192 protein-coding genes, 1 tRNA gene, 8 pseudogenes and 1 riboswitch (2 of these 202 running past the window's edge) are annotated in these 224,521 nt (G+C 73.4%); of the genes and pseudogenes, 94 read left to right on the top strand and 107 right to left on the bottom strand.

The annotated features are described in order from the left end of the window. On the top strand, positions 1–1,186 hold the 3' portion of the coding sequence (locus ACE1OC_RS02070) for a cytochrome P450 (protein WP_407835503.1). Its footprint begins 170 nt before the window's first position; the window shows 1,186 of its 1,356 coding nt (coding positions 171–1,356); its start codon lies off the left edge, out of view; its stop codon occupies positions 1,184–1,186. Between the two features lie 396 nt (positions 1,187–1,582). Here ACE1OC_RS02070 and ACE1OC_RS02075 read toward each other — a convergent pair whose 3' ends face one another. Then, positions 1,583–4,051 carry a YfhO family protein gene (locus tag ACE1OC_RS02075; RefSeq protein WP_407835504.1) on the bottom strand — a complete coding sequence of 823 codons (2,469 nt, stop codon included), beginning with the start codon at positions 4,049–4,051 and terminating at the stop codon, positions 1,583–1,585. 396 nt (positions 4,052–4,447) lie between these two features. Between ACE1OC_RS02075 and ACE1OC_RS02080 the strand changes: the two genes are divergently transcribed. Next, positions 4,448–5,068: an L-threonylcarbamoyladenylate synthase gene (locus tag ACE1OC_RS02080; protein WP_407835505.1), complete on the top strand. Its 621-nt coding sequence runs from the start codon at positions 4,448–4,450 to the stop codon at positions 5,066–5,068. A gap of 81 nt (positions 5,069–5,149) precedes the next feature. On the opposite strand, the gene ACE1OC_RS02085 is transcribed toward ACE1OC_RS02080, so the two are convergent. From ACE1OC_RS02085 to ACE1OC_RS02110, 6 genes are all read right to left on the bottom strand, one after another. Beyond that, positions 5,150–5,401 (bottom strand): hypothetical protein, encoded by a 252-nt coding sequence (locus ACE1OC_RS02085; RefSeq protein ID WP_383940951.1) that lies wholly within the window; start codon positions 5,399–5,401, stop codon positions 5,150–5,152. Beyond that, positions 5,398–5,991 (bottom strand): TetR/AcrR family transcriptional regulator, encoded by a 594-nt coding sequence (locus ACE1OC_RS02090; protein ID WP_407835506.1) that lies wholly within the window; start codon positions 5,989–5,991, stop codon positions 5,398–5,400. The genes ACE1OC_RS02085 and ACE1OC_RS02090 overlap by 4 nt, the downstream gene beginning before the upstream one ends. Next, on the bottom strand, positions 5,988–7,442 hold the full coding sequence (locus ACE1OC_RS02095) for an MFS transporter (RefSeq protein ID WP_407835507.1): 1,455 nt from the start codon (positions 7,440–7,442) through the stop codon (positions 5,988–5,990). Before ACE1OC_RS02095 ends, ACE1OC_RS02090 begins: the two co-directional genes overlap by 4 nt. Positions 7,443–7,578: 136 nt before the next feature. After that, positions 7,579–8,499, bottom strand: a complete 921-nt coding sequence (locus ACE1OC_RS02100; RefSeq protein ID WP_407835508.1) for a hypothetical protein — start codon at positions 8,497–8,499, stop codon at positions 7,579–7,581. Between the two features lie 100 nt (positions 8,500–8,599). After that, a complete protein-coding gene (locus tag ACE1OC_RS02105) occupies positions 8,600–9,973 on the bottom strand; it encodes a uracil-xanthine permease family protein (RefSeq protein WP_407835509.1) in 1,374 nt (457 codons plus the stop codon). Next, positions 9,970–11,100 (bottom strand): aryl-sulfate sulfotransferase, encoded by a 1,131-nt coding sequence (locus tag ACE1OC_RS02110; protein ID WP_407835510.1) that lies wholly within the window; start codon positions 11,098–11,100, stop codon positions 9,970–9,972. The genes ACE1OC_RS02105 and ACE1OC_RS02110 overlap by 4 nt, the downstream gene beginning before the upstream one ends. 161 nt (positions 11,101–11,261) lie before the next feature. Here ACE1OC_RS02110 and ACE1OC_RS02115 point away from each other — a divergent pair, with 161 nt between their 5' ends. Beyond that, on the top strand, positions 11,262–11,864 hold the full coding sequence (locus ACE1OC_RS02115; RefSeq protein ID WP_407835511.1) for a helix-turn-helix domain-containing protein: 603 nt from the start codon (positions 11,262–11,264) through the stop codon (positions 11,862–11,864). 53 nt (positions 11,865–11,917) lie between these two features. Here the strand turns inward: ACE1OC_RS02115 and ACE1OC_RS02120 are convergent, their stop codons facing one another. Beyond that, a complete protein-coding gene (locus ACE1OC_RS02120) occupies positions 11,918–13,084 on the bottom strand; it encodes an AI-2E family transporter (RefSeq protein ID WP_407835512.1) in 1,167 nt (388 codons plus the stop codon). 291 nt (positions 13,085–13,375) lie between these two features. Between ACE1OC_RS02120 and ACE1OC_RS02125 the strand changes: the two genes are divergently transcribed. From ACE1OC_RS02125 to ACE1OC_RS02155, 7 genes are all read left to right on the top strand, one after another. Continuing rightward, positions 13,376–13,747 carry a hypothetical protein gene (locus tag ACE1OC_RS02125; RefSeq protein ID WP_266901870.1) on the top strand — a complete coding sequence of 124 codons (372 nt, stop codon included), beginning with the start codon at positions 13,376–13,378 and terminating at the stop codon, positions 13,745–13,747. A gap of 206 nt (positions 13,748–13,953) precedes the next feature. Continuing rightward, a complete protein-coding gene (locus ACE1OC_RS02130) occupies positions 13,954–17,946 on the top strand; it encodes a helix-turn-helix domain-containing protein (RefSeq protein ID WP_407835513.1) in 3,993 nt (1,330 codons plus the stop codon). Positions 17,947–18,373: 427 nt separating this feature from the next. Continuing rightward, entirely contained in the window at positions 18,374–19,222 is an 849-nt protein-coding gene (locus ACE1OC_RS02135; RefSeq protein ID WP_407835514.1) for a C40 family peptidase, read from the top strand. A gap of 150 nt (positions 19,223–19,372) precedes the next feature. Further along, positions 19,373–20,587 (top strand): serine hydrolase domain-containing protein, encoded by a 1,215-nt coding sequence (locus tag ACE1OC_RS02140; protein ID WP_407841459.1) that lies wholly within the window; start codon positions 19,373–19,375, stop codon positions 20,585–20,587. Positions 20,588–20,763: 176 nt separating this feature from the next. Next, positions 20,764–21,504, top strand: coding sequence for an NPP1 family protein (locus ACE1OC_RS02145; protein WP_407841460.1), 741 nt, complete (start codon positions 20,764–20,766; stop codon positions 21,502–21,504). A 61-nt stretch (positions 21,505–21,565) separates the two neighbouring features. Beyond that, entirely contained in the window at positions 21,566–21,904 is a 339-nt protein-coding gene (locus ACE1OC_RS02150) for an HPP family protein (protein WP_407835515.1), read from the top strand. 99 nt (positions 21,905–22,003) lie between these two features. Beyond that, a complete protein-coding gene (locus ACE1OC_RS02155; RefSeq protein ID WP_284717145.1) occupies positions 22,004–22,189 on the top strand; it encodes a DUF6381 family protein in 186 nt (61 codons plus the stop codon). A gap of 42 nt (positions 22,190–22,231) precedes the next feature. On the opposite strand, the gene ACE1OC_RS02160 is transcribed toward ACE1OC_RS02155, so the two are convergent. Next, positions 22,232–22,582: a hypothetical protein gene (locus tag ACE1OC_RS02160; RefSeq protein WP_243332017.1), complete on the bottom strand. Its 351-nt coding sequence runs from the start codon at positions 22,580–22,582 to the stop codon at positions 22,232–22,234. Between the two features lie 119 nt (positions 22,583–22,701). On the opposite strand from ACE1OC_RS02160, the gene ACE1OC_RS02165 reads away from it, so the two are divergent. After that, positions 22,702–23,304, top strand: coding sequence for a YdeI/OmpD-associated family protein (locus ACE1OC_RS02165; protein ID WP_407835516.1), 603 nt, complete (start codon positions 22,702–22,704; stop codon positions 23,302–23,304). Positions 23,305–23,349: 45 nt separating this feature from the next. Further along, a complete protein-coding gene (locus tag ACE1OC_RS02170) occupies positions 23,350–24,108 on the top strand; it encodes a 2-phosphosulfolactate phosphatase (protein WP_407835517.1) in 759 nt (252 codons plus the stop codon). A 26-nt stretch (positions 24,109–24,134) separates the two neighbouring features. Here ACE1OC_RS02170 and ACE1OC_RS02175 read toward each other — a convergent pair whose 3' ends face one another. Further along, entirely contained in the window at positions 24,135–25,328 is a 1,194-nt protein-coding gene (locus ACE1OC_RS02175; RefSeq protein ID WP_407835518.1) for a cytochrome P450 family protein, read from the bottom strand. A gap of 115 nt (positions 25,329–25,443) precedes the next feature. Here ACE1OC_RS02175 and ACE1OC_RS02180 point away from each other — a divergent pair, with 115 nt between their 5' ends. Continuing rightward, entirely contained in the window at positions 25,444–26,208 is a 765-nt protein-coding gene (locus tag ACE1OC_RS02180) for a dienelactone hydrolase family protein (RefSeq protein WP_407835519.1), read from the top strand. Between the two features lie 90 nt (positions 26,209–26,298). Here the strand turns inward: ACE1OC_RS02180 and ACE1OC_RS02185 are convergent, their stop codons facing one another. After that, the gene (locus tag ACE1OC_RS02185; RefSeq protein WP_407835520.1) at positions 26,299–26,907 is read right to left on the bottom strand and encodes a hypothetical protein; all 609 of its coding nucleotides are present in this window, start codon (positions 26,905–26,907) and stop codon (positions 26,299–26,301) included. Between the two features lie 12 nt (positions 26,908–26,919). Between ACE1OC_RS02185 and ACE1OC_RS02190 the strand changes: the two genes are divergently transcribed. Further along, entirely contained in the window at positions 26,920–27,219 is a 300-nt protein-coding gene (locus ACE1OC_RS02190; protein ID WP_407835521.1) for a hypothetical protein, read from the top strand. A 344-nt stretch (positions 27,220–27,563) separates the two neighbouring features. After that, positions 27,564–28,688: an allantoicase gene (alc, locus tag ACE1OC_RS02195; RefSeq protein ID WP_407835522.1), complete on the top strand. Its 1,125-nt coding sequence runs from the start codon at positions 27,564–27,566 to the stop codon at positions 28,686–28,688. Between the two features lie 59 nt (positions 28,689–28,747). On the opposite strand, the gene ACE1OC_RS02200 is transcribed toward alc, so the two are convergent. Next, positions 28,748–29,158: an organic hydroperoxide resistance protein gene (locus tag ACE1OC_RS02200; RefSeq protein ID WP_250741571.1), complete on the bottom strand. Its 411-nt coding sequence runs from the start codon at positions 29,156–29,158 to the stop codon at positions 28,748–28,750. Between the two features lie 128 nt (positions 29,159–29,286). Between ACE1OC_RS02200 and ACE1OC_RS02205 the strand changes: the two genes are divergently transcribed. Next, a complete protein-coding gene (locus ACE1OC_RS02205) occupies positions 29,287–29,760 on the top strand; it encodes a MarR family winged helix-turn-helix transcriptional regulator (RefSeq protein WP_407835523.1) in 474 nt (157 codons plus the stop codon). On the opposite strand, the gene ACE1OC_RS02210 is transcribed toward ACE1OC_RS02205, so the two are convergent. The 5 genes from ACE1OC_RS02210 to ACE1OC_RS02230 all read right to left on the bottom strand — a co-directional run bounded on the left by ACE1OC_RS02210 (position 29,723) and on the right by ACE1OC_RS02230 (position 33,507). Continuing rightward, positions 29,723–30,436: a cytochrome b/b6 domain-containing protein gene (locus tag ACE1OC_RS02210; protein ID WP_407835524.1), complete on the bottom strand. Its 714-nt coding sequence runs from the start codon at positions 30,434–30,436 to the stop codon at positions 29,723–29,725. The two genes, ACE1OC_RS02205 and ACE1OC_RS02210, sit on opposite strands and share 38 nt — an antisense overlap. Continuing rightward, positions 30,420–31,097 (bottom strand): molybdopterin-dependent oxidoreductase, encoded by a 678-nt coding sequence (locus ACE1OC_RS02215; RefSeq protein ID WP_407841461.1) that lies wholly within the window; start codon positions 31,095–31,097, stop codon positions 30,420–30,422. The genes ACE1OC_RS02210 and ACE1OC_RS02215 overlap by 17 nt, the downstream gene beginning before the upstream one ends. A 256-nt stretch (positions 31,098–31,353) precedes the next feature. Continuing rightward, a complete protein-coding gene (locus tag ACE1OC_RS02220; protein WP_407835525.1) occupies positions 31,354–32,715 on the bottom strand; it encodes an FAD-dependent oxidoreductase in 1,362 nt (453 codons plus the stop codon). Positions 32,716–32,819: 104 nt separating this feature from the next. Beyond that, positions 32,820–33,149, bottom strand: a complete 330-nt coding sequence (locus tag ACE1OC_RS02225; protein WP_407835526.1) for a hypothetical protein — start codon at positions 33,147–33,149, stop codon at positions 32,820–32,822. 79 nt (positions 33,150–33,228) lie between these two features. Next, complete coding sequence (locus tag ACE1OC_RS02230) at positions 33,229–33,507, bottom strand: hypothetical protein (protein WP_407835527.1); 279 nt, start codon at positions 33,505–33,507, stop codon at positions 33,229–33,231. 167 nt (positions 33,508–33,674) lie between these two features. Here ACE1OC_RS02230 and ACE1OC_RS02235 point away from each other — a divergent pair, with 167 nt between their 5' ends. Next, the gene (locus tag ACE1OC_RS02235) at positions 33,675–34,208 is read left to right on the top strand and encodes an HAD domain-containing protein (RefSeq protein ID WP_407835528.1); all 534 of its coding nucleotides are present in this window, start codon (positions 33,675–33,677) and stop codon (positions 34,206–34,208) included. Between the two features lie 178 nt (positions 34,209–34,386). Next, positions 34,387–35,121, top strand: coding sequence for an HNH endonuclease family protein (locus ACE1OC_RS02240; RefSeq protein ID WP_407835529.1), 735 nt, complete (start codon positions 34,387–34,389; stop codon positions 35,119–35,121). A 66-nt stretch (positions 35,122–35,187) separates the two neighbouring features. Here the strand turns inward: ACE1OC_RS02240 and ACE1OC_RS02245 are convergent, their stop codons facing one another. From ACE1OC_RS02245 to ACE1OC_RS02260, 4 genes are all read right to left on the bottom strand, one after another. Continuing rightward, positions 35,188–36,345: a YncE family protein gene (locus ACE1OC_RS02245; RefSeq protein ID WP_407835530.1), complete on the bottom strand. Its 1,158-nt coding sequence runs from the start codon at positions 36,343–36,345 to the stop codon at positions 35,188–35,190. A 142-nt stretch (positions 36,346–36,487) separates the two neighbouring features. Then, entirely contained in the window at positions 36,488–37,021 is a 534-nt protein-coding gene (locus tag ACE1OC_RS02250) for a GNAT family N-acetyltransferase (RefSeq protein WP_250741579.1), read from the bottom strand. A gap of 147 nt (positions 37,022–37,168) precedes the next feature. Further along, positions 37,169–38,185 (bottom strand): isopenicillin N synthase family dioxygenase, encoded by a 1,017-nt coding sequence (locus ACE1OC_RS02255; RefSeq protein WP_407835531.1) that lies wholly within the window; start codon positions 38,183–38,185, stop codon positions 37,169–37,171. Between the two features lie 60 nt (positions 38,186–38,245). Next, entirely contained in the window at positions 38,246–39,304 is a 1,059-nt protein-coding gene (locus tag ACE1OC_RS02260) for a GNAT family N-acetyltransferase (RefSeq protein WP_407835532.1), read from the bottom strand. Between the two features lie 214 nt (positions 39,305–39,518). Here ACE1OC_RS02260 and ACE1OC_RS02265 point away from each other — a divergent pair, with 214 nt between their 5' ends. Further along, positions 39,519–40,274 (top strand): VOC family protein, encoded by a 756-nt coding sequence (locus tag ACE1OC_RS02265; RefSeq protein WP_407841462.1) that lies wholly within the window; start codon positions 39,519–39,521, stop codon positions 40,272–40,274. A 60-nt stretch (positions 40,275–40,334) separates the two neighbouring features. On the opposite strand, the gene ACE1OC_RS02270 is transcribed toward ACE1OC_RS02265, so the two are convergent. Together ACE1OC_RS02270 and ACE1OC_RS02275 are read right to left on the bottom strand one after the other, a co-directional pair. Beyond that, a complete protein-coding gene (locus ACE1OC_RS02270) occupies positions 40,335–41,369 on the bottom strand; it encodes a PHP domain-containing protein (RefSeq protein WP_407835533.1) in 1,035 nt (344 codons plus the stop codon). A gap of 79 nt (positions 41,370–41,448) precedes the next feature. Next, entirely contained in the window at positions 41,449–42,501 is a 1,053-nt protein-coding gene (locus tag ACE1OC_RS02275) for a hypothetical protein (RefSeq protein WP_407835534.1), read from the bottom strand. Between the two features lie 184 nt (positions 42,502–42,685). Here ACE1OC_RS02275 and ACE1OC_RS02280 point away from each other — a divergent pair, with 184 nt between their 5' ends. From ACE1OC_RS02280 to ACE1OC_RS02290, 3 genes are read left to right on the top strand one after another with little or no spacing between them, the layout of a single operon-like run. Then, entirely contained in the window at positions 42,686–43,198 is a 513-nt protein-coding gene (locus ACE1OC_RS02280) for a mycothiol transferase (protein ID WP_407835535.1), read from the top strand. After that, positions 43,198–45,039, top strand: a complete 1,842-nt coding sequence (locus tag ACE1OC_RS02285) for a carboxylesterase/lipase family protein (protein WP_407835536.1) — start codon at positions 43,198–43,200, stop codon at positions 45,037–45,039. The genes ACE1OC_RS02280 and ACE1OC_RS02285 overlap by 1 nt, the downstream gene beginning before the upstream one ends. After that, positions 45,036–46,181, top strand: a complete 1,146-nt coding sequence (locus tag ACE1OC_RS02290; protein WP_407835537.1) for a serine hydrolase domain-containing protein — start codon at positions 45,036–45,038, stop codon at positions 46,179–46,181. Before ACE1OC_RS02285 ends, ACE1OC_RS02290 begins: the two co-directional genes overlap by 4 nt. A 52-nt stretch (positions 46,182–46,233) precedes the next feature. On the opposite strand, the gene ACE1OC_RS02295 is transcribed toward ACE1OC_RS02290, so the two are convergent. After that, entirely contained in the window at positions 46,234–47,757 is a 1,524-nt protein-coding gene (locus ACE1OC_RS02295; RefSeq protein ID WP_407835538.1) for an MFS transporter, read from the bottom strand. Positions 47,758–47,814: 57 nt separating this feature from the next. Further along, a complete protein-coding gene (locus ACE1OC_RS02300) occupies positions 47,815–48,375 on the bottom strand; it encodes a TetR/AcrR family transcriptional regulator (protein WP_407835539.1) in 561 nt (186 codons plus the stop codon). A gap of 101 nt (positions 48,376–48,476) precedes the next feature. Between ACE1OC_RS02300 and ACE1OC_RS02305 the strand changes: the two genes are divergently transcribed. Then, positions 48,477–48,656: a DUF6126 family protein gene (locus tag ACE1OC_RS02305; RefSeq protein WP_407841463.1), complete on the top strand. Its 180-nt coding sequence runs from the start codon at positions 48,477–48,479 to the stop codon at positions 48,654–48,656. Between the two features lie 64 nt (positions 48,657–48,720). Here the strand turns inward: ACE1OC_RS02305 and ACE1OC_RS02310 are convergent, their stop codons facing one another. Further along, the gene (locus tag ACE1OC_RS02310; RefSeq protein WP_407835540.1) at positions 48,721–48,981 is read right to left on the bottom strand and encodes a DUF6158 family protein; all 261 of its coding nucleotides are present in this window, start codon (positions 48,979–48,981) and stop codon (positions 48,721–48,723) included. A gap of 113 nt (positions 48,982–49,094) precedes the next feature. Between ACE1OC_RS02310 and ACE1OC_RS02315 the strand changes: the two genes are divergently transcribed. Both ACE1OC_RS02315 and ACE1OC_RS02320 read left to right on the top strand, forming a co-directional pair. Then, positions 49,095–49,730, top strand: a complete 636-nt coding sequence (locus ACE1OC_RS02315; protein ID WP_407835541.1) for a TetR/AcrR family transcriptional regulator — start codon at positions 49,095–49,097, stop codon at positions 49,728–49,730. A 71-nt stretch (positions 49,731–49,801) separates the two neighbouring features. After that, a pseudogene (locus ACE1OC_RS02320) lies at positions 49,802–50,845 on the top strand (MFS transporter); the annotation flags it as partial. 195 nt (positions 50,846–51,040) lie between these two features. Here the strand turns inward: ACE1OC_RS02320 and ACE1OC_RS02325 are convergent. The 4 genes from ACE1OC_RS02325 to ACE1OC_RS02340 all read right to left on the bottom strand — a co-directional run bounded on the left by ACE1OC_RS02325 (position 51,041) and on the right by ACE1OC_RS02340 (position 54,820). Next, positions 51,041–51,955 carry a LysR family transcriptional regulator gene (locus tag ACE1OC_RS02325; RefSeq protein WP_407835542.1) on the bottom strand — a complete coding sequence of 305 codons (915 nt, stop codon included), beginning with the start codon at positions 51,953–51,955 and terminating at the stop codon, positions 51,041–51,043. A 143-nt stretch (positions 51,956–52,098) separates the two neighbouring features. Then, positions 52,099–52,497 (bottom strand): YunG family protein, encoded by a 399-nt coding sequence (locus tag ACE1OC_RS02330; RefSeq protein ID WP_407835543.1) that lies wholly within the window; start codon positions 52,495–52,497, stop codon positions 52,099–52,101. A 167-nt stretch (positions 52,498–52,664) separates the two neighbouring features. Beyond that, the gene (locus ACE1OC_RS02335) at positions 52,665–53,771 is read right to left on the bottom strand and encodes an LLM class flavin-dependent oxidoreductase (protein ID WP_407835544.1); all 1,107 of its coding nucleotides are present in this window, start codon (positions 53,769–53,771) and stop codon (positions 52,665–52,667) included. Beyond that, on the bottom strand, positions 53,768–54,820 hold the full coding sequence (locus ACE1OC_RS02340; RefSeq protein ID WP_407835545.1) for an amino acid--tRNA ligase-related protein: 1,053 nt from the start codon (positions 54,818–54,820) through the stop codon (positions 53,768–53,770). Before ACE1OC_RS02340 ends, ACE1OC_RS02335 begins: the two co-directional genes overlap by 4 nt. Positions 54,821–55,107: 287 nt before the next feature. Between ACE1OC_RS02340 and ACE1OC_RS02345 the strand changes: the two genes are divergently transcribed. After that, positions 55,108–55,881 carry an SDR family NAD(P)-dependent oxidoreductase gene (locus ACE1OC_RS02345; RefSeq protein WP_407835546.1) on the top strand — a complete coding sequence of 258 codons (774 nt, stop codon included), beginning with the start codon at positions 55,108–55,110 and terminating at the stop codon, positions 55,879–55,881. Here the strand turns inward: ACE1OC_RS02345 and ACE1OC_RS02350 are convergent. Both ACE1OC_RS02350 and ACE1OC_RS02355 read right to left on the bottom strand, forming a co-directional pair. After that, entirely contained in the window at positions 55,856–56,785 is a 930-nt protein-coding gene (locus ACE1OC_RS02350) for an aminoglycoside phosphotransferase family protein (protein ID WP_407835547.1), read from the bottom strand. The genes ACE1OC_RS02345 and ACE1OC_RS02350 overlap by 26 nt on opposite strands. A gap of 169 nt (positions 56,786–56,954) precedes the next feature. Then, entirely contained in the window at positions 56,955–60,155 is a 3,201-nt protein-coding gene (locus ACE1OC_RS02355; protein ID WP_407835548.1) for a TIM-barrel domain-containing protein, read from the bottom strand. Positions 60,156–60,390: 235 nt separating this feature from the next. Between ACE1OC_RS02355 and ACE1OC_RS02360 the strand changes: the two genes are divergently transcribed. Together ACE1OC_RS02360 and ACE1OC_RS02365 are read left to right on the top strand one after the other, a co-directional pair. Next, a complete protein-coding gene (locus tag ACE1OC_RS02360; RefSeq protein WP_407835549.1) occupies positions 60,391–61,725 on the top strand; it encodes a chloride channel protein in 1,335 nt (444 codons plus the stop codon). A 164-nt stretch (positions 61,726–61,889) separates the two neighbouring features. Next, on the top strand, positions 61,890–63,020 hold the full coding sequence (locus ACE1OC_RS02365) for an alpha/beta hydrolase (protein WP_407835550.1): 1,131 nt from the start codon (positions 61,890–61,892) through the stop codon (positions 63,018–63,020). On the opposite strand, the gene ACE1OC_RS02370 is transcribed toward ACE1OC_RS02365, so the two are convergent. The 3 genes from ACE1OC_RS02370 to ACE1OC_RS02380 all read right to left on the bottom strand — a co-directional run bounded on the left by ACE1OC_RS02370 (position 62,992) and on the right by ACE1OC_RS02380 (position 65,402). After that, positions 62,992–63,294, bottom strand: a complete 303-nt coding sequence (locus ACE1OC_RS02370; RefSeq protein ID WP_407835551.1) for a hypothetical protein — start codon at positions 63,292–63,294, stop codon at positions 62,992–62,994. The two genes, ACE1OC_RS02365 and ACE1OC_RS02370, sit on opposite strands and share 29 nt — an antisense overlap. A 153-nt stretch (positions 63,295–63,447) precedes the next feature. Continuing rightward, positions 63,448–64,116, bottom strand: coding sequence for a response regulator (locus tag ACE1OC_RS02375; RefSeq protein ID WP_407835552.1), 669 nt, complete (start codon positions 64,114–64,116; stop codon positions 63,448–63,450). Further along, complete coding sequence (locus ACE1OC_RS02380) at positions 64,113–65,402, bottom strand: sensor histidine kinase (RefSeq protein ID WP_407835553.1); 1,290 nt, start codon at positions 65,400–65,402, stop codon at positions 64,113–64,115. Before ACE1OC_RS02380 ends, ACE1OC_RS02375 begins: the two co-directional genes overlap by 4 nt. A gap of 211 nt (positions 65,403–65,613) precedes the next feature. Here ACE1OC_RS02380 and ACE1OC_RS02385 point away from each other — a divergent pair, with 211 nt between their 5' ends. Then, positions 65,614–67,827, top strand: coding sequence for an MMPL family transporter (locus ACE1OC_RS02385; RefSeq protein WP_407835554.1), 2,214 nt, complete (start codon positions 65,614–65,616; stop codon positions 67,825–67,827). 111 nt (positions 67,828–67,938) lie between these two features. Here the strand turns inward: ACE1OC_RS02385 and ACE1OC_RS02390 are convergent, their stop codons facing one another. The 5 genes from ACE1OC_RS02390 to malX form a co-directional block, all read right to left on the bottom strand. Further along, positions 67,939–69,744, bottom strand: a complete 1,806-nt coding sequence (locus tag ACE1OC_RS02390; RefSeq protein ID WP_407835555.1) for an ABC transporter permease/substrate binding protein — start codon at positions 69,742–69,744, stop codon at positions 67,939–67,941. Further along, positions 69,744–70,817: a quaternary amine ABC transporter ATP-binding protein gene (locus ACE1OC_RS02395; protein ID WP_407835556.1), complete on the bottom strand. Its 1,074-nt coding sequence runs from the start codon at positions 70,815–70,817 to the stop codon at positions 69,744–69,746. Before ACE1OC_RS02395 ends, ACE1OC_RS02390 begins: the two co-directional genes overlap by 1 nt. Before the next feature lie 183 nt (positions 70,818–71,000). Then, the gene (locus tag ACE1OC_RS02400) at positions 71,001–71,918 is read right to left on the bottom strand and encodes a SigB/SigF/SigG family RNA polymerase sigma factor (protein WP_407835557.1); all 918 of its coding nucleotides are present in this window, start codon (positions 71,916–71,918) and stop codon (positions 71,001–71,003) included. A 380-nt stretch (positions 71,919–72,298) separates the two neighbouring features. Then, a complete protein-coding gene (locus tag ACE1OC_RS02405; RefSeq protein ID WP_407841464.1) occupies positions 72,299–73,537 on the bottom strand; it encodes a MalY/PatB family protein in 1,239 nt (412 codons plus the stop codon). A 12-nt stretch (positions 73,538–73,549) separates the two neighbouring features. Then, positions 73,550–75,163, bottom strand: coding sequence for a maltose/glucose-specific PTS transporter subunit IIBC (gene malX / locus ACE1OC_RS02410; protein WP_407835558.1), 1,614 nt, complete (start codon positions 75,161–75,163; stop codon positions 73,550–73,552). Positions 75,164–75,377: 214 nt separating this feature from the next. On the opposite strand from malX, the gene ACE1OC_RS02415 reads away from it, so the two are divergent. Continuing rightward, a complete protein-coding gene (locus ACE1OC_RS02415) occupies positions 75,378–76,940 on the top strand; it encodes a S8 family peptidase (RefSeq protein ID WP_407835559.1) in 1,563 nt (520 codons plus the stop codon). A gap of 78 nt (positions 76,941–77,018) precedes the next feature. Here ACE1OC_RS02415 and ACE1OC_RS02420 read toward each other — a convergent pair whose 3' ends face one another. Both ACE1OC_RS02420 and ACE1OC_RS02425 read right to left on the bottom strand, forming a co-directional pair. Further along, positions 77,019–78,527, bottom strand: coding sequence for a cellulose binding domain-containing protein (locus ACE1OC_RS02420; protein WP_407835560.1), 1,509 nt, complete (start codon positions 78,525–78,527; stop codon positions 77,019–77,021). Then, positions 78,524–80,152, bottom strand: coding sequence for a beta-N-acetylhexosaminidase (locus ACE1OC_RS02425; protein WP_407835561.1), 1,629 nt, complete (start codon positions 80,150–80,152; stop codon positions 78,524–78,526). Before ACE1OC_RS02425 ends, ACE1OC_RS02420 begins: the two co-directional genes overlap by 4 nt. 238 nt (positions 80,153–80,390) lie before the next feature. Between ACE1OC_RS02425 and ACE1OC_RS02430 the strand changes: the two genes are divergently transcribed. Beyond that, positions 80,391–81,236, top strand: a complete 846-nt coding sequence (locus tag ACE1OC_RS02430) for a GntR family transcriptional regulator (protein WP_407835562.1) — start codon at positions 80,391–80,393, stop codon at positions 81,234–81,236. A 40-nt stretch (positions 81,237–81,276) separates the two neighbouring features. Here ACE1OC_RS02430 and ACE1OC_RS02435 read toward each other — a convergent pair whose 3' ends face one another. The 3 genes from ACE1OC_RS02435 to ACE1OC_RS02445 all read right to left on the bottom strand — a co-directional run bounded on the left by ACE1OC_RS02435 (position 81,277) and on the right by ACE1OC_RS02445 (position 85,832). Further along, entirely contained in the window at positions 81,277–82,854 is a 1,578-nt protein-coding gene (locus ACE1OC_RS02435) for a reprolysin-like metallopeptidase (RefSeq protein WP_407835563.1), read from the bottom strand. Between the two features lie 336 nt (positions 82,855–83,190). Next, complete coding sequence (locus tag ACE1OC_RS02440) at positions 83,191–84,027, bottom strand: GntR family transcriptional regulator (RefSeq protein WP_407835564.1); 837 nt, start codon at positions 84,025–84,027, stop codon at positions 83,191–83,193. 125 nt (positions 84,028–84,152) lie between these two features. After that, positions 84,153–85,832, bottom strand: coding sequence for an IucA/IucC family protein (locus ACE1OC_RS02445; protein ID WP_407835565.1), 1,680 nt, complete (start codon positions 85,830–85,832; stop codon positions 84,153–84,155). Positions 85,833–85,941: 109 nt separating this feature from the next. On the opposite strand from ACE1OC_RS02445, the gene ACE1OC_RS02450 reads away from it, so the two are divergent. The 4 genes from ACE1OC_RS02450 to ACE1OC_RS02465 all read left to right on the top strand — a co-directional run bounded on the left by ACE1OC_RS02450 (position 85,942) and on the right by ACE1OC_RS02465 (position 91,070). Next, entirely contained in the window at positions 85,942–87,543 is a 1,602-nt protein-coding gene (locus ACE1OC_RS02450; protein ID WP_407835566.1) for an IucA/IucC family protein, read from the top strand. A gap of 33 nt (positions 87,544–87,576) precedes the next feature. Next, positions 87,577–88,233 carry a class I SAM-dependent DNA methyltransferase gene (locus ACE1OC_RS02455; RefSeq protein ID WP_407835567.1) on the top strand — a complete coding sequence of 219 codons (657 nt, stop codon included), beginning with the start codon at positions 87,577–87,579 and terminating at the stop codon, positions 88,231–88,233. Between the two features lie 307 nt (positions 88,234–88,540). Then, on the top strand, positions 88,541–90,073 hold the full coding sequence (locus ACE1OC_RS02460; protein ID WP_407835568.1) for an FAD-binding oxidoreductase: 1,533 nt from the start codon (positions 88,541–88,543) through the stop codon (positions 90,071–90,073). 70 nt (positions 90,074–90,143) lie between these two features. After that, positions 90,144–91,070: a S1 family peptidase gene (locus tag ACE1OC_RS02465; RefSeq protein ID WP_407835569.1), complete on the top strand. Its 927-nt coding sequence runs from the start codon at positions 90,144–90,146 to the stop codon at positions 91,068–91,070. Here the strand turns inward: ACE1OC_RS02465 and ACE1OC_RS02470 are convergent. Both ACE1OC_RS02470 and ACE1OC_RS02475 read right to left on the bottom strand, forming a co-directional pair. Continuing rightward, positions 91,024–91,416: a hypothetical protein gene (locus ACE1OC_RS02470; RefSeq protein ID WP_250741622.1), complete on the bottom strand. Its 393-nt coding sequence runs from the start codon at positions 91,414–91,416 to the stop codon at positions 91,024–91,026. The genes ACE1OC_RS02465 and ACE1OC_RS02470 overlap by 47 nt on opposite strands. A gap of 100 nt (positions 91,417–91,516) precedes the next feature. Then, complete coding sequence (locus ACE1OC_RS02475; RefSeq protein WP_407835570.1) at positions 91,517–92,488, bottom strand: AEC family transporter; 972 nt, start codon at positions 92,486–92,488, stop codon at positions 91,517–91,519. 162 nt (positions 92,489–92,650) lie between these two features. On the opposite strand from ACE1OC_RS02475, the gene ACE1OC_RS02480 reads away from it, so the two are divergent. The 6 genes from ACE1OC_RS02480 (at position 92,651) to ACE1OC_RS02505 (ending at position 99,027) form a co-directional block, all read left to right on the top strand. Further along, the gene (locus ACE1OC_RS02480; RefSeq protein ID WP_407835571.1) at positions 92,651–93,685 is read left to right on the top strand and encodes an MDR family NADP-dependent oxidoreductase; all 1,035 of its coding nucleotides are present in this window, start codon (positions 92,651–92,653) and stop codon (positions 93,683–93,685) included. Positions 93,686–93,731: 46 nt separating this feature from the next. Then, positions 93,732–94,439, top strand: coding sequence for a MerR family transcriptional regulator (locus ACE1OC_RS02485; RefSeq protein WP_407835572.1), 708 nt, complete (start codon positions 93,732–93,734; stop codon positions 94,437–94,439). Beyond that, a complete protein-coding gene (locus ACE1OC_RS02490) occupies positions 94,436–95,869 on the top strand; it encodes a sensor histidine kinase (RefSeq protein ID WP_407835573.1) in 1,434 nt (477 codons plus the stop codon). Before ACE1OC_RS02485 ends, ACE1OC_RS02490 begins: the two co-directional genes overlap by 4 nt. Then, on the top strand, positions 95,866–96,546 hold the full coding sequence (locus ACE1OC_RS02495; protein WP_250741626.1) for a response regulator: 681 nt from the start codon (positions 95,866–95,868) through the stop codon (positions 96,544–96,546). Before ACE1OC_RS02490 ends, ACE1OC_RS02495 begins: the two co-directional genes overlap by 4 nt. A 139-nt stretch (positions 96,547–96,685) precedes the next feature. Then, the gene (locus ACE1OC_RS02500) at positions 96,686–97,729 is read left to right on the top strand and encodes an alpha/beta hydrolase (RefSeq protein WP_407835574.1); all 1,044 of its coding nucleotides are present in this window, start codon (positions 96,686–96,688) and stop codon (positions 97,727–97,729) included. Next, the gene (locus ACE1OC_RS02505; RefSeq protein ID WP_407835575.1) at positions 97,726–99,027 is read left to right on the top strand and encodes an acyltransferase family protein; all 1,302 of its coding nucleotides are present in this window, start codon (positions 97,726–97,728) and stop codon (positions 99,025–99,027) included. Before ACE1OC_RS02500 ends, ACE1OC_RS02505 begins: the two co-directional genes overlap by 4 nt. A 95-nt stretch (positions 99,028–99,122) precedes the next feature. On the opposite strand, the gene ACE1OC_RS02510 is transcribed toward ACE1OC_RS02505, so the two are convergent. Next, positions 99,123–99,545: a DUF350 domain-containing protein gene (locus ACE1OC_RS02510; protein ID WP_250741629.1), complete on the bottom strand. Its 423-nt coding sequence runs from the start codon at positions 99,543–99,545 to the stop codon at positions 99,123–99,125. Positions 99,546–99,662: 117 nt separating this feature from the next. Between ACE1OC_RS02510 and ACE1OC_RS02515 the strand changes: the two genes are divergently transcribed. Both ACE1OC_RS02515 and ACE1OC_RS02520 read left to right on the top strand, forming a co-directional pair. Beyond that, the gene (locus ACE1OC_RS02515) at positions 99,663–100,031 is read left to right on the top strand and encodes a hypothetical protein (RefSeq protein WP_407835576.1); all 369 of its coding nucleotides are present in this window, start codon (positions 99,663–99,665) and stop codon (positions 100,029–100,031) included. Beyond that, entirely contained in the window at positions 99,965–101,647 is a 1,683-nt protein-coding gene (locus ACE1OC_RS02520; RefSeq protein ID WP_407835577.1) for a hypothetical protein, read from the top strand. The genes ACE1OC_RS02515 and ACE1OC_RS02520 overlap by 67 nt, the downstream gene beginning before the upstream one ends. 923 nt (positions 101,648–102,570) lie before the next feature. Here ACE1OC_RS02520 and ACE1OC_RS02525 read toward each other — a convergent pair. Beyond that, positions 102,571–103,800: pseudogene (locus ACE1OC_RS02525) on the bottom strand (AMP-binding protein); the annotation flags it as partial. On the opposite strand from ACE1OC_RS02525, the gene ACE1OC_RS02530 reads away from it, so the two are divergent. The 4 genes from ACE1OC_RS02530 to ACE1OC_RS02545 all read left to right on the top strand — a co-directional run bounded on the left by ACE1OC_RS02530 (position 103,799) and on the right by ACE1OC_RS02545 (position 107,819). Beyond that, positions 103,799–104,182 carry a VOC family protein gene (locus ACE1OC_RS02530; RefSeq protein WP_407835578.1) on the top strand — a complete coding sequence of 128 codons (384 nt, stop codon included), beginning with the start codon at positions 103,799–103,801 and terminating at the stop codon, positions 104,180–104,182. The pseudogene ACE1OC_RS02525 and the gene ACE1OC_RS02530 overlap by 2 nt on opposite strands. A 105-nt stretch (positions 104,183–104,287) precedes the next feature. Then, positions 104,288–106,216, top strand: a complete 1,929-nt coding sequence (locus tag ACE1OC_RS02535) for an ABC transporter ATP-binding protein (RefSeq protein ID WP_407835579.1) — start codon at positions 104,288–104,290, stop codon at positions 106,214–106,216. A gap of 65 nt (positions 106,217–106,281) precedes the next feature. Further along, positions 106,282–106,674, top strand: a complete 393-nt coding sequence (locus ACE1OC_RS02540; RefSeq protein ID WP_407835580.1) for a VOC family protein — start codon at positions 106,282–106,284, stop codon at positions 106,672–106,674. 119 nt (positions 106,675–106,793) lie between these two features. Beyond that, entirely contained in the window at positions 106,794–107,819 is a 1,026-nt protein-coding gene (locus tag ACE1OC_RS02545; protein WP_407835581.1) for a phytase, read from the top strand. Positions 107,820–107,842: 23 nt separating this feature from the next. On the opposite strand, the gene ACE1OC_RS02550 is transcribed toward ACE1OC_RS02545, so the two are convergent. The 3 genes from ACE1OC_RS02550 to ACE1OC_RS02560 form a co-directional block, all read right to left on the bottom strand. Then, positions 107,843–110,053 carry an ATP-binding protein gene (locus ACE1OC_RS02550; protein WP_407835582.1) on the bottom strand — a complete coding sequence of 737 codons (2,211 nt, stop codon included), beginning with the start codon at positions 110,051–110,053 and terminating at the stop codon, positions 107,843–107,845. A 76-nt stretch (positions 110,054–110,129) separates the two neighbouring features. Continuing rightward, complete coding sequence (locus ACE1OC_RS02555; protein WP_407835583.1) at positions 110,130–110,813, bottom strand: hypothetical protein; 684 nt, start codon at positions 110,811–110,813, stop codon at positions 110,130–110,132. Between the two features lie 929 nt (positions 110,814–111,742). Next, on the bottom strand, positions 111,743–112,519 hold the full coding sequence (locus ACE1OC_RS02560) for an NAD(P)H-dependent oxidoreductase (RefSeq protein WP_407835584.1): 777 nt from the start codon (positions 112,517–112,519) through the stop codon (positions 111,743–111,745). Between the two features lie 137 nt (positions 112,520–112,656). Here ACE1OC_RS02560 and ACE1OC_RS02565 point away from each other — a divergent pair, with 137 nt between their 5' ends. After that, positions 112,657–113,520, top strand: a complete 864-nt coding sequence (locus ACE1OC_RS02565; protein ID WP_407835585.1) for a helix-turn-helix transcriptional regulator — start codon at positions 112,657–112,659, stop codon at positions 113,518–113,520. Positions 113,521–113,579: 59 nt separating this feature from the next. Here the strand turns inward: ACE1OC_RS02565 and ACE1OC_RS02570 are convergent, their stop codons facing one another. Then, positions 113,580–114,308 (bottom strand): FadR/GntR family transcriptional regulator, encoded by a 729-nt coding sequence (locus ACE1OC_RS02570; protein WP_407835586.1) that lies wholly within the window; start codon positions 114,306–114,308, stop codon positions 113,580–113,582. 151 nt (positions 114,309–114,459) lie between these two features. Here ACE1OC_RS02570 and ACE1OC_RS02575 point away from each other — a divergent pair, with 151 nt between their 5' ends. Further along, positions 114,460–114,975 (top strand): gluconokinase, encoded by a 516-nt coding sequence (locus tag ACE1OC_RS02575; RefSeq protein WP_407835587.1) that lies wholly within the window; start codon positions 114,460–114,462, stop codon positions 114,973–114,975. A gap of 84 nt (positions 114,976–115,059) precedes the next feature. After that, entirely contained in the window at positions 115,060–116,457 is a 1,398-nt protein-coding gene (locus ACE1OC_RS02580) for a gluconate:H+ symporter (protein ID WP_407835588.1), read from the top strand. Positions 116,458–116,504: 47 nt separating this feature from the next. Here the strand turns inward: ACE1OC_RS02580 and ACE1OC_RS02585 are convergent, their stop codons facing one another. The 6 genes from ACE1OC_RS02585 to ACE1OC_RS02610 all read right to left on the bottom strand — a co-directional run bounded on the left by ACE1OC_RS02585 (position 116,505) and on the right by ACE1OC_RS02610 (position 123,134). Further along, complete coding sequence (locus ACE1OC_RS02585; RefSeq protein ID WP_407835589.1) at positions 116,505–116,789, bottom strand: hypothetical protein; 285 nt, start codon at positions 116,787–116,789, stop codon at positions 116,505–116,507. Then, positions 116,786–117,943, bottom strand: a complete 1,158-nt coding sequence (locus ACE1OC_RS02590; protein WP_407835590.1) for a hypothetical protein — start codon at positions 117,941–117,943, stop codon at positions 116,786–116,788. Before ACE1OC_RS02590 ends, ACE1OC_RS02585 begins: the two co-directional genes overlap by 4 nt. A gap of 138 nt (positions 117,944–118,081) precedes the next feature. Then, entirely contained in the window at positions 118,082–119,341 is a 1,260-nt protein-coding gene (locus tag ACE1OC_RS02595; protein WP_407835591.1) for a cytochrome P450, read from the bottom strand. A gap of 627 nt (positions 119,342–119,968) precedes the next feature. Continuing rightward, on the bottom strand, positions 119,969–120,781 hold the full coding sequence (locus ACE1OC_RS02600; RefSeq protein WP_407835592.1) for a hypothetical protein: 813 nt from the start codon (positions 120,779–120,781) through the stop codon (positions 119,969–119,971). 287 nt (positions 120,782–121,068) lie between these two features. After that, on the bottom strand, positions 121,069–121,974 hold the full coding sequence (locus tag ACE1OC_RS02605; protein ID WP_407835593.1) for a DUF4436 family protein: 906 nt from the start codon (positions 121,972–121,974) through the stop codon (positions 121,069–121,071). Further along, a complete protein-coding gene (locus ACE1OC_RS02610; RefSeq protein ID WP_407835594.1) occupies positions 121,971–123,134 on the bottom strand; it encodes an agmatine deiminase family protein in 1,164 nt (387 codons plus the stop codon). The genes ACE1OC_RS02605 and ACE1OC_RS02610 overlap by 4 nt, the downstream gene beginning before the upstream one ends. Positions 123,135–123,398: 264 nt before the next feature. On the opposite strand from ACE1OC_RS02610, the gene ACE1OC_RS02615 reads away from it, so the two are divergent. Beyond that, positions 123,399–125,027, top strand: a complete 1,629-nt coding sequence (locus tag ACE1OC_RS02615) for a serine/threonine-protein kinase (RefSeq protein WP_407835595.1) — start codon at positions 123,399–123,401, stop codon at positions 125,025–125,027. 111 nt (positions 125,028–125,138) lie between these two features. On the opposite strand, the gene ACE1OC_RS02620 is transcribed toward ACE1OC_RS02615, so the two are convergent. From ACE1OC_RS02620 to ACE1OC_RS02630, 3 genes and pseudogenes are all read right to left on the bottom strand, one after another. Next, on the bottom strand, positions 125,139–125,735 hold the full coding sequence (locus ACE1OC_RS02620) for a malectin domain-containing carbohydrate-binding protein (protein ID WP_407841465.1): 597 nt from the start codon (positions 125,733–125,735) through the stop codon (positions 125,139–125,141). A 15-nt stretch (positions 125,736–125,750) separates the two neighbouring features. Further along, positions 125,751–125,813: pseudogene (locus ACE1OC_RS02625) on the bottom strand (hypothetical protein); the annotation flags it as partial. A 132-nt stretch (positions 125,814–125,945) separates the two neighbouring features. Continuing rightward, positions 125,946–128,723: pseudogene (locus ACE1OC_RS02630) on the bottom strand (S8 family serine peptidase); the annotation flags it as partial. A 162-nt stretch (positions 128,724–128,885) separates the two neighbouring features. Between ACE1OC_RS02630 and ACE1OC_RS02635 the strand changes: the two are divergent. Further along, a complete protein-coding gene (locus ACE1OC_RS02635) occupies positions 128,886–130,376 on the top strand; it encodes an MFS transporter (protein ID WP_407835596.1) in 1,491 nt (496 codons plus the stop codon). 21 nt (positions 130,377–130,397) lie between these two features. Here the strand turns inward: ACE1OC_RS02635 and ACE1OC_RS02640 are convergent, their stop codons facing one another. Beyond that, positions 130,398–132,479 (bottom strand): glycosyl hydrolase family 28-related protein, encoded by a 2,082-nt coding sequence (locus ACE1OC_RS02640; RefSeq protein WP_407835597.1) that lies wholly within the window; start codon positions 132,477–132,479, stop codon positions 130,398–130,400. A 137-nt stretch (positions 132,480–132,616) separates the two neighbouring features. Here ACE1OC_RS02640 and ACE1OC_RS02645 point away from each other — a divergent pair, with 137 nt between their 5' ends. Beyond that, positions 132,617–133,273, top strand: a complete 657-nt coding sequence (locus ACE1OC_RS02645) for a DUF6629 family protein (protein WP_407835598.1) — start codon at positions 132,617–132,619, stop codon at positions 133,271–133,273. A gap of 449 nt (positions 133,274–133,722) precedes the next feature. After that, positions 133,723–135,378 (top strand): GMC oxidoreductase, encoded by a 1,656-nt coding sequence (locus ACE1OC_RS02650; protein ID WP_407835599.1) that lies wholly within the window; start codon positions 133,723–133,725, stop codon positions 135,376–135,378. Between the two features lie 96 nt (positions 135,379–135,474). Here ACE1OC_RS02650 and ACE1OC_RS02655 read toward each other — a convergent pair whose 3' ends face one another. The 5 genes from ACE1OC_RS02655 to ACE1OC_RS02675 form a co-directional block, all read right to left on the bottom strand. After that, positions 135,475–135,954, bottom strand: a complete 480-nt coding sequence (locus ACE1OC_RS02655) for a carboxymuconolactone decarboxylase family protein (RefSeq protein ID WP_407835600.1) — start codon at positions 135,952–135,954, stop codon at positions 135,475–135,477. Further along, entirely contained in the window at positions 135,951–137,033 is a 1,083-nt protein-coding gene (locus ACE1OC_RS02660; RefSeq protein WP_407835601.1) for a dihydrodipicolinate reductase, read from the bottom strand. The genes ACE1OC_RS02655 and ACE1OC_RS02660 overlap by 4 nt, the downstream gene beginning before the upstream one ends. A gap of 64 nt (positions 137,034–137,097) precedes the next feature. Then, positions 137,098–137,274: a DUF6126 family protein gene (locus tag ACE1OC_RS02665; RefSeq protein WP_407835602.1), complete on the bottom strand. Its 177-nt coding sequence runs from the start codon at positions 137,272–137,274 to the stop codon at positions 137,098–137,100. 17 nt (positions 137,275–137,291) lie between these two features. After that, positions 137,292–137,957, bottom strand: a complete 666-nt coding sequence (locus tag ACE1OC_RS02670) for a helix-turn-helix domain-containing protein (RefSeq protein WP_407835603.1) — start codon at positions 137,955–137,957, stop codon at positions 137,292–137,294. Between the two features lie 71 nt (positions 137,958–138,028). Continuing rightward, positions 138,029–139,558 (bottom strand): ATP-dependent DNA ligase, encoded by a 1,530-nt coding sequence (locus tag ACE1OC_RS02675; RefSeq protein WP_407835604.1) that lies wholly within the window; start codon positions 139,556–139,558, stop codon positions 138,029–138,031. A gap of 516 nt (positions 139,559–140,074) precedes the next feature. Here ACE1OC_RS02675 and ACE1OC_RS02680 point away from each other — a divergent pair. The 3 genes from ACE1OC_RS02680 (at position 140,075) to ACE1OC_RS02690 (ending at position 144,741) form a co-directional block, all read left to right on the top strand. Beyond that, positions 140,075–142,801 (top strand): alpha/beta fold hydrolase, encoded by a 2,727-nt coding sequence (locus ACE1OC_RS02680; protein WP_407835605.1) that lies wholly within the window; start codon positions 140,075–140,077, stop codon positions 142,799–142,801. Next, positions 142,798–143,730 (top strand): ABC transporter permease, encoded by a 933-nt coding sequence (locus ACE1OC_RS02685; protein WP_407835606.1) that lies wholly within the window; start codon positions 142,798–142,800, stop codon positions 143,728–143,730. Before ACE1OC_RS02680 ends, ACE1OC_RS02685 begins: the two co-directional genes overlap by 4 nt. A gap of 147 nt (positions 143,731–143,877) precedes the next feature. After that, on the top strand, positions 143,878–144,741 hold the full coding sequence (locus ACE1OC_RS02690) for a carbonic anhydrase (protein ID WP_407835607.1): 864 nt from the start codon (positions 143,878–143,880) through the stop codon (positions 144,739–144,741). A 12-nt stretch (positions 144,742–144,753) separates the two neighbouring features. On the opposite strand, the gene ACE1OC_RS02695 is transcribed toward ACE1OC_RS02690, so the two are convergent. Continuing rightward, a complete protein-coding gene (locus ACE1OC_RS02695) occupies positions 144,754–145,704 on the bottom strand; it encodes an aldo/keto reductase (RefSeq protein ID WP_407835608.1) in 951 nt (316 codons plus the stop codon). Between the two features lie 262 nt (positions 145,705–145,966). Between ACE1OC_RS02695 and ACE1OC_RS02700 the strand changes: the two genes are divergently transcribed. Next, complete coding sequence (locus tag ACE1OC_RS02700; RefSeq protein ID WP_407841466.1) at positions 145,967–146,959, top strand: hydroxyacid dehydrogenase; 993 nt, start codon at positions 145,967–145,969, stop codon at positions 146,957–146,959. On the opposite strand, the gene ACE1OC_RS02705 is transcribed toward ACE1OC_RS02700, so the two are convergent. Together ACE1OC_RS02705 and ACE1OC_RS02710 are read right to left on the bottom strand one after the other, a co-directional pair. Further along, on the bottom strand, positions 146,956–147,771 hold the full coding sequence (locus ACE1OC_RS02705; RefSeq protein ID WP_407835609.1) for a sugar phosphate isomerase/epimerase family protein: 816 nt from the start codon (positions 147,769–147,771) through the stop codon (positions 146,956–146,958). The genes ACE1OC_RS02700 and ACE1OC_RS02705 overlap by 4 nt on opposite strands. Beyond that, on the bottom strand, positions 147,768–148,880 hold the full coding sequence (locus ACE1OC_RS02710; RefSeq protein WP_407835610.1) for a LacI family DNA-binding transcriptional regulator: 1,113 nt from the start codon (positions 148,878–148,880) through the stop codon (positions 147,768–147,770). The genes ACE1OC_RS02705 and ACE1OC_RS02710 overlap by 4 nt, the downstream gene beginning before the upstream one ends. 241 nt (positions 148,881–149,121) lie before the next feature. On the opposite strand from ACE1OC_RS02710, the gene ACE1OC_RS02715 reads away from it, so the two are divergent. From ACE1OC_RS02715 to ACE1OC_RS02740, 6 genes are all read left to right on the top strand, one after another. Beyond that, a complete protein-coding gene (locus ACE1OC_RS02715; protein ID WP_407841467.1) occupies positions 149,122–150,246 on the top strand; it encodes a Gfo/Idh/MocA family protein in 1,125 nt (374 codons plus the stop codon). Continuing rightward, the gene (locus ACE1OC_RS02720) at positions 150,243–151,400 is read left to right on the top strand and encodes a dihydrodipicolinate synthase family protein (protein ID WP_407835611.1); all 1,158 of its coding nucleotides are present in this window, start codon (positions 150,243–150,245) and stop codon (positions 151,398–151,400) included. Before ACE1OC_RS02715 ends, ACE1OC_RS02720 begins: the two co-directional genes overlap by 4 nt. Then, positions 151,397–152,236 (top strand): sugar phosphate isomerase/epimerase family protein, encoded by an 840-nt coding sequence (locus ACE1OC_RS02725; RefSeq protein ID WP_407835612.1) that lies wholly within the window; start codon positions 151,397–151,399, stop codon positions 152,234–152,236. Before ACE1OC_RS02720 ends, ACE1OC_RS02725 begins: the two co-directional genes overlap by 4 nt. 99 nt (positions 152,237–152,335) lie before the next feature. Further along, positions 152,336–154,729 carry a polysaccharide lyase 8 family protein gene (locus tag ACE1OC_RS02730; RefSeq protein WP_407835613.1) on the top strand — a complete coding sequence of 798 codons (2,394 nt, stop codon included), beginning with the start codon at positions 152,336–152,338 and terminating at the stop codon, positions 154,727–154,729. A 91-nt stretch (positions 154,730–154,820) separates the two neighbouring features. After that, positions 154,821–156,446: a N,N-dimethylformamidase beta subunit family domain-containing protein gene (locus ACE1OC_RS02735; protein WP_407835614.1), complete on the top strand. Its 1,626-nt coding sequence runs from the start codon at positions 154,821–154,823 to the stop codon at positions 156,444–156,446. A 159-nt stretch (positions 156,447–156,605) separates the two neighbouring features. Beyond that, the gene (locus tag ACE1OC_RS02740) at positions 156,606–156,995 is read left to right on the top strand and encodes a VOC family protein (RefSeq protein ID WP_407835615.1); all 390 of its coding nucleotides are present in this window, start codon (positions 156,606–156,608) and stop codon (positions 156,993–156,995) included. A 48-nt stretch (positions 156,996–157,043) separates the two neighbouring features. Here ACE1OC_RS02740 and ACE1OC_RS02745 read toward each other — a convergent pair whose 3' ends face one another. The 4 genes from ACE1OC_RS02745 to ACE1OC_RS02760 all read right to left on the bottom strand — a co-directional run bounded on the left by ACE1OC_RS02745 (position 157,044) and on the right by ACE1OC_RS02760 (position 161,047). Next, the gene (locus tag ACE1OC_RS02745; protein WP_407835616.1) at positions 157,044–157,856 is read right to left on the bottom strand and encodes an ABC transporter ATP-binding protein; all 813 of its coding nucleotides are present in this window, start codon (positions 157,854–157,856) and stop codon (positions 157,044–157,046) included. Beyond that, positions 157,853–158,908: a FecCD family ABC transporter permease gene (locus ACE1OC_RS02750; protein ID WP_407835617.1), complete on the bottom strand. Its 1,056-nt coding sequence runs from the start codon at positions 158,906–158,908 to the stop codon at positions 157,853–157,855. Before ACE1OC_RS02750 ends, ACE1OC_RS02745 begins: the two co-directional genes overlap by 4 nt. Further along, the gene (locus tag ACE1OC_RS02755; RefSeq protein WP_407835618.1) at positions 158,905–159,897 is read right to left on the bottom strand and encodes an ABC transporter substrate-binding protein; all 993 of its coding nucleotides are present in this window, start codon (positions 159,895–159,897) and stop codon (positions 158,905–158,907) included. The genes ACE1OC_RS02750 and ACE1OC_RS02755 overlap by 4 nt, the downstream gene beginning before the upstream one ends. Positions 159,898–159,934: 37 nt before the next feature. Next, a riboswitch (cobalamin riboswitch) is annotated at positions 159,935–160,072 on the bottom strand. 9 nt (positions 160,073–160,081) lie between these two features. Beyond that, entirely contained in the window at positions 160,082–161,047 is a 966-nt protein-coding gene (locus ACE1OC_RS02760; protein WP_407835619.1) for a helix-turn-helix domain-containing protein, read from the bottom strand. Positions 161,048–161,371: 324 nt separating this feature from the next. On the opposite strand from ACE1OC_RS02760, the gene ACE1OC_RS02765 reads away from it, so the two are divergent. Both ACE1OC_RS02765 and ACE1OC_RS02770 read left to right on the top strand, forming a co-directional pair. Next, a complete protein-coding gene (locus ACE1OC_RS02765; protein WP_407835620.1) occupies positions 161,372–161,818 on the top strand; it encodes a hypothetical protein in 447 nt (148 codons plus the stop codon). A gap of 259 nt (positions 161,819–162,077) precedes the next feature. Beyond that, a complete protein-coding gene (locus tag ACE1OC_RS02770; RefSeq protein ID WP_407835621.1) occupies positions 162,078–164,090 on the top strand; it encodes a PA14 domain-containing protein in 2,013 nt (670 codons plus the stop codon). Between the two features lie 422 nt (positions 164,091–164,512). Here the strand turns inward: ACE1OC_RS02770 and ACE1OC_RS02775 are convergent, their stop codons facing one another. Beyond that, positions 164,513–164,677, bottom strand: coding sequence for a hypothetical protein (locus ACE1OC_RS02775; protein WP_407841468.1), 165 nt, complete (start codon positions 164,675–164,677; stop codon positions 164,513–164,515). Between the two features lie 51 nt (positions 164,678–164,728). On the opposite strand from ACE1OC_RS02775, the pseudogene ACE1OC_RS02780 reads away from it, so the two are divergent. Continuing rightward, positions 164,729–165,139, top strand: a pseudogene (locus ACE1OC_RS02780) (HAD family hydrolase); the annotation flags it as partial. A 387-nt stretch (positions 165,140–165,526) separates the two neighbouring features. On the opposite strand, the gene ACE1OC_RS02785 reads toward ACE1OC_RS02780, so the two are convergent. Together ACE1OC_RS02785 and ACE1OC_RS02790 are read right to left on the bottom strand one after the other, a co-directional pair. Beyond that, positions 165,527–165,599 (bottom strand) — tRNA-Trp (locus ACE1OC_RS02785). Positions 165,600–165,653: 54 nt separating this feature from the next. Continuing rightward, entirely contained in the window at positions 165,654–166,388 is a 735-nt protein-coding gene (locus ACE1OC_RS02790; RefSeq protein ID WP_407835622.1) for an ankyrin repeat domain-containing protein, read from the bottom strand. Positions 166,389–166,510: 122 nt separating this feature from the next. Here ACE1OC_RS02790 and ACE1OC_RS02795 point away from each other — a divergent pair, with 122 nt between their 5' ends. The 5 genes from ACE1OC_RS02795 to ACE1OC_RS02815 all read left to right on the top strand — a co-directional run bounded on the left by ACE1OC_RS02795 (position 166,511) and on the right by ACE1OC_RS02815 (position 172,059). Next, positions 166,511–167,107, top strand: a complete 597-nt coding sequence (locus ACE1OC_RS02795) for a hypothetical protein (protein ID WP_407835623.1) — start codon at positions 166,511–166,513, stop codon at positions 167,105–167,107. 151 nt (positions 167,108–167,258) lie between these two features. Beyond that, positions 167,259–168,593, top strand: coding sequence for a glycoside hydrolase family 18 protein (locus ACE1OC_RS02800; protein WP_407835624.1), 1,335 nt, complete (start codon positions 167,259–167,261; stop codon positions 168,591–168,593). A 79-nt stretch (positions 168,594–168,672) separates the two neighbouring features. Continuing rightward, positions 168,673–169,917 carry a serpin family protein gene (locus tag ACE1OC_RS02805; RefSeq protein WP_407835625.1) on the top strand — a complete coding sequence of 415 codons (1,245 nt, stop codon included), beginning with the start codon at positions 168,673–168,675 and terminating at the stop codon, positions 169,915–169,917. Between the two features lie 43 nt (positions 169,918–169,960). Continuing rightward, a complete protein-coding gene (locus ACE1OC_RS02810) occupies positions 169,961–171,178 on the top strand; it encodes a serpin family protein (protein ID WP_407835626.1) in 1,218 nt (405 codons plus the stop codon). Further along, positions 171,175–172,059 (top strand): aldo/keto reductase, encoded by an 885-nt coding sequence (locus ACE1OC_RS02815; RefSeq protein WP_407835627.1) that lies wholly within the window; start codon positions 171,175–171,177, stop codon positions 172,057–172,059. Before ACE1OC_RS02810 ends, ACE1OC_RS02815 begins: the two co-directional genes overlap by 4 nt. A gap of 145 nt (positions 172,060–172,204) precedes the next feature. On the opposite strand, the gene ACE1OC_RS02820 is transcribed toward ACE1OC_RS02815, so the two are convergent. Both ACE1OC_RS02820 and ACE1OC_RS02825 read right to left on the bottom strand, forming a co-directional pair. After that, positions 172,205–173,230, bottom strand: a complete 1,026-nt coding sequence (locus ACE1OC_RS02820) for a PfkB family carbohydrate kinase (protein ID WP_407835628.1) — start codon at positions 173,228–173,230, stop codon at positions 172,205–172,207. Then, positions 173,227–173,871 carry a bifunctional 4-hydroxy-2-oxoglutarate aldolase/2-dehydro-3-deoxy-phosphogluconate aldolase gene (locus ACE1OC_RS02825; RefSeq protein WP_407835629.1) on the bottom strand — a complete coding sequence of 215 codons (645 nt, stop codon included), beginning with the start codon at positions 173,869–173,871 and terminating at the stop codon, positions 173,227–173,229. Before ACE1OC_RS02825 ends, ACE1OC_RS02820 begins: the two co-directional genes overlap by 4 nt. A gap of 86 nt (positions 173,872–173,957) precedes the next feature. Here ACE1OC_RS02825 and ACE1OC_RS02830 point away from each other — a divergent pair, with 86 nt between their 5' ends. Then, entirely contained in the window at positions 173,958–174,758 is an 801-nt protein-coding gene (locus ACE1OC_RS02830) for an IclR family transcriptional regulator (RefSeq protein ID WP_407835630.1), read from the top strand. An 82-nt stretch (positions 174,759–174,840) separates the two neighbouring features. On the opposite strand, the gene ACE1OC_RS02835 is transcribed toward ACE1OC_RS02830, so the two are convergent. Beyond that, positions 174,841–176,883, bottom strand: a complete 2,043-nt coding sequence (locus ACE1OC_RS02835) for a tetratricopeptide repeat protein (RefSeq protein ID WP_407835631.1) — start codon at positions 176,881–176,883, stop codon at positions 174,841–174,843. 236 nt (positions 176,884–177,119) lie between these two features. Next, positions 177,120–178,163, bottom strand: coding sequence for a S66 family peptidase (locus ACE1OC_RS02840; RefSeq protein ID WP_407835632.1), 1,044 nt, complete (start codon positions 178,161–178,163; stop codon positions 177,120–177,122). 96 nt (positions 178,164–178,259) lie between these two features. On the opposite strand from ACE1OC_RS02840, the gene ACE1OC_RS02845 reads away from it, so the two are divergent. The 5 genes from ACE1OC_RS02845 to ACE1OC_RS02865 all read left to right on the top strand — a co-directional run bounded on the left by ACE1OC_RS02845 (position 178,260) and on the right by ACE1OC_RS02865 (position 184,476). Then, a complete protein-coding gene (locus ACE1OC_RS02845; protein WP_407835633.1) occupies positions 178,260–179,060 on the top strand; it encodes an alpha/beta fold hydrolase in 801 nt (266 codons plus the stop codon). Positions 179,061–179,117: 57 nt separating this feature from the next. Next, positions 179,118–179,639: a helix-turn-helix domain-containing protein gene (locus ACE1OC_RS02850; RefSeq protein ID WP_407835634.1), complete on the top strand. Its 522-nt coding sequence runs from the start codon at positions 179,118–179,120 to the stop codon at positions 179,637–179,639. Beyond that, positions 179,632–180,054, top strand: a complete 423-nt coding sequence (locus tag ACE1OC_RS02855) for a DUF4180 domain-containing protein (protein WP_250738079.1) — start codon at positions 179,632–179,634, stop codon at positions 180,052–180,054. Before ACE1OC_RS02850 ends, ACE1OC_RS02855 begins: the two co-directional genes overlap by 8 nt. A gap of 76 nt (positions 180,055–180,130) precedes the next feature. Next, positions 180,131–181,795 carry a sigma-70 family RNA polymerase sigma factor gene (locus tag ACE1OC_RS02860; protein WP_407835635.1) on the top strand — a complete coding sequence of 555 codons (1,665 nt, stop codon included), beginning with the start codon at positions 180,131–180,133 and terminating at the stop codon, positions 181,793–181,795. 149 nt (positions 181,796–181,944) lie between these two features. Further along, a complete protein-coding gene (locus ACE1OC_RS02865; RefSeq protein ID WP_407835636.1) occupies positions 181,945–184,476 on the top strand; it encodes a DEAD/DEAH box helicase in 2,532 nt (843 codons plus the stop codon). 78 nt (positions 184,477–184,554) lie between these two features. On the opposite strand, the gene ACE1OC_RS02870 is transcribed toward ACE1OC_RS02865, so the two are convergent. Continuing rightward, positions 184,555–185,946 carry a glutamate decarboxylase gene (locus ACE1OC_RS02870; RefSeq protein ID WP_407835637.1) on the bottom strand — a complete coding sequence of 464 codons (1,392 nt, stop codon included), beginning with the start codon at positions 185,944–185,946 and terminating at the stop codon, positions 184,555–184,557. Between the two features lie 309 nt (positions 185,947–186,255). Here ACE1OC_RS02870 and melC1 point away from each other — a divergent pair, with 309 nt between their 5' ends. Both melC1 and melC2 read left to right on the top strand, forming a co-directional pair. After that, complete coding sequence (gene melC1 / locus ACE1OC_RS02875; protein WP_407835638.1) at positions 186,256–186,669, top strand: apotyrosinase chaperone MelC1; 414 nt, start codon at positions 186,256–186,258, stop codon at positions 186,667–186,669. Beyond that, positions 186,669–187,532, top strand: coding sequence for a tyrosinase MelC2 (gene melC2, locus ACE1OC_RS02880; protein ID WP_407835639.1), 864 nt, complete (start codon positions 186,669–186,671; stop codon positions 187,530–187,532). Before melC1 ends, melC2 begins: the two co-directional genes overlap by 1 nt. Here the strand turns inward: melC2 and ACE1OC_RS02885 are convergent. Continuing rightward, entirely contained in the window at positions 187,472–188,200 is a 729-nt protein-coding gene (locus ACE1OC_RS02885) for a response regulator (RefSeq protein WP_407835640.1), read from the bottom strand. The two genes, melC2 and ACE1OC_RS02885, sit on opposite strands and share 61 nt — an antisense overlap. Next, on the bottom strand, positions 188,197–189,888 hold the full coding sequence (locus tag ACE1OC_RS02890; RefSeq protein WP_407835641.1) for an ATP-binding protein: 1,692 nt from the start codon (positions 189,886–189,888) through the stop codon (positions 188,197–188,199). Before ACE1OC_RS02890 ends, ACE1OC_RS02885 begins: the two co-directional genes overlap by 4 nt. A 127-nt stretch (positions 189,889–190,015) precedes the next feature. Between ACE1OC_RS02890 and ACE1OC_RS02895 the strand changes: the two genes are divergently transcribed. Further along, positions 190,016–191,368 (top strand): cation:dicarboxylate symporter family transporter, encoded by a 1,353-nt coding sequence (locus ACE1OC_RS02895; RefSeq protein WP_407835642.1) that lies wholly within the window; start codon positions 190,016–190,018, stop codon positions 191,366–191,368. A gap of 228 nt (positions 191,369–191,596) precedes the next feature. Continuing rightward, positions 191,597–193,408, top strand: a complete 1,812-nt coding sequence (locus tag ACE1OC_RS02900) for a S8 family serine peptidase (RefSeq protein WP_407835643.1) — start codon at positions 191,597–191,599, stop codon at positions 193,406–193,408. A 109-nt stretch (positions 193,409–193,517) separates the two neighbouring features. Here the strand turns inward: ACE1OC_RS02900 and ACE1OC_RS02905 are convergent, their stop codons facing one another. The 3 genes from ACE1OC_RS02905 to ACE1OC_RS02915 form a co-directional block, all read right to left on the bottom strand. Then, positions 193,518–194,216, bottom strand: coding sequence for a (2Fe-2S)-binding protein (locus ACE1OC_RS02905; RefSeq protein ID WP_407835644.1), 699 nt, complete (start codon positions 194,214–194,216; stop codon positions 193,518–193,520). Positions 194,217–194,283: 67 nt separating this feature from the next. Continuing rightward, positions 194,284–195,336 (bottom strand): SIS domain-containing protein, encoded by a 1,053-nt coding sequence (locus ACE1OC_RS02910; RefSeq protein ID WP_407835645.1) that lies wholly within the window; start codon positions 195,334–195,336, stop codon positions 194,284–194,286. A 117-nt stretch (positions 195,337–195,453) separates the two neighbouring features. After that, positions 195,454–196,704: a PTS transporter subunit EIIC gene (locus ACE1OC_RS02915; RefSeq protein ID WP_407835646.1), complete on the bottom strand. Its 1,251-nt coding sequence runs from the start codon at positions 196,702–196,704 to the stop codon at positions 195,454–195,456. 175 nt (positions 196,705–196,879) lie between these two features. Between ACE1OC_RS02915 and ACE1OC_RS02920 the strand changes: the two genes are divergently transcribed. After that, positions 196,880–197,647 carry a GntR family transcriptional regulator gene (locus tag ACE1OC_RS02920; RefSeq protein ID WP_407835647.1) on the top strand — a complete coding sequence of 256 codons (768 nt, stop codon included), beginning with the start codon at positions 196,880–196,882 and terminating at the stop codon, positions 197,645–197,647. A 125-nt stretch (positions 197,648–197,772) separates the two neighbouring features. Here the strand turns inward: ACE1OC_RS02920 and ACE1OC_RS02925 are convergent, their stop codons facing one another. Beyond that, the gene (locus ACE1OC_RS02925; RefSeq protein WP_407835648.1) at positions 197,773–198,579 is read right to left on the bottom strand and encodes an alpha/beta fold hydrolase; all 807 of its coding nucleotides are present in this window, start codon (positions 198,577–198,579) and stop codon (positions 197,773–197,775) included. 140 nt (positions 198,580–198,719) lie between these two features. Here ACE1OC_RS02925 and ACE1OC_RS02930 point away from each other — a divergent pair, with 140 nt between their 5' ends. Continuing rightward, a complete protein-coding gene (locus tag ACE1OC_RS02930; RefSeq protein ID WP_243332231.1) occupies positions 198,720–199,406 on the top strand; it encodes a GNAT family N-acetyltransferase in 687 nt (228 codons plus the stop codon). Between the two features lie 64 nt (positions 199,407–199,470). Here ACE1OC_RS02930 and ACE1OC_RS02935 read toward each other — a convergent pair whose 3' ends face one another. After that, positions 199,471–200,499: a TolB family protein gene (locus ACE1OC_RS02935; RefSeq protein WP_407835649.1), complete on the bottom strand. Its 1,029-nt coding sequence runs from the start codon at positions 200,497–200,499 to the stop codon at positions 199,471–199,473. A gap of 77 nt (positions 200,500–200,576) precedes the next feature. Next, a pseudogene (locus tag ACE1OC_RS02940) lies at positions 200,577–200,837 on the bottom strand (acid phosphatase); the annotation flags it as partial. Between the two features lie 262 nt (positions 200,838–201,099). Between ACE1OC_RS02940 and ACE1OC_RS02945 the strand changes: the two are divergent. Continuing rightward, on the top strand, positions 201,100–202,278 hold the full coding sequence (locus tag ACE1OC_RS02945) for an alpha/beta hydrolase (RefSeq protein ID WP_407835650.1): 1,179 nt from the start codon (positions 201,100–201,102) through the stop codon (positions 202,276–202,278). Here ACE1OC_RS02945 and ACE1OC_RS02950 read toward each other — a convergent pair. Further along, a complete protein-coding gene (locus tag ACE1OC_RS02950) occupies positions 202,256–203,803 on the bottom strand; it encodes a carboxylesterase/lipase family protein (RefSeq protein WP_407841469.1) in 1,548 nt (515 codons plus the stop codon). The two genes, ACE1OC_RS02945 and ACE1OC_RS02950, sit on opposite strands and share 23 nt — an antisense overlap. A 177-nt stretch (positions 203,804–203,980) precedes the next feature. Between ACE1OC_RS02950 and ACE1OC_RS02955 the strand changes: the two genes are divergently transcribed. After that, positions 203,981–204,379, top strand: coding sequence for a hypothetical protein (locus tag ACE1OC_RS02955; RefSeq protein WP_407835651.1), 399 nt, complete (start codon positions 203,981–203,983; stop codon positions 204,377–204,379). 122 nt (positions 204,380–204,501) lie between these two features. Beyond that, complete coding sequence (locus tag ACE1OC_RS02960) at positions 204,502–204,786, top strand: chaplin (RefSeq protein WP_250738105.1); 285 nt, start codon at positions 204,502–204,504, stop codon at positions 204,784–204,786. A 136-nt stretch (positions 204,787–204,922) separates the two neighbouring features. Here the strand turns inward: ACE1OC_RS02960 and ACE1OC_RS02965 are convergent, their stop codons facing one another. The 5 genes from ACE1OC_RS02965 to ACE1OC_RS02985 form a co-directional block, all read right to left on the bottom strand. After that, the gene (locus ACE1OC_RS02965; RefSeq protein ID WP_407835652.1) at positions 204,923–205,786 is read right to left on the bottom strand and encodes a tyrosinase family protein; all 864 of its coding nucleotides are present in this window, start codon (positions 205,784–205,786) and stop codon (positions 204,923–204,925) included. Positions 205,787–205,792: 6 nt separating this feature from the next. Continuing rightward, positions 205,793–206,176 carry a tyrosinase family oxidase copper chaperone gene (locus tag ACE1OC_RS02970; RefSeq protein ID WP_407835653.1) on the bottom strand — a complete coding sequence of 128 codons (384 nt, stop codon included), beginning with the start codon at positions 206,174–206,176 and terminating at the stop codon, positions 205,793–205,795. Positions 206,177–206,248: 72 nt separating this feature from the next. Next, positions 206,249–206,791 carry a GNAT family N-acetyltransferase gene (locus ACE1OC_RS02975; RefSeq protein ID WP_407835654.1) on the bottom strand — a complete coding sequence of 181 codons (543 nt, stop codon included), beginning with the start codon at positions 206,789–206,791 and terminating at the stop codon, positions 206,249–206,251. Between the two features lie 17 nt (positions 206,792–206,808). After that, positions 206,809–207,420, bottom strand: coding sequence for a trimeric intracellular cation channel family protein (locus tag ACE1OC_RS02980; RefSeq protein ID WP_389688074.1), 612 nt, complete (start codon positions 207,418–207,420; stop codon positions 206,809–206,811). Between the two features lie 163 nt (positions 207,421–207,583). Then, a complete protein-coding gene (locus ACE1OC_RS02985) occupies positions 207,584–208,186 on the bottom strand; it encodes a sigma-70 family RNA polymerase sigma factor (RefSeq protein ID WP_407835655.1) in 603 nt (200 codons plus the stop codon). Between the two features lie 87 nt (positions 208,187–208,273). On the opposite strand from ACE1OC_RS02985, the gene ACE1OC_RS02990 reads away from it, so the two are divergent. Then, complete coding sequence (locus ACE1OC_RS02990) at positions 208,274–209,101, top strand: alpha/beta fold hydrolase (RefSeq protein WP_407835656.1); 828 nt, start codon at positions 208,274–208,276, stop codon at positions 209,099–209,101. 30 nt (positions 209,102–209,131) lie between these two features. Here the strand turns inward: ACE1OC_RS02990 and ACE1OC_RS02995 are convergent, their stop codons facing one another. The 3 genes from ACE1OC_RS02995 to ACE1OC_RS03005 are packed head-to-tail and all read right to left on the bottom strand — an operon-like array spanning position 209,132 to position 212,474. Further along, a complete protein-coding gene (locus tag ACE1OC_RS02995) occupies positions 209,132–210,256 on the bottom strand; it encodes an acyl-CoA dehydrogenase family protein (protein WP_407835657.1) in 1,125 nt (374 codons plus the stop codon). Next, entirely contained in the window at positions 210,253–211,479 is a 1,227-nt protein-coding gene (locus ACE1OC_RS03000; protein ID WP_407835658.1) for an acyl-CoA dehydrogenase family protein, read from the bottom strand. The genes ACE1OC_RS02995 and ACE1OC_RS03000 overlap by 4 nt, the downstream gene beginning before the upstream one ends. After that, a complete protein-coding gene (locus ACE1OC_RS03005; RefSeq protein WP_407835659.1) occupies positions 211,476–212,474 on the bottom strand; it encodes an NADPH:quinone oxidoreductase family protein in 999 nt (332 codons plus the stop codon). The genes ACE1OC_RS03000 and ACE1OC_RS03005 overlap by 4 nt, the downstream gene beginning before the upstream one ends. A 288-nt stretch (positions 212,475–212,762) precedes the next feature. Between ACE1OC_RS03005 and ACE1OC_RS03010 the strand changes: the two genes are divergently transcribed. The 3 genes from ACE1OC_RS03010 to ACE1OC_RS03020 all read left to right on the top strand — a co-directional run bounded on the left by ACE1OC_RS03010 (position 212,763) and on the right by ACE1OC_RS03020 (position 215,348). Next, the gene (locus ACE1OC_RS03010; protein WP_407835660.1) at positions 212,763–213,683 is read left to right on the top strand and encodes an SDR family oxidoreductase; all 921 of its coding nucleotides are present in this window, start codon (positions 212,763–212,765) and stop codon (positions 213,681–213,683) included. Positions 213,684–213,812: 129 nt separating this feature from the next. Then, the gene (locus ACE1OC_RS03015) at positions 213,813–214,415 is read left to right on the top strand and encodes a TetR family transcriptional regulator (RefSeq protein WP_382966565.1); all 603 of its coding nucleotides are present in this window, start codon (positions 213,813–213,815) and stop codon (positions 214,413–214,415) included. Positions 214,416–214,544: 129 nt separating this feature from the next. Then, the gene (locus ACE1OC_RS03020; RefSeq protein WP_407835661.1) at positions 214,545–215,348 is read left to right on the top strand and encodes a hypothetical protein; all 804 of its coding nucleotides are present in this window, start codon (positions 214,545–214,547) and stop codon (positions 215,346–215,348) included. Here the strand turns inward: ACE1OC_RS03020 and ACE1OC_RS03025 are convergent. Together ACE1OC_RS03025 and ACE1OC_RS03030 are read right to left on the bottom strand one after the other, a co-directional pair. After that, positions 215,335–216,168: an enoyl-CoA hydratase/isomerase family protein gene (locus ACE1OC_RS03025; RefSeq protein WP_407835662.1), complete on the bottom strand. Its 834-nt coding sequence runs from the start codon at positions 216,166–216,168 to the stop codon at positions 215,335–215,337. The genes ACE1OC_RS03020 and ACE1OC_RS03025 overlap by 14 nt on opposite strands. 23 nt (positions 216,169–216,191) lie before the next feature. Continuing rightward, positions 216,192–216,956 carry a PIG-L deacetylase family protein gene (locus ACE1OC_RS03030; protein ID WP_407835663.1) on the bottom strand — a complete coding sequence of 255 codons (765 nt, stop codon included), beginning with the start codon at positions 216,954–216,956 and terminating at the stop codon, positions 216,192–216,194. Positions 216,957–216,974: 18 nt separating this feature from the next. On the opposite strand from ACE1OC_RS03030, the gene ACE1OC_RS03035 reads away from it, so the two are divergent. Next, entirely contained in the window at positions 216,975–217,823 is an 849-nt protein-coding gene (locus ACE1OC_RS03035; protein WP_407835664.1) for an MBL fold metallo-hydrolase, read from the top strand. Positions 217,824–217,849: 26 nt separating this feature from the next. Continuing rightward, positions 217,850–218,395, top strand: coding sequence for a DUF3887 domain-containing protein (locus ACE1OC_RS03040; RefSeq protein WP_407835665.1), 546 nt, complete (start codon positions 217,850–217,852; stop codon positions 218,393–218,395). A 31-nt stretch (positions 218,396–218,426) separates the two neighbouring features. Here the strand turns inward: ACE1OC_RS03040 and ACE1OC_RS03045 are convergent, their stop codons facing one another. Together ACE1OC_RS03045 and ACE1OC_RS03050 are read right to left on the bottom strand one after the other, a co-directional pair. Next, the gene (locus ACE1OC_RS03045) at positions 218,427–219,767 is read right to left on the bottom strand and encodes an alpha/beta fold hydrolase (protein ID WP_407835666.1); all 1,341 of its coding nucleotides are present in this window, start codon (positions 219,765–219,767) and stop codon (positions 218,427–218,429) included. A gap of 190 nt (positions 219,768–219,957) precedes the next feature. Further along, positions 219,958–220,260: pseudogene (locus ACE1OC_RS03050) on the bottom strand (TetR family transcriptional regulator); the annotation flags it as partial. On the opposite strand from ACE1OC_RS03050, the pseudogene ACE1OC_RS03055 reads away from it, so the two are divergent. Then, positions 220,260–221,479, top strand: a pseudogene (locus ACE1OC_RS03055) (MFS transporter). The pseudogenes ACE1OC_RS03050 and ACE1OC_RS03055 sit on opposite strands and share 1 nt — an antisense overlap. Here ACE1OC_RS03055 and ACE1OC_RS03060 read toward each other — a convergent pair. The 3 genes from ACE1OC_RS03060 to ACE1OC_RS03070 form a co-directional block, all read right to left on the bottom strand. Continuing rightward, complete coding sequence (locus tag ACE1OC_RS03060) at positions 221,442–222,368, bottom strand: phosphotransferase (protein WP_407835667.1); 927 nt, start codon at positions 222,366–222,368, stop codon at positions 221,442–221,444. The pseudogene ACE1OC_RS03055 and the gene ACE1OC_RS03060 sit on opposite strands and share 38 nt — an antisense overlap. A gap of 20 nt (positions 222,369–222,388) precedes the next feature. Further along, the gene (locus tag ACE1OC_RS03065) at positions 222,389–223,474 is read right to left on the bottom strand and encodes an S-(hydroxymethyl)mycothiol dehydrogenase (RefSeq protein ID WP_250738140.1); all 1,086 of its coding nucleotides are present in this window, start codon (positions 223,472–223,474) and stop codon (positions 222,389–222,391) included. Between the two features lie 155 nt (positions 223,475–223,629). Continuing rightward, positions 223,630–224,521, bottom strand: the 3' portion of a protein-coding gene (locus ACE1OC_RS03070) for a LysR family transcriptional regulator (protein ID WP_407835668.1). 56 nt of this gene lie beyond the right edge of the window; the window shows 892 of its 948 coding nt (coding positions 57–948); the start codon falls outside the window, past its right edge; the stop codon is at positions 223,630–223,632.

A 224,521-nucleotide genomic window follows, 5' to 3' on the forward strand; every position in this document is an offset into this window, starting at 1 on the left:
CGCCGGCCGGCCGACCGTGCTGGTCACCGGTCCCGAGGCGATCCAGCACGTGCTGGCCCTCAATCCGCAGCGCTACGTCAAACGCTCGCACCGTGCCCGGCTGCTGGTCGGCGAGGGCGTGCTCTCCGCGACCGGTGAGGCGTGGAAGCGTCAACGGAAGCTGCTGCAGTCCCAGTTCACGGGGACCGGGATGCGCCGCTACGAGCAGCGGATCGCCGGGGCCGCCCGGATCGCCGCCGGGCGCTGGGCCGCGTACGCCCGTACCGGGGAGGTCTTCGATGTCGGCGAGGAGATGCGGCGCTTCGCCCTCGACACCATCTGGCGCTCCCTGACCGGGCACCCGCTGGACGCGGACACCGATCGCGAACTGGGCTCCGTGGCGGCCGTGGTGGCGGCGCTGCCGACGCTGCCCGCCGATTCCGCCGACGCCGGGGCGGCGGTGGCCGAGGATCTGGCCAGGATCGACGCCGTGGCCCACCACGCCATCGCCGCCGCCCGCCGGGGGTCCGCGGGCCCCGACGGGCCGGGGCTGCTGCACCTGCTGGTGGAGGCGTCCGCCGAACGGCCCGAGTACACCGACCGGTTGATCCGCGACGAGCTGGTCACGCTGCTGGTCGCCGGGCACGAGACCACGGCCACCACGCTGACCTGGCTGTACCTGCTCCTCGACCGCCATCCCGAGGCCCGCGCGTGGGCCCTCGCGGCGGGCGCCGAGGGCTCGGCCGAGCGCCGGGAGGCGATCCAGGCCCTGGTCAGCGAGACCCTGCGGCTGTACCCGTCCGCCTGGATCCTGCCCCGGCACGCCATCGAGGACGACGTCCTGGCGGGCTACGCCGTCGAGGCGGGCACGGACGTGGTCGTCTGCCCGTACCTCGCACACCGCGACGCGGTGCTGTGGCCCGATCCCGAGCACTTCGACCCGCTGCGCTTCACCGCACCGGGCGGCCGGCCGGCCGTCCCGGGCGCGTACGTCCCCTTCGGCATCGGCCCCCGCGCCTGTCTCGGGCTGCAGTTCGCGCTGCGCGAGTCGACGGTGCTGCTGGAGCACCTGCTCCCGGCCCACGTGCCGGCCTTCCGGTCCGTGCCCGAGGGGGCCTCCTACAGCATCACGGTCCGGCCGGACGGTCCGACGCCGGCCACGCTCGCGGCTCACCCGCTCACGGCTCACCCCGACCGAGGGCGGTGAGGACTCCCACCTCGGTCACCGGACCCCCGTGGCGGCTTCCGCCCCGGCGGGACGGGCCGGTCGTGACCGGGATCACCGTCGGCGGGCCCGTCCGCGCATTGATCGATCGCGGGTGGGGACGGCGACGGAAGGTGGGGGCGGCAGGGCTTTTCGATCATCGATTGGCAGGGCGGGTGGGGCCTCCGGCCGTGGACCGGCGCCCGGGCCGGGCCCGGCCGCCGACTGCCTCGGGACCAAAGTCCCTGGCCGCCCGCCCGGCCCGAGCCGACCCTTTTCGAGGCGTCCCACGCCGGCGGACGGGCCGGCCGTGGGGCGGGGCCGGGCACGAGCGGTGTGCCGGTCCCGGAGCCGGGTGCCGGACCGTCCCCCGCGGTCCGGCACCCGGCCGCCAGTGCCTCAGGTTCTACGAGCCCGCCACAGCCCGCCGGCCAGGACACCCGCGATGAGCAGCAGGCCCGCGCCGGTGCCGCCCAGGCCCGCGCGGAGCCCCTCGGGGACGTACGAGCACGCCAGCCGGTCGGCGCCGCCGGATCCCAAGGGGACGCCGAGCAGGCCCTGGTACGAGACCGGGGCGCGGGCCGGGCCGCCGTCGACCGAGCAGCTCCAGCCGGGCGACGCCGTGGTGGCGAGCACCGCCGTGCCGGTCGAGCCCTCGGGGAGCCGGGCCTCGACGGTGTGTCCGCCGACCGTGACTCCGGTGGCCGCGCCCGCCTTCAGCCCGGCCACGGCCGCGTCGAAGGCGGCCTGGTCCAGGCAGCCGAGCACGTCGGGCGGCAGGACCTGGCCGTCGTGCGAGGTGCGTACGGAGAAGGTGAACCGGCCGTCGGCCGCCGCCGCGCCCAGTTCCCTGACCGGAGCGCTGACCGCGGGCGGCCTGCCGGAGAAGCTCTCGAACCGGCCGGTGTCCTCGGCCCGGACGGTCGCGTTCAGGTCGGGCGCGTGGAGGAAGGCGCGGGCCCCCGGGGCGCACCGCCCCGTGAACGCGGTCCAGGTCTCCGGTGCCCAGCCTTCGGCCCTGGTCAGGGCGAAGCCCGGCCCGGCAGCCGGGGCCGGTGCCGGTGCGCCAGGCCTGTCGGCGCGGGCGAGGGCGGGGACGGTGTAGACCCTGGCGCCGAGGGCGGCCTGGCGCCGGGCCCAGACGGAGCCCACGGGAGCCCCGTAGGCCTGGTCGCTGCCCGGTGCCCGGAGGGTGACCAGGGGCGGGGCGGGCAGGGTGCGGACGGTGACGCCGTCCTCGCCGGCCGGTTCGAGGACGGTGCCGATGCCGAGCAGGGCCCGCAGCACCGGGTCTCCGGCGGGCCACAGGTGACGGCCGCCCATGGCCTGGCCCAGGCCGAGGCCTCGTAGGCCGCGCGCGGTCTCCACGCTCACGTAGCTGCTGTAGTAGGCGCCGCCCTGGCCGCCGACCAGCAGCGCGTCGTTGTTGGTGACGAAGACGCCGGGTCCGGCGTCGGCCCGGGTGGCGGGCCAGTTCCCGTGCGCTTCCAGGGCCTGGCGCGCGCTCTTGCCGAGCTCGGTCATGGTCTGGGCGCGTACGGGGCCCCGCCGTCGGGGGTCGTCGGCGACGGAGTTGCCGTACACGGAGTACACGGTGCCGGCGAAGACCGAGACGGCCAGCAGCAGCATGACGCCGATGCGGGCGGGGCGGCGCAGTCCGCGCGCGTAGAACAGCAGCAGGGCCGTGGTGACGGCGCCGCCGACGAGGACGCCGGTGAGGGCTTGTCCGTTGACCGGCGGGAGGTCGTAGGTGGCCGCGACGAGCAGGGCCAGCAGGCTCGCACCGCCGAGCAGGGCCCGGGGCCGGGGCATGTGGGCGAGGCAGATCCAGGCGGCCATCGCCAGCATGCCGCTGAGGACGAAGGACTCGCGGAAGGGGGCGCCGTGCGGGAGGGCCCCGCCCTGCCAGAGCTTGGCGGTGGGGGTGAGGACGAAGGAGACCCCGGTCAGCACCAGGAGCGAGAACCAGGCGAGGCGTTCGCGACCGCGCACCTTCGACTGGAAGGGCAGGGTCAGGACGAGGAGGAGGACGAGCACCCCCGCGTACACGTTCGGCGCGGGGCGGACGGGGTGGGTGCCCGGTATGAGCATCGAGAGGAAGGTCAGCGGATCGGTGTTCACGCTGACCACGTACAGCTCGGTGGGCTGGGCCCGCCGGTTGGCGAAGGCGCACACCAGGACGGCGGGGGCTGCGAGGAGCAGTCCGGTGACCGTCATGGTGGCGGCCCGCCACAGGGCCCGGCCGCGGGTGCGCCAGTCGGTGTCGGCGAGCAGGAGCCGTACGAGGAAGACGAGCGCGGTGGCCGTGGTGGCCATGGCGGCGGTGTAGAAGTTGGCGAACCAGCACAGGGCGACGAAGAGGCTGCCGAGGACCCAGCGGCGGCCGGTGAGACACCAGTCGGCGGCTATCCCGAGCAGGGGTATCGCGACCAGGCCCCAGGTCCACATCGGAACGACGGTGCCCTCGGCGACTCCCCAGCCACAGACGGCGTAGCCGACGGAGAGCAGCGCGCGCAGCCAGGGCGAGCCGGGACGCAGGCGGCCCAGGTACACGGTCATCAGGGCGGCGGCGAGGCCCATGCTGCAGAGGCTGACGAGGTAGACGGAGAGTTCCGCGTGCTGGCGGGGCAGGAGGCCGGCCAGCAGGGAGAACGGATTGGAGAGGTAGGTGAAGAAGTCACCGAGGAATCCGACGCCGTACCCGCTCTGCCAGTTGAAGAGCAGGTCTCCCTGGGCGCTGCCGTGCTGGAGGTCCCAGAGGTGGGTGTGGAACGGCACGTATTGGTGGCGCAGGTCGTTGTCGGCGCGCGGGACGGGCCCGAAAGGGTAGACCCCGCGCGTGGCGAGACCGGCGCTGTAAGCCGCCATGGATATGAGCGCGGCCACGAGAGCGGAAAGGAATGCAATATTCCGGTTGACCCCGCCCACCTGGGACGCGACCTCTCTGCGGCCTCCCCTGGAGAGGCTTTTTCCGGCAGGCGGGAGCGAAGTGGCGGTCATGTGTGGCAAACCCTCGTGCGTGACTAATCGGCCACGGAGGGGCCGCCTATTCCCGCACCCTATGTACACCGCCGAAGAATTCATGCACCCGACGCACGAATATGATCGCAATCACGGGAAGGTCCGGTCCAAGCAGCATAAAAAATGGACAATCGGCCACTTTTTGCTCAACCCGTCCTCGGCCCGCCCTCTGCCCGCCGCGGCCCGTCTTCGGGGAGCGGCGGGCCGGGGTGCCGGAACCACCGGATCCCGTAGGCTCGTCGGATGGCAAAGTACTTCGACGTACACCCCGACAACCCCCAGCCCCGCGCGATCGGCAGCATCGCCGACGGCATCCGCGCCGGAGGACTCGTCGCCTACCCGACGGACTCCTGCTACGCGCTGGGCGCCCAGCTGGGCAACCGTGAGGGTGTGGACCGGATCCGGTCCATCCGGCAGCTCGACGACCGCCACCACTTCACCCTGGTGTGCGAGAACTTCGCGCAGCTCGGCCAGTTCGTCATCATCGACAACGACGTCTTCCGCGCGATCAAGGCGTCCACCCCCGGCAGCTACACCTTCATCCTTCCGGCGACGAAGGAAGTGCCGCGCCAGCTGCAGCACCCGAAGAAGAAGACGGTGGGCGTGCGCATCCCCGACCACGCCGTGGTCCAGGCGCTGCTGGCCGAGCTCGGCGAACCGCTGCTGTCGAGCACGCTGCTCCTGCCCGACGAGGCGGAGCCGATGACGCAGGGCTGGGAGATCAAGGACCGGCTCGACCACGTCGTGGACATGGTGGTCGACTCCGGCGACTGCGGGACGCAGCCGACGACGGTCATCGACTTCTCCAGCGGCGAGGCCGAGATCGTCCGGCGGGGCGCCGGGGACACCGCCCGCTTCGAGTAGCGGAGACCCCATCGAGCGGGGAGCGGGGGGAGCCGCGAACGGGGCGGGAAGGCCGGTCCTTCCCGCCGCCCGGACGGCGCGTCAGGTGCGCGGGTGCAGGACGGGCTTGAGGCCGTAGTCGAGCTCGGAGCCGTCCACGAGGAGGGCTTCCACCGTCCGGGTGACCGGGTCGATGTCCGCCACCATCCCGTCACCCGAGTAGCGGGGGTAGCCGGAGGCGCCGTTCTGGCCGGTCGGTGCGACCACGGCCGAGCGGACGGCGTCGTCGGCCGACCCCTCCACCACGTGCTCGGGCACCAGCAGGATCTCGAAGGTCTGCGGTTCGGTACTCATCCCCCGACGCTAACCGGCTCCCGCGGATCATGCCGCCCGGCGCCGCCGTCGATGAGCCCCTGGAGTCCGGGCGCGTACAGGTCCGCCAGTCGCCCGGGCCGGGTACGGGTCCCCGCGCCATCGGGCCGGTGCAGACTCAGCGTCGCCCCCAGACCGAGCAACTGGCCCGCGATCAGCTCGGCGCGCAGCTCCGGGTCCGCCCCGGCGAGGAGGGCGGCGAGACGCGCGGTGACCTGTTCGCGGAAACGCTCCCGCAGCAGGGTGCGTTCGTCGTCGATGCCCAGGGAGAAGACCACCCGCAGCAGCGGGTCCCCGCGGAGCTCGTCGCGCAACCGGACCATGGTCAGGACGAGGTGGCGGCCCAGTGCGGCCGGCTCCGCCGCGAACAGGGCGTCGGCGGCCGGCTGGAAGTCGGCGACCGTGTTGAACAGCCCCTCCTTGCTGCCGAACCTCTTCACGATCAGCGACGGGCTGACGCCTGCGTCGGCCGCGATGCCGCGCAGGGTGACTTCGGCGTACGGACGCAGGGTGAAGGCCCTGCGGGCGGCGCGCACGATGGCGTCGCGGCCCGACTCCTCGGCGGTGCTCATAGGCCCTCCCGGACCGCGGGCGCGGACTTCGTCACCCCGACCGTACCGGCCTGCGCGGGCGCCGCCGGCCTGCCCGGCGGCAGGCAGAGGGCCGCCGCCAGCGCGGCGAGCGCGGCGCCGGCCGCGATCAGGAAGACGAGCAGGTACGCGTGCAGGGTGGGGACGCTGCGCCCGTCCGCCAGGAACGTGACCCGGGCGAGCACGGCCGCGACGACGGCGCTGCAGCAGGCCTGGCCGACGGAGCGCATCAGGGTGTTGAGGCCGTTCGCGGCGCCCGTCTCGGTCACGGGGACGGCCCGCATGACGAGCGCGGGCAGCGCCGAGTAGGCGAGGGCGGTACCGCAGGCGACCACCGTGGCGCCGGCCACGATCAGCCAGAGGGCGCGGCTGGTGAAGAACCGGACGAGATAGCCGAGGGTCATGACCGCCGCGCCGAGGGCCAGCGCGGTCCGGGGGCCCTGGGCGGCGGAGAGCCGCGCCGATACCGGGGACAGCGCGACCATGGCCAGGCCGCCGGGCAGCAGGCACAGGCCGCTCACCACGAGGGAGGCGCCGAGCCCGTACCCGGTGCTCACCGGTTCCTGCACCAGCTGCGCGGTGACCAGGGAGTTCGCGTAGAAGGCGAAGCCGACGAGCAGGGCCGCGAGGTTGGTGAGCAGGACGGCGGGGCGCGCCGAAACGCGGAGGTCGACCATCGGGGAGACGGTGCGCAGCTCGTGGCGCCCCCAAAGGGCACCGACGGCCAGGGAGGTGGCGAACAGCGCGAGCGTGGGCGGGGCGGTCCAGCCCCAGTCCGCGCCCTGGGTGATCGCGAGGAGCAGGGCCACGAGCGTGGTGGCGAGCCCGAGGGTTCCCGGTACGTCGAACCGGCCCGAGGTGCGCGTCGGGGACTCGGGGACCGTCCACAGGACGAGGAGGACGTCCAGCAGGCCGAGGGCGGCCGAGGCCCAGAACATGGTGTGCCAGTCGAAGTTCTCGACGACGAGGGCCGCGGCCGGGAGGCCGATCGCGGCGCCGATCCCGAGGGTGGAGCTCATGAGGGCGATGGACGGCAGGACGCGTTCCGGGGGGAGTTCGTCGCGGATGATGCTGATGCCGAGCGGGATGACGGCGAGCGCGGTGCCCTGGAGGGCGCGGCCCGTGATCAGGACGGCGATGTCGGAGGTGACCGCGCACAGCACGGACCCGGCGGTGAGGACGCCGAGCGAGCCGAGGAGCACGCGGCGCTTGCCGTACATGTCGCCGACCCGGCCGAGTACGGGGGTGCAGACGGCGCCGGTGAGCAGGGTGACGGTGACGAGCCAGCCCGCGGCGGCGCGGCTGCTGCCCGTGAGGTCCGGGACGTGCGGCAGCAGGGGGACGACCAGGGTCTGCATGACGGCCACGATCGCCCCGCAGAACGCGAGGACGGCGACCATCGGGCGGGGGCGGGGGTGCGTCTTGGTGGGCATACGGCTCCCGAACACTGGCCCGATGGAAGGGGTGCACATGCGTTCACCCCCAGGGTAAACGCGTGTGCACCCCCGTGTCCGCCCTCCGGGGCCACCGGGTTCCGGCCGCTCGACCCGGCCCGGCCGAGGGGCTCGGCTACGAGCGGCGGGCGCCGTCCCCCGGACCGGACGCCTCGCCCCCGGGCGCCGAAGGGTGGCGCAGCAGACCGCGCGCCCACCGTTCGTTGAGGCCCGCGAGGAAGCCGATCGCCCCCCAGAAGAACCAGGTCTCGACCAGGGCCCCGTGCCCGTCGGCGGAGAGCGGGCCGGGCCCGCACAGCTCGGCCGGGGAGCCCGGCGGGGTGAGCAGGGTGAGGATCCCACCGGCGACGAGGAGGTAGAGGGCGGTGGCCAGGAACCATCCCACCACCACCCGGTACCAGCCCTCCTGGCGCAGCGCGCGGGACAGCTGGACCGGATCCACGGCCGGGCCGGCCCCGCCCGGACCGTCGACGCCGCCGACGCCGACGCCGACCCGACTGTCGCGGATCAGCTGCCGGGGATCGCGCAGCCGGACGATCACGCTGAAGACCGCGCCCATCGCCCCGCCGGCGAAGCAGACGAGCGCCCCCGCCAGGGCCAACCGCTCCTGGCAGCCGAGGCCCGCGCCGAAGAGCCCCGGCACCCACTCCCCCAGCGCGAAGACCACGAGCAGGATCACCGGACTGATCACGATCCCGCAGGTCAAGCCGGTGTTCAGGCCGCGCGCACCGGCCGTGGCCGTATCGGCCTCCAGCCGCGTTCCGGCCAGCGCGACGGCCGTCTCCAGCCGGGCCACGTCCGCCCCCTGGGCCACGGCGCGCAGGGCGCGGAGCAGCTCCTCGGTGACCGCGACGCGCGTCCGCCGTTCGAAGGCCCGCTGCGCGGCCGTGTGCAGGCCGTCGAGGCGGAGCATCAGCTCCGGTTCGGCGCACCACAGTTCCCGCAGCCGCTCCGGATCGATGCCGGGCACCTCTTCGAGTGCCCGTATTTCCCCGTCGGCCGCGCCGTCGAACCACTCGCGCACATCGCGCAGCATCGGCTTCCCCTCTTCGCACAGCAGTTGTATCCGCCTTCGCCGCGCGAGGATAGCCGTCGGCCCGGCGGGGCGCCGCCGTCGGCCCGGCGGAGCGCCGCCGTCAGTCCGCGGGTCGGTCCTCGGGCCCGGTCCGAACCGGCGGCTCGCCGCTGCCGAACGCGCGGAAGAGGGCGTGGAGCAGGACCGCGGCGAGCGTGCCCGCCACCACCCCGCTGCCGAGGACGGTCCGGGCCCAGGTGGGGAACCCCTGGTAGAGGTCGGGGGCCACCACCGGCAGCAGTCCGGCGGTGAGGGCCAGCGCGATCACGGTGGAGCCCCCGCCGGCGCCGGGCGCGGTCCGCCCGAGCATGTCGACGCCCATCACCGCGATGATCCCGTAGATCACCAGGGCGGATCCGCCCACGACGGGTGCGGGGACCGCGGCGATCAGCCGGGAGACGGGTGCCAGCAGGCCGACGGCGACGAGCAGCACTCCCGCGCCGGCGGTCACGAAGCGGCTGCGGACCCCGGTGAGCCGTCCGATGCCGATGTTCTCGGCGCTCGTGACCATCAGCGAGGTGCCGAACAGTCCGCCGAACACCGAGATCAGCGCGTCGGCCCGGGCCACCCGGGGGACGTCGCGTCCGGGGTCGCTCGCGCGCCCCACGGTCTCGCTGTTCAGGACCGTCTGCCCGGTGATCTCCGCGAGGGTGGTCAGGCTGAAGACGAGGAGGGGCAGCGCGGCGAGCACGTCGAAGTGCGGTGCGCCGTACGGGAGGAGGTGCGGGAGGGTCAGGCCCCCGCCGGCTCCGCCCACGGGCGCGAGGTGGCCGAGGCCGGTCGTGAGAGCGATGAGGGTGCCCGCGCCCATGCCGAGGAGCACGGCGGTCTGCCGCCAGATCCCGCGCAGCACCATGAGGAACAGCACGGTGCAGCCGATGGTGGCGCCGGCCAGTACGACGGCCGAGGGTGCGGCGTACCCGGGACTCCCGGGGCGGCCGGTGACCAGCTGGGCGGCGACCCGGATCATGGCGATCCCGATGAGCAGCACGGTGGTGCCCATGACCAGGGGCGGGAAGAGCCGGACGACCTTCGCGTAGAAGGGCAGTACGGCGAAGAGCAGCGCCGCGGCCAGGAGCACCGAGCCGGTCGCGGTCGCGGGGCCGTGGTCTTTCGCTATCTGGAGGAAGAGCGCGGTGGCCGCCCCGCCGGGGAGCATGACGAACGGCAGCCGGGCCCCGAACCGCCACACCCCGAGGGACTGGAGCAGGGTGCCGGCGCCGCAGAGCACGAGGGTGGCGCTGAGCAGGGAGGCGGTGTGCGCGGCACTGAGGCCGAGGGCCTGGCCGGTCAGGAACGTGGTGGAGACGGGCGCGGCCACCATGGCCAGGACGTGCTGTGCGGACAGCGGGGCCAGCCGGCGCAGCGGCAGCCGCTCGTCCACCGGGCTGACCGGGGCCGCGGCCTTCGCGGCCTTCGTGGAGGCGGCGCTCATCGGGCTGCCTCTCTGTTCAGCCAGGGCAGCTCTTCGGCGGTGTACCGGTAGGCGCGGAAGACCGCGTTGGGTTCGGACGGGAACAGGCCGCGGACCTCGGACTCCTGGTAGGCGCCGAAGTGGGGGACGACGTACTCCCAGCAGAGGTAGCCCTCGGGGGTCACCTCGAAGAGGCGGCCGGACGGGGAGTCGGTGACGAGGGTGTTGCCGCCGGCGAGGCGCTGGGCGCTGCCCATGAACGGGGCGAAGAAGGCCTCGCGGGCGGGGTCGTGGTACTCCCAGACGACCTTGCCCGAGGAGCGCTCGACCTCGATGACCCGGGAGTAGGGGACGTCCGATCCGGGCCGGAAGACGCCGTTGTCGAACACCAGCACCCTGCCGTCGGCGAGTTCGGTGGGGGCGTGCTGCTGCGAGACGACTCCGGGCTCGGTGCGCCAGAGGATCTCGCCGGTCTCCCGGCTGATGACGACCACGGCGGAGACGCTGCGCAGGCTGGCGAGGACGTTCCCGTCGGCCAGCGGTACGACGCTGTTGATGAGCGGCCAGTGTTCGCGGGCGTAGTCCGGGTGCAGGGCGTACTCGGCCCGGTCGAGGTGTTCGGCCGCGCTCCACGACCACCGTACGGAGCCGTCGGCGTCGACCTCGGTGATGGTGTCGGCCCACACCGTGCCGTCGGCCGCCTCCGAACCGGGCACTCCCCCGAGCACGCCCGCCCCGTCGGCCCCCCGCAGCGGTTCGAGCGCGGTGTAGAGCACGCGGCCGCCGCCGAGGTGGTGGGCGTCGTGGTGCTGGAGCGGGTCGCGGTGTTCGCGCAGGACGGTGCCGTCCGGGGTGGCTTCGAGCATCACGCCGCCGCGGTACTTGTGCCACATCGGGAAGAGCGCCTCCTCGCCGGGGAGCACGCCGCTGTAGGCGAGGTTGCCGTTGTCGAGGATCCGGGCGTGGCGGCCGGGGCGGTAGGGCAGCCGCCACTCGTGGACCACCTCGCCGTGGATGTCGATCAGGTACACCTCGCCGGAGCCGGTGAGCGGGGCGAAGAGGGTGTACCCGCCTTCCGAGGCCTCGGGGTCGAGGGCGATGAGACCGGTGCCGCGGCGGCGGCGGAAGTTCTGGTCGACCGGGGGCATGCTGTCCTCCTGCGGAGCGTGAAACTTTGTTTGATGCGAGCAATCTCCTTTGAAGTTAGCGGTGCATTGTTGCGGCACTGTGAAGGGCGTGCGAAGCCCGCGGCCGGGTGCGGGAAGATGATCGTCAGAGGCGCGGTACGACGAGCGGGGTGTGCGGTCAGGTGGAAGACGAGACGTCCGAGCGGAGGATCGGTGCGGGCATCCGCAGGCGGCGCAGGGCGCTGGACCTCACCCTCGCCGAGGTGGCCGCGCGCAGCGGTCTGTCCTCGCCCTTCCTCAGCCAGATCGAGAACGACCGGGCCCGCCCCAGCATGCGTTCGCTCCAGCGGGTGGCCGACGCCCTGGACACCACGGCCGTGCAGCTGCTGGCCGCCGCTGAGACCCCGCGCCGCGTGGACATCGTGCGGGCCGACGCCGATCCCGGGCTCGATGCCGGGCTCGGATCCGGGGTGGATGCCGGGCCGGATCCGACGGCCCGGGTCCGTCCGCTCGTACGCGGCCAGCACCAGATGCACGCGCTGGAGTTCACCGGGGACCACGACGCCGAGCGCCCGTTCCGGCACCGCAACGACGAGTTGATGTACGTCGCCGACGGCGCCGCCGAGGTGGAGGTGGACGGGCGGACCCACCGCCTGGGCCGCGGCGACACGTTGTACCTCACCGGCGGGGTGGAGCACCGCTGGCGGGCGCTGGAGGCGGGCACGCGGGTGCTGCTCGTCGCCGTCGCCGATCACGTCGAGGCCGTCGTGGACCCCCTCGGCTGAAGCGGGACCGGCAGCGACCCCGAGGCCGTGTAGCCGGTGGCGCGCGTCCCACCTCAGCCCGTGCGGGCCTCGCGCAGGGCCTGGTGGACGGACCAGGCCACCGAGACCAGGGGCACCGCCACCACGGCCCCCACGATCCCGGCGGCGATGGCTCCCGCGACCACGGACAGGGCCACCACCATCGGGTGCAGGCGCACCGCCCAGCTCATCACGAGGGGGTGCAGCAGGTGCCCTTCGATCTGGCCGATGACCACGATGAGCGCGACCACCAGGGCCGCCACGAGCGGCCCCTGGGTGGCGAGGGCGACGACGGCGGCCACCCCGAGGGCCACCGGGGATCCGATGAGCGGGACGAAGGCGGCGACGAACTCCAGCAGGGCGAGCGGGACGGCCAGCGGGACGCCGAGGAGGTAGAGCGCGATGCCCACGAGGACGGCGTTGGTCGCGGCCACGAGCACGATCCCGTGGGTGTAGCCCGTGAAGGTCCGCCACGCGGCCCGTCCGGCCGGGGCCACCCGCTCCCGTGCGCCTTCGGGCAGTTGTGCGCAGAACCAGTTCCACTGCCGGTCGCCCGAGTAGGTGAAGAAGACCGAGCAGAACAGCCCGAGAGCTGCCACGGTGAACACCGCCACGACCCGTCCCGCACCGCTGAGCGCCGTGCTCAGCAGGGTGGAGCGGTGGCTCGAGAGGTAGTCGCCGATCTTCGACTGGGCATCGCTCAGGGCGTGCGCGTCGAGCCGGAACGGCGGCCCCTGGAGCCAGCTCTGGATCCGGCCCAGCCCGTCGCGGAACTCGCGCACCAGCGCCGGCCATTCCCCCGCGACGGCCTCGCCGACCAGCGTGAGGGCGCCGAGCACCAGGATCAGGCTGCCGATCAGCGCGCAGGCCACGGCGAGCCCGCGGGGCATCACCCGGGCCAGCAGCCCGGCGGGCGGGCGCAGCATGGCCGCCGCGACCAGGCCGAGGAAGAGGGCCAGGGCGATCTCGTGGAACCGTCCCAGGACGGCGAACACCGCGTACGCCGCCGCGCCCACGACCAGCAGGCGCCAGGCGTACCCGGCCGCCGTCCGCAGGCCCGGGGCCACCGGGGTCGCCGCCCGTGCGGCGGACGGGGACGCCGCGGCGGCCGGGGTACGGTCCCGGCCGGTCCGGTCCGCGCCGCGGGGGCGGCCGCCGGGCGGGAGCCGCCGGGCGGGCCGCGTCACGAGTCGCCTGGTCATGTGCGGCCGCACCTCCGGGGTGTGTTGGTCCCCTCGGGCTATCACTCCGGCGGCGCCCGCCCCGTGCGCCGCGCAGCGCGTTCGCCCGAAGGCCTCATCACCGTTGGGCCGAAGGAGCCGATGAGCCGAAGGAGCGGGCCCGGGCGTTGCCCCTGCTCGGGCGAGTTCGCTGGTCACAGGGGGTTTCCCGGACCGGGCGGCCGACGGGCGACGGGAAACCCGTCGACCCCGGTGCCCGCCGGGGACAGGCTCTTGGTGTCAGCACGGAGCAAGACCGAGGGGACACCCACCATGCGCAAGATGATCCGCGGCGCCGCCGCGTTCGCCACCGCCGCGGCCGCCGTCGTCGCACTGAGCGGAGCCGCCGGAGCGTCCGGCGCGCAGCCGGCCGACACGTGGGCCGGCTGCCCGGACGGGGCGGTCTGCATCTACCCGCAGAACCAGAACCCCGCTGTCAGCCCGAGCCACGTCTTCTACAGCTACGGGGCCCACAACCTCACCAACCAGTACGGCAACCACTGGGTCCTCAACAACCAGTACGGCGGGGCCACCGCACGCCTGTGCGCCGGCTCCAACGGGGTCAACTGCGGCAACCCCATCGCCCAGGGCACCGGGGTCTACGCCGACCTCGGGCCGATCAACTCGATCACCCTCAACCGCTAGCGGCAAACGGGGCCGTCAGGCCAACAGCCCGTCAATCCATCAATCCGCCGATCCGTTCGGCATGCGCACGGACGTTCCGGAGCCCGGCACCCGGCCGGGCTCCGGAACGCCGCCGTTCACCGCCACTCCGCACGAACGGCCGGTCGGCCGTCCGACCCCCGCGATAGCCTGGGCACCTGCCTCTCACAGCCTGGGCGCACATTGCCATGGGGGACGTCTTGGGGGATCCGGACCGCGCGAGCGGAACCGCGGCGGCCTTTCCCGCCCAGTTGAGAAGGTTGCGCGTGCAGCGCGGCCTGTCGCTCGGCGACCTCGCCCGGCGGACGCACTACAGCAAGGGCTACCTCAGCAAGATCGAGACCGGTGCGAAGCCCGTCACCCTCGATGTCGCCCGCAGCTGCGACCGGGTCCTCGACGCCGGGGGCGAACTCCTGCGGCTGGTACCGGAGCGCCCGGAGAACGAGGAGTCCGGGCGCCCGGCAGCCGGATCCCGCGCCGAGCAGGCCCACCGGCCCGGCCCCTCGGACCCTCCCGGCACCCCCGGCCCGCCCCACCAGCGCGGTCCGCAGTCGGACGGCGCGTGCCCCTACCGCGGCCTGTCCGCGTTCACCCCGCAGGATTCCCGGTGGTTCTTCGGCCGGGAGCGGGCCACGGCCGCCCTCCTCGAGCGGGTCCACGACCGGCTCGGGCACGGCCCGTTGCTCCTCGTCGCCCGCTCGGGCGCGGGCAAGTCCTCCCTGCTCAGCGCGGGTCTGGTACCGGCCCTGCGGCGCGGCGGCCTCCCGGTGGCGGGGGCCGACGGCTGGCCGGTCGTCCGTTTCACCCCCACCGCACACCCGCTGCGGGAGCTGCTCGAAGCCACCGTCAAGGCGGTGGGGGGCGACCTCGGCGTCACCCCGGATCAGGTGAGCTCCCACCCGGAACGGCTGCTCGAATCCGTCCACCGGCTGGCGGGCGGGACCGGCCCCCTCCCCGGGGCGGACGGGCTCCGGCCGGCGACCGTGCGGCCGGTGTTGCTGGTCGACCAGTTCGAAGAGCTGTTCACCCTCTGCTCCGACGAGGAGGAGCGCCGCGCCTTCGTACGGGTGCTCCTCGCCCTGGCCGCCGCTCCCCCGGCGGCGGCGCCCGGCGGCGCGTACGACCCCGCCGTCGTCGTGCTCGGTGTACGGGCCGACTTCTCCGGGGAGTGCCTGGACCTGCCGGAGCTGGCAGCCGTGTTCAGCGACGGGCTGTTCGCCCTGCCCCCGATGTCCGTGGCGGAGCTGCGGGAGTCGATCACGCGCCCGGCGGAGCTCGCCGGACTCGTACTGGAGCCGGGACTCGTCCCGCTGCTGTTGCGGGACGCGGGCGTACGGGACCCCGGTGCGGGGGATCCCGGCGCCGAGGGCCCCGGGGCGCGCCCCGGCGGCGGCCCGGACGTCTGGCCGGGGGAGGCTCCTTCCAGCGCCCTGCCCCTGATGTCCCACGCGCTGATGGCCACCTGGCAGCGGCGCGAGGGATCCACGCTCACCGTCGCGGGGTACGCGTACGCCGGCGGCATCCAGGGCGCCGTGGCGCGCAGCGCCGAGCACGTGTTCGCCCGCCTGTACCCGGCCGAGCAGCGGATGGTCAGGCGGCTCCTCGTCCGGCTGGTGCACATCGCCGACGGCACGGGGCCGACCCGGCGCCGCATGAGCCGCACCGCCCTGCTGGAGGGTCAGGCCGACTCCGCGCGGGCCGCGGCCGCCCTGGACGCCTTCGTCCGAGCCCGGCTGATCAGCGCGGACAGCGACACCGTCGAGATCACCCACGAAGCCCTGCTGCACGCCTGGCCCCGGCTGCGCGGCTGGATCCACGCCGACCGGGCCGGGCTGCTCGTCCACCAGCAACTGGCCCAAGCCGCCGACGAATGGGTGCGCGAGGGCCGCGACCCGTCCGTGCTCTATCGCGGCAGCCGCCTCGCCACCGCCCGCACCTGGGCCGAAGAACTGGACGGCCGCGGCCGGCTGGGTCCCCGCGAGGCCGCCTTCCTCGATGCGAGCCGGGCCGCGGAGGAGGCCCGCCACCGTCAGGACCGGCTCCGGGTCCGCCTGCACCAGCGGATGCTGGCCACCCTCGTCGTCCTGCTCCTGCTGGCGCTGACCGCCGGCGGGGTGGCGTACCAGCAGCGCGCGGGGGCGCTCGGGCAGGAGCGGACCGCCCGTTCCCAGGCCCTGGCCGCCCGTTCGCTGTCCCTGTCCGCCGGGCAGCCCGAGGCCTCCATGCTGCTCGCCGAGGCGGCCTACCGGGCCGAGGCGACGCCCGAGGCGCGCGGCGCCCTGCTCAGCACCCAGTCCCAGCCCTTCCTGGCCCGGCTCGGCGGGCACGGCGGGCCGGTCAACGCGGTGGCCTTCGCACCCGACGGCCGGACCCTGGCGACCGCCGGCTCCGACGGGAAGGTGCTGCTGCGGCGGGTGGCCGACCGGAGCACGGTCGCCGCCTTCACCGCGCCCGGCCGGGTGCGCACCGTCGCCTTCAGCCCCGACGGGCGGACCCTGGCGGCCGGTTCCACCGACGGGCCGGTCCGGCTCTGGCCCCTCGGTTCGGGCGGCGGATCCAGCGGCGGTTCCGGTGGCTCCGTGTCGGTGCTGCCCCCGAGTACGGCGGGGGCCCGGGCGGTGGCCTTCGCCCCCGACGGGCACACCCTGGCCGTGGCGGCGGCCGACGGGACCATCCAGGTGCGGGACACCGCCGGGGACCACCGCGAGCGGGCCGTCCTGACCGGGCACACCGCGCGGGTCAACACCCTGGCCTACGCCCCGGACGGCCGGAGCCTCGTATCGGCCGGCGCCGACGGGACCGTACGGCTGTGGGACACGCGGCGGGCGGAGCCGGCCGCCGTTCTGGAGGGGCACACCGGGGAGGTGCTCGGCGCGGCCTTCGCACCGGACGGGCGTACGGTCGCCACCGGCGGGGTCGACCGTACGGTGCGGCTGTGGGACGTCGACGGGCGGCGCGCGGCCGCGACGCTGGCCGGGCACAGCGACGACGTCAACTCCGTGGCCTACACCCCGGACGGCACCACCGTCATCAGCGGGGGCGGCGACGGCACCACCCGGCTGTGGGACGTCCGGGGCGCCCGGCTCACGGCGACGCTGGCCGGGCACACCGACTACGTGCTGGCCGTCTCCGTGGATCCGACGGGATCGGTGCTCGCCACCGCCGCGTTCGACCAGTCCGTCGTGCTCTGGGACCTGCGGGGGCCGGTGCTGACGGCGCGCCCGTTCACCGAGGTGTGGCACGCCGCGTACAGCCCCGACGGGAAGCTCCTCGCCACGGCCGACGCGGCTCACACGGTGCGGGTGTGGGACGTGCCGGAACGGCGGATTCTGGCCACTTTCTCGGGGCACGCCGAGACGGTGTTCTCGGTGGCGTTCGCCCCCGACGGACGCACCCTCGCCTCGGCCGGCGCCGACGGCACCGTACGCCTCTGGGACACCGGCACGCGCGCTCCGCTCGCCACCCTCACCGGGCACACCGGGACCGTGTTCTCGGTGGCCTTCGCCCCCGACGGACGCACCCTCGCCTCGGCCGGCGCCGACGGCACCGTACGCCTCTGGGACACCGGCACGCGCAGTCCGCTCGCCATCCTCACGGGGCACACCGACTTCGCCAACGACGTCGTCTTCAGCCCCGACGGGCGGACCCTGGCCAGCGCCGGGGATGATCTGACCGTCCGGCTGTGGGACGTGGCCGGGCGCCGCCCGCTCGCCGCGCTCAGCGGGCACGCGGGAGCGGTGCGGGCCGTCGCGTTCGGCCCGGACGGGCGGACGCTGGCGAGCAGCGGCAACGACGGCACCGTACGGCTGTGGGACGCCGACCAGCGGCGCGTCACCGCGGTGCTGACGGGGCACACCGGCTCGGCGCGGGGCATCGCCTTCTCCCCCGACGGGCGGACCCTGGCCAGCAGCGGCAACGACCGTACGGTGCGCCTGTGGGACGTGCCCGGACACCGGCTCCGGGCCGCACTGTCGGGCCACACCAACGCGGTGTGGGGGGTCGTCTTCTCCCCCGACGGGCGGACCCTGGCGAGCAGCAGCAACGACGGCACCGTACGCCTGTGGAACCCGGATCCCGGCGCCCGGCTGGCGGACATCTGCCGGACGGTGGGCCGCCTCGGACCGCGGGAGCGGCAGGCGCTGGTGCCCGGCCTGCCCGTGCGGGAGGCGCGCTCCTGCTAGGGCCTGTCGTCAAACTCCCGTCTGCCGCGCGACGCCTGGCACGCGCTCTCGCCGCACCGGGCGAAATCCCGAGTACGTCCAGTACGCAGGCTTCCGCCCGGCACACCGAGAGCACGCACCAGACGCCGCGCGGCCGCCCTTCGGGCGGCCGGCGGGATTTTGACGACAGGCCCTAGGCCGTCCCTTTCGGATCTTGCCGGGCCCGCGACGCCTGGCGAGATCCGAAAGAGACGCCCTAACCCGTCCGGGGTTTCCTCCGGAGTTTCCCGTTGCCCGTTCGGGTGGTGCCGCGTCCGGACCTCGACGGGGCGCGGACGGGGCCGACAGGCTGAGTCACGGATCCGGAGCCGGAGCCGGCGGCCAAGTGCCGTTCGGACGGCCCTGCTTCATCAGCCCCATCCCGCCGCGTGAAACGAGGTCTCCCACCGTGCTGCGCCGAACAGGTCTCATCGGAACGCTCCTCGCGCTCCTGGCCGTGCTCCTCTGTACCCCGGCCGGCCCGGCGGCCGCCGACGACGGCTGCCGGGTGCTGGCCCCCGGGGCCTCGGCGGCGGCCGAGCGCGCCGTCGCCGCCGCCTGCGAACAGGTGGGAAAGGGGGTCTGGTACACCTGGGGCGGTGGTCACGGCCCGGGGCCCGGTGCCACGTACGGGCAGGTGGACCCCACCGATCCGGCGAGCGAGCACGATCCCGAACGGCTCGGCTTCGACTGCTCGGGGTTCGTCCGCTACGCCTACGCGCAGGCAGCCGGCTCGGACCTGCTCGACGGGGTGGCCAGTGCGCAGTACTACACGCACCGCGCGGCCACGCGCTTCACCGCCGCCCAGGGGCTCGCGCCGCTGCTCCCCGGCGACCTGCTGGTGTGGGGAACCTCCCGCGACCTGCACCACATCGCCCTCTACCTCGGGGCGGGCAAGATGGCGGAGGCCCGGCAATCGGGCACCAAGCTGATGGTCAGTGAGGTCACCGACGCGCGGCTGTCGAACGGCTATTACGGAGCGGTGCGGGTGGACACCGGCCCGGTCACCGGGCACGTGTTCCAGACCTGGGGCTCCGGCGTCTGGACCAAGGAGCAGCCCGCCACGGCGTCCGCGCGCGTCTATGCCTTCCCCGGGCCGACGACCGTCCGCGTCGCGTGCCAGAAGCACGCGGAGTCGGTGACCTCGGACGGATACACCAATGACGCCTGGTCGTACCTTCCGGACTATCAGGCATGGATGACGAACATTTACGTCCGCGGGGCGGCTTGGCTGGAAAACGTGCCTACCTGTCGTTGATCATCCGTAAGGTCGGAAACGAACCGCAAACCCCCCACGCCGGCCGGCCCGGCCCATCCGAGGAGCAACGTGCGCACGTCCACGTCCCCGTCGTCCCCGTCAACCCTGTCGCCCTTCTCCCGCTCGCGGCGCCTGGCCGTCGGCGCCGCCCTGCTCGCCGTCGTGGCCGGCGGTACGCTGCCCGCCACCGCCGCCCACGCGGCGACCGTGCCCGGCTCCGCCGCGCAGGCTCCCGTCCAGCCGACCGCCGCGCCCGATCTGGAGGCGCTGACGCAGGCGTTGCGCAACACGACGGCGGCCGGAGCCCCCGGGGCGATGGCCCGCTTCACCGGTCCGGACGGGGTCCGGACCCGGGTGGAGGGCGTACGGGACCGGGAGACGGGCGCGGCGATGGACACGCGGGCCCGGTTCCGGATCGGCAGCGTCACCAAGACGTTCTCCTCGGTCGTCCTCCTCCAGCTGGTGGACGAGGGGAAGATCGAGCTCGACCGGCCGGTCAACGCGTACCTCCCGGGCCTGCTGCCCGACGACCGGATCACGGTGCGCCACCTGCTCACCCACCGGAGCGGTCTGGCGGACTACACGAACGCGATGTTCGAGCACACCGTGCCCGGCTTCGAGGCGGTCCGGAACAAGGTGTTCACGTACAAGGAGCTCGTCGGCCTCTCGCTCGCCGAGCCGAGGACCACCGAGCCCGGGGTGGCGTACAAGTACTCGAACACCAACTTCGTCGTGGTGGGGATGCTGATCGAGAAGGCCACCGGGAAGCCGGTGGCCAAGGAGTACGAGCGGCGCATCATCAAGCCCCTCAAGCTGAAGCACACCTCCTACGTGCACCCCGGCACGACCATCAAGGGTCTGCACGCCAACGGCTACCTGCACCCGGACGAGGCCGGCGCCCCGCTGGTCGACTCCACCGAACAGACCGTCTCCTGGGCGCAGTCCGCGGGCGCGATGATCTCCAGCGCGGCCGACCTCAGCACCTTCATGTCCTCCCTGCTCGGCGGGAAGCTGCTGCGCCCGGGCACGCTGGACGCCATGCTCACCGTGACCCCGACCGACACCACGAACACCCGGTTCTACGGGCTGGGCCTGCGCCGGTACGACCTCTCGTGCGGTGCGCAGGTCTACGGGCACACGGGCACCGTGCAGGGCTTCTACACCTACGCGTTCACCACCCGGGACGGCAAGCGCTCCCTCTCCGCCATGGCGAACACCTCCAACCGGGGCCAGGCCAACACCGCCCTCGGCGGCACGCTGGAGGCCGCCTTCTGCGGTAAGGCACCGGTCGCCGCGAAGGCCACCGCGCGCGGTTTCGCGTTCGCCCCGGCCGCGGCGGAGGCGGACCTCCCCGAGAACCGCTGACGTCGATTCCCGGACACGGGCCCGCTCCCACCCCTTGGCGTGGGAGCGGGAGCCGGGAAAGCTGAACTCCGCATTCCCGCACGGGCGTTGTCCGTGTGACCGATGAGGAGGACACGATGGCCGACGCACCGCCCGTGAAGCGTTCCCGCAGGGGGCCGGGCCGGCGGGCCCGCAGGATGCTCGCCGCCACGGCGGGGGCCGCGGCGCTGGTCCTCGCGGTCCCCGGGGTCGCGCACGCGGCTCCGCCCCCGGCCCTGCCCGCCAACGCGGACGGGCTGGAACAGACCTTCCAGCCGGCCTACGACTACGACCGCGACGGCTGCTACTCCAGCCCCGCCATCGGTCCGGACGGCACCATCAACGGGGGCCTGAAGATGGGCGGCGACGTCAACGGCCAGTGCCGTGACCTCTCCGACCTGAACAACACCAACGGCTACTCCCGTGCGAAGTGCAACAACGGCTGGTGCGCCGTCATGTACGCCCTCTACTTCGAGAAGGACCAGGTCTCGCTCGGCCCCGGCAGCGCCGGGCACCGGCACGACTGGGAGCACGTCGTGGTGTGGATCCAAGACAACCAGGTCGCCTACGTCTCCACTTCGGAGCACGGGAACTTCAAGGTCCACGCCGCCTCGCAGATCCGCTTCGACGGCACCCATCCGAAGATCGTCTACCACAAGGACGGCATCAGCACGCACTGCTTCCGTGCCGCGAACTCCAACGACGAGCCGCCGGAGAACCACAAGGGGACCTGGCAGTACCCCACGCTGGTCGGCTGGAACGGCTACCCCGCCGGGCTGCGCGACAAGCTGAGCCAGGCCGACTTCGGCAGCGCCCTGCTCGGCATCAAGGACGGCCAGTTCAACGGCCACCTGGCCAAGGCCAAGCCGGCCGGGATCCCCTTCGACCCCAACGCGTGACCCCCTAGGGGGGCGCCCGGAGGGGCCCGGATAGGGTCGTCGCGGGAATGGTTCCGCCCTCGTGCACAGCGCGCTCACGCTGCCGCTCGCACAGCCCCGCGGGGTGATCATCGGCCACATGGTCGGGGCGGCCGTCGGCTACGGCGTGCTGGCCGCGGCCGGAAGCGGCGCCTGGGGGGGGGCCGCCGTGGCCGCCGGTGTCACGCTGGCGCTGGTCATGGCCGCGCGCACCCCGCATTCACCCGCCTGCGCCACCGCCGTGGTGGTCGTACTCCAGGCCCCGGTGGCGGCCCGGTTCGTCCCGTTGCTGTTCGGATCGACCGTCCTGATCGTCCTGACCGGGTACGCGGCCTCCAGCTTGCGCCGCAAGGCTCCGAGGTACCCCGCGTACTGGTGGTGACCGTACGTCACCGCCGGCGGTGGTTCGAGATGCGCTCCCGGTGTACTGCTGGTTCGCTGAAAGCCGCCCGGCGTCCCCCCACAGCGCCCAGGAGTGATCATGAGTGCAGGCGAATCCCACGGCCGGTCCCGGCAGCTGCGCGACAAGGCGCAGGAACTCGACGAGGCCGCCACCCGCTCGACCGACCCGGACGAGAGCCGGCGACTGCGGGACAAGGCGCGCCGCCTGCGCGAGCAGAGCGAGCAGGAGCGCGTCATCGACGACCCGGGGATGGACCTGCGGTAGACCCGGCGGGCCGGGCCCCGGCTACGGGCCTACCGGACGGGCCTACGGGGCGACGGCCGCCGCGGGGGCCTCGTCGAGCTCCCACGCGTGGCGCTTGAACTCGCGGACGAAGTCCGCGTGGTCCTCCCACTGGCGGGCGATGCCGCGCAGCACGTCCCAGTGGTGCTCCACCGCCTGGTCGATGACCCGGCGGACCGCCGGCTCGGCCGTCTCCCGCTGCTCGATGAGGCCCTTGGCCACCGAGGCCTCCAGCGCCGCGTTGCGCAGGGCGCGCAGGGCGCGGGAGGTGTCGTCCATCCCGAAGCCGTTCTCGCTGCCCGTCTCCTCGGCGAAGAGCGGGGTGAGCCGCGCCTCGATGAAGGCGGTGATCCGCTCGAAGTGGCGTACGTCCATCGGGGGCTCCATCTCGGGTCGCTGCGCTGTCCGGCACGAACCGGGCCCGCACCGGCGATCATTATCCCGCAGCCGGGCACCCGCTCCGCTCCGGGGTGCGGGCACCTAATCTGGCCCGCATGGACGAGCGGGGCGAGCTGAACGAACCGGATGAACTCGACGGCGTGGAGGTCATCGCGTTCGCCGATGCCGCAGCCTTCGAGGAGTGGCTGGCCGGGCACCACACCCGGTACGAGGGCGTGTGGGTCAGGCTGGCGAAGAAGGCGTCCGGGATCCCGTCGGTCTCCTCGGACGAGCTGGTCGACATCGGCCTGTGCTACGGCTGGATCTCCGGTCAGCGCCGGTCCCTGGACGAGCGGTACTACCTCCAGAAGTACGTTCCCCGCAGGCCCCGGAGCCTGTGGTCGCAGGTCAACGTCGACAAGGTGACGGAGCTGACGGCCCTGGGCCGGATGCGCGAACCGGGCCTCGCCGAGGTGCGCAAGGCGCAGGAGGACGGCCGCTGGGCGGGGGCCTACGCCTCCCAGCGGACGGCGGAGGTGCCGCCGGACGTCACGGCCGCCCTCGCGGAGAACCCGACGGCCCGGGCGGCCTTCGAGGCCCTGGACCGCACCGGGCGCTACCTCGTCGTCCTGCCCCTCCTCCAGGCCCTCACGCCGGAGTCCAGGCGGGCCCGCCTGGACCAGGCCGTACGCCTCCTGGCCCGGGGCGCCGCCGGCTGACCCCGGTGGTGCCGGGGCGCGGCCGGGCGTGGCATGGTCCCGACCATGGACGATTGGCTTCTGCAGGCCGGCAGTGGGGCGCGGTTCGACTGGGGGCCCGTGGGCGCGCAGCGGATCGCGGGGGAGGCCGCTTGTCTGGTGGTCGTCGACGTGTTGTCGTTCACGACCTCGGTGACGGTGGCGGTGGAGCGCGGGACGCGGGTGTTTCCGCACGCCTGGCGCGACGAGTCCGCGGCGGAGTTCGCCGAGGAGAAGGACGCGCGACTGGCCGTAGGACGGCGGGCGGCCACGCCGGCCTCGCCGTGGTCGCTGTCACCGGCGGCGCTGCGGGACGCCCCCTTCGTCCCGCGCCTGGTCCTGCCCTCCCCCAACGGGTCCGCCATCGCCGCCGCGGCCGCTGCCGCCGGGGCGACGGTGGTCGCGGGCTGTCTGCGCAACGCGACGGCCGTGGGCCGCGAGCTGGCGCGTCGGGGGTACGGGACCACCGATCGGCCGGTCGCCGTCATCGCCTCCGGCGAGCGGTGGCCGGACGGCAGCCTGCGGCCCGGGCTGGAGGACCTGCTCGGGGCCGGAGCCGTCCTCTCGGCGCTGCGGGCGTGCCGCCGCGGGCCGTTGTCGCCCGAAGCGGCCGCCGCGGCCGACTGTTTCGAGGCGACCCCGGACGTCATCGCCGCGGTGGCCTGCAGTGCGTCCGGCCGGGAGCTCGTGAGCGGCGGGTTCGCCCGGGACGTGGACATCGCGACCGAGATGGACGTGTGCGAGACCGTTCCGGTGCTTGAGGGCGGCGCGTTCGCGGCCCGCTGACCCCGGCCGGGACCGGCCCGCCGGGGCTACCAGCGGAGCGGGAGGCGGCTGACGCCGTGCATCAGGCTGCCCGGCAGCCAGGCCGGCGGGCCGGCTTCCGGGTCCTCGGCCAGGTCGGGGAAGCGTTCGAGCAGGGAGCGGATGGCGATGCGGCCCTCCATGCGCGCCAGCGGGGCGCCGAGGCAGAAGTGGAGTCCGTGGCCGAAGGCCAGGTGGCCCTGCGGGGCGCGGCCGATGTCGAACACCCCGGGGTCCGCGAAACGGGTGGGGTCGCGGTCGGCGCCGGCCAGGGAGACGAACACGGTGGCCCCGGCCGGGATGACGGTGCCGCCCACGTCCAGGGGTTCGCGGGCGTAGCGGTACGTGGTGTGCTGCACGGGGCCGTCGTAGCGGAGCATCTCCTCGACCGCTCCGTCGATCAGCCCGTCCAAGTCGCCGCGCAGAGCTGCCAGCTGTTCGGGGTGCGCGAGCAGGGCCCGTACGCCGTTGGAGATGAGGTTGACGGTGGTCTCGTGGCCCGCGACGAGCAGCAGGAAGGCCATCCCGATGACCTCGTCGGAGGACAGGGAATCGCCGTCCTCGTCGCTGGTGCGGATGAGCGCGCTCAGCAGGTCCTCGCCGGGCTCCTTGGACTTGTCCCTGATGAGCTGCACGAGGTAGGTCCCCATCTCCCGGTTCGCGAGGCTGTTCGACTCGGCCGAGGTGGGGGAAACGATCTCGTTGGACCAGTACCGGAACCTGGCCCGGTCCAGGTCGGGGACGCCGAGCAGCTCGCAGATGACGGTCATCGGGAGCGGAAACGCCAGCGCGTCGATCAGGTCGCCGCCGCGCTCCGGCCGGGCGGCCATCGCGTCGAGCAGCCCGTCGGCGATCTCCTGGACGCGCGCCCGCATGCCCTCCATCCGGCGCGCGGTGAACTCCCGCGAGACCAGGCGCCGCAGCCGGGTGTGATGCGGCGGGTCGGATTCGAGCATGTTGGAGTTCACGGCGCTGAGCTGGGCCTCCGGGAAGTTGCCCGCGGTACGCCAGTCCTTGGACAGGGCCGGGTGGTTGAGCGCGCGGCGCGCTTCCTCGTGCCCGACGATCATCCAGCTCGGTTCGACCTCGTCGGCGGTGAGGATGATCCGGTGGACGGGCCCCGCCGCACGCATCCTCTCGTAGAACGCATACGGGTCGGCATCGAACTCTTCCGCGCTGGCACTGATGTCCACTACTGGCATCGGACCACGGTACGCCCCCTGTTGGAGCCGGGTGAGGGCGGTTTCCGGACACTCCGGGGCAAGACCCCGATCACGGTAGTCTGCGGCCTTCGCCATACGAAAGAGGGGGACGGCCATGACCACCGCAAGCGAGGTAGTCCGGACGACGGTTGAGGTCGTCACTCGGGACGGCACCGCCGATGCCTACCTGGCCCGACCCGACGGCGAAGGGCCGTACCCCGGGGTGCTGCTGTACGTGAACGCCCTCGGGATCCGTCCGCACATCAAGTCGGTGGCGGACCGGATCGCGGCGGCCGGCTACGTCGTTCTGATGCCCAACCTCTTCTACCGCCACGGGCGCGCCCCGGTGTTCGAACTTCCGGAGTTCGTGGACTTCGAGCGGCAGCCGGAGCTCTTCGACCGGGTCGGGCCGGTCCTCGAGTCGCTGACCGCCGAGCTGGCGATGCGCGACGCCGAGGCCTATCTGGAGCGGCTCGCGGGCCTCCCGGAGGTCGCCGCCGGGCCGGTGGCGATCACGGGGTACTGCCTGGGTGCCCGGCTGGCCCTGCTCACGGCGGGGACGTACCCGGAACGGGTGGCGGCCGCTGCCGGTTTCCACGGCGGGTTCCTGGCCACGGACGCGGCGGACAGCCCGCACCTGGTGGCGCACCGGGTCACCGCCGAGCTGTACTTCGGCCACGCGGACCAGGACCCGACGCTGCCGGCCGAGGAGATCGACCGGCTGGACAAGGCCCTCTCGGCGGCGGGCGTCCGCCACCGGGCCGAGGTGTACGAGGGCGCGGCACACGGCTACACCCTGGCCGACACGAGTTCCTACCACGCGGCCTCGGACGAACGGCACTGGTCCGCGCTGTTCGCGCTGCTCGACCGGGCGTTCTGAGCACCGCGGGCCCGGCGTGCTGCCGGGCCCGCGGTGCTACGTTGCTACGGGGCTACGGGGCCGCATTGCTACGGAGCCACGGGGCTCCGGTCACCCGCACTGGCCGGACCGGGGTCCGGCGACGGTGGTTCCGGTGACGCGCGGTGCCGGTTCGTTGGCCTCGCAGCGCAGCGGTCCGGTGATCCGGCCGTCCGTGAACTCGACGCCTCCGGTGTTGGCTTCCAGGGTGACCGGACCGTTGATCACGTTGCCGGCGCAGACGGGGTCCGCCCCCGCATCGGCGGCGGAGCCGATCACCACGGAACCGCTGGTGGTCCGCACGCCGACCGGGCCGGTCAGCGTGGATCCGCAGAGGGACACGGCGAGCGCCCCGTCGGCGGAGAACGGACCGGTGACGCTGCCGTCCGCTACGGACAGCGCGCCGCCGGGCCGGACGGTGAGCGACCCGTTCCGGCTTCCGCCGGAGGCGATGCAGAGCGATTCCCCGGCCGCCACGGTCAGCGGTCCGCGGTGGTCGGTCGTGATGCAGGGCCGGCTGAATCCGACGGTGACGTCGGTCGGTTCACCGGTGGAGCTGCCCGTGTGGTCGGCGTCCGGGGCGTACGAGGCGCTGATCCGGTGGGTGCCGGGGCGCAGGGGGCTCGTGGTGAAGCGGGCCTGTCCACCTGGGTGTGGTTGATCAGGTTGCTGGTGAAGCACACGGCGTAAGGGGTGCTGGAGAACGAGGCGTTGACCGCGCCCCCGCTGCCGCCGATGCCGAGCCAGTGCGTCACGTCGGTACCGACGACACCCGTGGACCCGATGTACTCGGTGGTGCCGTCGGGGCTGGGCGAGGTGCCGTTCACCTTGTTGCCGTTGGACGACGTCCCGTTGCCGATGGCCTGGTTGATCCCGCCACCGGATATGAGCCCCGAGGAGCAGTCCGCGTGGGTGGAGATCTCGGCGAAGGTCGCCGCGGGTCCGGAGGTGACCCCCGGAGTCTTCACCGTCACGCCGACAGTGTTGGCGTAGGCCGATCCCGGCACCAGAAGGGCCAGGAGGGTGCCGATGACCAGTGACTTTCCCGCGACGGCGCGGGCCGCAGAACTGTCTTTGGCATGCGATTCTCTCCCTCATCCAGAGTCGCGCATGCGGACTGCAATAGCCCTTTTGATGCGCATCTACAGCGAGAACGAGCTGTCTCACCTAGCAGATTGGGGACTTGGCCAGACCGACCCACCCGCCTGCACCTTTCAGCCCTCCTGAAAGGAACGATCGAAAACAATCGATGGACCTGAGCAATCCCGGTGGGTGAGAGTCGAGGCATCCCCAAGCCCCAACTCCCTTTCTCCCCAACGGAAAGCAGGCTTCCGCGCATGCAGCTCTCGACCACCGACTTCGCCGCCGCGCCCTACGTGTCGGGCGACCCGTACGCCGACTACCGGGGCGGCACCTTCGACTTCTCCCACCTGACCGACCTCGCCGACCGGCGGCTCGGCGCGGGGGTCGTCGCCGCCAACGACGAGTTCTTCGCCGAGCGGGAGAACCTCCTGCTGCGCGCTCCGGCCGTCTTCGACGTGCACGACTACGGCAACAAGGGGAAGGTGATGGATGGTTGGGAGACCCGGCGGCGGCGCGGGGCGGGCGCGGACGAGCCGTTCCCGACGGACTCCGATCACGACTGGGCGCTGATCCGCCTCGGCTCCCCCGGCATCATCCGCGGGATCGTCGTCGACACCGCGCACTTCCGGGGCAACCACCCGCAGCAGATCAGCGTGTGGGCCGCCGCCTTCGAGGGGACGCCCTCGGCCACCGAACTCCTCGAACGGGCGGACGCCTGGGAGGAGATCGTCCCTCGCACTCCGGTGCGCGGCCACGCCGCGAACGGGTTCGCGGTCGGGTCCGGGCGCCGCTGGACGCACCTGCGGATCAACCAGCACCCCGACGGGGGCATCGCGCGCCTGCGGGTCCACGGCGAGGTGCTGCCCGACCCCGAATGGCTGGCCCTGCTCGGCACGGTGGACGTGGCCTGCGTGGTCAACGGCGGGGTCGTGGAGGAGGCCTCGGACGGCTTCTACTCCTCCCCCGGGAACACGATCATGCCGGGGCTGTCGCAGAAGCAGGACGACGGCTGGGAGACGCGCCGGCGCCGCGACAAGGGGAACGACTGGATCGCGTACCGGCTGGCCGGACAGTGCGAGATCCGTGCGGTGGAGGTGGACACAGCGAACTTGAAGGGGAACGCGGCCGGCTGGGTGTCGCTGTCCGTCAAGGACGGCGTGGACGGCGCGTGGACGCAGGTCCTCCCGCGCACCCGGCTGGAACCCGACAGCCCGCACCGGCTGCCGCTCGCCGCACCGGTCCTGGCCACGCACGCCCGGATCGACGTCTACCCGGACGGCGGTTTCGCCCGCCTGCGGCTGCACGGCCGCCTCACGGACGCCGGAGCCGCCGCCCTCACCGCCCGCGCGGCGCGGGCGGCGGGGACGGCGACACCCTGACCGCAGGAAAGGGCGGCGGCCCCGGCATACCGCCGGGGCCGCCGCCCTGAAGAACGGGACTACTCGACCACGAGCTCCACGGGGATGTTGCCGCGGGTGGCCCGGGAGTAGGGGCAGACCTCGTGCGCCTGCTTGACCAGCAGGGTGCCGGTCTCGCCCATCAGCGCCTCGGGGAGTTCCACGCGCAGGACGACGGCCAGCCCGAAGCCCGCGCCGTCCTTGCCGATGGAGACCTCTGAGGTCACCGAGATCTCGCTGGTGTCGACCTTGGCCTGGCGGCCGACCAGCCCGAGGGCGCTGGCGAAGCAGGCGGCGTACCCGGCAGCGAAGAGCTGCTCGGGGTTGGTGCCCAGGCCGCTGCCACCGAGGGCCGGCGGCATGGCCAGCGCCAGGTCGATCTGGCCGTCGGAGCTGACGGCGCGGCCTTCGCGGCCGTTGGCGGTGGCGACAGCGGTGTAGATCGCGTCCATCTCGGGGGTTCCTCTCAAGGGGGCGGAGGCGGGGCCGCCGACCGGTGACCTCGCTCCATCAATATGGCACACAATTCAGTTGTGCACAATTTAGTTGCCGACAGGGCGCCCCGGGTACACTGGCCCGCATGACCGAGCAATCGACCGACGCCCTCCCCGACCAGGACTTCCTGCGCCTCGACGGCCAGATCTGCTTCGCGCTCGGCGCGGCGAACCGGGCCTTCGGCGGGCTCTACCGGGTCGTCCTGAAGGATCTCGGGCTCACCTACCCCCAGTACCTGGTGATGCTGGTGCTGTGGGAGCACGGGGAACTGCCGGTCAAACAGCTCGGACAGCACCTGCGGCTCGATTCGGGCACGCTCTCCCCCCTCCTCAAGCGGCTGGAAGCGGCCGGGCTGATCGTGCGCGAGCGCAGCGCCGCCGACGAACGGTCCGTGCACGTACGCCCCACCGAGGCCGGTACGGCCCTGCGCGCGCGAGCCGTCGAGGTGCCCCGGCGCATCGCGGCCGCGACCGGCTTCGAACTCTCCGAGATCAAGGACCTTCAGGACCGCCTGCGGCGGCTCACCGCCGCCCTCGACGCGGCGGTTCCGCCGGAGTAGCCGGAGTACGGCGTACGGCCCGTGCGGCGGAGGATCCCCGCGGGCGCCACAGCGGGTGCTCGCGCCGGGCCCAGTCGGCGGCCACCGAGCCCGTGCGCATGCCGCGCCGGGCCTCCGGATCGCCGACGGCCATCATGACGTGGCCCACGACGGCCACGGTCATCGCGAGGGCCAGCCAGTCGTGGACGAAGGTGGCCCCGGTCCGCCAGGGCAGCGGGGCCAGGTCGGTGAACCACATCAGCAGACCGGTGCCGAGCATCACGAGGGCGGCCCCGGCGCTCCAGCTCGCGTAGAGCTTCTGCCCGGCGTTGAACTTGCCCGCCGGGCGCGCGCCCGGCCGGTGGTCGCGGCGCAGGGCGGAGCGCAGCCAGGTGCGGTCGTGCGGGCCGAAGCGGTTCAGCCGGCCCAGGTCCCCGCGGAAGGCCCGGGAGCCGAGCCCCAGCAGGACGGGGGCCGGGATCAGCAGTCCGGACCACTCGTGGACGGTGACCACGAGGTGGCGGCGGCCGACGAGTTCGGCGAGGGGCGGCAGGTAGAGGCAGGCCGCGCTGGCCAGGCACACGCCCGTCAGGGCGGCGGTGGCCAGGTGGACCAGCCGTACGGCGGGGCCGAACCGGCCCACGCGGGCGGGGTGCTCGGCCGGGGGTTCAGACGGGGGTTCAGACGGTCGGGGCATCGTCGCGTCCGTTCGACTTGCCGACCCAGGCGTCGACGTCGTAGCCGAGTTCCTCCCAGTAGCCGGGCCGGACCTCCGGGGTGAGCGTGATCCCCGACAGCCATTTCGCCGACTTGTAGAAGTACATGGGGGCCGCGTAGAGGCGGGCCGGGCCGCCGTGCGCGTGGCTGAGCGGCTTGTCCTGCATGTTCAGGGCGACCATGACGTCCTCGCGGCGGGCCTGCGGGAGCGTGAGGCTCTCGGTATAGGTGCCGTCGAAGCAGGTGAACCGGATCGCGCGGGCCTCGGGGCGCACCCCGGCCGCGTCCAGCAACCGGAAGAGCGGGACGCCCTCGAAGGGGGTCGCGGGGACCCGCCAGCCCGTCACGCACTGGACGTCGCGGACGATCCGGGTCTGCGGCAGGGCACGCAGTGCGTCGAGGGTGTACGTGGCCGGGCGCTCGACCAGGCCGTCGATGGTCAGCCGGTAGTCGGCCGGGCCGCGTTCGGGGACCGAGGAGGCGACCGAGTAGTACCGGAACCCGCCGCCGCCCGGCAGCAGTCCGGTCAGCCCGGTGGGGTCCTTGCTCGCGGCCGCGCCCAGCACGGCGTCGAACCCCGACTGGAGCTTCGGCGCGAGGGCCAGACCGAGGGCGCCGAGCCCCACCATGCCGAGGACCATCCGGCGCCCCACGGGGACACCGCGGCCGTCGGGGTCGGGGTCGGGGTCGGGAACGAGGTCGGGGTCCGGGCCTGGTTGCTGGTCTGTGCTCACGTGGCGATTCGACCACCCGCGGCACCCCGGCGGCCAGGGTCCGCGCCCGCCCGTCAGACTTCCGTAAGACGCACGCACGCACGCACCGACTTGCGCGCACGCGCCCGTACGGCCGTCCGGCCGGTCCCGCACGCGGCGGGACCGGCCGGACCACGGGGACTGACTACGCCCCGCTCGCCTTGAGCATGTCCTCGCGCTCGACGAGCTTCACGCGCTCGCGGCCCTGGGGCTCGCCCAGCGCCTTCTCCGCGGCGTCGAGCTTGTGCCAGCCCTCCCACGTCGTGAAGCGGACCTCCTTCTGCGCGAGGAAGGTCTCGACCGCCTCCGGCTCGGGAGCGGCCGGCGTCAGCAGGTTGCCGGCCGCGTGGTCGGCGAGCAGGCTGGCGACCGTCTCGTTCGCGTCGCCCTTGGTGTGACCGATCAGGCCGATGGGCCCGCGGCGGATCCAGCCGGTGACGTACGTGGACGCCAGGTGTGCGCCGGCCTCGATGACGCGGCCCGCCTCGTCCGGAACCGTGCCGGAGTCGACGTCCCAGGGCAGCTTGGGCAGCTCGTCGGAGAGGTAGCCGACGGCGCGGTAGACGGACTGGACGTCCCAGTCGGTGAACGTGCCGGTGCCCTTGACGTTGCCGGTGCCGTCGAGCTCGGTGCGCTCGGTGCGCAGGCCCACGACCTTGCCGTCCTCGCCGAGGACCTCGGTGGGCGACTCGAAGAAGTGCAGGAAGAGCTTGTGCGGGCGCTCGCCTATGTCGCGGATCGCCCAGTTCTCCAGGGTCTTGGCGACCATGTCGGTCTGCTTGTTCTTGCGGCGCTCGGCGATCGAGCCCTCGTCGTACTCGATGTCCTCGGGGTTGACGATGACCTCGATGTTCGGCGAGTGGTCGAGCTCGCGCAGCTCCATCGGGCTGAACTTGGCCTGCGCGGGGCCGCGACGGCCGAAGACGTGGACCTCGAGGGCCTTGTTGGCCTTGAGGCCGTCGTAGACGTTCGCCGGGATCTCGGTCGACAGCAGCTCGTCGGCGGTCTTGGCGAGGATCCGGGCCACGTCGAGGGCGACGTTGCCGACGCCGAGGACGGCGACCTTCTCGGCCTCCAGCGGCCAGGTGCGCGGCACGTCGGGGTGGCCGTCGTACCAGGAGACGAAGTCGGCGGCGCCGTAGGAGCCGTCGAGGTCGACACCGGGGATGGTGAGCGCGCGGTCCGCGGTGGCGCCGGTGGAGAAGATCACGGCGTCGTAGAAGGAGCGCAGCTCGTCGAGGCTGATGTCGTTCGGGTAGTCGACGTTGCCGAAGAGGCGGACCTGCGGCTTGTCGAGCACCTGGTGCAGGGCGGTGATGATGCCCTTGATGCGGGGGTGGTCGGGAGCGACGCCGTAGCGGATCAGACCGAAGGGGGCCGGCATCCGTTCGAAGATGTCGATGGACACACCCGGCTCGGTGGCCGCCTCGGACTTCAGCAGGGCGTCGGCGGCGTAGATGCCGGCGGGGCCGGCACCGACGATTGCTACCCGCAGGGGGCGAGGCATGGCTGGGTTCCCTTCGAACGACGGATACTCGATCAAGAAGAACCCTAAGCTAAGGGCAGCCTAACCCGGCACCCACCCCCTGGTTATGCCCCTATAACTCAACCTTATGACTTCCCCAAGTCCTGGTTGGGGTCGGCGTGGGCCTCGCGGGCCGTGAGCTGCCCCTGGAGGAAAGCGTCTATATCGGGAGAGTACGGACCACCGTGGTCGAAGAGCAGCTCCGTGATGCGCCGCCATTCCGCGACGGCGGCGCGGGTGGCGGCGTCGGCGCTCTCCAGGTCACCCGCGGTCTCCACGGCGGCGGCCTCGGCGGCTTCGAGCGCCTCCTCGGTCTCGTGGCGGGTCAGGCCGGTGGCCTGCTCCCGCACCCGGGCGCGGGCCGCGCGCTCCGCGTCGGAGGGGACGTGCGGTTCGTTGGCGGCGTCGTCGGTCACGGCGGTTCTGCCTCTGCTTCCTGTTCCGGGGATCGCGGGGATCGTTGCGGGCGGGCGTGCGGAGGGGATCCGGTCCCGGTCACCAGGTCTCGGTGACGGTCACGGGGAACTCCTCCCGCGTACGAACCGTGACCGTGCCCGCATCCGTACCCCCGTACACCTCGTGCCGCCAGGCCGCGAAGACCCGTACCACCCTGCGGGCGTCGTCGCCGCGGCCCTTGCACACCGCTCGGGTGCTGAAGGTCACCTCCGCGAGGCCCTTCCCGCGCACCTTGCGGACGCGGACCTCGCCGATGCCGTCCGCGGAGACGAACGTGTCCTCGTCGGTGCGGTGCCGCAGGCCGCGAGTCCGGCGCACAGGAGTACGGCCAGCGCGGCGAAGGCCGTCCGTCCGGTCCGGGATACCGCAGTCGTCGTCGTCATGTCATCTCCCCCTTCTGCCCGTATAGAGGGCTCCGCGCGGGGTGCGGTTGCCTCCCGGGCAGCCGTTCCCGCAGGTCCGGGGGCGTGGTATTGCTGTGCCGCATGGCGAACCCCCCGACTCCCCCGATCCCCCTCGCGGCGCGGCCCGTCCTCTTCCTCGACGTGGACGGACCCCTCATCCCGTTCGGATCCGCGCAGGGCTACCCGGTCTACGAGTCCCCCGGTGCGCCGACCGAAGCCGACGGGCACCCCCTCCTCTCCCGGCTCGATCCCGCGCTCGGGCCGCGCCTCGCCGGTCTGCCGTGCGAGCTCGTCTGGGCCACGACCTGGATGGACGATGCCAACGCCTGCCTCGCCCCTCGGCTCGGGCTGCCGGACCTGCCGGTGGCGGACTGGCCCGAGCCCTCCGCCGAGGACCTCCGGAGCGGCACCCACTGGAAGACCGCCGGTCTCGTCGCATGGGCCGCGGGCCGGGCGTTCGTGTGGGTCGACGACGAGATCGGGGACGCGGACCGGCGTTGGGTGTCCGCCCACCACCCCGGCCCGGCCCTCCTGCACCGCGTCGACCCCCGGATCGGCCTCGGCGACGGCGACTTCGCCGCCCTGGAGTCGTGGCTGCGCGCCCGCGCCGGCTGAGCACGGGCGGCTGCGGTCCCCGCGCCGGAGCCGGGGCGGTGGCCGCCCCCGTCCGCCACCCGGCGTACGCCCGGGGAGCGTTCGCCGCCCGGCGGGCCGACGGGGCCCGGCTTCGGGCCCCGTCCGGCATGGGTAGGCTTCCCGCGACACAGTGGGCGGCGGGGTTCGGGGTGGGGTCATGGGGCGTCAGATGCGTGTGCCCGGTGCGGTACTGGCGGCCGTGCTGCTGCTGGCCACCGCCGGCTGTTCCGGAGCGGGGAGCGGATCCGGGGCGGATCCCGGCGCCGATCCGAAGCCGGGCGGCGCCACACCCACCGCGTCGTCCGCTCCCGCCGACGGGAAGCCCCCCTCCGGCGACGTGCTCCCCGGCATGGTCGGCGTCTCCGTGGCCCGTACCCAGCTGGCCGCGCTGAAGGTGGCGCCGCCGGGAACCATGTCCGGCTACAGCCGGGACAAGTTCACGCACTGGGCGGAGCAGGGCGACAAGTGCGACACCCGCGAGGTCATCCTCCAGCGGGACGGTGCGAACGTCACCCGGGACTCCCAGTGCAAGGCCGTGTCCGGCACCTGGAAGAGCCTGTACGACGAGGTGGTGGTCACCGAGGCTTCGAAGATGGACATCGACCACATGGTGCCCCTCGCCGAAGGCTGGCGCTCCGGCGCGGCCGGCTGGGACGCCGCGAAGCGCAAGGCCTTCGCGAACGATCTGACGCGCCCTCAACTCCTCGCGGTGACCGCCTCCTCGAACCGTTCGAAGGGCGATCAGAGTCCCGACCAGTGGCAGCCGCCGTCGAAGGCGGCCTGGTGCCAGTACGGGCGGGCCTGGACCACGGTCAAGTCCACATACGGGCTGACCGTCACCGAGCCCGAGAAGAAGATGCTCTCCACCATGCTGGACACCTGCGCGGCCTGACGCCGCTCACCCAGGGACCCTTCATTCCGGGACCCTTCATTCCGGGGCACTTCGCCCCGGGACCTTTCATCCGAGGACGGCGATACCCAGCGGACGCGACCCCGCCGCGAGCCGGCGGCTGCTCCCGGTGTCGAGGTCCACGAACGTGATGCCGTTCCAGTAGCCGTCCCGGGTGTAGCCCCCGGTGACGTAGGCCGTCCGCCCGTCCCGGGACACGGTCACGTCCTCGTGCGGCCCGTCCAGCGGGTACACCCGCTCCGAGCCGTCCGCGGAACGGACCGTGAGGGAGGGCCCCTTGCCCTTGCCCGGTTCCACCGCCCCCGTGCCGACCACCAGTAGCCGGCCGTCGGCCGTGACCGCGGCCCCGTGCTGATGGGTGTCGGCGGTCATCTCCTCCACCGTGGTGCGGCCCGTCCGCGGATCCACCACCGCGAGCCGCTCGCCCTCGAAGGGCAGCAGGAGCATCCCGTCCGCCGGCCGTACGACGGCGTAGTGCGGTTTCAGCCAGGAGCCGAGGCCGCCCTCCGTCCCGTACGGGGCGACCTCGATGCGGCGCGGCCCCGCCGGTCCGGCGGCGCCGCCGGATCCGACGGGCACGACGGTGACGTCGAAGGAGTCGTGGCCGGTGACGTACACCTCCGAGCCGTCGCGCGAGACGTCCACGTCGAAGGGGCGGCGGCCCACCGGGACCACCGCCGTGACCTCGGTCTTCGCCGTGTCGATGACCTCCAGGACGCCGGCGGTCCCGGGCACGTTGACCCCGACGTACGCGTGCGCGCCGTCGGGCGAGAGCGCGATGCCCATGCCACCGCCGCGGTACTCACCGCCGGTCGCGGGCCCGGTGCCGGTGGTGCGGTACGGGATCAGGGCCAGCCGGGTGCGCGTCCGCGTGTCCACGACGGCGACCCCCTCGGCCGTGGCCACCCAGGCCCGGCCGTCCGCGCCGACCGCCAGGCCGTACGGGGCCCTGCCGACCGGCACCGAGCCGACCGCGCCGCGCTCCGGGTCCACGAAGGTGACGGTGTCGGCCCCGAAGTCGGCGACCAGCAGGGTGCCGCCCGGGGTGGTCTCGGCCGTCGCCAGCGGAGAGGCCGCGGGGGTGGCGGCCGGGGGCGCGGCGGGGGTGGAGCAGGCCCCCAGCAGCAGTGCTCCGGCGAGGACCGCGAGGGCGGTACGGGTTCCCCGTACGCGGCGGTGCGGGTGCGGGCGGTCGTGCTGCGGCATGGGCGTGGCCCCTCTCGGTTCCGGGGGCGGGGCCGGTGGTGCGCCCGCTCCCCCGTACCCATCCTCACCTCGCGCGGCCGCCCGACCGCTCGGCCCGGCGGCCGACAGCGGGGTCAGCCGATCGGTCGATGCGGGGGGCGGCTCAGCCCTCGTACTCCGTCAGGTCGATGCCGTGGAGGTTGAGGAGCGCGCCGGTCTGCGGGTGGTTGATGTCCTTCTCGGCGGTCATGCCCAGCTTGCGGATCACGTTCTCGGACTCGTCGTTGCCCGCCCGGTTCACGGCGACGACCCGGTCGAGGCCCCGGTCCTGGAGGGCGAACTCCAGGGTGGCGTGCGCGGCCTCGGAGCCGTATCCCTGGCCCCAGTAGGAACGCCCGAGCCGCCAGGTGATCTCGGCCGCCGGCAGGACCTCGGGCAGCCACCACGGCATGGAGAGGCCCACGGCTCCGATCAGCTCGCCGGAGGCCAGCAGCTCCACGGCGAAGATCCCGAAGCCCTCCTCGTCCCACTCGTCCTCCCACCGCTCGATGGTCTCGGCGGTCTCCTCCAGGTCGAGGGTCTCGCCGTCGCCGATCCAGCGCATCACCTCGGGGTCGGCGTTGATCTCCGACAGGGGGACGAGGTCGTCCTCGGACCAGCGGCGGAGGAGGAGGCGGGGGGTACGGATCTCGGTCATGGCTCCCATCCTGCCGAACGCGCCGGACATCGGGTAATCGGGTCCCCCGCAGGGCCGTCGCAGCGCCGTCGCACGGCCCCCGCAGGGCCGCCGCAGGGTCGTCGTAGGCACTGCCACCAGGCCTTCGTAGGACTGCAGCAAGCCCGGCTAGACCCCGGGAGCCGGCTGCCCGGCCGCCGGATCCCCCTCCCGATCCCCCGCCGGGACGGTGATCGCGTCGAGCTGCGCCCGCAGGTGGACGTGCGAGTCGACCGGCTCGTGCGCGATCCGCCCCAGGGGCGCCGGGAGGGACTCAACGCGGGTGTGCGCGTCGCACTCGTAGAAGTAGACCAGCGAGATCAGCTCCTCGGCGGGCGCGTCGGCGGGCGGCGGCAGGACCCGGTGGCGGCCGGCCCGCCACCGGTCGCCCGTCCAGCGCGCCATCAGGTCGCCGATGTTCACGGTGAGCGCGGCCGGATCGTACGGGGCGTCCTGCCAGCCCTCGGCGTCGGTGTGGATCTGGAGTCCGCCGGTGCCCAACTGACGGTCCAGGACGGTGACGGTGCCGAAGTCGGTGTGCGCACCGATGCGGAACTGGCCGGGCAGCGGCGGCCCGACGATCTCGGTGCCGGGGTACCAGTTGACGTTGAACCCCCAGGTGGGGTGGCCGGTGTGGCGGGTGAAATGGTCCGCGCCCAGGCCCAGGGCGGTGGCCAGCAGCTCCAGCAGCTCGTCGGAGAGCGCCCGCATCGCGGCCAGGTACTCCGTCACCAGCGCGCGGAGCGCCGGCACTTCGGCCGGCCAGGCGTTCGGCCGGAACCACTCGGCGTCCACCGAGGCGATCCCCGTCGGCTCCTCCGCCGCCCAGGACCAGGATTCCTTGAGGTCCGGCGGGGAGGCCGCGCCCTCCGCGTGACTGTTGGCCTCGGCGCCCGGGCCGAGCCAGCCGCGGCCGCCGACCGCCACCGCGTACGGGGCCTTGACGGCGGCCGGGAGCCTGAAGAAGGTCCGCGCCGCCTCCCGGATCCGCCGGGGCAGCTCCGGGTCCACCCCGTGCCCGGCCACCAGCAGGAAGCCGGCCGTCCGCAGCGCCTCGTCGACACGGGCGGCCACGAGGCTGCGTGCCTCGGGCCCGCCGGTGCGCCACGGGCCGAGATCGATCAACGGGACCTGGGAACTCACCATGCGCGACCTGCTTTCCGAGCCGGGGGCGCGGCGGGAACCCAGGGCCTGCCCGGGCCCCGCTCAGCCCCGTAGGACGTACCGGACCAGGCCCTCCCCGGTACCGGCCTCGGTGAAACCGGCCCGCCGCAGCACCGCCCGGGAGGATGCGTTGTCCTCGTCCGTCGTGGCCTCCAGCCTGGTGACGCCCGGATGCCCGAAGGCCCAGGCCGACAGCGCCTTCAGCGTCTCGGTGGCGTAGCCGTTGCCGCGTGCCGAGGGGACCAGGTCGTAGCCGAGCTCGGTGCAGCCGTCCGCGTCCGGGGCGGCGTGGAAGCCCATGCCGCCGATGGCCTTGCGGTCGCTCGCGCGGACGATGACGTACGGACCCCAGCCCGCCCGGTACGTGCCTCCCTCGCGCGCCCTCGTCACGATCCCGCCGGCGTCCCGGGTGTCGTCGGAAGGTCCGTCCTCGACCCAGACGAACCCGCCGTTGCCGCCCGCTTGCAGGTCGGCCGCGATCGCCGGGGACATGGGGAAGAGCAGGACGCGCTCGGCCTCGACGGGTTCGGCGTACCAGCGCCAAGCCGTCAGGCGGGCCAGACCGGGGAGTTCGCCCCGGCCCGTGGCCCAGAGCAGGGTCGGCCAGGCCTCGTGGCCGCGCGGGACGTGCGGGAAGAGCCGGTCCAGGACCCGCTCGGCCAGTGCGGGGTCCGGCTCCCAGTCGTGGACGCCGAGTCCGCCGAGGATGTCGTGGGTGTGCAGCAGGGTCTCGACGACTCCCATCGCCGCGAAGCCGCCCGCGCCCGCGTCCCCGTACGGGTGCCAGGCGCGGGCATCCGGTGCGGCGACGGCCACGGCGGCCGACAGGAATCCGCCGGAGGCCTCGATCATGTCGACCAGGCCGGCCGGACCGGTCCCCTCGTCGGGCAGGATCCGCAGGGGGACGTACCCATCGGTGGCGCGGACCGTGAGCTGGGCGGCGTAGGCGGTGAAGTCCTCGGCAACGTGGACGGCGGTGTCGTGGCAGCTCCACTCCAGGCCGGCGGCCGGCACGTCCCAGTCCAGGTGCGCCACCTCCCGCAGTGCCCGGGTGGTGAGCGACACCGCTGTATCGATGTCCTTGGAATTCATGATCGTCATGGGCGGCACCCTAGGTGCCCGTCCGGGTGCCGCCAAGGGGATATCCGTGCCCCACGGCCGGTGGTCCCGGTGGCGCGCCTGCGGGCCAGGGCCGGGGCGGGGGCGCTACTGCTTGTGCTCGGACGGCGCGCTGACCGCGCCCCGGTGAAGGGCGGAGCAAACGGTGGAGATTTCGACGAGGGACGTCTTCGGGGCCCCGTGCTGGGTGAGCCTGATGGCTCGGGACCTCGGCGCGGCGCAGCGGTTCTACGGTGAGGTCGCGGGCTGGCGTTTCCGGCCCGCGCGGCTCGGCGAGGCCTTCTCCGTCGCCGAGCTGGACGGGATGCCGGTGGCCGGGATCGGGGCGCTGGCCGGGGATCTCGCGGTGGCCGTGGCCTGGACGCCGTACTTCGCCGTCGACGACGCCGACGTGGCGGTGGACCGGATCCGGGAACGCAGCGGCACGATCGCGGTCGGCCCGGTCTCCTTCGAGTCGGGGGGCCGCGGGGCGCTGGTGGCGGACCGGGACGGGGCGGTGTTCGGGATCTGGGAGGGCCAGGTCTCCTCGGGCTGGCGGGTCGGTTCGGGACAGGCACCGGCCTGGCTGGAGCTGCGCACCCGGGACGCCTTCGAGTCGGCGATCTTCTACGGGGAGGTGCTGGAGTGGGCCACCGGCCGCGCCGGGTGCTGCGAGGTCGCCTACGAGGAGGAGCGCGTGGTGCTGCGCCAGGAGGGGGAGCCGGTGGCCCGCCTCGACAGCGGTCCCGTGGAGCCGGGCTCGTACAGCCCGTACACCCGGCCGCGCTGGCACGTGCACTTCCGGGTGCCCGCGCTGGAGCCGGCGGTGGAGGCGGCCGTCGCGCTGGGCGGCCGCACGGTGTCCGAGACGGGGACGAGCGCGACCGAGCGGTGGGTGTCGCTGCGCGATCCGGACGGGGCGCTCTTCACCCTCACCTCGTTCCGGACGGACGGCGGCGGGGCCGACGGGTAGGCGGGGCCGCGGGAACCGCCGGGTCTACGGAAATCGGCAGGTCTATGGCAGCCGGCGGGTCTACGGCAGCCGGCGGGTCCGGGTCCAGTCGATGAGCTCGGCCGCGGACCGGGTGTTGACCACCCGGTCGGCCGTCACCCCGCATTCCAGGGCGCGTTCGCAGCCGAGGGTCTGCCAGTCGAGCTGTCCCGGGGCGTGGGCGTCGGTGTCGATCGCGAAGAGGGTGCCCGCGGCCACGGCGAGCCGCAGCAGCCGGCGCGGCGGGTCCAGCCGTTCGGGTCGGCTGTTGATCTCCACGGCGGCGCCCGACTCGGCGCAGGCCGCGAAGACGGCCTCGGCGTCGAACTCCGACTCCGGGCGGGTCTTGCCGGTCACCAGCCGCCCGGTGCAGTGGCCGAGGACGTCGAGGTGCGGGTTGCGTACGGCGGCGACCATCCGCCGGGTCATGGCGCGGGCTTCCATGCGGAGCTTGGAGTGGACGGAGCCGACGACGAGGTCCACCTCGGCCAGGAGTTCCGGCTCCTGGTCCAGCGAGCCGTCGTCGAGGATGTCGCACTCGATGCCGGTGAGCAGCCGGAACGGGGCCCAGGTCGCGTTGAGTTCGGCGACGGTGCGCAGCTGTTCCCGCAGTCGTTGCGGGGAGAGGCCCCGGGCGACGGTGAGGCGCGGCGAGTGGTCGGTGAGCACCGCCCAGTCGTGCCCGAGGGCGGCCGCGGCCCGGGCCATCGCCTCGATGGGGCTGCCGCCGTCCGACCAGTCGGAGTGCAGATGGCAGTCGCCGCGCAGGGCGGCGCGCAGGGCGAGGGCCTCGCGGCTGGGCGGCGGGCCTGCGGGGTGGGCCGCGACTTCGTCCTCCAGTCCCTGCAAGTACGCGGGGATCGCTCCGCCGAGGGCTTCGCGGACGACCTGGGCGGTTTTCGGGCCGATGCCCTTGACCGCTTCGAGGGTGCCCGAGCGGACCCGTTCGGCCAGCTCGTCCTCGCTCATCCGGCCGACGGCGGCGGCTGCCGTGCGGAAGGCCTGGACCCGGTAGGTCGGCTCCTGGGCGCGTTCCAGCAGGAAGGCGATCCGGTCCAGCGCGGCCACCGGGTCCATCGCGCGTCTCCCTCCGCGAAGCGGCGAAACGGCGGAGAGGGGGCCCAGGTCGTGGACCCGTGCCCCCTCTCCGCCCGGGTCAGGCGCCGTCGGCCGGGTCGGCCGCCGGACGGAACTGCAGGGCCAGGCCGGCGAGTACGGCGCCGGCCGCGGCGCTCAGGACCGCGGTGATGCCGGCCCACTCCAGGGAGCCGCCGACCGCGCCGCCGAGCGGGTCGAACCCGGCGACGCCGCCGACCACGTGGAGCGCGGCCACGCCGAGCGCGACCACCGCGCCGGCCCGCCACGCCCCGGCCGTGTCCCGTACGGCGAGCAGGGCGCCGGCCGTCAGGCAGAGCAGGGTGACGGCCAGGGCGAGCAGCCCGCCGGGGTCGCCGGAGGCCAGGCCCGCCAGATCGCCGGGCACGTGCAGCGCACCGCAGAGGAGCAGTGCGAGGGCCACCGACCAGCGCAGTATGTGGTGCAGGGCGCCCGTCCCCGGCCGTGCCGGGCGCCGGGCCTCGGTGGTGGACGGGCCCCGGGCCGGGGCCCGAGCCGGGGCCTGGGCCTGCGGTGCGGGCCGGTGGACGGGGGTCCGTACCCGGTCCGCCTGCTCGGGGCGGTGCTGCGGGGGCTGTTCGCCGGTGCCGAGGATGCTGACGAGCAGGGCCACGTCCTCGATGGGCCGGCCGAGGGCGGCGGCCCGCAGCGTGATGTCGGTTTCGACCAGCTCGTGCGGGGGCTCCCCCAGCAGGGACACCATCTCGCGGACCTCGTGGACGGGCCGGGAAACGGCGGCCGCGCGCAGCGCAGCGTGTCCGGGGTTGGGGACCTGGCCGGAGTCCTTGAGGAGGTTCACCAGATCGGTGACCTCCCGTACGGGGCGGCCGGTGGCGGCGGTCTCCAGGACGGTGTGCGCGGAGGCCGCCCCGGGCCGGGCTCCGGGGTCGGGGCCTGGTGCGGCCCCTGCCTCGGGACCGGCCGGGACCTCGGGAGCGGCCCCGGAGTCGGTCCCGGACTCGGTCCGGGAGCCGGGCTCGGGGCCGAAGTCGAGGTCGTCCGTGTCGGGGGCCGGAGGCCAGACGTCCGTGGTGTCGGGGAGCCGGCGCGGTTCTTCGTGCTCCGTCGCGGCGAGCGTGATCGGGTCATTCATGGAAAGCTCCGTTCGCCGACGCGCGGGTCTACACATCGCACGCCGGTCATCGTGCGTCATGGGAAGCGCACGCTTTGTTACATTCAGCGGCACCCGGCCGCGCTGCGCCATTCGGGGCGGGCAAACGGGGGTCCCCCGCGGCGCCGCGGGCCCGGTCGGCGCCCGTCGTGGGCATGGTGGGGGCATGAAGGGTACGGAGGTACTGGCCGACGCGTTCGGCCGGATCCACGGCGTGGTGCACGAGGCGGTCGAGGGGCTGGAGCCCGGGCAGCTGGACGCGCGGATCGATCCCGGTGCGAACTCGATCACCTGGCTCGTCTGGCACCTGACCCGGATCCAGGACGACCACGTGGCGGATGCGGCCGGCTGGGAACAGGTCTGGCACGCGGAGGGCTGGGACGAGCGGTTCGGGCTCCCGCTGCCGCCCGGGTCGACCGGCTACGGGCACACCGCCGAAGAGGCCGGCGCCGTCCGGGTCGACTCGGGGGAGCTCCTGCTGGGGTACTTCGACGCGGTCCACGCGCAGACGGGGCGGTTCCTGCAGGGGCTGTCCGCCGCCGATCTGGACCGGGTGGTCGACGAGCGGTGGGACCCGCCGGTGACGCTCGGGGTGCGGCTGGTCAGCGTGATCGGCGACGACCTCCAGCACGCGGGGCAGGCGGCCTTCGTCCGGGGCGTGCTGTCGAGGGGCCGCTGATGGCGTCCCGCGGCGCCCTCCTGCTGACCCTGCTCCTCCTGACCACCGCCCCTGGCGCCGGGGCCGCCGCCGTCCCGACTGCCGGGGCGGGTGGCGTCACCGGATCCGGGGCCGGGGCCTTCGCCGGGTTCGGGGCCGTTGCCCTGCCCCGTGCCGGGGCCCGGGTCGGGGCGTCCGGTCACGGCGACGGCGGGCGGCCCGTGGTGGAGACCGATCGGGGGGCCGTGCGCGGGCGGGAGGCCGACGGGTACCGCACCTTCGAGGGGATCCCGTACGCCGCCCCGCCGACCGGGCCGCTGCGCTGGCGGCTCCCGCAGCCCGCCGCGCGCTGGGCGGGCGTGCGGGACGCCGGTGCGCCCGGGGCCCGGTGCGTGCAGCTGCCCGCGGTGGGGCCGGGCGCCCCGAGCGGCTCGGAGGACTGTCTGTTCCTCAACGTCACGGTCCCGGCGGAGCCGACCGGCAAGACGCCCCCTGGGAGCGGGCCCGAGGCGTACCCCGCGCCCGGCCTCCCGCCGGGGGCGGCCGGAGCGGCCGCGGCTCCGCGCGCGACCGGAACCAAGGGCGGCCCGCCCCGGCCCGTGATGGTCTGGTTCCACGGCGGCGGGTTCATGAACGGTGCCGGGGATCCGTACCGGCCGGGCCGGCTGGCGTCGGCGGGTCGGGCCGGGGCAGGAGCCGTGGTCGTCACGGTCAACTACCGGCTCGGGATCTTCGGGCTCCTCGGGCATCCCGCGCTCCACGGAGCTCCCGACTTCGCGCTCGCCGACCAGCAGGCGGCCCTGCGCTGGGTGCGGGCCAACGCGGCCCGCTTCGGCGGCGATCCGGGCAACGTCACCGTGTTCGGCGAGTCCGCGGGCGGCCTGAGCGTCTGCCTGCACCTCACCTCACCCGCCTCGGCCGGCCTGTTCCACCGGGCCATCGTGCAGAGCGGCTCCTGCTCGGTCACCATTCCCCCGCACTCGTTGCTGCCCACGCTGGCCGCCTACGAGCCGTTCGTGCCGGAGTCCCGGACCGTGGCCCGGGGAACCGCGGCGGCGGTCCTGCTCGGCTGCGGCCGGCCGACGGACGAAGCGGCACTGGAGTGCCTGCGCGGCCTCGCCCCGGAGGCCCTGGCGACACCCGAGCTCATGATGCTCTTCTCCGCGGTGTCCTACGGCACGCCGCTGCTGCCCACCGAGCCCCGGCGCGCCCTGGAACGCGGGGAGTTCCACCGGGTCCCGGTGGTGCAGGGCTCGACCCGCGACGAGATGCGGCTCTTCCTCGGGCAGACCCTCGCCGGCTACCCGGTCGCCGACCCGCAGGCCTACCGGTCCCGGCTGCGCGCCGCGTTCGGGGCCGGGGCCGGACTCGTCGAGGCCGCCTATCCGGTGACCGCCCATCCGACGCCCGCGCTGGCCTTCGCCGCCGTGCTGACGGACGCGTCCTTCGTCTGCCCGCAGCTGCGGGACAGCCGTGCGCTGGCTCGGCACGTGCCGACGTACGACTACGCGTTCGACGACCGGCTCGCACCGGACTTCACCGGGATCCCGCCGGTGCCGGGCTTCCCCTACGGGGCCTCGCACGGGTCCGAACTGCCGTACCTCTTCGACACCGGGCTCCCGATGAGCCCCGCGCAGCGGGTGCTCGCGGAGCGCATGACCGGCTACTGGACCCGGTTCGCGGCGACCGGCGATCCGAACGCCCCCGGGACGGGGCCCTGGTGGCCGCGCTCCCCCGCCGTACTGTCCCTGGCGCCGGAGCCCGCGGGCGGCATCCGCCCGGTGGACGCGTCGGCCCGTCACCACTGCGGGCTGTGGGACTCCCTCCCCCCAGGACAGGCTCTCGAAAGGGCGGACTCGTGACCGGTTTGACCGACATCCTCCAGCCATACGTGGACGACGGGACCCTGCCGGGGGCGGTGGCCCTGGTGGACCGGGGCGACGGCCAGGAGCCCGAAGTGGCCGCCGTGGGCAGCGCGGACGCCGGGGGCGAGGCCCCGATGGTCCGCGACTCGATCTTCCGGATGGCCTCCCTCACCAAACCGGTCACGGCGGCGGCGGTCATGATGCTGGTGGAGGACGGCCGGTTCGCACTCACCGACGCCGTCACGCCCTGGCTGCCGGAGATCGCCGCTCCGCGGGTCGTACGCACTCCTGGAAGCCCGGTCGACGACGTGGTCCCGGCGAAGCGGCCGGTGACGGTGGCCGACCTGATGACCTTCCGCGCGGGGTGGGGCTTCCCCTCCGACTTCTCGCTCCCGGCGGTCGCCCCGCTCTTCGGCGAGCTGCGCCAGGGACCGGCGCGGCCGCAGGAGGTCGCGGGGCCGGACGAGTGGATGGCCGCGCTGGGCCGGATCCCGATGCTGTACCAGCCGGGCGAGGCCTGGCTGTACAACACCTGCTCGGACGTGCTCGGGGTGCTGATCGCCCGGGTGGCGGGGTGCTCGCTGCCGGAGTTCCTGGCGGAGCGGATCTTCGAGCCGCTGGACATGCCCGACACCGGTTTCGCCGTGCCGGCGGGGCAGTCGGGCCGGTTCACGCACTCCTACCGGGCCGGCGCGGACGGGGGCCTCGACCTCGTGGACGCCCCCGACGGGCAGTGGAGCGCCGTGCCCGCCTTCCCGTCCGGTGCGGGCGGGCTGGTCTCCACGGCGGACGACTACCACCGCTTCGCCCGGATGCTGCTCGAGGAGGGCGGTCCGCTGCTGTCGTCCGATGCGGTGCGGCGGATGACCACCGACTGGCTGACTCCGGCCCAGCGGGCCGGCGCGGCACTGTTCCTGGAGGGCCAGGGCTGGGGGTTCGGCGGGTCGGTCGACGTCACGCCGGCCGAGCCGTGGAACGTGCCGGGCCGCTACGGCTGGCTCGGCGGCACCGGCACCGCCGCCCACATCGTCCCCTCGACGGGGTCCGTCACCATCCTGCTGACCCAGCGGGAGCTGACCGGCCCGTCGCCGGCCCCGGAGACGATGCGCGCGGTGTGGGCGTACGCGGCCGCCTCGTAGGCCGGGCCGCGTACGCCCACACGTCTTCGAACTCCTACTCCCCTGCGCCCCGTCAGTGGTTCTCGGTCGGCCGCAGGTCGCGCGGGATCAGCGTCCAGGTGGTCGCCGCGGCGGCGACCGCCAGGACGCCGGCCATCAGGAACGCCGGGGTGATCGCGAGGGTGTAGGCCTGCGAGGCGGCGTCGAGCAGGGTCCGGCCGAGGCCGCCGCCGAGCAGTTCGGCGGTGTGGGCGGCCTCGCCCACGGAGTCCCGTACGGCGGCGAGCGTCGGGGCGTCCAGGTCCAGCGCCGGGAGGTTGCCCCGGTAGAGCGCTGCGGCGGTGGAGCCGAGGATGGCGACACCCATGGCCGAGCCGAGTTCGTAGCAGGTCTCCTCGATGGCGGCGGCGCTGGAGACCTCGTCGGCCGGGGCCGCGGAGATCAGGGTCACCGAGGCGACGGTGGTGGCGATGCCCGCACCCAGGCCCATGATGGTCAGCGCCACGGCGAAGGCGGGGTAGCCCAGGCCGGTGAACTGCTGGAGGGTCCAGGGCAGGGCCATGCCCGCGGCGAGGACGACCAGACCGCTGCCGAGCACGTGCCGGATCGCGAAGCGCTGCATGAGGCTCGGGGCGACCATCGAGGCGCAGATCAGCGCGAGCGGGGCGGGCAGCAGGCGCAGGCCCGCCTCCAGCGGGGTGTAGCCCTGGCCGTACTGGAACCACTGGGTGACCAGGAACAGGATCGCGCCCATGCCCACCATGGGCAGGAAGATCGCGGTGGCGGCCACGCTGAAGGCGGGCTTGGTGAAGAGCCGGACCTGGAGCAGCGGGTTGTCGACGCGCAGCTGGCGGCGGACGAACAGGGTCAGCGCCACGGCGGAGAGGGCCAGCAGGGCCCACGGCAGCGGGTCGGCGACACCGCTCTTGCCGAGCTGCTTGATGCCGCCGGCGAGGGCGAGCATGCCGACGATCGACTGGCCGACGCCGGTCCAGTCCCACTTTCCGGCGGAGCGCGGGGAGCGGGATTCGGGGAGGTATCGCAGACCGGCCGCGACGATCACCGCGGCGACGGGCAGGTTGAGGAGGAAGGCGGAGTGCCAGCCGTAGTCCTGGACGAGCAGGCCGCCGACGACGGGGCCGAACGCCATGCCGCCGCCGAAGACGGCGGCCCAGACGGCGAGGGCGAAGGCGCGTTCCTTGGCGTCGGTGAAGACGCTGCGCAGGATCGACAGGGTGGAGGGCATGATCGCGGCGCCGCCGACGCCGAGGAGGGCGCGGGCCGCGATGACGTGCCAGGCCTCGGTGGAGAAGACGGCGATGAGCGAGGCGAGGGCGAAGATGCCGAAGCCCGCCATGAGGAGCCGCTTGCGGCCCCAGCGGTCACCGAGGGCGCCGGCGGTGACGAGCAGCCCGGAGAGGGCGAGTGCGTAGATGTCGATGATCCACAGCTGCTGTACGGCGCCCGGCTGGAGGTCGCCGACGAGCGAGGGGAAGGCCACGTTGAGGATCGTGGTGTCCATCGAGATGAGCAGGAGACTGCCGGAGAGGATCGCGAGCACGATCCAGCGGCGCGGGTCCTGCGTGGGGGTGTGCATGGGGGTTCCGTTCACGGTTGTTTCACGGTCGTACGCGGGAGGGGTTCGGCGGTGCGGTCAGGGCGCCGGGGACGGCCGGGTTCCGCTGAGGAAGGAGGCGAGGACGAGCCGGCCGATGTCGCGTCGGGCGAGGTGCCCGTCGCGGACGCCCTCGGCGGCGGCGTCGAGCAGTCCCCAGAGCGAGTACCAGATCCAGTACGCGGGCAGGTCGACGCGGAGCCGGCCGAGGCGCTGGCCGAGGGCGAGGAAGGCGAGGGCCCGCTGGTCCTGGCGCTGGATCCCGGCCCGGAACTCGGGGTCGGCGAGCACGGTGGCATCGCGCGAGGTGAACCCGTACAGGTGCGCGGCGGGCAGCAGCCCGGTGACGAGCCGCTCCAGCGCGGCGTCGAACTCCGCCCCGTCGGCGGTGCCGGGCAGGTCGGCGGGGGCGAGGCACCCGTCGACCACGTCGATGGCCCGCACGGCGACGGCTTTGAGGAGTGCCTCGCGGGTGGCGTAGCGGCGGCTGAGCGTGGCTCGGCTGGTGCCGATGCCTGCGGCGATGTGCGCCATGGAGGCACTGTGATCACCGGCGAGCACGCGCGCGGCGCCGTCCAGCAGCTCTTCTTCGTTCATCATGCGATCCTCCTTCGTATCAAACGATACAAATTTGTCTCACGTGATGCAAATCTGTTCCGCGACGCGGACATGGGCGGGCCCGCCCGTACGCTGTTCGGGTGATGACGGACGAGAACGAGGGGGCCGAGCAGGCCCGCGCTGCGGCGGTCGCGGCGGCGAAGTACGAGAAGTGGAAGGAGAACGGCGTTCTGCTGCGCGCGTTCTTCTACATCGCCGGCACGCACCTGTTCGCCGGCTTCGTCTGGCTGCTGTTCGTGCTGGGCGAGCACGCCGAGAAGTAGGCGCCCCGCCGCCGTTCGGGCCGGGGCGCTCGAGCCGGTCGGCGGTCGGCGGCCGTGTGCGCCGCTAGTCCTGTTCTTCCGTGCCCGTGCGGGCCCGGGCGCCCGAGCGGGTGCGGCCCGTCGTCTGGGCGCGTTCCGGGTGGCGGCGTACGTACTCGCGTTCCAGTTCGTCCATCCGCCGGGTGTGCGTGACCAGCGCGTCGTCCGAACCGTGCAGCAGGGTCTCGTGGCGCGTGCGGTGGATGGCTTCGAGCTCCTTCATCAGGCGGCCCTCTTCGAGTCCGCCCGCCGACGGCCCGGCCTCGCGCGCCTCGTGCTCCGCCATGGCAGGTCACCTCTCCCTCGGCCGGGCCGGGCGCCTCGCCCGGCCGCGCTCACTCCATCATCCCGGAAGGGCGGGGATAGACACTGTCTACGGGGTGGTGGTAGACAGTGTCTATGGATCAACGGGAGCAGCAGGAGTCACAGGACGGCGGGCTGCGCGAACGGCTGATCGACGTCGGTGTGGAGCTCGTGACGGGCGAGGGGACCGCCGCGCTCGGGCTGCGCGAGATCGCCCGCCGTGCCGGGGTGTCCCACGGGGCGCCGCGGCGCTACTTCCCCACGCATCACGCGCTGCTGTCCGCGATCGCCCGGCGCGGGTTCGGGGAACTCGGCTCCCGCATCCCCGCCGCACTGGCGGGCCCGGGTGCGGACGACCCGCGCGGGCAGGTGCGGGCGCTGGGGCGGGCGTACGTCGGCTACGCGCTGGAGCACCCCGGCATGTTCGAGCTGATGTTCCGCCACGACCTGCTGGACAGCTCCGGGGAGGGCCGGACGGACGGGCAGGTCGGGCCGCCGGAGGACCGGCTCCGCGATTCCACGCTGCCGATGTTCGAGCTGCTCGTCTCCCTGGTCGCCCGGTGCCGGACGGGCGACGAGCCCCGGATCACCGCCGCGGCACTGTGGGCCAATCTGCACGGCGTGGCCCAGCTGTGGTCCCGGGGCAGTCTGCCGCTCGCCCTCGACGGCGCCCCGGAGAGCTCCCTCGACCGGGTCGTCGACGCCGCCGTCGACGCACACCTGCGCCCGTGAGGCCCCGGCTCGCGCTCGGCGTCAGCGCGGCCGGCGCGATGCTCGTCGCCCTCGACGGGACCGTGCTGCTGATGGCGCAGCCCAGCCTGCGGCGGGACCTCGGCGCAAGTCTGGCCGAGGTGCAGTGGACCAGCGGCGCGTACCTGCTGAGCGTGGCCGCCTTCCTGGTCCTCGCCGGCCGGCTGGGCGACCGGTACGGGCACACCCGGCTGCTGTTCACCGGCGTACTCGGCTTCGCGGCCGCCTCGGCGGGCATCGCCGTCGCTCCCGGGGCCGGCTGGGTGATCGCCCTGCGTGCGGCCCAGGGGCTGTTCGGGGCGCTGCTCCAGCCGGCGACGCTCGCCCTGCTGCGGCTCGCGTACCCGCCCGGGCGGATCGGCGGGCCGATCGCGGTGCGGACCGCGGCGATCGGGCTGGCCGCGGCGGCCGGGCCGCTCCTCGGGGGCGTACTGGTCGAACGCTTCGGCTGGCGCGCGGTGTTCGTGGCGAACGTCCCCGCCGCCCTGGCGATCGCGGCGGCGGCCCTTTTCGTACGGGTCCCCGCGCCCCCGCCCACGGAGTCCGGCGGCCGGATCCGGCCCGGCGGCGCCGCCCTCCTCGCGACGGCCCTCGCGGCGCTGGTCCACGCGCTGGCCGGCGTACCCGAACACGGCTGGTCGGGGCCCCGGACCCTGGCCGGGTTCGCCGCGTCGGCCGCGCTCGCGGCCCTGCTCGTACGGTCGGAGCGCCGCTCCGCCCAGCCCCTGGTGCCGCGTCCGGTGGCCCGCTCCGTCCCGGTGACGGCGTCCGTCGCATTGCTGGCCGTGGTCTCCGCCGCCCTGTTCGGGGCGCTGTTCGGGGCCAGCTTCGCGCTCCAGGACGCGGCGGGGCTGGATCCGCTCGCCACCGGGCTGCGCGTGCTGCCGATGACGGCCGCCATGGTCGTCGGCGCACCGGTGGCGGGGTCCCTGCTGCGCCGGTTCGGCGCCCGCGGGACGGCGATGGCCGGGACCGGGCTGGTGGCGCTCGGGATCACGGGACTGGGTCCGGGCTGGGGCTTCGGAGTGCTCGGCGCGGGCTTCGCCGCGGTGATGGTGACGGCCACCGGCACGGTGGTCGGGGACGCCCCGGCCGGGCACGCGGGGGTGGTGGGCGGGCTCAAGCAGACCGCGATGAACGTGGGGCCCGCCCTCGGCATCGCCGTGGCCGCGGGGACCGGGGCGTCGACCGCGCTGCTGGCCGCGCTGGCCGCCGTAGGACTACTGCCCGCCTCACGACTGCCCGCGTCACGGCCGGCCTCGTCGGGACCCGCCACGCCACCGCAGCCCGCGTCACGGCCCGCCCGGGCCGGCCGCGCGGGTCACGCAGCTGCGGGCCACCTCGTCGGCGAAGGCGCGGGCGAGCGGGGCGAGGGCGGACCAGCGCCGGACGGCCCAGCCGACGGCGAGCGGCGGCAGGGCGGGGACCGGAACCAGGCGCAGCGGCCCGTCTGATCCGGGGACCTGCCAGCCGGGCAGCGCGGGCACGACGGCGTGGCCGAGGCCCAGTTCGGCGAGGAGGAGGGCGGTGTCCCAGTCGGCGGCGCTGGTGTCGGAGCTGATCCGGATGCCCGCTTCGGCGAGGGCGGCGTCGAGGTGGGCGCGGGAGGTGGAGTTCTCCGGCAGCCGGATGTGGCGGACGGAGCCGAGGTCGGCCGGTTCCAGGCGGGGGCGGGAGGCGAGCGGGTCGTCGGCGCCGACCGCGAGGACCCAGGGCAGCCGCATGACGGGGCGCTGCTCGATGCCCCGCACGGGGGCGCCGATGGTGATCCACGCGAGGTCGAGGTCTTCGGCGGCGAGGGCTTCGAAGCAGCTGCGGCTGGAGTTCTCGGTCTGGAACTCCAGGCTGACCCGGGGGTGGCTGCGCCGGAAGGCGACGATCGCTTCGGCCATGAAGTGGCGCACGGTGGTGGCCCCGGTGGTGACGCGGACCGAGCCGCCGTCGTCCCGTACGAGGGCGTCGAGCCGGCGCAGGGCTCCGTCGAGCCCGGCGATCCCGTCGGCGGCGGCCGCCTGGAGGATCAGCCCCGCCCCGGTCGGTGAGACTCCGCGCGGGTGCCGCTCCAGGAGCGCGGCGCCGGTCTCCTTCTCCAGGCGGCGGATGTGCTGGCTGACGGCCGACTGGGTGCGGCCGAGGTCGCGGGCGACGGCACTGAGGCTGCCGGCCCGGCAGACGGCGACGAAGACGCGCAGATCATCGAGGGTCACAACCCCCAAGGTATCCCTTGGGGGTTGCCAGAAATCCGGAGGATTGACTTGGATGTCCGGCTGTCCGACGATCAGTTCACGGCCCAGGGCGGCAACCCGGTCCCGCCATCGCGAGGGCGGGACCGGGTGTCGACCCGCCGGCCTCAGGCCTCGGCCGTACGGGCGAGCTTGGCCATGACCTCGTCGCGCAGGAGCTCGTACTCCGTGCGCAGGCGGCGCCATTCGCTCTCGGGAGGACGGGGCATGACGACGCCCTCGGTGATCTTCTCCTCCGGGCCGAACTGCTCGCGGGTGAGGTCGATTTCTATGCCCATCCCCAGACGGTTCCACCAGTGGTAGTCCACGCGCTCGCCGTCGACGAGGACCTCGCCGCGGACCAGCTCGCCGCCCAGCAGATCGTTGAGGACCATGGCGGTCACCCCGCACTGGTCGCGGGCCGGGTTCTCCCGGGTCCAGCGATCGCGGTACTCGGGCGTGCACGTCTGCTCGCTCCAACTGCTGCGGACGGCACGGTCGATGTCGGTCAGAAGGAATGGTGTCATGCCGACATCCTCGCAACCGGCACCGACAGAGATCCATACCCCACCCGATCGTCCGGTCGGTTCCGTCGCGTTCCTGCCAGTCCCGCCGCCGATCGGTCGCGTTTCGGTCAGTCGTGCACGGGTCGATCGTGCACGGGTCGGTCATGCACGGGTCGGTCATGCACGGCTCACTCGTGCGCCGGGTGGGTCCAAAGTCCCTCCCCTGCGAGCAGCGGGAGGACGCCCTCCCCGAACCAGTACGCCTCTTCGAGGTGCGGGACCCCCGAGAGCACGAACTCGTCGATGCCGAGCCGGTGGTACTCGATGATCCGGTCGGCCACGTCCCGGTGGCTCCCCACCAGGGCCGTACCCGCTCCGCCGCGGACCAGGCCGATGCCGGCCCACAGGTTGGGCGTGATCTCCAGGTCGTCGGAGCGCCCTCCGTGCAGCGCCCGCATCCGGTGCTGGCCTTCCGATTCGCTGGCGCGCAGGCCCGCCTGGACCGATCGGATCGCCTCGGGGCCGAACCCTTCGAGCAGCCGCCGGGCCTCGGCCCACGCCTGCCCGGCGGTGTCCCGGGTGATCACATGGAGCCGGATGCCGAACCGCAGTCGCCGCCCGGCCCGTGCGGCGCGCGCCCGTACGCGAGCCAGCTTCTCCGCCACCTGCGCCGGTGGTTCCCCGAACGTCAGGTAGACATCGCTGTGGAGTGCGGCGACCTCGATCCCCTCCGGCGACGATCCGCCGAAGTAGACGGAGGGCACCGGGTCGGGCAGCCGGCCGAGCCGGGCGCCTTCCACGCGCAGATGAGCTCCGCCGAAGTCGACCGACTCGCCGCCCCACAGCCGCCGCACGATCTCCAGGAATTCTCCGGTTCTGCCGTACCGGGCGCCCTTCTCCAGGAAGTCGCCGTAGGCGCGCTGTTCCCCGCTCTCCCCACCGGTGACGACGTGGAGGAGGAGCCGGCCCTCCGAGTGCCGCTGGAAGGTGGCGGCCATCTGGGCGGTGAGGGTCGGGGAGACGAAGCCGGGCCGCAGGGCGACCATGAACCTGAGGCGTTCCGTTTCGCGCGCGAGCATGGCGGTGGTCACCCAGGCGTCCTCGCACCAGGCACCGGTCGGGGTGAGCGCACCGTCGAAGCCCAGCTGTTCGGCCGCCCCCGCGATCTGCGCGAGGTAGCGGACGGTGGCGGGCCGCTGTTCCTCCTTGCCGCCGGCGGCGACGTCGTGGCCGCCGCCCACCACGTTCCGGCCGTCGCCGTACGTGGGCAGGAACCAATGGAAGGACAGCGTCACCGTTCGCCTGACCCGATCCGCCGGTTCGGGCCGGAGTCGTGGGCCGCCAGGAGGTCCAGGACGCTGTCGGCACCGGCGATGTGCCGGACCAGCCGTTCCAGGCCGAGCCCGAAGCCCGCCGTCTGTATCCCGGACCGCTTCTTCCATTCCGCGTACACGCGGTTCGGCTCACCGCCGAGCAACCGGGACTGCTCGGAGATCTCGTCCGCGTCCTTCGGCCGGAGCCCTCCCGTGGCGAGTTCACCGTGGCCTGCGGGCAGCATCAGATCGTAGGTCTCCTGGAGCCCGTCCTCGCCCTGCTGGTAGAGCGAATCGCGCACGCCGAGCGGATAGCGGTGGATCCAGAACGGTGAAGTGAATTTCTCGGTGAGGATCCGCTCCTCTTCATGGGTCAGGTCGGTGTTCTGCGGCTCCCGCGGCCCTCTCCCGGCAAGGGTGAGCGCCTCGGCGAAGGTAATGCGCGGGTAAGGTCCGCTCCGCAGGCCGGCCAGGCGTTCCGCGGCCCCGCGGTCCTCGTCCGGGAGGATCGGCTCCAGATGGCGGGCGAGCCCGCCGAGGATATCCTCGGTGACCGTGAACACCTCGTTCGCGTCCGCGGCCCGCCACTCGACCACCACCTGAAAGAACGTGTACAGGTGCCTGCCCGACGTGTCCTCGCCTTCCATGAGAAGACGCAGACAAGGGGTGACGCAGTAGATCCGGTCCGCGTGCTCGAGAGCCATCTGCTTTTCCACCGAATGGCTCACGGGAAGCTGATAGACCCATGCGCCCTCCACCGAAACGCGGTCGCCCTCGTCCTTCACGTACGGGCGCGCCCGGTCCCCCAGGACCGCGACGGAGTGCCGTGCGCCCGGCTCGTCCTGCGAGGACAGCAGCGCGGGAAGAATTTCCAGGAATTCTTGATCGAGAAGACTTCTACGCAATGCCTGAAGGATCCGGCCGGTCCATTGGTACGACTGCGCGGGCGAGAAATCCACTATCACTCCGGTGACGTTGTATCGATGACCGACCTTGCGAGCGTTCTGGGGATTCCTCTCGGTTCTGCGCATCGCCGGCAAGTGACAAACGCCAACCCGCCACTATGGCCTGATCCTTCTGCACCCCCTTCGGCCTGCACTCCCTTGGGCGCCGGGAAGTGAACCACGGCCCGATCAGTGCAATCCGTCATGACGAGGCTCCCACCGTCCGGCGCGGGGCATTAAATGGAGAATTCAATTCCGTAGCCCGATCCGGACAGTTTTCATCGGCACATCTTTTACCCGTTGCCCGCCGAAAGCCTCCGCGATAGCGTGAAGCATTTCCATGACGATGCTCGCGTCGAAGCAAGGATGTGCTCATGGCCGAAGTGCGTACGGGTGGCCTCGGATTCTTCGATCTGGCCGGCAAGGTGGCTGTCGTCACCGGTGGCAGCAGCGGCATAGGGGCCGCGTGCGCCCGGCGTCTCGCCGAGGCCGGAGCCCGCGTGGTCGTCGGCTACGACTCCGGCGAAGGCCGCGCGAAGGATCTCGTCGCCGCCCTTCCCGGTGACGGACACATCACGACCCGCATACCGCTCGACGACTCCGCCGCCGTGCGCCGGGCCGCCGAACTCGTCGCCGACCGCCACGGCGTGGTGGACGTACTGGTCAACTCCGCCGGCACCACCCGGCAGGTCGCCCATGCCGACCTCGAAGGGCTGACGGACGCGGAGTTCGACCGGATCCTGACCGTGAACGTACGGGGCACCTTCTCCGTGATCCGCGCGTTCGCCCCGCTCCTGCGGTCCTCCGGAGACGCGGTCATCGCCAACATCTCCTCGATATCCGCCTCCACGGGGCTGGGCAGCAGCATCGCCTACTGCGCCGCCAAGGCGGGCCTGGACGTCATGACCACGTCCCTGGCGCGGGTGCTCGGCCCACAGGTGCGCGTCTTCAACCTCTCGCCGGCAGCGGTCGACACCGGCTTCGTCCCCGGCCGCGATCCGGCCGCGGTCCGTACCCAGGCGGCGTCGGCGCCGCTTCGGATCGCCGCGGCCCCGGACGACGTGGCCTGCTCGTTGATCGGCGCCGTCACGTCCCTGCGTCTAGCCACCGGCACCGTCGTGGTCATCGACGGAGGTGTCCGCCTGTAGGCGCCGGGCCGCCCGCGAGGAGTTCACCGAGGACGTGACGGGCGATGGCCGCCATGACGGGGTTCGTCTCCTTGTAGTAGTTCAGTTCCATGAGGGCGATCGACAGGGCCCAGCCGCGGGCGCGCGTCCACATCGCGTCGTCCGCGTCCAGCGCGGCCCGGAAGGCGGGCCGGGCGGCGGCCGGAAGGACGTACCAGGCCGCGATCAGGTCGACGGCGGGTTCTCCGAGACCGGCGCAGCCGAAGTCGATGACGGCGGCGAGCCTTCCGTCCGCGAGGAGCAGGTTCCCCGGCTGCAGGTCGGCGTGGATCCACACCGGCGGCCCGGACCAGGGCTCGGTCCGCAGGGCCTCCTCCCACAGGACGGTCGCCGCCGCGGTGTCCACGTCCGCGTCGGCGCTCGCTCCCAGTTCCGCGATCGCGGTGCGGGTGTCGGCGTCCCGGGCCGCCAGGGTCTCGCTGCGGTAGGAGGCCGGGGCGCCCGCCGGATCGGCCCGGTGCAGCGCGGAGACGAACTCCGCCAGGTCCTTGGCCAGGAGGTCCGGCTCCGCGATCCGGCCGGGCACGGGGTTCTCGCCGGGGACCCAGCCGAAGACGGACCAGGACCAGGGGTAGCCCTCGGCGGGCCGCCCCATGCCGATGGGGACGGGGATGGGGGCCGGCAGGCCCGGGGCGAGCCGCGGCAGCCAGACGTGCTCCATGCCCACGTCGCCGGCCGCGCCCGGCGTACGGGGAAGGCGTACGACCAGGTCCGCGCCCAGCCGGTACATGGCGTTGGACGTGCCGGCGGAGTCGACGCCCTCGACGGACAGCCCAGCCCACTGCGGGAACTGACCTGCGATCAGCCTGCGCACGAGGTCGGTGTCGATGTCGGGTTCGTCGGCGTGCATCTTTCCCGCGGGCATGAGCACCTTCCTGAAGGTTGGAGGATCGCGGCCCCACGGTAGCCGCCGGGCCGTCAGACCCGGGAGCCCGGCCCGGCTGGATGCCGGGCCGGGCTCGGGGTGGGGGGTGTCGGAGGGTCCTCGCCGGGCGGGGATCACGGGGAAGCCGGGAACCCCGCGGGTCTCCGGGTCAGGGTGTGAACGTCCAGCGCTGGGCCGCGGTCGTGGCGCACGCGACCCGGGTGAGCCGGGTGCCGTTGGCCGTGGCGGAGCCGGCCGGGGTCAGGCATTGGCCGGAGTTGCGCAGGCTGCCGTCCGGGCCGGTCTGCCAGGTCTGGCCGGAGCTGCCGTTGCAGGTCTGGATCGCAACGGCGGTGGCGGTGGCGGCGTCCAGGCAGACTCCGCCGAGGCCGGTCAGCCGGCCGTCGCCCTGCAGGGTCCAGCGCTGGTTGGGGCCGCCGTGGCAGCTGTAGAGGGTGGGCTGGGTGCCGGGGGTGGTGGCGCTGCCCGGGAGGTCCAGGCAACTGGACGAGGCCCCGTTGACCAGGGTGGCGGCCGCGGGCAGCGGGGTCGGGCGGCCGGTGAGGGTGATCTCGGCCGCGCTGGTCCAGGGGCCCCGGCCGCCCGCCTCGGTCAGTGCCTTCAGCCGGAGGTAGCGGCCCGCCTTCGCGGACAGGGGGACCGACTTGAGGGCCGCCGTGTCGGCGAAGGTGCCGGTGGCCACCGGTGATCCCCAGTCGGTGGTGGTGTCCGAGACGTAGACCTCGTAGCCGCCGATCCGGCCGTTGACCCCGCCGTCCTGGCGGGGCAGGTAGCCGAGGCCGTCGGCCGTGTAGCGGGCGCCGAGGTCGATCTGGATCTCGTGCGGGAGCGGGGCGGGGGTGCCGCCGGACCAGGCGGTGTGCCAGATGGTCCCGGTGTTCCCGTCGAAGGCGTTGCGGGCGGCGCCGTTCTCGCTCGCGGTCTCCTGGCTGTCGGCGGAGACCAGGGTCCAGGCGGCCTGGGGGACGGGGCTGGAGGTGACCGGGATGGGGTCGGCAGCCGGGACGGAGGTGCCGGTGGCCGAGACGCTGAAGGCGGCCGACTTCGCGCCCGTCTTGGTCCACAGGATTCCGCCGCGGTCGGCGGCGTCGAAGAACCAGCCCGTCGCCGCCGCGTCGTAGGCGGCCTTGCTGGTCAGCCGGGTGAGGGCGGCGCCGTCCACGGTGAGCGCGGTGGGGGCGGTGGCCACGTGGAGGCTGAACTCGTAGCCGCGCGAGGCCGGTTTGCCGGTGTAGCTGCCGCTCGGGGCGGCGACGGACACGGTGACCGTGCCGGAGCCCGAGACGGGGGCGGTGACGTCGACCTGCTGGCGGGCGAAGGCTCCCGTCTGGTGGGCGCGGGTGATCCCGTCGTCCTCGTACAGGCTGAAGGACGTGTTGCCGCGCGGGTGGATGTCGTAGGTGAGGGTGGAGACGGGCTTCTCCCCCGTGTAGTTCATCTGCGGCCACATCGGGACGATGGCGCCGCCCTTGACGAACAGGGGCAGGGTGTCGAGCGGGGCCTGGTAGCCGTTGAGCCAGCCCGGTCCGGCGTAGGTCTTGCCCGTCCAGTAGTCCGTCCACGTGCCGGCCGGGAGGTAGATGCCGTCGCGTACGGAGGTGTCGGAGACGACGGGCGCGACGAGGAAGGAGTCTCCGGCCATGAACTGGCCGCTGGTCAGGTTCCCGCGCGCCACCGGGTCCTCGGGGTACTCCAGGACCATCGCGCGGGTGCTCGGGACGCCGGTCTCGTGCGCGGTCCGGCTCATCGTGTACAGGTACGGCATCAGCCGCATCTTCAGCTGGAGGTACTTGCGGTTGATCGAGAGGTAGGGCTCCGCGAACCGCCAGGGCTGCTTGTCCTGGTAGCCGGCGGACGGGCCGGTCGCGCCCCAGCCGGACATGGTCATGAAGGCCGGGGTGAAGGCCTTCCACTGGAGGTCGCGGGCGTACGTCTTGGGGCTGCCGGCGAAGATCCCGTCCACGTCGCCGGTGGCGTAGTTGAAACCGGAGAGGCCGGCGCCGGTGATGGCGGGGACGTGCCAGCGCATGTCGTCCCAGGTGCCGTTGGTGTCACCGGTCCAGACGACGGCGTTGCGCTGGGTGCCGGCCCAGCCGTCGACGGTCCAGACGTACCGGCGGGCGTCGGAGTTCTTCTCGATGCCGTCGACGGCCTGCTGCACGCCGGAGAACGCCGACTTGTAACCGCCGCCGATCCAGGCGACGTCGGTCTTCACGCCCCGCGAACCGGCGACCCCCACCTCGTCGTTGATGTTGCCGAGGCCCGTCGAGGTCCACAGTCCGGTCTGGAAGCCCTTGGCCTTCAGCGCGTCGACCGTGGACTTCAGGGGCGCGGTGTAGCCGCAGCCGTAGCCGTCGTTGGGCAGGAACCAGCCCGAGGGCATGTCCGCGGCGCGGGCGTCGGTGGCGTAGCCGACGACGTCCGGGGTGGTCTGGTGACGGAGCCGGTCGTGGTCGCCCTGGTAGGCCGGGTTGGAGGCGTTGAAGCAGTCGGCGTTGCCGAGTTCGAAGCCCCACGCCGGAGCCATGAAGGGCTTTCCACTGACGTCGGTGTAGGCGTCCAGGACGGTCTTGAGGGAGTCGCCGGTGAAGTACCAGGCGTCGAAGCGCTTCTCGTCGTGGGTGAGGGTGGTGGGCGCGTTGAAACCGTACGAGCCCGGGGCCCAGGTGTTGCGCATCACGCCGTAGTTGTTGGTGGACACGTAGAAGGGCGCGGGGCTGGCGTTGTTGTTCTCGCGCCACTTGTTGTCGACCGCGATCGGGACGGTCTTGCCGCGCAGTGCCCATTCGCCCAGGCGCAGGCCCGTTCCGTAGAACTGCTCGTCCGTTCCGCGCGCGAGGTACTGGGTGGTCTGGCTGCTGGTCCAGGAGGTGGGCTGCGTCTCCTGCCAGACGAGGGTGGAGTTGTCGGCCCGGTAGACGGAGAACTGGAGCGGGGTCTTGTTGACCCGGATGGTGAGGGAACCGGTGGTGATCTTGTAGTACGTGCCCGCGTCGGTCCAGGCGGCGCTCACGGGGCCGAAGTCGGTGGTGGGGGCGAGATCGGTGCCGGCCGGGTCGTTGGTGAAGGCGCCGTCGGGGGAGAGCCAGAGCCGGAAGATGTCGGCGCGGGCGACGACCACCCGGACCTTGGCCCCACCGGCGGTTGCGATCGTGAAGGTGTTCCCGGACTGGGTGAGGCCGGTGGCGTTGCCGGCCGTGGCGGGGGCGGGCGCCGAGGCGGCCGCCGAAGCCGCGGAGGAGAGGGGGCCGGCGGAGGCCAGACCGGTCACGGCGAGGGCCGCGGCGAGCAGTGCGGCCGCCGGGGCGCGCCGCCGCCGTGGGCTTCTGCGGATGCGGATGAGTCTCATGGGGCGGCTCCTCGTGCGGTCCGGCTGCGGACACACCTTTTGGCATGCACCGGGCAACATAGCGGTCCGGAGGCCCTATTTGAAGGAAGATGATTGGAATGGCTGGTCAACGAGCATCTTTGAGCACATAGAGGGATGTCGCTCCCTCACTCGTATGGCCCACCCGCCCTGCGCGCACCGCCTCCCGCCCCGACCCTGGAGCGAACTGCGCACTTTTCTGGAGGGCCCGGCACCCATGGAACAGGCTCAACAGCCCGCACCGCTCCGTCAGCTCCTCCTCGCACCCGCGACCCTGAGACTGCTCGCGCTCTCGGCACTCGTCGGCATCCCCGTCTCCCTGTTCGCCTTCGGCTTCGTCAGCCTGGAACACGAGCTCCAGCACTGGGTGTGGCACACCGCACCCGACCTGCTCGGCTACGACCGCGCCCCGTGGTGGTGGGGCCTGCCCACGCTCGCCCTCGCCGGACTGCTGGCCGCGCCGATCATCACGCGGATGGCCGGCGGCGGCGGACACGTCCCCGCCCACGGCTTCGGCGGCCCGGCGACCATGCCCCGCGAGACGCCGAGCGTGATCCTGGCCGCGCTGGCCTGCCTGCCCCTCGGCGTGATGCTCGGACCCGAGGCACCCCTGATGGCGATGGGCAGCGGCCTCGCCCTGCTCACCCTCCGCGCCGCCAAGCGCACCGCCCAGCCCGAGCTGGCCACCGTGCTCGGCATGGCCGGATCCACCGCCGCCATCAGCACGATCTTCGGCAGCCCGCTGATCCCGGTCGTGATGATCCTGGAGGGAGCCGCCCTCGTCGCCGGGGGCGCCCGGCTGTTCGTCCTGATCCTGCCCGCCCTGGTCTCGAGCGGGGTCGGAGCCCTGGTCTTCACCGGCTTCGGGCACTGGACCGGCCTCGGCATCGGCGCGCTCACCCTCCCCAAGGAACCCGCCGCCGGCCTGCCCGACGCGGGCGACTTCCTGTGGGGCATCCCCATGGCCGCCCTGATCGGCGTCCTCATCGCCCTGGGCAAGTCCGCGGGCCTGCGCGTCCACGCCTGGACGGGCACCTCCGCGCAGCGGATCGTCCTGTGCGCGGTGGCCGTCGGCGTCTGCGTCACCGGCTACGCACTGATCACCGGACGCTCCCCCGAGGAAGTGGCCCTGTCCGGCCAGAACACCGTCGGCCAGCTGGCCGCCGACCCCTCCTCCTGGGCGGTGGGCGCGCTGGTGGCCCTCTCCGTCTTCAAACTGATCGGCTGGAGCATCGCCCTGGGCAGCCTCCGCGGTGGCCCCATCTTCCCGTCGATCATGATCGGGGCGTCGATCGGCATCGCCTTCGGCAGTCTTCCCGGCTTCGGCATGGCCCCCGCCCTGGCGGCCGGCATCTGTGCGGCCGGGGTGGCCGGCACCCGGCTCCCGGTGACCGGCGTGGTCCTGGCCGCCGCCCTGCTGGGCAAGGAGGCGTCCACCCTGATGCCCCTGCTGGTGATCTCCGCCGTGACGGCCCTCCTGGCCTCGACCCTGATCGACCGCCAGCGCCCCGCCGACCCGGCCCACCTCCAGCCCGCCCCCGCCGACGCCTAGGCCGTCTCTTTCGGATCTTGCCGGGCCCGCGGCCTCTGGCATGGATGACCGACCCTTTGCCCTTTTCATAACCTTTGGTGGCGAACCGTTCCTTTCGTCGATCGCTCTCACTCCCCGGCAGCCATACCGGCGGCCTCCGTAACAGGGCTCAGGAGTCACGCACGATGAAGCACGGCAAACGCCGGGAGGCGCAGCACGGACACGCCCGGGTCCAGGGGCACGCCCCCGACCGGCCTCCTCGGTGGCGGCGATGGGTCGGAGTGGCCGTCCCGCTGACAGTCGTGGTCGGGATGACCATCGGGTTCGTGACCCACCTCTACCGGTCCGACGACAGCGGCGACGTCGGCGACACCGTGCACCTCGACGAGCCCCGCACCACGGCCCAAGGGAACGCCGGTGAGGCATCGAGCGACCCGCTGACCCTGATGCCCACCGGGCCGGCGCCCGAGCTGAAGGTGTCCGGCACCATCCCGGAGGACGGCAGCAAGGTGATGGTGACCACCCTCGCCGGGAAGAAGTCGCACTTCACCGGCAAGGTCTGGCTCTGGGTGCCGCCGCAGTACCACGACCCGAAGTACGCGCACAGCGGCTTCCCCGTGATGATCGCGCTGCCCGGCGGGCCCGGCTTCAACGAGAACTACTGGAGCGGGAGCAACCTCAAGCTGGAGGCCGACATCTCCAAGTGGTCCAAGGAGGGCGCCAGCCTCCCCTTCATCCTCGCGATGCCGGTGCTGAACCCGGCCTCCGACAAGGACGGGCTGTACTGGGACGGCAGCGACATCCCCGGCCAGCCGAAGATGGGCACCTGGCTCACCGAGGACGTCCCCGACCTGGTCCGCGCGACGTTCCGTACGATCAAGTCCCGCGACGGCTGGGCCTTCATGGGCAGCTCCTCCGGCGGGTTCGCCGGGCTCAAGGCGGTGCTGAAGGATCCCGACCGGTTCCGCGCCGTGATCGCCGGCGGGCCCGACATCGTGCCCGACTCCCGGCTGTGGAACGGCCACCCCGAGGAGAAGGCGGAGAACAGCCCGCCCGAGCTCGCACAGAAGCTGATCGACCGGGGCGGACCCGAGGTGGACCTCGCCTTCCAGGTCGGCACCAAGGGCAGCGACGTCCAGAACCGGCCCCCCATCGAGAAGTTCATCAAGGACTACGGCAAGGGGCCCGTGAAGACGATGTTCCACGTCGACGAGGGCGGCGGCCACGACGCCTACACCTACGCTCCCGGCATGTACGACGGCGGGCTCATCCAGTGGATCAGCAAGCTCATGCGAGGGCCCGTCCCCAGCCCGTGACGGGCGGCGGGCTCACGGCCAGGACAGGCGCCGCCGGTGAGCCGTACCGGTGCCCGCAGGGCTCGAAGACCAGAACCACCGGCTGCCCCGGACGCTGTCGCCAGGAGATGCGTTCCGGGGCGTCCTCGCACACCGGGCAGCACGGCAGCGGACCCGGCTGATCCGACCGGCCCGTCGGGCCCGTCGAGCCGATCGGGCTCGACGGGCCGGGCCGCTTAGGCTCCGCCCGGTACTCGGGGGCGGCCGCGAGCTGCGTGGAGTGCGGATCGCTCATGGAGACTCCCTGGTCGTGCGGCTGGACTGCTCGCACTGTGCCATGGACGTGCCCCCTGGCGCACGGGTGAATCCTCCAGTGTTCCGGCGATGTTCCGGCAGGTCAGGCGTGTGCGCCCCGGGCTCCTCCCGTCGCTCCCCCGGGACTTGGCGCTCAGCGCGGCCCGCCGGCCACCTCCACCACACCCGATTCGTACGCGGCGATGACCGCCTGGGCCCGGTCGCGGACGCCCAGCTTGCCGAAGATGCCGGTGATGTGGTTCTTGACCGTGGAGACGCTGATGTCCAGGTCTGCGGCGATCTCCGCGTTGTCGAGTCCGGTGGCGAGCAGCTGCCAGATCTCCCGCTCCCGGGGGGTGAGTTCGGCCGGGACCTCGGCCGTCCGCGTGGCGGGCCGCGCGGGGACCCGTACGTACGTGGAGATCAGCCGGGTCAGCAGGCGCGGCGCCACCGCCGCCTCGCCGGTGTGGACGGTGCGGATCGCGGCGGTCAGCTCCTCCGGGGAGACGTCCTTGGGCAGGAACCCGTAGGCTCCGGCCCGCAGGGCGGCGACCACGTACTCGTCCATGTCGAAGGTGCTCAGCGCCAGGACCCGGCACTCCGGCAGCAGCCGGGCCAGTTCCCCGGTGGCTCCGACCCCGTCCAGGACCGGCATCCGGATGTCCATGACGACCACGTCGGGCCGCAGCCGCTCCGCGAGGGCGACCGCCTCGGCGCCGTCCCCGGCCTCGCCGACGACCTCGAACTCCGGCTCGGGGGTCAGGATCAGGGCCAGGCCCCTCCGGACGAGCGGCTGGTCGTCCGCAATGAGCACACGGATCATCCGCGTTCTTCCTCTCCTTCTCCCCCGGGCGCGTCCGGACCGGGTGGGGCCGGGAGGCGCGCCGCCACCCGGAATCCACCGCAGTCCAGGGCGGCCGCCTCCAGGGTGCCGCCCTGCAGGGCGACCCGTTCGCGCATTCCGATCAGACCGTAGCCGGAACCCGATGCCGCCCGCGAAGGCGGCTGCCGGTCCCCCGCGCCGTCGTCGCGGACCTCCACCGTCACCTCGTCCGGGAGATACGTCAGCCCTACGTGCGCCCGGGCCCCCTGCCCGGCGTGCTTGCGGGTATTGGTCAGCGACTCCTGCACGATGCGGAACACCGTCAGGCCGAGGGCCGGCGGCAGCGGGCGGACCGGCCCGTCCACGGTGAACCCGGTCTCCAGGCCGCCGAGCCCGGCCTCGGCGACGATCCGGTCCAGGTCGCCGGTGCCGGGCTGCGGGGGCGGCGGGGTGTGTTCCGGCTCCTCCCCCGCCCGCAGCACGTCGAGCAGCTGCCTCATCTCGCGCAGCGCCATCCGCCCGGACCCCTCCAGGGTGACCAGGGCCTCGCGGGCCACCTCCGGGTCGCGCGCGAGGTTGGCCCGCGCTCCGCCGGCCATCAGCTGCATGGTGGTGATGTGGTGGGCCACGATGTCGTGGAGTTCGCGGGCGATGCGGCGGCGCTCCTCGGCCACGGCCCGTTCGGCGAGCAGGGTGCGCTTGGCCTCGGTCTCCTGCTGCCAGCGGCGCACCAGCTGCGCGGCGGCGACGACGAGGAGGACGGCGACCGTGTTGCCGAGCAGGCCCGTGAACCTGCTGATCCCCCCGTAGCCGCTACTGCCGAGCACCGTCAGCGGCACGGCCGCCAGGGCGGCCGCCGCCGTGACCGCCGGGCCGCGCACGCGGGCCACGGAGTACAGCGCGACGATGGTTCCCGCGGAGAAGTGCGGGCCCTGTGCCGTGATCAGGTTCAGCGCCACGCCGAGGGCGAGCACGGCGCCGAGTACCGCCACCGGCCTGACCCGCCGGGCCAGCAGGCAGGGTGCGGCCAGGACCACCAGGGCGACGGCGGTCACGGTGAGGGGCCGGCCGGCCTCGGCGGCGGCGAGCGCAAAGCCGGTCAGGTCCACGACGGCGGCTCCGATGGCCACGAGCGCGTCGTTGCGGGTCCAGTTCAGGGCCTGGATCCGGTTCGGGATCCAGGCACCGTTCAGGGCCCGGGCCCCGTGCAGGATCCGGGCCCCGTTCAGGGCCCGGGCATCCTTCGGACTCCTCGGACTCCTCGGACTCAGGTCCGTTCTGATCATCGGCATATTCCATCTTCCCATCGGGCGGCCCCCGGACTGCGGGCCCCGAGGAGGAGTGCGGACCAGGACCGGAGTCCTGGTCGGGGGCCCGCACCGGCCCCTGCTCCCGGGTGCGAGCTCCTCCCGGGACCTGACGCTTCGGGGTGCGCCCGCTGATGAGCTGGTGAGCAGGCCGGGGACCCCCGGCCGCCGCCCCGTTACGGAGGACTCCTTGATCCGCGCCCTGACCGCCTTCGCCACCCGAAGTCCATGGAAGGTCATAGCCCTGTGGGCGGTGCTGGGCATCGCCCTGACGATCCTCGGCCAGGCGCTGGTGTTCCGCGCCACGCAGACGAGCACCGGCGAGTTCCTTCCGGCCTCCTACGATTCGGCGGCCGCGCTGAAGGTCGCCGAGGAGCACTTCGGGGTCAAGCCCGATGCCAACCCGCTGACCGTGCTGGTGGCCCGCGCCGACGGTGCGCCGCTGACCGCCGCCGACGAGCGGCGGATCGACTCCGAGGCCGCGAAGCTGACCCGGCAGCGGATCGCCATGCCGAAGCCCGAGGACACCCCGCCCTTCCTGGTGCAGGACCGTTCCCAGGCGCCCCGGATCAGCCCGGCGATGACGGCGCCCGACCGGAGCTTCCGGCTGCTGTCGGTCGAGCTGACCGGCAATCCCATGGATCCCGGGATGCAGGACCTGTACCGGGCCTTCCGGGACCACACCCGGGCCGCCTTCGCGGAGGCGGACCTGCGGACCGGGTTCACCGCCGGGCTCGCGGAGACCGTGGACACCGCCGACGCGGAGGAGACCCGGTCGAAGATCGTGGGCGCCGCGATGCTCGCGGTGATCGTACTGCTGCACGTGCTGGTGTTCCGCAGCGTTCTGGCGGCGTTGCTGCCGCTGATCGCCGTCAGCATCATCGGCGGGGCGGCGGCCGGGGTCGTGGTCGGCACCGCGCTGCTGACCGGGATCGAACTCGACGCGTCCACGCCCCAGTTGATCAGCGTGGTGCTGGTGGGCATCGGCATCGACTACTTCCTCTTCCTGCTCTTCCGCTTCCGCGAGCACCTGCGCAAGCACCCGGAGCAGTCGGGCCGGGCCGCGGCGGCCGAGGTCGCCGGCCGGGTCGGTACGGCGATCACCTGTGCGGCACTGACCATCGTCGCCGCGTTCGCCACGCTCGCGGTGGCCACCTTCGGCCAGTTCCGGGTGCTGGGCCCGGCCATCGCCGTGTCCGTGCTGGTGATGCTGCTCGGCAGCCTGACCCTGATGCCGGCCATCCTCGCGGTCACCGGCCGCAGGATGTTCTGGCCCTCACGGGCGCTGAAGCGCGAGCCGCGCGAGGGCGTGGCCGCCCGGATGGGCGGCCTGGTGGCACGGCGGCCGCTGACCCTGGTGCTGGCCTCGGTGGCCCTGCTGGGGGCACTGGCCGCGGGGATGATCGGGATGCGGATGGACTACGGGCAGAGCAGTGCGGGCGGGGAGCACACGGCTTCGGCGGCGACGGCGGCCGAGATCGCCCGCGCGCTCCCCGCAGGGGTGTCGGATCCGGCCGGCGTGTTCGTGACCGCCACCGACGGGGGCACGCTGACGGCCGAGCGCCTCGGCGGTCTCTCCCGCGCGCTGGCTTCGGTCGCCGGAGTGGGCCAGGTGGCGCCGACGGTGCTGAGCGAGGACCGCCGGGCGGCCCGCATCGACGTGTTCCCGACCGCGGATCCGCACGGACAGGAGGCCCGCGACCTGGTCTCCGGCCCGGTCCGGGACGCGGTGGCCGCCCACCGGCCGAAGGGTACCGAGGCACATGTCGGCGGTACCGCGGCGATCTTCTCCGACATCGCGTCCGCCGTGGACAAGGACCTGAAGGTGGTCTTCCCGGTGGCCGCGGCCCTGATCGCGCTGATCCTGTTCCTGCTGCTGCGCAGCCTGCTCGCTCCGGTGGTCCTGATGCTTTCCGTGGGTCTGGGCTTCGCGGCCACGCTGGGTGCCTCGACGCTGGTGTTCCAGCACGCGGCGGGCCGGCCGGGCGTGGACTTCTCGCTGCCGCTTGTGCTGTTCCTGTTCGTGGTCGCGCTGGGCACCGACTACAACATCCTGATCACCGACCGGATCAAGGAGGAGATGGACCGGCCCGGTCCGGCCCGTGCGGCCGTGGCCCGGGCCGTGCGCCACACGGCGCCCGCCATCGCGACCGCGGGCCTGGTGCTGGCGTTGTCCTTCGGGAGCCTGGCCGCGAGTCAGGGCTCCGCGACGCAGCAGATCGGCTTCGCCACGGGGCTCGGGATCCTGCTCTCCGCGTTCGTGCTGTCGCTCGTGCTGGTGCCGGCCCTGGCCTCGCTCCTGGGCTGGTCCCTGTGGTGGCCGATCAGACAGCGCCCGACGTCCGAGGCCTCGGTGCCGGGCGGCGGCGGGCACCGGGCGCCCGAGCGGATCATGACCGGCTGAGCCGCCGGCCGAACCGTGCGGGGGCCGGTGCGCGAAGCTCCGTAGAACGGGCTTCGCGCACCGGCCCCCGCACACTCGCGTCGGCGCTCAGGCTCAGGCTCAGGCTCAGGCTCAGGCGAGCTTGGCGACCTCGGGGTGCTCGGCCAGCCAGGCGCGGACGGCCTGCTGTTCCTTGCCCTTCCCGGATTCCTGGATCTTGGCCTCCAGGCCGGTCAGCTGGGCCTCCGTCAGCTTGAAGGAGCTCAGCCACTGGGCGACCTTCGGCTCGTCGGCCGCGAAGCCCTTGCGGGCGACGTTGTGGATGCCGTCACCCTTGCCCCAGGCGCCCTGGGGATCCTCGAGCTTCGTCAGCTCGTAGGAGGCGTACGCCCAGTGCGGCGACCAGAGGACGACCGCGACGGGCTCCTTCTTCTCGTAGGCCCGCTTGAGCTCGGCGAGCATGCCCGGGGTCGATCCGTCGACGACCTTGTACTCGCCGTCGAGCCCGTACTGCGGCAGCACCTTGTCCTTGAGGAGGCCCATCGCGCCGGCGCTGGGCTCGATGCCGATGATCCGGCCCTTGAACTCCCCCGCCTTGCCCTTCAGGTCGGCGAGGGTCTTGACGTCCTTCATGTAGGAAGGGACGGCCAGCTCGATCGAGGTCGGCCCGTACCAGGTGCCGAGGTCGTCGAGCTTGTTGCCGTACTTCTTCCAGTACTCGGACTGCGTGGTCGGCAGCCAGGCATCGGTCTGGAAGTCGACCTGGCCCCCGGCGAGCCCGGTGAAGAGCGCGCCGAGTTCCAGCTGCTTGGCCTCGACCTGGTACCCGCGGCGCTCCAGGAGCTCCTTCCAGAGGAAGGTGGAGGCGATGCCCTCGTCCCACGGGATGTAGCCGATGCTGAGCTTGCGGCCCTTGCCGATGTTCTCGACACCGGCCCCGCCGACGGCGTTGACCTGCGATTTCCCGGAGTCGCCGAAGACTCCGAGGCCGCCCGCGACCAGGGCCAGCACCACGGCCGAGGCCACGGCGAAGACGGGCTGCGGGCGGTGGCTCCACACCTTGGCGGTGCCGGTGGCGGCGGAGCGCGCCTTGGCGAGGGCGCGGCGGCCGAGCGGGGAGACCTGGCGGCCCAGGGCCCCGGTCATCCGGTCCAGGTACATGGCGAGGATGACGATGGAGATGCCGGCCTCGAAGCCGAGGCCGATGTCCACGCTGCCGATGGCCCGGTAGACGGCGCCGCCGAGGCCGCCGCCGCCGACCATGCCGGCGATGACCACCATGGACAGGCCCAGCATGATGACCTGGTTGATGCCCGCCATGATGGTGGGCAGGGCCAGCGGGAGCTGGACCCGTACGAGGGTGTTGCGCGGGGTGGTGCCGAAGGCCTCCGCGGCTTCGACGAGTTCGGCGTCGACCTGCCGGATGCCGAGCTCGGTCATCCGGACGCCGGGTGCCAGCGAGAAGATGATGGTGGCGATGATGCCGGGCACCACGCCGACCCCGAAGAAGATGATGCCGGGGATGAGGTAGACCATGGCCGGCATGGTCTGCATGAAGTCCAGGACGGGCTTCAGGGTGGCGCTGACCTTGTCGGAGCGCGAGGCCCAGATGCCCATCGGGATCGCGAAGACCAGCGTGACCAGGGTGGCGACCAGGACCAGCGCGAGCGTGGACATGGCTTCGGGCCACAGGGCGACGGAGTCGACGAGGGCGAAGCCGGCGAAGGCCAGCAGGGCGGCGAGCAGACCGCGCAGCCACCAGGCGGCGACGGCGAGGACGCCGGCCAGCAGCAGGGGGTTCGGCGCGGACAGGACGGCTTCGATGCCGTCGTAGAGCCCGGTGACGAGCGCGGCGATGGCGTCGAACAGCCAGGACAGGTGGCTCTGGAGGAAGTCGACACCGCTGTCGACCCAGGATCCGAGGTTCAGGCGGGGCATCAGGCAGCCACCTCCGCGCAGTCCAGCACGGCGCGTCGCTCGTCGCCGATGAAGGCGACGAGGCGGCCCTGCGGGACGGAGCCGACGACGGTGCCGTCCTCGGCGGTGACGGCGACGTCGTGCTGGACGCGGGCGCTGACGGCGCACACGTCAGCGAGCGGGGTGCCGGCGGAGACCGTGGGGCAGCCGCAGTCCGGCCGGCCTCCGGGGTCCCCCGTCATGACGGCGTCGGCCGTCAGCACCCGCGAGCGGTCCACGTCCTGGATGAACGAGGCGACGTAGTCGTCGGCGGGGCGGGTGAGGATGTCCTCGGCCGTGCCCTGCTGGACGATGCGGCCGTCGCGCATGACGGCGATGGAGTCGCCGAGCCGCATGGCCTCGTTGAGGTCGTGGGTGATGAAGACGATGGTCTTGCCCAGGCTCTTCTGGAGTTCGAGCAGCTGGTCCTGCATGTCGCGGCGGATCAGCGGGTCGAGCGCGCTGAAGGACTCGTCCATCAGCAGCAGGTCGGCGTCGGTGGCCAGGGCGCGGGCGAGGCCGACGCGCTGCTGCATGCCGCCGGACAGCTCGTCGGGCCAGGACTTCTCCCAGCCGCCGAGCCCGCAGAGGGCCAGCGCTTCGGCGGCCCGCCGTTCGCGCTCGGCCCGGGGGACACCCTGGACCTCCAGGCCGTAGCCGGCGTTCTCCAGCACGTCGCGGTGCGGGAACAGGGCGAAGTGCTGGAAGACCATGCTGATCTTGGTGGAGCGCACGCGGCGCATCTCGGCCGGCGAGAGGGCGGTGAGGTCCTCCCCGTCGAAGAGGATCCGGCCCGCGGTGGGCTCCAGCAGGCCGTTGAGCATGCGCAGCAAGGTGGACTTGCCCGAGCCCGACAGACCCATCACGACGAAGATCTGGCCGGGCTCGACGCGGAACGAGGCGTCGATCACCGCCGCCGTCGTTCCCTCGGCGCGCAGCTCGTCGCGGTCGGTCTCGCCGCTTTCGAGTGCGCGGACCGCCTTCGCGACGGCCGCGCCGTTGTCGGGTCCCTTACCGAACACCTTGTACACGTGCTCGGCTATGAGCGTGGACACATACACCCCAAGGGTCGTACCGGAGACGGCCCACCGGCGTGCGTGCGGCCGGCGGGCCGTGGAGCGCGACGGGATCCGCCCGTCACCCGCGCCCCGGCCGCTGTCGGCCGGCGGACGGGTCCGCTCCAGACAGCGCTACTGCCCCTGCTTAACCGTTGCAAACGGTGAAGTGAGTCATGTCACTTACGCTGCGTCGCCACCGACATCAGCGGCTGCGCCCGTGCAACCGGATTCCGCTTGCTGCGGGGACCCGGCTCCGGACCGTTCCGGGTCGGCGAGCATCGAGGCCCGCAGATGGGCGAGCACCCGGGTCAGGAGGCGCGAGACCTGCATCTGCGAGATGCCGAGGGCGGCGCCGATCTGGGCCTGGGTGAGCTCCTCGCCGAAGCGCATCGACAGCATGCGGCGCTCGCGGTCGCTGAGGCGTTCCAGCAGCGGCGCCAGGGTCTGGATGTCCTCGACGCGTTCCAGCGCCGGCTCCTCGGCCCCCATCGTCTCGGCGAGGCTGTGGCCCTCGGTGCGGCCGTCGATCCGTTCGGAGCCCGGGGCGTCGAGGGAGCCGCTGGTGTGGCCGTTGGCGGCGACGAGCCCCTCGATGACCTCTTCGTCGGTGAGCGAGAGGTGGGCGGCGAGGTCCGCGACCGTCGGCGGCCGGTCGAGGAGCGCGGTCAGCTCTTCCTTGGCCTTGGCCAGGTCGATCCGCAGTTCCTGGAGCCGGCGCGGTACGCGGACCGCCCAACTGGTGTCGCGGAAGTGCCGTTTGACCTCGCCGGTGATGTACGGCATGGCGAGGGAGGCGAACTCGATCTCGCGGGCCGGGTCGAACCGGTCGATGGCCTTGATCAGGCCGATGGTCCCGACCTGGAACAGGTCTTCGAGGTCGCCTCCGTCGCCGCGGCCGCGGAAGGGCCGGATCGCGAACCGGACGAGCGAGCAGTTCATCTCGATGAGGGTCTCGCGGACGTACCGGTACTCGGGGGTGCCTTCGTCGAGTTCGTGGAGCCGGCGGAAGAAGAGCCGCGTCAGCTCGCGCGCGTCCGCGGGGGCCACCTCGCGGGGCTCCTCGATCCGGGGCGGCAGCACGGTGGGCGCCGGCTCCACGGCGGCGGGGCCAGAGGGTCTGCCGGCGCCGGGGCCCTGCACGGGGCCGGCCAGCCGGCCTGCGCAGGGGCCTGGGCGGCGACCGGTCCGGGGACCGGGAAGGGAGCCCGGCACGGACTCGGCGCGGGGGCCGGGACGGGGGCCGCCTGTAAGGGGGCCGGCGGTATGGGAGAACGGGGCGGGTATCGGCACGGGGTCGCTCCTTGGGCTGGTCGGCTTGCGGCGCATGACCTTGATGGGCGTTCACCCTAGCCGGTTCCGCATCCGTTCCCCAGTTCCCTCCTTCCTAGATCAACCGGGCGGATCCCGGCCGCATTTGCGGCAGGGATCCGTTCCGGTCGCACATCGGCCGTCCGGCCGCAGTCCTCTCGGCCGTCCGGTCAATTCCCTTCAACGGCGGGCCCGTTTGCCGCGCCGGAAGGGGCTCCGGGGGCGGTTCGGGCCGTGGCGCCCGAGGTGGTGCGGAGCGCCCGGATCAGGGCCCCGACGCCCGCCTCCGCCTTGGAGCGCGGGCATCCCACGTTGAGGCGTACGAAGCCCGCGCCCTCGGGCCCGTAGGCGGTTCCCGGCATGATCGCCACCTTCTCGGTATGAATCAGCTCACGTTGGAGCACGCCGTCGGGAACCGCGAGGGGCCGGAGGTCGATCCAGGCGAGGTAGCCGGCCTTCGGGGGCTGCCAGTCGAGCGCGGGGAAGGCCCGTACGAGGCGCTCCCGCACCATGTCCAGGTTCTGCGCGACGTACGCGGTGAGCGCGTCGAGCCACGCTCCGCCCTCGCGGTAGGCGGCGATGTGTCCGGCCACGGAGAGGACGGCCGGGGAGGACAGTCCGTCGGCGTCCTTGAGGAGGGTGAGGTAGCGCTCACAGGACTCCGTATCGCCGAAGATGCCGTAACTGCCTGTCAGTGCCGGGATGTTGAAGGACTTCGAGGCGGAGGTGACGATGGCCCAGCGGGTGCCGGGGCGGCCGTGCAGCGCCCAGGGGCGGTGCCGGTGGGGGGCGTGCGCGAGGTCGGAGTGAATCTCGTCACTGATCACCGCGACCCCGTGGCGTTCGCACAGCTCCGCCATCCGCTCCAGCTCGGCCGCGCTCCATACGTGGCCGGTCGGGTTGTGCGGAGAGCAGAGCAGCAGGACGGTGGTGTCGGGGCGGGCCAACTCCCGCTCCAGGGCCTCCTCGTCGCGGAGCGGGACTCCGCGCATCTCCCGGTCCCGGGCCGCGAGCAGCCGCGGGAAGGCGTCGTAGGCCGGGGTGTGGACGACGACCCCGTCGCCGGGCGAGGACCAGAGGTCCAGGATCCGGCCGAGCTGGTAGAGGACGGCGGGGGCGTAGGCGATGCGGTCTGCGGCGATCGGGGTGTCGTAGCGGGCGGCGTACCAGTGCCGGACGGCTTCGAGGAAGTCCTCGTGGCGCCAGCGGGAGTAGCCGAGGACCCCGTGCTCCAGGCGGCCGCGCAGGGCGGCGAGCACCTCGGGGGCGGTCTCGAAGTCCATGTCGGAGATCGTGAAGGGAAGCAGGTCCGGGGCTCCGAAGCGGTCCTCGACGTAATCCCACTGGGTGCACCAGGTGCCGTGCCGGTCGACCGGCGCATCGAAGTCGTACGCGGCGGGGGCGTGGATGTCGGCCACGGGTCAGCCGACCGGGGTGAGCTTGGCGAGGGCGTCCTTCACGGACTGCACCTGGGGACCGATGACGACCTGCACGTTGTGCTCGTCGAGCCGGACCACGGCGATGGCTCCGAGCTTCTTCAGCCGGGCGTCGTCCAGCAGGGCGGCGTCACCGACCGTCATGCGCAGGCGGGTGATGCAGTTGTCGAGGGCGTGGATGTTGGCCGGGCCGCCGAGGGCTTCGAGGATGGCCACCGGGTCGTACTTGCCCGCGACCAGCTCGGCCTTCGGGGCGTCCGCGTCGACGACGACGTCCGCCGCCCCGGAGGCCGGGGAGTCCGGGGAGTCCGAGGGCTCGTCCTCGCGCCCGGGGGTCTTCAGGTCGAACCTGGTGATCGCCCAGCGGAAGAGGAAGTAGTACACGGCGAACCAGATCGCGGCGATCACCGGGATCAGGTACCACTTGGTGGTCGTGCCCTGGAGGACTCCGAAGACCAGCAGGTCGATGATGTTGCCGTCGGTGTTGCCGATGTACACGCCGAGGACGGCGGAGACCAGGAAACCGAGGCCGACCAGGACCGCGTGGATCAGGTACAGCCACGGGGCGATGAAGAGGAAGAGGAATTCGAGCGGCTCGGTGACCCCGCCGACCACGCACGCGACGACGCCGGAGACGAGCAGCGCCTTGATCTCCGGGCGCATGGTGCGCTTGGCGCAGTGGTACATGGCCAGCGCCGCGCCCGGCAGGCCGCCCAGGTACGCGGCCATCTTGCCCTGGGACAGGAACTGCGTCGCGGTGTGCGCCGCGCCGGAGGGGGTGGGGCAGGAGAGCTGTGCGTAGAAGAGGTTCAGGGCGCCGCTGACGTTCTCCCCGCAGACCACCCCGGCGCCGCCGGCGTCGGTGAAGCGGAACAGCGCGACGAGGATGTGGTGCAGTCCGATGGGGCGCAGCAGCACCTCGCCCATGCCGAAGAAGAAGGGGCCGAAGACTCCGGCGTGCGCGATGCCGGTGCCGACGGAGGCGATCCAGCTTCCCAGGGTGGGCCAGACGAGCGGGACGAAGAGTCCGACGATGCTCATGGCCAGGGCGGAGACGATCGGCACGAAGCGCAGACCGCCGAAGAAGGCGAGCGCGTCGGGCATCTGCTTGGTGCGGTAGCGCTTGTGCAGCAGGGCCACGATCACACCGACGGCGACCGCGCCGAGGAGTCCGGTGTCGATGGACTTCACGCCGAGCACGTCGGCGATGCCGTAGTGCGCGATCTCTCCCTTGTCCTCGAAGTCCACGCCGCGCGTGGTGAGGAAGAAGTTGACGGCGAGGTTCATGGACGCGAAACCGACGAATCCGGAGAAGGCGGCCACGCCCTTGTCCTCACGTGCGAGGCCGAGCGGAATCGCCATCGCGAAGAGGACCGGAAGGAACTTGAAGGCGACCAGACCTGTGTTGGACATCCAGGTGAACGCCAGCTGGAGGGGTTCGTTGTCCAGGAAGGAGAGGTTCTGCAGGACGGCCGGGCTGGAGAGCGAAGAGCCGACGCCCAGCATGATGCCGCAGAAGGCCAGGAGCGCCACGGGCAGCATGAAGGTCTTGCCCAGTCCCTGGAGGAATTCCCAGAGCGCTGCCTTCGTCTTCTTCATGGTCGATCTTTCGTCCGGAATCGGCGGGGGTCTCGCATAAAGATTCCGTTCTGTAAACCGATGGCGCTAAGAGGAGAAGGGCCCCAATCCATAAGGCCCGACGCCTCCCGTGCGGGCCCTTGTGCGTGCGCTCGTACGGGTGCCCGTACGGGCCTCTTGTGCAGAGCTTGTGAACGCAGCACTCTGAGCGGACGACTCAGGGGGGTCCGATTTAATGATCATGCGATCGCATTTGCTGCGGCGGTACGGAGCCGTGTTCGCACTCGCCTCGGCGCTCGCGCTCGGGGTGGACACCGGCGCTTCGGCCGCCTCTCCACCGGAGGGGGAGGTCCTGTACGCAGGAGCGCCCGGAGCCGTCGGCGACAGCTACCTCGTCCTGCTGGACCCGGCGCGCGCGCAATCCCGTACGGAGCAGGGCCGGGCGGTGGTCGAACGGTTCGGCGGCGCGGTCGCCCGGACGTACGACTCGGCCGTCAACGGGTTCTCCGTCAAGATGACGGAAGGTCAGGCCCGGCGGCTCGCCGCCGATCCGGCCGTGGCCACGGTGGCGCAGAACCGGAAGCTGCGCCTGGACTCCACCCAGCCGGCTCCGCCGTCCTGGGGCCTGGACCGGATCGACCAGCGCAGGCTGCCGCTGAACGATTCCTTCACCTACGCGACCTCGGCCGGCCTGGGCGTGACCGCCTACGTCATCGACACCGGGGTCAACATCAACCACCAGGACTTCGGCGGGCGCGCCCGGTACGGCTACGACGCCATCGACAACGACTTCGTGGCCGACGATCTGCACGGGCACGGTACGCACGTGGCCGGGACGGTCGCGGGCAAGACCTTCGGCGTGGCCAAGAAGGCGAAGGTGGTGGCCGTCCGCGTCCTCGACTGGAACGGCGAGGGCACGACGGAGCAGGTGGTCGCCGGGATCGACTGGGTCACCCGCAACGCCGTGAAGCCGGCCGTCGCGAACATGAGCCTGGGCGGGGACCCGGACACCGTGCTGGACGCGGCCGTCCGCGGCTCCATCGCCTCCGGGATCACCTACGCGGTGGCCGCCGGCAACCAGAACAAGGACGCCTCCACGCACTCGCCGGCCCGGGTCTCCCAGGCACTGACGGTCGGGGCGACGAGCATCCACGACGCGCGCTCCTCGTACTCCAACTACGGTCCGCTGGTGGACATCTTCGCCCCGGGCGACTCCATCACCTCGGCGGCCTACTGGAGCAACGACTGGGACACCGTGATGTCGGGCACCTCGATGGCCAGCCCGCACGTGGCGGGTGCGGCGGCGGTCTACCTGGCACTCCACCCGACCTATACCCCGGCCCAGGTGGCGTACTACCTGAAGGCCAAGGCCACCACGGGCGCCGTGCTCTCGCCCGGCAAGGGCTCCCCGGTGCTCTCCCTCTACATGGGGAACGTGCCGAACAAGGTGCCCGGCAAGCGCTTCGCCAACGGCACGAACTACAACGTCGGGGACCTCAAGACCATCCACGCCCCGATCACGGTCAGCGGGGTACCGGGCGCCGCTCCGGCCCAGTTGGACGTGGAGGTGTACGTCAAGCACCCGGACTCCGGGACCCTGCGGATCGACCTGATCGCGCCCGACGGGTCGGTGTACCCCATCAAGGACGAGTACACGGACTGGGGCGAGACCAACCTCACCGGCCTGTACGGGGTGAACGCCTCGTCCGAGACGGCCAACGGGGTGTGGAAACTGCGCGTGTTCGACGCCTTCTCCGGGAACACCGGGTACCTGGACGGGTGGGCGCTGCGGTTCTGAACGGCGCTTGAGCTGCGAACGGGCGGCGTGCTCCGGGGCTGAGGGCCCCGGAGCACGCCGCCTTTCGCGTCTGCCCGATCAGCCGTTGGGGACGGTGTCCACGAAGGCCGTGCCCGCGGTGCGGTAGCCGCCGACCTTGGCGGCGACCTGGGCCGGGGTGAGGACCTGGTCCTTGACGTGCAGGACGTAGTCGACCTTCTGGTCGTAGGCGCGCGGGGTCGAGCCCGGCTGCCCGTTGAGGTCGATCAGCCACTGGTTGAAGTTGATCGACATGCCCCGCTCGGGCAGGTACTTGGCGTCGTGGGTGCCGAAGACCTGGCCGTCGACGTAGTAGGTGATGGTGTTGTTGTCGATGGTGAGCACCAGGTCGTGCCAGCCCGCGTAGCTCATCCGGGACTCGGTGTGCTGGTTGACGGCCACCCACGGGTCGGCCTGGTACGTCTCCCACGACGTGGTGTAGAGGATGTTCGAGGGCTCGCCCCAGCCGCCGTTGGGGAGGTACTCGAAGTCGTACTCCGAGTAGTCGTCGGCCAACGGGGCCTTGAGGTCGTTGATGGGGAAGAAGGTCTGCACGAGGTGGTCCCCGTCCGGACCGTACTTCGGGGCGTCGGAGAACTTCACCCGCGCCGCGTACGTGCCGTTCTTGAACTTCATCGTCTTGGTGAGGATCTCGGTGTGCTTGGTGCTCTCGCCGGTGCCCGCCGTCGAGGTCTCCAGGTTCATGATGGTGTTGCCGCCCTCGGACGCGAAGGTGACGCTCGAAGGTGCCCAGGTGGCGCCCGGGACCCCGGGGCCGCCCGCGTTGGAGCGCACGCTCCACCCGTGGGCCCCTATCGCCGGGTCGGTGGAGGAGGTGTAGGTGAAATCGTCGAAGAGGGTGGCTCCGGCCGGTCCCGGGTCGGTCGGGGTGGGCGTGGGAGTGGGGTCGGTCGGCGTCGGCGTCGGGTCCGGGACGTTGCCGCCGGGCGCGGTGCCCCAGACGGTGCCGGCGCCCAGCTTGGCGGTCACCTTGTCCCAGTCGGCGTACGCCGTGCGGGATCCGTCGAAGGAGTAGTCGTCGGACTGTCGCAGGGTCTGCCAGTCGGCGCGGTGGAAGCGCAGCTGCATGTCACCGGTGTCGGCGCCCGGGGCGAGGGTGCCGGCGCCGCCGGTGAAGGCGATCTCCAGGTAGCGGTCGGCGGTGGCCGTCGGGGTGGCCATGGTGTGGAAGGTGCCGGTGATGTTGGCGCAGCCCTTGACCGCCCACGAACAGGCGTACCGGTACTGGGTGTCCGGGCCGTCGGCCTTGAAGTAGTAGCGGAAGGTGACCTGGCTCAGGGCGACGCTGGTGGAGCCGTTGTTGACCACCTTGAACCAGGGCTCCACCTGGTCGGCGGTGGCCCCGGTCGCGCTGGTGCGGTACTGGACCTTGACGGAGTCGGTCGCGGCGTTGGCGGGCAGGGCCGTCAGCGCGGCCGAGCCGAGACCGGCGGTCAGGGCGATGGCCAGGGCCACGGCCGTGCGGCGCTTGCGGGCGGGGGCTCGGCCCGGGGCGTGGGTCGGGGTGTGCGTCGGGGCGTGGCTCGGGCTGTGGCTCGGGGTGCTCATACTGCGTTCCTCTCGGGGTGGGGGGAGGGAAGGGGTCGGCCGCGCACGCCGAGGGCGGCGAGCCGGGTCTGGTGGTGGCCTTGGCGGCGCAGGAAGTCCGGCCAGTCGCGGTGCGCCGACCAGGCGGTGTCGGCCAGGGCGCACAGCCGCGGGAAGGCCAGGTATTCGAGCTCGGCCGGGGTGCGCGCGTACTCGGTCCACAGCTGCGCCTGGGTTCCGAGGACGCGGCGCGCGGCCTCGGGCTCCCAGTGCGCGGGGGCCGGGTCGTTGTCGTAGACGCCGCGCAGGTCGAGGACGCCGCCGTCCTGGCCGCGCGGTTCGCCGGGGTCGGCGGACTGCGGGTAGTCGAGGTAGGTGGAGCGGTAGGGGGTCATGATCACGTCGTGGCCGCGCAGTGCGGCGGCCCTCCCGTGGTCCGCGTCGAGCCAGGCCAGGGCCGTGAAGGGGGCGGGAAGTTCGGTGCCGGTCCCGGTCCAGCCGAGCGGGCGGCGGCCGAGCCCGGCCAAGTGCGCCGCGACCTCGCCGAGGAACCAGCCGTGGAGGGCGCCCGGGCCGGCCAGCCCCTCGGCGGCGATCCGGGCACGGGCGGCCGGGGAGGCCTCCCATTCCGTGCGGGGGCATTCGTCGCCGCCGAGGTGCACGTAGGGCCCGGGGAACACGTCCGCGACCTCGTCCAAGACCGTCCGGCAGAAATCGAGGACGGCGTCGTGGACCCCGAAGACGTTCTCGCAGACGCCCCAGCGGGTCCACGTGTCCATCCGCACGTCGGGCCGGTTGCCGAGTCGGGGGTAGGCGGCGAGGGCGGCGCGGGCGTGGCCGGGCATCTCGATCTCGGGGACGACGCTGACCCCGCGCCGGGCCGCGTAGGCGACGAGGCCGGCCAGTTCCGCGCGGGTGTAGGCGCCCTCGTGCGGGATCCCGTCCCCTGCGGTCTCGGTGCGGCGGCCGCCGATCTCGGTGAGCCGGGGGTAGGCCGGGACCGGCATCCGCCAGCCCTGGTCGTCGGTGAGGTGGAGGTGCAGGACGTTGAGCTTGTGCAGCGCGAGCAGGTCCACGAAGCGGCGTACGTAGGCCACGGGCTGGAAGTGACGGGCCACGTCCAGCAGGGCCCCGCGCCAGGCGAACCGCGGCCGGTCGATGATCCGTACGCAGGGCAGCGACCAGCCGGTGGCGGGCGTACGGGGCTGCACGCCCCCGGCGGCCGGCGCCCCGGCCGTCGTCGCCCCGGCGGCCAGCGCCTCGGGGGGCAGCAGTTGGCGCAGGGTCTGGACCCCGTGGAGCAGCCCCTCGGGGCGGGCGGCGCGCAGCAGGACGGAGTCGGGGCGGACGGTGAGGACGTACCCCTCGGCGCCGAGCGGCTCCTCCCCGAGGCCCCCGGGGGCCGGGTCCCCCGGGGTCAGGAGGAAGGTGATCCGCCCGTCGGGGTCCGGGGCCAGCGACAACCCGGTGGCGGGGGTGAGCAGTTCGCGCAGCAGGCCGGCCGCCGCCTCGGCGCCGGGTCCGGCGCGCAGTCCGGTGCGGTGGTCCAGGGTGAAACGGCCGGGCAGGGCGGTGACCGAGTCGGGGCGCGGGACGAGCCCGAGGTGGGGGTGGAGGGAAGCGGCGGCAGCGGCGGCGTCGGTCACGGTCTCGGAGATTCCTCACTGGCTGTTCCGTCAACTCCGTCAACTCATCCGGGAAGGAGTCGAGTTGACCAACTGACCAATTGGTTAGCTGAATGGCTAGAAGGTGACACGGCCTGAGTCCGCCGTCAACCCCGTACGGGCCGATGAATTTCGACGGACTCCTCGCGTCCCCCCTCCCCGAGTGGTTAGATGCATATGACCAGTTGGACAGGTGAGCAGAGAGAAATGGGGGCGGGCCATGACGAAGGACGCAACCGACCCGTCGGGATCCGTACTCAAGCGCGAACGGGTCCGCGAGCACCTGCTGGGGCTCATCGACATCCGGCGGCCCGGCGACGCGATCCCCTCCGAACGCACCCTGTGCGCCACCCTGGAGGTCTCCCGTCCCACCCTGCGCGCGGCGGTGGACGAGCTCGTGGCCACGGGACTGCTCGTACGCGAGCACGGCCGCGGGATGTTCGTCGCGCCCGCCAAGATCACCCAAGAACTGGCCGCCGACGAGGCCGCCTTCGCGATGCGGCAGGCGGCCGGCCACTGGTCCAGCCGGATCCTGGAGCACTCCACCGTCCAGGCGGGCGCCCGGATCGGCCGCCGCCTGCGCATCTCCCCCGGCGCGAGCCTGCTCTACATCGCCCGGCTGCGCCTGGTGGACGGGGCTCCGATGGCCATCGAGCACCTGCACATCCCGGCCGATCTGGTGCCGGCCCTGACCCCGGCGGAGCTGGAGGCCGGGGACCTCTACGAGCATCTGCGCGACCACCACGGCGTGTACGTGCACGAGGCGCAGCAGTCCATCGAGCCGACGGTGGTCAACGAGGGGGAGGCGGGCCTGCTCGACGTCCCGCTGCTCTCCCCCGCCCTGCTCATCGAGCGGCTCACCACCGACTCCACCGGCCGGCCCGTGGAGTACGTGCACTCCGTGTACCGGGGCGACCGCTACCGGATCGTCTCCCGCCTGGCCCTCGGGGTGTCCCCGGGGGCGGGCCGGCCGGGAGGCCACCACCCGGGGATCCCGCCGGGCGACCTCGGCCGCCGGGCGGTCATCACCTCCACCACCACCGGGGACGTGCACACGAGCACGTGACCGTCCCGTGCGGGCCCTTCTCCCCTCGGATCCGGACGAATCAGATGCGGACGAAGACCGCCTTGAGGTCGTGGGCCCGGTCCATCGTGACGTTGACCTGGTTCGCGGTGATCGCGTAGCGCCGCCCGTCCAGCTCCCACGCGGCGATCCGGTACCCGCGCGGCGGGGTGGCGGTCACCTTGATCGAGGTCCCCGGCCGGTACGGGCCCCAGGTGTCGGGGCGCAGCCCCTCGCCCAGGGTCAGGGCGTGGCGCGGGCGGAGCTGCGCGGGGGCGCGGTAGCCGGCGACGATCGGGGTGGTGAGCCGGGCGACGGCCGCGTTGTTGTTGGAGGCGTCGCCGAGCGGCTGGCCGTCCCAGGTGTTCTCGATGTTCGAGTACTGGTTGACGGCCGTGCAGGCCCCGCCGCAGGCCGAGGAGTAGGCCATCAGCGTGTGGAAGCGGCGGTCGGGGGTGACGTAGCCGGTGCTGTAGGGGGTGGTGAGGTAGGGGCGGTAGTCGGCGCCGCCCGCCTGCTCGTCCAGGGTGGTGCGGTCGTGCCACAGCCCGAGGTTGTGGCCCACCTCGTGGCCGAAGTTGCACCAGAGGGCCACGGTCCGGTAGTCGACCACCGAGTACGCCTGGTCGTCGGTCTTCTCGCTCGGCGGCTGCGGGAGGTTGCCCTGCCCGCTGCTCGTTCCGTTCGGGACCTCGATCATCAGGGAGACCAGGTCGGCGCCGTACTGCTCGCGCAGGGCGGCGGCCGGGGCGCCCAGCCGGGGTTCCCTCGGGTTGGAGAGCAGGCCGTGGACGACCGGCGCGGTCTCCTGGTCGGCCGGGGCGTAGTAGTTCGCCTTGTAGGTGGCCACGATGTCCACGCTCGCCTTGACGTTGCTGTCGGCGAAGGCGTGGTTGATGCTCGTCTCGGCGAAGGCGATCCGCGCGAGCATCGCCTCCTCGCCCCCCATCCCCCACTCGGCGCGCGGGGTGTATCCGACGACCATGTCGATGACGACCGGTCCCGCGGAGGCGGCGCGGTTCGTCAACTGCCTGCGCGCCTCGGCGATGACCGCGGGGTCGGGGTTCTCGTACTGCGGGTCCGCGTCGTCCTGCGGGGGCTTGACGTGGAGGTCGGGGTCCTCCTCCGTGATCAGCAGCCGGCCCGGTGCGTTGCGGGGCTGCGCGATGCGGTACGCCGTCGCACCCAGGTCGAAGAGGGCGTCCACGCCGACGGTCTCCGGCGTGGCTCCGGGGTCGCAGACTCCGGTGGTCGACAGCACCACCCGGCGGTGCACCCCGGACTCGACGGGGTGCCCGTCGACCTTGACGACCTCACCGCTCCACTTGACGGCGCCCCCGGCGGGGTCACGCTCCACGCCGGACTCCACCACTTCGAGCGAGGTGTCGGCGAACGGCCGGAAGGTGTGCCTGCGCGGCGTGCCGAAGGGCTGGTCCGTGCACAGCCAGCGGTAGTCGGCCAGGTCGAGGTCGATGGTGCGGCTGCGCAGGACGTGGCCGGGCGGCGGGGGCTCGGCCACCGGGTGCGCGGGCGCGGCGGCCAGGGCGGGCGGCAGGCCGAGGGCGGTGGCGGAGAGGGCGGCGAGCAGCCCGGTGGCCAGGCCGAGACGAGAGATGATCATGGGCGTACGAACGCACGTCCGCACCGGCCCGTCCACGCCGACACCCGCTAGGGGGTGTCCGCAAAGTCCCGCCTGCCCCGCGGCGCCTGGCACGCGCTCTCGGCGCACCGGGCGAAATCCCGAGTACGTCCAGTACGCAGGCTTCCGCCCGGCACACCGAGAGCACGCACCAGACCCCGCGGGGCCGCCCTTCGGGCGGCCGGCAGGACTTTGCGGACACCCCCTAGCGCCGCCGCATCACCCGGCCACCCCGCCCGGCCTCACCCTGACGGTCCCCGGCCGGACCTGTCCTTCAGGCCCGCCGCGCCCGCACGCCCCCCGCGCCCAGCACGCCTGCTACGTCACCCGGAAGCCGATGGCGGCCGGGGACCGGTCGAAGGTCAGCCGGTCCCAGGTGGGGAAGGCGAGATCGGTGACGGCGAGCAGCCGGCCGGAGGCGTCGTGCAGGGTGCGGCGTACGGTGAGGCCGCCGGCCGGGGTGGCGGCCTGGGGCGAGTTGGTCCGGGTCATGGTGATGGTCTCGGCGACCCGGCCGGCCCGCGCGGCCCCCTCCAGCCAGTGGTGCAGGGGACCCAGGTCCTCGTCGCGGACGCCCGCCACCAGGCGGTCCCGGTAGCGGGACAGTTCGGGGGTCCGCACGACGGTGCGGGGACAGAGGTACGTCACCGCGTGCCGCCGGGTCTGGCCCGTCGGGCCGCTTTCGCGGTGGTGGTGGACCAGGGTCTGCTCCCCGCCGCGCATGCCGAGTTGCTCGGCGAGCGCCGGAGCCAGGGTGACGAGGGTGAGCCACGCCTGGGCCTGGACCCCCGAGGGCGCCGGTGCGGCCTCGGCCGCCGGCACGGAGGCCGGGGTGGAGGCGGGAGTCGCGGCCCGGGCGGAGCCCTGGGCCGGACGACCGGCCGGGAACGCCGCCGGGGGACGCTGCGGCGGCACCGGGAACGCCGGCCGGGTGCCACGGCGCCCGGTGACGACGAGGCCGTCCTCCCTCAGGTGCTGGAGGGCGGCCCGGATGGTCTGCCGGTTGACCTCGTAGCGGGCCGCGAGGCTGCGTTCGGAGGGCAGCTTGGCGCCGGGGGTCAGTGCGGTGAGGTCGATCTCGCGCCGCAACGCTGCGGCGATCCGCTGGTACTTGGGCATGGCGGCCGGGCCGCCGCCCCGCGAAGGGGAGGGCATGGCTTCTCCTCTGACGGGAGGTCAAGGACTGCGCGGTCTGCTCGACCAACGTAGCATTGGTCTATACCTGTCGGTGAGGGGGGATCCGGTATCCGGACCCTGATTGGCCGGAACCGCACGCTCCCTCAGGGCCGCAGCGGGTTGGGAAGCGGCAGGTAGCGGGAGTCGGCACCGTCCGCGCGGGTCCAGCGCAGCAGCAGGTTGGTCTTGGCCGGGAGGCTCGGGGCGGCCAGCAGCGCAGCGACCTCGGGCAGGTCGTGGGCGGCGCCGTAGCGCCGGAACTCCGCGCGGGCGGCGGGCCACAGCTCCCCGGCCGCCTCCGGGTGGCTCTCCGCGAGCGCGCCCGCCACCTCGGTCAGGTGGTTGACCACCAGGCAGTAGACGAGGCGCTGCCAGGCGGCGTCCCGGTCCAGGTCCGGGAGGAGTTTGACGCCCTCCGCGTCCCGGAAGAGGGCCTGCGCGGGCATGCCCCGGGCGTCGACGCCGACCAGGGTGTTCTGGAGGTGCGCTTCGAGGACCACGCCGTGCCGGGCGAAGAGGTGCAGCACGGGCGGCACCACCTGGCGCAGGTACGCCCGCCACCACGCAGCTGGGTCGGCCGCTCCCGTCAACGGGCTGCCCGGGAACCCCTCCGCCAGTGCGGCCGCCAGCACGGGGGTGACGCCGGGCTCCGCGTGCGCCGCGAGGCCGTCACGGACGAGTACGGCGAGCTCCTCGAAGGCGAACCCGGCCGTCCGGTAGCCCCGGTCGGGCAGCCAGGCCGCGACCGACCCGGACCGGCGCAGTTCCGCGAAGCCCGCCTCGACCGCCGCGTCCGTGCGGCGCAGTTTCAGCAGGTCGTGCCGCCACAGCCGGCGCACGTCGTTGGTGATCCGCACGTCGAGGCTGAACTTCACGAACAGATCGCCGGCCGCGCCGCTCCCCTGGCCGCTCTCCATGCCGCTCCCCGTCCCCGTCCCCGCGCCGCCGGGAACGTACAGGGTCCGGATCGAGGCGGTCGGCCAGACCGGCACCCGCCCGGTGCCCAGCGACAGCAGCTTCCCGTCCGCGAGGGCCTCGCGGACCGCGGGCCTGCCCGCGACCAGGTCGAGCTGCCAGGGGTGGGCGGGCAGCAGCCGGTAGCCGGCCGGCGGGCGCGGCCCGCCCAGCGCCTCCGCGAGCGAGTCGACGGCGGCCGCCGCGACGGGCCCGCCCTCCTCCGCCACCTGGTCCTCGCGCACGGCCAGGAAGGCCAGCGGAAAGCGGGCGTACGCCTCGGGGGCGTACGGCAGCCAGCCGTTGGCCGGCCCGCCGCCCCGGGCCTTGGGGGCCGGGTGGTGGGGGTGCCCCATGACCAGGGACTGTTCGGAGAGCACGTACGCGTCCGTCGGTGGCGGCGTGGCCGCGCGGGCGGCGAGCAGCGCGGCGATGGTCTCGCGGCTGTCGGCGATCTCGACCGGGAGCTCGTCGTTGGACACCCCGGTGTACTGGCGCAGCTCGTCGGAGACGAGTTTGACCAGCTCGGTGTGGGACAGCGGATGCCAGCCGGCCCCCGTCCCCACCTCGGGCCGCTCGGGCCTGCGCCCGGCACGCACCCGCACCAGCCGCCCGCTGCCCGACAGCCGGTACGTGCACCAGCCGTCCCCCGCGGAACCTGCGGCCCCCCCGGCTCCACCTGCTCCCCCGGCTCTCCCTGCTCCCTGGGCTCCGGCGAGCGGGACCGGTTCGGCGGCCTCCCGCAGGAGGCAGTTCAGGAGCGGGGCCGCGGCATAGGTGTCGGCGGCGTTGTCGGTGGCGTTGAGGTCCACGGATTCCATTCGGTCCATCCGGAGCGCCGGAGGTCCGCGGGGCGTACCACCGGCCGTGATCTTCAGTATCCGCGATGATGAAGTGATCATCACGTCATCCGAGAGGACCGGGGCCCTGGATCCCAGCATGCACCTCCCCGCCACCGCGGCCGAAGAGGCCGTAGCCGCCGAACTGGCCGGGCTGGCCGAAATCGCCCCCACCGGACCGATCGGACCGGTCAGCCCGGTCGGCGCCCGCCCCGACGGCCTCGGGTCCGCGTACGCCGCCGCTCTCCCCGGCGCGCGCGCCGCCGTGCTCACCCGGCTGTGGCGGGCGTTCGCTTGCGAACCGCTGCCGTGGATCACGCACCGGGAGCGGAGTTCCGGCGCCCTCGCGCTCCGGATCGCCTCGGGCTCCCGGCTGGAGGGCCCCCACCCCGACCCGTACGCGACGACCTTCTCCGCGGTCCGCGCGAGCGCGCCCCCCGTGACCGAGCTGCTGCTCGACGGCCGCCCCTACCGGCGGGCCTCCCTGCTGGTGGCGGCGCTCGGGCTGCCGTACGGGGAGGAGTTCGCCGCCGAGCTCGACGAGAGCACGGCCTCCCTCGCCCTGTCCCGCGCCGGTCAGCCGGCCTGCCCGGAGGCCGGGGACCTCGCCGCCTGGGAGTGGGAGCAGCGTGTGGTGGACGGCCATCCGTACCACCCCAACTGCCGCTCCCGGCCCGGTTTCACGGTGGCCGAGCAGCTCGCGTACGCACCCGAGCACCGGCCCGTGGTCACCCTCGGGCTGGCCGCCGTACGGGCCTCGGAGTGCCGGGTGACCGGGGAGTGGCCGGACCGGTGGCGGGAGGCCGGGCGGATCCTCGTACCGGTCCATCCCTGGCAGGCCGAGCACGTGGTGAAGCAGGAGGACGGGCCCGAGGTGCGGCCCGGGCCCGCCGCGCATCCGTTGATGGCCCTGCGCACCCTCTCTCCGGCGGACGGCGGCCCGCACGTCAAGACCGCCCTCAGCACCCGCCTCACCTCCTCCGTGCGGGACATCTCCGTCTACTCCATCGAGACGGCGGCCGCGGTCTCCGCCTTCGCCCGGAGCCTGTCGGAGCGGCTCGACGGCCGCCTGCACGTCACCCGCACCCTGGGCGCCGTCACCGCCGGCACCCCGGATCTGGCCGCCGTGCTCCGCGAGCCGCCCGAGGCGTACGCGGACCGGGGCGCGGGCGAGCGCGTCCTGCCCGTGGCCGCGCTGGCGCTGACCCCGTACGCGCGTTCCGACGCCTGGCGGGCCGGCTTCGCCCGCCTCGCACTGTCGGTGTGCCTGCGCGTCCTGGATCTCGGGGTGGCCCTGGAGGCCCACGGTCAGAACCTGCTGGTCGTCCTGTCCGCCGACGGCACCCCGCAGCGGCTCGTGTACCGCGACCTCGCCGACATCCGGATCAGCCCGGCCCGCCTCGCCCGGCACGGCCTGGCGGCGCCGGCGCTGTCGGGGCGGCTGATCACCGACGACGTGGCCCTGCTGCGCCGCAAGCTCTTCGGTTCGCTGGTGGCGGGGGCGCTCGGCTCCACGGCCGGTTCGGCCGCCGCGCTCGCGGCGGACCTGGCGGCGGCCGCGCCCGGGCTGCCGTCCACCGCGGACACCCGGGCGCTGCTGACCGGGCCGCTGCCGACCAAGGCGCTGACGCTGATGCGGCTGAGCCCGGGGGTGCCGGGCGATCAGTGGGCCGAGCTGGACAATCCGCTGACCGGGGGCTGAGTTCGGGGCGCGGGCGGGCTACTGTCCGGGGGCATGGCATCGACTTCGCACCTGAACTCCGTCCGGGCGTCCTACGACGCCGTCGCCGCCGACTACGCCACGCTGCTGACCGGAGAGCTGGAGGGCAAACCGCTGGACCGGGCCATGCTGGCCGCCTTCGCGGAGTACGTGCGCGGGGACGGGCCCGGCGCCGGCCGGGCGGTCGCCGATCTGGGCTGCGGCCCGGGCCGGGTGACGGCGCACCTGGACGGCCTGGGGGTACGGGCCTTCGGAGTCGACCTGTCCCCCGCGATGGTGGCGGTGGCCCGCCGGACGTACCCGGGGCTGCGGTTCGAGGTCGGCTCGATGGCCGCGCTGGACATCGCCGACGGGGTCCTCGGCGGGGTGCTGGCCTGGTACTCCACCGTGCACACCCCACCCTCCGGGCTCCCCGCGCTGTTCGCCGAGTTCGCCCGGGTGCTGGCCCCGGGCGGATACCTGCTCATCGCGTTCAAGGCCGGCGACCGGCAACTCCGGCTGGAACACGCGTACGGGCATCCGGTCGACCTCGACGTGTACTGGACCCCGCCCGAGCTGATCAGCGAACTGCTGGCCGGAGCGGGCCTGACCGAGACGGCCCGCCTGGTCCGGGAACCGGACGCCGCGGAGAAGTCCCCGCAGGGCTTCCTGCTGGCCCGCCGGGCGAGCTGAACCCGCCCGAGGCGGGGACGGGGGTGGGGTGGGGTGTCGGCCGGGACGTAGAGCGTGATGTGTGGCGCCCAAGAAGGCCACACTGTCGAACGCTGCGGACAGGGCGCCTAGATCATGCAGTCCAGGCCGACACCCCACCCCGCCCCCGGCACCGCCCCACCCGCAGCCCCCCAGACCCCGCCCGGAGCCCGCCCGGCCCCCTGACCGAGCCGCCCCCGGCCCCCCGGCATGGGCCGTTCGGGGGGCAAGCCGGCCCTCGTGGGCCCGCCTTCGCGCCGAACGGGCAAGGCGGTGGCAGGAAGGAGGGATGACCCTCCACCGCCGCCAGGTCCTCGCGGGAGCCGCCACGGGCGTCCTCGCCTCGATCGGCGCGACGGCCCGGGCGACGACCCGCCGCGCGGACCCCGACTACGGGGCGTTGGCCCGGAGCCTCGACGGCCGGCTGGTGACGGCGGCCGACCGGGACTACGACGAGGCCCGGCAGCTGTTCCAGCCCCGCTACGACACGGTCCGGCCGGGCGCGGTGGCCTACCCCGCGCACCCCGGGGACGTGGCCGCCTGTCTGGACTTCGCCCGGCGCTCGGCCGTCCCCGTGGTGCCGCGCGGCGGCGGCCACGGCTACGCGGGCTGGTCCACCCGCGAGGCCGGACTCGTCATCGACACGGGCGCCATGGCGGAGGTGGCCGCGGAGTCCGGAAACGGGGTCCGGATCGGCGCGGGCGCCCGGCTCGGGGAGGTGAACGCCGTCCTCGCCGCGCGGGACCTGGCCGTCCCGACGGGGCTGTGCCCCTCCGTCGGCATCGCCGGTCTCACCCTCGGCGGCGGGCTGGGCCTTTCCTCCCGCACCTGGGGCGCCACCTCCGACCGGCTCACGGGAGTGACCCTGGTGACCCCCGACGGGACGGTCCGCGAGGTCGCCGCCGACCGGGAACCCGACCTGTTCTGGGCCCTGCGCGGCGGCGGGGGCGGCAACTTCGGAGTGGTCACCGGGTTCGGCTTCCGCACCCACCCGGTCTCCGACTGCGCCTTCGCGGAGCTGCGCTGGTCCGCCGCCGACTCCCCCGCCGTCCTGCGCGGCTGGCAGCGCTGGCTGGAGGCGCTGCCCGATCCGTTCTGGAGCCAGGTGGAGTTCACCGTCGACGGCGGTCCGGTCGGCGCACCGGCCCTGCGGGTGCTCTGCCTGGACGGCGGTCGCGCGGAGCTGGAGCGGCAGCTGACCCGGCTGTCCGACCTGGTGGGCGGCCCGCCCCGGGAGAGCTGGACCGTCGTACGCGGCTACGGGGACACCGTCCGGGCGATGGCGGGCTGCCTCGACCGGAGCCCCGCCGCGTGCCGGCTGCCGGGCAGCCTGCCGGGACACGATCCCCAGGGGCGGCTCGGCCGCGACTCCTACGCCGCCCGGTCCGATTTCTGGGCCCCGGGCGGGCTCACCGAAGCGGCCGCCTCCGCGGTACTGGCCGCCCTGCGGCGCTACGCCGGGAGCGTGCCGCGCGGCGGGTTCGGCGTGGTGCAGTTCGACGGGGTCTGCGGCGGTGCCCTCAACCGGGTCCCGGCGCGGGCCACCGCCTTCGCGCACCGCTCGGCCGGGTTCCTCGCCCAGTACCTCGTCTACTGGCCCGGCGCGGCTCCGGCCGCCGACATCGGCCGGCACCAGGGCTGGCTGGACGGGCTCTGGCAGGACTTGAGGCCCTGGGCGAGCGGAGCCGCGTACCAGAACTACGCCGACCCGAAACTGACCGGCTGGCGCGAGGCCTACCACGGGCCGAACCTGGCCCGCCTCGAAGAGGTCCGGCGCCGCTACGACCCGGACCGGCTGTTCCGCTTCCCCCAAGCCGTATAACCCCCCAGCCCCTTGCCCCCAGCTCCCAGCCCCTCGCCCTCCCTGCCCATCCCCGAAGAAGGAGACGGACATGCGACGTACGTTGACGGTGGCGGCGGTCACGGCCGCCCTGCTGCTGCCCGGCGGGCCCCAGCCCGAGGCCGAAGCCGGCACCGCACCGGCCAAGGCTCCGGCGACCGACCGGTGGTCCGCCCGGGAGGCGGAGTCGTTCTGGACTCCCGACCGGATGGCGTCCGCGGTGCCGATCAGCCGCGGCGGCGCCCCGGCGGCGGTGGACGGGACCGGCCGTGACTTCGACGGCATCCCGGTCGTCGGCCGGATGTTCGTCATGAAGGGCGGCGGCGCGTACTTCTGCACCGCGAGCGTGGTCGCCTCCCCCGGCCGCGATCTGGTGCTCAGCGCGGCGCACTGCCTGCTCGGGACGGACGCCCGCCAGGTGGCCTTCGTACCGCAGTACACGGCCCAGAACCCCCAGCCGTACGGGATGTTCCCGGTCCTGCGCGACGCGGCCGGCCGCTCCAAGGTGTGGATCGACCCGCGCTACCGGCAGCTCGGCGCCGACAAGGGCGCCGCCCTCGACGTGGCCTTCGCCCAGGTCGGCCCGGACGCCGACGGCTACCCCGTGGAGGACGTGGTCGGCGGGAACCGGCTGGTCACCGGTGCCCCGTACGCGCACAAGCAGGTCTCGCTGATCGGTTATCCGGCCTCCGCCGCCCGGCCCCGGCTGTGCGTGAACCGGACGACCAAGTTCACCAGCACCGATCCGGGGATCCCCGGATCGTTCCTGCGGATCGACTGCACCGGCTATCCGGGCGGCACCAGCGGCGGCCCGTTCCTGACCGGCTTCGACGAGCGGACCGAGACGGGCGACGTGGTCGGGGTGATCGGCGGCTGGAAGACCGGCGGGGACACCCCCGACACCTCCTACAGCTCCTACTTCGGCGCCGACGTCAGGAAGTTGTACGAGAAGGCTCTTGCCGGGGCGCGGGTGGCGTGAGCACCCGCACCCAGCGGGTGCGGCGCGGGTTGCCCACCGTGCGCGGGGTCGCCGGCAGCCCCTCCGCGGTCAGTGCTTCGGCGGGAGCGAGGCCGAGCTGCCGGCGCAGGTCCGCGAGGGCGGTGTGCACGGGTCCGAGGATGACCTCGGCACGCGGATGGGCGTACGCGAGGGCGTGCGCGGCCGTCTCGATGGCCTCGGCGGCGTCCTCGGCGGCGCCCCGGCTCCACCCTCCGGGGGCGGCGGCGCCCCACGGCGCGAGGGTGTCGTAGAGGTGGCAGGCGGCATCGGCCACGGCGTCGGCCTGTTCACCGACGCCGGGCGCCGCGATCGACGGGAGCTCCATACCCGCTCAACGAGCGGAGTCCGCCCGGGGAACGGAGGCCACCGCGGTCACGGAGACGGGGCGGACAGCGGAGACGGGGCGGACAGCGGGGACGGCGCAGTCACGCGGACACCGCCTGCAGCCAGAGCGGCAGCAGCAGGAGGGAGACCAGGGAACTCTTGATCACGACGGCGGCGGAGAGGTTCACGCCCACGTCGTAGCGCTGGGCGAAGATGAACAGGTTCTGGGGCGTCGGCATCGCGGCGATCAGCACGAGGTACGTGAGCCACTCGCCCCGGACCCCGAACAGCGCCCCGCACACCGCCCACGCCAGCAGCGGGAAGGCCACGCACTTGAAGCCGATGAGCGCCACCTCCTCGCGGGTGGTGCCCCGGACGTCGAGGCCGATGCCGCCGAGGTGCAGTCCGAGGGCGAAGAGGGCCACCGGGGAGGCGCTGTCCCCGACGAAGGCGGCCCCGTCGAGGACCACCTCCGGGACGTGCACGGAGAGCAGGTTGAGCAGGATCCCGGCGTTGCAGGCGAGGACCAGCGGGGTGACGAGCGAGGCGCTGACGGCACGGGACAGGCGCCGCGCGGGGCCGCCCGCGCCGGGCCCGGCCCGGCCCAGTTCCATGATGGCGATGACGACGAGCGACAGGACGCAGACCTGGAAGAGCAGCACCGGGAAGATCGGCGCCGCCGTCCCGAAGAAGGTGATGAAGACGGGGACGGCGAAGTAGGCGGTGTTGACCTGGACCCCGGCCATCACGCGCAGCGCCACGGCCCGCGGATCGCGCAGTCCGGCTGCCGCGGAGGCGGCCGCGACGGCCGCGACCGCGAGGGCGGCGGCGGCCGCGTACCCGCCGATGGCCCGCCAGTCGAAGAGGGCGGAGAGGTCCGCGGCGTAGATGTTGCCGAACAGGTAGCAGGGAACCGCGAAGAGGAAGGCGTAGTCGGCGAAGGCCTTGGAGGCCTCGGCGGGAACCACCTTGCGGCGCGCGAGCAGCACGCCGACGCCGAAGGCCAGCGCGACCGGTATCAGTTTCTCCAGCGCGGCAGCCCCGCCCATGCCTATCTGCTCCCCGCCGTTCACCGATCATCCGTGCCGGGCGCAGTCTATGCCGAGCGGCTGCGGCGGCCGGGGCGGGCTTGACCCTGACGTGCGGGTCAGGGTTTAGCGTCGGCGCACCCACCCGCCCCGGCCCGGTGGCGGCCTTCCGGGCCGTCGCCCGCCGCGCCCTGCCGAGGAGCCCCGATGGCCACGGACCTGCCCCGTACCGCACGCGAGATCCGGCTCGCCACCCGTCCCGAAGGGCTGCCCGAGCGGGCGGACTTCGCCGTCGTCGAGGTACCGGTGCCGGAGCCCGGTCCGGGGCAGGTGCTCGTCCGCAACCGCCACTTCCTGGTGTTCCCCGGGCTGGTCACCCTGATCGGCGGCGCGGCCGAGGGGCTGCCGCTGCCCCCGCTGCACGCCGGTGACACGCTGTTCGGGCCGGCCGTCGGCGAGGTGGTGGCCGCCCCGGCCGACAGCCCGCTGCGGCCGGGCACGCTCGTCACGCACCTGCTCGGCTGGCGGGAGTACGCCCTCGTGGACGCCGCCGACTGCACCCCGCTGGACGGCACCCTGCCCGACCCGGTGGCGTACCTCGCCCAGGGCTCGGCCCCGTACGGCGCGCTGACCCGGCTGGCCGGGGTGCGGCCCGGGGACACCGTCCTGGTCACCGGGGCGGCCGGCGCGGTCGGGACCCTCGCCGGTCAGACGGCGCGGCTGCTGGGCGCGGGCCGGGTGATCGGCACCACCGGCTCCCCGGAGAAGGCCGAGCGGCTGGTGGCGGAGCTGGGCTACGACGCGGTCCTGCTCCGGGGCACCGGGCGGCCCTTCGCGGAGCAGCTCGCCGGGGCGGCGCCCGAGGGGATCGACGTACTCGTGGACACGGTGGGCGGCGAACAGCTGTCCGCGGCCCTCGGCGCCGCCCGGCAGGGCGCCCGCTTCGCCCTGGTCGGCGCGCTCTCGGGCCAGTTGGCGCCGGGACGGGCCGGGGGCGTCGCACCGGTGGAGATCGACTCGTTCCGGCTGGTCGTCGGGGGCGTCTCGGTGCGCGGGTACCTCGGTACGGAGCATCCGGGTGTGGAGGAGGAGTGGACCGCGCGCTTCGGGGGCTGGCTGCGCTCCGGGGAGATCCGCTTCCCTCATGTGCGGATCCCGGGCATCGATCGCGCCCCGGAGGCGTTGCGCGAGTTGGCGGGAGGACGGCACTTCGGCGCCGTGGTGGTGGAATCGGCGGGGTAGTCCGGGCCGCGAGCGGGCGGTTCGGGGACACGGGGGGGGCGGCAGGATGCGGATCGGTGACGCGGCAGCGGCAGCGGGGACCACGCCCAGGGCGCTGCGGTTCTACGAGCAGCGCGGACTGCTCTCCCCGCAGGGCCGCAGCCCCTCCGGCCAGCGGGAGTACGGGCCCGGGGACGTGGCCAGGATCTGGATCATCCGCGATCTGCTGGCCCACGGGTTCACCGTCGAGGACCTGCGCGGCGTGGCCGACCGGCTCCACCTCCTCGCGGCGGACCCGCCGCCGAGCTGCGGCTCCGGCGGCGGGGTCGTCGGCCACCGGCTCTCCGTGCTCGACGTAGAAATCGAGCGACTCACCCGCTTGCGCAGCTCCCTCGCCCGACGCGCGGGCCTCCCCGACCCGGCCGACCCTGTGGTGGGGCCGGGGCCGGACCCGGGGCCGGAGCGGGCCACCGGGTCGGCCCCGGCCCCGGCGCTGGATCCGGTGCTGGATCCGGTGCTGGATCCGGTGCTGGATCCGGTGCTGGATCCGGTGCTGGATCCGGTGACGATGCCGAACCCCGACACGGAGCCGGACCCGGTGCCGGTGCCGGTGCCGGTGCCAGACCCGGCGGCAGACCCCGTGCCAGTGCCAGAGGCGGACCAGGTGCCGGAGCCCGGCTCGGGCGGCCGGGGCGGGGCGGGGAGAACCGGGTGGGTGGTGGGCGTCGGGCGCGGCTCGGGCGGGCCGCGGGCGCATACGCTGGACCGATCATGAGCGAGCGAGCCCGATCCCGATTCCGATCCCTCTTCCGAGCCCGGCCGGGATCCCGGTCCCCGTCCCCGGACGGATCGCCGCAGGGGTCTCCGCCCGGATCCCCTGCCGGGTCCCCGCCCGGGTCCGCCGCCGGGTCCCCGCCCGTCACCGCCGGCGCCCCCACCCGACCCGCCCCGCGAGGGCAGTTCGCGGTGGCCTTGCGCACGCCCGCCCGGGCGGCCGAGCCCCTGCTCGCGCAGGCGCCCGAGGCCTGGCAGCGGATGCTGCCGTACGCCGTGACCGCCGTGTGCGTGATGACGCTGCTGCCGGTGACGATCGCGGTGCTGACCAACGACTACAAGGCGGGCGGCGGCTGGGCCGGGGCGCTGGGCGTGGCCCAGACCCTGCCGCTGCTGCTCGCCGTGACCCGCCCGCGCACCGCGTGGGGCCTGGTGCTGGTCGCCGACACGGTGGGGGCCGCGGTACTGACCCAGGCCGACGGGGTGGCCGGGCACGCCTGGCCCTGGACCCCGATGGTGATCATCGGCTACCTGGTGCTGATGGCCTGCCTGGGGCTGCGCGAGTCCATCCGGACCCTGGTCGGGGTGTGGCTGGTGACCGGGGTGACCGGGGCGCTGCTGAGCGCATCCCAACCGGACGGGGTGACCAACACGGTCGCCCTGCTGTTCGTCCTGGCCGGGGTCGTGCTCGCGCTGACGGGAGCACTGCGCGGGCTCGGCGACGCACGCCAGAAGGTCGCCGAGCAGGAGAGCATCAGCGAGGCCGAACGGGCACGCCGCACCTTGCTGGAGGAACGGGCCCGCATCGCGCGGGAGTTGCACGACGTGGTGGCCCACCACATGTCGGTGATCACGGTGCAGGCGGATTCTGCGCCGTACCGGCTCCCCGGCATGGCGGAGCCGGTGCGCGAGGAGTTCGCCGCCATCGCGTCGAGCGCGCGCGAATCGCTGGGCGAGATGCGGCGGCTGCTGACGGTGCTGCGCGGCGACGAGGCGAACGGCGCCGACCGTACCCCGCAGCCCGGGCTCGGCCGGTTGCAGCAGCTGGTGGAGGCGACCGTACGGGCCGGGCAGCCGGTGGAGTTGGCACTGGCCAAGGGTGCGGCCGGGGCGGCGCCGCCGGCCGTGGACCTGTCGGCGTACCGGATCGTCCAGGAGGCGCTGGCCAATGTGGTGCGGCACGCGCCGGGGGCTCCGACGCGCATCTCGGTGACCTTCGACGAGGAGGAGCTCCTCGTGCTGGTGGTCAACGGCCCGGCGCGGGACGCGGTGGTGGCGCTGGAGACCTCGGGCACCGGGCACGGGCTGGTGGGGATGCGGGAGCGCGTACGGTTGACGGGCGGGACGCTGGACACCGGTCCGCTGCCCGACGGCGGCTTCCGGGTCGCCGCCCGCATGCCCATCAACACCGCTCCCGAGGAACCAAGTTGACCATCCGCGTGATCATCGTCGACGACCAGGCCATGGTGCGGGCGGGTTTCGCCGCGCTGTTGTCGGCGCAGGCCGACATCGACGTGGTGGGCGAGGCGCCCGACGGACGCCAGGGGATCCAGGTCTCCCGCACCGTCCACCCCGACGTGGTGCTGATGGACGTCCGGATGCCGGAGATGGACGGGCTCAGCGCCGCCCGCGAGCTCCTCGATCCCCCGCCGGGGGTGGTGCACCGGCCGAAGGTGCTGATGCTGACCACCTTCGACATCGACGACTACGTGTACGAGGCCCTGCGCGCGGGTGCCTCCGGCTTCCTGCTGAAGGACGCCCCGCCGGCCGATCTGATCGCCGCGGTACGGGTGGTCGCCTCGGGCGAGGCGCTGCTGGCTCCGTCGGTGACCCGGCGCCTGATCGCGGACTTCGTCGAGCGGCGGCCCGCGCCGCGCCGCAATCCCGCACTGCGGCTGAACGGGCTGACCCCGCGCGAGACCGAGGTGCTGGAACTGATCGCGCGCGGGCTGTCGAACCAGGAGATCGCCGGTCATCTGGTGCTGGCCGAACAGACGGTCAAGACGCACATCGGGCGGGTGCTGGGCAAGCTGGACCTGCGGGACCGGGCGCAGGCCGTGATCTTCGCCTACGAGGCGGGGCTGGTGCGGCCGGGCGACGGCGGCTGAGCCCGCCTCCACGGGTCCCGCCCACCGGTCTCCTCCACCCCCTACCGGGGTATGACATCCGACTTGGCTCCACGGTGCGACGCCCGCTTCGCCACCTCCTTCTTACCTTCCTCCTCGTCACGAGGAGAGGAGAAGGGGCATGCGCCGCTTCGCAAGGACACTGGTCACGGCCGCACTGGCGGTGACCGTCGTCGCGGGCACCGCGGGATGGGCCTCCGCGGACGCCCAGGCGGCGGTCACCGGCCCGCTTCCGGGCACCGCCGCCTGGCGGGCCGACACGGTGTCCGGGCGGCCGCTGCCGGACCCGGCACGGGCGACGCCGGCCGAGGTCGCGCGGTTCTTCGCCGGGCTGGACGCGACCCGGGCACGGGACCTCGTACGGGCCCACCCGCTCGTGGTGGGGAATCTGGACGGGGCTCCGCTCCCGCTGCGGTACGAGGCCAACCGGCTGGCCGTACGGGCGACCGGCGAGCCGCGCTTCGCCTCCCTGGCCGCGCCCGGCCGGCAGATCCTGGCCTTCGACCCGCGCGGACGGGGCACCGTCGCCGAGGTGTTCGGGGACCTGGAGCGGTCCGCGCACGTATCGGTGATCGTGCCGGGCTCGGACAACGACGCCACCACCTACGACCGCCCGCGGGCCGCGTACACCGGCCCGGCGGGCATGGCCCGTTCCCTGCGGTCCGCGACCGGGGAGACGGCCGCCGTCATCGCGTGGACCGGCTACACCACGCCCGTCGGGGTGGGACTGGACACGGCCCGCGGGCGGCTGGCGGAGGCGGGCGCGGTCCGGCTGGCCCGGTTCACCGAGGGGCTCGAAGCGGTCGGCGCACCCGACCCGGTGCTGTTCTGCCACAGCTACGGCTCGGTGGTGTGCGGGCTGGCGGCCCGGCACACGGACGCCACCGACATCGTCGCCTTCGGCTCCCCCGGCATGCGGGCCGACAGCGTCGCGGGACTGCGCACCGAGGCCCGGGTCTGGGCGGCGCGCGGGCCTTCCGACTGGATCTCCGACGTGCCCAACGTGGAGTTCGCGGGGCTCGGCCACGGAGCCGATCCCACCTCGGCGGCCTTCGGCGCCCGCCGGATCGACGCCGCCGACGTGGCGGGCCACACCGGCTACTTCGCCCCCGGCACCCGGTCCCTGAAGGCCTTCGCCGCGATCGCGACGGGAGCGGGCCGATGAGCGCGCCCGAGACCAAGCCGGAGACCAAGCCGGAGAGCAGGCAGGAGACCGGGCGGAAGACCGGTCCGGCAAGCACGCCGGGCGTCCTCGCCAAGGTGCGGGCGGCCGCCGGCCGGATCGACGCGAAGACCCCCGCCCACCGGGACCGGGCGATCGACGGGCTGCGGGCCCTGGCCCTGCTGGCCGTGCCGACCGGGCACTGGCTGCTCGGAGGTTTCACCCTCGACTCCGACGGCGCCCTGCACAACGCGAGCCCCCTCTCCGCTTTCGGCGGCCTGGCCCCGGCCAGTTGGGTGCTGCAGATGCTCGGAGTCTTCTTCCTGGTCGGCGGTTACGCCTCGGCGCTCTCCTTCCGGCGGCACACCGGATCGGCCGGGGCCTGGCTGAAGGGCCGGATCGTCCGGCTGGGGCGGCCGGTGCTCGGGGTCACGGCGGTGTGGGCGCTGGCCGCGCCGGTGCTGTACGCGGCCGGGGTGCCCGAGGCCACCCTGCGGACCGGGGCGAAGCTGGTGATCCAGCCGCTGTGGTTCGTCGGGGTGTACGTGGTGGTCACGGCGCTGACCCCGTACTGCGTGCGCGCCGCGCACCGGCTCGGCGGCTGGGCGGCGGCCCCGCTGCTCGCCTCGGTCGCCGTGGTGGACTTCCTGCGCTACGGGCCCTTCGCGGACTCGGTGCCCGGGTGGGTGGCGCTGGTGAACATCCTGCCGGGCTGGCTGTTCGCGTACCAGCTCGGCGTGGCCTGGGGCGAGGGCCGGATCGGCCGGCGCGGGGGGTGGCTGCTGCTGGCGGGCGGGGGCGTGCTGTTCGCGGCCCTGCTGATGGTCTTCCACTACCCGGCTTCGATGGTCGGCGTGCCGGGCGAGGCCCGGACCAACTCGCATCCGCCGTCGCTGCTGGTACTGGCCCTGGCCGCGGCCCAGTCGGGAGCCGCGATCCTGCTGCGGGACCGGCTGGCGCGGCTGCTGGCCCGGCCGCTGCTGTGGGCGCCGGTGGTCGTGATCAACCTGTGCGCCATGACGATCCTGTGCTGGCACCAGACGGCGATGCTGGCGGCCGCGGTGCCCGGGTCCTTCGCGGGCGGGCTGGCCGGGCTGACGACGGCGCCGGACAGTGTCGGGTGGATCGTGGCGCGGCTGGCGTGGATGCCGGTGTTCGCGGCGCTGCTGGTGGGCATCGCCCGGTACGCGCGCCGGTTCGAGCGGCCTGCGCCGGGCCTGTCGCGGGCCACGGCGGTGCGCCGGACCGTGGCGGGCCTGCTGGCGGCCGGGTTCGCGGTGTTCGCGCTGGGGTTGGCGTAGGGACGCGGCCGGAGCACCCGTACGAAACGAGAGCGCCGCTCCCCTCGGGGAGCGGCGCTCTCGTGCGATCTCGGTGTGGGGCGCGTCGGCAAGCCTCAGGCGATGGATGCGGCGACGATCGCGGCGACCGCGAGGTTGCAGGAGGCCGTCACCCACACCGCGGGGTGCGGCTCGGGGTCGACCACGATGGCGCCGAGCTTGCCCGGGGTCACCAGGTCCAGCACCAGGAAGGCCACGGCCATCAGGACCAGGCCGAGGAGGCCGAACGCGGCCGTGGAGAGCAGGCCCTTGCCGAAGCTGTCGTACGTGGTCCAGATCGAGGTGAAGACGATGCCGCCGATGCCGAGCAGCGCCGAGGACAGCATCACGGCGGCGTTGCGGTTGCGCTCTTCCCAGATCTGCTTCGGCAGCTTGCCGGGGGTCAGCACGTCCACCAGGACGATGCCGAGGATGAGCAGCACCAGGCCGACGCCGCCGAATGCGGTGGTGCGGCCAAGTCCGTTGATGATGTCGCTCATTGGGAAGCCGTCTCCGGGGTGGGGTAGGTGGGGTAGGAAGTACGTCGTCGCGTGCCTGTCGTCGCGGTGGCCGAATCTATCGCACGGCACGGCACCCGACCATGGGGAGGTCAGGAAATGGCAGAGCTCAGGGCCGCGCGGGCCGGGGAGGCCGCGGAGCTGACGAGGCTGGTCATGCGGTCCAAGGCCCACTGGGGGTACGGGGCGGAGTTCCTCGCCGCGTGCGCCCCGGAATTGCGGATCGGGGCCGGGGACGAGGTGCGGCGGCGGATCGTGGTCGCCGAGGGCGCGGCCGGGGCGGCCGGCTCCCGGTCCGGCGACGGCCCGGCGGTCGTGCTCGGGCTCGCCTCCCTGGACGGGGAGCCGCCGATCGGGCGGCTGGGCTGCTCTTCGTCGAACCGGCCGCCATCGGCGGGGGTGTGGGGCGCCGCCTGTACCGGGACGTACTGCGGCGCGCCGCCGGACTCGGCTTCCGCCGGCTCCTGATCGACGCCGATCCGCACGCCGCCGGCTTCTACCGGGCGATGGGGGCGGTGGATTCAAGCTCGGAATCAGAATCGGGATCGGGACCGGGATCCGAGCCGGAGCCCGGTGCGGCCGCCGACGGCAGGCTGGTGCGGTTCGAGGTGGCGCCCGTGCCCCTGGCCGGCTGGGCGCGGGCCTGGACGGGCGGCGGGGCGGCCGTGCACGTGGGCAATGTCGCCGAGTACAACGCGCAGTTCGCGGACGCCTCCCTGGACCGGGAGCAGCGGGCGGCCCACCACTACGCCTGCCTGGCCGCCTTCTACAGTCCGCGGCCGGCCGCGCTGGTGCTGCCGCGCCCTGTGCCGCCGGGCTGGATCTCCCTGCTCGGGCGCCAACTGGACTGGCCCGCCGGGGTGGAGGTGTACGACGGGCTCGCCGAGCGGGATCCGGGTCTGTCGCAGGCCGTACGGGCCCGGCCGGCGCTGGCCGCGCGGCTGACCGGGACCGGGGCGCCCCTCGTACCGTGGGGGCTGACCGCCCCCTTCGCGCGGCTGGCGCGGCGGCCCTGGCGGCCGGACGAGCTGCGGTACGAGTCGAAGTCGGCGGCGCACGGGCTGTTCGGGCGGATCCTCGCGGAGGGCGGGCACCCCGCGATCACGCTGCCCGCGCAGTGGCGGGCGGACACCCGGTGGGCCGCGGTCCGGCTGCTGGCGTCCCGGACCAGGGCGGGCGAGAGCACCGTTCTCAAATCGGAGCACGGAGTCGGCGGCTCGGGCACCACGGTGCTGACCCCCGAGCGGGTCCGTGCGGCGGGCGGGGCCCGGGCGGCGGTCCGGGCGCTGCCGCGCGGGCCGCTGCTGGTGGAGGAGTACGTACGCGGTCCGGCGGATCCGGCCGAGCCGCGCGACCTCACGTACGACGGGTTCGTGGACGCGGGGGGCCGGGTCCACGAGGTCGGCGGGGCGGTGATGGACGTGGCGGACGGCGGGTACCGCGGGGCCACGGTGGGGCCGGGGGTGGTCCCCGGATGGGCGGAGGAACCCCTGCTGGCCTTCGGCCGGGCGGTGGGCACGGAGCTGTCGGCGGCGGGCTACCGGGGCTGGTTCGACGTGGACTTCGTCGCCGACGGCGCGGGCCGGCTCGCCCCGACGGAGACGAACCTGCGCCTGACCGGGCCGTCCGTCGCCTTCGTGGTGGCGGCCCGGCTCGACGAACTGCGGGGCGCGGGGCACTTCGTACGGATCGCCGACCGGGTGGAGCTGGGAGCCCGGCTGCCGGAGGCGGCCTTCGGTGAACTGTGCGAGCGGCTGTCCCGCCGGTGCGCCGCGATGGGCGCGGTGTTCCTCCCCGCCATCCCCACCGGAGCCTTCGAACCGGCGCCCTGGATGGGCGCCCTGGTGGCCGCGACCGGCAGGGAACTGCTGGACGCGGCCGAGCGGGTGGTGCGGGCGGAGGCGCTGGCCGTCGGGGCGATGTTCGCGCAGGCCGACGGGGCTCAGCCGGCCGGATCCGTGGCCCGGGCTCCGTCCCGGGCGGACGCCGAGCCCGATCCCGACGCCTGCGCCGGAACCGATGCCGCCACCGACGCCGGGTCCAGGTCCTCGTCGAAGACGCTGAGCGGCGGACGGGAGACGTAGACCGCCACGATCCCGGCGCAGATCATCAGCGGGATGTTGAAGGCGTAGACGAGCGCGGCCTGCTGGGGCCAGTCCTGTTTGGCCGCGAGACGGTAGAAGTTGTCCTGGGGCCACCAGGCGGCCAGCAGGTAGACGATCGCCAGATGGGCGGCCGCGGTGATGCGGTGGCCGCGGCGCCCGCGGCGGCGCATCCGGGACCGGCCGGCGAACAGGAACCACACACCGGCCGCGAACGCCCAGCATTCGCACAGGTAGAGGAAGAAGAAGAGCGTCGCGTACGGGTTCGGAACGCCGACGAGGTTCGTGGAACCGGGCCAGAAGATCAAGGTCAGGATCATGGTGAATCCCGCCACCAGGACCAGCCCGACCGCGATGAAGAAGACGAGGCCGGCCCATCCGGCGACATTGGGCCCCGAGTCCCCTCCGGCGTACTTGCCGCCGTACTTGCTCCCGCCTGCGCTGCGATCAGCCCCGCCGTGCTCGTCACCGGTCCGTCCCGGCGGCAGCGGGACCGCGCCGCGCTGCTCGCGGCCGGCCCTGTCCCGGGGGATCCTGCGCAGCCGGAACACGGCGCCCGGCATCATGGCCCCCGGGAGCCTGCCCGCCAGGTGGCGCCGGAGCTCCCCGCTGTCGGGGAGGTCGGAGCCCGGGGGCCAGGCGTCGTCGTCCGGGGCCGGGGCAAGGAAAGCGACGAGCACCGGCCGCGCGTTCACGCCCGTACCGGCGCCCTTGACCTCGGCCAGGAGTGCGGAGCCGACCGCTTCGTGGCTGCGGATCGCGGACTCGACGGGATGCGGGTCGAGGGCCTTGCCGTCCACCGTGAGCCGGTCGCGGATCCGGCCGCGGAACGCCAGCAGTCCGTCGGGGCGCAGCACTCCGAGGTCCCCGGTCGGGATCGGTTCGCCGCCGCCGGGCACGGTGAGGTGGATCTCCCCGTCCCGTACGTCCAGTCGGCAGCCGGGGAAGGCCGTTCCGATCAGCGAGAGCTCCTCGGCCCCGTCCAAGGGGGCTGCGAGCTGCGGAAGTTCGAAGCGGGCGCCGACGCCCGCCGCTTCGGTGGGCCCGTAGACGTTGAGCAGCCGGGCGCCGGGCCGCAGCCGGGCGAGCAGGGCGGCCTGCTCGTCGAGGTAGAGGCGATCCCCGGCGACCGTGACCATGCGCAGGGACCGCAGCCCCTCGTCGGGGCGGTGCAGGGTCCGTGACAGGGAGGCTTCCCGGTCGCGTACGAGGAGCTGGGTGGCGGCGCCCGGGTCGGTGTGCAGGACGGTGACCCGCTCGGCGTCGACGGCGCGGCGCAGCGACTCCGGGGTCCAGCGCGGGCCTTCGGGCAGGACGAGGGCGCCGCCCTCGCACAGGGCCCGCGTCCATCCCGCGGCGAAGCCGGTGAGGTCCGGGGCGGCGGTGATCAGGTGCCGGTCTTCGGGCACCGGCCCCGCAACGCGGGCCCACCCTTGGTGGGCGGCGAGTAACAGTTCGTGGGAGAGCGGGACGGCCCGCCGGTCCGTACCCCCGGTGAACAGCACGGCGGCCGTGTCCCCCCGCGGTGCCCGGTCCGGCGGGTCGGTGGACAGCCCGGCGGTGGCGACCGCGTACTGCCCGCCGGTGTGGATCACCCGCAGGTCGCCGCCGTCGTCGAGGCGGGCCTGGTCCGCGGCGTCGGCGAGCAGGGCGAAGGGGCGGGCGGCGGCGAGCTGGCGCTGCCCGGTGCGCGGGTTCTCGACGTCGATGACGGTGTAGGCGGCGCCGGCCTTGAGGATGCCGAGGAGGAGGACGACGAGCTCGGCCCGCGGGACGGAGCACACGGCGACGACGGCCCGTTCGGGCAGTCCGCAGTCGAGCAGGTGGCGGGCCGACTGGTTGGCGCGTGCGTCGAGTTGTCCGTAGGTGAGGCTCTCGCTGCCCGCGGCCACGGCCCGGGCTCCCGGGGTGTCGCGCACCCAGCGTTCGAAGCGGGAGAGAACGGTGTCGCCGGCGTGCCGGCCGGAGTGCGTGAAGGGCTCTGATCCCTGCGTCATGGGCCGATTCTGGCACCGGGCACCGACACGGACGAGGCCTGCGAAAATCCCTCGTACGAGCGACGGTTGATCCACTATCGTCCTGCGCTGGTGCCGACTGGTACCGGTGGACAGGTTTCGAATGGTCGGAGGCCACATGGCCAAGGAAATCCAGGTGACGTACGACTGCGCCGATCCGGGCGCGCAGGCGGAGTTCTGGGCTCAGGCGCTGGGCTATCGCGTCCAGCCGACGGGGGGCTCCGCCGACTGGGCGGCCATCTCGGATCCGGACGGCAAGGGGCCGCGGCTCTACTTCCAGAGGGTCCCGGAGGCCAGGACGGAGGCGAAGAACCGCCTGCACCTGGACGTGCGTTCGGCTCCCGGTCTGAAGGGGGACGAGCGGATGGCCGTGCTGGAGGTGGAGGCCGCCAGGCTGGAGGAGCTGGGCGCGAAGCGGCTGTACCGCCTGGAATCCGACGAGGAGAACGAAGGGATCATCGTGATGGCCGATCCCGAGGAGAACATCTTCTGCCTCGACTGACCGGTCGGCCGACCAGGCCACTGACCCGTCGAACAGGCTTCCTGGTCACCCCATGGCCACCTCCCCCTTGACCTCAAGTTTGGTTGAGGTCCTACGGTTCGGGTCATGGATATGGAAGTCACCGCCTGGACCTCGCTCCACAGCGCGATCAACGCCCAGCAAGACCGGCGGCCGCTCTCGCGGGCCGGGCTGCGCAGGATCGCCGCCTTCGCCCGCCCGCACCGGCGCGGGCTGACGTTCTTCCTGCTGCTCAGCGTGGTCACCGCGCTGCTCGCGGTGGCCACCCCGGTGCTCGCGAGCCGCGTGGTCACCGCGATCGTCGAGGGCCGCGAAAGCGGTACGGTCACCCGCCTCGCCCTGCTCATCGCGCTGATCGCGGTCGCGGAGGCGGGGCTGGGGCTGGTCCTGCGCCGGCTGTCGTCGACCCTCGGTGAGGGGCTGATCCTGGATCTGCGGACGGCGGTCTTCGACCACGTGCAACGGATGCCGGTGGCGTTCTTCACCCGGACCCGCACCGGGGCGCTGGTCAGCCGGCTCAACAACGACGTGATCGGTGCGCAGCGGGCGTTCAGCAACACCCTGTCGGGGGTGGTGTCCAATACCGTGACGCTGCTGCTGACCCTGACCGTGATGCTGGGCATCTCCTGGCAGATCACCCTGCTGGCCCTCGTGCTCCTGCCGGTGTTCGTGCTGCCCGCCCGCCGGATGGGCGTGCGGATGGCGGCCCTGCAGCGGGAGGCCTCGGCGCTCAACGCCTCGATGGGCACGCAGATGACCGAGCGCTTCTCGGCTCCGGGCGCCACGCTCGTCAAGCTGTTCGGGCGGCCCGACGAGGAGTCGGCGGAGTTCGCGGCGCGCGCCGCCCGGGTGCGTGACATCGGGATCCGGACGGCGATGGCCCAGTCGGCCTTCATCACCGCCCTCACCCTGGTCTCCGCGCTGGCCCTGGCGCTCGTGTACGGGCTCGGCGGCCACTACGCGCTGGCCGGCACCCTGGACGCGGGCTCGGTGGTAGCCCTCGCCCTGCTCCTGACCAGGCTGTACGCGCCGCTGACCGCGCTCGCCGGGGCGCGGGTGGAGGTGATGAGCGCGATGGTCAGCTTCGAGCGGGTCTTCGAGATCCTCGACCTGAAGCCGCTGATCTCCCAGAAGCCGGATGCCCGCCGGGTGCCCGAGGGGCCGGTGGCGGTCGAGTTCGACAAGGTCTCCTTCGGCTACCCCTCCCCCGACAAGGTCTCCCTCGCCTCCCTGGAGGAGGTCGCGACCCTCGACGCGCGGGGCGGCACCGAGGTGCTGCACGAGGTCTCCTTCCGTGCCGAGCCCGGGCAGATGATCGCCCTGGTCGGCTCCTCGGGCGCCGGCAAGTCGACCATCGCGCAGTTGCTGCCCCGGCTGTACGACACCGACGCGGGCGCGGTCCGCCTCGGCGGGGTCGACGTACGGGACCTCACGGCGGACTCCATCCGCGAGACGCTGGGCATGGTCACGCAGGACGGCCACCTCTTCCACGAGTCGGTACGGGCCAACCTGCTGCTGGCCCGCCCGGAGGCGGGGGAGGACGAGATCTGGGAGGCCCTGCGCCGGTCCCGTCTCGACGGGCTCGTGGCCTCGCTGCCGGACGGGCTGGACACGGTCGTCGGCGAGCGCGGCTACCGGCTCTCGGGCGGGGAGCGCCAGCGGCTGACCATCGCCCGGCTGCTGCTGGCCGGCCAGCGAGTGGTGATCCTGGACGAGGCCACCGCCCATCTGGACTCCACCTCGGAGGCGGCCGTCCAAGAGGCCCTGGCCGAGGCCCTGTCGGGCCGGACCGCCGTGGTGATCGCGCACCGGCTGTCGACGGTGCAGGCGGCCGACCTGATCCTGGTGGTGGAGGACGGCCGGATCGTGGAACGCGGCACCCACGCCGAGCTGCTGGCGGTGGGCGGACGGTACGAGGAGCTGTACCGGACCCAGTTCGCGGCGGCCGGGCCGGACGGGGACACGCCGGCGGCGCAGGCCGTCCCGGGCGGCGCGGCGGCGGTCTCCGGCGGATGATGGCCCACGGGGCGGCCACACCCGGCCCCCCGGAAACACCGAGACACCGGAGTCAGGAGAAGCCGATGGACATCAAGCTGGAACTGGTCGCCGTACCGGTCACCGACATCGACCGGGCCAAGGCCTTCTACGAACGCATCGGCTTCCACGCCGACCACGACATCACGGTCAGCGAGGAGATCCGCTTCGTCCAGCTCACCCCGCCGGGCTCGGCCTGTTCGATCGCCATCGGCAAGGGCCTGACCCGGATGACACCGGGTTCGCTGGACAACATGCAGGTCGTGGTCGCGGACATCGAGGAGGCCTTCGCCGACCTCAAGGGCCGGGGCATCGAGGTGACGGAGATCGAGGACATGCCCTGGGGCTCCTTCGTCTACTTCTCCGACCCCGACGGCAACGGCTGGGCGGTCCAGCAGACCACCCCGCGGGCCCGGCAAGATCCGGAAGAGACGGACTAGGGGGTCCGGCTGCGTGTGCGGTCCGGGTTTCGCCGTCCCCGGTTCAGGTGCCGTTCACGCCGGGCTTCCCCGGCCTGCCTAGCCTCCCTCTGTCCGCTCCCCGACCTGAAGGGAATCCGGTGTCCTTCACCGTCTCCGCCCGTCGAGCAGTGCTCCCCGCCGCCGTCCTGGCCGCCCTGGCCATCCCGGCCGCGCCCGCGCAGGCGGCCTCCTTCTCCGTCACCGCGACGGTGGAGACCGCCCCCGTCTCGCACAGCGGCGACGCCGCCGACGACCCGGCGATCTGGGTCCACCCCACGGACCCCGCCAAGTCCGTCGTCGTGGGCACCGACAAGAAGGGCGCGCTGGAGGTCTACGACATGACCGGTGCCCGGATCCAGCGGATCAGCGGCGACTACGGCAACAACGTCGACCTGCGCGGCAACATCGTCGTCACCGCCGACGACGAGGCCTCCGGCGGCAACGGCGCGATGCACATCTACCGCATCGACCCCGCGACGCGGCAGCTCAAGCGGCTGAAGGACGTGCCCACCGAGGTCACCGCCCACGGCATCTGCCTCTACACCTCCCCGGCCTCCGGGAAGCTGTACGCCTTCCCCAACTCCACCTCCGGGCGCGTCGAGCAGTGGGAGGTCGCGGTCAGCGGCGACTCGGTGACCGCGACCTCCGTGCGCCTGTGGGACGCGGGCTCCGCCGTCGAGGGCTGCTACGCCGACGACACCACCGGCAAGCTCTACCTCGGCGAGGAGGACGTCGGCGTCTGGATCTACGGCGCCGAGCCCACCGCCGGAACCACCCGCACGAAGCTCGACTCCACCGGATCCGCCGGCCACATCACCGCCGACACCGAGGGCATCACCGCCGCCGGCAACCGGATCTACGTCTCCTCCCAGGGCAGCAACGACTTCACCGTCTACGACCGCACCACGCACGCCTACCTGGGCCGCTTCTCCGTCGTGGGCGGCACCGCGGCCGACGACTGCGAGGACACCGACGGCATCGACGCCTCGGCCGCCAACCTCGGCCCGGCCTTCCCCCAAGGCGTCTTCATCTGTCAGGACGGCTCCAACGGCGCCCCGGGCACGAGCGGCAACCAGAACTTCAAGCTCGTCCCGCTCCAGCGCATCACGGCGAACTTCGCCTGACCCGGAGCCGTGGGCGGCCGGGCTCAACCCTCGTACGGGCGGGGCCGGATGCGCAGGAGGTGGCCGTGCCGGAGGCCCTCGCGGAAGGCCGCCTCGTACGCCTGGTCGCCGAGCGCTCCGCGCGCCGTGCGCTCGAACTCCTCGCGTACGGAGGCCAGTTCGGGGGTGCCGCGCTGCGGGTGGCCGACCGCCTGCCAGTAGGCGTGGCCGGTGCCGTACGCGCGCGCCGCGCCGGCCCCGTCTCCGGTCGCCGCGCGGGCCGCGGCGAGCAGGTCGAGGCCCAGGGCCGTCCCGAAGCTGTCGCCCAGCTCGCGCTTGCTCTCCAGCATGGCGTGGGCGTGGACGGCGGACTCGGCGGGGCGGCCCTCGAAGAGGCAGATCAGGGCCAGTTGGTAGTCGGCGTAGGCGCGGGTCCAGTGTTCGCCCCGCTCGGCGCAGCCGGCGCGCAGCAGTTCCGCCTCGTCCCGGGCGTCGGCGAACAAGCCCGTGCCGGTGAGCGCGAAGACCCGTACGAGGTGGCAGCGGATCCGGGGCCCCGAGTCGAAGGGCGTACCGGGGAAGGCCTCCAGGGCGTTGTCCGAGATGATCCGCGCGGCCAGCGGCCGCCCGGCCAGCAGGTGGCTCAGGCCCAGCAGGTACGCGGCGTCCAGCGCCGGGCGCGCATCCCCCTCTGGGCCCTCGTCGAGCCCCGCGGCCAGGGCCTCGCAGCCGACGGCGATCCGGTGGGCCTGCTCCTGCTCGCCCTGGAGGAGCAGGGTCACCCCGAGGGCCCACAGGGCGCGCACCCGGATCCGCGGGGCCACCTCCTCGGGCTGTGCGGCGGCCAGCGCCCGCTCCAGGTAGCCGCGCGCGGCGTGCAGGTGGCCGCAGCAGGCCCAGTAGAAGCCGGCCCGGGCGGCCAGGTCCAGGGCCCGCTCCGGAGCGGTGGCCAGGTAGTGGTCGAGGGCCGCGCACAGGTCTCCGTGCACCGCCTCGACGCGCCGGTACCCGATCCGCTGGGCGGGGCCGAGCCAGTCCCGTTCGGCGGTGCGCACGAGCTCGGCGAAGTACCCGGCGTGCGCCTCCCGCAGCGCCTCGCGCTCTCCCGCCTCGTCGCGCCACATGGCCCCGTACTCCCGGATCGTGTCCAGCATCCGGTACGAGCCATCCGCGCCCCGGCGTACGACGGACTTGGCGACCAGGGCGTCGAGCAGCGGGGGGACGTCCGTCTCCGTGAGCGGGTCGGCGGAGCAGACGGCGCGGGCGGCCGCCAGGTCGAAGGCTCCCCCGAACACGGACAGCCGCAGCCACAGCAGCCGTTCGTGCGGTGCGCACCACTCGTGGCTCCAGCCGATGGCGGTGCGCAGCGCGCGGTGGCGCGGCGGCGCGACGGGGGCGGGTCCGCATGCGGGTGCGGGGCCGGGTGCGGACAGCGGGCCGATCCTGCGGGCCAGCCGTACGGCCAGCTCCTCGATGGTGTGGTCGGTCAACTGCGCGGCGGCCAGTTCCAGCGCGAGGGGGATCCCTTCGAGACGGGCGCACACGGAGCGGGCGGCCGCGAGCCGGGCCTCGGTCCAGGGCGGCGCCTGCCCGGGCGCGGCAGCGGCGGCCCGCCGGGTGAACAGGGCGAGGGCCTCCTCGGCGCCGAACGGGTCGATGGCGTGCGGCAACGGGCCGATGTCCAGGACCCGTTCCTCCGCGAGCCCGAGCGGCTGCCTGCTGGTGACGAGCAGGACGAGGTGCGGGGCCGCGTCGAGCAGCTCCCGTACGAGGCTCCGTACGGCGCTCACCAGATGCTCGCAGCAGTCCAGTACGAGGAGCAGCCGGCGCCCGCCGATCCATTGCCGCACCGCTGCGGTCGGGGTGCGGGCGGTGTGGTCGGCGAGGTCCAACGCGTCGGCCACGGTGGCCACGAGCAGCCGCTCGTCGGGCAGCGGGGAGAGATCGGCCCAGTGGACCCCGTCGGGGAAGGGGCCCGAGGGTGTGGCGGCGTCGGGGGTTGCGGCCGCGTCCGTCGGACCGGCGGGGCCGGCCGCGTCGGCGGGCTCCTTCACGCCGGTGCCTCCGGCCGCGCCCGCCGCCCCCGCGAGGCCGGCCGCGCGGCGGGCCAGGCAGGTCTTGCCGACGCCGCCCGGCCCGGTCAGGGTGATCAGCCGGTCCGCACGCAAAGCCCGTTCGAGTAGGGCAAGTTCACCGGTCCGCCCCACGAAGGAGGCGGAGCCCGCGGCCTCGTACCCGTCGCCATGTCCCAGCACCCGCCCAGTGTGGCGTACGGGACGGGTGCCTGAAGGCGGTCACTCCGGGACGGTCACTCCGGGGCGGGGTCCCGGGTCAGGGCGCCGGAGGCGGGAGCGGGACCGTTCCGGGCTGTGGATGCACGGGCGCCCAGGGTGCGTCGCAGGTGACGGAACGCCCGTTGGTCCCGCAGTGGGTGTGGTAAAGCGTGCCCGTCTTGGTGATGGCCTTGACCTTCACGTCGTTGCCGTTGATGGCCAGGGCCACCGTGCAGACGTCGGCGGGGTAGCCCGTGACCGGTGCCACGGTGAGGTCGGTCCAGCTGAAGTCGCCCCACTGGCCCGCCATATCGCGGGTGCGGCGGCCGAGGTAGGTCTTGCCGTCCTTGAGGACGAGCGCGAACTCCTCGGAGTTGTTGGGCATCTGGTTGTCCACCGAGGCGCAGGGCCCGAACGGGCCGGGCACCCCCTGCGGCCCCGCCGGGCCCAGCGGGCCGAGCGGCCCGGTGGCGCCGGTCGGGCCCGGGGCGCCCTGCCGCCGGGGCGGTCCCGCGAACCCCTGCGGGCCCGCGGTGCCGGGAAGCCCGGGCAGCCCTTGCGTGCCCGCCGGCCCGGCCGGACCCGCGGGCCCCTGCTGCCCTTGGGGCCCGGCCGCCCCGACGTCTCCGGTCCGCCCGACGTCCCCCTCGGAACCCGGATCCCCCTTGCGCCCGACGGCCCCCCGTTCCCCCTTGGGCCCGGCAACCCCCTTCTCGCCCGGCTCCCCCCGTTCCCCCGGCATTCCGGCATCCCCCTTGGCGCCCGTGCTCCCCTTCCCACCCGGCTCCCCCTTGAGCCCGGGAGGCCCGGCATCCCCCTTGGCACCCGTGCCCCCCTTCCCACCCGGCTCCCCCTTGAGCCCGGGAGGCCCGGCATCCCCCTTGGCACCCGTGCCCCCCTTCCCACCCGGCTCCCCCTTGAGCCCGGGAGGCCCGGCATCCCCCTTGGCACCCGTGCTCCCCTTCCCACCGGGCTCGCCCCTGGGACCCGGCGGGCCCGCATCGCCCTTGGGTCCGGAGCCGCCCTTCTCGCCCTTCGCGCCCTTCGGCCCGCGTGGACCTTGCGCCCCGGCCGGAGCCGGGCACGGGTGGCCGCCCTCGGGTACCGCCTCGGCGCGCGGCCGCGCACAGTTGGCGTCGGGCCCGCCGGGGCCCGACCCCGGGGCACCGACGGCCCGCAGCGACTGCGGAGCCCTCACCGCACCCTCCGCCGGGTCCGCACCACCGCCGGAGGCCACCGCACCACCCCCGGAGGCCGACACCGCACCACCGCCGGAGGCCACCGCACCACCCCGGGAGGCCGACACCGCACCACCGCCGGAGGCCACCGCACCACCCCCGGAGGCCACCGCCGGGACCGTGAAACCGCCCAGTGCCACCGCCACCGGCAGTACCAGGCCGCCGGCCAGCCGGGCCCTTCGTCCGGTTCTTGCTGTGGAAGACATGCGAGTACCCCTTCGCCGCACGGAAATGGTCGTCTGCTCCGGCCGAAGCGAGGGGGAGCATCTCCCGGAAGGGGGTCCGACGAAGATCAAAAACGCTCATGCCGCCGCAGTGTCAACGAGTTGGTCCAACGACACGCGGTACCCGTACGCCGGACGGCGGGGGCACCCGCACCGCAGCCCTGCCCGGCCGGCCGGCAGGCCCGCCCAGTCCACCCCGCGGCCAGCGGTCACCGCACGTGCAGCCCGAAGCCCCCGCGGCCCGCGGGCTCCAGTCCCTCCTTCAGGTGCAGCGAGGGGATCTCGTAGTCGCCGAAGTTCTGCCGCCGGAAGGCGATGGGCTCGGTCGACTCCAGGGTGAGCAGGCGTTCCACCCACGCCTTGGCCACGTCCGCGTAGTCCTCGCCGCTCATCCGGTCGGTGCCGTACAGCACGAACGGCGGCAGCGGCTCGACGCCGGGGTAGTAGAGGATCCCGTGGTGGATCGGGAACAGCAGGTCGTCGATGGGGCCGTTGATCCCGCGCGCCGCGTAGTGCGACTCCGGGCCGCCGGCGGTCACCGACAGCAGGGCCCTGCGGCCCGCGAGGGTGCCTTCGCCGAAGCGCTCCCCGTACTTGGTGTCACTGTGCTCGCCGACTCCGTACGCGAAGCGGTAGGTGAACACCCGGTCCACCCAGCCCTTGAGGATCGCGGGCATCGAGTACCACCACAACGGGAACTGGAAGATGATCGTGTCGGCCCACAGCAGGTTCTCCTGCTCGGCGAGTACGTCCGGGGTGAGCGCCCCGGCGTCGAAGGCCCGGCCCGAGTCCAGGGCGACCTTCAGCGGGCTCGACGCGTGCGGGCCGTAGTCCTCGGCGTCCACGACGGCCTTCCAGTTCATGGCGTACAGATCGCTCACCCGCACCTCGTGCCCGGCGCCCTCCAGCGTGGACACCGCCAGGTCCTTCAGCGAGCTGTTGAGCGACTTCGGCTCGGGGTGGGCGTAGACGATCAGCGTCTTCACGGGAACTCCTCGGGATCGGATGCCTTGATCCTGGGCTCCGCGGCGCCCGCTGTTCAGGGGCGCGCCTTCCGTCGGACCGGACTTCCTGGTACCGGCAGGGCCACCCTCGCGGGCGCCGCCGCGGCCATACTGGGCCCATGGACGATCTTGCGGGCTTCCTGCGGACCCGGCGCGCACGGGTCGACCCGGCGGCCGTCGGCATACCCACCGACAGCCGCCGCCGGGTCGAAGGCCTGCGCCGCGAAGAGGTCGCTCACCTGTCGGGTGTCAGCGTCGACTACTACGTGCGCCTGGAGCAGGGCCGCGCGACCCAGCCCTCCGAGCAGGTCCTCGACGCGCTCGCCCGCGTCCTCGGCCTCGACGAGACCGAGCGGGAGCACCTCTACCGGCTCGCGCGGCAGCGCCGCCGCGCGAAGGCGCCGGGCGGGAGGATCCGCCCGGAAGTGCTGCGCGTCCTCGACCTCGTCGCCGGTGCACCCGCGCTGATCATGGACCACCGCCTGAACGTGCTCGCCGGGAACGGCCTCGCCGGGCTCCTCTTCGGTCGGCCGTTGCCGGGCTTGAACATCGCCCGGAACCTCTTCCTGGAGGAAGGCGAGCGCGGCCTCTACGCGGAGTGGGAGCACTGCACCCTCGACGTGGTCGGGCACCTGCGCCTGGCCGCCGGCCAGTACCCCGACGACCCCGGCCTGGCCTCGCTGATCGGCGAACTGGCCATGGGCAGCGAGCGCTTCCGCCGGCTGTGGGCCCGCGCGGACGTGCGCGCCCGCACCCACGGACGCAAGACGTACCGGCACCCGCTGGTCGGGCTGCTCGAACTGCACCAGGAGAACTTCGCGTTGCCGGGCGAATCGGGCATGGAGCTGCTGGTGCTGTCCGCGGCCCCCGGCAGCCCCGCCGAGGACGGGTTGCGCCTGCTCGCGGGCCTGGGAGCGGACGGCACCGGCGGCGCGGGCGGCTCCGGCGCGCATCCGCAGGCGACCGCCCGGGTGCGCGACTAGGCCGTCTCTTTCGGATCTTGCCGGGCCCGCCCGCCTGCCCGCCGACCCGGACCGGCGTCCTACGGTGCCAGCACGTCCAGTTCCTCCAGCGCGCCCACCGCGATCTGCCGCGTCAGCGCCTCCGCGGCGGCCGCGTCCCCCTCCCGTACGGCCTCGGCCACCCGCACGTGCAGGGTGACGGCCGCCGGGTCGGGGTCGTGGAACATCACCGCGTGCCGGGTGCGCCCGGTCAGGACCTCGGCGACGACATCGCCGAGCCGCGCGAACATCTCGTTGCCGGAGGCGTTGAGCACGATCCGGTGGAAGGCGATGTCGTGGTGGAGGTACCCGTCGAGCTGGTGGCCGCGTGAGGTGCTGACCATGCCCAGGGCCGCCTCGGTGAGATCGGCGCACTGCTCCGGGGTGGCCCGGACCGCCGCGAGGCCGGCCGCGACCGGTTCGATGGCCGAGCGCAGCACGGTGAGGGAGCGCAGCTGCCGTGGGCGGTCCGCTCCGGCGAGGCGCCAGCGGATGACGCGCGGGTCGTAGACGTTCCACTCCTCGGTGGGGCGGACGGTGACGCCGACCCGGCGGCGGGACTCGACCAGCTGCATCGATTCCAGTACGCGGACCACCTCGCGGACCACGGTCCGCGAGGCGCCGAAGCGTTCGGCGATCTCGTCGGTGCGCAGCACGCTGCCGGGTGGGTGCTCCCCCGCCGTGATCGCCAGGCCGAGTGTGTCCAGTACGTGGGAGTGGAGCCCTTGGCCGCCCGGCCCGTCCGGTCCGCCCGGCCCTTCAGTGGTCATGGCGTAAGCGTACGGTGACGCCCAGAGGGACAAAAGATGTGACGTTTTACCGGGCAACCCTTGAATAAGTACTACGTAATGCGTTTCAGTGGTGCTCAGGCCTTGCGGGCCGATGTCAACGAGGACAAGAACAACGAAAACGAGGTGCGCGATGACGCGCGTCATTGTGGTGATGGGCGTGGCCGGGACGGGAAAGACGACCGTGGGCCGGCTGCTCGCCGACGCGCTCGCCCTCCCCTACGCGGAGGGCGACGCCTTCCACCCGGCGGCCAACGTCGCCAAGATGTCCGCCGGCATCCCCCTGGACGACCTGGACCGCCGGCCCTGGCTGGACTCGATCGGCGAGTGGATGCGCAACCGGGCCGGTGTCGGCGGCGGAGTCGTCTCCGCCTCCTCCCTCAAGCGGGCCTACCGGGACCGGCTCCGGGCCGTCGCGCCGGACACCGTCTTCGTCCACCTCACCGGCGACCGGCCGCTGATCGAGGAGCGCATGGCCGCGCGCAAGGGGCATTTCATGCCCACCACGCTGCTGGATTCGCAGTTCGCCGCCCTGGAGCCGCTCCAAGGCGACGAACTGGGCGTCCTCGTCGACGTGTCCGGAGCCCCGGAGGACATCACCGCACGGGCCCTGGCCGCGCTGCGCCGCCTCCCGGCCCCGGCCGCGTAACCGCACGGGCCCCCACCCCGGCCCCTGCTCCGCCCCCTGCACCTTGCCCCCTGCCCCGCACGCAAGAACGAAGGAACCGTCACCGTGACCAGTCTCAGCGTCGAGACTCTGGCAGCGGCCGCCACCGAGCCGATCACCTCGGCCGGCAACACCCAGCTGGGGATAGCCGTCCTCGCGGGCATCGCCGTCATCGTCCTGCTCATCACCCGCCTCAAGCTGCACGCCTTCCTGGCGCTGACGCTCGGCTCGCTCGCCCTCGGGGTGTTCGCCGGCGCTCCCCTGGCCAAGACCGTCTCGAGCTTCACGGCCGGGCTCGGCTCCACCGTCGCGGGCGTCGGCGTGCTCATCGCGCTCGGCGCCATCCTCGGGAAGCTGCTCGCCGACTCGGGCGGCGCGGACGAGATCGTGGACACCATCCTGGCCCGCGCCAAGGGCCGGGCCATGCCGTGGGCGATGGTGCTGATCGCCTCGGTGATCGGCCTCCCGCTCTTCTTCGAGGTCGGCATCGTGCTGCTGATCCCGGTGGTCCTGCTGGTGGCCAAGCGGGGCAACTACTCGCTCATGCGGATCGGCATCCCCGCGCTGGCCGGCCTGTCGGTGATGCACGGGCTGATCCCGCCGCACCCCGGGCCGCTGGTCGCCATCGACGCCCTCCACGCCAACCTCGGCCTCACCCTCGCGCTCGGCGTGCTCGTTGCGCTCCCGACCGTCGTCATCGCGGGTCCGCTGTTCTCCCGGTACGCGGCCCGGTGGGTGGACATCCCGGCGCCCGAGCACATGGTCCCGCAGCGGCCCTCGGCGGAGCTGGAGCACCGCCCTCGCTTCGCGGCGACGGTCTTCACCGTGCTGCTGCCCGTGGTCCTGATGCTGATGAAGGCCCTGGTCGACATCGTGGTCAACGACCCGGCCAACGCGGTCCAGCGGGTCACCGACGTGGCGGGCTCACCCCTGATCGCACTGCTCGCGGCGGTGCTCGTGGGCATGTTCACCCTCGGCCGGGCGGCCGGTTTCACCAAGGCGCGGCTGTCCGTGACGGTGGAGAAGTCGCTGGCCCCGATCGCGGGCATCCTGCTGATCGTGGGCGCGGGCGGCGGTTTCAAGGCGACGCTGATCGACGTGGGCGTCGGGCAGATGATCATGGACCTGTCCGAGAACTGGGCGATACCCACCCTCCTGCTGGCCTGGCTCATCGCGGTGGCCATCCGCCTGGCGACGGGCTCGGCCACGGTCGCCACCATCTCGGCAGCCGGCCTGGTGGCCCCGCTGGCGGCGGGCATGTCCTCCACGGAGACCGCCCTGCTGGTGCTCGCCATCGGAGCCGGGTCGCTGTTCTTCAGCCACGTCAACGACGCCGGGTTCTGGCTCGTGAAGGAGTACTTCGGCATGACGGTCGGCCAGACCCTCAAGACCTGGTCGGTGATGGAGACCATCATCTCGGTGGTCGGCCTGGGCTTCGTCCTGCTGCTGTCACTGATCCTCTGACCTCCCGCTGACCTCCCGCCGGGTCAGCCGGCCCTCCGGTCAGCCGGTCAGCCGGTCCTCCGGCGCCTGCCCCGCGCCCCCTCCCGGGACCCGGGGCAGGCCAGTTGGGCCGCCGCCAGGTCGAAGCCGCCCGCCGCGGTGGCGCAGCGCTCGGCCAGGGACTCCACCTCGGCTCGGAAGGCGTCGCCTCCCGGCCCCTGCCAGCGCAGGTCTCCGGCGGCGCGGCGCAACCGCTCGGCGTGCGAACGCAGGGCGGCCGAGTGGGCGCGCAGGCCCTCGGCCGGGGCCGGACGGGTCTCGGACCGGGGCGCGGGCCCGGCGGTGTCCGTCACTGGGGCCGCCCCGGAACGTAGACGTCGGGGTGGCCGGGCAGCCGTACGAGGTGGCTTCCGGTGACCCGGCCCCCGAAGGCGGCGAGGGCCGCCGCCGGACCCGGCTCGGGGCCGGAGCCCACCCAGGTGACCCGGTACACGGTGGTGAACTCCCGGCTCCCGGCGAGCCGTCCGGCCGTCCGGGCGCCCGGACCGTGGCCCAGCAGGGCGAGTTCGGTCCCGGACGGCACGAGGCGGCGTACGGTCGCGGCCACGTCCCGGACGTGCGCGGCCGGCTCCTCGTACGGGGCATCCGCGCGGCCTGACTCCGGTGGTGGTCCCGCGAGTTGGAGCACGCACCGCTCGACCCCGTCCGGTCCGACGACCTGCTGGAGCAGGACCGCGCCCGGGGATCCGCCGATCCGGTCGGCGTTGCCCCGGTACCCGGCCGGGGTGCCGGTGGTGTCCAGTTCGGTGAGGAGGCGGCTCCCCGGTTCGGAGCAGGCGGGTCCCCGGTCGAAGAACGCCCGCAGGGCGGCGCCGATCCCGAGGAGCGGCTCGGCGGCCACGGCCCTGCCGGTGGCGACCTGCCAGCCGGCGTGGTCGTTGAACGGGTTGTCGTCGGTCAGCGCGTTCCAGGCCAGGATGTCGGCGAAGGAGGGGTTCAGCAGCGCGAAGGCGGGCCCCTCGCCACGTCGGCGCACGAGCTCGCGGAACGCCCGGGCGGCGTCCGCCTGCCGGTCCTCCTCCACCGCGAGGAACACCTCGGCGACGGCCGGGTCCGCCGACCTCGCCGGGTTACGGGTGCTCTCGGCCCGGATCCGGCCCTTGAGGCCGCACACCGCGAGGCTGACGGCGAGGCTCTCCCGGCCGGTGAAGACCCCCGCGAGCCACCCGGCCCGCGCCACGCCCCGTCCCTGGGCGGCCCAGCCGAGTCCGTCCGGGTCGGTGAGGGCGCGCAGCAGCGTACGCCAGGCCGCGCGGCGGCGGCTGCCGAGACCCAGCGCGGTGACCGGGAGCCGGGAGCCGAGGGCGAGCCGGGAGGCGTAGCGGGCGGCTTCGCCGACGGCGTCGGCCGCCTCGGCCAGCTCCCGGCACAGGGCGGCCAGTTGGTCGGCGTCCGGGTCGGTGGGCGCGGAGGTCGCGGAGGTCCCGGGGGTCGCGGCGTCGGACATGGATTCCTCGTCGGGTCGGATGAACGTCGGTCAGGACGGGGCGGGACGAACAAGTCGGCAAGACGGCGAGCGGGCCGGATCCGTTGCGCCGCCGGGGTGCGGGCAGGGCCGGTGGTGCGGGCAGGGCCGGTGGTGCGGTCAGCGGCGGGTCAGGCGCAGGCGGATGCCCTGCGGATCCAGGGCCGCGGGGAGCGGGCCGAGGGGGTCGAGCAGGGGCCGGACGGGCCGGACCCGGTGTCCGCGCAGCACCTCCGCGCAGAGCGCCGCGGTGACCAGCAGCCCGAGCTGTTCACCGGGGCAGCGTCCGCCGGCATGGCTGAACGGGGCCATCCGGACGTCCCGGTCGGCTTCGCGCGAGGCCCACCGGCCGGGCACGAAGACGTGCGCGGCGGGCACGTGTTCGGGGTCGCGCTGGTGGAACAGCACGGGCAGGACCACGCAGGTCCCGGCGGGATGCCGGACGCCCCGCCATTCGGTCTCGGCCCGGGTGATCCGTATCAGGTCGGGCACGGCCGGGTAGAGGCGCAGCGATTCCCGGACGCAGGCCCGCAGCCGGGGCAGCGCCCCCTGGGCGGCACCCTGCGCCCATCCGGCGGCCCGGGCCTCGGCGGCGACGGCGTCCTGTTCGGCCGGATGCGCGCCGAGGAGCAGCAGGGTGCGCAGCAGGACGCCGGGGACGAGGTCGAAGGCCGCCAGCCACTGGCGGACCTGCCCGACCGGGTCGGGACCGGCCCGGTCCGGGCCGGCCGGCCCGCGGAAGGGCTCCGCGTGGCGGCGGGCCCGCCCGATGAGGGTGTGCGGCTCCGCGAGGTCGGCGTACGCGGCGATGCGCGCGCCGGCCTTCTCGTGGAAGCGCCCGAGCCGGCGGCCGAGTTCCGCGTCCTCGGCGGCCGCGTCGCCGAGGACGATGCGCCGGGCCGCGCGGGCCACGGAGTGCCGGACGCGGGCGAGTTCGAGGGAGCCGCCGGCCGTCAGGCGCCGCGCCTCGTCGGTGAGGACCGAGAGGAACGCCCCGCACGAGGGGTGCACGGTCAGCCCCGCGGCGAGCACGGAGTCGTCGACCGCCCGCCGCTCGTCCCGGAGCCCGGCGTGGGCGCAGCCGTCCGTGCCGGCGGCGGCCCGGCCGAGGGAGCCGACGGGTTCGGCGTAGAACTGCCGGATGTCCTGCGGATCGAGGATGAGCAGGACGGTGCCGGTCAGCCCGCGCACGAGAACGGGCGCCCCGCCGTGCCGGTCGCGCAGCGCCCGCAGGGTGGCGGCGGACCAGCGCGGCCGATCCGGCCCCGCGTGCCCGCGGGCCGTACGGGGGCGGGCGCTCACGAAGCCCCGTACCAGTGCGGGCAGGGTGTGGGCGGCGGCGAACCGGGCGATCTCGCCGCGCCCCGCCCGCGCCGTCATCCGCGTGCCTCCGCGGCCGGGGCCGGTGGCGTGCGCGCATCGCGGGCGGTCTCGTGAGCCGTACGCATTGGTGTACCTCCGCGCAGCCTGGAGTCGACGTTCTGTGATCTCGCGCTCACCGTACGTCGACCGTCCCGGCTCCGCGCTCCGAGGACCACGAGGGGGGTACGCGAGGCCCACGGGCGGGCTACGGGCGGGACGGCGCGCCCGGTTCGGGATCCGGGCGGGAACCGGGGTCCAGGTCGACGAGCAGTGCGGCGACCTCCGGGCCGGCGGCGAGGTAGTCCGTGAAGGTCTCGTTGGACAGGGCCCAGGGGGAGCGTCCGAGGCGGACGAGGCCGATGGCGGCGGGCCGGCGCCGGCCCGCCCTCCACGAGGCACTGGGCGACGACCAGGCCGGAGCGGTTGTAGCCGGAATGGCAGCGCACCAGGATCCGCCGTCCGGAGTCGAGGGCCTGCCGGGCGGTCGCGGCCGGCCGGAGGACGGTGCGCAGCTGCGCGCCCGTGAGCGGGGCGTCGGGCATCTCGCCGACCAGGTGTTCCACACGGGGGTCGGGGCCGTGGCCGGGGCGGGTGCAGAGGCTGATGACGAGATCGAACTCGGCCGACGGCCTTGCACTGGGGAGTTCAGGCGAAGACCGCTTCGCGGAAGGCGGTGCGGAGCGGGGCCGACGGGGTGGTGGGGAGGAGGGCCGCCCAGCGCCGCCCGCGCGGGGAGATCCACAGGGCCGGGCCGTCGCCGTGGGACCAGGATCCGTGCGCGCCGGGCTGCCAGAGGAGGCCCCGGGCGGGGAGGAGTTCGCCGGTGCGGATGCGCAGGGACTGCTCGGTCCAGGCCCGGCTGACGGGTCCGCCCGCCGGGGCGAGGAGGTGGCTCAGGAACCGGCCGAGGTCGGCGGCGGGTGCACTCAGGGTCCCGTCGGCGGCGAAACCCGTACGGGTCATGCCGAGCGGCCCCCAGACCCGGTCGGCGGCGAACCCCGCGAGGGGGCTGCCGCACAGCCGCTCGGCGAGCCCGGTGAGTGCGGGCGACACCCCGGAGCCGTGGGTGAGCAGATGGTGCGCGGTGGTTCCCGCGGGCAGGCCGTCGCCCGCCCCGTAGGCGGTGAGCGGGGTGTGCAGGGCCAGCTCCCCCGCGTCCACGAGCATCCCGATGACGGGCCAGACGGCGAGCACGCCCGCCAGCGCGCCGACATCGGCTGCGCCGACGCACCCACCGGCCCGCCCTCCGGGCCCGGCGACGGGGCCGGGCTCGTGTCCGCCGGCGGCCCCGGCCCCGGCCTCGATCACCGCGTACGGCCCCTCGGGGCCTCCGATCGCCCAGCCGGCTCCCGGGTCCGCGTCGCGGACGAGGGCCCCGATCCGGTCGGCGCGGCCGGCCGGCGTGTGCTGCGCGAGAGGCTCGGCCGCCTGCTCGGCCCTGTCGCTCTGGAGCGTCATGGTCAGCCACGGTACGGCGCCCGCCGCACCGGCCCCGCGCGTCGCGCGGCCCGGCCGTGGCGGGCCACCCGAATGCCGCCGCCCGCAGCCGCGCGCCGCCGATCAGGTGCGGGGGCGGGGGCCGGGAAGCCGGGGGCGTCGCCCCGTCCGGGCCCCGGGCACCCCGGCCACGTACCCGCCCGCGGCCGCGCACCACCCGTCAGGTACGCGGGGGCGGGTGGCCGGGGGCGTCGACCCATCCGGGCCGCAGGCACCCGGGCCACGTACGGCCGCGACCGTACGCCCGCTCAGGCCCGGGCCGGCCCGACCAGCCCCTCCGGTCCCTCCGGTCCCTCCGCCGGAGGCTCTGCGCGGATGCCCGCGACCACCACGGTGATCAGGCAGAACGCGATGAGGATCTCCGCCCAGAGGAAGGCGAGGTAGTCGAGCAGACAGCCGATCGGCGGCGTGCCCGGTGCGGTGTTGCGGAAGGCCGCCAGGGCGAACAGGGTGGCGGCCATCCAGCCGAGGGCGGGCCAGGTGAGCCCCTTGCGGCGGGTGACGAGGAACCAGCCGCCGATCAGGACGGACACGGCGAGCGCCCACATCGCGATCATCATGAACACCGCGAACACGAGCACGCTGTTGGAGCGGGCGAGCCCGATGTCGAGGACGGCCGCGCCGTCGTCCGCCGCCGAGGCCTCCACCGTGGACGCGAAGAGCACGTCGTTGTTGGAGAACAGGACCCGCACCGGAACCTTCTCCTGGCCCAGCACCGCCGCGAACTGCACGTCCGCCCCGTAGGCGTCGAAGGGGTAGTCCGTGATGGAGCCGCCCGTCAGGGCCACCGGCACGTCCAGGGTGGAGATGCGCTGGTGGGCCTTGAAGGTCAGGTCACCGCGGGTGGCCGTCGAGGTCTGGAGGGTGAGGTCGTCGGCCGGAGCGATCCCGCCGGCCTCGGCCAGCGCCCCGCGGGGCGTGACCAGGACCCGCAGCACCAGTTCGCGCCCGGCGGCGTCGACGCGCTGGATCGTCGCATCGACGTCCACGCGGTCCGGATCGGCCCGCCCCGCGGTGTGGACGGTGTCCTGGGCCTGGCGTTCACCGAACTGCAGCCAGGCGCCCACACCGACCGCCGCCACGATCGCCAGCAGGAGCAGGCCCGGGAGCAGCGGGAAGCGCCGCCCTGACGGGCGGCGCCGCACTGCGCTCACGCGGCGGGCTTGCCGGGCTCGTCGTGGGTCGCACAGTGGATGCCACCGCCGCCCGAGGCGATGGTGTCGATCGCGAGGGGCACGATGTCCCGCTTGGGGAAGTGTTCCTGGAGGATCGCGCGGGCCCGGTCGTCGGCCTGGCGGTCCCCGAACTTCGGCATGAAGACGGAGTCGTTGGCGATGTAGAAGTTGGCGTAGGTCGACACGAAGTCGTCGCCCTCGCCCGTGATCTTGTCCAGGTCCGGCTGCGGCAGGTCGATGATCTCGAACTTCCGGCCGCGGGCGTCCGTGGCCTTCGACAGGACCGCCTTCGCCTGGTCGGCCGAGCGGGACCAGGAGTCCTTCGGGGTGTTCGGGTGGGCGCGGTCCAGCAGGACGACACCGGGCGCGACGAACCGTACGAGGCTGTCCACGTGGGCGTCGGTGATGTCCTCGCCGCGCACGCCGGCCAGCCAGACCACCTTCTCGACGCCCAGGGCCTGCTTGAGCTCGGCCTCGATCGTGTCCCTGCTCTTGCCGCGGTTGCGGTTGTCGTTGACGATCGAGCTCTCGGTGATCAGCAGGGTGCCCTCGCCGTCGGTCTCGAAGGAGCCTCCCTCGGCCACCAGCGGTGCCTGGACCCGGGGGATCCCGTACTTCTGGAGCAGGAGGCGCCCGACCTGGGCGTCGTTCTTGTGTTCCTGCTTGTTGCCCCAGCCGTTGAAGTTGAAGTCGACGCCGACGACCTTGCCCTCCTCCTCGACGAAGACGGGGACGGTGTCGCGCACCCAGAAGTCGTCCACGGCCAGCGGGATCACCTCGACCTCGGAGCCGCAGGCCTTCTGCGCCGCGTCCGCCTGCTCGGGCCGGGCCATCATGACGACCTCCTCGAACCCCCCGACGGCCCGGGCGATCCGCGCGATGTCCTCGCGCACGTACTTCAGGTCCTCCATCCAGACCGCGTCCAGGGCGGGCCAGGCCATGAAGGTGCGGGTGTGGCTCTCCCACTCGGCGCCGAACCTGCGCTTCGCACCGGTCGGGGACGGCTGCGTGGAGCCCTCGGGGGCTTGGGAGCGCGGGGCGCTCTGGGAGGGCCCGCAGGCGGCGGCTCCGAAGGCGAGGGCGCCGATCCCGGCGAAGGTGCGGAGGGCGGTCCGGCGCGTGGGGGGCAGTTGGGGCACGAGAGGGCTCCGATCGAGGGCTGACAGGACGGACTGCATCCGGCCAGGACGGGCGCGGGAGGCACGGCACGGGCCGACCGCCCCGAGCCCCTGCGACAAGGGTGCGCCCTCCGTCCGCGAAGGGCCGTCACGCGGAGCGGATGGTGCGGGCACGTGTCCCCACTCTGGCACTGACTGAAAATTCAGTCAATTCATGGCACGATGCGCGCAGGCCCCTGCCGCATCGCAGGGCATTTCGCCCCGCACCGTTGAAAGAGCCACCGCATGTCCGAGCAGCACTCCGGCGCACAGCCGACCCGTACGGCACTGTCCGCAGACGATCCCCACGAGATCGGCGGCTACCGCCTGCACGCCCGGCTCGGCTCCGGCGGCATGGGCGTGGTCTACCTGGCCCACACGCCCGGCGGCCGCCCCATCGCGCTGAAGGCCGTCCGCAGGGAGCTGGCCTCCGATCCCGAATTCCGCCGGCGGTTCGCCCAGGAGGTGGCCAGCGCCCGCCGGATCCACGGGCTGTTCACGGCCCAGGTGATCGACTCCGGGGTCGAGGACCCCACGCCGTGGCTCGCCACCGCCTACGTGTCCGGCCCCTCGCTGCACGAGGTCGTACGGCGGCACGGGCCGCTGCCGGCCCGCACGGTCCTGCTGCTGCTCGCGGGCATAGCCGAGGCGCTCCAGGCCATCCACGGGGCGGGCGTCGTCCACCGCGACCTGAAACCGGCCAACGTCCTGCTCGCGGGGGACGGCCCCCGGGTGATCGACTTCGGCATCGCCCGCGCGGCCGACGCCGCCGCGCTCACCGGTACGGGGCTGCGGATCGGCACGGCGGCGTTCATGGCGCCCGAGCAGGCCCTCGGCCATCCGGCGACGCCGGCGACCGACGTCTTCGCGCTCGGGACCCTGGCCGCGTACGTCGCCTGCGGGATCGCGCCCTTCGGGAACGGGCCGGAGTCCAGCGCCCTCTACCGGGTCGTCCACGAGCATCCCGACCTCACCCGGGTGCCGCACGAGCTGTACGGACTCGTCTCGTGGTGCCTGGCGAAGCGACCCGAGGACCGTCCGCAGCCGGCCGAACTGATCGCCTCGGTGCGGGCGCACCCCCTGGTGTGCGGGCAGCCGGAGTTCACCGACGGCTGGTTGCCCCGGCAGGTCCGGGAGGAGCTCGGGGGCGGGGGCGACACCGCCCGGCCCGCCCCTGCGCCGTTCCAGGCCACCAGGACGGCCACCGCGCGTCCGGGCCCGGCGGCGCCCGTACCGCCCGCACCGGCTCCCCCGCACGTCCCCACGCAGGCATCCGTCCCCGTCCCCGAACAGGGCCGCGGCAGGCCGGGCCGCGGACGCCGGCTCGCGGTGCCGGCCGCCCTCGTGGTGGCCGGCACCCTGCTGGCCACCGCCGGAGCCCTGTACTACCTGGACGACCCCGCGGACGAGGCCCCGGGCACCGGCCCCACCGGCGCCACGGCCTCCGCACCCGCCACGGCCGGTCCCGCCCCGGCAGACCCGGCCGACTCGGCCGACCCCGCCGCGGCGTACCTGCCCGGCTACGCGAAAGCCAGGCTCACCGCCCCCGACTCCGGATACGAGTTCGACCTGAAGGCCGGGAAGGTGGTGCCCGCGGAGACGGCCGCCTGGTACTTGGCGCCCGACGGCCGGACCCTGGTCCCCTCCGAGGAGTCGGACTCCTTCGTCTCCGACTCCGGGGAACTGACCGTGGCCGCCTGCCTCCAGGGCATCGAGACCCGCCCGGCCGCCTCCCTGCCCTTCGCGGCGCTCGCGAACTCCCGGCCGTTCTGCGTGCGCAGCCCGGACCGGAGCGAGGTGGCGATCGCGAGACTGGCCGAGGCCCCGGCCGACGGCTCCGTCACGATCGTGGTGGACCAGTACCGCCGGATCTGATGCCCCGGGGTGCCGGGGCGCCACGGCGAAGGGCGGGGCGCCCGGAGGCGCCCCGCCCGTTGTGCTGTCGCCGGAGGTCAGGCCTTGTCGGAGGTCAGGCCTTGTCGGAGGTCAGGTCTTGTCGGGCCGGTCCGTCACGCGCAGGGAGTTCAGCAGGGGTTTGCCGAAGCCGGTGTGGGTGACGAAGCGGACGTTCAGGATGCCGTCCGTGACCGTGACCGTGTAGGTGCGGGTCAGGGCCGTGTACGAGCCCGCCTCCAGGGCGATGTCCAGGGAGGGCAGTACTTGGGTGCCCTCCGCCAGAACGTCGAAGACGCGCTTGTTCGGCTTGATGGAGGAGAGCTCCGCGAAGCCCAGTTCCACGGTGTAGGTGCCGTTGGGGACGTTGTCGAAGCGGTACTCGTACATGCCCTCGCGGGCGTTGCGGAAGAGCTTCTGGTCGTCCGTGCCCGCGATCGTCCGGCTGGTGGACTGGGACGAGGCGTTGCCCTGGTAGCCGTACGAGCCCGTCGTGTACTTGCGGTCCGGGGACCAGCCGTCGCCCAGCGCGTCCGTGCTCGCGCCCGTGGATCCGGCGTCCAGGGCGACCTGGTAGCGCGGGACCACGAGCTTGACGGGAACCGTGAGCACCGGGGTGCGCCCGCTGGCCGAGGTGATCTTCAGGTCGGCCGTGAGCACGGCGCCGGGGGTCAGGCCCGTGGTGTCCACGGACAGGGTGAGCGGGGCCTTCCCGCCCGTCGGGAGGTCCCCGGAGCCGGGGGTCACCGTCAGCCAGGCCGCGTCCTCGGCCGCCGTGAAGGCCGTGCCGAGACCGGGGTTGGTGAGGTCGAGGGTGCGCGTCCGCTTCTGGCCCGGGGGCAGGACGATCTCCACCGCCGGCTTGGCCGGGGTCACCTTTCCGGTGCGCAGGGACCGGTTCACCACGGTGACGTCGGCCGCCTTGACGTCCACGGTCGCCGCCACCGGCTCGTACTGGGCCGCGGTCAGCGCGAGTTCCCGTGCGCCCGCGGCGCTCTGGACCACGTACCCGCCGTCGGCCGCCGTGACGGCGGAGACGGCCGTGGCGCCCGTGCCGATGGTCACGGTGGCTCCGGCGACGCCGTTGCCGTCGTTCGCGTCGAGCACCCGGCCCGCCACCACACCGCTCTTGGTGGTGCGGAAGGCGATGGACAGGCCGTCCGTGATGACCGGCGTGTTGAAGGAGTACTTGAAGGCGTCGGTGCCGGTCGCGTTCTCCACGCCGACCGTGGCGGTGGAGCCGGCCTTGATGCCGGTGCCGCCGGTGCCCTTGTAGGAGTAGCGCACGGTGCCGTCCTCGCCGACCGCCGCGGAGAAGGAGAACTTGTCGGACTGCGCCGACCAGTGCGAGACCTCGCGCCACTCGATGACGTAACTGCGGTGCGGCGCCGTGCCGGTGACCGAGGTGAAGACGCCGGAGCCGCTGCCGGCGGCGCCGACCACCAGGTCGTCCCAGAAGGGGTAGAGCGCGGCGTTGGGCGTGGCCGCGCTCGGGATGTCCCCGTTGATGTCGCCGGTGTTGTTCCCGCCGAAGCTGATCGTGCCGTTCGTGCCGATCCAGGCCTGCGCGTACGTCTTGCCGTACAGCGGCAGCGGGAAGGGCAGGTCGACGCGCTCGGTGGTGTTGTCGCCGGTCAGCGCGAGCTGCCGGTCCCCGGCCTGGTACGGGCTGCCGCTCGAGGCCGCGCAGGCGTATCCGTAGCCGTCGGTGCGTTCGGGGAGGTTCACCGCGACGGTGGTGTCCCCGGCGACGGTGACCTTGGCCGTGCCGCCGGTGAGGCAGCGCGAGGGGTGGGTGGCGCTCACGTCGTACGTGCCGTGCGGCAGGTTGACCTCGAAGCGGCCCTGGGCGTCGGTGGTCGCGGTCACCGGGGTCTCGGCGATGGTGACGGCGGCACCGGCCAGCGGGCCGGAGGCCGAGGAGACCGTGCCGGTGACCTTCCCGGAGGCGGCCTGGGTGAGGGTGAGGTCGCCGGTGGCGGTGGCGTTCTCGGTGACCGTCACGGTCGCGCCCTGTTGCCCGTAGCCGAACTTGGAGGCGGTCAGCGCGTAGTCGCCCACGGACAGGGAGGTGAAGCGGTACGTGCCGTCGGCCGCGGTGGTCGTCGTGCGGTCGATCGGGCCGTCCGCGACGATCTTCACGCCGGCGACCGGCTGCCCGCCGGCGGTCACGGTGCCGCCTAGGGCGCCGATCGCGCCGCGCGGCGCGGCGGTGATGGCGGCGAGCACGTCGAGCTTGCCCTCGCCGAAGACGTTGTTGTCGGCGGCGTTCCCGCCGCACTGGCTGCTGTCGGTGTCCAGCGCGGTGCCGTCGAGCAGGGCTTCGGTCTGCGCGATGTCGCCTTCGAGGGCGGGCGCGGCCGACCAGAGCAGGGCCACGGCCGCCGCGGTGTGCGGGGAGGCCATGGAGGTGCCGGAGAAGGACGCGTATCCGCCGCCGGGGACGGAGGAGCGCACGTTCACCCCGGGGGCGGCGATGTTCGGCTTGACGATTCCGCCGGGGCCCGCGCCGCGCGAGGAGAAGGAGGCGATGGCGCCGTTGATGTCGAAGGCGCCGGAGCTGTAGGAGCTCGCGTAGTCGCCGGGCGATCCGCTGGTGGCGCAGCCGGGTCCGGAGTTGCCGTTGGAGAAGGCCGGGAAGATGCCGGCGGCCCGCCAGGTGTCGACGATCTGCTGGTACCAGGTGTCTCCGCCGGGGCCGCCCCAGGAGTTGTTGACGATGTGCGGGGCCAGGTCGGGGCGCGGGTTCTGGCCGTTCAGGTCGGTCGGGGCGACGATCCACTGGCCCGCGGCGAGCAGCGAGGCCTCGGAGCAGGAGGTGGTCTCGCAGCCCTTGGCGGCGATCCACTTCGCTCGCGGGGCGACGCCGGTCTTGTTGGCGCCGCCGTCGTCACCGACCATCGTGCCCATGGTGTGGGTGCCGTGGTCGTTGTTGTCGCAGGGGGCCGCGGTGGGGCACACCCCGGCCGGGTCGAACCAGTTGTGGTTGTGGTCGTAGGACCCGTCCGCGCCCCTGCCACGGTACTGGGCGGCCACGGCCGGGTGCGTGTGGTCCACGCCGCTGTCGATGTTGGCGACGACGATGCCCTCACCGCGCACGCCGAGCTGGTCCCAGACCTGCGGTGCCTTGATCCGGTCGACGTTCCACTCGACGGCGTCGGCCGCCGTCTTCTCCCGGGTGCCCTCGGCGGGCTTCGCCAGGGCGATCTGGTCGTCGGCGTCGATCCGGGCGACCTCGGGGCGCTGGGCCAGGGCGGTGGCGAGCTTCTCGGTACCGACGACGCGGACCGCGTTGACGATCCAGTACGAGGTGTACTCGGCCTGCGTGCCCTCCAGGGCCTTGATCACCTCGGTCTGGCTGCGTGCGGCCTGCTCCTTCTTGAGCCGCAGCACCGTCTCGGCCTTCGCGGCGCGGGTCGGCTGCGCGGCCGCGGCGGTGAGGTCGGCGGCGCTGTCGAGGTAGACCCAGAAGACGGCCTTGGCGGAGCCGTCGAGCTGGGCCCGGAGGCTCGGCTCGATCTTGCGCTCGGCCGCGCCCGGGGTGGGGGCCGGATCGGGGGCGGCCGCGGCCACGCCCGCACCGAGGGGCAGGAGCAGGGCCGCGGTGAGGGCGGCGAGCCCTGCGCGCAGGGGTCGTAATCGTGCTCGGGAGGATCGTCGGGTGTCGCTTGGTGCCACGTGTGTCTCCTCGTGCGCCGTGTACAGAACGTGCGGAAAGGGTGTGCGTGACGTGCGCGGGCCATGGTGCGGGAGCTGTCATGACCCGTACAAGAGTGCCTAATGAGCCGTATCGCCACCGGCCGGGTGGCCGTTCCGGGCCGCGCGGGCCAGCCTGGGGGAATGACCGCCCCCGCCCCGTCCCCCGCCCCCTCCCCCGGGGTGCGGCTCGGTACCGCGCAGGGCCGGTGGATCGTGCTGACCACCGTGCTCGGGTCCGCCATGGCGCTGCTCGACTCGACCGTGGTCAACGTGGCCCTGCCCGCCATCGGGCGGGATCTCGGCGCCGATCTCGCGGTGCTCCAGTGGACGGTCAACGCCTACCTGCTGACCCTCGCGGGTCTGATCCTGGTGGGCGGCGCGCTCGGGGACCGGTTCGGGCGTCGCCGGATCTTCGTGCTCGGGGTGGTGTGGTTCGCGGTGGGCTCCCTGCTGTGCGGGATCGCGCCGAACGCCGGGGTGCTCATCGCCGCCCGCGCCCTGCAGGGGATCGGCGGGGCGCTGCTGACGCCCGGTTCCCTCGCGCTGATCCAGGGCTCGATCCATCCCGACGACCGGGCCCGCGCGGTGGGGCTGTGGTCGGGGTTCGGCGGGGTGGGCGCGGCCGTGGGGCCGTTCCTGGGCGGCTGGCTGGTGGACGGGCCGGGCTGGCGCTGGGTGTTCCTGCTGAACGTGCCGGTGGCCGCGCTCTGTGTCCCGGTCGCGCTGCGGCACGTACCGGAATCGCGGGATCCGGCGGCGCACGGGCGGTTCGACGTGGCGGGGGCGGTGCTGGGGGCGGCCTCGCTCGCGCTGCTGACCTACGCTCTCATCGAGGCCCGGTCGGGCACCGCGCTGGTGGCGGGTGCCGCCGTGGGCGGCGTCCTGCTGGCCGGGGTGTTCGTGGTGGTCGAGCGGCGGCGGGCCGATCCGATGGTGCCCCCGGACATCTTCTCCTCGCGCCGGTTCACCGCCGTCAACCTGGTCACCCTGTGCGTGTACGCGGCCTTCGGCGGGTTCTTCTTCCTCGTGGTGCTCCAGCTCCAGGTGGTGTCCGGCTACTCCGCCCTGGGCGCCGGGGCCGCCCTGCTGCCCACCACGGCCCTGATGCTGCTGCTGTCGGCCCGGTCGGCGCAGCTCGGGGAGCGGATCGGCCCGCGGATCCCGCTGACCGTCGGGCCGCTGCTGTGCGCGGCGGGGATGCTGCTGATGCTGCGGGTGGGCCCGGAGGCCTCGTACGTACGGGACGTGCTGCCGGCGCTGCTCGTGATGGGCCTGGGCATGGCGGCCCTGGTGGCACCTCTGACGGCGACCGTCCTGTCCTCGGTGGATCCGGGGCGGGCGGGCCTGGCCAGCGGCATCAACAACGCGGCCGCACGCGCCGCCGGGCTCCTCGCGGTGGCCGCGCTGCCGCTGCTGGCCGGGATGGGGCCGGACGCGTACCTCTCGGCCGGTGCCTTCGACGCGGCCTTCGGGCGGGCGATGTACTGGTGCGCGGGGGTGCTGGTGGTCGGGGCCGCCGTGGCCTGGGCGACCGTACGCTCCCCCGTGCCCGGGGCCTGTCACCCGCAGTGCCGTACGAACTGCGCGGTGACCGCTCCGCCGCTCGAACCCCCGGGAGCGGCGGAGCGGTGACCCCCGTCGGCCGGCCGGCCTCTACCAGGGGCTCGGCGCGGGCGGGGCGACGACCGGCGGGCGGTCGTCGCAGGTGATGGTGTTGGGCAGTTCCCAGCCGGCCAGCCAGGGGCCCGTGGTGCCGCCGCCGTCGTTGCCGCCGCGGTCGACGAGGGTGAACTCCGATCCGGTGGCGGGGAAGTTGAAGGAGCCGCAGTTGTTGACGCCGACGGCCCCGACGTTCCGGGCGTCGACGTTCTCGAAGCTCGCCGAGCCGGCCACCCGCGCGCTGACCACGGAGGTGCCGGTGCCGTCGACGCGGACGTCCTTGAAGTGGACGTTCTCGATGCGCACCTTGTCCTTCACCGGCCAGTCGCTGACCAGCATGATCGCGTTGTAGGTGCTGTCGAGGAAGGAGTTCCCGGTGACCTGGATGTCGGCCTGGTCGATGCTGCGGTCCAGGGCGTAGAACCAGATCGCACCGAGCCCGATGTTCCAGTTCAGTTCGTACGTGCCGGAGCGCACGGTGGTGTTGCCGTCGATCCGCAGGCTGCCGGTGAAGGGTTCGGCTCCGAAGCGGGAGCCGACGTGCAGGGCGCTGCCCTCGCGGACCGGGTCGGCCACGAGGTTGGCGGTGACGGTGGTGTCGGCGCCTCCGTAGATCGCGATGCCGTTGGCCAGCGTGGGGCTCTGCACGGTGTTGTGGTCGAAGGTGTTGCGGGCGTTGGTGGTCTTCTCGGCCCACATCGCGAGGCCGTCGTCGCCCGTGTTGCGGACGAAGTTGTCCTGGACGAGGGAGTCGGTGACTCCGGTGTGGAAGTTCAGGCCGTCGGCGATCTGGTCGGTGATGACGTTGCGGGTGACCTTCACGTTGCTCATCGGGCCGTCGAACCAGAGGCCGACCTTGGTGTGGTGGATGTAGAGGGAGTCGATGGTGGAGTCGCTCATCGCGCCGCCGACTCCGTTGACCTGGTCGGTGTCCACGCGTTCGCGGACGTCGCCCTCGATGGCGAAGCGGGAGAGGTGGACGCCCCGGCTGCCGCCGTCCGCGGCCTCCCTGCCGTAGAAGCCGACGCCCTTGCCCTTGACGGTGGTGTACCAGCTGCCGGCGCCGGTGATGGTGACGCCGTCCACGATGATGTGGCGGCTGACCTGGTAGGTGCCCGGCGGCAGGTAGACGGGGAGCCGGTGGCGCTTGGCGAAGGCGATGGCCCGGTCGATGGCGTCGGCGGAGTCGCGGCGGCCCGTCGGGTCCGCGCCGAAGAGGAGGGCGTTCGCGGCGGCCGCTTCCACGTGCGGGGCGCCGACGCGCTGCGAGTCGAGCAGGTCGATGACCGTCCAGGCGGCGGGACTCCCGGCCGGGACGGTGAGCCGGACCTTGTCGCCCGCCCGGTAGGTGCGGCCCAGGAGCAGGCGCTGCTCGTCGTACATGTGGGTGGGCCGGAAGGGCTTGGCGATGACCGGGGCCGGGGTGGTGGCCGCCGGGACGCAGCCGCACTCGGTGATCCACCAGTCGGGGTGCAGGAGGCCGGCTTGCGGGTCGTTGCTGAAGGGGTACTGGTTGTACAGCCAGGAGTACTGCGAGGTCAGCGTCATCGAGCGGCGGTTCTTGCCGTTGACGGTGACGTCGAGCGGGGCGGTGATGCCGCCACCGGCGGGGGCGTCGGGAAGGCTGTAGCGGACGGTGACGGCGTCGGCCGCCGCGGGCAGGGTGAACTCCACGTACTGGCCCGGCGTCAGCTTCACCGCCTTGCGGCCGGAGGCCTCGGCGGGCAGGGAGTACGCGGTGCGGTCGGGACCGATGACGGTGCCGGAGGTGGCCGCGTTCTCCGCCTCCTGCTCGGCGAAGTCCACCCGGGCGCCGCGGCCCTCGGCCAGTGCGGGGTCGAGGGCCGCCCGGGTGACGGCCGTGGGCGCCGCGGGATCCGCGGCGGCGGGCAGGGCCTCGGCCGCGCCCGCACCCAGGGCGCCGAAGCCGAGGGCGGACGCGGTGAGCGCCGCCAGGACGGCGGCGGCGCGTGCGGCGGCGACCCGGGCGGGGACGGCTCTTCTGCTTGGTGCGCCGGCTGCTGCTCGGCTCGCGGCTCGGATTGCGGCTCGACTTGCGGCTCTTCTTGGGGGCATGGCCGGGACAGTAAGACCCCGCACGGAAACACGGCAAGAGTCGTGCAGAATTCTTCTTCTTCCTGTCGAGTTTTTCCAATGATCCGTGGTGTGGCAGACGTCTACGCCTAGGCCTACCGTGGGATCGGGAGGGCCTCATGTGCTGGAGCGCGACGGCCGATCTGACGGCGGGCACGGTCATCACCGCCGTCGGGATCGCCTGCCTGGCCCGGACCCGCCGCCCCCGGGACCTGCCGGTCGCGGCGCTCCCGCTGATCCTGGGTGCGCACCAGCTGATCGAGGCCGCCGTCTGGCGCTCCGGCGGCGGCTGCGGCCCGGCCACGACCGCCTGGGCGGCGATCGCCCTCCCGCTGCTGCCCGTATGGGTGCCGCTCGGGGTGCTGCTCGCCGCCGCGCCCGAGCTCAGGCCCCGGCTGCGCCTGCCGGCCGCCGCCGGACTCGCCACCGGCGCGTACCTCGCGTACTGCCTGGCGACCCGTCCGGTGAGCGCCGAAGTCCGCGGCCACACCCTCGGGTACGAGGTGAACGTCCCGTGGATGCCGCTGGTCCTGGCGGGCTATCTGTTCGCCACGCTCGGCGCCCTGCTCCTCTCGGGGGACGGCCGCCTGCGCCTCCTCGGCTTCCTCCTGGCGGCCGGGGCCCTCGCCTGCACCGCGCTGTGGAGGCTGGAGTTCGCCTCCACCTGGTGCGCCTTCGCCGCGGCCGCCTCGACGCTGATCCTGGTCTGGACCGGCGGTCGCGCGCGTTCCCCTTCTGTACGCGAGGGCGCCCGGCGGGGTGCGCCGAACCTGTAACACCGGCCCGGACGCGGAACAGGAGCACCTGCCGAAGGTAAAAAGATTCGCGCGCCGATCACGGGCCCACCTTGCGCTTTGTCGCTTTTCGGCCCCGGAGCCCGCGGGATGCAGCCACGACGGAGTGGCTGGGTGCGCCGAGGACCCCGCCACCCAGGGGCGGCGCGGCATCCCGCCACGCGTTCGACTTCTGACGTGGTGGATTCGAGCGGACGCGCCTCGGCCGCGGGGCGCTCCCCGCGACCGTTTCCGTCACTGCGGGATGACCGGCCATGCACGTTCGGTGGTCGTTCCCAGCGTCCGATGGGACTTTCGACGCCCTCACGCGGGCCCCGGACCGGCATCGCCCACGGCCACCGCCGGCGAAAGACGCCTTGACGTATCTAGTGACTTCGCAAGCACTCGGCAGTAGAACTCGTTCTCATTCCGCCTAGAGTGAGGAAGCTCACATGAGCGACAAAGGCCTGCACAAAACGAACCAGAACGGCGTCTCCCGTCGAGGATTTCTCGGTAGAACGGGTTCCATCCTGGGAGCAATGGCCCTTGCGGGTCAGATCGCCCCGTCTCAGGCCCAGGCCGCCACGGCCGGCGCGGCCGCCGCCGGCCCGATCGACAACGGAGCGCACGTACCGGCCCTCGTGATCGGTACCGGGTACGGCGGTTCCGTCGCCGCCCTGCGGCTCGCCCAGGCCGGCGTCGACGTCCACATGATCGAAATGGGCATGGCCTGGGACACCCCGGGCTCGGACGGCAAGATCTTCTGCAACACGACCACCCCGGACTACCGCGCGTACTGGCTCCGCACCAAGACCAAGGCGCCGCTGAGCAACTTCCTCGGCTTCCCCATCGACAAGGCCGTCCCGCGCTACACCGGCATCCTGGACGCCGAGGAGATGGGCGGGATCATCGTCTACCAGGGCCGCGGCGTGGGCGGCGGCTCGCTGGTCAACGGCGGCATGGCGGTCACCCCGAAGCGCGCGAACTTCGGCGCCGTCCTGCCGACCGTGAACGCGGACGAGATGTACGACACCTACTACCCGCGCGCCAACGCGGGCCTCGGGGTCAGCCTGATCGACCCGGCCTGGTTCGAAAGCGTCGACTGTTACCAGTTCTCCCGAGTGGGCCGCAAGCACGCCCAGCGGGCCGGGTTCCCCTTCGTCTTCGTCCCGGACGTGTACGACTGGGACTACATGAAGCAGGAAGCGGCCGGGACCGTCCCCAAGTCCGCCGTCGCCGGTGAGATCCTCTACGGCAACAACGCCGGCAAGAAGTCCCTCCAGCAGACCTACATCGCCCAGGCCAAGGCCACCGGCAAGGTCACCATCTCGCCGCTGCACAAGGTGACTTCGGTCTCCCCGGCCTCCGGCGGCGGGTACACCGTCGTCATCGACCAGATCAACACCACCGGCGACACCGTGGGCACCAAGACCGTCGTCGCGGACAAGGTGTTCTTCGCGGCCGGCAGCGTCGGCACCAGCAAGCTGCTCGTCCGGCTCAAGGCCACCGGCGCCCTGCCCAACCTGAACAACGAGATCGGCAAGGGCTGGGGCGACAACGGCAACGTCATGTGCGGCCGCGCGAACCACATGTGGGACGCGACCGGCAAGGTGCAGGCTTCCATCCCCTGCGGCGGCATCGACAACTGGGACGCGGGCGGCGCGTTCGCCGAGGTGGCACCGCTGCCGACCGGCATCGAGACGTACGCCTCGTTCTACCTGTCGATCACGAAGAACCCGAACCGCGCGGAGTTCTCGTACAACGCCTCGACGGGCGGGGTCGAGCTGAACTGGCAGACGGCCTGGAAGGCGCCGTCCATCGCCATGGCGAAGACCATCTTCGACAAGATCAACTCGAAGGAGGGGACGATCTACCGGACCGACCTCTTCGGCACCAACAAGATCTGGGGCGACCACCTCACCTACCACCCCCTCGGCGGCGCGGTCCTGGACAAGGCCACCGACAACTACGGCCGTCTGCACGGCTACACCGGCCTGTACGTCATCGACGGCGCGCTGATCCCCGGCAACACCAGCGTCAACCCGTTCGTCACCATCACGGCGCTCGCCGAGCGCAACATCGAGAAGATCATCGCCACCGACATGTAAGGGCGGCGGACAGCACGAAGGCCGGGGCCGTCGGATTCTCCGACGGCCCCGGACCCGTGTGCGCACCGCACGCGCTCCGCGCTCGGCGGCGCGCGCTCAGTGGCCCGGCAGCACGCAGACGCTGTCGAGGCCGAGCACGTGGTTGAGCCGGCCGAAGGCCAGCCAGGAGCCGATGCTCATCGTCAGCTCCACGATCTCCACCTGGCTGTAGCGGGCCGTCATCCGCTCCCAGAAATCCTCGTCCAAGCCGTGGTGGTCCAGGCAGTACCGCTCCGCGTACTCCGCCGCGAGCCGGGTGCGCTCGTCGAAGCGGTCCGTGGTGCGCCACTCGGTGACGGCCTCGGGGAACTCGTCCTCGACCGTCTCCCCGTCCCGGTCGGTGCGCCAGTCCAGGCAGAAGATGCAGCCGTTGATCTGCGCGACGCGCAGCCGCGCCGCCTCGAACTCCCGCAGCCCCAGGGTGGTGTGGGCGTACACCGACAGGGAGAAGTTGGCGGCGGCCATGCCGATGCCGGGGACCAGATCGCCCCACACGTACTCGATGGGGTGCTGGCCTTCGGGGATGTCGATCCTCATGACAGTTTCCTTCCGAGTTTGCCGACGGCGGGGCGCAGGGGGACGTCCAGGGCGTCGTAGAGCCCCGGTTCGGCCTCCACCAGCCAGTCGATGGCCCCGACGAGGCGCCCGACGGCGGTGGCGTTGCCTCCGGCGGAGCGGTTCTCGCCCTCGTCGGTGGCCTCGATGGTGACCTCGATGTGCGGGCGGCCCTCGATGATCACCCGGTGGGCGCCGTCCCCGCCGTCGGGCGGGGTCGGCCAGTCGGGGGCGCAGGAGGCGTGGATGCGGGTGACGTGCTCGATGACGATGCGGGGTTCGCCCTCGACGATCCCCTGCACCTCGAAGCGGATGGCGCCCTGGGTGCCTCCCGCGAACTCCCCCATCGTGCGCGTGGTGACGGTGGTGTCGAGGGCGCGGCGCTCCACGGTCTCGCGCATGTCGTCGAGTTCGACGCCCAGGGCACGGGCCATCATCCGGATCTGCCCGCCCCACACCATGGTCGGGATGGACGGCATGAGCATCATCGGCTCGTAGTCCATGGGCTGGCCCATGCCGATGAGGTAGCGGACGGAGTCCGGCTGGTCGTAGGTGGAGTAGTCGAAGATCTCCTGGCAGCGGATCACGTCGATCCGGGTGCCGAGCCCGCTGACCAGCAGCGGGAGCACGTCGTTGCCCCAGCCGGGGTCGACGCCCGAGGCGAAGAGCGAACCGCCTCCCTCCGCGACCGCGGCGGTCACCGGATCGAGGAACTCCGGTGGGGCGCTGCGGTAGTCGTAGAGCGGATAGAGGGCGGGGCTCACGACGACGGCGCCGGAGCGGATCGCCCGGGTGATGTCGGCGAGCGCGTCGTCGGGGCGGATGTCGCCGGACGCCGCGTAGACGACCGCCTGCGGACGGGCCGCGAGGACGGCCTCGATGTCGTCGGTGGCCGCGACGCCCGTCTCGTAGTCGAGTTCGCCGAGTTCACCGGCGTCGCGGCCGACCTTTTCTGGATTGTGGACGATGACGGCGGCCAACTTCAGCGCCGGATGGGCCTCTACGGCACGGATGGCCAAACGGCCGACGTTGCCGGTACCCCAGACAACCGTGGAAATCATGCGCGGAGGGTAGCTTCAGGACCTGTAGGTTCCTAGAGCCGTGTACGGAAATTCCGGCCCGCTGTCACTGGTTTTGCGCACCCAGCACGAAGAGCAGGTAGACGAAGAACGCGAACAAGTGGCCGACGAACAAATAGGCGATGAGCCGGATGATGAGACCGCGCGGGAACTTCGACTGCTGCGCCTGCTTCGTGTCCTGCGCCTGCGTGTCCTGTGCCTGCGTGTCCTGTGTATCGGGCATGGCGTACGGCTCCTCGCCTATCGGTGGTGTGTGGTCGTGCCGGTGCCGCCGCCGAGGCACAGACCGGCGAGGCTGCTCTGCAGCAGGGTGTGAACGAACAGCAGCTCCGCCCCGGCGGTCGAAGCCGCGCCGATCCGGTGCGCGGTGAGCGAGTCGAAGTGGGCGCTGTCCCCGGGCTCCAGCAGGTACTCGGTCTCCCCCAGGTGCAGCCGCAGCCGCCCCTGCAGCACGTACAGCCACTCCTCCCCCGGATGTACGCGGACCAGCTCGCCCTGGCTGCGGCCGTAGGGGACGTGCACGCGCAGCGCCTGCATCCCGCGGCCGGAGCCGCCGGCCTGCCAGTAGGTCCAGCCGTCCGCCTCGCGGGCGCCCGGGCCGCCGGCCCGTACGATGGGATCGGCTACGGCCGGGGTCTCCCCGAGCAGCTCCGAGACCGTCGTGCCGTAGGTGCGGGCGAGCCCGAGCAGCAACGGCAGCGAGGGCTGGCGGCGGCCGGTCTCCAGCCGCGACAGGTGCGCCGGTGAGAGCCGGGCCCGAGCGGCGGCGGCCTCCAGGGTGAGCCCGGCCCGGCGGCGCAGATCGCGCAGCTGCGGGGCCACGGTGGGCAGCTCGGCGTCGGGGGCGGTGGCGCCGGGGGCAGGGTCGGCCGCTTCGTCGGGGCCGGGGGCAGGACCGGTTGTCATGCCCCGATTGAGTCAGATACTTACCTCCCTGGCAATCCGCTTTGCCTCTGAGGTAAATCGCCCCCTCTCTCTTACGTCGCGCCGAGCACCGTCTCCACCGTGTCGGCGTCCTGTGCCCGCTTGTCCGGGCGGTGGCGCAGGACGCGCGCGAAGCGCAGGGCGACCCCGGCCGGGTAGCGCGGGGAGCGCTGCAGGCCGTCGTAGGCGATCTCCACCACCAGTTCGGGGCGCACCCGGACCGTGTAGCCGTCGTCCTCGACCGCGAGTTCGCCGAGCCGCTCGGTCTGCCAGCGCAGCATCTCGTCGGTGAGTCCCTTGAAGGTCTTGCCGAGCATCGCGTAGCCGCCGTCGGCGGTCCGGGCGCCCAGGTGCAGATTGGACAGGAGGCCGGTGCGCCGGCCGTGGCCCCGTTCGACGGCGAGCACCACCAGGTCGAGGGTGTGCACCGGTTTCACCTTGAGCCAGTGTTTCCCGCGCCGGCCGGCCGCGTAGACGGAGTCGAGGGCCTTGAGCATCACGCCCTCGTGGCCCCGGCTCAGGGTCCGCGTCCAGAACTCCTCCGCCTCGGCGGCCTGCGCCGCCGGGTCCTCGACCACGAGCCGGCCGACCCGGAACTCCTCCGGCACCAGGGCGGTGAGCTCCGCGTACCGTTCGCGCACCGGCAGGTCGAGGAGCACGCGGTCCCCCGCCACCAGCACGTCGAAGAAGTAGGGGACGACCGGAAGGGTCCGCCGGGCGGCCTCCACGTCGGTGCGGGAGCCGACCCGGCTCGCCACCTCCTGGAACGGCACCGGGCGCCCGTCCGCCGCGGAGCGTCCGATGACCTCCCCGTCGAGGATGAACCGGTCCCCCGCAAAGGACCGGGCCAGCTCGGCCACTTCCGGCAGCCGGCCGGTGATCTCGTCGAGGGAACGCGTGTACACCCGTACGTGGTCCCCCTCGCGGTGGACCTGCACACGGATCCCGTCGAGCTTCTCCTCCACCGCACACGGCCCGAGCGCGGCCAGTGCCTCGGCCACCGACTTGGCGGTGTTCGCCAGCATCGGCTGGACGGGCTGCCCCACGCGCAGCGTGACCTCGCGCAGGGCCGCCGCCCCCTCGGCGAGCACGGCCGCCGCCACCCGGGGCAGGGAGCCGTCGAGCATCGCGGCCCGGCGCAGGGCGGCGGCGGGCACCCCGGCCGCGGCGGCGACCCCGTCCAGGGCCACGGCGTCGAGCGCGCCCTGGCGCACCTCCCCGCCGAGCAGGCTGCGCAGGAACCGCTGCTCGGCCTCGGTGGCCGCACCGAGCAGTGCGTCCAGGATCCGGCGGCGTTCGGCCTGGGCGCCGGCCCCGGCGACGGCGGCGAACCGGGTCACGGCCTCGTCGACGGCCGTCACGGTCAGGGTCGGTTCCGCAGCCGGCGGCGTCTCCTGGGCCAGCGCCCGCCAGCCGATCCCGGGGCGTCCCTGCGGGAGCCGCCCCGCGAGGTACGAGACCACGAGCGCAGCCTCCTCGGCGGGCGCGGCGGCGAACAGCTCCGCGAGCAGGGCGGTCTTCCCCGACCGGGCGGAGGTCTCACCGACCTCCCGGGACACGCGCGCGACCTCGGCGAGCAGCATGCGGCCATCCTCCCGCCGGACGCCGACCGCCGCAGCCCGGCACATCAGCCTCGCCGACGCTCGATGCGCGGGTCCGGGGCATCCGGCCTCGCAGACGCTCGAAGCGCGGGGTCCGGCACATCCAGCCTCGCAGACGCTCGAAGCGCGGGGTCCGGCACATCCAGCCTCGCCGGCGTTTGAGGCGCGGGGTCCGGGGCGGAGCCCCAGGGGGTCCGGGCGCAGCCCGGGCCCTTTTCTTTCAGCCCGTCCGGCGTTTGAGGACCGGGGTCCGGGCAGCGCCCGGGGAACGGTGGAAGGGCGGGTAGGGGACAGCCCCCGCAGGGCAGCAAACGTGCTACGGATCGCGCGCCGCGTCAGAGGAGCCCCGGGCCGACCCGGGTTCCGGCCATCGCGGCCGAAGACCGCCCCGCATACCGCAGGCGCGGTACACGCGGCGGCCCGCGTAGTCCTTGAGGACGTCGGCAGTTCACCCTGCGGGAGCGCGGCCGCCGCCGCCCCTGCGCTTAGGGTTCCCGTATGAAGCTCCGACTGCCGCGGCGCCGCCGAAGCCGCCTGCTCGCGGGCGCGGCCGCGCTCGCCGTCGTCGCGGGGGCGGGCACCCTCACGGCCACCGCCGCGGCCGGCGACGCCCCGTCCGTGCGCCGCGAGGACAAGGTCCTCGACATGCCCGGCGCCGGGATCGACATCTCCTACTTCACCAGCGGGGACACCGCGGGGGACGGTGGGGCGAAGCGTCCCGCCGTGCTCCTCGCCCACGGTTTCGGCGGCAGCAAGGAAGACGTGCGTCCGCAGGCCGAGCGCCTCGCGCGCGACGGCTACGCGGTGCTGACCTGGTCGGCGCGCGGATTCGGCCGCTCCGGCGGGAAGATCGGGCTGAACGACCCCGCGTACGAGGTCAAGGACGTCTCCCGGCTGATCGACTGGATCGCCGCCCGGCCCGGGGTGCGGCTCGACGCGGCGGGAGATCCGCGCGTCGGCATCGCGGGCGGCTCCTACGGCGGGGCGGTCTCGCTGCTCGCGGCCGGCAACGACCCGCGCGTGGACGCCATCGCCCCCTCGATCACCTACTGGAACCTCGCGGACTCCCTCTTCCCCGGCGACGTCTTCAAGAAGCTGTGGGCGGGCCTCTTCTTCACCACCGGTTCGGCGGGCGGGCTGCAGCCGGGCGCTTCCGGTCCGGGCGCCGCCCCGCAGGCGGCCCCGGCCGCGCCCGGCTGCGGACGCTTCCAGCCGGAGCTGTGCGCCATGTACGAACGGGTCGCGGTGGCCGGCAAGCCCGACCCCGAGGCCCGCGCACTGCTGGAGCAGCGCAGTCCCTCGGCGGTCGGCGGCGCGATCAAGGTGCCGACCCTGATCACGCAGGGCCAGGACGACTCCCTCTTCCCGCTGGACCAGGCCGACGCCATGGCCCGGGCGATCGCCGCCAACGGTGCGCCGGTCTCCGTGGACTGGGCGGCGGGCGGTCACGACGGGGGCATGCGCGAGGCGGACCGGGTCGAGGACCGGGTGAAGACCTGGTTCGACCGGTACCTCAAGGACGACACGGCCGTGGACACCGGCCCCGCCTTCCGCGTCTCGCGCTCCGGCGGCATCGACTCCACCGACGGCCGGGTCACGCTGCGCGGAGCGAGCGGTTCCAGCTATCCCGGGCTGATGTCCGGGCCGCGCGAGTTCGCCCTGACCGGCCGGGAGCAGACCTTCGCCAACCCGGCGGGCGGGGCCCCGCCGGCGCTGTCCGCGCTGCCGGGCATCGGCGGGCAGCTCGCCGCCCTCGGAGGCGGCCTCTCGCTGGACTTCCCCGGGCAGAACGCCCGGTTCGAGTCGGAGCCGCTGACCGCGGAGACGCGGATCACCGGGACCCCGACCGTCACCCTAAAGGTGAGGTCTACAGCCGCGGACGGTTCGGCCGTCCTGTTCGGCAAGGTGTACGACGTCAGCCCCGATGGCCGCCAGCAGGTGCTGCCGAGTCAGCTGGTCGCCCCGGTGCGGGTGGAGGGCGCGCAGCAGGACAAGACCGTCGAGCTGCGGCTGCCCGCGATCGACCACGCGGTCGAGGCCGGGCACCGGCTGCGGCTCGTCGTCGCCGCCACCGATCTCGGCTACGCCTCCCCGGCCGCCCCGGCGACCTACACCGTCTCGGCGCAGGGCCCCCTGGCCGTGCCCGTCGCGGGCGGGGTGCGCACGGCGTCCTCGGGGCTGCCCGCCTGGACCTGGTGGATGCCGCTCGGGGCCGCGCTGCTGGCCGCGGCGCTGGTGGGGATCCGCAGGACCGGCCGGGGGCCGGGCGACGGCCGGGCGGGGGCGGCGCAGCCCGACCGGGCGCTGGCCGACGTACCGCTGGAGATCACCGGGTTGACCAAGCGTTATGCGAAGGCGCAGGACCGGTACGCCGTACGGGACCTGTCCTTCCGGGTGGAGAAGGGCCAGGTGCTCGGCCTGCTCGGGCCCAACGGCGCGGGCAAGACCACGACCCTGCGGATGCTGATGGGCCTGATCACTCCGGACGCCGGGGAGATCCGGGTCTTCGGGCACCAGGTCCGGGCCGGCGCGCCGGTGCTCTCGCGGGTCGGGGCGTTCGTGGAGGGTGCCGGCTTCCTGCCGCACCTGACGGGGCGCGCCAACCTGGAGCTGTACTGGCAGGCCACGGGCCGCCCCGCCGCGGACTCCCACATGGAGGAGGCCCTGGAGATCGCCGGGCTCGGCGACGCGCTGGAGCGGGCGGTGCGCACGTACTCGCAGGGCATGCGCCAGCGCCTCGCGATCGCGCAGGCCATGCTCGGCATGCCGGACCTGCTGATCCTCGACGAACCGACCAACGGTCTGGACCCGCCGCAGATCCGCGAGATGCGCGACGTGATGATCCGGTACGCGGCCGGCGGACGGACCGTCATCGTCTCCAGCCACCTGCTGTCGGAGGTCGAACAGTCCTGCACGCACCTGGTGGTCATGGACCGCGGCCGGCTCGTCCAGGCGGGCGAGGTCGCCGAGATCACCGGCGGCGGGGACGTCCTGCTGGTGTCGCTGGCCGAACCGGTGGACGAGGCGGCCGTCGGGAAGATCGCCGCGCTGGAAGGAGTGGAGTCGGTGGCAAGCGCCGAGGACGGTCTGCTCGTACGGCTGGACGGCGCGAGCGCCGCCGAGCTGATCGCCGAACTCGTACGGCTGGAGGTGCCGGTGTCGGGAGTGGGGCCGCACCGGCGGCTGGAAGACGCGTTCCTCACCCTGATCGGAGGCGCGGCATGAACACCGTGACGGATGTGAACGCGCGCGGGAACGCGGACTCGCCCGCGAACGGCGACGTGACGCCGGACGGCATCGGCCGCGAGGTCGCCCACGGCTACCGGGCGAACCGGACGCTGCCGCTGCGCGTGGAAGCGCTGCGGCAGTGGCGCCGGCGGCGGACGCTGGTGATGGGCGGGATCCTGGCCGCTCTGCCCTTCATCCTGATGATCGCCTTCGCGTTCGGCGGCGGCCCCGGCAGCCGGGGCGGCGGCGACGGCCGGATCACCCTCATCGACACGGCGACGGCCTCGGGCGCGAACTTCGCGGCCACCTGCCTGTTCGTGTCGGCCGGGTTCCTGCTGGTGGTGCCGGTGGCGCTGTTCTGCGGGGACACGGTGGCCTCGGAGGCCAGCTGGTCCTCGCTGCGGTACCTGCTGGCCTCACCCGTGCCCCGGGCCCGGCTGCTGTGGAGCAAGCTGGTCGTGGCCCTCGGCTTCAGCCTGGCCGCGATGGTGCTGCTGCCGCTGGTGGCGCTCGCCGCGGGTACGGCGGCCTACGGCTGGGGGCCGCTGGAACTCCCTGCGGGCGGCTCGCTGCCGGCCGGGGACACGATCGGGCGGCTCGCGATCGCCGTGGCGTTCGTCTTCGTATCGCAGCTCGTCACGGCCGGGCTGGCGTTCTGGCTGTCGACGCGGACGGACGCGCCGCTGGGCGCGGTGGGCGGGGCCGTCGGGCTGACGATCGTCGGCAACGTGCTGGACGCGGTGACCGCGCTGGGGTCCTGGCGGGAGTTCCTGCCGGCGCACTGGCAGTTCGCTTGGGCCGACGCGTTGCAGCCGCAGCTCGAGTGGGGCGGGATGATCAAGGGGACGGTGGTGTCGGTGTCGTACGCGGTGGTGCTGTTCGCGCTCGCGTTCCGCGGGTTCTCGCGCAAGGACATCGTGTCCTGAGGTTCGATCGTGTCCTGCTGGTTCGGCCGTCGGGGGCCAACCCGGGCGGACCCGCGTGTGCCTGCCGCACCGGCGGCCCGTACCCCCCAAGAATCGCCTCGGTCAGGACGTACGGACGCGTCCGAACGGCACCGAGGGGTACGACCCATGGACAGAGCAGGACTTCCGCCTCGCAGGTTCGTGCTGGCGGGTGGCCTCACGGCCGCCGCGGCCCTGCTCACGGGCTGCTCGGCCAAGAGCGCCCCGAAGGCGACGACGGCCGCGCCCGAGCCGCGGCCGAGCACCCCCGAGGGCGCGTACAGCCGCCTGATGGAGGGCAACAAGCGCTGGGTGAGCGGCAGCCTCAACCACCCCGACCGGGATCCGAACCGCCGTGAGCTGGTGGCGCAGGCGCAGGATCCCTTCGGCGTGATCCTGGCCTGCATCGACTCCCGGGTGCCGCCGGAGCTGCTCTTCGACACCGGGCTCGGCGACCTGTTCGTGCTGCGGACGGGCGGGCAGGCGGTCGGCCCGGTGGTGACCGGGTCGGTGGAGTTCGGGCCCATGACGGCCGGCACCCCGCTGATCATGGTCCTCGGGCACCAGCGCTGCGGTGCCATCGACGCTTCGTACAAGGCCTTGCGGGAGGGCAACCCGCTGCCCGGCAACCTGCGGGCGATCGAGAAGGCGCTGGTGCCGGCGTACGAGCTGACGATCAAGGACCCGGGCGCCGACCCGGTCGACACGATGATCCGCAATCAGATCAAGGTGACGGCGGACGAACTGCGGGGCAACGCGGATCTGGCGCCCCTGGTGGGGAAGGGCTCGCTGGCCGTGGTCGGCGCCTACTACTCGCTGGACACCGGCCAGGTGGAGATCCTGACGGGAGCGCCGACGGGGAGCGCTTCCGCCAGCCCGTCGGCATCCGCATCCGCGTCCCCGTCGGCATCGGCATCGGCATCGGATTCCGCATCCGCATCGGCGTCCCCATCCGGGTCCGCTTCCGTCAGTCCGTCGCCCGAGGCCTCCTGAAGGCGGGACCGGTCAGCCCGCGGCAGCTCCCGCGACGGCGTCGACCTCCGCCAGGAGTTCGGCGTCGAGCGGCCGGTCCGCGACGGCCGCGTTGGCCCGTACCTGCTCGGCGGACGTGGCACCCGCGATGACGGAAGCGCAGCCGGGCTGGGCGGAGAGCCAGCCGATGGCGAGTTCCAGGACGGTGCGCCCGTGCTTGTCGGCCAGCGCCGCGAGCGCTTCCACGGTGTCGAGGCGCTCGTCGGTGAGGTAGGCGTCGCGGCCTTCGAGGCGGGAGCCCGCGGGGACGGGAGCGCCGCGGCGGATCTTTCCGGTCAGCAGCCCGTTGGCCAGCGGGAAGTACGGCAGGACGCCGACTCCGTAGTGGAGGGCGGCCGGGACGAGCTCGCGCTCCGCCGATCGCTGGAGCAGCGACCATTCGTTCTGGGCCGATACGAAGGGTGCCGCGCCGGTCTCGCGGGCCACGTGGGCGGCTTCGGCGAGCTGCCAGCCGCTGAGGTTGGAGTGGCCGATGTAGCGGATCTTGCCTTCGGTGACGAGCTCGGTGAGCGCGGCGAGGGTCTCGGCCACGGGAACGGCCGGGTCCGGGCTGTGGAGTTGGTAGAGGTCGATGTGGTCGGTCTGCAGGCGGGTCAGGGACGCTTCGACGGCGCGCCGGATGTAGGCGCGGCCGCCGCGGGAGCCGGCGGCGGGTCCGTAGCCCATGTCCACGCCGTCGTAGCCGAACTTTGTGGCCAGGACGACCCGGTCCCGGCGGCCCTTGAGGGCCTCGCCGAGGTGGGTTTCGGAGCCGCCGGCGCCCCCGTAGATGTCGGCGGTGTCGAGGAGGGTGATGCCCGCGTCGAGGGCGGCGTCGACGACGGTGCGGGTGGCCCGGGCGTCGAGGCGCCCGCCGAAGTTGTTGCAGCCGAGCCCGATCGCCGACACCTGAAGACCTGAACTACCCAGGGGGAGATGGCGCATTTTCTTGTTCCTCCGCACTCGTCCGGCACATGATCGGCAGGACGGCAGTGTAGAGCGCACCCGTCCCCCGGCCCCGGGACGGGTGCCCGCACCGGCGCAGAAGTTCACACGATCGCAAAAGACCTCCGGGATCGCGAGCGACGGATGCTCGCCGCCGAGTGACTTCGGATCTCACCGCAGGAGCCGCCAAGTGACCCACCCCGCCTCCGACTCCGTCCTCTCCCCTCGCTCCGCGCCCCGCCGGCCGGTCACCGTTCTCGCGATGAGCGCCCCGACCCGGGCCGCCGTCCTCGGTGACCTGATCCTTCCGGAGCTGGTCCGGGTCGCCGATGTGGACCCCGGGCTGCTCGTCACCGACTTCGGCTCCGCCCGTTCCGAGGACGCGCTGCGGCAGCGGCTGGCCGTGGCCGAGGTGCTGTTCACCGGGTGGGGCTGCCCTCCGCTGGACGCGCGGGCGCTGGAGCTGATGCCGGAGCTCCGGGCGGTCGTGCACGCCGCCGGCAGTGTCAAACACCATGTCACCCCGGCTTGTTGGGAGCGGGGGCTGCTCGTCTCCAGCTCGGCGGCCGCGAACGCCCTGCCGGTCGCGGAGTACACGCTCGCCGCCATCCTGTTCGCCAACAAGCGGGTCCTGGACTCCGCGCACGCCTACCGGGCCGCCCGCGGCCCCATCGACCCGCTGCGCCACTACCCCGCCGTCGGCAACTACCGCCGTACCGTCGGCCTGGTCGGCGCCTCCCTCATCGGCCGCCGCGTGCTGGAGCTGCTGCGCCCCTTCGACCTGCGGGTGCTCGTGCACGATCCGTACGCCGATCCGGCCGAGCTCGCCGCCCTCGGCGCCGAGGCCGTCGCCCTGGACGAACTGCTCTCCCGGAGCGACGTGGTGAGCCTGCACGCTCCCGAACTGCCGCAGACCCGCCGGCTGCTGAACGCGTCCCGGCTGGCCCTGATGCGGGACGGGGCCACCCTCGTGAACACCGCGCGGGGCTCGCTCGTCGACACCGCGGCACTGACCGGGGAGCTGGTCTCGGGGCGGCTGCACGCCGTGCTCGACCACACCGAGCCGGAGGTGCTGCCCGCCGACTCCCCGCTGTTCGACCTGCCCAACGTGCTGCTCACCCCGCATGTGGCCGGTTCCCTGGGCGGGGAGCTGGACCGGCTGGCGTTGTCGGCGGTCGAGGAAGTGGAGCGCTACGCCCGTGGGCTCGGCTTCCGCCACGCCGTCGACCGCGACCGGCTCGGCCGGTCGGCCTAGGCTGTCTCGTTCGGTTCGTGCCGGGCCCGCGCCGCGCGGACCAGCCGCTCCAAGTACGCGCGGCCCGGACCGAGCCGCTCCGGCAGTGCGCCGGCGGCGGGGTACCAGCGCTTCTCGTACTCCCAGCAGAGCCAGCCCCCCGGCGGTACGAGGGCCACCGCCTCGGCGAGGGGCAGCGCTCCCCCGCCGAGCCCGAGCGGGGTCAGCTCCTGCGCGGACGCCACGTCCTTGACCTGTACGTACCCCAGGTGCCCGGCGAGGGCCCGGCTCGACTCGGCCGGTGACTCGCCCCCGAGCCAGGTGTGCAGTACGTCCCACAGCGCGCCCGCGCCCGGATGCGCGACCCGGTCCAGGACCCGGGCCGTGGCGGCCGCGGTGCGGTGCGAGTCGTGGGTCTCCAGCAGGATCCGCACCCCGTGCCGCTCGGCGAAGGGTGCGGCGGCCCGGAGCCGGCGGACCGCGTGGTCGTCGGCGTCGGCCGGGGACTGGTCACCGCCGCCGGGGAAGACCCGTACGTGGGGGGCTTCGAGGTCGGCGGCGAGCCGCACCAGGGCCTGGATCTCGGCGAGGACGGGCTCGTCGGGGCCGGGCGCCGCCACCCGGGCGTAGCCCGCGACTCCGAGGACGGCGACGCCCGCGGAGGTCAGGGTGCGCAGGCCGGCCGCGCGGTCGCCGGCGGAGCTGGCGGGATGCAGGGGCTCCTCGGGGTGGGCCCGCAGTTCGAGGCCCTGGTATCCGTGCGTGGCGGCGAGCTCCGCGCTGCGCTCCAGCGGGGTGCCGGGCAGGCCGAGGGTGGAGAAGGCGTACCTCACGGGCGGCCCCCTTCGGTGGCGGCGGGGAGCCTGGTGGCGGCGCGCGCGGTGGCGGGCGGCGGTGCGGTGGAGGCGCGCACCGTCAGCTCGGCGGGCAGCGTGGTGATGCCGCCGGGGGGCAGCGCCCTGCGGCCCGTGACGAGCTGGGCGGCGAGCACCCCCGCTTCGCGCAGCGGAACCCGGACGGTGGTGAGGGTGGGCGCGGTGTCGACGCAGACGGGCAGGTCGTCGAAGCCGGCGACGGAGACGTCCTCGGGTATCCGCAGGCCTGCCTCGCGCAGGGCCGCGGCGACCCCGGTGGCGACGGTGTCGTTGGCGGCGGCCACGGCGGTGAAGGGCGCGCCGCGGCGGAGCAGTTCGCGGGTGGCGTCGTATCCGGCGGACCGCTCGAACCCCGCGTGCACGGTGAGGCCGGCGCAGTGCGCGGGCAGTTCGGGGTCGTGCTCGCGCAGGGCGTCGCGGTGTCCGGCGAGGCGCTCCCGGGTGGTGCTCAGCCCGGGCGGGCCGGCCACGTAGGCGATGTGCCGGTGGCCGAGCGTCAGCAGGTGCTCGGTGAGCCGGAAGGCGCCGCCCCGGTCGTCGAACATGACGGTGGCGACGGGGAGTCCGGCGGGCAGGGGCAGCGGGGGCCGCCCGCAGAGCACCACCGGGGCGCCGGTGGCCGCGATGCGGGCGAGGCGGGCGGCGAGCGCCCGGGTGTGCTCCGGATCCTCCACGGCGCCGCCGGTCAGGACGACCCCGCCGGCCCGCTGTCCTTCGAGGAGGGCGAGGTAGTCGAGCTCGGCGGCCGGGGCGCCCTCGGTGTTGCAGACGACGGCGAGCCGGCGCGCGCCGCCCTGCCCGCCGGGGGCCAGGGCGCTCTGCAGGGAACCGGCGAGGATCCCGAAGAAGCTGTCCGCGACATCGTGGACGAGGACGCCGATCAGGTCCGAGGTCGCGGCGGCGAGGGCCCGCGCGGGGCCGTTGGCGATGTAGCCGAGGTCCTCGATCGCCTGCTCCACTCGGGTCCTGGTGCCGCCCGCCACCGGATACCCGCCGTTGAGTACGCGCGAGACCGTGGCGGGCGATACGCCCGCGTGCGCCGCCACTTCGGCGAGTGTGACCGCCATCGACCCCTCCTTCCGTTCCGTCCCGGGTCATCGTCTCACCCGGCGTGTGGATCTCCATAGTCGCCGATGAAGAAAGCGCTTTCTATCACCCGTAAGAGTCTTGCACCGCGACACCGAGCGGCCCTAGCCTGACCGGAGAGAAAGCGCTTTCTGCGCTGTTTCTCGGAAGCTCCGCACAAGGGAACACCGCAACAAGACGAAGGAGGGGGACACCGTGCAGCGCAGGACGATCAAGATCGCCATGAACGGCGTCACCGGGCGGATGGGATATCGCCAGCACCTGGTCCGCTCCCTGCTCGCACTGCGCGAGCAGGGCGGGCTCGACCTCGGCGACGGCACCGTGCTGTGGCCGGAGCCGGTGCTGGTCGGCCGCCGCGAGGAGGCCCTGCGGGCCATCGCGGAGCGGCACGGCCTGGAGCACGTGAGCACCGACCTGGCCGCGGTGCTGGCCGACCCCGAGGTGGAGATCTACTTCGACGCCCAGGTCACCGGCGCCCGCGAGGCGGCCGTGCGGCAGGCCGTGGCGGCCGGCAAGCACGTCTACTGCGAGAAGCCCACCGCCCTCACCTTCGAGTCCTCGCTGGAGATCGCGCGACTGGCCGACGCCGCCGGCGTCAAGCACGGGGTGGTGCAGGACAAGCTGTTCCTGCCGGGCCTGCTGAAGCTCAAGCGGCTCATCGACGGCGGCTTCTTCGGCGAGATCCTGTCCGTGCGCGGGGAGTTCGGATACTGGGTCTTCGAAGGCGACTGGCAGTCCGCCCAGCGCCCTTCCTGGAACTACCGCTCCCAGGACGGCGGCGGCATCGTCGCCGACATGTTCCCGCACTGGGAGTACCTGCTGCACGAACTCTTCGGCCGGGTCCGCACGGTGCAGGCGCTGACGCGCACCCACATCGGCCGCCGCTGGGACGAGGAGGGCAAGCCGTACGAGGCCACCGCGGACGACGCGGCGTACGGGATCTTCGAGCTGGAGGGGGGCGCCGTCGCGCAGATCAACTCCTCCTGGGCGGTACGGGTCAACCGTGACGAGCTCGTGGAGTTCCAGGTGGACGGGACGCACGGGTCGGCGGTCGCCGGGCTGCGCGGCTGCCGGATCCAGCACCGCGCGACGACTCCGAAGCCGGTGTGGAATCCGGACCTGCCCCTGACCGAGAACTTCCGCGACCAGTGGCAGGAAGTCCCGGACAACACCCCCGCCGACAACGGCTTCAAGGCCCAGTGGGAGCTGTTCCTGCGCCACGTCGTACGGGACGAGCCCTGGCGGTGGGACCTGCTGGCCGGCGCCCGAGGGGTGCAGCTGGCCGATCTCGGCCTGCGTTCCTCCGCGGAGGGCCGACGGCTCCTGGTCCCGGAGGTGGCGCTGTGAGCATCCGACTCCCCTCCGCGGACGGCGAACTGCGCCTCCACGCGCCGGTGACCGCTCCGCTGGCGCCGCTCACCTGCGGCCCGGCCCGCAGCCGCACCTTCTACTCGGCCGCTCACGTGGTGGCCGACCCCCTCTCCGCCTCGGCCGAATCCGGACCGGTGATCGACTGGGAGTCCACGCTGGCCTTCCGGCACACGCTGTGGGCGCAGGGCCTCGGGGTCGCCGAGGCCATGGACACGGCGCAGCGCGGGATGGGCCTGGACTGGCCGGGCGCAGCGGAGCTGATCCGCCGTTCGACCGCCGAAGCCCGGTCGGTGGGCGGCCGGATCGTCTGCGGGGCGGGCACCGACCAGCTGGCTCCGGACACCGCGCATGACCTCGCCGCCGTCACCGCGGCGTACGAGGAGCAGCTGGCGCTGGTCGAGGAGTGCGGGGCGACGGCCGTGCTGATGGCCTCCCGGGCGCTGGCCGCTGCGGCGCGCGGCCCGGAGGACTACCTGGAGGTGTACGGGAGGCTGCTGCGGCAGAGTTCCCGGCCCGTGGTGCTGCACTGGCTGGGGCCGATGTTCGACCCGGCGCTGGAGGGGTACTGGGGGCACGCGGATCTGGACGCGGCCACGGACGTCTTCCTGAAGATCATTTCCGAGTATCCGGAGAAGGTCGACGGCATCAAGGTCTCTCTGCTCGACGCGGGGCGGGAGGTGGACATCCGGCGGCGGCTACCCGCGGGCGTGCGCTGCTACACGGGCGACGACTACCACTATCCGGAGCTGATCGCCGGGGACGGCGAGCTGGCCAGCGACGCCCTCCTGGGGATCTTCGATCCGATCGCCCCGATCGCGGCTCGGGCGGCGCTCGCCCTCGACCAGGACGATGCGGCCGGATTCCGGGAGCTGCTGGATCCGACGGTGGCGCTGTCCCGGCACCTGTTCGCTCCGCCCACCCGCTACTACAAGACGGGCGTCGTGCTCCTGGCCTGGCTCGCGGGGCACCAGGAGCACTTCGCGATGGTCGGCGGGCTGCACTCGGCCCGCTCGCTCCCCCATCTGGCCACCGCCTACGAACTGGCGGACAACCTCGGCCTGTTCCCGGACCCGGAACTCGCCGAGGCCCGGATGCGACAGCTGCTCGCGCTGCACGGGGTGGCCGCGTGAGCCCGGCGGGGGCGCCTGCCCGGTTCAGCCTGAACCAGGAGACGATCCGCCAGTGGTCCCTTCCCGAGCTGGTGGCCGGGTGCAGCGCGGCCGGGGTCGGCTCGGTCGGGCTGTGGCGCGATCCCGTAGAGCGGTTCGGGGTGCGGGAGACCGCGAAGCTGGTCGCCGGGGCCGGACTGCGGGTCAGCTCGCTCTGCCGGGGCGGCTTCTTCACCGCCGCCGATCCGGACGGGCGGGCGGCCGCTCTCGAGGACAACCGCCGTGCCGTGGAGGAAGCCGCCGAACTGGGCGCCGACGCGCTGGTCCTGGTCTCGGGCGGCCTGCCGGACGGAGACCGGGACCTGGCGGGAGCCCGGCGGCGGATCGTCGACATCCTGGGCGACCTGGTCCCGTACGCCGCCGGGCACGGGGTGCGCCTGGGGATCGAGCCGCTGCACCCGATGTACGCGGCGGACCGCTGCGTGGTCTCCACCCTCGGTCAGGCCCTGGACATCGCCGAGGAGTTCCCGGCGACGCGGGTGGGGGTGGTCGTCGACTCCTACCACCTGTGGTGGGACGAGCGGCTGCCGTCCGAGGTCCGGCGGGCCGGAGAGGCCGGGCGGATCGTGTCCGTCCAGGTAGCCGACTGGGTGACGCCGCTCCCCGAGGGCGTGCTGCTGGGACGGGGACAGCTGGGCGACGGCTCGATCGACCTGAGGGCCTTCCGGGAGCTGACCGACTCCGCGGGGTACCGGGGGCCGGTAGAGGTGGAGATCTTCCATCCCGGGCTGTGGGCGCGCGACGGCGAAGAGGTCCTGCGGGAGGTGATCGACCGCTACCGCGAGCACGTCGCATGAGGTGAAGGGGGGTGCGTGAGCCGAAGTACACGGGGGCCACAGCGTTTCGGGCGCAGCAGCGTTTCGGGCGCAGCAGCGTTTCAGTCAAAGGAGACTGTGATGACAGATGTGTGGAGCCGCCGTGCCTTCCTCACGGCGGTCGGTGGCAGCGTGGTGCTGCTCGGCACCCCCGCCTTCCCCGCGACCGCCGGGACGGTGACCTCGGTGCACGCCGCCATGCGCGCGGTGTGGCAGGGCCTCGTCCTGGGGAGCGTGTCCTCCCCCACCGCGGAGCCGTTCCGCACGCGGCTGACCGCGCTGGGCGCGCAGGCCGGCCAGTGGCGTTCTTCGATGGCCCCCGCGACCGGTTCGCTCTGGCCCGACCAGGTCTTCACCACCAACCCCGAGTGGATGGCGCAGAGCTACTACCGGCTGCGGAGCATGGCGGAGGCCTACGTCAGACCGGGGACGGGGCTCACCGGTGACGCCGCGCTGCGTACGGCCGTGCTGACCGGACTCGACCATCTCCACGCCCAGGTCTACAACGCCGGGCAGGCGCGGTACGGCAACTGGTGGTGTTGGCAGATCGGCGCCCCCCAGGCGCTGCTCGACACCGTCGTCCTGATGTACGGCCAGCTCTCCGCGGCCCAGCTCACCGCCTACTGCGCCGCCGTGGACCACTTCGTACCGGATTCCTCGGTCGGCTCGTACACGGGGACCAGCACCGGGGCGAACCGGGTGGACCTGTGCCGGGTGCTCGCGCTGCGCGGTGTGGTCGGCGGCGACGACGCGAAGATCGCCCTAGCCCGGGACGCGCTCACGCCGGTGTTCCCGTACGTCACCTCCGGCGACGGTCTCTATCGGGACGGCTCCTTCATCCAGCACACCTACGTCGCGTACACCGGCTCGTACGGTTCGGTCATGCTCGGCGGACTGGGCATGCTGTTCGGCCTGTTGAAGGGGACGGCCTGGGAGGTCACCGACCCCGGCGCGCAGATCGTCTTCGACGCGGTGGAGCACGCGTGGGCTCCGTTCCTCTACAACGGGCTGATGATGGACGCCGTATCGGGCCGGGCCCCGAGCCGCGGGGTCCAAGTGGCCGATCCGCTCCAGGCGCAGCTGGACGACCACACCCGCGGGCACTCGGTCCTCGCCGCGATCCTGCTCCTCGCCGAGGGCGCGAGCACCGCCGAACGGACGCGCTGGCGCGGACTCGTGAAGGGCTGGACGGCGCGGGACTACTACGGCCCCCCGCTGTCGGACGCCACCCAGAGCCTGTCGGCCCTGGCCCGGCTCTCCGAGGTCTCGGCGGACGCCGCGGTCACGGCGGTGCCCGAGCCGGTGGCGCACCGGCTGTTCCCCTCGATGGACCGGGCCACGCACCGCAGGCCGACGTGGGCGGCCTCCCTGTCCATGGCCTCGAAGCGGATCACGCACTACGAGACGGGCAACGGCGAGAACCTGCGCGGCTGGCACACGGGCAGCGGCATGCTCTCCTGGTGGGGCTCCACCTACGGGAACGGCCAGTACTCGGACGCGTTCTGGCCCACGGTCGATCCCTACCGGCTGCCCGGGACCACCGCCTCCCGCAAGGCGCTGGCCGACGGCGCCGGGGGCGACTGGGGTGCCTCCCGGCCGGACGTCACCTGGGTCGGCGGCACGACCGACGGGGAGTTCGCCTCGGTGGGCCAGCACCTGAAGGGGCTGGGCAGCACGCTCACGGCCCGCAAGTCCTGGTTCTTCCTCGACGACACGGTGGTCTGCCTGGGCGCCGGGATCAGCTCCACGGACGGCGCCGCGGTCGACACGGTCATCGACAACCGGAACCTGGGCGCGACCGGCGCCCACGCGCTGACCGTGAGCGGTACGGTCCAGCCGGCCACGCTGGGCTGGACCGCCTCCTTCCCCGGGCCCGGCTGGGCGCACCTGGCGGGCTTCGGCGGCTACGTGATGTCGGGTTCGGGCACCTTCCGGGCGCTGCGGGAGGCCCGCACCGGCCGGTGGAGCGACATCAACCGGGGCTCCTCCACCACGGTTCTCACCCGGCGCTACCTGACCCTCTGGTACGACCACGGGACGAACCCGGCCGCCGGCAGCTACGTCTACCAGCTGATGCCGGGAGCCTCGGCCGCCCAGACCTCGGCGCGGGCCGCCGCCGGCGGATGGCTCACGGTCCTCGCCAACAACCCGACCGCCCAGGGGGTGGCGGTGGGCTCGCTCGGCTTCACCGGGGTGAACTTCTGGCAGGCCGCGACCATCGGCGCCCTGCAGGCGAGCGCGCCGTGTTCGGTCACGGTGCGGGAGCTCGGCGACGGCACGGCCGTGGTCTGCGTCTCGGACCCGACCCGCACCCTCTCGGGGCTGACCCTCGTGTGGAACCGGCCCGTCGCCCAGGTGCTGTCCCAGCCGGCGAGCGTGGTCTCGGCAAGTACCGGGACCGCGCTCCAGCTCGGCTTCGGCAGCTTCACCGCCCTGGCGGGAGCGAGCCAGGTGGTGAAGGTGAGGCTGGGGTGATCTCGGCCACCCCGATGTCGGGCCGGCCTGATCCCCGGACACGCGCGGGGCGGTAAAAGCCGAGCCCACAGGGTGACATAGCGTGACCTGCATGGATCAGGAGCACATATCCGGGGACGGCGAAGGCGCGGGCAGGCGGCGGTTCCTCGCCCTGGCGACGGGGGCCGCGGCCACCGCCGCCGGGCTGGGGGCCGTGGCCGGCTGCGCGGGCGGGGACACGGGGGCGGCGGACGGGGCGGGGCCCGGCGAGAGCCCGGAGCCGTCCGGTCCCCCGCAGAAGGAGGAGGGGCCGCACGGCTTCGACGTCCGGGCCGAGAACGCCCGCCCGGGGAACGCCGACTGGCAGGTCACCAAGGCCGGCCCGGCCCGCGCCATCGAGGGCTTCGCCGACCGGGTCAGCGTGCTGCCCGGCGAGCCCTTCGGCCTGCACGTCTCCACCACTGCGCCCCGGTTCACCGTCTCCGCCTACCGCATGGGCTGGTACGGCGGCGCCCGGGCCCGCCTGGTCTGGCGTTCCGAGGCCCTGCCCGGGGTGCGCCAGCCCGACCACACGGTGGACGCCTCGACGCGTACGGTCCGCACCCGGTGGGCCCGTAGCACCACCGTCGAGACCAAGGACTGGCCCGAGGGCTGCTACCTGCTGCGCCTCGACGCGCAGGGCGGCGAGGGCCAGCGGTTCGTCCCCGTCACCGTGCGGTCCGCGGCCACGGCCGGACGTACCGTCGTGGTCAACGCGGTGGCGACCTGGCAGGCGTACAACCGCTGGGGCGGCTACGGCAGTTACGACGGCCCCAGCGGCGGATACGCCTCGCGCTCGCTCGCCGTGACCTTCGACCGGCCCTACGAGTACGACGACGGCGCGGGCCTCTTCCTGGTGTACGAGGCTCCGCTGCTCGCGCTCGCGGAACGGCTCGGCATCCCCCTGGCGTACACGACGACCACCGACCTGGCCCGGGAGAAGCGGCTGCTGGAGGGAGCATCGGCGGTCCTCTCCCTCGGACACGACGAGTACTGGTCACCCGAGCAGCGGGCGCACGTCACGGCGGCCCGGGACGCGGGAACCAACGTCGCGATCCTGGGCGCGAACTGCTGCTACCGCCGGATCCGGCTGGAGGCCTCCGAGCTCGGGCCGGACCGCACGGTGGTCTGCTACAAGTCCTCCTACGAGCAGGATCCCGGCTTCAAACGCGGACACCCCGCCACCGTCGACTTCCGTTCCGCACCGGCCGCCGACCCGGAGAGCTCGCTGCTCGGCGTGATCTACGACGGCTACCCGGTGGACGCCCCGTACGTGGTGACCAACCCGGGCCACTGGCTCTTCGAGGGGACCGGCGCGAAGGCCGGCGACAGCTTCCCGCACCTGGTCGGCGTGGAGTACGACAAGGTCAACACCGGTTTCACGACCCCGCGCCCGATCGAGATCCTGGCCCACTCCCCCGTGGTCTGCGAGGGTCGCCCCAGCCACCAGGACACGGCGTACTACACGACGCCGAGCGGCGCCGGCGTCTTCGCGACGGGGACGATGCGCTGGGTGGAGGCCCTCGATGCGAAGGGCGACGGCCGCAGCGGAGCCAACCACGGCCTGGACGCACGCTCGGGCACCCTGACCACGCGGGTGACGGAGAACCTGCTCCGCACCTTCGCGGCGGGCCCGGCGGGACGGACGCATCCGGCGCAGGACAACGTGAAGTCGGTGTACGGGGGTCCGGGCGCATGAGGCCCGCCACTCCCCCACCCCCGCTCGCCGGCACTCCGCCCAAACGCACTGGACTCATCCCGTAAGCGCTGTTTAGGATCATGCCGCGGCATCGCGTGTCGGTCACCGGCTGGGTGAGACATGGAGGTGCCGGGACGTGCCTTTCGGAGGCATCCACTCATGACGGTTCAGCTCAACCACACGATCATCCACTCCCGTGACCACCGGGAGTCGGCAGAATTCCTGGCGTACTTCCTCAACCTGGAGGTCGGAGCCCCCTGGGGCCCCTTCATCCCCGTCGAGATCGCCAACGGCGTCACCTTGGACTTCGCGACCGTCCCCGCAGAGTCCATCACCCCGCAGCACTACGCGTTCCTCGTCTCCGAGGCCGAGTTCGACGAGGCCTTCGAGAAGATCAAGCGGGCGAAGATCACCTACTTCGCCGACCCGCACGGACAGCGCCCCGGTGAGATCAACCACAACGACGGCGGCCGCGGCGTCTACTTCCAGGACCCCTCGGGCCACGGCATGGAACTGATCACCGTCCCGTACGGCGGCTTCCCGCAGTAGGACCCGGGCCCGCCCGGCCTCGCCGGGCGGGCCTCGTCCGCCGTCACCTCAGAATCCCGTCCGTACCCCGTCCCCGTCCCCGCCATCCGGAAGGTAGACGATGTGCGGCGCGCCCGTCGTCGGATGGGTGGCGATGCGGGTGCGCACCCCGTAGACCTCCGCCAGCAGGGGCTCCGTCAGCACCTCCGCCGGAGTGCCGCAGGCCGCCACGCGGCCGCCCGCCAGGACGTACAGCCGGTCGCAGTACATCGCCGCCAGGTTGAGGTCGTGCAGGACCAGCAGGGCGGTGGCCGGCAGGGCGCGGACCAGGCCGAGGATCTCCAGTTGGTAGCGGATGTCCAGATGGTTGGTCGGTTCGTCCAGGGCGAGCAGGCCGGGGTCCTGGACGAGGGCGCGGGCCACCAGGGCGCGCTGGCGTTCGCCGCCCGAGAGCCCGTCGAAGCGGCGGTCCGCGAGGGCGGCCGCGCCGACGGTGTCCAGGGCCCGCGCGACGCGGCGTACGTCGTCGGGTCCGTCCTGCTCCCAGAACCGTTTGTGCGGGCTGCGCCCCATGGCGACCACCTCGCGCACGGTGAGACCGAACGTACCGGCCGCGTCCTGGGGCACCACCGCCACCCGCCGGGCGCGGTCCTTGACGCCCAGCGAGGCCGCGTCCGCACCGTCCAGCAGGACGCGCCCGCCGGTCGGGCGCAGGGCGCCGTAGACGCAGCGCAGCAGGGTCGTCTTGCCGCTGCCGTTGGGACCGACGACCCCGACCGTCTCGCCAGGGCGGGCTGTCAGGTCGATCCCGTGCAGCAGCGGCTGCCCGTCGATCGCGTACCGCACGGCCTCGGCGGCGAGTTCCGCAGGTCCCTCCGTCATCCCACGACCCCTTCGGTACGGGTGGACCTGCGCAGCATCCACAGGAAGAACGGCCCGCCCACCAGCGCGGTGACCACGCCCACCGGGATCTCCTCCGGTGCGGCGGCGGTACGGGCGATCAGGTCGGCCAGGGTCAGGAACACCGCCCCGCCCAGCGCGGCCACGGGCAGCAGCGCCCGGTGCCCGGCGCCGACAACCATCCGGGCGGCGTGCGGGACCATCAGCCCCACGAAGCCGATCGCCCCGCTGTAGGCCACCAGTACGCCGATGACCAGCGAGGTGAGGACGAACACGGCGGCCCGGAACCGGCCCGTGTCCAGGCCGAGCGTCTGGGCGCCCTCCTCCCCCGCGAGCAGCAGGTCGAGCGGCCGGGCCAGGGCGACGAGCAGCCCGGTGCCCAGGAGCAGGGCCCCGGCGGGCAGGGCCAGTTCGCTCCAGCGCGCCCCGCCCAGCCCGCCGAGGGTCCAGAACAGCACGCTGCGGATCTGATCGGGATGGGCGGCCAGCACCAGGATCAGGCTGGTCAGGGCGGAGAGCACGTACTGGACGGCGACTCCGGCGAGGATCAGCCGGCCGGTGGTCATGGTGCCGCCCCGCCGGGCCATCGCGTAGACGGCGATGAGCGCGCCCATCGACCCGGCGAACGCGGCGAGCGGTACCGCGGCGCCGCCCGCGAAGCCGAGGAACCCGGCGCCGAAGACGATCACCAGCACCGCCCCGGCCGAGGCCCCGGAGGAAGCCCCGAGCAGGAACGGGTCGGCGAGCGGATTGCGTACGAGGGCCTGGAGCACGGTTCCCGCGACGGCGAGGCCCGCGCCGACGACGGCTCCGAGCAGGACGCGCGGCATGCGGACGTCCCACACGATCGCCCCGAAGGCGCCTGCTCCCCCTCCGGGTCCCGGCCCTGCGAGCACGATGTCGAGCACCCGGCCCGGAGGGATCCGTACCGGCCCCAGGGCCAGGCCCGCCAGGGCCGACGCGGCCAGCGCGGCGCCGAGCAGGGCCAGTACGACCGGGGTACGGGTGAACGCGCGGGCGGCCCGGAGCCTCACGGGGCGGCGGGGTGGAGCTGGCCGCCCAGCGATTCGACGGCGTCGGCGACGCGTACGCCGAGCACGGCGGAGGACAGCGGCAGCACGACGAACCGCTGGTTCTTGACCGCGGGGACCTGCGCCAGCGCCGGGTCGTTCAACAGGCGCCGCTTCTTGGCCTCGACGGTGGTGCCGCCGTAGTCGTAGATGAGGACGACCTCGGGCTTGCGCTCGATGACCTTCTCCCACGACACGTCGCCGAAGGTGTCGTCGAGGTCGGCGAACACGTTCGTGCCGCCCGCCAGCGCGACGATCTCGTTGCCGATGCCCTTGCCGCCCGAGGTGAAGGCGGAGGCCTCGCCCGAGTCGTAGACGAAGACGGCGGGCTTGGCCCGGTCCTTCACGCGTGCGCTGACGGCCTCGATGCGGCGCTGTTCGTCCGCGATGAGGCGTTCGCCGCGCTCGGGCACGCCGAAAGTCCGTGCCACCTCGCTGATTTCGGTCCTGAGCTGGTCGAGGCCGACCTTGCCGTCGGTGCAGTACTCCACGCTGAGGCGGGAGTTGATGCCGGACTTCGCGAGTCCCTCGCGGTCGCGGCCCTGCGCCTTGTCGAAGGCGCTGGAGTAACCCCCGTACACGAAGTCGGGGTTGGCGCCGAGCAGGATCTCCTTGGAGGGGTACTCCTTCGCCAGCACCTTGATCTTGTCGTACGCGGGCCGGTAGGCGGGCAGTACGGCGTCGTCCAGGTAGGCCGTCCCGACCGTCTTCCCCTCCAGCCCGAGGGCCAGGAGGATCTCGGTGGCGTGCTGGTTCATCGCGACCGCACGCTGCGGCGGTGCCTGATAGGTGCTGGTGACACCGCAGTTGGTGACCGTGTACGGGAATCCGGGCGCGGCGCCCGCCGACGCCTTCGCGTCCTGCGCCGCGGGGGATCCCCCGCACGCGGCCAGCGGTATCAGGAGGGGGACGGGCAGGAGCGCGCGCAGCAGCGCACGGGGGTACGAAGACATGGTGAAGCCTCTCCGGGGGATCCGCGTCCCCTGGTCGAACCGAAAGAGGCGGTGCGTCAGTGTCTGACTCCCGGGTCCCCTCGCGGGGGTGTCCGGTCACAGTGGCGGGACCGCACCGGATTCGCACCGGTTTCCTGTCCTGCACCGCCTGGATAACCCGGCCCAGTGTGCCAGAAGGGCGACGTCAGCGGTGCGAGCGCACCCCATCGGCCGCCCGGGAGGCGAGGGTGCGCAGCGCCTCGTCGGAGGGTGATCCCGGTTCGGCCGTGTAGAGGTAGAGGGTCTGGTCGGGGTCGTCCGGGAAGGCGAAGGACTCGTACTCCAGGGCCAGTTCACCGACGGCGGGGTGTCGGAAGCGCTTGGTGCCGTGGGTGTGTTCGAGCACGTCGTGCCCGGCCCACCAACGCCGGAAATCCCCGTCGAGGGTGCCCAGTTCCTCGACGAGCGGACTCAGATCCGGATCGTACGGGTGCCGGCCCGCGTAGAACCGCAGCGCGGCGACGGCTGCGCGCGCGGCACCCTCCCAGTCGGCGAAGAGCCCGCGGGCGGCGGGGTCGAGGAAGAGGAACCGCGCCAGGTTGCGCCCGCGTCGACCGGGCGCGCCCGGCTCCGGGGTATGGGGATCCGGGGTGTGGGGCGCTGCCGCGCCGAAGTCGGCGTACAGGGCCTCGGCGAGCCGGTTCGCGGCCAGCACCTCGAGCCGGCGCCCCATGATCATCGCCGGGGTGCCGTCCTCCAGGGCGTCCAGTACCCGGTACAGGCCCGCCCGGACCTGCTGCGGGCCGGCGGCTTCCAGGGGGCCGGGAGGTCCGGCCGCCGCGCCGGCGGCGCGGCGGCCGGACCCGGGGGCCCGCTGCGGCCGGGCCAGGTCGAAGAGGTGGGACCGCTCGGTGGCGTCGAGCCGCAGCGCCCGGGCCACGGCGTCGAGGACCTCATCGGAGACGTGCAGGGTGCGCCCCTGCTCCAGCCGCGTGTAGTAGTCGACGCTGACCCCCGCAAGCAGCGCGACCTCCTCCCGCCGCAACCCGGGCACCCGCCGCTTCCCCGGGTGGGCGGCGACCCCCACCTCCTCGGGGCCGATCCGGGCACGCCGGGAACGCAGGAAGTCCCGCAGGTCGGAACGGGGCTCGCGCCCGGCGGTGGCGTTCATTCCCCCAGGCTAGGCGGTCCCCCCGCCTTCCTCCGTCACCTCCGCACCGGACCACTCCGAGCCGACGCCACAAGCCACCGCCCCACGGGCCCGGCGCCGGGCACCACCCAAGAAGCGGTGCACCCCCGGCAGCGGGAGCGGGACGGGGCGGCCCCACCGCACCCACACCACCGGATCGGACCGCCGGCCGGCTCGGACTGCCCGGGCCATCCCGGCTGCCCAACTGCCCAGCTGCCCAACCGCCCCGGGCCACAGTCGCGCCACGTCTGTCACAGCCCGGTCACATCAGCCCCACAGGACCCGCTCCCGGGCCACCATGACCCGATGCGCAGACACCACGTGATCATCGCCCTCACCGGCGCCGGAATCCTCGCCCTCACCGGTTGCGGCAGCGACTCCGAGGCACCGACCTCCGGCAAGCCCTCCACCTCGACCGTGCCGAGCGCCGACCCGAGCGCCAGACCCAGCGCCGATCCGAGCGCGGCCCGCCCCGACAGCGGCCTCCCGCCGAGCCCCGCGCCGGCGCAACGCGCCTCCTATCTGGCCGCGCTGAACAAGATCGACCCCGAGATCGTCAACGGCCAGGACGACAAGGCCGTCTCGCGGGGCCTGGACCAGTGCCAGTCCATGAAGGGCGAGAAGGACCCGACCAAGCGAGTGGCCGGCGCGAACCAGCGCTTCATCGGCCCCAACCACCCCGACGGCTTCGGCCCCGTCAAGTCCGCCCTGATCGTCGCAGCCACCCAAGCCAACCTCTGCCCGACCTACTGAGCCCAAGGGGGCGGACCTCAGGCGCCGGTAGCGGCTCGCCTTCGACGACGAGCTCGGCCTCGACGAGCTCGTCGCTGTCCCGGCCGTCCACCGCGGACTGCGGATGCCCTGTCATGTGCCCCTCCCCTGCGCCTTCCAGAGCTTTGGCGCCTTCCCCCGTTCTCGTCCAGCCCGATCATGACCAGTAGAGTCTGCCCGGCGGAAGATCAACCCCCCGTGACCCGCCAGTCCACCTTCCTCTCCGGACAGGCCTCACACCGTGACCACACCTCCTCGGCGGCATCGTGGCGCCGCCGCACTGGCTGCCATAGCCACCGCCTGCGGACTGATCACCGCCGCAGGCACCACCTCGGCCGCCGCAGCCACGGCGACGGCGACGTGCCCGTCGCCGCAGTTCACCCGCGATTTCTTCCCGACCACCTCGTTCAGCCAGGCGCCCGTACGGACCGACTGCGACATCGCGGTCGACGAGAACTGGGGCACCGGCGCTCCGGCCGCCGGCCTGCCGTCCGACAATTTCGGGGTCCGCTGGTCCCTGGACCGCGACTTCGGATCGGGCGGCCCGTTCACCCTGACGGCCACCGGACAGGACGGCATACGCGTCTACCTCGACGGTGCCCTTCACATCGACCTGTGGAAGAACGTCGCGGCCGACCAGACGCAGACCGTGAACGTGACGATTCCGCCCGGCACCCACAAGTTGCGCGTCTACACCGTCAACTGGAGCGGCGCCGCCGACGTGAAGTTCGGCTACGTGCCCAGGACCTCCGCGGCCGAGGACAAGGTCAAGCCCCTCGCCCCGACCGGCGTCACGTCAGTGCTCGACAACACCACCGCGCAGGTGAAGGTGGCCTGGGCCGCGAACAGGGAAATGGACCTCGGCGTCTACCGGGTCTACCGACGGCTCGCGGGGACCACCGCCTGGACCGCCGTCCGCACCACGAAGGCAACGTCCTTCGCCGAGCCGCCGCCCGAAGGCGCCGGCCGTACCTACCAGTACCAGGTACGTGCCTTCGACCTGGCCGGCAACGCCTCTGCCGCGACCGCCGGGCAGCCGGTGACCACCTCCAACGCCGCCGTCCCCGGCGTTCCCCGTGCCACAGCCGCCGACACCGGCATCTCGCTGACCTGGCCGGCATCCCCCGGAGCAACCGGCTACCTGGTCAAGCGGATCGGTGACCCCACCGTCCGCAAGACCACCGCGACGAGCTTCAAGGACACCGCGGCCCCGCGCTCGGTCGTCTCCGAGTACCAGGTCTCGGCCGTCGACTCGGCCGGCCGGGCCTCCCGGTACAGCACCCCGGTCACCGCTCGCCGCCCGGTCGCGGCACCGCACGAGGTCACCGCGAAACCTGCCGGCAAGTACGTCGACCTGACCTGGAAGGTCCGCCCCGCAACGGACGGCGCCTACGAGGGCTTCACCGTCTACCGGTCCACCACTCTCCCCGTGAACACCCAGACGGCGGAGGTCTTCTGCGGCGGACGCACCTCGAAGAAGCTGCCGGACGGGCGGATCCAGTGGGCCTGCCAGGACAACGGGACCGCAGCCGACACCAAGTACCACTACGCGGTGAAGGGCTGGGGCGTCGAGCAGCACGCGGGCAACACCTCCGTGCCGTCCAACACCGCCACCGTCACCACCGGCTCCCGCGACCAGACACCACCCCCCGCGGTCACCGGCCTGACCGCGCGGGCCACCGCCTACGGCATCGTCCTGAAGTGGAACGCCAACCCGGCCGCCGACCTCCAACGGTACGAGGTCTACGCCGGCACCCCGATGGGCCAGGACTGCTCGGCGGGCGTGACCGCGTACCTCGGCACAGCTGACACGTCGTACCTGCTGGAGACGCTGCCCGACGGCGAGAAACTGTGCTTCTTCGTCGACGCCGTCGACACCACCGGAAACTCCAGCTTCCAGTGGACCGGGGATGCCTCGGTCGCGAACGCGACCGAACTGGACCTGACACCGTCCGTCGCGACTCCCGAGAACGGACCGGTCACCCTCGAAGCCACCCGTACGACCTCCGGCACCGGCGCGGAACTTTCGTGGAACAAGGTCACGGACGCGATCGGCTACCTGGTGTACCGCTGGAATCCGACGACCAAGGCCTACGAGAAACTGACGCCCCAGCCCATCACCGGCACCGCGTACACAGACTCCGCCCCGCCCACCGGAACCACCCACTTCTACCGGGTGACCGCCTCATACCCCGACGGCAAGGAGTCGGCCCCCGGCGGGACCTACGTGATCCTCCCGCCGGCCCACCCATAGGGGAAGCGCGTGTTCCGCGGACGGAGGGGCGGGACCCGGCCCTCCTCGGCGTTGCGCCCTGACGTGGTCGGCGGCCAACAGCAGCCACTCCTGGATCGCGGTCTCGGGCAGGTCGGACAGCGTGCCTGGCTGTTGGTCCGCATCCGCGATCTCCGGGTCCATCCGCAAGTCCGGCGCCGTGCCGCCGGCACCGAGACCCATGTCCGTCCGCACGGCTCGCGTCCTTGAGCGAAGCGACATGCGAGAACTGGGGTACGAGCGACCCCGCCGTCCAACGGCGGTGGGGCGTTCGGGTCCAGCCGCCCTCCTGGGCCGGCCGCCTGCACTCCTCAGTCAGCGCCTTCACCTGGGCGTGCGCGCCGTCTGCGGCCTGCTTGCAGGGCCACAAGGTCATCATTCAGGTCGATTGCCACGGCGGGAACCTAGGCGGCAGGTCTGACATCGGCCCGGATCGCCGCGGTCCACTCCTCGAGCAGCTCCTCGTACCGCGGCGAGGCAGCCCCGCCCGCGGCGACGAGCGCCCGAATCTCACGGTTGATCTCCGCGAGAGGGCGCGCAGGGCCGGGGTCGGGAGGGGTGGGGGACATGTCGCACAGGATATCGGGCGGGGGTTAGCCCGTCGTAAGATCGCCCGCACGATTCGGACTGTCGTGCTCGACGTCGGCGAAACCCTGACCCGTGACGACCGCTACTGGGCGTCTTGGGCGGACTGGCTCGGCATTCCCCGGCATACGCTGTCCGCGCTCGTCGGCGCCGTCGTGGTCGACGGCCGCGACAACGCCGACGCGCTCCGACTGCTCAAGCCCGGCGTCGCCAAGCCGTCGCCGGACTTCTTCCACCAGGTCATCGGCGTTGCCCAAGCCCTCGCCAGCGAGACCCTGTACGTCGGCGACCACCCTCAGAACGACATCTACCCCGCCATCGCCGCGGGCCTGTGGACCGCGCACTTGCGCCGCGGACCCTGGGGCTACTGGTGGGCCGACGACGAGACCCTCCAGCGGGCCGCCGACTACGCCGTCGACTCCCTGATGGACATCCCCGACCTCGTCAACCCGTCTTGGAGAAAGGCGCGTCCGGCCTGCGGCGCAAGGTCGAGCAGGGCACCCGCCTACCCGGCGACGACACCCTCGAGGCCATCGCCGGAGCGCTCAGCATCGATCCCGGGTAGCTGCTGCCCGGCCACGACCGGAGCGCCGGGCGCTCAGCTGCGAAGCGGCCCCCTTCGCAGCACCGAAGGGGGCCGCTCCATGGATCCGACCCGAATGGACGGCAAGATCGGATGGGGGATTTGGGAAGGTGGAGTGCCGTAGTCAGGCTGCTGGCACGTGTGGTGAGAGTGAATCACCCGACAGGCACAGCGCACGCAGGCACAGAAAAGCCCAGGTTCAGATTTCTCTGACCTGGGCCTTCAGTCGAAATGTACCAACTCATCACAGCAGGGGCGGCAGGGCTCGAACCTACGACAACCGGTTTTGGAGACCGGTGCTCTACCAACTGAGCTACGCCCCTTCGGTGAGACCAACCATGCCATGCCGCCCTCCGAAGATCCACTGAATTCGGTGGTCAACCGTTGAGAATTTCGTCCCGCGTGCGGGCGCCCGCCGACTTGAGCCAGTCGCTGAGCGGATTGTCATCGCTGGTCAGGGCCATGTCGAGGGGGGTCTGGCCGCCGTGACCGATCCAGTTGATGTCCGCTCCTTGAGACAACAAGTATTGCGCTGTGGACAGTTGGCCCCCGTGGCACGCCCCCCAGAAGGCGCTGGTGATCGTGTCCGGATCCGCCCCCGCCTCGACGGAGTCCTCGACCGCGGCGAGGAGTCCGAGGGTGGCCGCGTCCTGGAGGGTGGGGCGGGCTCCGAGTTCGAGGAGTCTGCGCGCCGCCCGCCATTGCCCGAAGCCGCTCGCGTCGGCCAGGGGGGCGCCGCCTCCCAGGACCGAGCCCGGGGCCTCGAGGTCGGCCCCGGCTTCGACCAGGGCGTCGATCGCGGTGACGTCGTCGTTGCTCGCGGCCCAGTGCAGCGGGGTTTCCCGGTGCGAGCCGACGAAGCGGGCTCCCGGGTCGGCTCCGGCGGCGACGAGGGTACGGATCACCTCCGCGGTCCGCGGGTAGTGGCCGGGCCAGTCCACGGCGAGGTGCAGCAAGCTCCGCTCGCCCGCCGCCTCGCCCCGCTTCACGATCCGGCTACCCGCCAGCCCGGGGTGCGCGTCCAGCAGCCGCCGGAGTCCGTCCAGATCGCCGCCCCGGATCGCGGCCGTGACGGCTACGGCGAGCGGGTCCTCCGATGAGAGATGGAGCATGCGGCCCAGCCTACGAGTCCCCGGCAGCCCAGGAGGGCCAGGAGGGCCAGGACGGCCAGGAGGCACGGTCGGCGTGGGTCGCGCGCCCGGCCCCCGCGGAGGATCGTGGGAGCGTGGGCAGGGTGACGAGTGGTGCGGCCACGGCAGGTTCCGCCCGGCAGGGGCCGGCTCGGCCGGGCCCCGCCGGGCGACGCCGCCCGCGCACGCTCGCCGTCCTCGCGGCGCTGGCGGCGCTGACGGCCGCCCTGCTCCTCGGCCCCGCGCCCCTGAGTTCCGGTGCCGGTCCGGGGCCGGACGCCTCCGGCGAGACCGTGTCCCTCACCGGAACCGCCCCCGGCGCGCGGCTCGACGCGACCCTCGTGCGGGTGGCCGACCCGGCGGGCCCCGCGCCCGACGGCGCGGACCGGCTGGTCTCCGTACAGCTGCGCCTGGAGAACACCGGGACGGCCGTGTACGAGGATTCCCCGGCCGCCGCCACCCATCTGCTGGATTCCGAGGGGCACCGCTTCACCGGCCTGAGCCCGTCAGAGGAGCCCGGCGTGGCCGACGTGGCCGGCGCCGGCGGGGCCGCCTTCCCCGAGACCGTCACCCTCGACCCCGGCGCCACGGCGACCGGCCTCGTCGTCTTCCGGCTTCCGCGGGACGCGGGCCTCGCCGCGGTCCAGTTCGCCCTCGACGGCGGCCTCGCCAACGACGTCGCCCAGTGGAGCCTGGCCTGACCCGGGTGGACCCTTCCACGGACGCTCCGGACGGCCACCCGTCCGCACCGACTTGCCCCGCCCCCTTGACCCACTCTGGTCCAGACCAATAGTTTCCGCATGCACAGCGCACGCGCCCCGGCACCACTCACCGCATCCGCAAAGGAAGCCCATGCGCCGCAGCATGCTCGGCAGGCTGGCAGTCGCCGCCTGCTCCCTCTCCCTGCTGACCGCCTTCGCCCCCGCCCACGACGGCTCCGGCCACGAGGACTCCGGGCACGGCCGCTCGTACAAGAAGGTCGGCTACTTCACCCAATGGGGCGTCTACGGACGGGACTTCCAGGTCCAGGACCTGGAGAAGAACGGCAGCGCGAGCAAGCTCACGCACATCAACTACGCCTTCGGCAACATCAGCGCGGACGGCAAGTGCTTCACCGGCAACATCCCCGGTGAGGCCGACGCCTGGGCCGACTACGTGCGTCCACTGGACGCCGAGAACTCGGTGGACGGCGTCGCCGACGACTGGGTGCAGCCGCTCGCCGGCAACTTCAACCAGCTCCGCGAGCTCAAGGCCAAGCACCCGAACCTCAAGGTGCTGATCTCGCTGGGCGGTTGGAGCTGGTCCACGCACTTCTCGGACGCCGCGCTCACCCCGGCCTCGCGCAAGGCCCTCGTCTCCTCCTGCATCGACCTGTACATCAAGGGCAACCTCCCGCAGGACGGCAGCCGCGGCGGCGCCGGTTCGGCCGCCGGCCTCTTCGACGGGATCGACCTCGACTGGGAGTGGCCCGGCTCCTCGGGCAACACCGACACCACCTACCGCCCCGAGGACAAGAAGAACTTCACCGCGCTGGTGAGCGAGTTCCGCACGCAGCTCGACGACTACGCCCGCAGCCAGAAGCGGAAGGCGAAGTACGAGCTCTCCGCCTTCGTCCCGACCGCCCCCGCCAAGATCGACGCGGGCTTCGACGTCCGCCGGATCATGCGCGACCTGGACTTCGTGACCCTCCAGGGCTACGACTTCCACGTCTCCGGCGAGGCCACCACCGCCCAGCAGTCCGCGCTGTACGCGCGGAACGACTTCAGCGTCGACGGCACCGTGGACGCCTGGGAGCGGCGCGGCGCACCCGCGCACAAGCTCGTGATGGGCATGCCGTTCTACGGGCAGGGCTGGACCGGAGTCAGCGGCGGCGGGGACGGCATGGGGCAGCCCGCGACGGGTCCGGCTCCGGCCAAGTGGGCTTCCGGGTACGCGGACTACAAGGAGCTCAAGGAGCTCGCGGCATCCGGTACGTACAAGCTCCACCGGGACCGCCGCAACGGCAGTGCCTGGCTGTTCGACGGCACCACCCTGTGGACGTACGACGACCCGCAGGTGCTGCGCGCCAAGACCCGGTACATCCGCGAAGAGGGCCTCGGCGGCGCGATGTTCTGGTCGCTGGACGCGGACACCGACGACGGCGAGCTGATGACCGCGGTCGACGAGGGCCTGCGCGGCCGCCACTGACGGCTCCGCCCCCGAACAGCGCCGCCGGGCCGTGGAAAACGACCCGTCCCGGCGGCGCCCCAACCCTTACGCTCCCCGCATGAAGACGCAGACGGTACGAGCGGTCAACGCACTCACCTCGCGCTGGGCCGGCCGGGCCGTGACGGGCGACGAGGGCACGGTCCTCACCGCGGCCGGGGTCTGGCCGCTGCTGGGCCTGCTCGCCGACGGCGCCGCGGGACCCGCCCGCAGCGAGCTGGAACAGGCCCTCGGCATACCCGCCGACTCGGCGGCCGAAGCCGCCCGGGAGTTCCTCACCGCCCTGGACGCCGTACGGGGCCTGCGCGCCGCCACCGGCTTCTGGGCCGCACGCGACCTCCTCCTGGACGAGGCGTGGTCGGCCCGGCTCCCCGCCGGGACCCGGGGCACCCTCACCGGCGACGAGGACACCGACCGCAAGGCCCTGGACGCCTGGGCGGCCGAACGCACCGACGGCCTCGTCGAGCAGATGCCGATCCCCGTCGCCGAAGAGACGCGCTTCGTGCTCGCCTCCGCGCTCATGCTGCACGCGCGGTGGATCCAGCCCTTCGAGGCCTGGACGCGCGAGATCGACGAAGGCCCCTGGGCGGGGCAGGAGGTGCAGGCCCTGAGCCGCAGTACGACCCTCCTCGACCGGGTGCGCGTGGCCCGGGCGCCCGGCGGCCCGGTGACCCTGCTGGAGGTGGTGGGCGACGGCGGGGTGGACGTCCACCTCGTCCTGGGCGAGCCGCAGGCCCCGCCGGGCCGGACCCTCCAGGCGGGCATCGCGGCCGTCACCCGGGCGATCCCGTCCACGGGCGCGAGCCTGCTGCCCGAGGGGAACCCCGGGCCGGGACTGCGCATCGGGAGCGTCCGCTCGGAACGCCGCGAACACCGGCTGAACATCAGCACGGTGGCCTTCGAGGTGACGGCGGCCCACGATCTCCTCGACCCGGCAGCGCTGTTCGGCCTGCAGAGCGCCTCCGACACCCGGAGCGGCCACTTCCCGGGCATCAGCGGCGAGCCGCTGGCCGTTGGCGCCGCCCGGCAGTCGGCCGTGGCGCGCTTTCACTCCGAGGGGTTCGAAGCGGCCGCCGTGACGGCGATCGGGGCTGCCGTCGGCTGCGCGATGCCCCGGCTGAGGTACCGCGTCCGACAGGCCGAGGTCGCCTTCCACCGCCCCTTCGGCTTCCTCGCCGTCCATCGGACCTCGCGCCTGGTGCTCGCCGCGGGCTGGGTGGCGGACGCCCTCCCGCCCGAGGAGTGGGACCACGAGGCGGAGGAAGCGGCGTACTGGGCCAAGCTCGATGCCGAGGAACGGGGTTGAGCCGCTCCCGCTCCGCCCGGCCCTTCCCCGTACGCTCGGCCCCATGGACAACTCGACGGTGGAGGCGGTCAACCGCCTGACGGCGCGGTGGGCGCAACGATGGTCGGCGCGGTCCGCGGACGCGGCCGAAGGCACGGTGTTCACGGCGGCCGGGCTCTGGCCGCTGCTGGCCCTGCTCGCGGACGGCGCCGACGGGCCGGCCCGTACCGAGCTGGCCGAAGCCCTGGGCATACCCGCCGACTCGGCGGCCGAAGCCGCCCGGGAGCTGCTGACCGCACTGGACGGCGTACGGGGCCTGCGCGCCGCCGCCGGCCTGTGGGCGCGGCGCGACCTCCCGCTGGAGCCGGCCTGGGCGGCCCGGCTCCCCGCCGGGACCCGGTCCGTCCTGACCGGCGACGAGGACACCGACCGCAAGGCCCTGGACGCCTGGGCGGCCGAACGCACCGACGGCCTCATCGAGCAGATGCCGGTCGAGGTGGGCCCGCACGTCGAGCTGGTAGTCGCCTCCGCGCTCGCGCTGCACCTGACCTGGGAGCAACCCTTCTCCGAGCGGCCGGTGCAGCCGTCGCACGGCCCGTGGGGCGGGCGCTCCCTGCGCGGGCTGACCGTCAGCCACGCCTTCCCCGAGCGGATCCGGGTGGCCGGCGGGCCCTCCGGCCCGGTGACCCTGCTCCGTATTCCCGGCGGTCCTGACGCGCCCGGTGCCCGCGGTGCGGACGTGCACCTGCTGCTCGGTGAGCCCGGGGCCGCGCCCGGGGACGTCCTGACGACCGGGATCGCCGAGGTCACCGGGGCGCTCGCCTCCTCGACCGCGAGGGAGCTTCCCGACGGCGGAGCGGGTCCCGGGCTGTCGCTGCGCACGGTGGAGTCGACCAGCCCCGAACCCGTGGCCCGGATCGGCACGGTGGCCTTCGACATCCGCGCCGAGCACGATCTGCTGGAGCACGCCGAGGCGTTCGGGCTCGCCTCCGCAGCCTCCGCGGCCGCCGCCCCCGGGCACTTCCCCGGCATCTCCCCCGTCCCGCTCGCGGTCGGCTCCGCCCGCCAGTCGGCCGTGGCCCGCTTCCACGCGGAGGGGTTCGAGGCCGCTGCCGTCACCGCCGTCGGCATGTTCCGCGGGGCCGCGAGGCCCCGGTCGTACCGGGTCCGACAGGCCGAGTTCGAGGTGGACCGGCCCTTCGGCTTCCTCGCCGTCGACCGGGAGTCCGGTCTCGTGCTGTTCGCGGGCTGGGTCACCGACCCCGCTACCCTCATCCGATGACTTCCGACAAGATCACCGCGGCCGACTCCGGCACCTGGCTCCTCGGCGACCTCCCGGTCCGCCGCATCGGCTTCGGCGCGATGCGCCTCACGCACCTCGCCGACGGCTCCCCCAGCGACCGCGACCGGGTGACCGGAGTGCTGCGGCGGGCGGTCGAACTCGGCGTCAACCACATCGACACGGCCGCCTTCTACTTCTCCGCGACCCGCTCCGCCAACGAGCTCATCAACCGGGCCCTCGCCCCGTACGCCGACGAGCTGGTCATCACCACCAAGGTCGGGCCGGGCCGCGATGCCGCCGGCGAGTGGTGGTGGGCCACGCCCGAGCAGCTGCGCGGACAGGTCGAGGAGAACCTGCGCCAGCTCGGCCGCGACCACCTGGACGTGGTCAACCTGCGCGTCCCGCGCCAGGCGACGACCGGTCCGGTCGCCGAGCACTTCGGGGCGCTCGCCGAGCTGCGCACCGCCGGGCTGATCCGGCACCTGGGCGTGTCCAACGCGCGGCCGGACCACCTCGCCGAGGCGCGGGCCATCGCTCCCGTGGTCTGCGTGCAGAACCCGTACGGAATCGGTTCGCCCGCCGAGGAGCACGCGTTCCTCGACGCGTGCGGCGAGCAGGGCATCGCCTACGTCCCCTTCTACGCCATCGCGGGCGCGGGCAAGGAGGCCGGCGGTGTCGCCGAGGAGGGCCCGGCCGTACGCGATCTCGCGCGGGCCCACGGCGTGTCCCCGGCCCAGCTCCGCCTGGCGTGGACCCTGAGCCGGGGCGCGCACGTCCTCGCCATCCCGGGCACCGGGAACCCGGGTCACCTGGACGAGAACGTCGCGGCCGGCGCGCTGCGGCTGTCGGCCGAGGACACCGCCCTGCTCGCCGCCGGGTAGCCCCCGGTGCGCCGGTGCCGGCCACCAGTCGTGGACCGGGCCGTCGGCGAGCAGGACGGGGCGGCAGCCCGGCCCGGCGCCGCCCCTTCCCCTCCTTCGGCCCGCGTGGTCGTCCGGGTGGCAGCGCCTTTGCTGTCCACAGTGCTCATGTCGTCGCCTGTCCTGTGCCGAGGAGGTGTGCGCGGTGGGCCGCCGCCAGGGCGGCCGTCTCGGTGAAATCGGGGACGCGTCCGGTGCCGCCGCGGCCGGACACGGAGAGGGAGGCGGCTGCCATCGCGTGGGCGACGGCGTCCGCGAGGGTGTCGCCCAGTGCGAGCCGGGCGGTGGCGGTGCCGGTGAAGCAGTCCCCGGCGCCGGTCGCGTCGACCGGGTCGGGGTTGACCGGGACGGGCAGGTACGCCGCCTCCGTGCCGTCGTCCAGCAGCAGCCGGTCGGCGCCCGCGGTGACGGCGACGGTACGGGCACCCAGGGCCCGGTAGCGGGCGGCGGCCTCGGCCGGGTCGTCGGTGTCGACCATGGCCAGCGCGTCCGCCGGGCAGGAGGTCTTCAGCAGCCCGGCCAGCGGGGCGATGCGGGCCAGGAGGGTGCGCGCCTCGGCCCGACTGGTCAGCCGGGAGCGGAAGTTGGGGTCGTAGGAGAGGTGCCCGCCGGCCTCGTGCACGGTCCGGGCGGCGAGCAGGACGGCTTCGCGGCTGCTCGGAGACAGGGCGCCTGCGATGCCGCTGGTGATGAGGGCCTTGGAGCCCGTCAGCAGCTCCCGCCAGGACTCGACGTGTTCCACGGAGAGGGTGGAGCCGGCGCTGCCGGTGCGCCAGTACACGAACGCGCGGTCGCCCTCGGTGTCGGCGCAGAGCAGGTAGGCGCCGTTCGGACGCGGGGAGCGGCGTACGTGGGAGACGTCCACGCCGAGTTCGGCGGCGCGGGCCAGCAGCGGGACGCTCAGCTCGTCCTCTCCGACGACGGCGAGCAGGGCGGTGCGGGCTCCGGCGGCGACGGCGGCGGCCGCGGCGTTGAGGGCGTCCCCGGAGAAGGAGACGCGGGCGGGCGTGCCGTCGGCGGCGTCCCGCAGGGCCGTCTCGGCGTGGATCTCGACGAGGACCTCGCCGAGGACGAGGACGTCGTATCCCTGCGGGACGGACGTGCTCCGGCTCGCGCTCCCGGACCCGGTCACGGACGCCGCTCCGTGCCCGCGCAGTCGCCGCAGCAGGGCTGGGCGAGGTCGGCGAAGACGGCGGCCAGTTCGCCCGGGTCGGCGGGCAGGCCGCTGCCTATCCCGACGGCGGCGGCCCCGGCGGCGAGCCAGTCGCGGACCTCGCCGGGCGCGATCCCGCCGGTCGGGATGACCAGGGCCCCGGGGAGCACGGCCTTGAGGGAGCGGATGAACTGCGGGCCGCCCACGTGGGCCGGGAACACCTTCGCCGCGCCGGCAGACCGTACGGCCGAGGCGATCTCCCCCGGGGTGAAGCCGCCCTCGATGAAGACGGCCCCGCACTCCTCGGCGACCTCGCGGACCTCGGGGGCCGGGTAGGGCGAGACGAGGAAGGCGGCGCCCGCGTCGAGCGCGGTCCGCGCGGCCACGGCGGTGGTGACGGTGCCGACTCCGATGAGGGCGGGCCGCCCCTGCGCATCGGTGAGCGGCACGGTGCGGGCCACGGCCTCGGCCCAGCCGGGGGTGGAGGTGGTGAGTTCGACGGCGCGGCAGCCGGCGGCGAGCAGGGCGGTGGTGTGGCGGACGGCCTCGTCCGCGTCGGCGTTGCGCAGGACCGGCAGCAGTCGCTGCGCGGTGATGGCCGCGTACGGGTGACAGGACAAAGGACCCTCCATTTGTTCCACGTAATGGAACCTGGTATCGTGTAACGGAACTTCTGCTGCAGACCATACCCATCTCTGGAGATCCCTTGTCCACGGACGGAAGGCCCGAGAACGAAGAGGCCGCAAGCACCTCCCGCGGCGGCCGGACCTCCGCCGCGGGCACGGCGCTGGAGAAGTCGATGCGGATCCTGGAGGCCGTGGCCGCGCCCGGCGGCCCGCACCGGCTCACCGATGTCATGGCGGCGGCGGCCGTGCCGAAGTCGAGCACCTTCCGCATCCTGGCCTCGCTGATCGAGCAGGGCTTCGTACGCTCCGAGGGCGAGAGCCGCTACGGCGTCGGGCCCCGGCTGCGCGCGCTGTCCGCCCTGGTCACCGGCGGGGAGCCGGCCAGCATCGAGCGGATCCTGCGGGACCTGCAGGAGGCCACCGGACAGGCGGTCCATCTCGCCCTGCACAGCGGGGAGACCATCACCTACATCCGGAAGCTGGAGAGCGAGCAGCCCTTCCAGACCGCCTCGCGGGTCGGCATGCGGATGCCGCTGCACACGACCGCGATCGGCAAGAGCATCCTGGCCCACCTGCCCGGGGCCGAGGCCCGCGACCTGGTCGCCTCGGCCGGACTGCCGCGCCGCACGCCGAACACGCTCACGACGCCGCAGGCCCTGGAGGCGGAGCTGGCAGCCGTGCGGGAGCGGGGGTTCGCGGTGGACGACGAGGAGAACGAGGCGACCATCCGCTGCATCGGCGCCGCGATCCTCGACACCGGGGGCCGTCCGATCGGCGGCGTCAGCATCACCACCGTCACGTTCCTGGTCTCCCGCACGGAGATCGAGGCCTACGCGCCCGCCCTGCTCGCGGCCACCCGGGCACTGGCCCCGCTGCTGTAGGCCGTCGGGGCTCGGGCGGCAGGCACGGCCTGGCCGGCAGGCACGGCCTGGCCGGCCGTCCGGGACTGGTCCGCGACCGGGACTAGTCCGCGGTCGGGGCCCGGTCGGCGGTCCGGGCGAGCAGTTCCCGGGCCGTCCGCAGGTGCCGGTGGCCCGGTTCCAGGACGGACTCGGCCCGCTCCAGGGCGCCGGTCAGCACCGCGGCCGCCTCGGCGGCCCGGTCCCGGGCGAGCAGGGCGCGGGCCCATTCCAGGCGGGAGTAGAACGCGTGCGGATGGTCCTCGCCGAGCACCCGGGTCCGGTCGACGGTGAGCTCCGCCCAGGCCTCGGCCGCCTCGGCGGTGCGCCCCGCGCGGGCCGCCAGCGCCGCCATGCTGCTCCGGACCGCGAGCGTGTGCGGATCGTCGGGCCCGATCCCCTCGGCGGCTTCGGCCTCGGCCAGCAGGCACCCCAACTCGGCTTCCGCGGCGGCCGGTTCCCCCGCCCGGAACCAGATCAGGCTGCGCCGGGTCGCCAGCACCTGGGGATGCCCGGCGCCCTGGACCCGTAAGCGATCGGCCAGCAGCAGATCCAACTGCCGGGCAGCCGAGCGGTGATCACCGCCCTCTCCGGTGAAGTAGGCCAGCTGGTGACGGGCCGCCAGGGTGTCCGGATGGTCGGGCCCCAGCACCTCGGCGACATCCACGAGCAGCTCCGCGAACTGGGCCGCGGCGGCCAGATGGTTCCCTGCCTCGCCTACGAAGAAGGCCAGTTGATGCCGCGCCGCCAGGGTGTCGGGGTGCCGGGGCCCGAGCCGGGCGGCTCGCCTGTGGGCGATCCCGGCGAGATCGGCGGCGGCCCGGCGCGGTTTCCCGGAGTCCCCGATGGCGATGGCCAATGGCAGTTCGGCCCCGGGGACCCCGCCGCGCCAGGCGAGGCCGAGGGCCTCGACTGCCCGCGCGAGGCGGCCCTCCTGATGGGCGACGAGCCCCATGTCGTAGGCGTCGGCGGGCTCCACCAGGGGCAGCAGCCCGCGCCACAGGTGGTCGGGCACGGGGCCGTTGCCCGGCGCGTTCAACAGGTAGTCGAACGCGGTGAATCCGGCCCCGAAGTTGCCGATGAGCAGCCCGCTCGTGGCGTAGGCGGCGGCGCAGGCCCAGTCCATCGCCTCCGCGAACGGCTCGGGCTGGAGGTCCCCTCCGCCCCGGGCCTCCAGATAGGGGGCGTGCAGCTCGCGCAGCCACGCGCGGGTCACGGGGCGGCGCAGTCCGGCCCGGCGGCAGTCCACCGCCGCCGCGACCACGGCGGCGCCGCGCGGATTGGCGCCCGGGGCCCAGGCGTTCTCCCAGGCCGCCAGGAGTTCCGGACCGGCCGCCAGCACCTCGGCGACCCCGAACCGCTCGCCCGCGCGCAGCGCGGCCCCGATGCGCGGATCGCCCTGGTGGGCGGCGGCCCGGCCGCGCTCCGCCCGGGACCAGTGCCGTGGCAGCCTGACGACCACCGCCTGGTGGAGCAGGTCGCGCTGGGCCCGCCAGGCGTCCCGGTCGGAGCCGGTGAGCCGGCTCTCCTCACGGGCGTCGTAGCGCCGGTACTCCTGGACCCGCATGGTCGCGATGACCACCGCCGTGCGCAGGGAGGCCAGTTGGGCGGTGCTGAGGCCGCCCGCGCCGAGGTAGTCCTCCAGGTCGTCCAGCCACAGCACGGCGCGGCGCCGCCGCCCGGCGATCCGCACCGCTTCGGGCAGTGCGGCGCGGGAGAGCGGGCGGACGAAGGCGTGCCGCGGGTAGCGGCTGCGGGCCACCTCGTAGGCGAGCCGGGTCTTGCCCGCCGTGGACTCTCCCACCACGAGGACGAAGCGGCTCCGCTCCAGGGCTGCGCGCAGCCCCGGTTCGGCGTCGCGCCGAATGTACGCGGGCGGGTCCGCGGGGGCCTCGGCCGGGTGGGCTCCGGCCAGTTCGGGGCGGTCCACGTGGCGCAGCAGCGGGATCCGGCCCGCCGCCGTACGGAGCACCTCCCCGGCGGCCCGGGGGTCGACGCCCTCCCCGGACGGCCGCGTCAGCTCGGCGGCGAGTCCGGACAGCGTGGTGACGGCCGCGCCGATCCCGGCGGCCCAGGGCCCCGAGGTCCACACCGCCGCCAGCGCCACCGCACCTGCTCCGAGCCCTACCGAACCGAGGTATCCGGCCCAGCCCCTCGCCCGGCCGGATCCCCTCAAGAGCAACGCCGACATGCCGCCCCCAACACGTCCCGTGGGAGCCCCATTGTCACCCCGGACCCGGGCGACGGAACCCCAACGGAGCCACTGCGGAGGGATGTTCGTCAGTAAGTGCAGCGACTTTGGGGAGTTCGGCGAGTTCGGGGAGTTCAGCGAGTTCCGCGAGATCAGTACGTGACGAAGATCCGGCGGGCCGGGCCGTCCACCCGGATCCGGCCCCCGACGGGGATCACGATCTGCGGGTCGGTGTGCCCGAGGTCCACGTCGAAGACGGCCATGGTGTCGGGGGCGTACTCGCCGAGGGCCCGCAGGACCGCCTCGCGCTGTTCGCGGCGGTAGCGCTCCCGCTCCTCGGCGTCGAAGCGCTTCTCGAAGGACCAGCTCTTCGCCCGGCCCATCAGGAAGGCGGGGAACTGCCGCAGCAGGCCGCGCTCCCCCATGTTGCGCAGGATCCAGTAGACGTCACGGGCGCTCGGCATGTCCTCCGAGGTCTCCAGGAAGAGCACCCCGCCGGCGTACTCCTCGACGGGCCGCACCGCGCGGTCGGCCATCAGCAGCCAGGAGAGGATCTCCAGGTTCCCGCCCCAGCCGTCACCCTCGACCACCCGGTCGGCGTTGTGCCAGGCCCAGCCTCCGGCCGGCTCCAGGTCCGGTTCGGCGTCGAAGGTGCGCGGGTCGTCCCAGGGGCCGTTGACGTCCCCGCTGGCGCCGGCGGCGGTCAGCTCGTACTCGCCCGAGGTGAACAGCGCCGCGCGCAGGGACTCGGCCGTGAGCGGGTTCATGGCGCCGGGCCGTCCGAGCTCGACCATCACCGAGCCCCCGTGGTAGGCGACCAGCCCGAGGCTCCGCAGGTGCAGGAGCAGGTTGGTGTTGTCGCTGTATCCGAAGAACGGCTTGGGGTTGGCGCGCAGGAGATCGGCGTCGAGGTGCGGGAGCAGCGTGATCTGATCGTCGCCGCCGATGCTGGCGATGACGGCCTTGATCTCGGGGTCGGCGAAGGCGGCGTGGAGGTCGGCGGCCCGCTCCCGGGGCGTCGCGCCCATCTTCCGGGTGGTCGGGTATTCCACCGGCTCCAGGCCGAACTCCTCCCGTAGCCTGCGCAGCCCCAGCTCGTAGGGCTGCGGGAAGAGCTCGGGCAGGCCGGCCGAGGGGGAGAGCACCGCGACGCGGTCTCCGGGGCGGGGCTTGGCGGGGTAGCGAGGATCCGTCATCCGGAGATCTTAGGAGCAGGCCCGCCCGCCACCGAAGCGGTTTTCCGGGGCCCTCGCCCCTCTCGACGCAGGCGGCGCCGTGATCGAATCGGCGGCATGACCACCGAATTGATACCCGTCGCCGGCGGAGGCCGCATCCGGGCCGAGCGGGCCGGGGACGGCCCCCCGCTCGTCCTGCTCCACGGATCGGTCCACGACAGCCGCCTGTGGGACCACGTCTTCGCCGCCCTGGCACGACACCACACCGTGGTGCGTTACGACGCCAGGGGCCACGGCCGCTCGACCCCTCCGACCGGGCCCTTCCGCTACGAGGACGACCTGCTGGCGGTTCTGGACCGGTTCGGCTTCCGGAGCGCGGGGCTCGTCGGCTTGAGCATGGGAGGCGAGGTCGCGCTCGACTTCACCTTGGAGCACCCCGAGCGGGTCCGGTCGCTGACGTTGATCGCATCGTCCGTCGGTGGGTACGAGTGGCCCCGGAGCCCCGAGATGGAGGCATACGCCGCGGCGCGCCGCGGATCGGTCGGCAGCCGCATCGCCGAGCTGGAGCTCACGCTCTGGGCGAGCCTGGGTGACCGGGCCCCGGGTTTCGAGGTCATCGGGCCCATGGTGCGCGAGAACGCCGAAGCCGGAGCCGCCGCGGAGAAGGGGCACGCCCTCGACCCGGCCGAGGGTGCGGTCGGCCGGCTGGACCGGATCGGGGTGCCGACGGTGGTCGTCGTCGGCGATCACGACCACCCGGAGATCCGCATCATCGCCGACCGTCTCGCCGACGGCATCCCCGGCGCGCGGCTGGAGGTGGTCGCGGGCGCCGATCACTACCTGCCGCTGCGGGCTCCCGGGCGACTCCTCGAACTCCTCCTCGCTTCCGACGGCTCGCCCACCCGGGCCGGGGCCTGATTCCCTATCCTTCCCTATCAGCACGCATGCGCACCTCTTAGGGTAGGATCCGGAGTTATGAGTGACGAAGGACGCGAGCTGTACTCGGTCGGCGAGGTGGCGGAGCTGCTCGGACTGCACGTGCGCACCGTCCGGAACTACGTGCGCGACGGCCGGCTCAAAGCCGTCCGGATCGGCAAGCAGTACCGGATCAGCCGGGCGGACTTCGAGGCCCTCACGAGCCTTCCCGATCCGGCCGGCGAGGATCCTTCCGCCGCCGGGGAGGCACCGCGGCGGCATCTGGAGGTGTCGAGCATCGTGCAGATCGACGCGATCGGTCCCGACGCGGCGAACCGGCTCGCGAACCTCGTCACGGCGAGCGCGCAGTCCCCCAGGGCCACCCCGGCCACGCTGCGCGTCCAGACGGTCTACGACAAGGAGCGGGCCCGCATGAAGATCGTGATCCTCGGCGACGCAGCCACCAGCGCCGATCTGCTGCACCTGATCGACGGGGTGCTCGGCCCGGGCAACGGCATGGGGAACGAAAACGACGCGAATCACGGCCGGGACCGCGACGCGGGGGCGGCGCACCGTGGCTGACCTCCTCGTGGAACACCACGGCGTACCGGTCCTGGTCTGCGCCGCCGACGGCCCGCCGGTCGTCACCGAGCAGGACGCGCTCGACCAGCTGATCGGCGGCGCCTTCTACCGGACCGACATCGTCGCCGTCCCGGTGGAGCGTCTGGACGCCGGCTTCTTCGACCTGCGCAGCGGGCTCGCCGGGGCGATCATGCAGAAGTTCGTGAACTACCGGGTCCGCCTGGTGGTCGTGGGCGACCTCTCGCACCACCTGGAGGCGAGTTCGGCCCTGCGCGATCTCGTACGGGAATCGAACGAGGGCCGCCACATCTGGTTCCTGCCCGATCTCGACGCCCTGGCCTCCCGCCTCGCCCCGGCCGGGAAAACAGGGCCGGGCGCTCCGGATTCCGCATCCGCGGAACCGATCGACGGATAAGCGTTATCGGAGTCCCCCTCGACGGTCTCCCAGGTATTGGGCATCATCGAGCGCCGGTACGGACAGGGACTTTTCTATGAGCACTCAGCACACGGCAGCACTGGTGGCCGCGGCCCGCGCGGGCGACCCCCGCGCCCAGGACGACCTGGTCAGCGCCTATCTGCCGCTGGTCTACAACATCGTCGGGCGGGCCCTCAACGGGTCCGTCGACGTGGACGACGTCGTCCAGGACACGATGCTGCGGGCACTCGACGGGCTGGGCGGCCTGCGCGACGACCACAGCTTCCGGTCCTGGCTGGTCGCGATCGCCATGAACCGGGTGCGCGCCCACTGGCAGGCCCGCCGGAGCGCCCCCGGTGAAAGCGGGCTGGAAGCCGCCTGGGAGCTCGCCGATCCGGGCGCCGACTTCGTGGACCTGACCGTCGTACGGCTCCAGCTGGAGGGCCAGCGGCGCGAGACGGCCCGTGCCACGCGCTGGCTCGAGCCCGACGACCGGGCGCTGCTGTCCCTCTGGTGGCTGGAGTGCGCCGGGGAGCTGACGCGCGCGGAGATGGCGGATGCGCTGGAACTGTCCCCGCAGCACACCGCGGTACGGGTGCAGCGGATGAAGGCGCAGCTGGAGGCGGCCCGGGTGGTGGAGCGGGCGCTGGGTGCGCAGCCGCCCTGCGAGGACCTGCGGACCGTGGCGGCGAGCTGGGACGGGCTGCCCTCGGCGCTGTGGCGCAAGCGAATAGCCCGGCACGCCCGTGAGTGCCTGCGGTGCGCCGGGCTGTGGAACGGCCTGGTCCCGGCCGAGGGACTGCTGGCCGGGCTGGCGCTGCTGCCGGTCTCCGCGGCGCTGCTCGCGGGCGTACGGGCGGCCCTGGACTCCGGCTACACCTCCGTCGGCCCGGCCGGCGCCGCTTCGGCGTACGGTCCGGACACCGGCCACGCCGACGGCGGCAGTGGCGGCAGCGGCGGCAGCAACCCCGAAGCACAGTTCGCCTCGGCGGGCGGTCCCGGCGACGGGCGCGCCTCGCTGCGCAAGCAGCGGCGCACCCGCGGCCGGCGCCGGGTCATCGGTGGCGCGGTGCTCGCCGCCTGTGTCGTGGGAGGCGGGCTGACCTACCTCGCCACCCGCCCCGGCACCGGATCCCCCGAGGCGCCTCCGGCCGCGCTCGTGGCGCCGGAATCGGGGACCGCACTGCCACCGGAGGCGGCCTCCCCCACCCCTAGCCCCTCGGAATCCGCCTCTCCGAGCGCCTCGCCGAGCCCCAGCCCCAGCCCGACTCCGAGTCCGACCCCCACGCCCACGCCCACCCCGAAGCCGAGTCCGAAGTCCACCCCGCCGAAGAGCCCCGCTCCCGCCCCGCCCGGCGGCAGCACCGCCGCCCAGGTGATATCCCTGGTCAACTCCGAGCGGGCGAAGGCCGGCTGCGGGCCGCTCAAGGAGGACGCGCAGCTGCGTACGGCCGCCCAGGGGCACTCCGACGACATGGCGCGGCGGGACTTCTTCTCGCACACCAACCCGGACGGCGCGGACCCGGGCAAGCGGACCACCGCCGCCGGGTACCGCTGGTCCACCTACGGGGAGAACATCGCGAAGGGGCAGCGGACCGCGGCCCAGGTCATGGATTCCTGGATGAAGAGCCAGGGACACCGCGAGAACATCCTCAACTGTTCCTTCAAGGACATCGGCGTGGGCATCCACCAGGGCGCGGGCGGCCCGTGGTGGACGCAGAACTTCGGCGCCCGGATGTGAGCCCGCCGCACCCGTTCCACCCCGCTCCACCACGCTCCGCCCCCGCCCCGCCACGCTCCGCCGCACCCCCCGTCCACTCGATCTCCCCGCAATGATTCAAAATGGGGGCAAGATAGGAGCTGGAAGCAAACCGGCAGATCACGGTGGAGGTGGCGCGCATCAGCAGGCAGAAACTTCGTCCGCACCAGCGCGAGGCCGTCGACGCCGCCGTGCGGGCGCTGGAACTGCCCGCCGGCCGCAGGGTCCCACGGACCGGGCTCCGTACGCAGGTGATCATGGCAACGGGCTCCGGCAAGTCGCTGGTCGCCGTGCACACGGCCGAGGAGCTGCGGGCCGGACGCGTCCTGGTGCTGGTGCCCTCCTTGGACCTCCTCGTGCAGACCGCGGCGGCCTGGCGCGAGGGCGGCCGGACCGGCCGCGCCTTCGCCGTGTGTTCGCTGCGCGGTGAGGACGCGGGAGTGCCCACCACGACCGACCCGGCCGAACTGGCCGGCTGGGCGGGCCCGCCCGTCGACCGGGTCACGGTGTACGCCACGTACGCCTCGCTCGGCCTGGGCACCATCGAACGCGCGCACCGCGAGGGGCTGCCCGGCTGGGACCTGATCGTGGTCGACGAGGCGCACCGGACCTCGGGGCGCATCGGCAAGCCCTGGGCGGTGGTGCACGACAACGTGCGGATCCCCTCGGTCCGCCGGCTGTACATGACGGCCACGCCCCGGGTCTGGCAGTCCGCCGAGGATTCCGCGCCCGCCGAGGGCGAGGAGTCCGCCGAGAGTTCCGACCAGCCGGAGGGGGCGCGCGCCCGGGGCGACCTCGTGGCCTCCATGGAGGACGATCCCGACGGGCCGTTCGGCGCGCGCTGCTACACCCTCACCCTCTCGGAGGCCGTCGACCGGGGCATCTGCGCGCCCTACCGCGTGGTCTGCGTGGACGTCAGCGATCCGGAGTTCCAGGCGGCCGTCCTGCTCGGGCCGGACGGGCGCTCCGACTCCGTGCGCGGAGTGCGGCTCGCGGCGCTCCAGACGGCGCTGGTGACGGCGGCCGTGAAGCAGGGGTTCCGGCGCACGCTCGTCTTCCACCACCTGACCAAGGAGGCCGAGGCGTTCGCGGCCGGTCTGCCGGCGGTCGCCGCACGGCTGCGCGCCACGAGCTGGGCCCCGCGGCCGGTGTACCCCCGTACCGTCTGGGCGGACTGGCTGTGCGGGCAGCACACGGCGGCGCACCGGCGGCGCGTCCTGGGCGCCTTCGCGGACGACCGGGTCGCGGACAAGGCCTTCCTGGGCAGTGTCCGGGTGCTGGGCGAGGGCGTGGACACCAAGGAGTGCGACTCGGTCTTCTGGGCCGACGTACGGGGTTCCATGCCCGACCTGGTGCAGGCCGTCGGCCGGGCGCTGCGCATCCGGCCCGGGGAGGGCAAGGTCGCCTCCCTCGTGGTGCCGGTGCTGCTGGGGCCCGGCGAGTCCCCGGAGACGATGCTGACCTCACGGGCGTACGGGGACCTCGCGCGGCTGCTGGAGGCGCTACGGGCCCACGACACCCGGGTCGTCGAGTCCCTCGCACAGCCCCAGGCCCCGAGCCGGCGGGCGGGCACGGGCGGCGCGGAGTCCGTGGGCGGCTCCGGGCTGCGCGGCGGCGCGGAGTCCCTGCTGACCTTCTCCACCCCCCGCGACCCGGCGCTGCTGGCCGCCTTCGTCCGGCTGCGCGTCCTGCACCCGGAGCACGAGCACTGGCGGCGCGGGGTGGAGGCCGCCCGGATCTACGCCGGGCTCGTCGGGGACCTCAAGGTGCCGTTCGCGTTCAAGGTGCCCACGGAGACGGAGGCGAAGGCGAAGGCAGAGACGGAGACGGAGGCGGCTGCCGCGGAGGAGCAGGGAGCCGGGGCTCCGTGGCCGCCGGGGCTGGCCCGGTTCCCGCTCGGGCAGTGGATCGCGGACGCCCGGCGCACGTACCGGCGCGGGGCGCTCGGCCACCGCCGGGTGGCGCAGCTCGACGAACTGGGCATGGTGTGGAGCCACTTCGACGTGGCGTTCGAGGAGGGGCTCGCGGCGGCGAGCGGCTGGGCCGCCGAGCACGGTCACCTGCTGCCTCCCGTGGACGCCACCTGGCGCGGCGCCCCGGTCGGGGTCTGGGTCAAGAACCAGCGGGCGGCGGCCCGCCGGGAGGGGCCCGGAGCCCTGTCCGAGGAGCGCCGGGAGGCCCTGGAGGCCGTCGACGCCTCCTGGTGTCCTTCCTGGGAGATCTCCTGGCAGCGGGCCTTCCACCTGACCCGGGTCCACCTGGACGCGGGCGGCCCGCTCCCGACGCGCCCCGGGGAGGCCGTGGTCCAGGGCGAGGACCTCGGCGTGTGGCTGCGCGGCCAGCGCGCGTCCTGGGAGCGCCTCGCCTGGGCCCAGCGCTGGCTGCTGGAGCACGCCCTCGGGGTGACCCCGGCCGAGGGTGCGGACCGGCCGAGGCCCCGGGTCGCCCACGCGGACGCGTGGGCGGCGCACCTGGAGGCGGCCCGGCGGTTCCACGACCGCGAGCGGCACCTGCGGGTGCCCCGTGCGCACGTGGAGCGGGTCGGCGACCGGGACCTGCGCCTCGGCTCCTGGATCGCCAACCAGCGCTCCCGCGCCGCGTCCCTCACCCCGGAACGGACGGCCGCGCTGACGGAGCTGGGGATGCGCTGGTCGGCGTCCTGAGCGCCGGACCCGCCCTTCCGGGGCGGGCTCGGAGGAGCAGGTCCGGAGGAGCAGGTCCGGATCCCGTCTACCCCCCGCTCAGTGGTGGAAGCCGGACCGGGGCGGCGCCGCGGGCACGGGCTGCGGGTGCGCGAGGAGGTGTTCGACGGCGGCGCGCAGGTCGGAGACCAGCAGGGCGATCTGGTCCCGGGTCACCCCGTGCCGGATCAGGACCCGTTGGATGACCGTGTCGTCCCGCTCGGCCGGCAGCGGGTACGAGGGCACCTGCCAGCCGCGCATCCGGAGCCGGTCGGAGAGGTCGTAGAGGGTGAAGCCCGCGCCCTCCGGGTCGGTGAGCCGGTACGAGACGGCGGGCAGCGCGCCCTGGCCGTCGTAGAGGAGGGTGAAGGGGCCGATGGTCTCGATCTCGCGGGCCAGGTACTGGGCGGTGTCGGCGCAGGCCTGCTGGACCCTGCGGTAGCCGCCCCGGCCCAGGCGCAGGAACAGGTAGTACTGGGCGATGATCTCGCCGCCCGGCCGGGAGAAGTTGAGGGCGAAGGTGGGCATGTCCCCGCCGAGGTAGTCCACGGAGAAGACGAGGTCGGCCGGGAGCAGGTCGGCGGTGCGCCAGACGATCCAGCCGACGCCCAGCGGGGCCAGGCCGTACTTGTGCCCGGAGGTGTTGACGGAGGCCACGCGCGGCAGCCGGAAGTCCCAGACCACGTCGGGGTGGAGGAAGGGGGCGACGAAGCCGCCGCTGGCGGCGTCCACGTGGATCGGCACGTCCCAGCCGTGCTCGGCCTGGATCCGGTCGAGTTCGGCGGCGATCTCGGCGACGGGCTCGTAGACGCAGGTGTAGGTGACGCCGAGGATGGCGACGACGCCGATGGTGTTCTCGTCCACGTTGGCGGCGAGCTGCTCGGGGCGCAGGCCGTTGGCTCCGGGCAACAGGGGGAGCTGGCGGAGCTCGACGTCGAAGTACCGGGCGAACTTCTCCCAGCAGACCTGGACCGGCCCGCACACCAGGTTCGGCCTGTCGGTGGGCAGTCCGGCGGCGCGGCGGCGCTCGCGCCAGCGCCACTTGAGCGCGAGGCCGCCGAGCATGGCGGCCTCGCTGGAGCCGGTGGTGGAGCATCCGGTGCCGGTGGTGCCGGCGGGGGCGTTCCACAGGTCGGCCAGGATGTTGACGCAGCGGCTCTCGATCTCGGCCGTCTGCGGGTACTCGTCCTTGTCGATCATGTTCTTGTCGAGGCACTCGTTCATCAGCCGGTGGACCCCGTCGTCCGACCAGGTCGTGCAGAAGGTGGCCAGGTTCTGGGCGGCGTTGCCGTCGAGGAGCAGCTCGTTGTGGAGGAGCTCGTAGACCACCTCGGACGGCGAGTGGTCTTCGGGCATCCGGTACTTGGGGAGGATCTCGCCGCTGAGGGCGGACGCGAACACGTCCGTCTCCGCGTCGCGGGCACGCAGGTCCTTCGTCTCATGGAGAGCCATATCGGGACTATAACGGGACAGAACAGGACGGATAGCCGCGAAATTCACTTCGGAACACCCCCGGGACCGGGCCTCAGAGGCAATTCCGGCTGCGGCTTCCGGCCGACTCCGCAGTGTGATGCCTTCCATAGCCACCCCGTGTGACCGCAGGATTTCCCGTCCATTAAGCTTTTTCACACAGGTCTTCCCGTCCGGGCCGCTGGAGCCAGTCCGGACGGGAAGATCATCCAACTAGTTCGACCGGCAACTTATCCGCGCATGTCCGGATAGCAGCCCTGTGTTCTCGGCGCCCTGATACCTCTTCGGGCCATGAACAAGATCACCCGCCGACAGGCCTTAGGCGCCACTGCCGGCGCACTCACCGCCCTCGGCCTCGCCGGCGCCACCGCGCACGCAGCCGTCACCGGATCCCGTACGGCCGCACCCGCCAACCCCGCGGGACCCTCGGGAAGCACGGACGAGGTCTACCAGGGCCGCCGCATACGGATCGTCCCCGCCTCGGGCGGCGGGGGCGACCACGGCGGACACCACGGGGGCCACCAGTCCCCCGGCCAGCCGACCGTCTTCATAGACGGCCGCGAACTGCACGTGATGCGGAACGCCGACGGCAGCTGGATCAGCGTGGTCAACCACTACGAGACCTTCTCCGGCCCGCTCCCCCTCGCCCGCGCCGCCGTGCGCGAGCTCCAGGGCGCCGCCCTCGTCCCGATGGGCGGCATGTGATGACGATCCGCAAGAACCAGGCCTCGCTCACCCCCGAGGAGAAGCGGGCGTTCGTCGCGGCGCTCCTCGAACTGAAGCGCACCGGCCGCTACGACCGCTTCGTCACCACGCACAACGGCTTCATCATGAGCGACACCGACTCGGGCGACCGGGTCGGCCACCGCTCCCCCTCCTTCCTGCCCTGGCACCGCCGGTTTCTGCTGGAGTTCGAGGCTGCGCTGCAGGAGGTGGATCCGGCGGTGGCCCTGCCGTACTGGGACTGGACGGCCGACCGGACCGCCCGCTCGTCCCTCTGGGCCGCCGACTTCCTCGGCGGCACCGGACGGGCACGGGACGGGCAGGTGCTCGACGGACCGTTCGCGTACGCGGCGGGCAAGTGGGAGATAGCCGTACGGGTCGACGGGCGCTCCTACCTGCGGCGCGCGCTCGGCACCGGCGTGGCCCAGCTGCCGACCAGGGCCGAGGTGGACTCCGTCCTCGCCATGCCGGTGTACGACGCGGCGCCCTGGAACAGCTCCTCGGGCGGCTTCCGCAACAACCTGGAGGGCTGGCGCGGGGCCAACCTGCACAACCGGGTGCACGTGTGGGTGGGCGGCCAGATGGCCACCGGGGTCTCCCCCAACGACCCGGTGTTCTGGATGCACCACGCCTTCATCGACAAGCTGTGGGCCGACTGGCAGGCGCTGCACCCGCAGTCGCCGTACCTGCCGGCCGCCGGCACCCCGAACGTCGTGGACCTGCACGACACCATGCGGCCGTGGAACGACGTCACCCCGGCGGACATGCTGGACCACCGGAAGTTCTACACCTTCGACACCGAGCCGGCACCGGCTCCGGCCGGGGCTGCCGCCAGCCAGCGGTAGTGCAGTTCGGGGCGGCCGACCTGGCCGTACCGGGGGGTGCGGTCCGCGCGGCCCGTGTCCACCAGGTGCTCCAGGTACCGGCGGGCGGTGATCCGGGAGATCCCGGCCGCCTCGGCCGTCCCGCCCGCGGTCAGCCCCTCGGGGGCCGCCCGCAAAAGAGCGGCGACCCGCTCCAAGGTCGGGCCGCCGATCCCCTTGGGTAGTTCGGCCGGCCGGGGTGAGCGCAGGGCCGCCATCGCGCGGTCCACATCGTCCTGGCCGGCCGCCTCGCCCGCCGCCGTCGCGCGGAACTCGGCATAGCGCAGGAGCCGTTCGCGCAGGGTGGGGAAGGCGAAGGGCTTCAGTACGTACTGCACCACCCCGAGCGAGACGCTCTCGCGGACCACCCCCAGGTCCCGCGCCGAGGTCACCACGATCACGTCGGCGGGGTGGCCCGCGGCCCGCAGGCCGCGAGCGAAGCGCAGCCCGTGGCCGTCGGGCAGGGTCAGGTCGAGCAGCAGCAGGTCGATCCGGGTCCGCTCCAGGACCCGGGTTGCCTCGGCGAGGGAGTGGACGACCGCGACGGCGGTGAAGCCGGGCACCCGCCCGACGTAGAGCGCGTGCGCGTCGGCGGCCACCGGATCGTCCTCGACGACGAGGACCCGCACCTCGGGCGTGCTCGTGCTCATGCGTCCCCCTCCCCGCGCGCCGGCAGTCGTACGGTGAACCGCGCTCCCCCGTCAGGCAGTTGGTCGGCATCCGCGCTTCCGCCGTGCCGGTGGGCCACCTGCCGCACCAGCGCGAGGCCCAGGCCCCGCCCCTCACCCTTGCCCGACCAGCCGCGCCGGAACACGTCCGCGCCCTCGGGAAGTCCGGGGCCGTTGTCGGCCACGCCGATCAGCACCCCGCGTCCGTGGGGTCCGGCCGGGCCGTCGGGGCGGATGGTGACGGAGATCCGGCCCCCGGGCACGCCGGTGAGGGCGTCGACGGCGTTGTCGACGAGGTTCCCGAGGACGGTGACGAGGTCCCGCGCGGGCGGGCCGCCGGGCCCGGCGTCGATGGCTCCGCTGTCCGGGGTGACGACCAGCTCGACCCCCCGTTCGTGGGCCTGCGCGGCCTTGCCGAGGAGCAGGGCGACGAGCACGGGCTCGCCGACGGCGGCGATCACCTCGTCGGTCAGGGCCTGGGCGAGGGACAGTTCGGCGGTCGCGAAGTCCACCGCCTCCCGGCTGCGGCCGAGTTCGATGAGGGAGACCACGGTGTGCAGCCGGTTGGCCGCCTCGTGGGCCTGCGCGCGCAGCGCCCGGGTGAATCCGCGTTCCTGGTCCAATTCGCCGTTCAGCGACAGCAGTTCGGTGTGGTCGCGCAGGGTGATCACCGTGCCCCGGCGGCCGCCGCCGGCGACGGGTGCGCTGTTGAGCACGAGCACGCGGTCCACCGTCAGATGGACCTCGTCCACCCGGGGCCGGTCGGAGAGCAGAGCTCCGGTGAGCGGGGCGGGCAGGCCGAGGTCGGCGACGCCGGTCCCCTTGACCTCCCCGCGCAGGCCGAGGAGTTCGCGGCCCGCGTCGTTGACCAGGGTGATCCGGCGTCGGCCGTCGAGCATCAGCAGCCCTTCGCGGACCCCGTGCAGGGCGGCCTGGTGGTAGTCGTACATCCGGCTCAGTTCGGCCGCGTTCATCCCGTGGGTGTGGCGGCGCAGCCGGGCGTTGACGACGTAGGTGCCGACCCCGCCGAGGGCGAGGGCCCCGCCCGCCACCCAGGCGAGGGCGGAGAGCCGCGCGGCGAGGCGGGCGCTGACCGCGCGGACGGTGATGCCGGCGGCGACCATGCCGATGACCCGGCCGTCGTCGGTGATCGGGGTGACCACGCGGAGGGAGGGACCGAGGGTGCCGGTGTAGGTCTCGCTGAAGGTCTCGCCCCGCAGGGCGGGGGCGGTGTTGCCGAGAAAGGGTTCGCCGATGCGCATCGGGTCGGGGTGGGTCCAGCGCCGTCCGTCCGGAGCCATGATCGTCACGAAGTCCACGCCCGCATCGACGCGGACCCGCTCCGCGTAGGGCTGCAGGGCCGCGGTGGGCCCGCCGGGGCCACCTGCCCCGCGCCCGGTTCCCCGTACGGCTTCGGGGACGGGCTCCCCCGCGACTGCCCGCGCCTCCTCCTCCTGCCGCTGCGCACGCGCCGCGTCCCGTACCGACGGGGAGTCCGCGACCGCGCGGGCCACCGCTCCGGCCTGGCGCCGGGCGGCCTCTTCGGCCTGGTCGCGGGCGGTCGCGTACGCGAAGACGGCGCAGCCGGCGACGACCACGGCGACCAGCACCACCTGCATGGCGAAGAGCTGGCCGGCGAGGCTGCGCGGCGGCCGGGGAAAGCGGAACATGGCGCTCAGTGTGCACCCGGGCGTGAACTCAATGAACGCAAGGGTGACCGGGGTCACAGCGGCGGGCGATGGTCCTCCCGGGACGCCTTCGCCATCAGGGAGGCGAAGGGCACTACCAGGAGGCATCGTGGCCGCCAGGCGCGACAAGACGCATTATCTGTACATCGCCGTGATCGGCGCGGTGCTGCTCGGCATCGCCGTCGGGTTCGCCGCACCCGGCACGGCCGTGGAGCTCAAGCCGCTGGGCACCGGGTTCGTCAACCTCATCAAGATGATGATCTCGCCGGTCATCTTCTGCACGATCGTGCTGGGCATCGGCTCGGTGCGCAAGGCCGCCAAGGTCGGCGCGGTGGGCGGGCTCGCGCTCGGCTACTTCATGGTGATGTCCACGGTGGCACTGGCCATCGGGCTGCTGGTCGGCAACCTGCTGGAGCCGGGCAGCGGACTGCACCTGACCGAGGCGGCCCGGAGCGCGGGCGAGGCGCAGGCCAAGGCGGGCGGTGCGGAGAGCACGCCGGAGTTCCTGCTGGGGATCATCCCGACCACGCTGGTGTCGGCCTTCACCGGGGGCGAGGTGCTGCAGACGCTGCTGGTGGCGCTGCTGTGCGGGTTCGCGCTGCAGGCCATGGGCACGGCGGGCGAACCGGTGCTGCGCGGGATCGGGCACGTGCAGAAGCTGGTGTTCCGGGTGCTCGCGATGATCATGTGGGTGGCGCCGGTGGGCGCGTTCGGCGCGATCGCGGCGGTGGTCGGGGCGACCGGGATGGACGCACTGAAGTCCCTCGCGGTCATCATGATCGGCTTCTACACGACCTGCCTGCTCTTCGTCTTCGTGGTCCTGGGCACGCTGCTGCGGCTGTGTACGGGGATCAGCGTGTTCGCCCTGCTGCGCTACCTGGGCCGGGAGTTCCTGCTGATCCTGTCCACCTCCTCCTCGGAGTCGGCGCTGCCCCGGCTGATCGCGAAGATGGAACACGTGGGCGTCTCGCGGCCGGTGGTCGGCATCACGGTCCCGACGGGCTACTCCTTCAACCTGGACGGGACCGCGATCTATCTGACGATGTCCTCGCTCTTCGTCGCGGAGGCGATGGGCAAGCCCCTCGCCCTGGGCGAGCAGATCTCCCTGCTGCTGTTCATGATCGTGGCCTCGAAGGGCGCGGCCGGGGTCACGGGCGCGGGCCTCGCCACGCTCGCCGGAGGACTCCAGTCGCACCGGCCGGAACTCGTCGACGGCGTCGGCCTGATCGTGGGCATCGACCGGTTCATGAGCGAGGCGCGGGCGCTGACGAACTTCGCGGGCAACGCGATCGCGACCGTACTGATCGGCACGTGGACCAAGGAGTTCGACCGGTCCCGGGCCACCGAAGTCCTCGCGGGACGGCTGCCGTTCGACGAGAGCACGCTCACGGACGACGCCCACGAGCAGGCCGCGGCCGTACCGGCCCAGCCGGGCGTCAGCAAGGACGGCGTACCCGTCTGACGGGGACGCCCCGCGGACCGGCCGGGCAGGGCTCGCCCCCACGGTGCCCAGCCCGGCCGGTCCCAACACCTAGAGCGGGAGTCGATTTCCAGCCAAGATCAGATGAACCGTCTAGCTGCAAAAGGTACTTCCATATCGGGGCACGCTTCTGACATCTTGCGTCCACCACTCGTTTCGTACGGACCGGTAGGTGCCACCCGCACCGCAGGACCGTCTTCGGAGGACGCATTGATACCCCACATATCCAGCCGACCTCGACGCACCCTCGTACTGGCGGCCGCCCTGGCCGCCCTGGCCTTCGGGGCACCGGCCGCGCTCGCCGGCACGGCGCCGGTCTCCCCGGCCGGCATCCCCGGCACCTCCGCCCCCGCCAAGGCCAAGGCCCAGGCCCCGGCGCCGACTTCCCAGAGTGCGACCTGGGCTGCCGGCACCCGCGCCTACGTGGTGATCACCGCTGCCGGTGACAGCTCCGCGGTCCGTTCCGCCGTCGCGGCGAACGGCGGCACGGTCTTCTCGTACTTCGACCAGATCGGCGTGATCGTCGCCCACTCGACCTCCACGACCTTCGCCGCCACCATGCGCGGTGTCAGCGGGGTCCAGAAGGTCGGCGCGACGCGCACCTCGGACGTACCGGCGGACGCCTACAACCCGGCGCTGCCCGCCAACCCGTCCCAGTCGACGACCCCCGCGGGCGAGCCCGCACGCGCCGACATGACGCAGATCAAGGCCGACCAGGCCTGGGCCGTGAACCCCGGCTCGGCCTCCGTCAAGGTCGGCATCCTGGACACCGGCGTCGACGACCAGCACCAGGACCTGGCGCCGAACTTCAACGCCGCGGACTCCGCCTCCTGCGCCTACGGCAAGCCGGACACCCGGGCCGGCGCCTGGCGTGACGTGGGCACCCACGGCACGCACGTCGCGGGCAGCGTCGCCGCCGCCAAGAACGGCAAGGGCGTCGTCGGCGTGGCCCCGGGCGTGAAGATCTCCTCGGTGCGCGTCGCCGAGCCGGGCACCTCGCTGTTCTTCGCCGAGAACACCATCTGCGCCTTCGTGTGGTCGGGAGACCACGGGTTCAAGGTCACCAACAACAGCTATTACACGGACCCGTGGCAGTTCAACTGCCCGGACAACATCGACCAGGCCGCGATCATCGAGGGCGTCAAGCGCGCCCAGGAGTACGCGGAGAGCAAGGGCTCGCTCCAGGTCGCCGCGGCGGGCAACGAGAACTACGACCTCGCCAACAAGACCACGGACTCGGCGAGCCCGAACGACTCGACGCCGACCACCCGGACCATCACCAACGCCTGCCTCGACATCCCGACCGAGCTCCCGGGCGTGGTCACGGTCGCCGCCAACGGCACCGGAACCACCAAGGCCTCGTTCTCCAACTTCGGCCAGGGCGTTATCGACGTCGCGGCGCCGGGCAGCAGCGTCTACTCCACCGTGCCGGGCGGCGGTTACAGCTCCATGAGCGGTACGTCGATGGCCTCCCCGCACGTCGCTGGCGTCGCGGCGCTCATCGCCAGCGCCAACCCGACCTTCACCCCGGCGCAGATCCGCACGGCGCTGGCCACCCAGGCCAACGACATCGCCTGCCCGTCGGACAGCCGTTGCAAGGGGACCACGGCCAACAACGGGTTCTTCGGCGAGGGCCAGGTCGACGCGCTGAAGGCGGTCGGCGGCTCGACCCCGCCTCCCGGCAAGTACTTCGAGAACCTCACCGACGTCGCGATCACCGACAACGCGACCGTGAACAGCGCCATCACCGTCAGCGGAGTGACCGGCAACGCGCCGGCCACCCTCAAGGTGGGCGTGGACATCAAGCACACCTACATCGGTGACCTCAAGGTCGACCTCGTGGCTCCGGACGGTTCCGTGTACGTCCTGAGCAACCGGGCCGGCGGCAGCACGGACAACATCATCCAGACCTTCACCGTCAACGCCTCCACCGAGGTGGCCAACGGTGTCTGGACGCTGCGCGTGAACGACAACGCCAACCAGGACACGGGCAAGATCGACGCCTGGAACCTGACCTTCTGATCTCCGGCCCCTGCGGCCTTCGGATCTGTGGCGCCACGGGGGCCATCGGGGAGCGGTACGCCGCGCCCCGATGGCCCCTGGGCCCGTCACCGCCCACTCGGTCCGCCCCCTACCTGGTCCGCAGTACGCAGTCCCCGCAGAGTCCGCCGCCGGGCACCTTGTAGTACAGGCAGCAGCTGCGGCGCACGAACGCCACGCCGAGGCCGGGTTCGTGGACGAAGGTGCCGCTCCCGCCGAGCGGGCCGCCGTCGGCGAGCAGCCCCGCGGCGAGCGAGGCCGCCGCCTCCCCCGGCACCCGGTCCGTGAGCACCCGGACGGCGCCGACCAGCCCCGAGGCGGCATTGCCGCGCAGCACCAGCGGCGAGACGCCGAACCGCTCGCGCAGCGCCGTGTCGAGCACCGCGAGGTGGCCGAGCACGGTGTCCGCGAGGGCCCGCGCCGGGGTTTCCCCGGGGTGTTCGGCGGGCTCGGGCAGCCACAGCTCCAGGGACCCCGCCCCGGGCAGCCGCCACCACAGGCCGCCGGGGCCGAGGTCCGGCACCCGACCGGCGAGCACCGCGCAGCCGAGCCCGAGCGACCAGAGCCGCGAGGCGATCCCGAACTGCGCGGTCGAAGCCGCCACCCGCCCGGGTCCGCTCCCGATGCGCCGGCCGACCTCTCCCACGTAGGCCCCGAGCCGCTCCCCGTACAGCTCCTCGAGCGGCCGGAAGCCGGGGCCGGGCGGCTCTTTCCCGTACGCCACGGTGAAGAAGGGGCCGACGGAGCCCAACTGCCGCAGTACGCCGTCCATCCCGGGCTCCGTGTCCATCTGCCGATGATCTCACCGAGCCGGGAGGGCGCGGCGGCCGGGCCGGGCAAGATCCGAAAGAGACGGCCTACGCCTGGGTGAAGGCCGCGACCTCGAAGTCCGACATGTCGAGGCCGCCCTGCTTGGTGTCGTCGTTGGCGAAGACGAAGGACTCGATCGGGACGTCCCGCTCGGCGCTGAGCTGGGCCACCAGCTCCTGCAGGACCACCGTCTCCAGGACCACCCGGACCGCGTCCGCGACCTCGGGCAGCCGGACGACCGACAGGCTGTCCGCCGGCTCCACCTCGGCCGTGGTCATCAGCAGCGTGAGGTGGCCGGCGCCCGCCAGCGAGCGGGCCAGCTCGATCTCACGGCCGTCGCCGTAGACGAGGTGGAGGGTGTTGCCCGCCGACTCCATCTCTCCGTGCAGGTAGTTGCGGGTCGCCGAGTGGGCCGCGGTCATCCGCACCACCTCGCGCAGCAGCAGCGCGCCCTCCTCGGCGGAGGCCCGGGAGGCTCCGGCCGCCACGCCGTCGGAGGCGATGCAGCGGGCGCCGCGCTCCCGCAGGCCCGCCACGATGGCGGTGGCCTGCGAGTGGACCACGGTGGTCTGCTCGGCGATCTCGCCCCACGGGTCGCCGTCACGGCCCGCGACGGCCCCGGCGATCAGGTCGAGGGCGACGATGGTGCCGGTGTAGCCGATGGTCGAGGCGTACGAGTCGGGCTCGTTGCCGAGGTCCACGGTGAGGTCGGCCAGGTCGCCGAGCGGCGAGGGGACCACGTTGAGCAGCGCGGTCTTCGTGATGCCGGGGGCGGCGCACTCGAAGGCGGCGATCGTCTCGGAGCTGCGGCCGCCCTGGGAGACGGCGATCAGGCAGTCGGTGTCGAAGCCGGCGGTGCCGGTCTCGATCTCGCTGGACAGCACGCGCTGGGTGACGATCCCGGCCTCGCGGAGCTGTTGTACGGGGACGGCGAGGGCGGCGTACGAGGCTCCGATGCCGGTGAACAGGGGGCGCTCGGCGGCCCGCAGCCCGGCGAGTTCCGGGGAGGCGAGCTGGGTGCGGACGCGGTCGGCGATCCGGGCGAGGGCTGCGCCCTGGTCGGCCTGGCCTTCGAGGAACGTGATGCGGGATCCGGACATGGTGGGGGTCCTTTGCGAAGTCTGGGGGCCCGCCCCCGCCGGTGCGGGCGGGGGCGGACGGTCGTGCGGGGCGGTCGGGCGGAGCGGGGCCGATCGGCGGGAGCCGCCGACCGGGGCTCAGGAGGCGTCGGCCTTGGTGAGCGGCTTGCCTTCCTCGTCGCGTTCGCGGCCCGGGGTGGGGAGGTCGAACTTCACGATCGCCCAGCGGAAGAGCACGTAGTAGATGGCGGCGAAGGCCAGGCCGATCGGGATGAGCATCCAGGGCTTGGTGGCGATGCCGTAGTTCACGATGTAGTCGATGGCCCCGGAGGAGAAGCCGAAGCCGTCGCGGATGCCGAGGGCGTAGCAGACGGCCATCGAGACGCCGAAGAGGAAGGCGTGGATCGCGTAGAGCAGCGGGGCCACGAACATGAAGGCGAACTCGATGGGCTCGGTCACGCCGGTGACGAAGGAGGTCAGGGCGACGGAGATCATCATGCCCTTGACCATGGTCCGGTTCTCCGGGCGTGCGGTGTGGGCTATGGCCATGGCGGCGGCCGGGAGCGCGAACATGTAGATCGGGAAGCCGCCGGTCATGAACTGGCCCGCGGTCGGGTCGCCGGCGAGGAAGCGGGCGATGTCTCCGTGCACCTCGGTGCCCGTGGTCGGGTTGACGAAGCTGCCCGCCTCGAACCAGGGGAAGACCGAGAAGAAGTGGTGCATCCCGATCGGGATGAGGGCCCGGACGACGAGGCCGAAGAGGCCCGCGCCCCAGGCGCCGGTGCCGACGAGCCACTCGCCGAAGTGGAAGAACCAGCCGCCGACGGTCGGCCAGACCACTCCGAATACCACTCCCATGCCGACGCCCGCGAAGGCGCTGAGGATGGGCACGAGCCGGCGGCCGCCGAAGAAGCCGAGCCACTCGGGCAGCTTGGTGCGGCTGAAGCGCTGGTAGAGGAGGGCCGCGACCAGGCCCATCACGATGCCGCCGAGGACCTTGGCGTCGAGGGGCTCGCCGTCGACGCCCTTGGGGAAGGCGGGGCTGGCGAGTACGGCCTTGAAGACCAGGTAGCCGACCACGGCCGCCAGCGCGGTGGAGCCGTCCGACTTCTTGGCGAAGCCGATGGCCACGCCGACCGCGAAGAGCAGCGGCAGGTTGGCGAAGACGGTGTCGCCGGCCGCCGCCAGGACCATCGCGAGCTTCTGGATGACCATCGGGAAGTTCTCGCGGCCCAGCAGGTCGGCGCCGCCGAGGCGGGTCAGCAGTGCCGCGGCCGGCAGCGTGGCCACGGGCAGCATCAGGCTGCGGCCGATGCGCTGCAGGACCGGCATGATCCGGCCCGGCTTCTTTCCGGCGGCCGGTGTGACCGCGGCGGTGGCCGTACTCATCTGGTGCTCCTCGTCGAGCGGGGTGGTGGGGACGACTCGAAGGTAACCAGTGGTTTTGCATTGGTCAACAGTGGTCCACAGTGGTCTTTCACAAAACATCAACATGAGGTCTTAGGTCCCGCGCACACGCGGCCAGAAGCCAGATCGAGTGGTAGCAAGTGGTATTCTCGCTCCCATGACCGACGACGCTGCCATCGCCGACGCCACCTCCGTCGCCCGCGCTGCGGACCCCCTGTGGGCCCAGGCCGCGGACCGCATCCGCGAGGAGATCGCCCGCCGCGGCCTGTCCGAGGGCAGCAAGCTGCCGCCCGAGCGCGAGCTGTGCACCCGGCTGGACGTCTCCCGCGTCACCCTGCGCCGCGCGCTCGCGCGCCTCGTCGAACAGGGCCTGGTCACCGCCTCCCACGGGCGCGGCTGGTTCGTCGCGGCGCCGGTGGCGCCCGCGCCCGCCCGCGAATGGCCCAAGGATCTGGAGTCCTTCACCGCCACCGCGCGGCGCAAGCACATGCGCGCCAGCTCGGTGGTCCTGCGCCACGACACCGTCACCGCGTCCCTGGACGACGCCGACCGCCTCGACGTGCCCGCCGGCACCCCGCTGCTGCGCCTGGAGCGGGTCCGGCTGCTCAACGACGTCCGGATCGCCGTCGACCGGACCCTGGTCGTCGCCGAACTCGCGCCCGACCTCGCCCGTACCGACTTCCGCGAGACCTCCCTCTTCGAGGAACTGCGCCGCTGGGGCGTCGAACCCGACCGCGCCGAGGCCACCATCGAGGCGCGCAACGCCGACGGGGAGCTCGCCGGCCACCTGGGCATCGCCGAGGGCGCGCCCGTACTCGTACTCGACCAGACGGTGTACACCAAGCAGCAGCGGCCGCTGCTGCTGTCGACGGTGGAGTACAGCGGGGACCGCTACCGGCTGCGCACCACCCTGCAGACAGACTGACACCGCCCGTCCGGCGCGCGGTAGCCCCGTTCGGCACCCTCCGGGGCCTCGTTCGGCACTCGCCGGACAGCCGAAAGCCCCGGACCCGGGAGGTCGTCCGCCCGTCCGGGGCCCGCGCGCGTCGGTCAGATTCCCGCGAGGAACTCCAGCAGCGCCCGGTTGAAGGCCTCCGGCTGTTCCACGCCCGGCAGGTGCCCGGCCCGCTCCACCACGGCGAGCACCGAGTGCGGGACCAGCGCGTGCAGGGACTCGGCCTCGGCGACCGGGGTGTAGACGTCGTCGCGGCCGACCACGATCAGGCAGGGCACCTCGGCCGGCAGCGCCGCGAGCACGGGGGCGTAGTCGGGCCGCTCGGCCCGCCCGCGCAGAGCGGCGGCGGCACCCTCGGGGTCGGTGGCGTACATCATCCCGGCGACCTTGGCCGCGGCCTCCGGCATCCCGGTCACGTTGTACGGCGCGAGCATCTTGTCGATGACCTCGTCGGTATAAGGCTTCATTCCCTCCGCGAGGAGCCGCTCGGCAAGGTTCCGGCGTAAGGCTTTGCCGTCTTCCGTTTCCGGCGGAGCGGAGGTGTCGGAGAGGACGAGGGCCCGTACCCGGCCCGGGTGGCGCAAGCGCATCTCCATGGCGATCTGGCCGCCCATGGACACACCGCCGACGACCGCCTGTTCGACGCCCAGACGGTCGAGCAGATCGGCCAGATCGTCGGCGAAGTCCGCGAGCAGCGCTATGCCCGGCAGCACCGGGCTTTGCCCGTATCCCCGCAGGTCAGGGGTGATCACGCGGTAACCGGCCGTGGTCAGTGCCATCGTCTGGGGGGCCCACATCGAGTGGCTGAACGGATGTCCGTGGATCAGGATTACGGGGGCCCCGTCACGGGGACCCAAGTCCTCGAAAAAGAGTGTCACGCCATTGCCAATTTGGGGGTTCATGAAAGGACTCTAAGGGGCTACATTGAGCCACTCGCGTTCACCTGACAGCCCGTTGCCTTTCACTCGTGTTTTGCACGGGGGGCGACGTCAGGGACGCAGACTGTGCAACCACCCCACCGCCTAGAAGGACCGAAGGCTCCGTGCCCGTACCCGTACTCCTCGCCGGCCGCTCCGTGCGGCTTGAGCCCCTCGCCCCCCACCACACCGAGGCCTTGGCCCTGGCCGGGGCCGAGGATCGTACGACTTACGCCTTCACTCCCGTACCCCACGGGCTGCAGGCGTCACACGAGTACATCGACCGTGCCCTCGCCGATCAGGCGGCGGGTCGATCGCTCCCGTTCGCGGTGGTCAGAGCCACCGACGATCGGGTGGTCGGTTCGACCCGGTTCCTGGAACTCGACTACTGGCAGGGGCCGCTGGTGTGGCCCGCCGTGCCGGGGGTCCCGTTCGGCGATCCGGCGACGGCGATCCCCGATGCCGCCGAGATCGGCAATACCTGGCTGTCCCCCGCGGCGCAGGGCACCGGCATCAACACCGAGGCGAAGCTGCTCATGCTCCGCCATGCCTTCGAGACCTGGGGGGTCCGGCGGATCTCGCTGCGCGCGGACGCCCGCAACGGACGCTCGCGCGCCGCGATGGAGCGGCTCGGGTTCACCAGTGAGGGGGTCCGCCGGGCCCATTCGCGGGGCCTGGACGGCGCCGTGCGCAGTACGGCCTTCTACTCGATCCTCGACGAGGAGTGGCCGACCGTGCGGTCTGTCATCGAGCTGCGGCTGTCGGCCGCGGCGCAGCGCAAACGGCGCCGCAAGACGCTCATCCCGGCGTAACGGTCCTGCTCCGAGGTCCCGCAGGCCCCGGCCCGGCCCCCTGCCCCGCCCCCTCTTCCCGGTGTCAGCCGAGGAAGGCGGGGGCGAGGGCCGAGGTCATCAGCCGGGCCGGGGCCCCGCCGCCGTCGGCGGGCAGGGAGTACAGGTCGGCGCCGAAGTCCCCGGGCAGCGAGTAGACGACGGTCTTGTCGTCGGTCCACACCACCTGGTCGTCGACGCTGCGCTCCTCGGCGAGCGGAGCCTCGGCCATCGTGGCGAGGTCCAGGACGTACAGCCGCCACGGCGCGTCCGGCGGCAGCCCCGGCACCCGCTTCTTGAACACCAGCCGGGTCCCGTCGGGCGACAGGGACGGGCATTCCAGGTTCTCGCGCACCGTGGTCACCGTGCGCGCCGCGAGGTCGCCGCGGACCAGGTGGGTCTGGCCGCCGGTGGCGAGCGTCGCGTAGAAGGTCCGTTCGTCGGCGGCGAAGGTGACCCCCCAGAAGTTGACGTCCGCGTTGCGGTACGTCTTGCCGTCCTTGTGGATGGTGAAGTCCTCCAGCGAGGCGTCGTACGTCCCGGTGCGCAGGTCCAGCAGGGAGGTCCGGGTCGAGAAATTCGTACCGGCGTACGAATCCCCGCCCACGAAGACCGTCCAGGCGACCAGGTGACCGCCGGGCGAGACCCTGGCCCGGGTCGGGATGCCCGCCAGCGGGCGGGTGGCGACCTCGTTCAGCCGGGCGTCGAGGACCACCGCCTTGTAGCCGTCCTGCACCCCTCCCTTGTCGGTCTGGAGGCAGACCCCCGTGCCGGCGGCCGCGTGGAAGCGCAGGCAGCTGACCCCGGAGGCGGTGCGCGGACCTTCGGGCGCGCCGGCCGCCGCGGTGGCGAGCTCGTCGCGGTGCGGCCCCCAGGCCATGTTCCGGAAGACGATCCTCCGATCGCCGGCGCCCGGGGCGAGGGAGACCTCTCCGCGGGTGATGGGCGGCCCGCCGGCCTGGACCCGGTTCTTCTCCTCGGCGCGCGAGGAGGCCCGTACGACGGCGAGCGCACCGATGGCGGCGAGCACCACGACGGCGGAGACGAGGATCAGTATCCGGCGCTGGAGGGGCATGAGTGGCGGCCCTTTCGGAGGCTACGGGGGGAGAGGCGGCGGTCAACGCGCGGCGGTCAGGACGTCCAGATCCCCGTGGTCACGCCCTGGTTCGAGCCCGAGAAGAGCTGCACGTAGTTGGGCTGGCTCGGGTGCGTGATGCCGTACGACCGGGTGAGGTTGGCTCCCCCGGGCTTCAGGGAGTTGATGTACGGGGCGCTGGAGCTTCCGATGCCCTGGCCGTAGGCGTGGTTCTCGAAGACCACGACGACTACGTGGTCGGGTGCGGGCAGCCCGGCCGCGTGCGCGGGCTGGGCGGCGGCGAGGGCGGTCTTGCGGCGGGACCGTGAAAGGGACATGCCGAACACGGAAGTCACCTCCGGGCAGGGGGCTGGGTGCGGCGCGGAGGTACCGTACCGAGCGGCATGTGCGGAGGCCAGGGCTACTCGGCGAACAGATCGGGAACTCCGCAGAGCCTTTTCGCGCCGGGCAACGTGCTCCCCTCCAGAACACCAAGAGACGTAAAAATCGGGAACCCGTGAGCACGTACGCTCATCTTTCGAACGAAAGCAGTCCAACCCCCGCCCCCACGGGGCAGCACCAGCCGGAGAGCCACCGCACATGTCGCACGCACCCGACGGACAGCAGCAGCCGTACCGACCCGCGGAGCCGTACGGACCCGCGGGAACGTACGGACCCGCGGAGCCGTATCGGCCCGAGGAGCCGCGCCGGCCGTCCCGGGTCCGGCGGTGGGTGATCGCGGGTGCCTCCGTCCTCGCGCTCGCGGCCGTCGCCTCGCTCGTGATGAGCCACTACGAGATACCGCCCTTCACCGACAAGGGCGACTCCGTCTCCTTCGGGCAGCTGCCGCCGTCCGGTTCCGCCGGTGGCGACACCGGTGGAGCGGCGGTCACCCCGCCGCCGAACTCGAAGATGTCGATGCCCACCGGCCCTGCGGCCGACTTCAAGAACTCGATGACCCTGCCCGACGGCACGCACGTCGCCGTCACCACGATCACCGGCAAGAAGTCCGGGTTCAAGGGCAAGGTCTGGGTGTGGGCGCCCAAGGAGTACAACGACCCGAAGTTCGCCAAGAGCGGCTTCCCGGTCATGATCGCGCTGCCCGGCGGCGCCGGTTACCCGAACAACTACTGGATGGGCACCGACCTCGGCCTCCAGACCAGCATCAGCAAGTGGTACTCCGAGGGCAAGAGCAAGCCCTTCATCCTGGCCATGCCGGTGCTGAACCCGGGCCCGGACGACAAGGGCGTCTACTGGGACGGCTCCGACATCCCGGGCCAGCCCAAGATGGGCACCTGGCTGACCGAGGACGTCCCGGACCTGATGCGGGAGAACTTCCGCACGGTCAAGTCCCGTGACGGCTGGGCCTACATGGGCTCCTCCACCGGCGGCTTCGCCAGCCTGAAGGCCGTGCTGAAGCACCCGGACAAGTTCAAGGCCGCGATCTGCTCCGGCCCCGACATCGTCCCCGACTCCTCCCTGTGGTCCGGCCACGACAAGGAGAAGGCGGAGAACAACCCCGAGCTGCTCGCCAAGGGGCTGATCGACAAGAAGGGCAGCCCGGACGTCTACCTGGCCTTCCAGGTCGGCACCAACGAGAGCAACAAGAACACCCTGCCGAACGTGCAGAAGTTCATCGCCGCCTACGGCAAGGGCCCGATCCACACCGAACTGAAGATCATCCAGGGCGGCCAGCACAACGCCAAGACCTACGTGCCCAACATGGGCGAGGGGCCGATCCAGTTCATCAGCAAGGTCATGGAAGGGCCCGTCGAGTAGTCATCGCGCCCACGCGCACCGGCTCCGCACCTTCCGGCCCCCCGCGCCCCGGCCCGCCGAACACCTTCGGCGGGCCGTCGCCGTTCCAGGGCGCCCAGCCCGGGTCCCCGTCGACGGCGAAGCGCACCCAGGCCGCGTGCATCTCGCGGGCCAGCTCCCGCGGGGCGTCCGGCCCCGCCAGCCGGGAGGCCTCCGGTACGTCGAGGGTGTCGAAGACGAAGCCCAACTCCAGGGCGTGGCAGGACCCGAGGCCCGGGATCCCGGAGGGCCACGCGAACTCGTACACGAAGCTCGGCGCGCTACGCCCGGCCGCGCCCGCCAGCGCGCGCAGCGGATCGCGCAGCAGCCGGTCGGTGAGCAGGTGTCCGAGGAGGTCGGCCGGTCCCGCGCCGGGCCGCTCGGCGCGCAGGGCCCGTACGGCTGCCCGGTCCTTGCCGGAGCGGATCCGGCCCAGGGCCACGGACAGCGGCCCCAGCCGGTCCAGCAGCCGCATCGTGCCGGTCGGGGCCAGCCAGAGCCGGTACTCCTCGGCGGTCCAGCCCAGCAGCAGCGGTACGTCGCCCCGCGCGGCCGCCGCTGCGAGCGGATCGGGCGGCAGCGTCCCGGGGTCCGCGACCAGGCCGAAGGCGGGGCCGCCGAGCAGCGGGGAGGAGCGGCGCAGCACGGCCGCCTGGGCCGCGAGCAGATCGGGCAGGGCGGCCCCGGCGAAGGCTTCGGCGGTGGCGGAGACCTTGAGCAGCGCGGCCATCCGCCGGACCATCGTGCGCACCCGGTCCCGCGGCAGTACCTCGGGGGCGCCGCTCTGCAGGACGGCCTGCCGGAAGAGGCCCGTGGCGCGGGGTGCGGCGAGCAGGGCGCCGATGCTGATGGCGCCGGCGGACTCGCCGAAGACGGTGACCCGGCCCGGGTCGCCGCCGAAGGCCGCGATGTTGTCCCGCACCCAGGCCAGGGCGGCGATCTGGTCCAGCAGCCCGCGGTTGGCGGGGGCGTCGGGGAAGAGGCCGTAGCCGAGGACGCCCAGGCGGTAGTTGACGGAGACGAGCACCACGCCGTCGCGGGCGAAGGCGGCGCCGTCGTAGACGGGCACGGCCGAGGAGCCGCGGGTGAGGGCGCCGCCGTGGATCCACACCATGACCGGCAGCGGGGCCGGCGGCATCTCCCGGCCGACGGGGGCGGGGGTCCACACGTTGAGGTTCAGGCAGTCGTCACCGGGGACCTCGGGGTCCGGCAGCAGCGCGGCGAACGTCTCGGGGTAGGGCACCTTGGGCGCGGTGGGGCCGTACGCCCCCGCGTCGCGCACGCCGTCCCAGGCCTCGGGCGGCTCGGGCGCGGCGAACCGGCGGGCTCCGACGGGCGGGGCGGCGTAGGGGATGCCCCGGAAGACGGCGATGCCGCCCGGCCCGGTCCTGCCCTCGACCACGCCGAAGGCGGTCCGGACCCGGGGACGGGGACGGGGACTGGGACTGGGATTGGGACGGGATCGGGGACGGTCCGGGTCCGGGGTCTCGCTCGCCGCTGCGGCCATCACGTCCTCCTCGGTCGGGGCTCCGGGGTCGGGGCTCCCGGGGGTGGGATCCACGGCCCTGGACCCCCCGGGGCCGCTGAATGCGGTGTTCCGCACGGCGCCGGTCGCACGGTCGCACAGGCATGCGCGGGGTGACAAGGCGTGACCCCGCCCCGGGCGCGCCGGGTTGGGCGGAGCATGCGATCCCTGTCTCTCCCCCACCCCATTCGGAGCCTCGTCCGGGCCGGATCGGTCCCCGTCCTGCTGCTCGCGGCCACGGCCGCGGCCGGAGCGGCGGCCAGCGGCAGCGCGTACGCGGCCGACGGCCCGACCACCGCCCTCGGCACCCCGACGGCCGTCGGGCCCGCCTTCCAGTACCTCGGCACGGACGACCGCCCGCACGGCATCGACTCCCCCAAGGGCTGCGTGGAAGCCCTCGGCGGCGGCGGGCGGGCGGTGACGAACAAGACCGGCCGCTCGGTGGCCCTGTACCGGGAGCCGGGCTGCGTGGGCACACCGGTGGAGGTGCTGGCGCCGGGCGCGGTCATGCCGGTGCGCCCGTACTTCTCCTCCGCACGTTTCTCGGCCGGCTCGTAGCAGTCCGAGATCACCAGCGGCCCATCGGCCGTGACCCTTGGGCGCTCTCCGCGTTGTATGCCATGTCAAACGCCGCAGCTTCTCTTCCCTGCGGCACCCCCATTCCTCTCTAGGAGATCTTGATGTCGCGTATCGCGAAGGCATTCGTCATCACCGCTGCCGCCGGTAGCGCCCTGGCCGCCGGCGCGGGTCTGGCGGCTGCCGATGCCGGAGCGCACGGTGCGGCGGTCGGCTCCCCCGGTGTCCTGTCGGGCAACCTGCTCCAGGTTCCGGTGCACGTCCCGGTCAACGTCTGCGGCAACACCGTCAACGTGATCGGCCTGCTGAACCCGGCGTTCGGCAACACCTGCATCAACGCTTCGGGCCACGACGGCGGCCACCACACCGAGGGCAACTACGGCGGCTGAATCGCCTGGTGACCCGAAGGGCCCCCGCCGGACGGCGGGGGCCCTTCCTCGTGTCCTCGTGTCCTGGTGTCCTGGTGTCCTGGTGTCTTGATCTCCCGGTGTCCTGCCGTGCCCGGCTACGGCCCGCTCGCGGGGCTCACTCGTAGCGGTAGATCCCCTGGTGGCCGAGCATCTCGCGCGGGGTGACGTCCCACGGCGGCATCGGCTCGTCGAGGGCGATCACCCGGCCGCGCTGGAGGTCACCGAGTGCGAGCGGGGCCGCGGGCAGGTAGCCGGAGGCCGGGTGCCGCTGCTGCCAGCGGTCCCAGAGCAGGTCCACGAAGGCGTGGTGCAGCCAGAAGGCCGGGTCGTTGGGGGCCGTGCCGCCGGTCATGTGGCCGCCGATCCACTGGTGCACCTTGTTGTGGTTGCGCCACTTCTCGCTCTTCGGGGCGGCCCAGCCCTCCAGCTTGTTGCGGAAGCCGCCGCGCCCGGCCGTCGAGTCCCAGGGCGAGCTGTCGTACAGCGGATCGTCGATCGCCCATTGGAGCTCGGCCGGGGTCGGCAGGCTGATCGGGTTCTGCGGCCGGCCCAGGTTGCGGGTGAGGAAGGCGGCCTCCGTGATGCCCACCGTGACCGTCCAGTTGCCCGTGCCGTAGGCGAACGGGCCGGTCATCACCTGGCGGTCGCTCGCACGGCCGGTGCCGCCGAGGAAGTCCTCGGCCCACAGGGAGGAGGCCGGGCTGTTGTCGGTGGTCCAGTCCCAGTACGGGATGCTGACGCCCGGGTCGACGGTCTGGAGTTGCCGTTCGAACTCCAGCAGGTAGCGCCGGTGCCAGGGGAAGAAGGACGGCGACATGTGCCCGACGCGCAGTTTGCGGTCCCGGTCGGGGACGAAGTACTTGTCGTGGGTGCGGACGAACGCGTCGTAGGTGCCGTTGCGCTTGAGCTCGATCATGGCCGCGGTGAAGCGCTTCTTCTGCGCCCTGGTCAGGTTCTTCTGGTTCTGCCGGATGTACACGCCCTGCTACTCCTGTCCCCCGTGGTGCGCGGCGGCGAACGCCAATTGCGTGGTGCCCAGTTCGTCCACGGCCGCGCGGGCCAGTTCCAGCGGGGTCGCGTAGGACTGGAAGTGGTTGATCCCGCTCAGGTACGTCCCGTCGGAGCGGCGCATGACGTGCAGGGCACGGCCGTCGATGCGGACGGTGCCCGCCCGGTCGACGGCGATGTGCCGGCCGCGGTACGTCTCCTCGCGCCCCGGGGTCAGCGGGGCCGGTGTGAGCGTCTGCCGGGGACGGCGGGCCCGCAGTACGGGGGCCAGCGCCGCGGCGGTGCCGGCGAACACGGCCGCGGTGAAGGCCGTACGGAGGACCGCGCGGCGGGTGAGTGGTGCGGCGGGTGCTGCGTACATACGGTCTCCCTCGCTCGGTGGCCGGTGGCTACGGGTCTAACGCGGCCGGGCGGGCGAGGTCACCGGGAGCACCTACTCCTGTTCGGTGTGTTTGTAGTAGAGGGTGGTGGCCACGAGGCGGCCGGCCGGGTCGGTGGCGTAGTCGGGGATGGAACCGGCCTCGGTCCATCCGGCGGCGCGGTACACCCGCTCGGCCGCGCTGCCGCTCTCGGTGTCGAGGAACAGCAGCAGCACTCCGGCGCGGGCCGCGGCGGCCTCGGCTTCGGCGAGCAGCGCGCGGCCGGTGCCCCGGCCGCGGGCCCCGGGGTGGACCATGAGCTTGCGGACCTCGGCGCGGTGACGGCCGTTGGGCTTGGTCTCCCGGCTCCAGCTGACGGTGCCGTCGACCCGGCCGTCCGGCCCCCGGGACACCCACAGGGCGAGGGAGCCCTCCTCGACGGCGGGGCGCAGGGAGTCCCACCAGGCGGCGGCCTCCCGGTGGTCGAGGTCGGCGAGGAAGCCGATGGAGGAGCCGCCGCGCACGACGGCGAGGAGCAGGGCTGCGAGCTCCTCGCGGTGTGCGGTCAGGGCGGCGGCGTCGTCGATCCGGGTGAGGGACGGGAGGGAGGGGTCCATCCGACCGAGGATAGGGATCAGGCGGTGGTGCGCTGGAGCCGGGGCAGGTGCAGATCGCGGAAGATCGCGGTCATGCGCAGGGCGAAGACGAGGCCGGCCGACACGACGATGTTGGCGGTGTCCGGGACGCCGGCCCAGTGCAGGCCGAGGTAGGAGAGCGCCCCGGCGAGGGCGGCGGTCGCGTACACCTCTTCGCGGAGCAGCAGCGGCGGGAACTCCCCGCAGAGCACGTCGCGGACGACTTCGCCGGTGACGCCCGTCAGGACGGCCAGGATGAGCACGGCGACGGGGGTGACGTGCGCGTCGATGGCGGCGCGGGCGCCGATCACGGTGACCACGGCGAGTCCGACGGCGTCGACGACCATGAGCGCGCGGTGCGGGAGCTCGCGGCGGCGCAGGTAGAGCATGGTGGCGACGGCGACGGACCCGATGAGGACGAGCAGCACCCAGTCGTGGGTCCAGTAGAGCGGGTGCCGGCCGAGGATGAGGTCGCGCAGGGTTCCGCCGGAGATGCTGGCCGCGAAGGCGAGGACGAGCCCGCCGAAGGGGTCCATGTTGGCCCGGTGGGCGGCCAGGACGCCGGAGGCGGCGAAGGCGGCGATGCCGAGGAGGTAGAGGGCGTGCAGCACGACGCCTCCTTCGAGGGGCGGGGTGAGGGGACCCGTAGAGGTTGCCGGATCCGCCCGGGTGCCCGCATCGGCCGTTCGGCCAGAGCGGCGGTGCGGGTGCACCCGGGCCCCGTCCTCACTCCCTCCCGAACCGAACCGAACCGTCTCATCCCGTCCCGCCCCGTCAGGCGCCGTCGCCGAGCCGGTCGCGCTGGATCCGGTGGGCGAGGGTGCGGCGCACGGAGGCCGGGGTGTCCGCGGTGGCTCCCGAGGGGACGTCGAGGCCGCGGCTGATCGCGTCGTAGGCCTCCCGGTAGCCGCCGGGCAGGTCCTCCCGGTGCAGCCTCAGGTCCTCCTCGACGAGGCGTCGCAGCTCGTCCACGTCCCGGGGCGTGAAGCGCTTCTTCCCGCGGGCGATGGCATCGACGTGGCGGGCGCAGCGCGCGGTGTCCGGGTACGCCTCGGCGATCTCCTCGGCCAGGCCCCACAGGCGCCCTTCGAGCCACGGCGCGTCACCCTGGTCCAGGGAGAGTCCGATCGGCGGGAGCGGGTCCTCCGCCTTGTACTTCGCCACCTGCTTCGACACGGCGGGCTGACTCATGGCGGTGAGCTGGGCGATCTTGTCCTGCGTCCAGCCGAGACCGGTGAACACCTTGATCATCTCGGTGCGCAGCCTGCGCATCTCCTCGCCCGCGCGGATGACCTCGTTCATCTCCGCCAGCATCCGTCCGGCCTGCTCCTCCGTCAGCGACTCGGGGATCCGGCGCGCACCCTCTTCACCTGTCATAGCTCGGTTATACACCGGAACCGCGCTCCGGAGGCACGCGACCATAACCAGGTTGTACAACCTGGTTATGACTGGCAGGCTACGTCCATGCCCACCTTCTGCGCACCCGACGGAACCCGGCTCGCCTACCGCACGATCGGCGACGGCGACCCGCTCCTCTGCATCCCCGGAGGCCCTACGGACTCCCGCTACCTCGGAGACCTCGGCGGCCTGTCCCGCCACCGCCGGCTGATCCTCCTCGACCCCCGCGGCACCGGCGGGTCGGCGGTGCCCGAGGACACCGCCTCCTATCGCTGCGACCGGCTCGTCGAGGACGTGGAGGCGCTGCGCGCACACCTCGGGCTCGCCCGGACGGACCTGCTCGGCCACTCCGCCGGGGCGAACGTCGCGATGGGGTACGCGGCCCGGTACCCCCGCAACATCGGCAAGCTGGCCCTGATCGGCCCGAGCACCCGGGCCGTCGGGATCGAGATCACCCGCGCGACGCGGCTCGAACTGGCGCGGCTGCGCAAGGACGAGCCGTGGTTCCCGGCGGCGTTCGCCGCCCTGGAGGCGGTCTCCGCGGGCACGGGCAGCGACTGGGACGCCGTCACCCCGTTCTTCTGCGGCCGCTGGGACGGCGCGGCACGGGAGCACCACGCCGCCGGCCGGCCGGTCAACCGGGACGCCGTCGCCCACTTCGGCGCCGACGGCGCCTTCGCCCCGGAGGCCACCCGGTCGGCGCTCGCGGCCTTCGGGGCACCCGTCCTGCTGCTCACCGGGGAGTTCGACCTGAACAGTCCCCCTCGGTCGACGGCCGAGCTCGCGGCACTGTTCCCCGACGCCACGCTCTCGGTGCAGGCCGGAGCCGGCCATTGCCCCTGGGTCGACGATGCCGGACGGTTCGCGGCGGCCGTCGCGGCGTTCCTGGGGTAACGACCCGCTGGGCGACGACCGGCCCGCCGCCTACGGGGCCGGAAGCTCCGCGAAGTCCGCGACCAGGCCGCGGTGGTGACCGGCCGTGCCCAAGGCCAGGGAGTCGGCCTTGGCCCGCTTGAGATAAAGGTGCGCCGGGTGCTCCCAGGTCATGCCGATGCCTCCGTGGAGCTGCACGCACTCCTCGGCGGCCCGGACGGCCACGCCCGAGCAGTAGGCCTGGGCCACCGCCACCGTGAGCGGCGCGTCGGCGGCGCCGGTCGCGAGGGCGTCGGCCGCGGCACGGGCCGCCGCGCGGGCGGAGGCCACGTCCAGCCACAGCCGGGCGAGGCGGTGCTTGATGGCCTGGAAGGAGCCGAGGGGGCGGTTGAACTGGTGGCGGGTGCGCAGGTACGCCACCGTCTCCGTCAGGCACCACTCGGCGATCCCGAGCTGTTCCGAAGCGAGCAGCCCGGCCCCCGAGAGCAGGGCTCCGGCGATGGCCGCGCGGGCGGTGGCCGGGTCGGCGAGCCGGGTTCCGGCGGCTCCGTCGAGGTGGACGGTGGCCAGGGGGCGGGTCAGGTCCAGCGCCACCAGCGGGGTCCGCGAGACCCCCGCCGCGTCGGCCGGTACGGCGTACAGCCCGGTGTCGGCGAGCACCAGCAGCACGTCGGCGCAGACGGCGTCGGCGACGGAGCCGACGCTCCCGCTCAACGAGCCCGCGCCGGAGTCCCGTACCGGTGCCGGCAGGGGCGCGCCGGGGGCCAGGGTCAGGGGCAGCGCGGGCACGCAGACGCGGCTGCCCGCCGCGAGCTCCCGCAGGAGGTCCGCGGACTCCGCGCTCTCGCAGCCGAGCAGGATCTCCGTGGCCAGGACCGCGCTCGTGAGGTACGGGACCGGCGCCGCGGCCCGGCCGAGCTCCTCCAGGACCACGGCCGCCTCCCGGTGGCCCGCCCCCTGCCCGCCCAGCTTCTCCGGTACGAGGAGTCCCGCCGTGCCGATCCCGGCGGCGAGCACCCGCCACAGTTCGGGGTCGTGGGGCTCGGCTCCCTCGATCCGGGCCAGGACGGCCGCGGAGTCGCAGCGGGCGGCGAGCAGGGACCGTACCGCCGTGCGGAGTTCCTCCTCGGTCTCGGAGTACAGCAGGTCCAGCGGAGCGGCGGCGGGAGAGCTCATCGGGCCAGGTCCTTCCAGGCGAGGTCCTTGTCGTCGCGCGGCTCGGCGGGCAGGCCGAGGACGCGTTCGGCGACGATGTTGAGGAGGATTTCGCTGGTGCCGCCCTCGATGCTGTTGCCCTTGGCGCGCAGGTAGCGGTAGCCGGCGTCGCGGCCGGTGAAATCGACGATCTCGGGGCGGCGAAGGGTCCAGTCCTCGTACAGCAGGCCCTCTTCGCCGAGGAGTTCCACCTCCAGTCCGCTGATCTCCTGGTTGAGGCGGGCGAAGGTCAGCTTCATGCCCGAGCCCTCGGGCCCGGGCTGGCCCTGGGCGAGCTGCTGGCGCAGCCGCTCTCCGGTCAGCCGGGCGACCTCGGCTTCGACCCACAGCTCCAGCAGCCGCTGGTGCAGGTCGGGCGTCCGCAGCTCCGGCCGGTCGCGCCAGGCGGCGGCGACCGGGGCGATCATTCCGCCCTCGCGCGGGATCCGCATGCCGCCGATGGAGACGCGTTCGTTCATCAGGGTGGTGCGGGCCACCGCCCAGCCCTGGCCCACCTCGCCGAGGCGGTGGGCGTCGGGGATCCGTACGCCGGTCAAGAAGACCTCGTTGAACTCGGCCTCGCCGGTGATCTGGCGCAGCGGACGCACCTCGACGCCGGGCGCGGTCATATCGCACAGGAAGTAGGTGATGCCCTGGTGCTTGGGCAGCGCCGGGTCGGTTCGGGCGATCAGGATGGCCCAGCGGGCGGTGTGGGCGCTGGAGGTCCACACCTTCTGGCCGTCCACCACCCAGTCTCCGCCGTCCCCGGCACCGTCTCCTGCGTCGGCCCCGCCCTCGCGTACCGCGCGGGTGCCGAGGGCGGCCAGGTCGGAGCCGGCGCCGGGCTCGCTGAAGAGCTGGCACCAGACTTCCTCGCCGAGCCACAGCGGGCGCAGGAAGCGCCGCTTCTGCTCCTCGGTGCCGTACGCGAGGATCGTGGGCGCGGCCATGCCGAGGCCGATGCCGATCCGGCGCGGGTCGTTGTCGGGGGCTCCGGCCGCCTCCAGCTCGGCGTCCACGACGGCCTGCAGGGAGCGGGGCGCACCGAGGCCGCCGAGGCCTTCGGGGTAGTGCACCCAGGCGAGTCCGGCGTCGAAGCGGGCACTCAGGAACGCCGCGCGATCGGTGGTGGCGGGCGGGTGCGCGGCGAGCAGTTCCCGTACGCGGGCGAGCAGCCGGTCGGCGGTGGGCGCGGCGGCCGTCATCGGGAGCCCCCCGCGGGGGAGGCGGGAAGCGTGGCGTCCAGGGCCGGTACGACGACCAGCCGGCCGGTGGTGGTTCCGTCGGCGAGGCGCTGCACGGCGTCCGCGGCTCCGGCGAGCGGCACCCGCTCGCTGACCAGCGGTTTGATGGAGCCGTCGGCGGCGAGCCGGGTGAGCTCGGCGTGACAGGCGGCGATCGCGGCCGGGTCCTTGGCGGCGTACAGGCCCCAGTGGAGGCCGAGGATCGCGTAGTTCTTGACGAGGGCGTGGTTCAGCGCGGGCGCGGGGATGGTGCCGCTCGCGAAGCCGACCACGATGATCCGGCCTTCGAAGGCCACGCACTTGGCCGAGGCGGTGTAGGCCTCGCCGCCGACCGGGTCGTAGACCACGTCGGCCCCGCGGCCGCCGGTGAACTCCTTGACCCGGGCGACCAGTTCCTCGCTGGTGCGGTCGATGACGAGATCGCAGCCGAGCTCCTCGGCGGTGCGCACCTTGGCCTTGCCGCCGACGACCCCGATGACGGTGGCTCCGGCGGCCTTGCCGAGCTGGACGGCGGCGCTGCCGACCCCGCCGGCGGCGGCGTGCACGAGGAGGGTCTCGCCGGCCCGGATACCGGCCCGGCGGTGCAGGCCGAACCAGCCCGTCTGGTAGCCGATGTGCAGGGCGGCCGCCTCGGCGTCGTCGAGGGTGTCCGGGGCGGGGAGCAGGGCGCGCGCGGGGGCGGTGACGTACTCGGCGAAACCGCCGTGCGGCAGGCTCGGGTTGGCGATGACGCGGCGGCCGTCGTCGGTCTCGCCGCAGATCTCGACGCCGGGGGTGAAGGGGAGCGGCGGGCGGATCTGGTACTGGCCGCGCACGAGCAGCGCGTCGGGGAAGTTGACGTTGGCGGCGAGCACCTTGAGCCTCACCTCGCCCTCGCCGGGCACCGGTTCGGGAACCTCTTCGAGGCACATGGCCTCGCGGGGCTCGCCGGGGGTGTGTACTCGCCATGCCTGCATCCGGGGCCTCCAGCCGCCGACGGGAACCACGCCTCGCGGCATACTAAGCGGTCGCTTGCACTGCTGTGAACCGGTGGGGCCGGACGAGATCCCCGAAAGCGGTCCGTGGATCCGGGAAGATACCGGTACCGGGACATCCGGTGCCCGACACCTGCGTCCCGGACACCGCACCGACGCACGGGGTCCTGGACCCGCCTCCTCCCCCGGGATGCCGCAGCCGCGGGCCCGGGCGAGCGGCCGCTGTCCGGGCCATGGCGCTCTGAGCGTTCGCACGCTATCGATGGCCGCATGAAAAACATCGATGGCCGACCGGAAGACCCTCTGCGCGGCCTGCCCGCGCCCCCGCCGCTCGGTTCGGCCGCCCTGCCGCCCGGCACGTTCACCGGCCGGGCCGTCCTCGTGACCGGCGGCGGGACCGGGCTGGGCAAAGCCATCGCCACCGAGTTCGCGCGGCTCGGCGCGGATCTGGTGATCGCCGGCCGCCGGATCGAGCAGCTGAAATCCGCTCAGGAAGAGCTGGCGGCCGTCCCCGGGGCGGGCCGGGTGACGGCCGCCGTCTGCGACATCCGCGACCCCGAGCGGGTCGCCGAGGTCTTCGACGCGGCGGTGGCGGCCTTCGGCGGGGTCCCGGACGTGCTCGTCAACAACGCCGCCGCCAACTTCCCCTGCCCGGCCGAGGACTTGTCCCCCAACGCCTGGCGGGCGGTGGTCGACATCACCCTGACCGGCACCTGGTTCGTGACCCGGGAGTTCGGCCGCCGCCACCTCGCCGCGGGCACCGCCGGGTCCATCGTGAACATCGGCGCCTCGTACGCCTGGACGGGCGGTCCCGGCTATGCGCACAGTGCCGCCGCCAAGGCGGGGGTGAAGAACCTCGTCGAAACCCTCGCCGTCGAGTGGGGACCGTACGGAATCCAGATCAACGGCCTGGTCCCGGGGCTGTTCCCGCACGCGGACATGACGCAGGACATCCGGGGCGGCCTGGAGCGGGCCGCCCCGGACGACAAGGACACCAGACAGCCCGCCCTGCGGGTCGGCGCACCGCGCGAACTGGGCTGGGCCGCCACCTTCCTGGCCTCGCCCTACGCCCGCTTCATCACCGGCCACACCCTCGTGGTGGACGGGGCGAACTGGCAGCGCCGCTCGCTCGTGAACCCCGAGGTGATACCGGTCCGCGACCAGTTGGGACGCGGGCCGTTCATCCCGTGACGTGCCGGGCGGCGTGGACGTACGCGCTCTTCCGGCCCGTTACGTCATTTCGGCGCGACACGCCATGGTGCGATCGTGTGACACATTGACCCCGTCCACAGCCCTCGTCCACCCCTTGGAGGTGTCGCGGTGAGCACGGTGAGCACGGGCCGCCCGTCCTTGACTGCACGGCGCAGGGAGGCCACGTGGTACGAGATCGCGGAGGCGGCCGCCGACCTGTTCTCCGAGCGGGGGTTCGAGGCCACCACGGTCGACGACGTCGCGCGGGCGGCCGGCATCTCGCTGCGCACCTTCTACCGGTACTGCCCGACGAAGGAGGACGCGCTGACCCCGGTCCTGACCGCCGGCGTCTCCACCCTGGTCGAGGAACTCGCCCTGCGCCCCGCGTCGGAGCCCCTCACCGAAGCGGTCCAGGCGGCCTTCACCACGGCCACGGCGGGCACCCGCTACGAGGGGCCCGGCCAGACGGCCCGCCTGATCCAGGTGATGGGCGGCGTACCGGAGATCCGCCTGCGCTGGCTCGCGGCCGCCCGTGCGATGCAGGACCGTCTGGTGCCGGTCCTCGCGGTCCGCACGGGGCGCCCGGAATCCTCCCTGGAGACCCGCGTCCTGGCGGCCGTCCTCATCGACGCGGTGACCGTCGCCCTCGAACACTGGGCCTCCGAAGGCGGCCGGGAACCCCTCCCGGCGGTCTCGGCGCGCGCTCTGGCCCTCCTGCGCCTGGAGGAGTAGCGGCGCGGCGGGGGCGCCGGGGACCGGCGGAGCGCCGGTGGCCGGCGGTGCCCGGGCGGTGGCGCCCCGGTGACCGCCCCGGCCCGGGCGGTGCCCCGGTTGTCAGTGGTCCGGGGCACCATGGACCGCATGTCCCACGCTGATCTGACCCTTGACCGGTGGCGCTCGTTCGCGCTGCCGGACGTCCACCGGTTCGCCCGGGAAGCCGCCGGCCTGGCCGGTGCCCGGGTGAGCCTGATCGATGCCGTCCCGCACCTCGGCGGCCCACTCCACCGCGTGTTCGTCGAGCGGGACGGGCGGGAGTTCGCCCTGATACCCGGGGGAAGCGTCCGGCTCGGGTTCGATCTGGACGCCTGGGAGCCGACGCCGGAGCAGACCGCCGACTTCGAGCGGAGCCTGGCCGAGGAGTACGGCTACGGCCCCGATCTCAAGTCCCACCTGGCCGAGTTGCTGAGCCCGCCCCGGACCCTCACCCTCCCGACGGTGTTCATGGCCGTGGAGAACGAGCCGCTCGACGAACCCCCCGCCGGCGTGCCCGCGGTGCTCGCGGGGCGCGGGCTGCGGATGCCCGGCGCCGACGAGTGGGAACACGCCTGCGGGGCCGGGGCGCGCACCCTCTTCCGGTGGGGCGACACCTGCCCGATCGGCGAACCCTCCTACGGCAGCGGCACGTTCGCTCCGCGGTGCGAGCCCAATGCCTTCGGCCTGCGCATCGCCTACGACTCCTACGCCGCCGAGCTGAGCGGCGACCGCGGCGCCGTCCACGGCGGAGACGGCGGCGAGTCCGTGTGCGGCGGGTACGGGGATCTGTGGGCCTGGCTGACGCTGGCTACGGCGAACCGCAACCCGGCGATGGCCGAGTTCGTGTACGGCCCGGAGGGCGAGTACGCCTGGGAGGCCTTCTCCGTCCGCCCGGTGCTCAGCCTCCGGTGAAGCGCGGGGGACGGCGCTGCGCCTTGGCGGTGTAGCCCTCGCGGGAGTCCTCCGAGGTGAGGGTGAGGGCCGCCGTCATCGCCACGCGGTCGAGGGCCGCGGGCAGGGCGGCGTCCGCGTAGGAGTCGATCGCGCGCTTGATGCCCTGGACGGCGAGCGGGGCGTTGGCCGCGATCTCCTCCGCGAGGGAGCGGGCGACCGCCTCCAACTCCTCGGCGGGGACCACCTGCTGGACGAGGTTCAGGCGCTCCGCCGTCCGGGCGTCGATGCGGCGGCCGGTCAGGGCCAGGAACTTGGCCCAGCCGGCGCCCGCCTCGCGGGCGATGCGCAGGTCGCCGCCCGCGTCCACCGCCACCCCCAACTGGGCCTCGGGCAAGGCGAAGACGGCGTCCTGCGCGGCGACTCGGACGTCCGCCATCAGGGCCAGCTCGAAGCCGAAGCCCAGGCAGTACCCCTGCACGGCCGCCACCACCGGCTGCGGAAGCCGGGCCAGGACCGCGAAGCGTTCGTGGACCCAGCGGATGCCCTCGTAGTAGTTGCGGTTGCGCTCGGCCGCCGAGCCGCCGGTGATCGCGCCGCCCGGGGCCGTCACGTCGATGCCCGCGCAGAACGCCCGGCCCTCGGCCCGCAGCAGGACCACCCGTACGGCGGGATCGAAGCGGATCCGGTCCGCGAGCAGGCCGAGTTGACGCGTGGACTCCCAGCTCCAGCCGTTGAGCTTCTCCGGCCGGCAGAGGGTGAGTTCCGCGATCCCGTCCGCGACGTCCAGACGGATCCGTTCCTCACCCTCCGCGATCTCCGTGCTGATGGTGTCGATCACGCGGACACCATAGGGGCCTGCGCCTAACGCGGGAAGACCTCGAAGGCCACTGCCGGACGGCCGCCGAAACGGGCCGCCGCCTGCTGGGTGTTGCCCGTCAGGAAGGCGCGCACGTACGCCTCCGGGTCCTCGTCCGTGAGCGCGGCGATGTACGCCTTGTGCTCCATCAGGGACGTCACCGAACGCTCCAGGCCGGGGCCCGCATCGGCCGCGTGCGTGGGCGTCGTGGTGCCGGACACCGCCACCCAGCGCACCCCGTCCCACGGCTCCAGGCCCTGCTCCGTGAGGAGTTCGGGGAAGATCCAGCGGTTGCCGGCGTCGCCCGCCGCGTCCAGGGTGGCCCGGCCGACCGCCTTGTGGTCCGGGGTGTTCCAGTGGCCGCCGCCCTCGGCCCCGCCCCAGGTGTCGCGGTGGTTCATCGTGATCACCAGCTCGGGGCGGTGGCGCCGGATGGCCGCCGCGATGTCCCGGCGCAGGTCCAGGCCGTACTCGAGGACCCCGTCGCGGTGGTCGAGGAACTCCACCGTGGGCACGCCGACGACGGCCGCGCTCGCACGCTGCTCCGCCTCGCGCAGCGGGGCGCACGCGGCGGGGTCGATGGTGTCGATGCCGGCCTCGCCGCGCGTGGCGAGCAGGTAGACGACCTCGCGGCCGCCGTCCGTCCAGTCCGCGATGGCCGCCGCGCAGCCGTACTCCAGATCATCCGGGTGCGCCACCACGGCCAGCGCACGCTGCCAGTCGGTGGGCATGGGCTCCAACGGGGCGGGCCCGTCCAGTCGTTCGTTCATATGTCGCACAATAAGCGAATGCAGACACAGGGGCAGGTGGTGGCCCTGCTCGACGCCACCGGGTCGTTCTTCGAGCCCGCGGTCGCGGCGTTCCCGGGGGCGGACGCCGCCGCCTGGGAGCGGGCCGCGCTACTGGATCCGGGCGCGGCCGGGCCGGACGGCTCCTGGCGGCTGGACTTCCGGTGCTTCGCCGTGTCCCGGCCGGGCGGCCGGTGGGTGCTGATCGACGCGGGGGTCGGCCCGGCACAGGGCCCGGCGGCCGGCTGGGCCCCGGTACCGGGCCGGCTGCCCGCCGCGCTCGGGGAGGCCGGGATCGCCCCGGCCGACGTGGAGGCGGTGGTCCTGACCCACCTGCACGAGGACCACACCGGCTGGACGCAGGACGCGGCCGGCCGGCCGTTCTTCCCCGACGCGCGGTACCTAGTACAGAGCGCGGAAGTGGCCGCCCTGGACCGGACGGATCCCGTGTGGGACTGGACGGTGGCCCCGCTGCGGGCCACCGGACAGCTCCACGAGGTGGCCGGCGAGCACCGGCTCGCTCCCGGCATCACCCTGCTGCCGACGCCCGGGCACACGCCCGGCCACCAGTCGGTGCTGGTGGAAGGGACGGCCGGGCCCGGCGGCGGATGCGGGAGCCGGGTCCGCGCCCGGGACGTCCTGGTCACCGGTGACGTACTGGTCCACGCGGTGCAGCTGGCCGATCCGGCGGTCCCGTACTCCCACGAACGCGACCGGGCCGCCGCCCGCGCCTCGCGCGAGGAGCTCCTGGCCCTGGCGGTCCGCCGCCGCGCCCTCCTGGCCACCGCGCACCTGACCCGGGCCTTCGTGGAGCCGACATGCGACCGCTTGGGGGGCGCCCTAGCATGAAGGATGGCGTTCCGAGGGAGGAAGCCATGGTCCCGCTGTCAGGCAGGCACACCCCAGGTGGCGCGAAGCGGCGGCTCGTCCGGTCCGTTCGACTCGTCCGGTTCGTTCGACTCGCACCCGCGGCCGTACTGGCCTCCGGCGCCCTGCTGCTGACGAACGGCTCCCTGCCCGCCGCGGCCCAGCTCCGCGCCCCCGCGGAGGTCACGGCCCCGGAGATCACGGCCCCGGCCGTGACGGCCCTTCCGGGGCGGGCCGATGACGAGCGGCCCGCACTCGACACCCTCGACGAGGTCGTGCGGGGAGACTTCGCCGCCGTCTCGGCCCGCTTCGACGAGACGCTCCGCCACCAGGCGTCTCCCGAGGCGCTCGCGCAGGCGTGGAAGGACTACCAGGAGCGGTACGGGCCCTACCGGTCGCACGGGGACCCCCGGCAGGTGACGTCCGTCCACGGGTCCGTGGTGAACGTGCCCCTCCACATGGAGAAGGGGACCGGGGAGTTCCGCGTCACCTTCAACGAAGGCGGACACCTCATCGGTCTGTACTTCCTCCGCACGGGCATCCCGGTCCCGTAGCCGCCTCGACTCCCCCTGCATTCAGATGGGGTCAGACCTCGTCGCGTACGAGCGCCAGCAGCCGGTCCAGGACGCGCGGGCCTCCGGCGCGGACCCCGTCGTGCTCGAACTCGTCCGTCACCCAGGTCTTCAGGCCTCGGATCGCCCGGGCGGTGGCCAGGGAGTGTGCGGTGTCCACGTACATGTCGTCGTGGTAGACGGCCGCGGCCACCGGCACCTCGTTGACGGCCAGCCGCGCCCGGTCGTACAGCGGGGTCCAGCCGGTGCGGGCCAGCAGCAGCTCGGCGGTCTCGCGCAGCGGAGCCAGCGCCGGGTCGCACTCGAAGTGCCAGGGGTGGATGGTCTCGCCGGTGAAGTACAGCGGCTCCGCGCCCGCGAGGGTCTTCGCCGCGTCGAACCGCGGGTGCCCGGAGCGGACCCGCTCGGCGGCCCAGCCGATGGGCGCGCCCGGGTCCTGGGCGTAGATGGCCTCGTGGACCAGGGCGTAGAGGGGGTGCCCCGCGAAGGAGAGCTGGGCGTGCACGGCCTCCAGGAAGGCGTCGGAGAGGGCGGGTCCGGCCGGGGTGGGGACGAAGGCGTCCTCCAGCAGGTAGTGCAGCTGGTGGCTGCCGTCGGACACGCCGAGGAGCAGGCCGAGGGACTGGAAGGCCTCGGCCGTCAGCAGGTATCCGCCGGGGAGTTCGGCCGGGTGCTCGACGAGGTGGGCGGCGATGCGGCGGGCCCGCTCCACGTCCATGGGGTAGCGGGCGTAGTGCGCCCGGTTCTTGCGCTCGATGCGGGGGTACGCGGCTTCGTACACCTCGGCGGCGGTGGCGTCGAGGGAGGGCAGCCCGCCGGTGATGAGGGCGGCGGCCAGCCCCTCGGGGGCGGCGCCCAGGTAGTGGGTGACGCAGAAGCCGCCGAAGCTCTGGCCGAGGACCGTCCAGGGCGCGCCGCCGGTGAGGAGCGGGCGGATGGTCTCGGCGTCGCGCACGATGGAGTCGGCGCGGAAGTGGGCGAGGTACTCGGCCTGCTGCGCGGGGCCGCCGCGCAGCGGCAGGGTCTGCCGGTTGACCGGGGTGGAGCGGCCGGTCCCGCGCTGGTCGAGCAGCAGCACCCGGTACTCCGCGAGGGCCCGCTCCAGCCACGCCTGCCGGCCGACGAACCGGCGGGCACCGAAGCCGGGTCCGCCCTCCAGGTAGAGCAGCCAGGGCAGGGACTCCGGGTCCTTGCCGGTGGCGACCAGTTCGCGGGCGTACAGCTCGATCCGCTCGCCGTCGGGGCGGGCGTGGTCGAGCGGAACGGTGAAGTGGTGGTCGGTGAGGACGACACCGGGCTGGCGGTAGCTGCCGGTGGCGGCGCTCTCGGCGGGCACGGGGTTCACGGGGGTCACGGAAGGTCCCTGGGGTCGGCGCGGTGCGGTGGTGTACGCGGCAGCCGTCCCGGGGCCGGTGGGTGGTGACGAACCGGGACGACGGGCCCGCCCGAGCTTACGCGAGGCCCCCGGGAGCGGCCGGACCTGCGGATTGCCCGACGACCGATTCGACTCCGTCCAGCATCCGCGCGAGCCCGAACTCGAACAGCGGTTCTCCGGCGAAAACCGTCTCCGACATCAGCCGTACGAGCTCGCCCTTGCTCGGGACGTGACGGTAGAGCGCCATCGTGGAGACACCGAAGTCGGTTGCGACGCGGCGCATGGAGAGCGCGCCGAGCCCTTCGGCGTCGACGAGAGCGATCGCGGCGCGGACGATGCGCTCCCGGGTGAGTCCGTGAGGGGGAGCCGGGGGCCGTTCCCGTCCCGACTCGGCGACGACGGTGCCGACACCGGGTACGGGACGCACCAGCCCCTCCTGGTTCAGGGTGGCGAGCGCCTTCGTCGCGGTTGATGGACGTCTCGGTCCTCTACTTCGCGATCCCCTACATCAGCCGGGAGCTGGAGCCGAGCGCGACGCAGCAGTTGTGGATCCTCGACATGTACGGCTTCGTCCTCGCCGGGCTCCTCGTCACGATGGGTGCGCTCGGTGACCGGATCGGCCAGCGCGCGCTGGTGCTCTCGGGAGCGGCGCTGTTCGGAGCGGCCTCGGTCGCCGCCGCGTACGCGGACACGGCCGAACTGCTCATCGCCGTGCGCGCGCTGCTTGGACTGGGCGGCGCCGCCTTGATGCCCTCGACCCTCGCCCTGATCCGCAACCTCTTCCACGACGAGGAACAGCGCGGCAAGGCGGTGACCCTGTGGACCGCCGTGATGACGACGGGCATCTCGCTGGGGCCCGTGGTCAGCGGTCTGTTGCTGGAGCACTTCTGGTGGGGCTCGGTCTTCCTGATCAACCTGCCCGCGATGGTGCTCCTGCTCGTGCTGGTGCCCTTCCTGGTACCGGAGTTCACGTCGGCGACGCGCGAGCGCTTCGACCTGCCGAGTGCGGCGCTGTCGCTCGGCGCCGTGCTCCTGGTCGTCTACGGCGTCAAGGAAAGGGCCCGGCACGGGTACGAGCCGCTCCCCGCCCTCGCCGTCTGCGTGGGGATCGTGCTCGGTTCCGTCTTCGTACGCCGGCAGACGCACCTGGCCCATCCGATGATCGACCTCGGCCTGCTCCGCCGGCGAACCTTCGGCGGTCCGGTGCTCGCCAACCTCCTCGCGATGTTCGCCACGGTCGGGATGGCCGTCTTCCTCACCCAGTACCTGCAGACCGTCCTCGGGCTGAGCCCGTTCAAGGCCGCGCTGTGGAGCACGGTGCCGGCCGCGGGAGTGGCCGTCGCGGCGCCGGCGGGAGCCGTGCTCGCACAGCGCCTGGACCGTGCGTACGTCATGGGCGGCGGATTCCTGCTCTCCGGTTGCGGCTTCCTCTGGCTGACCCAGGTGCGCACGGACTCGGCGCTCTCGCCGCGGCCGTTCTGGAGTCCGGGCAGGAGCTCGGCGGAGCGTTGGGCATGGCCGTCCTCGGATCCATCGGGGCAGCGGTCTACAGCCGCGACATCGCGGCCGTCGTCATGGCCGGCGCCGGCCTCTTCTCGTTCACCTGGCTGAGGGGCGCGGGCACGACGAAGCGCCCGCCGGAAGCTGCCGGCGTCACCGGGAGGGGCGCCACCAGTAGCGGCCGACGATGAGCTCCTCGAGTGCGTGGAGCCTGTCCGCGGCCATCCGGGCATGGGTGGCGGGGCGTTCGAGTGCGATGCGGAGGTCGGAGGCGAGGTACGTCGCTTCGCGGACCTCGCAGCCTGCTCGGAGGATTTCCGGAGCGGTCTGCGTCGCACGGGCGATCACGTCGAGGACGGTCTCCGTGTGCGGGCCGCTGAAGCGGGCCAGGAAGAACCAGTCGTCGAGCGGCTCTCCGTAGCGGGCCCATTCGAAGTCCAGCAGGGCCGTCACACTGCGGTCGCGCGCGAGCCAGTTGTCCCAGTGGCAGTCCGCGTGGACCGGGACGACCGCCCGGGCGTGCAGGGGGGCGCGCTCGGCGATCGTCCTCAGACCGTCGAGCAGGCGGGGAGGTACGGTTCCGTGCCGGTCGGCGGCGGTGAGGCGCTCGATCTCGGCGAGGAGCGCGGCCCGGCCGGTGAACCCGCCGTGGTCGAGGCCTTCCCGTAGCGTCCGGTCGGCGCGGCCCGCGGGCACCCAGCCGTGCAGGCGGCCGAGCCGCTCGACCGCCTCCTCCGCCAGGGCGCGCGCGGTCGAGCCGTCCACCCCGGGCATGCCCATGCCGGGAGCCGACCCGGGCACGCGGGCGTAGCAGGCGTAACGGACGTCGCGCGCCTCGAGCCGGTGGAGCCCGCTGTCGAGCAGGGGGGCCGTGAGGCCTGCGGGCAGGTCGGGCGCGAGCGCGATCTCCCTGTTCAGCCGGGAGTGGGAAGCGGCATCGATGATCTTCACGACGACGTCCGAGCCGACGTACACGTGGTGGGAGCTGCTCTCGGCGGCGGCCATGGGGCCGGGGTCGCGCCCCATGGCCGCCGCCGCGATCGCGCGGGCGTCATCGCGGGCTTGCCCCGGATCGGTCACGGCCGCGGGTTGGTGCGCGTTCAGAACTCGACCACCGAGCGGAGTACCTCGCCCCGTTCCATGCGTGCGAAGGCCGCCTCGACCCCGTCCAGGGCGATCCGCTCCGAGACGAACGCGTCGAGGTCGAGCCGGCCTTGCAGGTAGAGGTCGATGAGCAGCGGGAAGTCCCGCTCGGGCAGGCAGTCCCCGTACCAGGAGGACTTCAGGGCGCCGCCGCGTCCGAAGACGTCCAGCAGCGGGAGTTCGAGCTGCATCTCCGGCGTCGGGACGCCGACCAGCACCACCGTGCCGGCCAGGTCGCGCGCGTAGAACGCCTGCTTGTACGTCTCGGGACGGCCGACGGCCTCGATGACCACGTCCGCCCCGTTGCCGCCGGTCAGCTCCTGGATGGCCTTGACCACGTCCTGCGTACCGCCGTTGACGGTGTGCGTGGCGCCGAGTCCCCGCGCCCACTCCAGCTTCCGGTCGTCCAGGTCCACGGCGATGATGCGGGAGGCTCCGGCCAGCCTGGCCCCGGCGACGGCGGCGTTGCCCACTCCCCCGCAGCCGATCACGGCCACGGAGTCGCCGCGGCCGACGTTGCCGGTGTTCAGGGCGGCGCCCAGGCCGGCCATCACCCCGCAGCCGAGCAGCCCGGCGGCCGCCGGCGAAGCGGCCGGGTCCACCTTGGTGCACTGACCGGCGGCGACCAGGGTCTTCTCGGCGAAGGCGCCGATGCCGAGGGCCGGGGAGAGCGGGGTGCCGTCCTCCAGGGTCATGGGCTGGGTGGCGTTGTGCGTGGCGAAGCAGTACCAGGGGCGGCCGCGCTTGCAGGCCCGGCAGCTCCCGCACACCGCGCGCCAGTTGAGGACGACGAAGTCGCCGGGGGCCACGGAGGTGACGTCCGGGCCGACGGATTCGACGACCCCGGCCGCCTCGTGGCCGAGGAGGAAGGGGTACTCGTCGTTGATCCCGCCCTCCCGGTAGTGCAGATCGGTGTGACAGACCCCGCAGGCCTGGACCCGTACGAGCGCCTCGCCGGGGCCCGGGTCGGGCACGAGGATCGTCGTGGTCTCCACCGGTGCGCCCTTGCTCCTGGCGATGACCCCTCGTACGCGATGCGTCACGTGCTACCCCGATCTCGATCACTGTCTCGTCGACTGCGCCGGAGGCCCCCCGAGGGTTCCACCGGTCCCCCGCCAACGTACACGCGCTGTCCCGTGTGCGGGAGTTGCACCGCGCCCGGGTGGGGTGGGCGGCCGCCCCCGGCGCGCTGGACCGCCTAGACGTGGTCCCCGGACAGTTCGGGCGGCAGCACCGCCCGTAGGGCCGTACCGAAGGCGGACACGGCGGGGTGGGCTGCGGCGCCGCTGCGGAAGGCCACGTTGGTGCGGCGCTCCATGACGAGGCGGGTGAGCGCCACGGCCGGATCCGCGTGCCCGGTGATCCCCAGCTGCGGCACCACGGCCACCCCCTGGCCGGCCGCGACCAGGGCGAGCACGGTGGCGAACTCGTCCACCTGGTGGCGGATCCTCGGCATGAACCCGGCGTCCTCGCAGGCGCGCACGGTCATGGCGTGGCAGAGCGTGCCGGGCGTGGCGGTGATCCAGGGCGCGTCGGCGTGCGTACGGAGCAGCGCCCGCTGCCCGGCTCCGCCCGGCCCCGCCGGAGCCACCCCGTCGACGGAGTCGGCCGGACCCGTCGGTGTCGCCAGGTACATCGCCTCGCGGTAGAGCGGTTCCGTGGCGAGGCCCGGTTCCTCCGGCGCGGGGACGAAGTCGTACGCGTTGATCAGGGCCACGTCCAGGTCCCCGGCCCGCAGCGCGTCGGCGACCGCCGCCGGGTCGGTTTCGGACACCATCGGCTCCAGTCCCGGGTGCCGGCGGGCCAGCTCCGCCAGGGCCGCCGGGACGACGGCCCTGGTCGCGGTCGGGAAGGAGCCGATCCGCAGCGCTCCGGCCAGTCCGCCGCGTGCCTCCGCGAGCTCGGCGTCGGCCCGCTCCAGCAGTTCCAGCACCGCGTCTGCGTGCCGGACCAGGTTCTGGCCGGCAGGTGTGAGCCGGACCCGGCGCCCGGTGCGTTCCAGCAGCGACAGACCGGCCTCGCGTTCGAGGACCGAGAGCTGCTGGGACACCGCCGAAGGGCTGAAGGAGAGCGCCTCGGCCACCGCGGCG

The organism is Streptomyces stoeckheimensis (genome assembly GCF_045822005.1).
Classification (GTDB): domain Bacteria; phylum Actinomycetota; class Actinomycetes; order Streptomycetales; family Streptomycetaceae; genus Streptomyces; species Streptomyces stoeckheimensis.

Bases quoted from the DNA above. Each gene is read 5' to 3' on its own strand.
- ACE1OC_RS02565 (WP_407835585.1), top strand. From the start codon at position 112,657: ATGGACGATCTTGCGGGCTTCCTGCGGACCCGGCGCGCACGGGTCGAC.
- ACE1OC_RS02370 (WP_407835551.1), bottom strand. From the start codon at position 63,294: ATGAGCGATCCGCACTCCACGCAGCTCGCGGCCGCCCCCGAGTACCGG.
- ACE1OC_RS02210 (WP_407835524.1), bottom strand. From the start codon at position 30,436: ATGCCCCGACCGTCTGAACCCCCGTCTGAACCCCCGGCCGAGCACCCC.
- ACE1OC_RS02920 (WP_407835647.1), top strand. From the start codon at position 196,880: ATGACCGACGACGCTGCCATCGCCGACGCCACCTCCGTCGCCCGCGCT.
- ACE1OC_RS02890 (WP_407835641.1), bottom strand. From the start codon at position 189,888: ATGTTCCGCTTTCCCCGGCCGCCGCGCAGCCTCGCCGGCCAGCTCTTC.
- ACE1OC_RS02130 (WP_407835513.1), top strand. From the start codon at position 13,954: ATGGGGGACGTCTTGGGGGATCCGGACCGCGCGAGCGGAACCGCGGCG.
- ACE1OC_RS02955 (WP_407835651.1), top strand. From the start codon at position 203,981: ATGCGATCCCTGTCTCTCCCCCACCCCATTCGGAGCCTCGTCCGGGCC.
- ACE1OC_RS02740 (WP_407835615.1), top strand. From the start codon at position 156,606: ATGACGGTTCAGCTCAACCACACGATCATCCACTCCCGTGACCACCGG.
- ACE1OC_RS02540 (WP_407835580.1), top strand. From the start codon at position 106,282: ATGGACATCAAGCTGGAACTGGTCGCCGTACCGGTCACCGACATCGAC.
- ACE1OC_RS02555 (WP_407835583.1), bottom strand. From the start codon at position 110,813: ATGCCGGGGGAACGGGGGGAGCCGGGCGAGAAGGGGGTTGCCGGGCCC.
- ACE1OC_RS02415 (WP_407835559.1), top strand. From the start codon at position 75,378: ATGATCATGCGATCGCATTTGCTGCGGCGGTACGGAGCCGTGTTCGCA.
- ACE1OC_RS02615 (WP_407835595.1), top strand. From the start codon at position 123,399: ATGTCCGAGCAGCACTCCGGCGCACAGCCGACCCGTACGGCACTGTCC.
- ACE1OC_RS02530 (WP_407835578.1), top strand. From the start codon at position 103,799: ATGGCCAAGGAAATCCAGGTGACGTACGACTGCGCCGATCCGGGCGCG.
- ACE1OC_RS02660 (WP_407835601.1), bottom strand. From the start codon at position 137,033: ATGATTTCCACGGTTGTCTGGGGTACCGGCAACGTCGGCCGTTTGGCC.
- ACE1OC_RS02100 (WP_407835508.1), bottom strand. From the start codon at position 8,499: ATGCTGCGCGATGTGCGCGAGTGGTTCGACGGCGCGGCCGACGGGGAA.
- ACE1OC_RS02815 (WP_407835627.1), top strand. From the start codon at position 171,175: ATGACTTCCGACAAGATCACCGCGGCCGACTCCGGCACCTGGCTCCTC.
- ACE1OC_RS02110 (WP_407835510.1), bottom strand. From the start codon at position 11,100: ATGCCCCCGGTCGACCAGAACTTCCGCCGCCGCCGCGGCACCGGTCTC.
- ACE1OC_RS02440 (WP_407835564.1), bottom strand. From the start codon at position 84,027: ATGCCCTCCCCTTCGCGGGGCGGCGGCCCGGCCGCCATGCCCAAGTAC.
- ACE1OC_RS02085 (WP_383940951.1), bottom strand. From the start codon at position 5,401: ATGAGTACCGAACCGCAGACCTTCGAGATCCTGCTGGTGCCCGAGCAC.
- ACE1OC_RS02365 (WP_407835550.1), top strand. From the start codon at position 61,890: ATGAAGCACGGCAAACGCCGGGAGGCGCAGCACGGACACGCCCGGGTC.
- ACE1OC_RS02330 (WP_407835543.1), bottom strand. From the start codon at position 52,497: ATGACACCATTCCTTCTGACCGACATCGACCGTGCCGTCCGCAGCAGT.
- ACE1OC_RS02255 (WP_407835531.1), bottom strand. From the start codon at position 38,185: ATGGTGAGTTCCCAGGTCCCGTTGATCGATCTCGGCCCGTGGCGCACC.
- ACE1OC_RS02840 (WP_407835632.1), bottom strand. From the start codon at position 178,163: ATGACGGATCCTCGCTACCCCGCCAAGCCCCGCCCCGGAGACCGCGTC.
- ACE1OC_RS02350 (WP_407835547.1), bottom strand. From the start codon at position 56,785: ATGCCCGCGGGAAAGATGCACGCCGACGAACCCGACATCGACACCGAC.
- ACE1OC_RS02375 (WP_407835552.1), bottom strand. From the start codon at position 64,116: ATGATCCGTGTGCTCATTGCGGACGACCAGCCGCTCGTCCGGAGGGGC.
- ACE1OC_RS02170 (WP_407835517.1), top strand. From the start codon at position 23,350: ATGGACGATTGGCTTCTGCAGGCCGGCAGTGGGGCGCGGTTCGACTGG.
- ACE1OC_RS02455 (WP_407835567.1), top strand. From the start codon at position 87,577: ATGGCATCGACTTCGCACCTGAACTCCGTCCGGGCGTCCTACGACGCC.
- ACE1OC_RS02245 (WP_407835530.1), bottom strand. From the start codon at position 36,345: ATGCCGCAGCACGACCGCCCGCACCCGCACCGCCGCGTACGGGGAACC.
- ACE1OC_RS02305 (WP_407841463.1), top strand. From the start codon at position 48,477: ATGACGGACGAGAACGAGGGGGCCGAGCAGGCCCGCGCTGCGGCGGTC.
- ACE1OC_RS02845 (WP_407835633.1), top strand. From the start codon at position 178,260: ATGACCACCGAATTGATACCCGTCGCCGGCGGAGGCCGCATCCGGGCC.
- ACE1OC_RS02925 (WP_407835648.1), bottom strand. From the start codon at position 198,579: ATGAACCCCCAAATTGGCAATGGCGTGACACTCTTTTTCGAGGACTTG.
- ACE1OC_RS02990 (WP_407835656.1), top strand. From the start codon at position 208,274: ATGCCCACCTTCTGCGCACCCGACGGAACCCGGCTCGCCTACCGCACG.
- ACE1OC_RS02430 (WP_407835562.1), top strand. From the start codon at position 80,391: ATGACGAAGGACGCAACCGACCCGTCGGGATCCGTACTCAAGCGCGAA.
- ACE1OC_RS02500 (WP_407835574.1), top strand. From the start codon at position 96,686: ATGCGCCGCTTCGCAAGGACACTGGTCACGGCCGCACTGGCGGTGACC.
- ACE1OC_RS02685 (WP_407835606.1), top strand. From the start codon at position 142,798: ATGAACACCGTGACGGATGTGAACGCGCGCGGGAACGCGGACTCGCCC.
- ACE1OC_RS02715 (WP_407841467.1), top strand. From the start codon at position 149,122: ATGAACGGCGTCACCGGGCGGATGGGATATCGCCAGCACCTGGTCCGC.
- ACE1OC_RS02510 (WP_250741629.1), bottom strand. From the start codon at position 99,545: ATGAGCGACATCATCAACGGACTTGGCCGCACCACCGCATTCGGCGGC.
- ACE1OC_RS02635 (WP_407835596.1), top strand. From the start codon at position 128,886: ATGACCGCCCCCGCCCCGTCCCCCGCCCCCTCCCCCGGGGTGCGGCTC.
- ACE1OC_RS02960 (WP_250738105.1), top strand. From the start codon at position 204,502: ATGTCGCGTATCGCGAAGGCATTCGTCATCACCGCTGCCGCCGGTAGC.
- ACE1OC_RS03000 (WP_407835658.1), bottom strand. From the start codon at position 211,479: ATGACGGCCGCCGCGCCCACCGCCGACCGGCTGCTCGCCCGCGTACGG.
- ACE1OC_RS02355 (WP_407835548.1), bottom strand. From the start codon at position 60,155: ATGAGACTCATCCGCATCCGCAGAAGCCCACGGCGGCGGCGCGCCCCG.
- ACE1OC_RS02860 (WP_407835635.1), top strand. From the start codon at position 180,131: ATGAGCACTCAGCACACGGCAGCACTGGTGGCCGCGGCCCGCGCGGGC.
- ACE1OC_RS03040 (WP_407835665.1), top strand. From the start codon at position 217,850: ATGGTCCCGCTGTCAGGCAGGCACACCCCAGGTGGCGCGAAGCGGCGG.
- melC1 (WP_407835638.1), top strand. From the start codon at position 186,256: ATGAACAAGATCACCCGCCGACAGGCCTTAGGCGCCACTGCCGGCGCA.
- ACE1OC_RS02125 (WP_266901870.1), top strand. From the start codon at position 13,376: ATGCGCAAGATGATCCGCGGCGCCGCCGCGTTCGCCACCGCCGCGGCC.
- ACE1OC_RS02760 (WP_407835619.1), bottom strand. From the start codon at position 161,047: ATGAACGCCACCGCCGGGCGCGAGCCCCGTTCCGACCTGCGGGACTTC.
- ACE1OC_RS02970 (WP_407835653.1), bottom strand. From the start codon at position 206,176: ATGTACGCAGCACCCGCCGCACCACTCACCCGCCGCGCGGTCCTCCGT.
- ACE1OC_RS02480 (WP_407835571.1), top strand. From the start codon at position 92,651: ATGGCCACGGACCTGCCCCGTACCGCACGCGAGATCCGGCTCGCCACC.
- ACE1OC_RS02310 (WP_407835540.1), bottom strand. From the start codon at position 48,981: ATGGCGGAGCACGAGGCGCGCGAGGCCGGGCCGTCGGCGGGCGGACTC.
- ACE1OC_RS02665 (WP_407835602.1), bottom strand. From the start codon at position 137,274: ATGCCCGATACACAGGACACGCAGGCACAGGACACGCAGGCGCAGGAC.
- ACE1OC_RS03030 (WP_407835663.1), bottom strand. From the start codon at position 216,956: ATGAACGAACGACTGGACGGGCCCGCCCCGTTGGAGCCCATGCCCACC.
- ACE1OC_RS02730 (WP_407835613.1), top strand. From the start codon at position 152,336: ATGACAGATGTGTGGAGCCGCCGTGCCTTCCTCACGGCGGTCGGTGGC.
- ACE1OC_RS02445 (WP_407835565.1), bottom strand. From the start codon at position 85,832: ATGGACCGAATGGAATCCGTGGACCTCAACGCCACCGACAACGCCGCC.
- ACE1OC_RS02200 (WP_250741571.1), bottom strand. From the start codon at position 29,158: ATGGACGCGATCTACACCGCTGTCGCCACCGCCAACGGCCGCGAAGGC.
- ACE1OC_RS02450 (WP_407835566.1), top strand. From the start codon at position 85,942: ATGCACCTCCCCGCCACCGCGGCCGAAGAGGCCGTAGCCGCCGAACTG.
- ACE1OC_RS02300 (WP_407835539.1), bottom strand. From the start codon at position 48,375: ATGATGAACGAAGAAGAGCTGCTGGACGGCGCCGCGCGCGTGCTCGCC.
- ACE1OC_RS02160 (WP_243332017.1), bottom strand. From the start codon at position 22,582: ATGGACGTACGCCACTTCGAGCGGATCACCGCCTTCATCGAGGCGCGG.
- ACE1OC_RS02590 (WP_407835590.1), bottom strand. From the start codon at position 117,943: ATGTCCGACGCCGCGACCCCCGGGACCTCCGCGACCTCCGCGCCCACC.
- ACE1OC_RS03020 (WP_407835661.1), top strand. From the start codon at position 214,545: ATGTCCCACGCTGATCTGACCCTTGACCGGTGGCGCTCGTTCGCGCTG.
- ACE1OC_RS02220 (WP_407835525.1), bottom strand. From the start codon at position 32,715: ATGCCTCGCCCCCTGCGGGTAGCAATCGTCGGTGCCGGCCCCGCCGGC.
- ACE1OC_RS02670 (WP_407835603.1), bottom strand. From the start codon at position 137,957: ATGACAACCGGTCCTGCCCCCGGCCCCGACGAAGCGGCCGACCCTGCC.
- ACE1OC_RS02095 (WP_407835507.1), bottom strand. From the start codon at position 7,442: ATGCCCACCAAGACGCACCCCCGCCCCCGCCCGATGGTCGCCGTCCTC.
- ACE1OC_RS02470 (WP_250741622.1), bottom strand. From the start codon at position 91,416: ATGGAGCTCCCGTCGATCGCGGCGCCCGGCGTCGGTGAACAGGCCGAC.
- ACE1OC_RS02180 (WP_407835519.1), top strand. From the start codon at position 25,444: ATGACCACCGCAAGCGAGGTAGTCCGGACGACGGTTGAGGTCGTCACT.
- ACE1OC_RS02075 (WP_407835504.1), bottom strand. From the start codon at position 4,051: ATGGCGGCTTACAGCGCCGGTCTCGCCACGCGCGGGGTCTACCCTTTC.
- ACE1OC_RS03010 (WP_407835660.1), top strand. From the start codon at position 212,763: ATGAAAAACATCGATGGCCGACCGGAAGACCCTCTGCGCGGCCTGCCC.
- ACE1OC_RS02690 (WP_407835607.1), top strand. From the start codon at position 143,878: ATGGACAGAGCAGGACTTCCGCCTCGCAGGTTCGTGCTGGCGGGTGGC.
- ACE1OC_RS02755 (WP_407835618.1), bottom strand. From the start codon at position 159,897: ATGTCTTCGTACCCCCGTGCGCTGCTGCGCGCGCTCCTGCCCGTCCCC.
- ACE1OC_RS02090 (WP_407835506.1), bottom strand. From the start codon at position 5,991: ATGAGCACCGCCGAGGAGTCGGGCCGCGACGCCATCGTGCGCGCCGCC.
- ACE1OC_RS02120 (WP_407835512.1), bottom strand. From the start codon at position 13,084: ATGACCAGGCGACTCGTGACGCGGCCCGCCCGGCGGCTCCCGCCCGGC.
- ACE1OC_RS02850 (WP_407835634.1), top strand. From the start codon at position 179,118: ATGAGTGACGAAGGACGCGAGCTGTACTCGGTCGGCGAGGTGGCGGAG.
- ACE1OC_RS02235 (WP_407835528.1), top strand. From the start codon at position 33,675: ATGGCGAACCCCCCGACTCCCCCGATCCCCCTCGCGGCGCGGCCCGTC.
- ACE1OC_RS02460 (WP_407835568.1), top strand. From the start codon at position 88,541: ATGACCCTCCACCGCCGCCAGGTCCTCGCGGGAGCCGCCACGGGCGTC.
- ACE1OC_RS02735 (WP_407835614.1), top strand. From the start codon at position 154,821: ATGGATCAGGAGCACATATCCGGGGACGGCGAAGGCGCGGGCAGGCGG.
- ACE1OC_RS02975 (WP_407835654.1), bottom strand. From the start codon at position 206,791: ATGGACCCCTCCCTCCCGTCCCTCACCCGGATCGACGACGCCGCCGCC.
- ACE1OC_RS02390 (WP_407835555.1), bottom strand. From the start codon at position 69,744: ATGCCCCGCCTGAACCTCGGATCCTGGGTCGACAGCGGTGTCGACTTC.
- ACE1OC_RS02945 (WP_407835650.1), top strand. From the start codon at position 201,100: ATGTCGCACGCACCCGACGGACAGCAGCAGCCGTACCGACCCGCGGAG.
- ACE1OC_RS02645 (WP_407835598.1), top strand. From the start codon at position 132,617: ATGTGCTGGAGCGCGACGGCCGATCTGACGGCGGGCACGGTCATCACC.
- ACE1OC_RS02145 (WP_407841460.1), top strand. From the start codon at position 20,764: ATGCTCGCCGCCACGGCGGGGGCCGCGGCGCTGGTCCTCGCGGTCCCC.
- ACE1OC_RS02485 (WP_407835572.1), top strand. From the start codon at position 93,732: ATGCGGATCGGTGACGCGGCAGCGGCAGCGGGGACCACGCCCAGGGCG.
- ACE1OC_RS02535 (WP_407835579.1), top strand. From the start codon at position 104,288: ATGGATATGGAAGTCACCGCCTGGACCTCGCTCCACAGCGCGATCAAC.
- ACE1OC_RS02240 (WP_407835529.1), top strand. From the start codon at position 34,387: ATGGGGCGTCAGATGCGTGTGCCCGGTGCGGTACTGGCGGCCGTGCTG.
- ACE1OC_RS02700 (WP_407841466.1), top strand. From the start codon at position 145,967: ATGAGCGCCCCGACCCGGGCCGCCGTCCTCGGTGACCTGATCCTTCCG.
- ACE1OC_RS02765 (WP_407835620.1), top strand. From the start codon at position 161,372: ATGCGCAGACACCACGTGATCATCGCCCTCACCGGCGCCGGAATCCTC.
- ACE1OC_RS02710 (WP_407835610.1), bottom strand. From the start codon at position 148,880: ATGGCGGTCACACTCGCCGAAGTGGCGGCGCACGCGGGCGTATCGCCC.
- ACE1OC_RS02775 (WP_407841468.1), bottom strand. From the start codon at position 164,677: ATGTCCCCCACCCCTCCCGACCCCGGCCCTGCGCGCCCTCTCGCGGAG.
- ACE1OC_RS02575 (WP_407835587.1), top strand. From the start codon at position 114,460: ATGACGCGCGTCATTGTGGTGATGGGCGTGGCCGGGACGGGAAAGACG.
- ACE1OC_RS02465 (WP_407835569.1), top strand. From the start codon at position 90,144: ATGCGACGTACGTTGACGGTGGCGGCGGTCACGGCCGCCCTGCTGCTG.
- ACE1OC_RS02810 (WP_407835626.1), top strand. From the start codon at position 169,961: ATGGACAACTCGACGGTGGAGGCGGTCAACCGCCTGACGGCGCGGTGG.
- ACE1OC_RS02080 (WP_407835505.1), top strand. From the start codon at position 4,448: ATGGCAAAGTACTTCGACGTACACCCCGACAACCCCCAGCCCCGCGCG.
- ACE1OC_RS02870 (WP_407835637.1), bottom strand. From the start codon at position 185,946: ATGGCTCTCCATGAGACGAAGGACCTGCGTGCCCGCGACGCGGAGACG.
- ACE1OC_RS02420 (WP_407835560.1), bottom strand. From the start codon at position 78,527: ATGAGCACCCCGAGCCACAGCCCGAGCCACGCCCCGACGCACACCCCG.
- ACE1OC_RS02380 (WP_407835553.1), bottom strand. From the start codon at position 65,402: ATGATCAGAACGGACCTGAGTCCGAGGAGTCCGAGGAGTCCGAAGGAT.
- ACE1OC_RS02600 (WP_407835592.1), bottom strand. From the start codon at position 120,781: ATGACGCTCCAGAGCGACAGGGCCGAGCAGGCGGCCGAGCCTCTCGCG.
- ACE1OC_RS02675 (WP_407835604.1), bottom strand. From the start codon at position 139,558: ATGCTGCTCGCCGAGGTCGCGCGCGTGTCCCGGGAGGTCGGTGAGACC.
- ACE1OC_RS02680 (WP_407835605.1), top strand. From the start codon at position 140,075: ATGAAGCTCCGACTGCCGCGGCGCCGCCGAAGCCGCCTGCTCGCGGGC.
- ACE1OC_RS02915 (WP_407835646.1), bottom strand. From the start codon at position 196,704: ATGAGTACGGCCACCGCCGCGGTCACACCGGCCGCCGGAAAGAAGCCG.
- melC2 (WP_407835639.1), top strand. From the start codon at position 186,669: ATGACGATCCGCAAGAACCAGGCCTCGCTCACCCCCGAGGAGAAGCGG.
- ACE1OC_RS02695 (WP_407835608.1), bottom strand. From the start codon at position 145,704: ATGCGCCATCTCCCCCTGGGTAGTTCAGGTCTTCAGGTGTCGGCGATC.
- ACE1OC_RS02490 (WP_407835573.1), top strand. From the start codon at position 94,436: ATGAGCGAGCGAGCCCGATCCCGATTCCGATCCCTCTTCCGAGCCCGG.
- ACE1OC_RS03035 (WP_407835664.1), top strand. From the start codon at position 216,975: ATGCAGACACAGGGGCAGGTGGTGGCCCTGCTCGACGCCACCGGGTCG.
- ACE1OC_RS02175 (WP_407835518.1), bottom strand. From the start codon at position 25,328: ATGCCAGTAGTGGACATCAGTGCCAGCGCGGAAGAGTTCGATGCCGAC.
- ACE1OC_RS02995 (WP_407835657.1), bottom strand. From the start codon at position 210,256: ATGAGCTCTCCCGCCGCCGCTCCGCTGGACCTGCTGTACTCCGAGACC.
- ACE1OC_RS02360 (WP_407835549.1), top strand. From the start codon at position 60,391: ATGGAACAGGCTCAACAGCCCGCACCGCTCCGTCAGCTCCTCCTCGCA.
- ACE1OC_RS03005 (WP_407835659.1), bottom strand. From the start codon at position 212,474: ATGCAGGCATGGCGAGTACACACCCCCGGCGAGCCCCGCGAGGCCATG.
- ACE1OC_RS02215 (WP_407841461.1), bottom strand. From the start codon at position 31,097: ATGGTCCTCGGCATGGTGGGGCTCGGCGCCCTCGGTCTGGCCCTCGCG.
- ACE1OC_RS02910 (WP_407835645.1), bottom strand. From the start codon at position 195,336: ATGTCCGGATCCCGCATCACGTTCCTCGAAGGCCAGGCCGACCAGGGC.
- ACE1OC_RS02315 (WP_407835541.1), top strand. From the start codon at position 49,095: ATGGATCAACGGGAGCAGCAGGAGTCACAGGACGGCGGGCTGCGCGAA.
- ACE1OC_RS02285 (WP_407835536.1), top strand. From the start codon at position 43,198: ATGGCGTCCCGCGGCGCCCTCCTGCTGACCCTGCTCCTCCTGACCACC.
- ACE1OC_RS02655 (WP_407835600.1), bottom strand. From the start codon at position 135,954: ATGAGGATCGACATCCCCGAAGGCCAGCACCCCATCGAGTACGTGTGG.
- ACE1OC_RS02340 (WP_407835545.1), bottom strand. From the start codon at position 54,820: ATGCGCAGAACCGAGAGGAATCCCCAGAACGCTCGCAAGGTCGGTCAT.
- ACE1OC_RS02595 (WP_407835591.1), bottom strand. From the start codon at position 119,341: ATGACGGCGCGGGCGGGGCGCGGCGAGATCGCCCGGTTCGCCGCCGCC.
- ACE1OC_RS02800 (WP_407835624.1), top strand. From the start codon at position 167,259: ATGCGCCGCAGCATGCTCGGCAGGCTGGCAGTCGCCGCCTGCTCCCTC.
- ACE1OC_RS02205 (WP_407835523.1), top strand. From the start codon at position 29,287: ATGACCGAGCAATCGACCGACGCCCTCCCCGACCAGGACTTCCTGCGC.
- ACE1OC_RS02155 (WP_284717145.1), top strand. From the start codon at position 22,004: ATGAGTGCAGGCGAATCCCACGGCCGGTCCCGGCAGCTGCGCGACAAG.
- ACE1OC_RS02265 (WP_407841462.1), top strand. From the start codon at position 39,519: ATGGCTCGGGACCTCGGCGCGGCGCAGCGGTTCTACGGTGAGGTCGCG.
- ACE1OC_RS02260 (WP_407835532.1), bottom strand. From the start codon at position 39,304: ATGACGATCATGAATTCCAAGGACATCGATACAGCGGTGTCGCTCACC.
- ACE1OC_RS02905 (WP_407835644.1), bottom strand. From the start codon at position 194,216: ATGGACACGGAGCCCGGGATGGACGGCGTACTGCGGCAGTTGGGCTCC.
- ACE1OC_RS02270 (WP_407835533.1), bottom strand. From the start codon at position 41,369: ATGGACCCGGTGGCCGCGCTGGACCGGATCGCCTTCCTGCTGGAACGC.
- ACE1OC_RS02790 (WP_407835622.1), bottom strand. From the start codon at position 166,388: ATGCTCCATCTCTCATCGGAGGACCCGCTCGCCGTAGCCGTCACGGCC.
- ACE1OC_RS02105 (WP_407835509.1), bottom strand. From the start codon at position 9,973: ATGAGCGCCGCCTCCACGAAGGCCGCGAAGGCCGCGGCCCCGGTCAGC.
- ACE1OC_RS02505 (WP_407835575.1), top strand. From the start codon at position 97,726: ATGAGCGCGCCCGAGACCAAGCCGGAGACCAAGCCGGAGAGCAGGCAG.
- ACE1OC_RS02275 (WP_407835534.1), bottom strand. From the start codon at position 42,501: ATGAATGACCCGATCACGCTCGCCGCGACGGAGCACGAAGAACCGCGC.
- ACE1OC_RS02935 (WP_407835649.1), bottom strand. From the start codon at position 200,499: ATGCCCCTCCAGCGCCGGATACTGATCCTCGTCTCCGCCGTCGTGGTG.
- ACE1OC_RS02950 (WP_407841469.1), bottom strand. From the start codon at position 203,803: ATGGCCGCAGCGGCGAGCGAGACCCCGGACCCGGACCGTCCCCGATCC.
- ACE1OC_RS02250 (WP_250741579.1), bottom strand. From the start codon at position 37,021: ATGACCGAGATCCGTACCCCCCGCCTCCTCCTCCGCCGCTGGTCCGAG.
- ACE1OC_RS02515 (WP_407835576.1), top strand. From the start codon at position 99,663: ATGGCAGAGCTCAGGGCCGCGCGGGCCGGGGAGGCCGCGGAGCTGACG.
- ACE1OC_RS02640 (WP_407835597.1), bottom strand. From the start codon at position 132,479: ATGCCCCCAAGAAGAGCCGCAAGTCGAGCCGCAATCCGAGCCGCGAGC.
- ACE1OC_RS02885 (WP_407835640.1), bottom strand. From the start codon at position 188,200: ATGAGCACGAGCACGCCCGAGGTGCGGGTCCTCGTCGTCGAGGACGAT.
- ACE1OC_RS02435 (WP_407835563.1), bottom strand. From the start codon at position 82,854: ATGATCATCTCTCGTCTCGGCCTGGCCACCGGGCTGCTCGCCGCCCTC.
- ACE1OC_RS02295 (WP_407835538.1), bottom strand. From the start codon at position 47,757: ATGCACACCCCCACGCAGGACCCGCGCCGCTGGATCGTGCTCGCGATC.
- ACE1OC_RS02345 (WP_407835546.1), top strand. From the start codon at position 55,108: ATGGCCGAAGTGCGTACGGGTGGCCTCGGATTCTTCGATCTGGCCGGC.
- ACE1OC_RS02650 (WP_407835599.1), top strand. From the start codon at position 133,723: ATGAGCGACAAAGGCCTGCACAAAACGAACCAGAACGGCGTCTCCCGT.
- ACE1OC_RS02745 (WP_407835616.1), bottom strand. From the start codon at position 157,856: ATGACGGAGGGACCTGCGGAACTCGCCGCCGAGGCCGTGCGGTACGCG.
- alc (WP_407835522.1), top strand. From the start codon at position 27,564: ATGCAGCTCTCGACCACCGACTTCGCCGCCGCGCCCTACGTGTCGGGC.
- ACE1OC_RS02165 (WP_407835516.1), top strand. From the start codon at position 22,702: ATGGACGAGCGGGGCGAGCTGAACGAACCGGATGAACTCGACGGCGTG.
- ACE1OC_RS02280 (WP_407835535.1), top strand. From the start codon at position 42,686: ATGAAGGGTACGGAGGTACTGGCCGACGCGTTCGGCCGGATCCACGGC.
- ACE1OC_RS02570 (WP_407835586.1), bottom strand. From the start codon at position 114,308: ATGACCACTGAAGGGCCGGGCGGACCGGACGGGCCGGGCGGCCAAGGG.
- ACE1OC_RS02805 (WP_407835625.1), top strand. From the start codon at position 168,673: ATGAAGACGCAGACGGTACGAGCGGTCAACGCACTCACCTCGCGCTGG.
- ACE1OC_RS02985 (WP_407835655.1), bottom strand. From the start codon at position 208,186: ATGACAGGTGAAGAGGGTGCGCGCCGGATCCCCGAGTCGCTGACGGAG.
- malX (WP_407835558.1), bottom strand. From the start codon at position 75,163: ATGAAGAAGACGAAGGCAGCGCTCTGGGAATTCCTCCAGGGACTGGGC.